169 protein-coding genes, 1 tRNA gene and 3 pseudogenes (1 of these 173 only partly in view) are annotated in these 177,322 nt (G+C 37.4%); 114 read left to right on the forward strand and 59 right to left on the reverse strand.

Features of this window, described 5'->3' with window-relative positions; all coding sequences use genetic code 11:
* Positions 1-608 carry the 3' portion of a hypothetical protein gene (locus tag RT723_RS05335; protein WP_315946162.1) on the forward strand. Its footprint begins 373 nt before the window's first position, so only the last 608 of its 981 coding nucleotides appear in the window; the start codon falls outside the window, past its left edge; it ends in the stop codon at positions 606-608.
* Between the two features lie 151 nt (positions 609-759).
* The gene (locus RT723_RS05340; RefSeq protein WP_216055215.1) at positions 760-1,191 is read left to right on the forward strand and encodes a VF530 family protein; all 432 of its coding nucleotides are present in this window, start codon (positions 760-762) and stop codon (positions 1,189-1,191) included.
* 250 nt (positions 1,192-1,441) lie between these two features.
* Here RT723_RS05340 and RT723_RS05345 read toward each other — a convergent pair whose 3' ends face one another.
* Positions 1,442-1,714, reverse strand: a complete 273-nt coding sequence (locus RT723_RS05345) for an EF-hand domain-containing protein (RefSeq protein ID WP_315946163.1) — start codon at positions 1,712-1,714, stop codon at positions 1,442-1,444.
* Between the two features lie 341 nt (positions 1,715-2,055).
* Between RT723_RS05345 and RT723_RS05350 the strand changes: the two genes are divergently transcribed.
* The 10 genes from RT723_RS05350 (at position 2,056) to RT723_RS05395 (ending at position 13,422) form a co-directional block, all read left to right on the forward strand.
* On the forward strand, positions 2,056-2,616 hold the full coding sequence (locus RT723_RS05350; protein WP_315946164.1) for a hypothetical protein: 561 nt from the start codon (positions 2,056-2,058) through the stop codon (positions 2,614-2,616).
* Positions 2,607-3,551 carry a HAMP domain-containing sensor histidine kinase gene (locus tag RT723_RS05355; protein ID WP_315946165.1) on the forward strand — a complete coding sequence of 315 codons (945 nt, stop codon included), beginning with the start codon at positions 2,607-2,609 and terminating at the stop codon, positions 3,549-3,551. The genes RT723_RS05350 and RT723_RS05355 overlap by 10 nt, the downstream gene beginning before the upstream one ends.
* Positions 3,548-4,126: a hypothetical protein gene (locus RT723_RS05360; RefSeq protein WP_315946166.1), complete on the forward strand. Its 579-nt coding sequence runs from the start codon at positions 3,548-3,550 to the stop codon at positions 4,124-4,126. The genes RT723_RS05355 and RT723_RS05360 overlap by 4 nt, the downstream gene beginning before the upstream one ends.
* On the forward strand, positions 4,123-5,505 hold the full coding sequence (locus tag RT723_RS05365) for a sigma 54-interacting transcriptional regulator (RefSeq protein WP_315946167.1): 1,383 nt from the start codon (positions 4,123-4,125) through the stop codon (positions 5,503-5,505). Before RT723_RS05360 ends, RT723_RS05365 begins: the two co-directional genes overlap by 4 nt.
* An 82-nt stretch (positions 5,506-5,587) precedes the next feature.
* The gene (gene chrA / locus RT723_RS05370) at positions 5,588-6,799 is read left to right on the forward strand and encodes a chromate efflux transporter (protein WP_315946168.1); all 1,212 of its coding nucleotides are present in this window, start codon (positions 5,588-5,590) and stop codon (positions 6,797-6,799) included.
* A gap of 84 nt (positions 6,800-6,883) precedes the next feature.
* Positions 6,884-8,254 (forward strand): oxygen-independent coproporphyrinogen III oxidase, encoded by a 1,371-nt coding sequence (gene hemN / locus RT723_RS05375; protein WP_315946169.1) that lies wholly within the window; start codon positions 6,884-6,886, stop codon positions 8,252-8,254.
* A gap of 65 nt (positions 8,255-8,319) precedes the next feature.
* Positions 8,320-9,906 (forward strand): DNA recombination protein RmuC, encoded by a 1,587-nt coding sequence (locus RT723_RS05380; protein WP_315946170.1) that lies wholly within the window; start codon positions 8,320-8,322, stop codon positions 9,904-9,906.
* 84 nt (positions 9,907-9,990) lie between these two features.
* Positions 9,991-11,265 carry a threonine/serine exporter family protein gene (locus RT723_RS05385; protein ID WP_216055207.1) on the forward strand — a complete coding sequence of 425 codons (1,275 nt, stop codon included), beginning with the start codon at positions 9,991-9,993 and terminating at the stop codon, positions 11,263-11,265.
* Positions 11,266-11,317: 52 nt separating this feature from the next.
* Positions 11,318-11,629: a hypothetical protein gene (locus tag RT723_RS05390; RefSeq protein ID WP_216055206.1), complete on the forward strand. Its 312-nt coding sequence runs from the start codon at positions 11,318-11,320 to the stop codon at positions 11,627-11,629.
* A 197-nt stretch (positions 11,630-11,826) separates the two neighbouring features.
* Positions 11,827-13,422 carry an ABC-F family ATPase gene (locus RT723_RS05395; RefSeq protein WP_315946172.1) on the forward strand — a complete coding sequence of 532 codons (1,596 nt, stop codon included), beginning with the start codon at positions 11,827-11,829 and terminating at the stop codon, positions 13,420-13,422.
* Between the two features lie 93 nt (positions 13,423-13,515).
* Here RT723_RS05395 and RT723_RS05400 read toward each other — a convergent pair whose 3' ends face one another.
* Positions 13,516-13,890 carry a hypothetical protein gene (locus RT723_RS05400; protein ID WP_315946173.1) on the reverse strand — a complete coding sequence of 125 codons (375 nt, stop codon included), beginning with the start codon at positions 13,888-13,890 and terminating at the stop codon, positions 13,516-13,518.
* A gap of 121 nt (positions 13,891-14,011) precedes the next feature.
* On the reverse strand, positions 14,012-15,805 hold the full coding sequence (gene radD / locus RT723_RS05405) for a DNA repair helicase RadD (RefSeq protein WP_315946174.1): 1,794 nt from the start codon (positions 15,803-15,805) through the stop codon (positions 14,012-14,014).
* Between the two features lie 273 nt (positions 15,806-16,078).
* Between radD and RT723_RS05410 the strand changes: the two genes are divergently transcribed.
* The 3 genes from RT723_RS05410 to RT723_RS05420 all read left to right on the forward strand — a co-directional run bounded on the left by RT723_RS05410 (position 16,079) and on the right by RT723_RS05420 (position 21,131).
* The gene (locus tag RT723_RS05410) at positions 16,079-17,272 is read left to right on the forward strand and encodes an efflux RND transporter periplasmic adaptor subunit (RefSeq protein ID WP_216055202.1); all 1,194 of its coding nucleotides are present in this window, start codon (positions 16,079-16,081) and stop codon (positions 17,270-17,272) included.
* An 8-nt stretch (positions 17,273-17,280) separates the two neighbouring features.
* On the forward strand, positions 17,281-20,418 hold the full coding sequence (locus tag RT723_RS05415; RefSeq protein WP_315946175.1) for an efflux RND transporter permease subunit: 3,138 nt from the start codon (positions 17,281-17,283) through the stop codon (positions 20,416-20,418).
* A 344-nt stretch (positions 20,419-20,762) separates the two neighbouring features.
* Complete coding sequence (locus RT723_RS05420; RefSeq protein ID WP_216055200.1) at positions 20,763-21,131, forward strand: DUF3718 domain-containing protein; 369 nt, start codon at positions 20,763-20,765, stop codon at positions 21,129-21,131.
* A 130-nt stretch (positions 21,132-21,261) separates the two neighbouring features.
* On the opposite strand, the gene RT723_RS05425 is transcribed toward RT723_RS05420, so the two are convergent.
* A complete protein-coding gene (locus RT723_RS05425; RefSeq protein ID WP_315946176.1) occupies positions 21,262-22,908 on the reverse strand; it encodes a M28 family metallopeptidase in 1,647 nt (548 codons plus the stop codon).
* A gap of 150 nt (positions 22,909-23,058) precedes the next feature.
* Here RT723_RS05425 and RT723_RS05430 point away from each other — a divergent pair, with 150 nt between their 5' ends.
* Both RT723_RS05430 and RT723_RS05435 read left to right on the forward strand, forming a co-directional pair.
* Positions 23,059-23,337, forward strand: a complete 279-nt coding sequence (locus tag RT723_RS05430; protein ID WP_315946177.1) for a hypothetical protein — start codon at positions 23,059-23,061, stop codon at positions 23,335-23,337.
* Positions 23,283-23,561: pseudogene (locus RT723_RS05435) on the forward strand (TlpA disulfide reductase family protein); the annotation flags it as partial. The gene RT723_RS05430 and the pseudogene RT723_RS05435, both read left to right, overlap by 55 nt.
* Positions 23,562-23,648: 87 nt before the next feature.
* Here the strand turns inward: RT723_RS05435 and hslO are convergent.
* Both hslO and hslR read right to left on the reverse strand, forming a co-directional pair.
* Positions 23,649-24,533, reverse strand: coding sequence for an Hsp33 family molecular chaperone HslO (hslO, locus tag RT723_RS05440; protein WP_315946178.1), 885 nt, complete (start codon positions 24,531-24,533; stop codon positions 23,649-23,651).
* A gap of 9 nt (positions 24,534-24,542) precedes the next feature.
* Positions 24,543-24,938 carry a ribosome-associated heat shock protein Hsp15 gene (gene hslR, locus RT723_RS05445; protein WP_216055196.1) on the reverse strand — a complete coding sequence of 132 codons (396 nt, stop codon included), beginning with the start codon at positions 24,936-24,938 and terminating at the stop codon, positions 24,543-24,545.
* A gap of 190 nt (positions 24,939-25,128) precedes the next feature.
* Between hslR and gspC the strand changes: the two genes are divergently transcribed.
* The 13 genes from gspC (at position 25,129) to RT723_RS05510 (ending at position 37,510) form a co-directional block, all read left to right on the forward strand.
* Positions 25,129-26,121 (forward strand): type II secretion system protein GspC, encoded by a 993-nt coding sequence (gene gspC / locus RT723_RS05450; protein ID WP_216055195.1) that lies wholly within the window; start codon positions 25,129-25,131, stop codon positions 26,119-26,121.
* Positions 26,122-26,139: 18 nt separating this feature from the next.
* Complete coding sequence (gspD, locus tag RT723_RS05455; protein WP_315946179.1) at positions 26,140-28,314, forward strand: type II secretion system secretin GspD; 2,175 nt, start codon at positions 26,140-26,142, stop codon at positions 28,312-28,314.
* Positions 28,314-29,879, forward strand: a complete 1,566-nt coding sequence (gspE, locus tag RT723_RS05460) for a type II secretion system ATPase GspE (RefSeq protein WP_315946180.1) — start codon at positions 28,314-28,316, stop codon at positions 29,877-29,879. The genes gspD and gspE overlap by 1 nt, the downstream gene beginning before the upstream one ends.
* Complete coding sequence (gene gspF, locus RT723_RS05465) at positions 29,879-31,099, forward strand: type II secretion system inner membrane protein GspF (RefSeq protein ID WP_216055193.1); 1,221 nt, start codon at positions 29,879-29,881, stop codon at positions 31,097-31,099. Before gspE ends, gspF begins: the two co-directional genes overlap by 1 nt.
* A gap of 49 nt (positions 31,100-31,148) precedes the next feature.
* Positions 31,149-31,595, forward strand: coding sequence for a type II secretion system major pseudopilin GspG (gspG, locus tag RT723_RS05470; protein WP_315946181.1), 447 nt, complete (start codon positions 31,149-31,151; stop codon positions 31,593-31,595).
* A 78-nt stretch (positions 31,596-31,673) separates the two neighbouring features.
* A complete protein-coding gene (gene gspH / locus RT723_RS05475; protein ID WP_315946182.1) occupies positions 31,674-32,258 on the forward strand; it encodes a type II secretion system minor pseudopilin GspH in 585 nt (194 codons plus the stop codon).
* 1 nt (position 32,259) lies between these two features.
* A complete protein-coding gene (gene gspI / locus RT723_RS05480; RefSeq protein WP_315946183.1) occupies positions 32,260-32,664 on the forward strand; it encodes a type II secretion system minor pseudopilin GspI in 405 nt (134 codons plus the stop codon).
* Positions 32,665-32,666: 2 nt separating this feature from the next.
* Positions 32,667-33,302, forward strand: coding sequence for a type II secretion system minor pseudopilin GspJ (gene gspJ, locus RT723_RS05485; protein ID WP_216055191.1), 636 nt, complete (start codon positions 32,667-32,669; stop codon positions 33,300-33,302).
* A complete protein-coding gene (gene gspK, locus RT723_RS05490; protein WP_315946184.1) occupies positions 33,299-34,333 on the forward strand; it encodes a type II secretion system minor pseudopilin GspK in 1,035 nt (344 codons plus the stop codon). The genes gspJ and gspK overlap by 4 nt, the downstream gene beginning before the upstream one ends.
* Positions 34,302-35,603 (forward strand): type II secretion system protein GspL, encoded by a 1,302-nt coding sequence (gspL, locus tag RT723_RS05495; protein ID WP_315946185.1) that lies wholly within the window; start codon positions 34,302-34,304, stop codon positions 35,601-35,603. The genes gspK and gspL overlap by 32 nt, the downstream gene beginning before the upstream one ends.
* Positions 35,603-36,097, forward strand: a complete 495-nt coding sequence (locus tag RT723_RS05500; RefSeq protein ID WP_216055188.1) for a type II secretion system protein M — start codon at positions 35,603-35,605, stop codon at positions 36,095-36,097. The genes gspL and RT723_RS05500 overlap by 1 nt, the downstream gene beginning before the upstream one ends.
* Positions 36,097-36,834 carry a type II secretion system protein N gene (locus RT723_RS05505; RefSeq protein ID WP_315946186.1) on the forward strand — a complete coding sequence of 246 codons (738 nt, stop codon included), beginning with the start codon at positions 36,097-36,099 and terminating at the stop codon, positions 36,832-36,834. The genes RT723_RS05500 and RT723_RS05505 overlap by 1 nt, the downstream gene beginning before the upstream one ends.
* A gap of 103 nt (positions 36,835-36,937) precedes the next feature.
* Entirely contained in the window at positions 36,938-37,510 is a 573-nt protein-coding gene (locus RT723_RS05510) for a cyclic nucleotide-binding domain-containing protein (protein ID WP_315946187.1), read from the forward strand.
* A gap of 32 nt (positions 37,511-37,542) precedes the next feature.
* On the opposite strand, the gene yrfG is transcribed toward RT723_RS05510, so the two are convergent.
* The gene (yrfG, locus tag RT723_RS05515; RefSeq protein WP_315946188.1) at positions 37,543-38,202 is read right to left on the reverse strand and encodes a GMP/IMP nucleotidase; all 660 of its coding nucleotides are present in this window, start codon (positions 38,200-38,202) and stop codon (positions 37,543-37,545) included.
* A gap of 63 nt (positions 38,203-38,265) precedes the next feature.
* Between yrfG and nudE the strand changes: the two genes are divergently transcribed.
* The 3 genes from nudE to RT723_RS05530 are packed head-to-tail and all read left to right on the forward strand — an operon-like array spanning position 38,266 to position 40,214.
* Positions 38,266-38,838, forward strand: coding sequence for an ADP compounds hydrolase NudE (gene nudE, locus RT723_RS05520; protein ID WP_315946189.1), 573 nt, complete (start codon positions 38,266-38,268; stop codon positions 38,836-38,838).
* 20 nt (positions 38,839-38,858) lie between these two features.
* On the forward strand, positions 38,859-39,689 hold the full coding sequence (gene cysQ, locus RT723_RS05525; protein ID WP_315946190.1) for a 3'(2'),5'-bisphosphate nucleotidase CysQ: 831 nt from the start codon (positions 38,859-38,861) through the stop codon (positions 39,687-39,689).
* A gap of 15 nt (positions 39,690-39,704) precedes the next feature.
* Positions 39,705-40,214 carry a hypothetical protein gene (locus tag RT723_RS05530; protein WP_216055182.1) on the forward strand — a complete coding sequence of 170 codons (510 nt, stop codon included), beginning with the start codon at positions 39,705-39,707 and terminating at the stop codon, positions 40,212-40,214.
* A gap of 31 nt (positions 40,215-40,245) precedes the next feature.
* Here the strand turns inward: RT723_RS05530 and RT723_RS05535 are convergent, their stop codons facing one another.
* The 5 genes from RT723_RS05535 to RT723_RS05555 form a co-directional block, all read right to left on the reverse strand.
* The gene (locus tag RT723_RS05535) at positions 40,246-40,464 is read right to left on the reverse strand and encodes a YheU family protein (protein ID WP_315946191.1); all 219 of its coding nucleotides are present in this window, start codon (positions 40,462-40,464) and stop codon (positions 40,246-40,248) included.
* On the reverse strand, positions 40,461-41,456 hold the full coding sequence (locus tag RT723_RS05540; RefSeq protein ID WP_315946192.1) for a hydrolase: 996 nt from the start codon (positions 41,454-41,456) through the stop codon (positions 40,461-40,463). The genes RT723_RS05535 and RT723_RS05540 overlap by 4 nt, the downstream gene beginning before the upstream one ends.
* A gap of 136 nt (positions 41,457-41,592) precedes the next feature.
* Positions 41,593-41,808, reverse strand: coding sequence for a TIGR02450 family Trp-rich protein (locus tag RT723_RS05545; protein ID WP_315946193.1), 216 nt, complete (start codon positions 41,806-41,808; stop codon positions 41,593-41,595).
* Positions 41,795-42,085: a DUF3081 family protein gene (locus tag RT723_RS05550; RefSeq protein WP_315946194.1), complete on the reverse strand. Its 291-nt coding sequence runs from the start codon at positions 42,083-42,085 to the stop codon at positions 41,795-41,797. Before RT723_RS05550 ends, RT723_RS05545 begins: the two co-directional genes overlap by 14 nt.
* Positions 42,086-42,251: 166 nt before the next feature.
* On the reverse strand, positions 42,252-43,157 hold the full coding sequence (locus tag RT723_RS05555; RefSeq protein ID WP_315946195.1) for a LysR family transcriptional regulator: 906 nt from the start codon (positions 43,155-43,157) through the stop codon (positions 42,252-42,254).
* Positions 43,158-43,301: 144 nt separating this feature from the next.
* Here RT723_RS05555 and nhaA (RT723_RS05560) point away from each other — a divergent pair, with 144 nt between their 5' ends.
* The 5 genes from nhaA (RT723_RS05560) (at position 43,302) to RT723_RS05580 (ending at position 46,932) form a co-directional block, all read left to right on the forward strand.
* Positions 43,302-44,507 carry a Na+/H+ antiporter NhaA gene (gene nhaA / locus RT723_RS05560; RefSeq protein ID WP_315946196.1) on the forward strand — a complete coding sequence of 402 codons (1,206 nt, stop codon included), beginning with the start codon at positions 43,302-43,304 and terminating at the stop codon, positions 44,505-44,507.
* Positions 44,497-44,919, forward strand: coding sequence for a Rap1a family protein (locus tag RT723_RS05565; RefSeq protein WP_315946197.1), 423 nt, complete (start codon positions 44,497-44,499; stop codon positions 44,917-44,919). Before nhaA (RT723_RS05560) ends, RT723_RS05565 begins: the two co-directional genes overlap by 11 nt.
* 163 nt (positions 44,920-45,082) lie before the next feature.
* The gene (locus tag RT723_RS05570) at positions 45,083-45,748 is read left to right on the forward strand and encodes a flavin reductase family protein (RefSeq protein WP_315946311.1); all 666 of its coding nucleotides are present in this window, start codon (positions 45,083-45,085) and stop codon (positions 45,746-45,748) included.
* A gap of 46 nt (positions 45,749-45,794) precedes the next feature.
* Complete coding sequence (locus RT723_RS05575) at positions 45,795-46,220, forward strand: thiol-disulfide oxidoreductase DCC family protein (protein ID WP_315946198.1); 426 nt, start codon at positions 45,795-45,797, stop codon at positions 46,218-46,220.
* Positions 46,183-46,932, forward strand: a complete 750-nt coding sequence (locus RT723_RS05580) for an SDR family NAD(P)-dependent oxidoreductase (protein ID WP_315946199.1) — start codon at positions 46,183-46,185, stop codon at positions 46,930-46,932. Before RT723_RS05575 ends, RT723_RS05580 begins: the two co-directional genes overlap by 38 nt.
* A 7-nt stretch (positions 46,933-46,939) precedes the next feature.
* On the opposite strand, the gene RT723_RS05585 is transcribed toward RT723_RS05580, so the two are convergent.
* From RT723_RS05585 to RT723_RS05595, 3 genes are read right to left on the reverse strand one after another with little or no spacing between them, the layout of a single operon-like run.
* A complete protein-coding gene (locus RT723_RS05585; RefSeq protein WP_315946200.1) occupies positions 46,940-47,521 on the reverse strand; it encodes a CIA30 family protein in 582 nt (193 codons plus the stop codon).
* Positions 47,522-47,547: 26 nt separating this feature from the next.
* Positions 47,548-48,138, reverse strand: coding sequence for an HAD family hydrolase (locus RT723_RS05590; protein WP_315946201.1), 591 nt, complete (start codon positions 48,136-48,138; stop codon positions 47,548-47,550).
* A 30-nt stretch (positions 48,139-48,168) separates the two neighbouring features.
* Positions 48,169-48,444, reverse strand: coding sequence for a DUF6482 family protein (locus RT723_RS05595; RefSeq protein WP_315946202.1), 276 nt, complete (start codon positions 48,442-48,444; stop codon positions 48,169-48,171).
* Positions 48,445-48,638: 194 nt separating this feature from the next.
* Between RT723_RS05595 and RT723_RS05600 the strand changes: the two genes are divergently transcribed.
* The 5 genes from RT723_RS05600 to RT723_RS05620 all read left to right on the forward strand — a co-directional run bounded on the left by RT723_RS05600 (position 48,639) and on the right by RT723_RS05620 (position 52,465).
* A complete protein-coding gene (locus RT723_RS05600) occupies positions 48,639-49,175 on the forward strand; it encodes a hypothetical protein (RefSeq protein WP_315946203.1) in 537 nt (178 codons plus the stop codon).
* Between the two features lie 124 nt (positions 49,176-49,299).
* On the forward strand, positions 49,300-49,506 hold the full coding sequence (locus tag RT723_RS05605; RefSeq protein WP_216055167.1) for a ParD-like family protein: 207 nt from the start codon (positions 49,300-49,302) through the stop codon (positions 49,504-49,506).
* Entirely contained in the window at positions 49,499-50,278 is a 780-nt protein-coding gene (map, locus tag RT723_RS05610) for a type I methionyl aminopeptidase (RefSeq protein ID WP_315946204.1), read from the forward strand. Before RT723_RS05605 ends, map begins: the two co-directional genes overlap by 8 nt.
* A gap of 140 nt (positions 50,279-50,418) precedes the next feature.
* Entirely contained in the window at positions 50,419-51,330 is a 912-nt protein-coding gene (locus RT723_RS05615) for an alpha/beta fold hydrolase (RefSeq protein WP_315946205.1), read from the forward strand.
* A 4-nt stretch (positions 51,331-51,334) separates the two neighbouring features.
* Positions 51,335-52,465 (forward strand): RNA polymerase sigma factor, encoded by a 1,131-nt coding sequence (locus tag RT723_RS05620; RefSeq protein ID WP_315946206.1) that lies wholly within the window; start codon positions 51,335-51,337, stop codon positions 52,463-52,465.
* Positions 52,466-52,805: 340 nt separating this feature from the next.
* Here the strand turns inward: RT723_RS05620 and RT723_RS05625 are convergent, their stop codons facing one another.
* The 5 genes from RT723_RS05625 to nhaA (RT723_RS05645) all read right to left on the reverse strand — a co-directional run bounded on the left by RT723_RS05625 (position 52,806) and on the right by nhaA (RT723_RS05645) (position 56,798).
* Complete coding sequence (locus RT723_RS05625; protein ID WP_315946312.1) at positions 52,806-53,555, reverse strand: type 1 glutamine amidotransferase domain-containing protein; 750 nt, start codon at positions 53,553-53,555, stop codon at positions 52,806-52,808.
* A 79-nt stretch (positions 53,556-53,634) separates the two neighbouring features.
* Positions 53,635-53,910: a nuclear transport factor 2 family protein gene (locus RT723_RS05630; RefSeq protein ID WP_315946207.1), complete on the reverse strand. Its 276-nt coding sequence runs from the start codon at positions 53,908-53,910 to the stop codon at positions 53,635-53,637.
* Positions 53,911-54,001: 91 nt separating this feature from the next.
* Positions 54,002-55,087 carry a helix-turn-helix domain-containing protein gene (locus tag RT723_RS05635; RefSeq protein ID WP_315946208.1) on the reverse strand — a complete coding sequence of 362 codons (1,086 nt, stop codon included), beginning with the start codon at positions 55,085-55,087 and terminating at the stop codon, positions 54,002-54,004.
* 57 nt (positions 55,088-55,144) lie between these two features.
* Entirely contained in the window at positions 55,145-55,534 is a 390-nt protein-coding gene (locus RT723_RS05640) for an MmcQ/YjbR family DNA-binding protein (protein WP_315946209.1), read from the reverse strand.
* A gap of 79 nt (positions 55,535-55,613) precedes the next feature.
* Complete coding sequence (gene nhaA / locus RT723_RS05645; protein WP_315946210.1) at positions 55,614-56,798, reverse strand: Na+/H+ antiporter NhaA; 1,185 nt, start codon at positions 56,796-56,798, stop codon at positions 55,614-55,616.
* Between the two features lie 253 nt (positions 56,799-57,051).
* Between nhaA (RT723_RS05645) and RT723_RS05650 the strand changes: the two genes are divergently transcribed.
* The 10 genes from RT723_RS05650 to RT723_RS05695 all read left to right on the forward strand — a co-directional run bounded on the left by RT723_RS05650 (position 57,052) and on the right by RT723_RS05695 (position 69,432).
* Positions 57,052-58,218, forward strand: coding sequence for a porin (locus RT723_RS05650; protein ID WP_315946211.1), 1,167 nt, complete (start codon positions 57,052-57,054; stop codon positions 58,216-58,218).
* An 11-nt stretch (positions 58,219-58,229) separates the two neighbouring features.
* Positions 58,230-58,649, forward strand: a complete 420-nt coding sequence (locus RT723_RS05655; RefSeq protein WP_216055158.1) for a type 2 periplasmic-binding domain-containing protein — start codon at positions 58,230-58,232, stop codon at positions 58,647-58,649.
* 179 nt (positions 58,650-58,828) lie between these two features.
* Complete coding sequence (ppk1, locus tag RT723_RS05660) at positions 58,829-60,937, forward strand: polyphosphate kinase 1 (protein WP_315946212.1); 2,109 nt, start codon at positions 58,829-58,831, stop codon at positions 60,935-60,937.
* Positions 60,938-61,061: 124 nt separating this feature from the next.
* On the forward strand, positions 61,062-62,774 hold the full coding sequence (olsF, locus tag RT723_RS05665) for a bifunctional ornithine lipid synthase OlsF (protein ID WP_315946213.1): 1,713 nt from the start codon (positions 61,062-61,064) through the stop codon (positions 62,772-62,774).
* Positions 62,775-62,958: 184 nt separating this feature from the next.
* On the forward strand, positions 62,959-64,485 hold the full coding sequence (locus tag RT723_RS05670; protein ID WP_315946214.1) for a Ppx/GppA phosphatase family protein: 1,527 nt from the start codon (positions 62,959-62,961) through the stop codon (positions 64,483-64,485).
* Between the two features lie 339 nt (positions 64,486-64,824).
* Complete coding sequence (trhO, locus tag RT723_RS05675) at positions 64,825-65,811, forward strand: oxygen-dependent tRNA uridine(34) hydroxylase TrhO (RefSeq protein ID WP_315946215.1); 987 nt, start codon at positions 64,825-64,827, stop codon at positions 65,809-65,811.
* A 294-nt stretch (positions 65,812-66,105) separates the two neighbouring features.
* Positions 66,106-66,591 (forward strand): response regulator, encoded by a 486-nt coding sequence (locus RT723_RS05680; RefSeq protein WP_315946216.1) that lies wholly within the window; start codon positions 66,106-66,108, stop codon positions 66,589-66,591.
* Entirely contained in the window at positions 66,588-67,262 is a 675-nt protein-coding gene (locus tag RT723_RS05685; RefSeq protein ID WP_315946217.1) for a hypothetical protein, read from the forward strand. Before RT723_RS05680 ends, RT723_RS05685 begins: the two co-directional genes overlap by 4 nt.
* Positions 67,263-67,280: 18 nt before the next feature.
* On the forward strand, positions 67,281-69,080 hold the full coding sequence (locus RT723_RS05690; RefSeq protein WP_315946218.1) for a PAS domain S-box protein: 1,800 nt from the start codon (positions 67,281-67,283) through the stop codon (positions 69,078-69,080).
* 1 nt (position 69,081) lies between these two features.
* The gene (locus tag RT723_RS05695; protein ID WP_315946219.1) at positions 69,082-69,432 is read left to right on the forward strand and encodes a response regulator; all 351 of its coding nucleotides are present in this window, start codon (positions 69,082-69,084) and stop codon (positions 69,430-69,432) included.
* 53 nt (positions 69,433-69,485) lie between these two features.
* On the opposite strand, the gene RT723_RS05700 is transcribed toward RT723_RS05695, so the two are convergent.
* Positions 69,486-70,229, reverse strand: a complete 744-nt coding sequence (locus RT723_RS05700; protein WP_315946220.1) for an SEL1-like repeat protein — start codon at positions 70,227-70,229, stop codon at positions 69,486-69,488.
* Positions 70,230-70,469: 240 nt separating this feature from the next.
* Between RT723_RS05700 and RT723_RS05705 the strand changes: the two genes are divergently transcribed.
* The 11 genes and pseudogenes from RT723_RS05705 (at position 70,470) to RT723_RS05755 (ending at position 82,790) form a co-directional block, all read left to right on the forward strand.
* Complete coding sequence (locus tag RT723_RS05705) at positions 70,470-70,694, forward strand: STAS domain-containing protein (protein ID WP_315946221.1); 225 nt, start codon at positions 70,470-70,472, stop codon at positions 70,692-70,694.
* An 80-nt stretch (positions 70,695-70,774) separates the two neighbouring features.
* Complete coding sequence (locus tag RT723_RS05710) at positions 70,775-71,134, forward strand: response regulator (protein ID WP_315946222.1); 360 nt, start codon at positions 70,775-70,777, stop codon at positions 71,132-71,134.
* A gap of 10 nt (positions 71,135-71,144) precedes the next feature.
* Complete coding sequence (locus RT723_RS05715; protein ID WP_315946223.1) at positions 71,145-73,274, forward strand: chemotaxis protein CheA; 2,130 nt, start codon at positions 71,145-71,147, stop codon at positions 73,272-73,274.
* The gene (locus RT723_RS05720; protein ID WP_315946224.1) at positions 73,231-73,770 is read left to right on the forward strand and encodes a chemotaxis protein CheW; all 540 of its coding nucleotides are present in this window, start codon (positions 73,231-73,233) and stop codon (positions 73,768-73,770) included. The genes RT723_RS05715 and RT723_RS05720 overlap by 44 nt, the downstream gene beginning before the upstream one ends.
* Positions 73,767-74,276, forward strand: coding sequence for a chemotaxis protein CheW (locus tag RT723_RS05725; RefSeq protein WP_315946225.1), 510 nt, complete (start codon positions 73,767-73,769; stop codon positions 74,274-74,276). The genes RT723_RS05720 and RT723_RS05725 overlap by 4 nt, the downstream gene beginning before the upstream one ends.
* Positions 74,273-77,020, forward strand: a complete 2,748-nt coding sequence (locus tag RT723_RS05730; protein ID WP_315946226.1) for a methyl-accepting chemotaxis protein — start codon at positions 74,273-74,275, stop codon at positions 77,018-77,020. The genes RT723_RS05725 and RT723_RS05730 overlap by 4 nt, the downstream gene beginning before the upstream one ends.
* An 8-nt stretch (positions 77,021-77,028) precedes the next feature.
* On the forward strand, positions 77,029-77,868 hold the full coding sequence (locus tag RT723_RS05735) for a CheR family methyltransferase (protein WP_315946227.1): 840 nt from the start codon (positions 77,029-77,031) through the stop codon (positions 77,866-77,868).
* A gap of 330 nt (positions 77,869-78,198) precedes the next feature.
* Positions 78,199-78,536 (forward strand): annotated as a pseudogene (locus RT723_RS05740) (hypothetical protein).
* A gap of 14 nt (positions 78,537-78,550) precedes the next feature.
* Positions 78,551-79,630: a protein-glutamate methylesterase/protein-glutamine glutaminase gene (locus tag RT723_RS05745; RefSeq protein ID WP_315946228.1), complete on the forward strand. Its 1,080-nt coding sequence runs from the start codon at positions 78,551-78,553 to the stop codon at positions 79,628-79,630.
* On the forward strand, positions 79,620-80,378 hold the full coding sequence (locus RT723_RS05750) for a hypothetical protein (RefSeq protein WP_315946229.1): 759 nt from the start codon (positions 79,620-79,622) through the stop codon (positions 80,376-80,378). Before RT723_RS05745 ends, RT723_RS05750 begins: the two co-directional genes overlap by 11 nt.
* A 141-nt stretch (positions 80,379-80,519) precedes the next feature.
* Positions 80,520-82,790 carry an ABC transporter substrate-binding protein gene (locus RT723_RS05755; RefSeq protein ID WP_315946230.1) on the forward strand — a complete coding sequence of 757 codons (2,271 nt, stop codon included), beginning with the start codon at positions 80,520-80,522 and terminating at the stop codon, positions 82,788-82,790.
* A gap of 8 nt (positions 82,791-82,798) precedes the next feature.
* Here RT723_RS05755 and RT723_RS05760 read toward each other — a convergent pair whose 3' ends face one another.
* A complete protein-coding gene (locus RT723_RS05760) occupies positions 82,799-83,674 on the reverse strand; it encodes an EamA family transporter (protein ID WP_315946231.1) in 876 nt (291 codons plus the stop codon).
* A gap of 259 nt (positions 83,675-83,933) precedes the next feature.
* Here RT723_RS05760 and nrtS point away from each other — a divergent pair, with 259 nt between their 5' ends.
* The 3 genes from nrtS to RT723_RS05775 all read left to right on the forward strand — a co-directional run bounded on the left by nrtS (position 83,934) and on the right by RT723_RS05775 (position 85,856).
* Positions 83,934-84,182: a nitrate/nitrite transporter NrtS gene (gene nrtS / locus RT723_RS05765; protein ID WP_315946232.1), complete on the forward strand. Its 249-nt coding sequence runs from the start codon at positions 83,934-83,936 to the stop codon at positions 84,180-84,182.
* Between the two features lie 440 nt (positions 84,183-84,622).
* Positions 84,623-85,240 (forward strand): RDD family protein, encoded by a 618-nt coding sequence (locus tag RT723_RS05770; protein ID WP_315946233.1) that lies wholly within the window; start codon positions 84,623-84,625, stop codon positions 85,238-85,240.
* Between the two features lie 61 nt (positions 85,241-85,301).
* Entirely contained in the window at positions 85,302-85,856 is a 555-nt protein-coding gene (locus tag RT723_RS05775) for a DUF5655 domain-containing protein (protein WP_315946234.1), read from the forward strand.
* A gap of 55 nt (positions 85,857-85,911) precedes the next feature.
* On the opposite strand, the gene RT723_RS05780 is transcribed toward RT723_RS05775, so the two are convergent.
* The gene (locus tag RT723_RS05780) at positions 85,912-86,814 is read right to left on the reverse strand and encodes a LysR family transcriptional regulator (protein ID WP_216055149.1); all 903 of its coding nucleotides are present in this window, start codon (positions 86,812-86,814) and stop codon (positions 85,912-85,914) included.
* Positions 86,815-86,986: 172 nt separating this feature from the next.
* On the opposite strand from RT723_RS05780, the gene RT723_RS05785 reads away from it, so the two are divergent.
* From RT723_RS05785 to RT723_RS05795, 3 genes are all read left to right on the forward strand, one after another.
* Positions 86,987-87,298, forward strand: a complete 312-nt coding sequence (locus RT723_RS05785) for a cupin domain-containing protein (protein ID WP_315946235.1) — start codon at positions 86,987-86,989, stop codon at positions 87,296-87,298.
* Positions 87,299-87,835, forward strand: coding sequence for a GNAT family N-acetyltransferase (locus RT723_RS05790; RefSeq protein WP_315946236.1), 537 nt, complete (start codon positions 87,299-87,301; stop codon positions 87,833-87,835).
* Between the two features lie 112 nt (positions 87,836-87,947).
* Positions 87,948-88,262, forward strand: coding sequence for a DMT family transporter (locus tag RT723_RS05795; RefSeq protein ID WP_315946237.1), 315 nt, complete (start codon positions 87,948-87,950; stop codon positions 88,260-88,262).
* A 70-nt stretch (positions 88,263-88,332) separates the two neighbouring features.
* Here the strand turns inward: RT723_RS05795 and RT723_RS05800 are convergent, their stop codons facing one another.
* Positions 88,333-88,704, reverse strand: coding sequence for a DUF2956 domain-containing protein (locus RT723_RS05800; protein WP_315946238.1), 372 nt, complete (start codon positions 88,702-88,704; stop codon positions 88,333-88,335).
* A gap of 97 nt (positions 88,705-88,801) precedes the next feature.
* On the opposite strand from RT723_RS05800, the gene RT723_RS05805 reads away from it, so the two are divergent.
* Complete coding sequence (locus RT723_RS05805; RefSeq protein WP_315946239.1) at positions 88,802-89,857, forward strand: mechanosensitive ion channel family protein; 1,056 nt, start codon at positions 88,802-88,804, stop codon at positions 89,855-89,857.
* A 75-nt stretch (positions 89,858-89,932) separates the two neighbouring features.
* Here RT723_RS05805 and RT723_RS05810 read toward each other — a convergent pair whose 3' ends face one another.
* From RT723_RS05810 to cyaY, 8 genes are all read right to left on the reverse strand, one after another.
* Entirely contained in the window at positions 89,933-90,091 is a 159-nt protein-coding gene (locus RT723_RS05810) for a hypothetical protein (protein WP_216055143.1), read from the reverse strand.
* Positions 90,092-90,272: 181 nt separating this feature from the next.
* Positions 90,273-90,794 carry a hypothetical protein gene (locus RT723_RS05815; RefSeq protein ID WP_315946240.1) on the reverse strand — a complete coding sequence of 174 codons (522 nt, stop codon included), beginning with the start codon at positions 90,792-90,794 and terminating at the stop codon, positions 90,273-90,275.
* 225 nt (positions 90,795-91,019) lie between these two features.
* Entirely contained in the window at positions 91,020-92,219 is a 1,200-nt protein-coding gene (locus tag RT723_RS05820; protein WP_315946241.1) for a heme biosynthesis HemY N-terminal domain-containing protein, read from the reverse strand.
* Positions 92,212-93,600: a uroporphyrinogen-III C-methyltransferase gene (locus tag RT723_RS05825; protein ID WP_315946242.1), complete on the reverse strand. Its 1,389-nt coding sequence runs from the start codon at positions 93,598-93,600 to the stop codon at positions 92,212-92,214. The genes RT723_RS05820 and RT723_RS05825 overlap by 8 nt, the downstream gene beginning before the upstream one ends.
* Before the next feature lie 9 nt (positions 93,601-93,609).
* Positions 93,610-94,404 (reverse strand): uroporphyrinogen-III synthase, encoded by a 795-nt coding sequence (locus RT723_RS05830; RefSeq protein WP_315946243.1) that lies wholly within the window; start codon positions 94,402-94,404, stop codon positions 93,610-93,612.
* A gap of 3 nt (positions 94,405-94,407) precedes the next feature.
* Positions 94,408-95,346 carry a hydroxymethylbilane synthase gene (gene hemC / locus RT723_RS05835; RefSeq protein WP_315946244.1) on the reverse strand — a complete coding sequence of 313 codons (939 nt, stop codon included), beginning with the start codon at positions 95,344-95,346 and terminating at the stop codon, positions 94,408-94,410.
* A gap of 169 nt (positions 95,347-95,515) precedes the next feature.
* Positions 95,516-95,938 carry a DUF2914 domain-containing protein gene (locus RT723_RS05840; protein WP_216055137.1) on the reverse strand — a complete coding sequence of 141 codons (423 nt, stop codon included), beginning with the start codon at positions 95,936-95,938 and terminating at the stop codon, positions 95,516-95,518.
* Between the two features lie 73 nt (positions 95,939-96,011).
* The gene (cyaY, locus tag RT723_RS05845) at positions 96,012-96,329 is read right to left on the reverse strand and encodes an iron donor protein CyaY (protein ID WP_315946245.1); all 318 of its coding nucleotides are present in this window, start codon (positions 96,327-96,329) and stop codon (positions 96,012-96,014) included.
* Positions 96,330-96,614: 285 nt separating this feature from the next.
* Between cyaY and lysA the strand changes: the two genes are divergently transcribed.
* From lysA to RT723_RS05870, 5 genes are read left to right on the forward strand one after another with little or no spacing between them, the layout of a single operon-like run.
* Entirely contained in the window at positions 96,615-97,865 is a 1,251-nt protein-coding gene (gene lysA / locus RT723_RS05850) for a diaminopimelate decarboxylase (protein WP_315946246.1), read from the forward strand.
* A 39-nt stretch (positions 97,866-97,904) separates the two neighbouring features.
* On the forward strand, positions 97,905-98,732 hold the full coding sequence (dapF, locus tag RT723_RS05855) for a diaminopimelate epimerase (protein WP_315946313.1): 828 nt from the start codon (positions 97,905-97,907) through the stop codon (positions 98,730-98,732).
* Positions 98,729-99,385, forward strand: coding sequence for a DUF484 family protein (locus tag RT723_RS05860; RefSeq protein ID WP_315946247.1), 657 nt, complete (start codon positions 98,729-98,731; stop codon positions 99,383-99,385). Before dapF ends, RT723_RS05860 begins: the two co-directional genes overlap by 4 nt.
* Positions 99,386-99,396: 11 nt before the next feature.
* The gene (locus RT723_RS05865; RefSeq protein ID WP_315946248.1) at positions 99,397-99,771 is read left to right on the forward strand and encodes a site-specific integrase; all 375 of its coding nucleotides are present in this window, start codon (positions 99,397-99,399) and stop codon (positions 99,769-99,771) included.
* Positions 99,764-100,312, forward strand: coding sequence for a tyrosine-type recombinase/integrase (locus tag RT723_RS05870; RefSeq protein ID WP_315946249.1), 549 nt, complete (start codon positions 99,764-99,766; stop codon positions 100,310-100,312). The genes RT723_RS05865 and RT723_RS05870 overlap by 8 nt, the downstream gene beginning before the upstream one ends.
* Positions 100,313-100,322: 10 nt before the next feature.
* On the opposite strand, the gene RT723_RS05875 is transcribed toward RT723_RS05870, so the two are convergent.
* Positions 100,323-101,246, reverse strand: a complete 924-nt coding sequence (locus RT723_RS05875; protein WP_315946250.1) for a LysR family transcriptional regulator — start codon at positions 101,244-101,246, stop codon at positions 100,323-100,325.
* A 139-nt stretch (positions 101,247-101,385) separates the two neighbouring features.
* On the opposite strand from RT723_RS05875, the gene RT723_RS05880 reads away from it, so the two are divergent.
* The 8 genes from RT723_RS05880 (at position 101,386) to RT723_RS05915 (ending at position 114,467) form a co-directional block, all read left to right on the forward strand.
* On the forward strand, positions 101,386-102,852 hold the full coding sequence (locus RT723_RS05880) for an NAD-dependent succinate-semialdehyde dehydrogenase (RefSeq protein WP_315946251.1): 1,467 nt from the start codon (positions 101,386-101,388) through the stop codon (positions 102,850-102,852).
* Positions 102,853-102,913: 61 nt separating this feature from the next.
* Positions 102,914-104,197 (forward strand): 4-aminobutyrate--2-oxoglutarate transaminase, encoded by a 1,284-nt coding sequence (gene gabT, locus RT723_RS05885; protein WP_315946252.1) that lies wholly within the window; start codon positions 102,914-102,916, stop codon positions 104,195-104,197.
* Between the two features lie 124 nt (positions 104,198-104,321).
* Positions 104,322-106,139, forward strand: coding sequence for a MocR-like pyridoxine biosynthesis transcription factor PdxR (pdxR, locus tag RT723_RS05890; protein ID WP_315946253.1), 1,818 nt, complete (start codon positions 104,322-104,324; stop codon positions 106,137-106,139).
* Positions 106,140-106,316: 177 nt separating this feature from the next.
* A complete protein-coding gene (locus RT723_RS05895; RefSeq protein ID WP_315946254.1) occupies positions 106,317-107,165 on the forward strand; it encodes a carbon-nitrogen hydrolase family protein in 849 nt (282 codons plus the stop codon).
* Positions 107,166-107,298: 133 nt separating this feature from the next.
* The gene (locus RT723_RS05900) at positions 107,299-109,749 is read left to right on the forward strand and encodes a TonB-dependent receptor (RefSeq protein WP_315946255.1); all 2,451 of its coding nucleotides are present in this window, start codon (positions 107,299-107,301) and stop codon (positions 109,747-109,749) included.
* Positions 109,750-109,840: 91 nt separating this feature from the next.
* Positions 109,841-111,460, forward strand: a complete 1,620-nt coding sequence (locus RT723_RS05905) for a tetratricopeptide repeat-containing sulfotransferase family protein (protein ID WP_315946256.1) — start codon at positions 109,841-109,843, stop codon at positions 111,458-111,460.
* Between the two features lie 29 nt (positions 111,461-111,489).
* Entirely contained in the window at positions 111,490-113,262 is a 1,773-nt protein-coding gene (locus tag RT723_RS05910; protein WP_315946257.1) for a serine hydrolase, read from the forward strand.
* Complete coding sequence (locus RT723_RS05915; RefSeq protein WP_315946258.1) at positions 113,259-114,467, forward strand: MFS transporter; 1,209 nt, start codon at positions 113,259-113,261, stop codon at positions 114,465-114,467. The genes RT723_RS05910 and RT723_RS05915 overlap by 4 nt, the downstream gene beginning before the upstream one ends.
* A gap of 29 nt (positions 114,468-114,496) precedes the next feature.
* Here the strand turns inward: RT723_RS05915 and RT723_RS05920 are convergent, their stop codons facing one another.
* From RT723_RS05920 to RT723_RS05935, 4 genes are all read right to left on the reverse strand, one after another.
* Positions 114,497-115,231 (reverse strand): sulfite exporter TauE/SafE family protein, encoded by a 735-nt coding sequence (locus RT723_RS05920; protein ID WP_315946259.1) that lies wholly within the window; start codon positions 115,229-115,231, stop codon positions 114,497-114,499.
* A gap of 60 nt (positions 115,232-115,291) precedes the next feature.
* Positions 115,292-115,993, reverse strand: coding sequence for a pirin family protein (locus tag RT723_RS05925; RefSeq protein WP_315946260.1), 702 nt, complete (start codon positions 115,991-115,993; stop codon positions 115,292-115,294).
* Between the two features lie 101 nt (positions 115,994-116,094).
* The gene (locus RT723_RS05930) at positions 116,095-116,988 is read right to left on the reverse strand and encodes a LysR family transcriptional regulator (protein ID WP_315946261.1); all 894 of its coding nucleotides are present in this window, start codon (positions 116,986-116,988) and stop codon (positions 116,095-116,097) included.
* A 46-nt stretch (positions 116,989-117,034) separates the two neighbouring features.
* The gene (locus RT723_RS05935; protein WP_315946262.1) at positions 117,035-117,886 is read right to left on the reverse strand and encodes a pirin family protein; all 852 of its coding nucleotides are present in this window, start codon (positions 117,884-117,886) and stop codon (positions 117,035-117,037) included.
* 210 nt (positions 117,887-118,096) lie between these two features.
* Between RT723_RS05935 and RT723_RS05940 the strand changes: the two genes are divergently transcribed.
* A complete protein-coding gene (locus tag RT723_RS05940; protein WP_315946263.1) occupies positions 118,097-118,717 on the forward strand; it encodes an FMN-dependent NADH-azoreductase in 621 nt (206 codons plus the stop codon).
* Between the two features lie 32 nt (positions 118,718-118,749).
* Positions 118,750-119,547, forward strand: coding sequence for a DODA-type extradiol aromatic ring-opening family dioxygenase (locus RT723_RS05945; protein WP_315946264.1), 798 nt, complete (start codon positions 118,750-118,752; stop codon positions 119,545-119,547).
* 176 nt (positions 119,548-119,723) lie between these two features.
* On the opposite strand, the gene RT723_RS05950 is transcribed toward RT723_RS05945, so the two are convergent.
* The gene (locus RT723_RS05950; RefSeq protein WP_315946265.1) at positions 119,724-122,078 is read right to left on the reverse strand and encodes a Tex family protein; all 2,355 of its coding nucleotides are present in this window, start codon (positions 122,076-122,078) and stop codon (positions 119,724-119,726) included.
* Between the two features lie 240 nt (positions 122,079-122,318).
* Positions 122,319-123,083, reverse strand: coding sequence for a substrate-binding periplasmic protein (locus RT723_RS05955; RefSeq protein ID WP_315946266.1), 765 nt, complete (start codon positions 123,081-123,083; stop codon positions 122,319-122,321).
* A gap of 198 nt (positions 123,084-123,281) precedes the next feature.
* Here RT723_RS05955 and greB point away from each other — a divergent pair, with 198 nt between their 5' ends.
* The 9 genes from greB to RT723_RS06000 all read left to right on the forward strand — a co-directional run bounded on the left by greB (position 123,282) and on the right by RT723_RS06000 (position 132,262).
* On the forward strand, positions 123,282-123,797 hold the full coding sequence (gene greB, locus RT723_RS05960) for a transcription elongation factor GreB (RefSeq protein WP_315946267.1): 516 nt from the start codon (positions 123,282-123,284) through the stop codon (positions 123,795-123,797).
* A gap of 163 nt (positions 123,798-123,960) precedes the next feature.
* On the forward strand, positions 123,961-124,461 hold the full coding sequence (locus RT723_RS05965) for a YehS family protein (protein WP_315946268.1): 501 nt from the start codon (positions 123,961-123,963) through the stop codon (positions 124,459-124,461).
* Positions 124,462-124,630: 169 nt separating this feature from the next.
* Positions 124,631-125,401, forward strand: a complete 771-nt coding sequence (locus tag RT723_RS05970; protein WP_315946269.1) for an EAL domain-containing protein — start codon at positions 124,631-124,633, stop codon at positions 125,399-125,401.
* 169 nt (positions 125,402-125,570) lie between these two features.
* Positions 125,571-126,296, forward strand: coding sequence for a DeoR/GlpR family DNA-binding transcription regulator (locus RT723_RS05975; protein WP_315946314.1), 726 nt, complete (start codon positions 125,571-125,573; stop codon positions 126,294-126,296).
* Between the two features lie 55 nt (positions 126,297-126,351).
* On the forward strand, positions 126,352-128,184 hold the full coding sequence (gene glmS / locus RT723_RS05980; RefSeq protein WP_216055121.1) for a glutamine--fructose-6-phosphate transaminase (isomerizing): 1,833 nt from the start codon (positions 126,352-126,354) through the stop codon (positions 128,182-128,184).
* Positions 128,185-128,420: 236 nt separating this feature from the next.
* On the forward strand, positions 128,421-128,663 hold the full coding sequence (locus RT723_RS05985; protein WP_216055114.1) for a helix-turn-helix domain-containing protein: 243 nt from the start codon (positions 128,421-128,423) through the stop codon (positions 128,661-128,663).
* A gap of 26 nt (positions 128,664-128,689) precedes the next feature.
* Positions 128,690-129,958, forward strand: coding sequence for a HipA domain-containing protein (locus tag RT723_RS05990; RefSeq protein WP_315946315.1), 1,269 nt, complete (start codon positions 128,690-128,692; stop codon positions 129,956-129,958).
* A 114-nt stretch (positions 129,959-130,072) separates the two neighbouring features.
* On the forward strand, positions 130,073-130,711 hold the full coding sequence (locus RT723_RS05995; protein WP_315946270.1) for an NAD(P)H-dependent oxidoreductase: 639 nt from the start codon (positions 130,073-130,075) through the stop codon (positions 130,709-130,711).
* A 321-nt stretch (positions 130,712-131,032) separates the two neighbouring features.
* Positions 131,033-132,262 carry an EAL and HDOD domain-containing protein gene (locus RT723_RS06000; RefSeq protein ID WP_315946271.1) on the forward strand — a complete coding sequence of 410 codons (1,230 nt, stop codon included), beginning with the start codon at positions 131,033-131,035 and terminating at the stop codon, positions 132,260-132,262.
* A gap of 107 nt (positions 132,263-132,369) precedes the next feature.
* On the opposite strand, the gene RT723_RS18025 is transcribed toward RT723_RS06000, so the two are convergent.
* The 3 genes from RT723_RS18025 to RT723_RS06015 all read right to left on the reverse strand — a co-directional run bounded on the left by RT723_RS18025 (position 132,370) and on the right by RT723_RS06015 (position 135,936).
* A complete protein-coding gene (locus RT723_RS18025) occupies positions 132,370-132,564 on the reverse strand; it encodes a CBS domain-containing protein (RefSeq protein ID WP_346432570.1) in 195 nt (64 codons plus the stop codon).
* 377 nt (positions 132,565-132,941) lie between these two features.
* Entirely contained in the window at positions 132,942-134,543 is a 1,602-nt protein-coding gene (locus RT723_RS06010) for a sulfatase-like hydrolase/transferase (protein ID WP_315946273.1), read from the reverse strand.
* 409 nt (positions 134,544-134,952) lie between these two features.
* Positions 134,953-135,936: a CNNM domain-containing protein gene (locus tag RT723_RS06015; protein ID WP_315946274.1), complete on the reverse strand. Its 984-nt coding sequence runs from the start codon at positions 135,934-135,936 to the stop codon at positions 134,953-134,955.
* Between the two features lie 270 nt (positions 135,937-136,206).
* Between RT723_RS06015 and RT723_RS06020 the strand changes: the two genes are divergently transcribed.
* Complete coding sequence (locus tag RT723_RS06020; RefSeq protein WP_315946275.1) at positions 136,207-136,902, forward strand: 2OG-Fe(II) oxygenase family protein; 696 nt, start codon at positions 136,207-136,209, stop codon at positions 136,900-136,902.
* A gap of 179 nt (positions 136,903-137,081) precedes the next feature.
* Positions 137,082-138,467: a hypothetical protein gene (locus RT723_RS06025; protein WP_315946276.1), complete on the forward strand. Its 1,386-nt coding sequence runs from the start codon at positions 137,082-137,084 to the stop codon at positions 138,465-138,467.
* Between the two features lie 123 nt (positions 138,468-138,590).
* On the opposite strand, the gene RT723_RS06030 is transcribed toward RT723_RS06025, so the two are convergent.
* Positions 138,591-139,475, reverse strand: coding sequence for a TIGR01777 family oxidoreductase (locus tag RT723_RS06030; protein ID WP_315946277.1), 885 nt, complete (start codon positions 139,473-139,475; stop codon positions 138,591-138,593).
* A 347-nt stretch (positions 139,476-139,822) separates the two neighbouring features.
* Between RT723_RS06030 and RT723_RS06035 the strand changes: the two genes are divergently transcribed.
* A complete protein-coding gene (locus tag RT723_RS06035; RefSeq protein WP_315946278.1) occupies positions 139,823-141,997 on the forward strand; it encodes a putative bifunctional diguanylate cyclase/phosphodiesterase in 2,175 nt (724 codons plus the stop codon).
* 298 nt (positions 141,998-142,295) lie between these two features.
* Positions 142,296-144,044: a diguanylate cyclase gene (locus tag RT723_RS06040; RefSeq protein WP_315946279.1), complete on the forward strand. Its 1,749-nt coding sequence runs from the start codon at positions 142,296-142,298 to the stop codon at positions 144,042-144,044.
* A gap of 470 nt (positions 144,045-144,514) precedes the next feature.
* Here the strand turns inward: RT723_RS06040 and RT723_RS06045 are convergent.
* Together RT723_RS06045 and RT723_RS06050 are read right to left on the reverse strand one after the other, a co-directional pair.
* Positions 144,515-144,591 (reverse strand) — tRNA-Ile (locus RT723_RS06045).
* 109 nt (positions 144,592-144,700) lie between these two features.
* Complete coding sequence (locus tag RT723_RS06050) at positions 144,701-147,460, reverse strand: choice-of-anchor B family protein (protein ID WP_315946280.1); 2,760 nt, start codon at positions 147,458-147,460, stop codon at positions 144,701-144,703.
* Between the two features lie 282 nt (positions 147,461-147,742).
* Here RT723_RS06050 and RT723_RS06055 point away from each other — a divergent pair, with 282 nt between their 5' ends.
* The 5 genes from RT723_RS06055 (at position 147,743) to RT723_RS06075 (ending at position 156,009) form a co-directional block, all read left to right on the forward strand.
* Entirely contained in the window at positions 147,743-149,392 is a 1,650-nt protein-coding gene (locus RT723_RS06055) for a flagellar assembly protein A (RefSeq protein ID WP_315946281.1), read from the forward strand.
* A gap of 146 nt (positions 149,393-149,538) precedes the next feature.
* Positions 149,539-150,258 carry an osmolarity response regulator transcription factor OmpR gene (gene ompR, locus RT723_RS06060; protein ID WP_216055088.1) on the forward strand — a complete coding sequence of 240 codons (720 nt, stop codon included), beginning with the start codon at positions 149,539-149,541 and terminating at the stop codon, positions 150,256-150,258.
* A 73-nt stretch (positions 150,259-150,331) separates the two neighbouring features.
* Positions 150,332-151,642 carry a two-component system sensor histidine kinase EnvZ gene (gene envZ, locus RT723_RS06065; RefSeq protein WP_315946282.1) on the forward strand — a complete coding sequence of 437 codons (1,311 nt, stop codon included), beginning with the start codon at positions 150,332-150,334 and terminating at the stop codon, positions 151,640-151,642.
* A 54-nt stretch (positions 151,643-151,696) separates the two neighbouring features.
* Entirely contained in the window at positions 151,697-151,927 is a 231-nt protein-coding gene (locus RT723_RS06070; RefSeq protein WP_315946283.1) for a hypothetical protein, read from the forward strand.
* A 155-nt stretch (positions 151,928-152,082) separates the two neighbouring features.
* Positions 152,083-156,009 (forward strand): S8 family serine peptidase, encoded by a 3,927-nt coding sequence (locus RT723_RS06075; RefSeq protein WP_315946284.1) that lies wholly within the window; start codon positions 152,083-152,085, stop codon positions 156,007-156,009.
* Between the two features lie 76 nt (positions 156,010-156,085).
* Here the strand turns inward: RT723_RS06075 and RT723_RS06080 are convergent, their stop codons facing one another.
* The 4 genes from RT723_RS06080 to RT723_RS06095 all read right to left on the reverse strand — a co-directional run bounded on the left by RT723_RS06080 (position 156,086) and on the right by RT723_RS06095 (position 159,906).
* Positions 156,086-158,593: a TonB-dependent receptor gene (locus RT723_RS06080; protein ID WP_315946285.1), complete on the reverse strand. Its 2,508-nt coding sequence runs from the start codon at positions 158,591-158,593 to the stop codon at positions 156,086-156,088.
* Positions 158,594-158,707: 114 nt separating this feature from the next.
* Complete coding sequence (locus RT723_RS06085; protein WP_216055082.1) at positions 158,708-158,980, reverse strand: hypothetical protein; 273 nt, start codon at positions 158,978-158,980, stop codon at positions 158,708-158,710.
* A gap of 201 nt (positions 158,981-159,181) precedes the next feature.
* Positions 159,182-159,313, reverse strand: a complete 132-nt coding sequence (locus tag RT723_RS06090; protein ID WP_315946286.1) for a hypothetical protein — start codon at positions 159,311-159,313, stop codon at positions 159,182-159,184.
* 110 nt (positions 159,314-159,423) lie between these two features.
* Positions 159,424-159,906: a TIGR02444 family protein gene (locus RT723_RS06095; RefSeq protein WP_216055081.1), complete on the reverse strand. Its 483-nt coding sequence runs from the start codon at positions 159,904-159,906 to the stop codon at positions 159,424-159,426.
* Between the two features lie 35 nt (positions 159,907-159,941).
* Here RT723_RS06095 and RT723_RS06100 point away from each other — a divergent pair, with 35 nt between their 5' ends.
* A complete protein-coding gene (locus tag RT723_RS06100; protein WP_216055080.1) occupies positions 159,942-160,538 on the forward strand; it encodes a glutathione S-transferase family protein in 597 nt (198 codons plus the stop codon).
* 35 nt (positions 160,539-160,573) lie between these two features.
* Here the strand turns inward: RT723_RS06100 and RT723_RS06105 are convergent, their stop codons facing one another.
* Complete coding sequence (locus tag RT723_RS06105; RefSeq protein ID WP_315946287.1) at positions 160,574-162,259, reverse strand: M1 family metallopeptidase; 1,686 nt, start codon at positions 162,257-162,259, stop codon at positions 160,574-160,576.
* Between the two features lie 53 nt (positions 162,260-162,312).
* Positions 162,313-164,225 (reverse strand): annotated as a pseudogene (locus RT723_RS06110) (ABC transporter ATP-binding protein).
* Between the two features lie 159 nt (positions 164,226-164,384).
* On the opposite strand from RT723_RS06110, the gene RT723_RS06115 reads away from it, so the two are divergent.
* On the forward strand, positions 164,385-164,591 hold the full coding sequence (locus RT723_RS06115) for a YheV family putative zinc ribbon protein (RefSeq protein WP_216055077.1): 207 nt from the start codon (positions 164,385-164,387) through the stop codon (positions 164,589-164,591).
* A 45-nt stretch (positions 164,592-164,636) separates the two neighbouring features.
* On the opposite strand, the gene RT723_RS06120 is transcribed toward RT723_RS06115, so the two are convergent.
* Both RT723_RS06120 and RT723_RS06125 read right to left on the reverse strand, forming a co-directional pair.
* The gene (locus tag RT723_RS06120; protein WP_252731722.1) at positions 164,637-164,864 is read right to left on the reverse strand and encodes a SlyX family protein; all 228 of its coding nucleotides are present in this window, start codon (positions 164,862-164,864) and stop codon (positions 164,637-164,639) included.
* On the reverse strand, positions 164,864-166,066 hold the full coding sequence (locus tag RT723_RS06125) for a WD40 repeat domain-containing protein (RefSeq protein WP_315946288.1): 1,203 nt from the start codon (positions 166,064-166,066) through the stop codon (positions 164,864-164,866). The genes RT723_RS06120 and RT723_RS06125 overlap by 1 nt, the downstream gene beginning before the upstream one ends.
* Positions 166,067-166,219: 153 nt before the next feature.
* Between RT723_RS06125 and fkpA the strand changes: the two genes are divergently transcribed.
* The gene (gene fkpA / locus RT723_RS06130; protein ID WP_315946289.1) at positions 166,220-166,945 is read left to right on the forward strand and encodes an FKBP-type peptidyl-prolyl cis-trans isomerase; all 726 of its coding nucleotides are present in this window, start codon (positions 166,220-166,222) and stop codon (positions 166,943-166,945) included.
* A gap of 73 nt (positions 166,946-167,018) precedes the next feature.
* Here the strand turns inward: fkpA and rsd are convergent, their stop codons facing one another.
* Positions 167,019-167,486 (reverse strand): sigma D regulator, encoded by a 468-nt coding sequence (gene rsd / locus RT723_RS06135; protein ID WP_315946290.1) that lies wholly within the window; start codon positions 167,484-167,486, stop codon positions 167,019-167,021.
* 166 nt (positions 167,487-167,652) lie between these two features.
* On the opposite strand from rsd, the gene nudC reads away from it, so the two are divergent.
* Both nudC and hemE read left to right on the forward strand, forming a co-directional pair.
* Positions 167,653-168,465, forward strand: coding sequence for an NAD(+) diphosphatase (gene nudC, locus RT723_RS06140; RefSeq protein ID WP_315946291.1), 813 nt, complete (start codon positions 167,653-167,655; stop codon positions 168,463-168,465).
* Positions 168,466-168,720: 255 nt separating this feature from the next.
* Positions 168,721-169,788: a uroporphyrinogen decarboxylase gene (hemE, locus tag RT723_RS06145; RefSeq protein WP_315946292.1), complete on the forward strand. Its 1,068-nt coding sequence runs from the start codon at positions 168,721-168,723 to the stop codon at positions 169,786-169,788.
* An 18-nt stretch (positions 169,789-169,806) separates the two neighbouring features.
* Here hemE and RT723_RS06150 read toward each other — a convergent pair whose 3' ends face one another.
* From RT723_RS06150 to RT723_RS06160, 3 genes are all read right to left on the reverse strand, one after another.
* The gene (locus tag RT723_RS06150; RefSeq protein WP_315946293.1) at positions 169,807-170,391 is read right to left on the reverse strand and encodes a uracil-DNA glycosylase family protein; all 585 of its coding nucleotides are present in this window, start codon (positions 170,389-170,391) and stop codon (positions 169,807-169,809) included.
* A gap of 48 nt (positions 170,392-170,439) precedes the next feature.
* On the reverse strand, positions 170,440-171,861 hold the full coding sequence (sthA, locus tag RT723_RS06155) for a Si-specific NAD(P)(+) transhydrogenase (protein ID WP_216055436.1): 1,422 nt from the start codon (positions 171,859-171,861) through the stop codon (positions 170,440-170,442).
* 185 nt (positions 171,862-172,046) lie between these two features.
* A complete protein-coding gene (locus RT723_RS06160; protein WP_315946294.1) occupies positions 172,047-173,165 on the reverse strand; it encodes a fatty acid desaturase in 1,119 nt (372 codons plus the stop codon).
* Positions 173,166-173,296: 131 nt separating this feature from the next.
* Here RT723_RS06160 and fabR point away from each other — a divergent pair, with 131 nt between their 5' ends.
* From fabR to RT723_RS06185, 5 genes are all read left to right on the forward strand, one after another.
* Positions 173,297-173,917: an HTH-type transcriptional repressor FabR gene (fabR, locus tag RT723_RS06165; protein ID WP_315946316.1), complete on the forward strand. Its 621-nt coding sequence runs from the start codon at positions 173,297-173,299 to the stop codon at positions 173,915-173,917.
* Between the two features lie 187 nt (positions 173,918-174,104).
* Positions 174,105-174,566, forward strand: coding sequence for a hypothetical protein (locus tag RT723_RS06170; protein ID WP_315946295.1), 462 nt, complete (start codon positions 174,105-174,107; stop codon positions 174,564-174,566).
* 22 nt (positions 174,567-174,588) lie between these two features.
* The gene (locus RT723_RS06175) at positions 174,589-174,909 is read left to right on the forward strand and encodes a helix-turn-helix domain-containing protein (protein ID WP_315946296.1); all 321 of its coding nucleotides are present in this window, start codon (positions 174,589-174,591) and stop codon (positions 174,907-174,909) included.
* A 30-nt stretch (positions 174,910-174,939) separates the two neighbouring features.
* Entirely contained in the window at positions 174,940-175,071 is a 132-nt protein-coding gene (locus tag RT723_RS06180) for a hypothetical protein (protein WP_315946297.1), read from the forward strand.
* Between the two features lie 21 nt (positions 175,072-175,092).
* Complete coding sequence (locus tag RT723_RS06185) at positions 175,093-175,401, forward strand: hypothetical protein (protein ID WP_315946298.1); 309 nt, start codon at positions 175,093-175,095, stop codon at positions 175,399-175,401.
* Positions 175,402-175,482: 81 nt separating this feature from the next.
* On the opposite strand, the gene trmA is transcribed toward RT723_RS06185, so the two are convergent.
* Both trmA and RT723_RS06195 read right to left on the reverse strand, forming a co-directional pair.
* Positions 175,483-176,583: a tRNA (uridine(54)-C5)-methyltransferase TrmA gene (gene trmA, locus RT723_RS06190; protein WP_315946299.1), complete on the reverse strand. Its 1,101-nt coding sequence runs from the start codon at positions 176,581-176,583 to the stop codon at positions 175,483-175,485.
* A gap of 116 nt (positions 176,584-176,699) precedes the next feature.
* Positions 176,700-177,119 (reverse strand): RNA recognition motif domain-containing protein, encoded by a 420-nt coding sequence (locus tag RT723_RS06195; RefSeq protein ID WP_216055065.1) that lies wholly within the window; start codon positions 177,117-177,119, stop codon positions 176,700-176,702.
* Between the last annotated feature and the right edge of the window lie 203 nt (positions 177,120-177,322).

Raw genomic sequence — 177,322 nt, forward strand, 5'->3', positions numbered from 1 at the left:
AGGAAGCGATGGCTGCGGCTGAATCAGCGATGGAAATGGCTGAGATTTCAATCGATTTTATATCCGACTCAGACTGGTCTCAATACACAAATAAAGAACGTACGGAACAACGTGTAATTCAAAAAACCATGCGTGATGAAACAAGAGCATTAGAACGTGAAGCTAGGCAACTAGAGCGTGATGTTAGAGAGATAGAACGCAAACTCCGTGACGCTGAATTTGAAGGTGAATTGCAAGATGCCAAAGAGTCTGAAAAAGTTAAATCATTAAAAAAAGAAATGAGCAAACTTACCGACGCACTGACAAAAGTAGCGGGCAAGATCCAAGAAAAGTCAGATGCGTTAAGAAAAAAAGCAGAAGCCATTCGCAACAAAGAATTAGAGAAACAGAAAAAAGCGTTAGCTGAAACAGAAAAAGTGATCAGTCAGACAGTATGCGATTTTGGTTCAGGGTTACGTTCATTACCAAACGATCAACATATATCGTTTAACATTGAAGGCAAGGTAGACCGTTTATACATATTCACCAAGCAAAACATTATGCAATGTGGAGATGGAAAAATTAACGCTGCCAAGATGTTAGAGAACGCCATTAAGTATTCTTTATAATCACTCAAGTTATTATATAGGTTTATCAAAGAGCAGCGTATTTAGGCTGCTCTTTTGGTTTTTTGCATCAAATATCCGCACTGACTATCTTAACAATGTCATACAAACTATAATGACCTCATATTAAAGTTATACAGTTATTGTTATCCCCATGAGCACAGAAGAAATTTATAAAAACAACCCATTACACGGTAAAAAACTAGAACAAATATTAGAAGAGTTAGTCGACTTTTATGGTTGGAATATCCTGTTTGCGTATTTGAATTTACAATGTTTTAAAACCAACCCAAGTATTGAGTCGAGTTGTAAGTTTCTAAGAAAAACCCAGTGGGCACTTGAAAAAGTGGAAGGGTTTTATATGTATAAATTAAAGAACTTACCAAAGCCAGACGATACGCAATTTGCTTTACCTCCGCGTGATCGTATCGTGCCGTTAAATCAAAAGCCAAGAACACCAAGAGAATTGAGCTTAGCGGATGCTGAACGTGTGAAATACAACAAACAAAAAGCTAATTTAACGCGTTCTATTAGACAAAAAGCGTCTACCGTTGAAGACCCTTGGGGCGCATCAAGAAGAAAATAACGTAACAATATATTGTGCATGCCATTCCGGAAAGAATTTCATCTATTGCGGTGGTGAGTTTTTATACCATTGGTATTACTGCAATGATGGTTAGTTTCGCGTAATTAGCACTAAGTTTTGTGTCGAAATACCAAGAGCCTTTTCTTGTGGTAAAAAAGCCAGTTACATGCTTTCGCATAATAACTGGCAATCGAGGAGAGGTTACATTGTCATTCATACATAGATAAATGATGTTTGTTACCTGAATCTATTAGAAAGATTCAAGTTCTTTTTTGCTTAAGCTGCCATCGTTGTTGGCATCGATTTTAGTAAAGTTACTGATTAAAGTGCTGTTTTTACTCGCCATAACTTCTTCTTTACTTAACTTACCGTCGTTATCCGAATCTAATTGACTTAATAAATGGCTAAGGTCAGTTCTACTTCCCATTCCTGTCTGTATGTTGGTCGCTTGGTTTGCACTAACAAAAAATGTAGCAACTAAAGAACTAATAACAACTAGGGTAATTTTTTTTAAACTTAACATTTTAATTTTCCTTTTTATTTAAGATTAACGTAGTAGTTTCGTACTAACGATAGGTATATTGCAGTCAACGTGCCAAAGTGTAAGCTATTGTTATTTAAGGTTTATTTTAATTTTTTATTGTTGATCTGTCGCTAAATGGAGACAGTGAAATTAATTAAATTTAGTATTTATGCAATAATACGTAATGAATTTTAAAATTTTATATATAAATCAATAATTAATGATTTGTATTGGAGGTGTGTGCGGACTGTCGCTAATACCAGACAATGTTGTTTATCCTTGTTAAACAGGGTTAAATCGAACAGTTGATTATTCGTGTTAAACAAGGACGAGCTGGTTAAATGCAAGATTGGGTTAAAAAATTATCATTGTTTCGTGGTTCAATTAAATCACTGACCTTAATGGGATTTGGTTTAGTGGCTTTGCCTTTGGTATTTGCTTTGCTTTATAGCGCCAATCAAGTGAATAAGTTATCTCAACAGGGAACGTCAGCTATCTTTAATGTTGCTGAGCTGGTTGAAGTTAATCGTCAGATCAGTCAAGCACAGTCTAGGTTGGAGCGATTTTCAGGTCAATATGTTGTGTTAAAAGAGCAAGAGTTGCTTAATCAATATTTAGCGCAAAGAGTGTTACTCGACAGTGTACTTACCCAAGAGTTTAAACAATATCACGATATTCAATTGTCAGAATTGATAGAGACTTATACAAATAAAATCGTAGAAATAGATCAGTTAATACAAAGCACCCCCGCAAATCTAATTAATTTAAATCAAGTGCAAGAGCACTTTAAAGCGTTGTCACAGATCAATCAGAAAATATCACTGCACTCCAATCAAATTATTAATCAACAAGCAAAAGGAATGGAAAGTTCGGCTAACGAAATAAAAAAACCATGTTGCTGAGTTTATTAATTATTCCAATTACGTTATTGATTGCTGGCGTGTTTATCGTGTTGATCACACGTCCGCTTAAAGTATTACTCGGAAAAATAAAACGATTAGAGCAAGGTAGTTTTCAATTGCCTATCACGGTAGATGGCTCTGCAGAGATCAAAGAAATTGCGGATGCTCTAGAGTTGATGCGCAGCCGATTACATATATTAGAGTTACAAAAGTCGAGTTTTATACGTCATATCTCACACGAATTAAAAACACCGTTAGCGGCAATTAGAGAAGGCACTGAATTAATTTACGACAATAGTGTGGGTGAATTAAATAATGACCAGCAAGAGATCACTAACATCATCCGAACGAGTGTGTCTCGTTTGCAGCAATTAATTGAAGACTTACTCGACTTTAATATCGTATTGGACTCAACCAGTTTACAAGACGCTGAAGTAATTAACTTAAACAAAGAGATAGAAGACGCGTTAGCGTTGCGTTTGTTAGATGTGAACCGAAAGCAGCTCAAAGTAAGTAAAGACATCGCTCAATTATCACTACAATGCAATCGCAAACAATTTAGTGTCATCTTGGATAATCTATTATCAAACGCAATTAAGTTTTCACCAGACAAAGGCACGATTACCATTAAGGCTTGGGTTGAATATCAGACGTTACAGCTATCAATAACCGACCAAGGTGTAGGTATCGCTTCTTCATTGTTTGACAAAATATTTGATGCGTTTTATCAGGGGGCAATAGAGCATAACAGTCCGATAAAAAGCAGTGGTTTAGGGTTAACCATAGTGAAAGAGTTACTCATGCGATTAAACGGCAGTATTTCTATTGATAGCGACATGAACTCACCAAGTTTTACCACGTTTACAATTAGTTTGCCTAAAGCAAAATTGTTATCACCTACCACCACTTCTATGTTGGAAAAACCATCATTATGATTATGCGATTTAACACATTTACCTTTTTGAAAACCATTGTCACATTTGTACTATTTATGACCCTGTTTGGTTGTCAGTTAACTAACTTTCAGCGTTCAGAGATTACGAAACCAGCGCCAGTGGTGAATGAAACAACGCCTATGACGAGTTATTACTTATGGGTTATGAAGCTAGACAAACAGGAAGTGCAGGCTGAAATTAATAAACTACAAAGTAAACTTAATGAAGGGAATACCGTCGCTAAATTGCGTTTATTTTTGTTACACAGTTTGCCAAGCTCGCCCCAATACAACCCAACCGAAGCATTATCTCAACTTGAGCAGCAAGCACTTGTTGGTGTACCTGATACAGATTTAGCCTTTATCAGGATGCTAAAAAGTCAATTGCAGCAGCAAGTATCGAACAATAAAAAACTAACCAGCCAGCAGCGGTTATTGAATAAAAAACAAAAACAGCTTAAGGCACAAAGTAACAAGCTCGCAGAGTTAGAGTTACGTTCGCAAAAATTACAGCAACAAATTACTCAGTTAAAAGAAATTGAGCGTTCAATAAATGATAATGGAACCCCGTTATGAATGAGTCAGACAGTTTAAATACTAATCTCAATAAAGAAAAAATTCTTATTGTTGATGATGACCCGAGTTTGCTGCGTTTATTGGCTATACGTCTGAATGCGGTAAATTACCATGTTGAGTCAGCACAAAGTGCGAAACAAGCCTTAGGTATTTTGAAAAGTTTTCAGCCGCAATTGGTGATCAGTGATTTACGTATGGAAGGCATGGATGGCATGGCGCTGTTTGAAAAGATACGTCAGCAATATCCGAGTTTGCCGGTGATCATTATGACTGCTCATGGCACTATTCCAGATGCGATTAACGCTACTAAACAAGGTGTATTTAGCTTTTTAACTAAGCCATTCGAAAGCCAAGAATTACTGGATATTGTAAAACAAGCCATTCGGTTGCAACCTAGATCAAACCAAGATAATCCAGATTCTAATGATGCGTTATGGCGGGAGAAGATCATTTCTCGAAGTGCGGTAATGGAAACCCTGTTACAACAAACGCAACAAGTGGCTAAAAGTGACTTTAGTTTATTAATAAACAGTCAAAGTGGCACAGGTAAAGAATTATTAGCGCAAGCCATACATCAGGCCAGTGAACGCAGAGATAAACCTTTTACTGCAATTAACTGTGCTGCGATCCCAGAACAATTATTAGAGTCTGAATTGTTTGGGCATAAAAAAGGAGCGTTTACAGGTGCAGCTAATCATCACGTTGGTTTATTTGAAGCCAGTGATGGCGGTACATTATTTTTAGATGAAATTGGTGATATGCCAATGAATTTTCAAGTAAAACTGTTACGTGCACTACAAGAAAAAGAAATTCGGCCAGTGGGCAGTACGAGTTCAGTTAAAGTGGATGTTCGTATTATTTCAGCTACACATCAAAATTTACAAAAAGCGATTAAAGAACAACGATTTAGAGAGGATTTGTATTATCGTTTAAATGTTGTGGAACTGATTTTACCGCCACTATCTGAGCGCCGAGAAGATATCCCATTACTTGCTCAACACTTTTTGAGTCTAACGGCAGGCAGAACCAGCATTCAAGTTAATGGTTTTTCACAAGATGCAATGGAGTTATTAATTAGTGCGCCGTGGCCAGGCAACATTCGACAATTACAAAATGTGGTTGAACAAAGTGTGGCGTTATCGACAGAACCGGTGATCAATGAATCTTTAGTGCGCAATGCGTTACGAGATGCCCCAACTCAACATCCGTCGTTTCAAGAGGCCAGAGATCAATTTGAGCGGGATTATTTAGCAAGTATATTAAAAACCACCAGTGGTAACGTTTCTAAAGCGGCAAAAATCGCGCAAAGAAATCGAACCGAATTTTATAAGTTGTTAAATAAACATCATCTCAATGCAGAGTCCTTTCGCGATGGGTAACAATTTTTTCACTTTTATCGCGTTAAACTAAACGTATACTATGACAATAAACATCGACCAACTTTAAGTTAAAGCGCGTTATATGTCAGATAATGATGTGAAAACAGACAGCAAATACAGTGTATTTGCTGTATTTAAAACATTCCTTTTTCTAGGGCTAACGTCCTTTGGTGGGCCAGTTGCTCATTTAGGTTATTTCCGTAAAGAGTTAGTTGAAAAGCAACAGTGGGTTAGCGAAAGCCAATACGCTCAGCTATTGAGCATTTGTCAGTTTATTCCTGGACCTGCAAGTAGCCAACTTGGTTTTGCCCTTGGTTTGATTCGAGCTGGTTGGTCTGGAGCCTTAGCCGCCTTTGTCGCTTTTACTTTCCCTTCAATTATATTATTGATTCTGTTTGCTTGGTTATTACCCCTTCTTTCTGGTGATATTGGGGTTGCGATAATTCACGGCTTAAAATTAGTGGCTGCTGTTGTGGTCGCTGATGCAGTTTGGGGCATGTTTAAAAAACTATGTCCAGATCTGCCCCGGCGCATTATAACTTTGGTGGTTATCATTATCTTGTTATTGCTCGATTCTGTGTGGGCATTGTGGGCAGTTATTATCTTAGGTGGTGTGTTAGGCGGTACCTTCTGTCGTCAATCATCAACTGAGCCGGTAAGTGAAATTAAAGTGACCTATAGCCAACGATTTGGCTTTGTATTACTGACAGTGTTTTTTGTCTTGTTATTAGGCTTAATTGGAATCAGTCACAATGGTGGCATTGTGCAAGTCATGCAGATATTTTATCAAGCCGGTGCATTAGTTTTTGGTGGTGGGCATGTGGTATTGCCACTTTTACAGGAGTCAGTGGTGACAACTGGCTTAGTTTCCAATCAAGACTTCCTTGCTGGGTATGGCGCATCTCAAGCTATTCCCGGTCCTATGTTCGCCTTTTCTGCCTACCTTGGGGTGTTAATGTCAGGTGGGATTGAACAAAATATGATCTTGGTTGCATTTGTCGCCCTAACGTTTATGTTTTTACCCGGATTTTTGTTAGTCGCTGCTGTATTGCCTTTGTGGCAAGGTATTTCCAATAATAAAACGACGCTCAATGTGATAGCTGGGGTGAATGCCGCGGTAGTGGGTTTGTTAATTACGGTGTTATATGACCCGATACTTATTACGGGGCTGACCTCATTATTTGATGTATTAGCGATGGTGGTGGGAATACTGATGCTTAATCGATGGCAGTTATCGCCGTTGTTGGTCATTGTTTGGTGTTTAATAACCAGTGCTATGCATTTGTTAATTTAAGGTTTTTTGTTGCGCTCGATCAATAACTAATACAGGTAGATCTTTATACTTCACATCACTTTCTAATAGCAATGTGATTTTATTATGTCTCAGGTATTTAATTTAACGTCAGACTTATTGAATAAGTACAATATTAACGGGCCGAGGTACACCTCGTATCCAACGGCGTTAGAGTTTTCTGAGCAGTTTAGTAATCAACAATTTGAACTCGCTATTGAGCAGTCAGATTCTAAATTATTGTCTCTGTACATTCACATTCCATTTTGTCATAGCCTTTGTTATTACTGTGGTTGCAATAAAATAGTGACCAGACATAAGCACAAAGCCGATATCTATTTAGATTATTTAATCACTGAAATTACCTCTAGGGCTAAGTTGTTTAAACAACATAAAATTCAGCAGATTCATTTTGGTGGAGGCACCCCTAGCTTTTTATCAGAACAACAATTTTCAAGAGTTATTGATGCGATAGAACAACATTTTGTTCTGAATGAATGTGTGCAAATGAGCATTGAAATTGACCCACGCGAAATTGAACTTAACTTGTTAGATCATTTAAAAGGGTTAGGGTTTAACCGTCTTAGTTTTGGTTTCCAAGATACTAATCTTAAAGTGCAAGAAGCAATTAATCGTGTACAGGATAGTGACTTTGTTGATCAGTTAATTAAACGCGGACGAAGCTTAGGATTTGAATCGATAAATTTAGACGTTATTTATGGTCTCCCCCATCAATCAGCTGAACTGTTTAATAATACGTTAGCTAAAGTTGTTGAATTAAATCCAGATAGAATTTCTTTATTTAGTTATGCTCATATGCCATCTAAATTTGCGGCTCAGCGTAAAATAAAAGACGAATGGTTACCTCAGGTAAACGAAAAATTAAATCTGATGTTGTCAGCCATTGATGCGTTTTCAAAAGCCGGTTATGTGGCAATAGGCATGGACCATTTTGCCAAACCTAATGACGAATTAGCGATTGCCCAACAGCAAGGTCAATTACACCGTAATTTCCAAGGTTATACCACACAAGGTGAATGTGACTTATTGGGGTTAGGCGTATCGTCAATTAGTTCGGTTGGAAAATCTTTTAGTCAAAATTATAAAGATTTAAAGGATTATTATAATGCCCTTGATAACCACGAACATGCGGTAGAAAAAGGGGTGTTATTAACTCAAGATGATGTCATTCGTGGTGACGTTATTAAGCAACTAATGTGTAACTTTAAGCTAAATAAAAACAGTTTTAATACAAGGTTCAATATCGACTTTGACGAATATTTTGCCTATGAAATATGCAAACTTACTCCCTTTGTTAAAGATAGGTTAGTCACAATTGATAATACCGAAATATCCATTCGACCGATAGCTAAATTACTGATCCGTAACATTTGCATGACGTTTGATGTTTATTTACAAAAACAACTAAACAATCAGCGCTTTTCTCGGGTGATTTAATTCCCTTTTGTGACTCTGGTAGGCACAATACTAATTCTAAGTTATTGAATTAAGAGAAGCTTGTTTTGAACCAATTAATTACCTCTCCTGCCGTCTTAGTGATAAGCCTTATTGTCGCCTGTGTGTTTTTGATCTTGTTTGTGTTTTTATTATTTAAAAGCCGTTCTCAATTGAGCCTGCAACAGATTCAAATAAGTCAATTTGAATTGGTTAATAACAATGCTCAACAGCAAATTTCTGACTTACAAAGTGCACTTCATGAAGCCAAAGAAGGGGTATTAAACTTTCAAACCCAAGCGCAGTTAGCGAATCAGCAAGTGGCAAAGTATCAGGCCGATATCCAAGGATTAGAAACTCGACTTGATGAACGTGATAATCAGATCTCTGAATTAAAACAACAGTTGGAAAGTCAAACCTTTAACGTGCAAAGATTGCAATCTGCCCACAGTGAAGTGTCTAACGAATTAACAGAATTAAAAACGTCGTTGTCTGAAAAGCAATTACACTTTGAACAACAAAAGCTCGATGTTGAACAACAGCGTGAACAATTAAAAACTGAATTTTCAAACTTGGCCAATACCATTTTGGAAGAAAAAGGTAAGTCCTTTAGTCAGTCAAACAAAACTGAATTAGACTCAATTTTAAGGCCGTTCAAAGAACAAGTAGAAGGTTTTCAAAAACGGGTGAACGAAGTGCATTCTGAGTCTGTTAAAGGCCAGGCGGGATTAGCGGCAGAGCTCAAAAAAGTGTTAGACGTTGGCGTACAAATGAGTGGCGAAGCGAATAACTTAGCAACCGCACTAAAAGGGGAAAAGAAAACAGCAGGAAATTGGGGCGAAGTACAATTAGAAAGAACGTTGCAACTTGCTGGTTTGGTTAAAGGCGACCACTACGATAGCCAAGAGAAGTTTATGGATAAGGATGGTAATCGCAGATTGCCTGATTTCATCATAAAACTGCCGGATGACAAACACATCATCATTGATAGTAAAGTATCTTTAGTTGCCTATGACAAAGCTATTGGTGCAGAAACTGAAACGGAAGTCGCGTTAGCGCTTGATGAGCATGTTGGTGCGGTTAAAAATCATATTGATGACTTAAGTAAAAAAGATTACAGCAACTTAGTGGGCATGAAGAGCCCAAGTTTTGTATTGATGTTTATGCCAATAGAGCCTGCCTATATTGAAGCGCTCAAACATAAAAAAGATCTGTTTAATTATGGTTATGACCGTAATGTTATTTTAGTTTCGCATACGACATTAATGCCTATATTAAAAACGGTGGCTAACCTATGGCGTATAGAGCAAGGTAATTCAGAAGCGAAAGAAATTAGTGAAAAAGCGGGTGATATTTATAACCAAGTTTGCATTGTGGCTGAACGTTTACAGAAGTTAGGTAAAACGTTGGCAACGGTGAGTAATCAATACAATGACACAGTAAAAGGCTTGGCTGGTAAACAAGGTTTAGCGGGCAAAGTAGAGCGTTTCTCTCACTTGTCGAATAAGGTCACTAAATCTATGCCTCAGTTAGAAGCATCACATGCCGATGTTGAATTCGACAGACTTGAATTAGTAGCTGAGAAAGTAGAAACAACAAAAAGTAGCAAAGCTGATGACAAACAACCTAGTGTTGAAAACTCAGCAGAACAATAGAATACATCCGAGATCTAGTAACCATAGGTTACCAATAGTACTGTAGTCGTTTTTGAGCAGTCGATCATTTTGAACTCAGGTTCGATGAAATATCAAAGTAAGAGTAAACCCGTATTGGATAATATAGTGAATGACCATAACGAAACATTTAAGCAAAAACGAAAGTTCATAGTACGACTGGGTAAGATGTTGCACAAATATGGCATTCCCGCCTATCGATTAGAAAGCCATTTAATGGAATTGGCTGACGCTATCGAGCTGCGTTCGTCTTTTATCATATCGCCAACATCGATGACGTTTGTATTGTGGACGGAAGGTCATGAAGATGAATATACCCATGCTGCGCGTGTGGCTCCGGGTGACCTGGATATGGGCTCATTATCTCGTACTGATGAAGTAGTCAGCGATGTTATTTCAAACACATTAACCATAGATGAAGCCTTAGAGCGGTTAGATGAAATTGAGACTATGCCTAGCCGTAATGGCCGTGCAATTACAGGCCTATCTTATGTATTAGCAAGTGGTGCCTTTGCCATGTTAATGCGCAGTAGTTTAAACGATGTTTTATGGGCTGGATTGTTAGGCGGCATTGTTTATATTTTTGTGCTGTGGAGTGAACGCTCTAAAGGCATTACTAACATGTTAGAACCTTTAGTTGCTATGGTGTCAGCTTTTGCGGCCTGTGGTATAGCGGTCCATTATGACGCGTCCATTAGTATACGGTTAGTGATCCTATCTTCCATCATTGTATTCATACCCGGTTTAGCCTTAACCATTGGTCTAGCAGAACTTTCAGCCCGCCATTTAGTGTCTGGTACGGTTAAGATCATGGACGCCTTTATGATGTTATTTAAACTGTATTTTGGTGCGTTTTTAGGCATGGAATTAGGGTTCGCCGTTTTTGGTCATTCAGAATATGTTGCTTTGCCTCCTCTACCGCAATGGACAGTATGGTTAGCGATTGCAACCTTATGTACCTCGTTGATCATTGCCTTTAGAACCAGAAGAAAACATATGTTTTGGTCTATGGCGGCTGGTTTCATTGCTTATGCTTCAAGCAGTATCGGGGCGAGTTACTTTGATTTTGGTGTTGGTGCTTTTTTTGGTGCTTTTGTTATTGGTGTCTATGGCAATTTGTTTACTCGTTTTGCCAAAGCTCCTGCGGTTATCGTGGTAATGCAAGGGCTTATTGTATTAGTACCAGGTAGTAAAACCTTTATTAGTTTAAATACCTATATTGCCGGTGAAGGCTTTGCATATGCTGAACACGCCGGACAACAAGCGGTGGTGATATTTATGTCTATAGTCGCGGGATTAATTTTTGCAAACTCGGCGTTACCGCCGAAAAAGAGTTTGTAACTGCTGAAGCGTTAATACAGAACAAACGCACAATATTGATATAGGAACAAAAATGAGAATATTGTTATTGTGCGCCTTAGTTTTATCCATGTCTGGATGCGTTTTTTATCCCAAAGAAGCGAATAAACAAGACTTAGCTGCCAAATGCCACAAAAGTATGAAAACCAAAAAGCTAGTATTAGAGCTTTCTGAAAACCAAATGGCCTTAACGTGTGGACACTCACATAATGCGCAAGGTAATGCGGGCTGTGTTGCTTTGTTTGCTGCACTTATACCAGCTACTTCTTTGGTAGTTTCGGGCTCTATTGTATTAGTTGGTAATGCATTACATTGGTTGGAATATGAATCTCAATGCAGGACGTAATTGATTTTATTCATTAAATATATGAGTAACGATGTTAAATAGCGGTCACCACTAATATCTCTCAGTTATTTAATTATCGGTTCCCCCATTATTGGTAGATTTGGCTGGTAAAATCGTGCTTTTTCTGGTTAAATGCCGACCAATTTTTTGACATAAATACTGTCGATATTTGATTAATAAATGGGATACTAACTTTCGTGATCACAACTGCTAATATCACAATGCAATTTGGCGCTAAGCCATTATTTGAAAACATTTCTGTAAAATTTGGTAACGGTAATCGTTATGGACTTATCGGTGCCAATGGTTGCGGTAAGTCAACGTTCATGAAAATTTTAACCGGTGAATTAACGCCTTCCTCGGGTAATGTTAGTTATGGACCAGGTGAGCGTTTAGGTATCCTGAAGCAGGACCAGTTTGCGTTTGAAGAATTTTCGGTTATCGATACAGTGATCATGGGGCATGCTGAACTATGGGCCGTGAAAGAAGAACGTGACCGTATTTACTCTTTAGCTGAAATGTCTGAAGAAGACGGCATGAAAGTAGCGGACTTAGAAACTGAGTTTGCTGAAATGGGCGGTTATGAAGCAGACTCTAGCGCTGGTGAATTGTTATTAGGCCTTGGCATCCCAAGTGATCAACATTATGGCTTGATGAGTGAAGTTGCTCCAGGTTGGAAATTACGTGTGTTATTAGCACAAGCTTTGTTCTCTGACCCGGATTATTTATTACTAGACGAACCTACCAATAACTTGGACATAGACACGATTCGTTGGTTAGAAGAAGTATTAAATCAACGTAATTCAACCATGATCATTATTTCCCATGACCGCCATTTCTTAAACAGTGTTTGTACACATATGGCTGACGTTGATTATGGTGAACTTCGTGTTTATCCAGGCAATTACGACGAATACATGCTGGCGTCAACACAAGCTCGTTCTCGTATGTTAGCGGATAATGCCAAAAAACAAGGTCAAATTGACGAGTTAAAACAATTTGTTGCTCGCTTCTCTGCCAATGCTTCTAAAGCACGCCAAGCAACATCACGTCAAAAACAAATGGAAAAAATTAAACTTGATGATGTAAAAGCATCAAGCCGTGTAAATCCATTTATTCGTTTTGAGCAAGAGAAAAAGCTTTATCGTCAGTCGTTAATTGTTGAAGGTTTATCTAAAGGCTTCGATGAAGGTCCATTGTTTAAAGACTTCGATTTTATGGTGGAAGTCGGTGAACGTGTTGCCATAATTGGTGAGAATGGTGCGGGTAAAACCACCATGATGCGTTGTTTACAAGGTGACTTAGCCGCAGATGCTGGCACCATTCAATGGTCTGAAGGCGCTAAGATAGCGTATTACGCTCAGGATCATGCCGCTGATTTCGAAACCGACATGAACTTATTTGATTGGATGAGTCATTGGCGACGTGAAGGCGACGACGAACAATCCATTCGTGGTTTCTTAGGCCGTATGTTGTTCTCTTCTGACGATATTAAAAAGTCGGTTAAAGTGTTATCTGGTGGTGAGCAAGGTCGTATGTTGTTCGGTAAAATGATGATGGCATTGCCAAACATTTTATTGATGGATGAACCTACAAACCACATGGATATGGAATCGATTGAGTCGTTAAACATGGCGTTGGAACAATATGAAGGTACCTTGATGTTTATCAGTCACGACCGTCAATTTGTATCTTCTTTGGCTACTCGTATTATTGAGATCAAGAAAGATAAAGTCATTGATTTCAAAGGTACTTACGAAGAGTATTTAGCAAGCCAAGGTGTTGAAGCTTAATATTTAGTTAAGTTCATGGCTGCAGTAAAAAATCTCGTTGTTGTTAATAACGAGATTTTTTTGTTTTTAAATAGGGCGAATACATCAAATAACTTAGGGGTATTGTTTCAATAACCAATTTTCAGCATCTGTTTGATTGGTGAAGTTCTTCATATTTACGTTTGAGCTTAAACAGACATTTTGTATTAGGTCTTGTTTGTAGTCGTCGAGACTACATAAACGGGCAATATTGAAACCAGCAAGATGAGGCATAATTCGTTGCATCAATGGTAAAAATTTTTCCATTGTATAATTTAACGTGATTTGATTAACGTTAATAAGAATGTTGTTGTATTGGTTTTGTTGTGCTTGGTTTTTGATATCCAAATACATATTTTCAATTTGTTTGTCATCAGCATCACCTTCAACATTGACATATAAATACTCTGTTTGGTTTGTATGGGTAGAATAACGAAATGGAATGCTCATAAACTCTTTGTGATTAATTAAGACCAAACGACATTAACAACTTGACGTTTAGACCACTATAGGAGATATCCCTATATCTCGGTCATTTATAATTATCGTCAAATCGAGCTGTGGTTAACGCTTAATTGAGCTCGTTTGCTTTGCGGAACTTTCCTTGGTAATCAAATATCTTTTCTTGAATCTTCCAAAAGTGTTTTTGTTTTCTGGCAACGATAAAGTCAGGTGGTATTAATGCTTGTTGCTTATCTATTACCTGTTTGGCATTAATAAACTTAGTTGGCTCTGCACCATTTGCAACTCGTTGACCAAATTGTTTATTAAAATGATAAAGGGCTTTTGTATTATCTAAATCAAACGACTCTTTTAATTCGGTTGCATCTTCATCGTAATAGGTAATGGATAGGATATTATTAGACTCAAACATGGTCATGCCCGCACAACGAATAACCATGGCATTTTTAAGTTTTAACGCCGCTTTGAGCTTATCGTCTGGGTCGATGATGTCTTCATTGCATGAATGGCAAACCCGAGCGGCTATGTCGTTTTGTGCATTACAATGTTCACATTCTTTAAACCTAAAGCGATAATCACAGTCTTCTTGTACTGATTCTGGGTCATCTTCAACAGCTTCAAAGAAACCCTGGCATTTACGACCATAATGTTCGATGACTTTGCCTTCTTGATCTTTAATGCCCCAAAATGAATTAGCAAAACCACAACTTGGGCAAAATACCTGAACAAGCTCACTTTTACTGTTTGGCTTTTTCTCTCCGACTTCTGGATAAAAAATATTAATGCCATTACCGGCATAATCGACGACCAAACAATCGGTTTTATTTTCATTCAGTCTTAACCCTCGTCCAACAATCTGCTGAAACAGACTAACGGATTCAGTTGGCCGTAAGATAGCGATAAAATCCACGTGTGGTGCATCAAAACCAGTGGTTAACACGGAAACATTGACCAAAAACTTCAGTTCTTTGTTTTTAAAAGAATTAATTAATCGCTCACGATCAAGAGATTTAGTTTTGCCAGTGATGAGGGCGGTTTGCTCTTGTGGTAGGTATTGTTGGATCTCTTTTGCATGTTTAATGGTTGCGGCAAAGATCATCACACCTTGACGTGTCTTGGCTAACTCTTCAATTTGTTCGGTAATCGCCTGCGTAACTCTTGGGTATTTAACTAATAATGCATTAACTTCCGACTCGGAATAATCACCATTGTTATTCGAATTTAAAGATGAAAAGTCGTATTGGGCAATTGGAGCGTCGACGATTTTAGGGGGCGTTAAATAACCATGTTTGATCATATAAGCTAATGGTAATTCGTAAATGCACTTTTTAAATGGTTTCGGTGTATCGCTGCGTTTAATACCATGATGGTGGTATTGATATATCCAGCCCATACCCATTCGATAGGGCGTGGCAGTTAACCCTAAGACCTTTAATTTTGGATTTATTTTAGTCAGTTGTTGCACTATTTGACCGTATTGACTGGTGTTATCTTGCCCTTCGTCGGTATTCGACTGCTCTAATTGGCTTACTCTGTGGCATTCATCAATAATAACCAAAGAATACTCTGCAGCGAAAGCATCTAGATTACGCACAACGGATTGTATGCTGGCAAAGGTAACCTGGAATTGGGTTTGTTTAAGTTTTAAACCAGCAGAGTACACCCCAGATTTCACTTTTGAGTAGTCACTGTATTGCACAAATTTTTTATGATTTTGCTCTACCAATTCCTTAACGTGTGTTAGGACCAAAATTTTTCGTTTTGCCAACTTTGCGAGTTCTGCAATTACTAAGCTTTTTCCGGCTCCAGTAGGCAAAACAATAACGGCAGGATCATTGGTTTTTCTAAAGTGTTGCAAGGTTGATGTGACAGCATCGGATTGATACGGGCGAAGTGTAAACATAACTACCAATAAAAGTGCTGTGTAGGAAATTGGCTGTTAGTTTAACAGACTCAATTGTCATTATCATTTACTTGAAATAATGAAAACATCATTAAATAAGTCTTAAATGGCGCTTAATTCGTATATATCGGATTAATATGTTGCTATATATTACCTTATGAACATTAAGTTACATTTCTTTAGCTAAATAAAACAATTATTTACAATTAGATAGGCAAACATTTATCAAAAATTACGTTATTATGATGGTAATTAAATCAAGGTGTTAATGTTATGAATAAAAAATGGATAAAAGCAGGTGCTGCAATATTTACTTTGGTATTGGGCATTGTAGGTATGAATGTCATTGGATCATCAGGTCCAGAAGAAGAAGAAAAAGAAGTAGTCGAAACACGTCCTACCGTTAAAGTGGAATCAATTCATTCTCTTAACCATCAAGTTAAAATTAAAGGTCATGGCGAAGTCATTCCGGTCGAGTCTACTATTTTATCGGCTCAAGTATCCGGTGAAGTCATCAGCTGGCATCCAAATTTTGTCTCTGGTGGACTGGTAAAACGTGGTGATGTTTTATTCAAGGTTGACCCTGCTAATTATGAAGCCGCTGTATTACAAGCTGAAGCCGCGTTATCTAGTGCTCAGGCCACATTAATAGAAGAACGCGGACGAGCTGATGTAGCTAAACGTGAAGCCAAAACCCTACCAAATGCTAAAGTCACTGATTTATATTTAAGAAAACCTCAATTATTAAGCGCAGAAGCTGCAATGAAATCGGCTCAAGCTAGATTAAAGTTAGCGCAAAGAGATTTATCATACTGTGAAGTGAAAGCCCCATACGATGCGCTAGTTGTTGCTAGAGAAATCGGTAAAGGCCAAAACGTAAATCAAGGTGCACGTGTTGGTGAGATTTATAATATTGAAGTTGCCGAAATCATCTTTCCAATCGCTGGTTTTGATAGTGCATTTTTACCAAATCAGTTATTAGGTTTGGCTGCGGATGTCTCAACTGATGGACGTTATTCATTTAACCGTCCGGGCAAAATTGTTCGTGATTTAGGTGTGGTAGACAGCAGTACTCGTATGACTAACATTGTTGTGCAAGTTGAAGACCCATACAGCATTAATTCAAACTTACCTAAAATGCAATTTGGTAACTATGTAACCGTTAGCTTTGACGGACAACGTTTAAATAATGTCTTTAAATTGTCGCAAGATTTAGTCACCAATAATTCAGTATGGATAGTGACAGACGAAAATAAACTAGATATGAGAAACATCGAAGTGATCCGTGAAGAAGCGGATTATTTTATTGTTGGCAACGGTTTAGAAAACGGTAACAACTTAGTATTAACCTTACCTGAATATCCTCAAAAGAATCTTGAAGTGTTAATCGCTGGACAAAAAGATATTAAAACAAAAGATGACTCTGACGCGGTCTCTGTTGAGCCAACTAACGCTGAAAAAGAGTAGGGGCTAACATGTCATCAAATGAACCAAAACAAACCGGGTTAATCGCCTTTTTCGCTAATAATAGCGTCGCGGCTAACTTAATGATGGTATTCATCATTCTAATGGGGTTAGCGAGCTATTTTACAATTCAGCGTCAAATGTTTCCGAATATTGAAATTAACTATATTCAGATAACAGCAAGTTACCCAGGTGCATCGCCACAAGAAATTGAAGAAAGTATATTAATCAAAATTGAAGAATCACTGAAAGGTGTCACTGAAATTGAGAAACAAACGGGGCGAGCTTTTAGAAACTTTGGTCAAATAACACTTGAAATTGACCCAGATAAAAACCTGTCGGAAGTCTTAGATAAAGTGAAATCCAAAACTGACAGTATCGCTACATTCCCTGGTGCGATGGAACCAATAACGGTTTCGCAGATAGAGTTTAATCAAGATGTTGTGGAATTATCTTTAATTGGTGACTTTCCTGTACCTGAGCTTAAACGTGTAGCTAAACAAGTTGAGCAAGAGTTATTAGAGTTAAACAATATTTCCCTCGTTGATGTTTATGCCCCTAGCGAAGAGATAGCAATAGAAATTAAGCCTGAAGCATTACGTAAGTACGACTTAACATTAAGTGATATTTCTCAAGCGATAAGACGTTATTCAGCCAATTATTCAGCCGGACAGTTAAGAACAAGTTCGGGTGTAATTTCTGTACGTATTGAAAATCAATATTACAGCGGTGAAGAGTTCAGAGATATACCCGTTAAAGTTGGTAAAAATGGCTCTCGAGTATTACTCGAAGACATCGCAATTATTAAAGATGGCTTTGTTGAAGGTGAAAACTACGCCAAGATGTCTGGCGTAAATGTTGTGAATATGTCGGTTAAAGCAACCAAAGATCAGAATACGATTCCGGTTGCGAAATCTGTCAAAGATTTTGTTGAATTAAGAAATAAAACATTACCGATAGGCATGGACCTAGAAGTTATTGTGGACATGACGTATTACTTAAATGCACGTCTGGATATGATGCTTAAAAACTTAGTCCAAGGTTCGTTACTCGTAGCCTTGATGTTAACCATATTTTTACGCTTTAGATTAGCATTCTGGGTAATGTTAGGTTTACCGGTTTGTTTCTTAGGTGCGGTAATGATGATGCCGGTTTTGGGCATTAGTATTAATATTCTTTCACTTTTTGCATTCATTATGGTGCTAGGGATTGTGGTGGATGACGCCATTGTCATCGGCGAAAGTGCCTATAGTGAAGTTGAGAAACACGGTGGCGGTGTAGAAAATGTGGTAAGAGGCGCTAAAAAAGTTGCCACACCTGCGACCTTTGGTGTGTTAACAACTATCGCAGTATTTGCTCCATCGTTATTTACGAGTGGCCCACAAGGTGATTTCTTCTTTAACATCGCTGGGGTTGCTATTTTATGTTTGGTATTTAGTTTAATTGAATCAAAACTAATATTGCCTGCCCATTTATCACACATGAAAGTAACACCAATAAAACCGGGGAGTTGGCGTGAAAAGTTTAATGCTAAATTCTTTGGCTTTGTAAACGGTACTTATAAAAACTTTTTGAATAAGTGTGTGGAATGGCGTTGGTTAGTACTTATGGTATTCATTGGTTTGTTACTGTTAAGCGTAGGTCTTCTTCAAGGTAACTATGTACGTATGGTTGCCACACCTAAAGTACCACATGACTTCCCAAGCATTTCGATAGAAATGAATGAAACCGTATCAGATGAAATGACTATCAACGCGATCAAAACCATTGAAGAAGTTATGATCAAAGTTGAAAAAGAAACAGTATCTGAATATGGCACTGGCATGGTTAAAGACATTCTTGCCTACAACCAAGGTCGTACAGAAGGCCGTATTATGGCTCCTTTAGTGGATGAAGAGTTACGTCCATTTGACACATTTGAATTAGCCCGTCGATGGCGTGAAAATATGCCAATTATACCAGGTATGAAGTCATTTACTGTGCAAGATGATGTGAATGGCGGTGGTAATCAAGGCGAGTTTGGTTATTTACTGTTTGGTCCAGATATACCAACACTTAATGCCGCTGGCCGACAATTAATTTCTATGTTGCAGCAAGAAAAAGGTCTGTATGACGTTAGTTCAACCATTGATCCTGCAAGTAAAGAAATTCAATTAGACTTAAAACCCGTTGCTTATGATCTTGGTTTAAATTTACAAACCATAGCCAGTCAAATAGGTGCGAGTTTTTACGGTGGTGAAGCACAACGTGTATTACGTGGTGGGGAAGAGATTAGAGTCATGGTGCGTTACCCGCAGCTTACTCGTGAACGTTTCTCAGAGCTGAAATACGCCATTGTAACAACCCCTTCTGGTCAAGAAGTAATGTTAGGTGATGTTGTTACTTTGACTGAAAAACCAGGTATTAGCTATATTCGCCGCGAAGGTGGGTATCGTAGTGTTTATATCTACGGCTCAATTGATGAAGACGTAATTGAACCAAACGAAGTGGTTAAATCAATACAAGAGAACCTACTGCCAAAACTTAAAGAATTATACCCAAGTGTTAAGTCTGAGTTAGGTGGTCAGATAGAAGAAGATCAGTCGCAACAAAGTGAACAGATCATGTTCTTCATTGCGGGTATGTTGATGATTTACATCTTATTAGCTGTGCCACTTAAGAGTTATTCTCAACCTCTAATTATTATGTCTGTTATTCCGTTTAGTTTAACAGGTGCAATAGCCGGGCATTGGTTCTTAGGCTTAGACATGAGCACCATGTCTATGTTTGGGTTGATTGCGGCTGCCGGGGTTGTAATAAATGACAGTTTGGTCATGACCGATTACGTAAATCAAAAACGTTCAGCCGGTTTCAGCATTAAAGATTCGGTAGTCGAAGCAGGAACCGCACGTTTTAGAGCGATAACGCTTACGTCTATCACAACATTTGTTGGTGTACTACCAATAATGTTTGAAACTAGTTTACAGGCTCGTTTTGTCGTACCAATGGCGGCAGGGCTTGGATTTGCGGTGTTGTATGCCACTGTTATTACTTTAATATTGGTGCCTTGTTTATACTTAATTTTAGAAGACTTCCGCAGACCAAAAGCGTGGTTTAAATCTAAATTTAGAAAAAATAAACCGGCTGCGCCACTAACTGCAAACAGTTAATCCGATAGATTAATAAATAAAATATAAAATCCGATAGTTAATAACTATCGGATTTTTTATGCGTATCAAAAATATTACAACAGGTTTAGTAACGTGAAAATGAATAAACTCTGTGTATGTATCCGCATATTTAATGTCTGAATGTAATAATTCGTTATTCTTTTTTTTGTATGATTATTAAACAAACCTATGAGTTCTAAAGCTTAACAACACTTATTAATTATCATTGATGAAATAACTGGTAACACCTGCAGTTTAAATGGTTACAACCTTTTTATTTCTATCCGCCACTATGTATATGCGACCTGTGATGTACAGGCAATATTAATAGTTAGGAGATTAACATGGGTATTTTAAAAACAAGTTTAACCATTGCTGTTTTAAGTTTAGGTGTTGTTACAAGTGCAAGTGCTGCCACATACGTTTCAGCGGATGATACTAAGGAAAGCCAGTTATGTGTCGCTGCCGCTACAGAGAGTAAAATTGGAATGTATATAGAAGCTCGAGATTACAAACCATCTAACGCAGGAATTAAGAACCTTCGTTTTTTAGCTAATAACTTATATTGTAATGGGGTCAATGTTGCTGACTTTGCCAAAAGCGCAGGAAATGACACAGTATCCGTTCAATTAAATCGATTTAGAAACACCAACGTGCAAATTAGGGATTTAGCAAAAATGAGCCATGGGACGGTTTATCTAGGCAGTAAATAAAATGCAATTATTTGATGCCGTTAAGCATAGGTTTAACGGCACCCTCACTTCTTAATATATTTATCTATCATAGAAAATCAGCAAAAAAAACCGCAACACATGTTACGGTTTTAATCATTAAAATTTGGTTTTATTTAGCGGTTTGGCCAAATGTTTTACCAAAGAAGCTATCTTCTAACCAATATGGACGTTCGTCCTGATTAGCAACAGTTAAACCAATACGGATATTAACATCAGCAAACACTTTAGCTGCGTCATAGTTAATTGGTAAATCTAATGAGTCAGATGGCTTATGATAATGTTTAGCAAAAAACTCACCCCAAACTTTACCGCCGTCTTCGCCTTCCGTTTTAGAAGTGAAACCAGTCATTAAGAATACAGATGGGATCCCTTTCTTAACAAAGTTGTAATGATCTGAACGAGTGAAGATCGCTTGCTCAGGCATAGGGTCAGGACTTAAACCAATACCTAATTGACCAGCTGCTTTTTCAACTACTGCACCCATAGAGCTGTGGTTTGCACCGAATGCAATAACGTCAGCAAAATCATACAATAACACAGGCATATCTAAGTTTACGTTAGCAACCATTGACGTTAAAGGAACCGTTGGGTTGTTAGCAAAATAACTTGCACCTAATAAACCTTTTTCTTCACCAGTTACAACTGTGAATAAGATTGAACGACGAGGACGTTCTGAATTAGCTAATACGCGAGCAGTTTCTAATAACACAGAAACACCAGACGCGTTATCCATAGCACCGTTGTTAATTCGATCTTTAGTTGTAACGTCTTTAGCTAGACCAATGTGATCAAGGTGAGCGGTGAATACAACATACTCATCTTTTAACACAGGATCTGAACCAGGTAAAACAGCAACAATATTTGGCGATGTAATTTTTTCATGACGTGATTTAGAAGCAAGTTCAATACTTGTATTTAAATCAAAACCTTTGATTTCTTTATCTTCAGTATCTAGAGCAAAAATATCTTCAAGGCTAGTTGGGGCATTAGCAAATAACTTTTTGCCCGCTTCCATGTTTAAGTAAGCGCCGCCTTTAAACTGTTTCTGTACACCGTATGGTGCATCATCTTTATCTAACCAACGAAGAGAAGGAGAACCTAAGTAGTTCAAAGATGTAGTATATGAACGTACTTTTTCTCTTTTTGGAGTGTGTAAAGTAACAAAGCCTATTGCGCCATGCTCAGCAGCATGTGCTGACTTAAGTTTACCCGAACCTAAATGTGCACCCTCTTCAGAAGGCCATGCTTTAGGGCGACCTGTTAATGCAACAACGATCTTACCTTTAACATCTAAACCTTCATAGTCGTTATAATCGTAATCTTCAGCGATTAAACCATAACCAACAAAAACAACGTCAGCTTTTACACTTGATTCCGTTGTCGCAGTGCTCGCACCCATCATATAGTCTTGTGGGTATTTAAGTTCAACAGTATCTGAACCAGTACCAATTTTTACAACCGTACTGTTTTGATCTAAATAGGCACGTCTAAATGGAACACGTTGCATATAACCGTCTTCACCAGCAGGCACTAAACCCATTTTTTTAAATTCTGCAGCAACGTAGTTAGCGGCGATTTCATAACCTTGGCTACCAGTATCACGACCTTCTAATTGGTCATCAGCTAAAAACTCTAAGTGAGCTTTAATGCGAGCTTTTTCAACACTAACAGTCGCTACTTCTGAGCTATTCTGTTGTGAACACGCAGCCAGTAAAGCAACAAGTGCTGTCAGGCTAAATTGTTTAATTAGTTTCATATTATTGTTTTAGTAACCTTTTCTATTTGGACGTGCTCTGATTCTACATGAATTGGTTATATAGGTGATAAAAAATTTATATAGAAATACAAATAACAATTTACGTTAATATTAGTTACAGTTGTTGCTCTTAATTTAGAAGGGAAATTTATGAAATCACTTGTCCGTTTCGCTAATATATGTGTATTAAGTTTGTTGGCAATTACTAACACCACGATAGCATCAGAATCAAACGAAAAAGCCAGCGCGTTTGAGTTACCCCATTTAACAAGTGGCATAATGACAAGCCTGAGTGATTATAAAGGCAAAGTCGTTTATGTGGATTTTGGGCAAGCTGGTGTAAGCCATGCAAAAAGTCATTCCCTGTACTCAATGAATTCCACAATAAATATAAACAGCAAGGTTTTGAAGTCATCGCCATTAACTTAGATGAAGATAAGTTAAATGCTTTAGCGTTTTTACAACAGCATAAAGTGGATTATTCAGTGTTATATGATGAAGATGCCAAAGTTGCACAACAATACAAAGTACAAGCAATGCCGTCTGCGTATTTTATAGATAAAAAAGGCACCATTCGTTTGGTTCACAAAGGGTATATGGATTCTGACAAAACAAAGATAAAACAAGTCATTGAGTTATTAATTAACGAATAAGTACTCTGATTTAGCCATCGTTATCCAGATAATAAAAAGGCAACCGAGTAGGTTGCCTTGTTTTTTGTATTAAAATGAATCATCAAATTAATTAATAGAATCGTTATGCTCAGTTGCATCTTTAAATAAAGCTTCAACATCAATGGCATCAAAATGGTAATCGGTTAAACAAAACTGACAGGTTATTTCAATGTCACCACGTTCTTCTATCAATGCCATCGCATCATCCATGCTTAATTTCAAAATAGCATTTGCTGTCTTCTCACGCGAACACCCACATTGATATGTGATTTCTTGAGGTTCAAATAACATAGGGTTATCTTCGTGATAAAGGCGGGTAAGAACTTCCTTTGCTGGCAGGTTAAGTAACTCTTCATCTGAAATAGTGTTGGTTAGGGCTTCTAAGTGAGTAAAGTCATCATCGGCTTTTGCTTCAACAGGCATAACCTGTAATAACATACCGGCTGATTTACCGTTGTGCTTTGAGGTATCTGTTGCCAGCCAAACTCGGGTACGTAATTGTTCCGAATTTTTGAAATAATCTTCAATACATAAACTTAACGAGTCTTTATCTAATGCTGCCACACCTTGATAACGTTCACCCTTATCCGGTGCAATCGTAATAACCATATAACCTGAGCCAATCAATTCAGGAATAGTGCCTGGTTTGATGTCGTCTTTATATTTTGCAGTGGCTCGCATTTGTTGATGGTTGTTGCCATTTACAACAGCGTAACTCAATGGGCCATCACCTTGCAGTTGAACGCTAATATCGCCTTCAAATTTAATCGTTGCAGTTAACAAGCTAGTGATCGCTAACAATTCACCTAATATTTGTTTAACAATATCAGGGTATTGATGATTCTCTAACATAGCGTTGTAGCTGCTGCTCATTTGAACAATTTCACCGCGAACGTGGTGCTGCTCAAAGATATATCGGTGTAATAAATCGGGTGTGTTTAGATCAGTCATAAAATGTTGTTACTCAAAGTTATCGGTATTCTTAAAATTAATAAGGGTTCTACGTTGTTTCTTATCTGGTTTTGTTACAGGTCTAGGGGAGAAAGCAATACTCTGTTCACGGGCGAGTTGATCACTTTGTCTTTGTTCCAAGCTGGACTCTGTTTCTTGGTAAAGTGTTTGAGCTATTTCGAACTTTTGTCTTTTACTTGAAATTGCTTTAATGATCACGATTTTTTCATCATAACCTTGGCGTATTTTTACCGTTGCACCAACATCTACGGCTTTAGATGCTTTGCATCTTTGTCCATTATAATGAACTTTACCACCGTTGATCATGTCAGTAGCAGTGGAACGAGTTTTATAAAATCGTGCGGCCCATAGCCATTTGTCTAAGCGTACTTTGGTTTCTGACATTGTAATTGTAATGTGCCTAAAAAATAAGTCATAAAAAAACGTTGATAATTTAGCATAAGTAGTGATTTTTAGCCACTTGTAGGGTTATACTCAGCAACCATATTTTTTATTCAAATGAATTTAAAATAGTTACCGTCAATACCGAAATAAAACAATAATAATAAACGGATATATTGGAGTACAAAAATTAATGGAGTCGTCTCGCTTGTTTGAGCAACTCAATACCTTCACAGGCAAATTACCGCATCAAAAGTTAAGTAAAATAGTGACCATCACTTTGTTGGTTTATTGTGCTTATTTATTGGCTGACCTTACGTGGAAGTTAGTACCTACATCATCCGACAAGGGTAAAATCACCGTACAATCCTCTCCAAAGACGGGCAATAACTCTGTTTCTGCTAACAATGTAGATTTAAGTGAATTATTAAGCATTAATTTATTTGGTGACTTAAAGAAAACCGCGGTTAATAAACCTAAACCAAAAACCGACCAACCTGCGCCTAAAACCCGTTTAAATGTAACGTTAACAGGCTTAGTGGCAGACAGTGAAAATGCAACGTCTCCAACCAGTGTGGCCATTATTGAAAGTGCCGGTGGACAAAATACTTACGGTATTGATGAAAAAATAGATGGTACATCCGCATCGGTGTATGAAATATTAATCGATCGTGTCATCTTGTTAGTATCAGGTCGATATGAAACGTTAATGTTAGATGGCATTGAATATTCAACCACTATCCCAGGCTCAAATAATAAAGTTAGTCATCAAGAGCCAGAAGAGGATGATATGGAAGCTGTGGATGATGTGGGCCCAACAATTAATAACAAGCCAATCAAAAAAGAACGTGTGGATAAACGAGAAAATGTAGAATTGTCTCAGTCCTTACGTGAGCAAAGAGAAACATTGTTTGACGATCCTAAAAAATTAATGGATGTGATAAGAATTAAACCATTTAGACAAAGTGGTGAATTAAAAGGTTACCGTCTTGCGCCTGGAAAAGATGGAAAATTATTTACCGAAGTTGGCTTAAAACGTAATGATCTAGCCACTAATATAAACGGATATGATTTAACCGATATGCAACAAGCGTTGACTGTAATGAAAGAGTTAAGGTCAATGACAGAAGCAACTATAACGGTCGTTAGAGACGATACCGCAATCGATATTATTTTAGCACTTTAGTCCCTGGAGTTTGTTTTAATGGGTTTGTTTACAACATCAATCAATAACTTAACTACGAAAGTTATTAAATGCATTCGTGTCACCGCACTGTCATCGTCTTTAACGGTTTTGGCGTTATCAACGTTATGGGTTTCTCAACCTGTTTACGCAACGCAATATTCTCCAAACTTTAAAGGCACCGATATTAATGAGTTTATTAATATTGTCGGCAAGATATTAAAGAAAACCATCATTATAGACCCAACGGTTAGAGGCAAAGTGAATGTACGTTCATACGATTTATTAACCGAAAAGCAATACTACCAATTCTTTTTAAATGTATTGGAAGTTTATGGCTATGCCGTGGTCGATATGGGCGACAGCATTCTTAAAGTGGTAAAGGCTAAAGATGCCAAAAATTCTGCTATTCCGGTTGTTGGCAGTGATGCACCAGGCGTGGGTGATGAAATGGTTACCCGTGTTGTTGAAGTAAAAAATGTATCCGTACGAGAATTATCTCCTTTGTTACGTCAATTTAGTAATCAGTCGGGTTCTGGTCATGTTGTACATTACGACCCATCAAATGTGATCATGATGACAGGGTCTGCAGCTACCGTGAATCGTCTTGTAGATATAATTAATCGAGTAGACCGTGCCGGTGATTTAAAAGTTGAAATTATCAAACTAGAGTTTGCCTCGGCCAGTGAAATTGTTCGTATCTTAGAAAGCATTTATAACGCCAAAGGCAACAAAGACCAGCCAGAATTTTTAATCCCTAAAATCGTATCTGATGACAGAACCAACAGCGTTATCGTCAGTGGTGAACCACAAGCTAGAAGCCGAGTGATTAAATTAATCGAACGTTTAGATGCCGAATTAGAAACAACCGGTAATACCCGAGTTCATTATTTGAAATACGCTAAAGCGGAGGAAGTCGTTAAAGTATTAACGGGTGTATCAGATTCATTAGCCGCCGACTCAAAAGGTGGGACAACAAATAAAACATCTCGTAGCCAAAAACGTGATTATTCAATTCAGGCTCATGCTGATTCAAATTCATTAGTGATCAACGCTGAACCAGATATGATGCGTTCGTTAGAACAGATCATTCGACAGCTAGATATCCGCCGCCAACAAGTATTGGTTGAAGCTATCATAGTGGAAGTATTTGAAAGTAACGGCATCAACTTAGGTATTCAATGGGGCAGCGACAAACTTGGTTTTACTCAGTTTACTAACGGTGCAGTAACACCTATGTCTCAAATTGCCGGCGCTGCCTATAGTGCCAGAGATACAACCACTGAAAGCATAGTGAATGGTTATGATGATAACGGTAATACAACACAAAACGTCGTTGCTACGACTCAAGAAGGTGATTACACCGCGTTAGCTACCGTTTTAAGTGGTATGTCTGGTTTTGCCACTGGCATAGTACAAGATGGTTGGGGAGCTGTATTACAAGCGGTTCGTAGTGATACCAATACCAACATATTAGCGACACCTTCAATCACCACATTAGATAACGAAGAAGCCTCCATATTGGTCGGTTCCGAAGTACCAATTATTACAGGTTCGTCAGTGGGGAGCGGTAATGCAAATCCTTTCCAAACGGTTGACCGTAAAGAAGTCGGTATTAAATTAAGTGTAACTCCACAAATCAATGAAGGCACCGCGGTTCAATTATTGATTGACCAAGAAGTTTCAAGTGTTAGTGGTGCAACTGGCGTTGACTTAGGCATTAACAAACGCTCAATTAAAACAACCGTACTAGCTGAAGATGGTGCGACGATTGTTATTGGTGGTTTGATTGATGAAGACGTGCAAGAAAGTGTGTCTAAAGTTCCATTGTTAGGTGACATCCCGTATTTAGGTCATTTGTTTAGATCAACGGGTACCACTAAACGTAAACGTAATTTAATGGTATTTATCCGCGCCGTGATCATCCGTGAGGGCGATACGTTAGTTGGTGAAAGCCGTCGCAAGTATAATCATATACGTGCTGAACAACTAAAAAGTGAAGATGAAGGTATATCGTTAATGCCATTCACTAGCCACCCTGTGTTAAAAGAGTGGGATGATTCCATTACGTTACCGCCGTCTTTTGAAAATTATTTAAATGAAAAACAGCCAGATACGTTAAAACATTTAAATAAAACGACACCAGAGCAAGAGGTGAAAGCACAGCAGGATAATGAGAGCAAGGGCGATAACTAATGTCAGAATTAGAAGCGCAAGAGTCATTGTCTGCAGCGTCATTATCTGAAGACTCTGAGGTATTATTGAATGATCAAGATGAATCAATGGATACGTCGATAAAACGTTTACCCTTTGGTTTTGCACAACGTTTTGGTATTTTAATATCGTATCAGCAAGATACACCTAGACTATTAACGAAAGCATCAACACCCATGCATGCATTTGTTGAAGTTCGTCGTTTTCTCGGTTTTATTTTGCCAACGTCAACGATTGCGGATGATGAATTTGACACCGAACTAGAACAAAGTTACCAACGTAATGCTTCTGAAACACAACAGTTGATGGAAGACATAGGTAACGAAGTTGATTTGTTTTCAATTGCAGAAGAAATGCCTGGTACGGAAGACCTTTTAGAAGGTGAAGATGATGCGCCAATTATTAAACTGATCAATGCGACGTTGTCAGAAGCCATCAAAGAAGGGGCTTCAGATATTCATATTGAGACCTTTGAAAAACAACTGGTGATTCGTTTCCGAGTGGATGGGGTATTACGAGAAGTGTTATCACCTAATCGTAAACTGTCGTCGTTATTAGTCTCACGTATCAAGGTCATGGCTCAATTAGATATTGCGGAAAAACGTGTGCCCCAAGACGGGCGTATTTCGTTGCGTATTGCAGGACGTGCAATTGATGTGCGTGTTTCCACTATGCCATCGTCATACGGCGAACGTGTGGTTATGCGTTTGTTGGATAAAAACAACGCAAGATTAGACTTAGTTGATTTAGGCATGACCCCTACCAATCAACAAACCTTTGCCCAATTATTACGAAAACCTCACGGTATTATATTGGTTACAGGACCAACAGGGTCAGGTAAAAGTACCACCTTGTACGCAGGTTTAACCAATATCAACAGTAAAGATAGAAACATATTAACGGTAGAAGATCCGGTTGAATATGAATTAGCAGGTATTGGTCAAACTCAAGTTAATACCAAAGTGGATATGACTTTTGCTCGCGGTTTACGTGCCATTTTACGTCAAGATCCAGATGTGGTGATGATAGGTGAAATTCGTGATTTAGAAACTGCAGAAATTGCGGTTCAAGCCAGTTTAACTGGTCACTTAGTTATTTCCACATTACATACAAATACCGCATCCGGTGCCATTACTCGTATGGAAGACATGGGTATTGAGCCTTTTTTATTATCCTCTAGCTTGTTAGCCGTTATCTCACAGCGATTAGTAAGAACCTTGTGCGGAACATGTAAAATAGACTACACGCCGGACGATACCGAAAAAGAAATGCTTGGTTTATCCAAAGACGATACTCGTACTATTTATCATCCTAAAGGCTGCGATAAGTGTAACTTCACCGGCTACCGTGGTCGTATTGGTATTCATGAGTTATTAGTTGTGGACGAAGCTGTACGTGAACATATTCACAATGGTCAAGGCGAACAAGCAATCGAAAAATACGTACGTCAGCATGCACCAGGTATTAGAGATGATGGAATTGGTAAAGTGTTAGCCGGGATCACTACATTAGAAGAAGTGTTGCGTGTCACCCGCGAGGATAACTAATGGCTGCTTACGAATACAAAGCATTAGATGGTAAAGGTAAAACCAAAAAAGGCATGTTAGAGGCCGATACGGCCAAACAAGTAAGGCAGCAATTAAGAGAAAAGGGGTTAATCCCAATTGATGTGAGCCAAGCCAGTCAAAATGAAAAACAAACTGAAGCTGGCATTTCGCTTTTTAGAGCTAAAATATCTGCATCAGATTTAGCGCTTATTACCCGTCAATTAGCCACATTAGTTGGTGCGTCATTAACCATAGAGTCTGCTTTATTAGCGGTGGCTGAACAATGTGATAAACCAAGGTTAAAACGTACTGTTATGGCAATACGTTCTAAGGTTGTTGAAGGTTACAGCCTGGCAGAAGGAATGCAGGAATTTCCATATATCTTTGATCACTTATTCCGTTCTATGGTCGCTGCTGGTGAAAAGTCAGGACATTTAGACGAAGTACTTAATAGATTGGCGGATTACACTGAAAAACGTCAAGAAACCAAATCTCAGCTTACTCAAGCCATGGTTTACCCTATTATGTTAACGGTGTTTGCTCTTGGTATTGTTACCTTTTTATTGGCCTCTGTGGTACCAAAAATAGTGGGGCAAGTGACCAAATCGGGTCAGGAACTCCCCGGCTCTACCCAGTTATTGTTAACGTTAAGTGACTTTATTCTTAATTATGGCATGTATTTGGCCATCTTTATTGTCGCCAGCATTGTCGTATTTCAAAGGTTATTAAAACGACCAAACATTCGATTAAAGTTTGATAAGTCGCTGCTGAATCTCCCTTTAGTTGGCAAAGTCATCGTGGGGGTAAATACCGCCCGTTTTGCTCGTACCTTAAGTATATTAACCTCAAGTGCGGTACCAATATTAGAAGGAATGAGAATTTCTGGACAAGTGTTATCCAATGCACATATTAAAAAGGCCGTTTTAGAAGCATCTGATAATGTCAGAGAAGGGGCATCATTAAAGAGTTCGTTGGATCATTCAAAAACCTTTCCACCTATGATGTTACATATGATAGGTAGTGGTGAGAAATCGGGGGAGTTAGAACAAATGTTAAAACGTTCCGCCGACAATCAAGATACGGAATTAGATGCCATTGTTAAAATAAGTTTAAGTTTATTAACACCGTTAATCGTGGCGGTGATGGCGGGAATGGTCATGTTTATTGTTATGGCCATTATGCAACCGATTATGCAAATGAACAGTTTGGCAGGCATTTAAAATCAATTTAGAATTTAGTAAAAATTACGAAGATAAACGGAGTGGAAAAGTGAAAAACAATAAGAAATTCAATACAACTCAAAAAGGTTTCACCATATTAGAGGTGATGATCGTTATTGCTATTTTAGGCATGATGGCGACATTAGTTGTTGGCAATTTAATGGATAGTGCCGATGATGCAAAAGTACAAAGCACTGCGATTGAAATTAAAAATTTAGAATCAATTTTAGATTTGTATAAATTAAAAGCAGGCCAATATCCAACTACGGAACAAGGTTTAGAAGCATTAGTCACTATGCCAGAAATTGAGCCAATCCCACGTAATTATCCACAAAATGGTTTTTTAAGTGAACTGCCTCAAGATAAATGGGGTAACGACTATCAATTAGTTAACCCAGGTGAGATGGGAGTATACGATCTGTTTTCAGTTGGCCCTGATGGCGAAGCAGGAACAGAAGATGATATTGGTAACTGGAACGTTAAAGATTTCTTATAACCAATATTGGTGAATGTAAAAGTATATAAATTTACGTTTTCTCTCGTGAATACAGTGTCATCGGGCAAGGAATAACAAGTGAACAAACATAAAGGTTTTACTCTTTTTGAGTTGATGCTTGTGATCATGCTGATGGCACTCGTTGTGAGTACGGTTAAATTTCCTAACTTAACTCAAGACCCATTTGATCAAGTTGATCAGCAAAGTAAAAAAATAGCGGCGTTAATCAATTTAGCCAGTGAATATGCAGTCCTTAATAACGCCTTATTAGGGTTTTCCGTGACTGAAACCAGTTATGCGTTTTTGCAGTTTGATGGCACAAAATGGCAACAGATCAATGAAATGCCATTTGCACTTACTGAGTTAGAGCCCACCATCAAAATGGATTTAATGTTAGATGGTTTGGAGTGGCAAGAGCAAAATTTGTTAAGTGCCGTTAAATGGATTGATGAAGAAGAATTAGAACAGGCAAGTGAACAAACCGAAGAAGAAAAGAAACTGGCCTTCCCACAGATATTCATTTTATCTTCCGGTGAAATATCCCCTTTCGACCTTGATATTAGTTATGACAATGGCTTTGATGACCCGATTACATTTAAAGTAAGGGGTGAGTTTATTGCACCTGTGTCTGTGTATGATCCGCAACAAATAGAAGAGTTATAACGTGACTATTGTGCGCTCTACTTACCCAGTTAAAGGTTTTACGCTAATAGAGTTGTTATTGGCATTAGCCATATTTGCTTATTCGGCCAGTGCTATTTTAGGTGTGGTCGGCACGGCATCTAACAACTTAGGTCAAATTGAAGAAATGACTTTTGCTTCTTGGGTTGCCAATAATCGACTGGTTGAACTGCAAGTCAGCAAACAATGGCCGCCAAAAGATAAAGAAAAAGGTGAGCAGGAGCTTGCTGGCAGAACCTGGTATTGGCATCAAAAAGTGGTAAAAACCGAAGATGAAGACTTACGAGCAGTTACCGTTACTGTCTCAAGCGATGAAAAAGCCACGTCCTCAATATATTCCTTAACCACCTATGTCAGTGTGAATGCTGATAGCAGTAAGGACTTATAACTATGATGTTTATCAAAAAAACTTCAGCGGTTAATGGGTTTACCTTATTAGAAATGTTGGTGTCGTTAGCCATTTTTGCCATGTTGGGTTTAGCAACTTACACCGTAGTGAATACAACCGTAAATGGTCACGAGGCGGTATTAAATCAGAATACACAGTTAACCAATTTACAGCGTGCTTTTGTCATTATGGAGAATGACTTAACACAATTAACGCAACGTAAAGTGAGGATCAATGGTGAAGAAGCCAATGATTCATTCTTTCATGTTAGCGATTACTTGTTTGAATCAGAAAGTATTGGTTTTGCCTTTGTTAGAGACGGTTGGACCAATCCAGCTATGGTGTTGCCAAGAAGTGAACTACAACTGGTTGCGTATCGCTTAGTCGAACGACGTTTGGAACGTCTGTATTTTAACTTTGTCGATAATGAGATGGGCACTGAGCCTAAAGTACAAGTATTGATAAACGATATTGAATCAATGACTTTATCTTATTTTATAGATCAAGCTTGGACAGAAGAGCTAGCGCAAGGTGAATTACCCTTAGCGATTAAACTGTCATTAGAGACGGATACTTTTGGATTAATAGAACGTAATTTTCTCATCATTAAAAAAACTGAAGTGGTGAAAGCCACATGATGAAATTCACACCTCGTTATCAAAATAGCCAGCACAAACAAAAAGGTGTGGCATTGGTGTCGGTATTATTGGCAATAGCCTTGTGCGTGATTTTAGCGACAGAAATTTTAACTGAGCAAAAATTTCAAGTACAACGTGTGCAAAATATATTAGAGCGACAACAAGCGTACTGGTATGCCATCAGTTCGGAAAATTTTGTAAAAGCCTTATTAAAACGTACAGCAGAAAAAGACAAAGGGGTATTCAATCTTGATCAACCTTGGGCTATCAGTGGTATGAGTTTCCCTGTTGATGATGGTTTAATAGAGGGTGAAATTAAAGACTTATCGTCTTGTTTTAATCTAAACAGTTTATATTACCCAGATATTGCAGATGACGAAAAAAAAGCACGGTTAGAATTATTTGTCCGATTGCTGTCGAACTTAGATATCACGGCAGAAGTTAGTCATGAAGATTTAGCGGTTAATTTATTTGATTGGTTAGATAAAGATGATTACCCCTCTGGTGCGGTAGGTTATGACGGTGATATGTATACTGGGCTGGCTTTTCCGTATTTGAGTGCGAATTCAAATTTAGCCCATGAAAATGAGTTACGTGTTATTTATGGTTTTGATGTCATGGTGATGACGCAACTAAAAGATAAAGTATGCGTGATCCCGAATAACAATCAATTGCAGATTAACGTCAATACCATAGACGCCGATAACCCTGAATATTTGATGGCAATGTTAGATATTGACCGTGCTAAGGTAGATGATATTTTGTCAAATAGACCGGATGACGGGTTTAATGACATCGCTGAATTTTTTGCACTAAAAGAAGTCAGCTCATTAGCAAATATTGCACAACTGGATAAAAGTCAATTTACGGTGAACAGTAACTTCTTTAAACTGATTACCAATGCTTATTTTAATGATATTAAATTCGATTTAACGAGTGTGTTTCAATTAGATAATAACTATAACGTAAACGTCATAACACGCCGTTTTGGAGGAAGAATTGAGCGAAAAGCTAATCCTGAGACTGAGTAGTCAGAGCTCAAGTTGCATCCCTTGGTTGGTTTGGTCACAAACCACAAAAGAAGTCATAGTGTCTGGGCAATTAGACCATCAGGACAATATATCTGTATTGACTGAATATGCAAAAGGGCGTCATGTTACTGTACTCGTGGATAGTGCCGACGTACGATTGCACCGTCATTTCATGCCACGCAAACCAACTCGGCAACTGCTTAAAGCATTACCCTTCATGTTAGAAGATGAATTAGCTGAAGACATAGAACATTTACATTTTGCGATAGAAGAAACCGGTTACGATAAAAAATTAGAACAATATTGGGTTAACATCGCCATCGTTAAACGCAGTTTGTTGCAACGTTGGTTAACCTTGTTAGCGGAAGCAAACATCCAAGTAAAAAGCATGTTGCCGGACGTGTTATGTTTGCCCGATTTATCTCATCAGTTTGGTGAAGAAAGTAAAAGCATTTCTATTTTAGAGTATGCCAATGGTTGGTTGATCAGAGAAAGCAATTGGGGTGGATTGTTTTTAACTGACCCATGGCTACCAATGTATTTTGAAAAGTTAATACCCGCTCTTAAACAAGATGGAGCAGATAGTCAAAATACGGTGTCGGCCATTGAAGTAAACTACTTTTCTCCTTTACCTGCAGATTTAACCGCAAGTTTAATTGAGTCTGAACAAGTGAACTTATCAGCGGCAGATCAAGAATTACCTATGTTGTTATTGGCACAACAAGCTGAATCGCTGAAGTGGAATCTATTACAAGGTGATTTTGCTCAGAAAAAAGCGGTGAGTAAAAATTGGTCTTTATGGCGTCCCGCTGCAATTCTATTATGTATTACCTTAAGCATTCAATTTGTGATGACAATTACCAAGTGGCAATCGGCTGCACACGGCCTTGATGTTGCTAAACAAGAATTAACACAAATGTATCAAAGTGCCTTTCCAAAAGAAAAACTGAGAATAAATATTTTACGTACACAATTAAAACGTAAGGTGGCTGCGGTTGGTGGCGACACTAATTTGGATTCAAGCGGTTTTATTGAGTTAATGACTAAGTTAACGGTTATCTTCAAAAAAAGCCCTAATATCAATCTTGATTCAATACGTTACGACGATAAACGTGGCGAACTTAGATTAAACGCCTCAGCGCCTTCTTTTCAACAATTTGAACAATTTAAAACCGACATTGAAAAGTTAGGATTATCAGTGAAACAAGGTGCCGTGAATAATGAAGGCAATACCGTTTCAGGTTCATTAAGTATTGAGGAGGCCAAGTAATGGATAAGTTAAAACAAATTATTAACACTTGGCTTAACAGTAAAACAGAAAACGAACAGCGCTTAGTTAAAATCGCTGGGATATTTTTTGTGGTGTTTATTGTGATCAGTGTGGTGTCCAGCATTAATAAAAATGTGACAGAGTCAGAAAAGAAACTAACTCAACAATTAGAGCTTAATCGTTGGGCAAAACAACAAATCGATATCATCAAAGCCGCTAATAAAACTTCAGCTACTGGCGTTTCAGGCCAAAGTTCTATCACACAAGTGATCAATGCTACCGCGAAAAAATACGGTGTAGTAATTGAACGAATTCAACCACAAAAAACGGATTTAGTGAAAGTGGGGATTAATGAAATTGGTTTCAATAATTTAATGAGTTGGTTATCGGAGTTGCAAACTAAACATAACATTAACGCTCAAAATATTGATTTTTCAAAAGCCGATACCTTAGGTATGGTTAAAATCAGAAGACTAGATCTAGGGCGAGAATAATGAGTAAAGTAAAAATAGTCGTACTATTTATAGTGAGTTTTGTTTTATTTACGCTGACATTAGTACCTATCAGTCTTGTGGCTAGTAAACTGTCGCTACCAAAAAACATAGCTTATCAAGGTTTAGATGGCACACTTTGGCAAGGTGAAATTGATGCCGTTCAAGTCAACAATATGTTGTTTGAAAATGTGCGTTGGCAATTTGAATTTAGTAGTTTATTACATGGTAACTTAGGGTTTGATATTAAGTTTGGTAATGCACGTAACAGCCAACAACTTAGCGGAAGAGGCACAGTGTCCTCAGGACTAACCGGTCATCAATTACGTGATTTTGTCTTTAGAATGCCGGCGGATGGTGTAAAACCATTTTTACCTTTACCTGTGGGTGTGATAGCAGGAAGATTGATAACAACGATTGAGGTATTTCAAATAGGCGAGCCGGTTTGTGAACAATTGAATGGTGAGTTTGTTTGGGTCAAAGCAGGCACCGATATCAATGGTCCAATTTCATTTGGCACAATAACATCAACCTTGTTATGTGAAGAAAATAAGTTAGTTGCTAAATTTGATGGTAATAACTTATTAGGCATTGAAGGCAGTGCTGTAATTGAATCGGCAAAAAAGTATGGATTTGATGGTTTTGTTAAACCTGACGTGAGTTTACCTGCGGTTGTGCATCAAGGTGTTGGCATGCTGGGTAAAATGGATAACAAAGGTAAGTATAAAATTAAGTTGTAGTGTTACTATCTATAAATTATCGATTATTTAAAATCGAAGACACAGCGAAATGAGCTCGGTAATTTGATAACTTTGATTGGATCTAGGTGAAAAGAAAAGCCCAATGAAAAGAATAAATAATATTTCAAAATTAAAACTAGTGGAGTTTTTAAATCGAATCCCACTATTTAAAAGTTTGGAACCTAAAGACAGAGAAATGCTGGCCAACATACCAAACATAGTGGTGTTGATTGAGCAGGGTAATGTTTTCATAAAACAGAACCAGTTTGATTCTGACTTTTATATTTTATTAAACGGTGAAGCAGAAATTTCGGTGGATAAACAGTTTATAGCGACAACAACCGCTGGGAACTTCATTGGTGAAGTCGGTTTTATTTGTAATGAAGCGAGAAGCGCAACCGTAACAGCAAAAACAGATATCATTGCCCTTAGGGTTACTCGTGACTTATTTGATTTATTACCACTTAGAGTTAAAGACACGGTTAAACAAAAAATAATTAATGGATTAGTTACCCGAGTTTCCTCGCAAAATAGCAAAATATTAGAATTGGAAGTACAAGTTGATACACTTGAGTTACAAATAAACCCGGACCGAGATAAAGTTGACGCACCTTCAGAGTCAGAAACACCAGCTGAATCGGATTCCCAACACGTACTTAATATAAAAAATGTATAAGCTGGGTTGCTTAAACCCGCTTAGATTTCAGCTTATTTAATGTCGTTTATCAATAGTCTAAAGTCTGTTGTATTGACATAACCTTCAATATTTTTTGCAGGCTTTTTACTGTCTGGGTTGGCGACGGCCAGCAAATGTTTAATTCCAAATTGTTGTGCAGACGCTAATACTGGCTTTGAGTCATCGACAAACAAAGTATGTTGATTATTAAATCCTATATCTTGTTGTAATTGCTGCCACAGGCTTTGACTTTCTTTGCTTACCCCATACTGATGGCATGAAATTAATTGGTCGATATGGTTATCTAACTGTGTCATTTCTACTTTTAAACTTAACGAGTCTGGATGTGCATTCGTGACCAGAATGACTTTTTTACCTGCAGCTTTTAACGCATCTAAAAAAGGTATTGTGTCGTCACGTAATTTTATTAAATGTCGGATTTCACGTTTAAGTTCAACAATGGGTAAATCCAGCTCTTTTTGCCAATAATCTAGGCAATACCATTCCAGTTGACCATGCACTGCATCGTTTTGTTGTTTTAGTTCGTCTTTGGCTTGTTGTAGCGGAATGTCACGCTTTTTTGCTAACGCTTTTGGGGTGTGCTCCATCCAAAAATGATTATCAAAATGTAAATCGAGTAAAGTGCCGTCCATATCAAGTAAAACAGTGTGGATATCTGACCAATTAAGCATAGATTTTTAAACTTTGTTCGTTATAGTAGTAGTCTAGTATCCGATCTTAGCAGAAGGCAATCAATGTCGGAGCATACAAACAATAAAAAGCAGCAATTACCTGTCATTCAAAACGCTGAATTAGTAGCCCAAAGCCGTTTATTTAAAATTGAGCAGCTCGAGTTGGAATTTTCAAATGGTGAACAGCGCACATACGAACGAATGAAAAGTTCGGGCCGAGGCGCAGTCATGGTTGTACCGATTGTGAGCCAAGATGAGTTTTTACTGGTCAGTGAATATTGCGCAGGTACACACAGTTATGAATTGGGTTTTCCTAAAGGGTTGATCGACCCAGGTGAATCACCAGAACAAGCCGCTAATCGAGAATTAAAAGAAGAAATTGGTTTTGGCGCAAAACGTTTGGTGAAGTTAAAAACTTTATCCATGGCACCAAGTTATTTTAGTTCAATCATGCATATTTACATTGCCCTTGACCTGTATCCAGAATCCCTCGTAGGAGACGAACCTGAGCCATTAGAGGTAGTGAATTGGCAGTGGAATAACTTAGAGCAGTTGATAGACCGTGAGGACTTTACAGAGGCGAGAAGCGTATCCGCCTTGTATCTGGCGAAAGAAAAACTAACCTTAATAGAATAAATGCAGTTGGGGAGTTAATAGTGACATTATCACTGGAACAATTAGCAATACATGCCGTTGAAATAGCAAATACTGCTGGTTTGGCTATTTTAGAGTTTTTTGAAGATGGTGACTTTGAGCAATTTAATAAATTAGATGAATCGCCTGTTACCAGTGCAGATTACGCGGCAAATGAAATTGTGATGACAGAGTTAAGCAAACTCACTCCAGATATTCCAATTATGTCGGAAGAGATAGAAAATATATCGCTGGCAGAACGTTCACTTTGGACTCGGTATTGGTTAATTGATCCATTAGATGGCACACAAGAGTTTGTCGCAGGTCGTTCAGATTTTGCGGTAAATATTGCGTTAATAGAAAATGGTAAACCTGTATTAGGTGTAATTCATGCCCCAGTTACAAAAACAACATTTTGGGCGGTATCCGGTTTAGGCGCTCATAAAATATTCAATGGTAAAACCAAAAGCGTGTCGGCTACGCCTGTCGACCCTAAAAATGCATATTTACGCGTTGCCATTAGCCGCGTACAAAAATTAGAAACCATCACTAAATTTATTAAGCCAGATATTGCTTTAGAATTTGTTTCTATGGGCAGTGCCGCGTTAAAATCGTGTTTGGTGGCTGAAGGCAAAGCCGATATTTATATTCGTGTTGGACCAACAGGTGAATGGGATACAGGGGCCCCCCAAGTTATTGTTGAAGAAGCTGGTGGATGTATTTTAGATTCAGAATACGCAGCATTAAGTTATAACCAAAGAGAGTCGGTATTAAACCCAGACTTTATGGTGCTCGGCGATAGACTATTGGATTGGTCGACAATCACCATACCTCATACTTCAAGACGAGATTAAGGAAATAGTTTAATTATGATCACGGATATTAATAATTTAATTGGTTGTGCGATGTCGCTTCTCAGTGGCCAAGAAGCGGATTACGTTGATGGTAAAGTATTAAGCCCTCAATCTGCGGATGATATGAAGTGTATCGCTCGTGATATTACCGAATATCTAAAAAACAGCACGATGAAGTCAGAAGTGGAGATGCAGAAGCTAGAGCATTATAAATATACGTTATTGGCTATCGCCCCTTTTGGTAGCCGATATATATCTAATCGCCATGACCATTATTTTATTGTGCAATGTGACTTTGATTTTGATTTGTTAGAAGACGCGATGGAGCATGAAACATTAGATGACATGTATGACTCTATGTCGATTGCCCACGACTTTGATCGTGAAGAGTTTGAATCAACGGCTATTATCGTAAGAGATATAGACAATAATATTTTAGCGTGTGATTTACGTGGGTGTTGGAGTCCATTAGCCGATAAATTTGCTGTTAGAGTAGAAGATTGGGTTGATCACTACGCGATTTAACATAAGATTAAATCGCACTTGATGATAGCCGTTAACCTTTAAAGTCGTTAGCGGCCATTAAATTTACAGTTTCATGTAACTCGGAATAAACTAACACAATTGACCCACTGTTGAGTTGTTGTTTTACCTCTAATTTTTTTTGCTCAAAGGAAATTTCTGATTCACCATAATCCGTCCCCTCTCGCATTACAAACTCTTCAATAATACTGTTTAATGCATCTGGACTTATTTGTTGCCATGGGATTATCATTTTGTCTCAGTTAATAATTGATTGATGAATTTTACGCTGCGTGTTTCCAACCAAAACTCTGGTTTTAATGGGTTGTTACCCGTAAGGAATCCAACGTGGCCGCCTTTTTTACTTAACTCAAATTGCACGCTGGCAGACATTTCATTTTCACTCGGGATCACAGTCTCATTCATGAATGGATCATCTAGGGCATGGATAATTAACGTTGGTACGGTAATGTTAGACAAAAACTGTTTACCACTTGATTGTTCATAATAATCTTCAGCGCTGGCAAAACCATTTAAAGGCGCGGTAACAAGTTGATCAAACTCACCCATGTTAGCTATGTTATCTAGTTGTTCTTTGTCTAGTAATAGTGGATCTGCGCCATTTAACGCATCTATCTTGGCATGTGTACTGCGTTTTAATTTATCCAGCAAGTATTTTTGATAAACCTTGGCAAAACCTTGACCAATAGTTTTAGAACATTCAGATAAATTTAATGGTGCAGAGATGACAATTGCCCCATCGAGTTGCGTGTCTTTTCTTTCACCAAGGTATTTAGCAAGCACATTGCCACCTAATGAAAACCCTATTGAGAACAATGGATTGGTGGGATGCCTTTGTTTTAAATATTTAATAAACTCACTGACATCAGCGGTTTGTCCAGAATGATAAGTTTGAGCCTTGCGGTTGGTTTTGGTTCCACAGCCTCTAAAGTGCATTAATACGGCAACCCAACCTTGTTGGTATAAGGTGTTCATCATTCGTTTGGTATAAAAGCTATCAAACGAACCTTCTAAACCATGAAAAAGTAGAATGATAGGTTGATTAGGTTTTATCTTATTTACTTGATGTGACCAGGTGACTTCGACAAAATCACCATCACTTAGGTCAAACTCTTGAAAAGCGGGTTTGAAGTGAGACGTAATGGGATACGCTCGAGGTAAAATGGTTTGTAAGTGGCGATTAGTCATCCACCAAGCTGGTTTAAATTTTGATTCAATTAACATACTGGCCCCAATGTTGATCACAGTTAAGTGGGGGTAAATTAGGTAAATTCAAATTTTATTTACTATTTTTAATGAATGATAATACTGAATAAAATTAATGATTTATCGAGTTAGAAATTAGCAATACCTGATGCTTTTATTGCCAACCAATTTTCCATAAATTAGGATCTTTTAATGTTTTCCAATCAATCTCATATTGGTTGTTATTAAATACTGCCTCAATGACACACTTTGTTAGTAATTGCTCATCGTTAAACTCTACATCAACGATGATAAAGTGTTTTTCTTTGTTACTAATCTTACACTTGGTCCACTTACTGTTTAACAGCGTTTTGGGACTAACTTTGTTCATCTTTTTCCCTTTTGTTACGCAAACGTTGCTGTTGAATTAATGCAAAAGTCTGTTCAATCTCAGCTTGGAATGTGGATAAGTTGGTTTTGTTTTGATAGTCGAACGTGAATCGACTATGGAATAACAAGGTTAGAGTGACGTCTTCAAAACCAAGGTAACAGGTATACCCATCAATATCGTGCCAAGCGGTTAATTTGTTAAACGTGGTTTTGTCTGCCACTTTATCACCGTGAGTGAGGACATGATTAAATAATTCTAGATAATTTGCGTAAGTCATATGTCACCTTTTTTGTAACCTTGTTATTAAAGTATCACTTTAAACTGACGAGGGTCTGTTTATCTATCATTTTCAATTCAACGCTGCGTAAAATTAAAGATTAACAAATCCTAATACTCTATATACGTGGAAATAAACGCTATGGTTCATATATTTACGTTCGAGCCTAGTTTAGAGGTGTAACAAATAGTTTTTTTGACTCAGACAATAGGTTTTGAACTGCTGGGTGTTTAACTTTTCTTTCTGGAGAAATAAGATAATAATGCTCCATAACCTGATCAGTTCTACCAATTAGTTTTAGGTTAAATTGATTGATTACGTGTTCTTCAATAATAGTTGGTGCACAACATACACCATAGCCTGCTTGAGAAAAATATTTGGTCAGAGCTGAGTCATCAAGTTCACCAACTATTTTAGGTTTTACGCCAATCTGATCAAACCAAGAGAGTACGCTAATCCTTTGATTGCTACCTTCCCCCGCAGTAAAGAAACCTTCTCCATTCAGGGATTGTGGAAAATCCTCGATTAATTCATTGGCTTTCTCTGTAGCAGCAAAAAAACTCATCCCACTTTTACCAACAAAGTGACTAAATGCTTTAAGTGCAGAATGAGGTGGTAGAGAAGTATCGCTTAATATTGCATCTAATTTGTTTATGGCTAAATCACTTAATAAATTATCTAAGCTAGTTTCTTTACAGATCAATTTAATGTTGTCATCCATGGAATATATTTGTTTTAAGAAATTAAATGAAAACACCTTAGCGATGACATCGGTAACTCCAATTGAAAATTTTGATGAGAACTTTTCAGAATGATTTTGTAATGAATTGATTAACTCATCACCAAGATCAAAAATCTCCTTAGCATAATTATAAGTTACGTTACCCATTTGATTGAGTTGTAATTTTTTACCTACTCGGTCAAACAACTTATACCCTAATTGATGCTCTAGCTTTTGGAGCTGTGAGCTTAACGTTTGAGGCGTGATATGCATAGCTGCAGAGGCGTTAGCAATACTACCGTGGCTGGCAATAGCATAAAAATACTTAAGGTGGTGGTAGTTCAAGCGCATAAATTAGCTAGTCTGAATTAATTTAATCTAATGTATCACAACATTATCAACTTTTAGTTGATGACTTTTCAATTAATAACGACTTTTAATTAACATTGGAGTAAGTATAAATAGACAGACTAAGGTTAAGGTTAAGGATTTGTTATGTCAGAGAACGCACTTATCATAAAGTGGAAAAATTTTATACAAACCGATGCCAGCTCAGGCATCATTCTAGTGTTAGCTTCTTTGTTAGCCCTTGTGTTAGCAAACAGCCCTTTTAGTCCCGCTTATAATTCATTCTTAGAGTTTCCAGTTAGCATTGTTTTGGGCTCATTTGAGATCAGTAAACCTTTAGTACTATGGATAAATGATGGGTTGATGGCCATATTCTTTTTTGTTGTCGGATTAGAAATTAAGCGGGAACTATTGTATGGACAACTCGCGTCAAAAGAGCAAGTCATTTTGCCATTTTTGGCTGCCGCAGCAGGCATTATTTTTCCTGCGTTGATTTATGTGGCGTTAAATTATCAAGATGCGATAGCCATGAATGGGTGGGCTATTCCGTCAGCTACCGATATCGCTTTTGCGCTAGGCTTATTCATTATTTTTGGTAAATATTTACCACCTAGTTTGAAAATATTTTTATTGTCAGTGGCCATTATTGATGACATAGGTGCAGTGATCATTATAGCCCTATTTTATTCCTCAGATTTAGCCCCTAACTCTTTGTTGATCGCTAGCGTAGGTTTACTCGCACTGTTGTTATTTAATCGATTAGAGCTAAGCAACAAAACGCCATTTATTTTGGTTTCCATTATTGTCTGGGCTGCAGTTTTAAAGTCTGGTGTTCATGCAACCTTAGCCGGTTTTGCGGTGGCTCTTTTTATACCAATAGCTAAAGACAAATCTGAATCCATGTCTTATCAAATTGAACACAGCCTTCACCCTTGGATAGCTTTTTTTGTATTACCAGTCTTTGCTTTTTCTAATGCAGGAGTGGAGTTAATTGGTACGTCTGTTTCTCAATTATTTACCCCAGTGTCGATGGGCATTATTGGAGGATTGTTCATTGGTAAACAATTAGGGATCTTTGCAGCATGTTATGCAGCCATTAAGTTAAAACTTTGTAAGTTACCTAAAGATGCCACTTGGTCTCAGTTATACGGTGTGTGTTTGCTGTGTGGTGTTGGATTTACCATGAGTTTATTTATTGGTTCATTAGCATTTGAAGAGCAAGGATTAGCGTATCAAACACAAGTTAAAGTGGGCGTGTTAGTCGGCTCAATAATGTCAGGGGTATTGGGTGCTTATCTAATTAAACGTTCGTCAGATAAACTAAAAATAGCAGGTGATAAAAATGAAAATTAAAACCGTTAAACAGTTGTTCGTTGTTGTTGGATTGTCGTTAACATCCTTTGTTGCAACGGCAGATTTTAAATCAGAAATCATTGAGTCTTGTACTGAGTATCAAAAAAATGATGGTGGCAAGTTTGTCAACGCATGCAAGTTGTATATAGACGGCTTTATAGATGCCTCAATGCAATACCATGAAAATACCAATGACGATAAAAGTAGTTTTATTAAACGGGTTTATCGAACACGAACTATGTCCGGGGAAATAGTGAATAGCGATTTTGAGCGCCCTTTTTGTATTCCTAAAAAGCTACAACGACAACAAGTGGCATCAAACGTTGCTAAGTCTATAGAACTTAACAATTTAGATATCATTGATTTTAGACTTGTTGTCCATCAGTCGTTGGTCAATCAGTACCCATGTTGAAGTAAATAACCGAACCCAACCTTTTCAGACAAGGGATTGTCTGATTTTTTAAGGGGCATCACCAGTATATTTTTAGATGAAAAACGAACCGAGTTATCGGTTGTGATCTTTATACAGTGTTTCTGCGTATTAATACTAAGTTAATAGGTAGAAGTGATTTGTGATGCAGCATTACAATAAAGATGATTTAACAAAAATGGATCAGCGTTACCGTGTACAACTAATCAATAGTTTATCCGGGTTTAAAAGCGCAAATCTGATTGGTACATCTAATCTAGCGGGCCTGCATAATCTTGCTATTTTTAGTTCTGTATTTCATTTAGGGGCATCACCTGCATTGGTCGGATTTATTATCAGACCAGACAGTGTAGCTAGACATACTCTTGATAATATTCAACAGACTAAAACCTATACCATCAACCAAATTAGCGGATCGTTTTGGCGTGAGGCGCATCAAACCTCAGCACGTTATTTAGAGCAAGAAAGTGAATTTGAACAGGTCGAGTTAACCCCTGAATTACATCAATGTACCCGCGCGCCGTTTGTAAAGGAAAGTCGCCTTAAATACGCTTTGTTGCTCAAAGATATCATGTCTATTCCGCTTAATGGCACCCAATTAGTTATAGGTGAAATAACCGATGTGATTTGTGAGTTTAGTGCAATCAAACCCGATGGATATATTGATATTGAATCGTTAGATACCATTGCAGTTTCTGGTTTAGACAGCTACCACTCAACTAATAGATTGTCCCGTGTCAGTTATGCTAAAACAGATAGTCATCCAACGGATATTCCATTAGATGGCTTATTAGCTAAACATCAACCTTAGCGACTTCATGCGCTCGAATGTCTCACTTAAAATTAACGGGAATATAATGTTAACAATATTTTATGATGGCCATTGTCCATTATGTGTTGCCGAGATGAATCATTTGGCTCGTGACGATAAAAATAACCTAATAGAATTAGTCGACATACATCAGCCTAATTTTAAACAAAGGTTTCCTGAAATTGATTATGATGCCGCCATGAAAATATTGCATGGTAAGTACCAAGGCAAAATCCTGTTTGGTTTAGAAGTAACACATAGAGCTTGGACATTAGTAGGTAAAGGCTTTTGGGTCGCGCCGTTAAATTGGCCGGTGATAAAAACGCTCAGTCATTATGTGTATTTATTTTTTGCGAAATATCGACAACCTATTTCATCCGTTCTAACTAAGCTTTTTGGTTTAAAGGCCATAAGCTGTCACTCGGGGACTTGTTATGATAACTCAACAAACACTGATCGTAGGCGCAAATAGCGAAATAGCGAAAGCATTGGCTTGTGAAATACTTAAACAACAAAATTGCGGCTTGTTATTACTCAGCCGCCATTTTGACGAGCAGTGGCAGCATGAAAGAACACCTGAGCAACTGCAACGGGTAAAATTAATCAGCGTTGAGGATTACAGCGAATCATCCATTGAGCATTCGATAGATAAAATTAATTCAAACAGTCAACTGCCGATCACCCGAGTTTTTATCTGTAACGGTTTATTGCACAACAAAACGGTTAAACCGGAAAAACGGTTAGAAGATTTTGATGCTGGAGCATTTCATCAAGTGATGTCAGCGAATGTGTTAACACCAATGTTATGGCTGCAAAAATTAACACCTATTTTAACCGGCGAGGTAAAGTGTAAAGTGGTGTTGTTAAGTGCACGGGTCGGAAGCATTAGTGATAACCGTTTAGGTGGTTGGTATAGTTATCGAGCATCAAAAGCAGCACTCAATATGATGGTGAAAACCGCATCAATTGAATTAGCTCGGCGAGCAAAAAACATAAAATTAATACTCTTTCATCCAGGTACGACAGACAGTCCTTTATCCAAACCGTTCCAAGCAAACGTGCCTCAAAATAAGTTATTTAGGCCAGAGTTTGTTGCTACTCAATTATTATCAATTCTAGATAAACAAGAGGTTGATGGAGTCGCTAGTTATTTAGATTGGCAGGGTGATTCTATTAATTGGTGATCAAAGGTTAGTTGAATTGCATATTGAACAGCGATAAAGAAAAGGTTTCAGGTTTTTTATTATTAATTAACAAACCAATTTCAATAATATCTTCAGAAGCTAATAGAGGTGCATTGGCAATCATTCGACCACGAAACGAGGCTTGAAAATCCTTCAATAAAAATCGAATAGTTTGGCGTTGACCATAAGTTGTGGCGAAATTGTGTTTATAGGATAAACGGTATCCATCTAGCATAGTGATCATTCTAAGTTGATAAATCAGTCCATCACCCATGACGTTAATAGAAACCGTTTTGAGGTGACTTGATAACGGATTAATAGGGCGAAATGTTGAACTGAATCCGCCATTATTTTCTAACGAAATGAAACCAGAGAATATGCCATAGCCATTTTCAAAATGTATCTTTCCTAGTGACCGTCCACCCATTACCCCGTCATTCGTTATACGCCAATGTTTGATTTCTTCAGCTTGACTAAAATCAATAGAATGTGAATTGGGGGTGATAGCTGTGTTGGTCATTTTTGGGTTACTCATTGTATAGTTCGCATAGATAACTGCTGCAATTACAATAGCGAATAATAGTTTCATTTTGTCGCCTTAATAACACAGTTAAATCACATTGTATTTTCAATAATTTGGCATAAGTCGGTCAGTTCATTTACGACTAATGTCGCCAAATCAGCATAATCTAGAGATTTTCCATGGGTGACCAAACAAGACATCGTATTGGCATTAATTGCAGCCTGTATGTCATATAAGAAATCACCAACGTATAGGATATTTTCAGGCTTTATTTGCCATTGTTCAGCCAAAAACAATAAGGCGTCAGGTGCAGGTTTTGCTTTGTGTTCTTCGCGTGAAATTACAATAGGAATATTTAAGTTATTGTTTTCCATTTTTATTAAGGCAGCTTCACGGCAATTACGAGTGACAATCGCCATCGGCAGTTTTAACTGATGTAATAATGCTAATAAATCATCAGCACCATCAAGTTTCACTGAGTCCATTGCTTCACTAATTTCATAGCCGATTAGCTGGGGCTCAATGACATCCCTTTGTGCTTTGGGTTTAGCGTTTACAAAATCTAATAAATCGACATCTAGTGGACAACCCAGAGACTTTTTTATTTTTGTAAAGTCTAAGGAAGATGAGACTAAGGTGTCGTCTAAATCAAAAATAACAGCGGATAATTTATTAGTTAACACTATTTTTCCTTATAACTATCAAGTTATGTATTAAAAACTGATCATTTGACGACAAGGAGCTGAAGGACTTAAACCACACATTTCATCGTAGGCCGTTTGGTACTCAAGAGTGGCGTTAAAGATATTATGGTTTCTTAAATAGTTTTTTGCTTCAATTAACGATGACGTAATCGTTATTTTATTTTGCTGGTTTAAGCTAACTAAATTATTTGAATCATCAACAGCCCCCACTAAGTAATGGGTAGATTCTGAGACACAAATAATAGTCGGGGTTAATTTAGTTTGATTGGTTAACGTGTTATTCATGGTCGAACTCCAGTAACAAGGTTGTTGGTGTCTAATCTTATTACGGTATTTTCATGAGTACAGATCACTATGTCCTCAATGATAATAAAAACACGGTGTTCACATTAAACAAAAATAATGTTTTGACCCATAGTGAACTTAATATCTTGATGTAACGTATAACTTAATAATTCATAACCCCAAATGGTATTTATATGCGTATTGTTATTTTATTGATTGTGTCCGCCCTGTTATCTGCATGCAGCACATCATTCCCTAACCAAATGGTTGAAGGTCAAACCTTCCCAGCTATTAGTGGTGAAACCCTAGAGAAAAAAACGTTAAACATTCCACAGGACTTAAATCAAAATCCAGTATTGCTATTAATTGGTTATAAACAAAATTCGCAGTTTGATATTGACCGTTGGTTAATTGGTTTAGACATGACTAATACGCTGGTGGACGTTTACGAATTGCCAACTATTCAAGGCATGTTCCCAAGAATGTTCAGCACCGTTATCGATAACGGGATGCGTAAAGGTATACCTAAAGAATTATGGAAAGGTGTGGCAACTGTTTATGCAGATGGTGAGAAAGTACAAAAATTCACAGGTAATGAAAATGGCAACAACGCCAGAGTCGCCTTGTTAAATAAAGAGGGGATTGTTGTGTATTTTTATGACGAAGGTTTTTCAGTTAGTGCATTAAATAGATTAAGAAAAACCTTATCGGCTCTGAATGATGAAGAATAAGAACATCATTGAGAGTTCAGGGGGGGTAAATTATATACTGCTATTAATAACAAACTGATTGACTCATTCAAGGTTTTGAATATACACTTTGTATATGTTACGTATATAAAGTGTATAAAGCCAAATGGGAATAGTAAAAATATCAGAAACCTTGCATGAAGAAATTAGACGTTCTAGCAATGTCATGTCCAGATCCATTAATTCACAAGCTGAGTTTTGGATAAAAGTAGGCAGGTTGGCAGAGTTAAACCCAACACTGACTTTTACGGAAATAATGAAAGCTGAGTTGTTAAAAGCCGATCAGAGTATTGCCGAGGCGTTTCATGAGTAAAGTCATTTTAAAAAATGAGCAAGAAATTACGTTAATGCGTGAATCTGGTCGACTATTGGCACAAGTATTTAAAATGTTAGATGAATTTATTTGTGAAGGCATGACAACATTGGAAATAGATACCAAAGTTGAAGATTATATTCGTAATGAATTAAATGCCCGCCCTGCCAGCAAAGGTCAATATGATTACAAATTCTCATTAAACTCATCTATTAATGACGTGGTTTGCCACGGTGTTCCTAGTGAGACAGTCAAGATCAATACTAAAGATATTATCAATCTTGATATCACCTTAGAAAAAGACGGATTTATTAGCGACTCCAGCAAAATGTATACCTTTAGCAATACCAGTGTCGACGCTAAACGTTTAGTCAAAACTACTTATGATGCCATGTGGAAAGGCATTAATGTGGTGAAGCCAGGAGCAAGGTTAGGCGATGTTGGTTATGCAATTCAAAAACATGCAGAGCAGGCCGGTTACAGTGTTGTAAGAGAATATTGTGGCCATGGCATCGGCCGTGAAATGCACGAGGCTCCTCAAGTATTGCATTACGGCAGACCAAATACGGGATTAGTTTTAGAAGCCGGTATGACGTTCACCATTGAACCTATGATCAACCAAGGCACTCACAAAATTAAAACCAAGAAAGATGGTTGGACAGTAGTCACAAAAGACAAAAAGCTTTCTGCTCAATGGGAGCATACTATTTTGGTGACCAAAACGGGGTTTGAAGTATTAACACTACGCCATGAAGAAAGCCCAATAAATTAACACGGCTTCTTTGCTAGCCTTGATAAATGTGTTTTTATTAATTTTTTTATAAAAGTTTGTCACACATTTCTTATGACAGGTTACTTAGTAATTGAAAGAACAAATTCTTGAACATTATTACTAAGGTCATAGGGCATTTTATGAGAAATATTCAGTTAACAACAAACAACAAAATGTATCATGTTGGATTATTATTTCTGGCGATAGTATTTGCTAGTTTTAATACGGCTGCAGAGGTCAGCCAATCTAAAAGTAACCTATTTGATGTTACGGTTATAGGGCAAGGCTCCCCAATTATATTGATACCCGGCTTGATGTCGGATGGATCTGTGTGGCAACACATCGCTAAAGAACTTTCAGATAAACACCAAGTTCATAGCATCTCCATTGCTGGCTTTGCAGGCACGCCACCTGTGGACAACTTTTCATTGGAACAAGTTAAAGAACAACTTATTAATTACATAACGATAAATAAGTTAAAAAAACCAAGCGTAATTGGCCATAGTTTAGGTGGGTTTATGGGTTTTTTATTGGCGTCATCAACGCCTGATCTTATTGGAAAATTAATATCAGTTGATGGTTTACCATTTATTGCACCAGTATTTACCAGAACGAATGACAGTACGGTGCAATCTATGGCCTCTCAAGCTCAATATATTCGTAATATGTACCAAAATATGACACCTCAGCAAGTGGCAGCTCAAACCCAACAAGGTATTTTTATACAAGCTAAGTCGCAAGCCGCACAACAAAAAATCGTTCAGATGGCGCTAGCGTCTGATCCTAAAACAGTCGGTGAAAGTATTTATTATTTAATGAGTCACGATTTACGATCACAAGTTGAAAACATTAAAAGCCCAGTACTGTTAATTGGTGCTTCGGGGGCATTTACTCAAACTTCTCAACAGCAACAAGTTGAAGTATTGTATAAACAGCAACTCGACAGCATAACCAAGGCGCAGTTAATCATGACTACTCAAGATAGGCATTTTATTATGTTAGATAATCCGACTTGGCTACTTAAGCAGATCAATGATTTTTTAGAAGGGTAATGACATGGAATTAACTTCTAATTTACAAAATGATGTGGAGTTTTCCAAACAAGGGGATATCGCCGCTTTTGAACGGTTAATAAAAAGTACCCAGAATATGGTTAGCAGTATCGCTTTGGCGATAGTAAAAGACTTCCATCAAAGTGAAGATATAACTCAACAGGTGTTTATTTCAACGTGGAAAAATATTAAATCATTAAAAAATAACAGCAGCTTTTTGCCTTGGATAAGACAAGCAACACGTAATACGGCATTTAATGCACTCAGGGCAAATAAATCAACCACGACCTTATCTGATGCTGAATCTGAGCAGTTGTTGTTGCAACTTTGCAATCATGATTTGACTCATGAAGAACAAGTGTTATTAAAAGAAAAGAACAGTATTCTAAATTCATTTTTAGAAAAATTACCGGATGATAGCCGAGATGTGGTTTTACTTTACTATCGTGAAGAGCAATCGACACAACACGTTGCCACATTGTTAGAGATAAGTCCTGAAAACGTAAGGCAAAAACTAACAAGAGCCCGTCGTTTGTTAAAAGATGAATTGTTGAGCTCCTTTGGTAAAGTGATATTTTCTACTGCGCCAAGTGCGACATTTACCGCTTTAGTAATGGCATCACTTGGTCATTCTGGCAAGGCTGCAGCAGCAACGGCTGCAAGTCATGTAATCGCGACCAAACAGACCAGCTTATTGGGTAAGTTTTCCATGTTGCTAAGTGGCGCTATGTTAGGCGCGACCTTAGGGGCATTAGCCACATATTTGGGCACCAAGCCTGCGTTAAAACGCATGACGGAGGAAAAGGATAAACAAAAGCTGATCAAACACCGAAATCAGACCATTGTGTGGGTAATACTTTCCGGACTGGCACTAGTCGGCGCGTATGAGTTTGGTACAACATACCTAATCATTGGAACCTATATTGTGTTTGCTATCGGACTTTATTATTTTAATAAACGAACTAGCGTTCATATTATCAATAGCCTTTATAATAATCGTCGTTTAAGCGACAAAGAGAGTAGGCGTAAAAAGATTGAACAAGCTTGTGGTCATTGGGGATTAATTATTGGCGTTGGAAGTGGATTTGCTGGATTAATAGTCGGACTAATCAACAGTGGTCAATTAGTATTATAAGTATCAGCTTAGCTTAAGTATTAAACCAAGATTGACTAAAGCAACAATCTTGGTTTAATCAACATCAGTTTAATAGTGGCTTTTTACTCCATAAGTTATTTAGGTTTACTTCTCTAGGTTTGCCGTTTTTTATCTGCCATTGAACATAAACTATGCTTAGAATGATTGCAGAACCTTTGTATAAATTTGAATCCAATTCGCCAATGAACCAACCACAGGACGTAGTTAACGTATTAGTAGCGCTTCGTTTTATTACACGATTTATTTTTAACGTATGTGATTCATGCAACCGTCAATACTTATTAGTAACAACGATTGCATTGTATACTCACTCACGGGGTTAGTTAATTAGTTGTATTATTTTTTTAGCTACAAGTGCTGAAGATAGATAGTTCTGACCAGTGACCACTCGCCCATCAACTTCTATGTATGGTGTGTTTCTTGGGGCGTAGTTAAAGTCACCACCATGCTTTTCTATTGTTTCTGTGATTTTAAATGGAAATTGTTTATAGTATTCTTTTTTAGGGTTTTCATATTCATCAGGGTAACCACTAATGCGTTTACCTGATACAAGGAACTCGCCAGAGCGTAATGTTAAAAAGGCAATCCCAGCTGTACCGTGACATACAGAGGAAATAATACCGTTATGGTTTTCATAGATGTCCATGACCAAATTTTGAATAGGCTGGCTATTTGCAACTCCATACATAGCACTACTTCCTCCAATATAATGGACAGCTTTATAGTTATTAGCTGTGACATCTGAAGGTTTTTTAGTGTTTGCTATCGCATGCATAAAATCAGCGTCATATAGATATTTTTTCTGTAATTCATTCGATGTATTTATATAAGACAATGGAATAGCGCCACCTTCAGGACTAATAAAATCCACTGTAAAACCAGCAATTTTAAACTCATGGTAAGCATTTACTATTTCAGAAAAGCTAGCGCCGACGGGTAGTGATGAGGTGCCATGAAAATGGACATTAGAAACAATAAATAAAATCCGTTTACCATGTTGAATTGAATGCTCATTAGTGGCAGTTTTGCTGATTATTTTCCAGTCGTCTTTGATTTTTTTAGCAAAAATAAATCAATAAAACGTCGTTGTTCAGTCGGTAAGATGATTTCCACTTTTGCAGTGGCAATGAATCCAGATACACCAATATTTAATATCTCTCCAATGCGTCCGGTATATTCACCAATATTATTTTTTTGAACCAATTGACATACTCTTTGGCGGGGACTCGCCAAATTTCCTTTTCTTTATTTTCTAATAATAAATTAGCGTCTGTATAAAAAGCTTCTGTAATTTTATCGGGGTAGCTATAAGACGTACCTTGAATATAGTTATTTAAGGTACGTCTTATGTCTTCATTATCAGAGTTGGCTGACGTCTGGGTGCTAAATAAAGTTAATAGCCAAAGCAGTATTATAAATTTCATTGTTTTTCCAAGTTGATTATTAAAAACAATGATTACATTAATACTGTGACTGTTGACTTACAGTCGCAGGTTATAATTTTACACTACGGATTTATAAATTTAGAGTTTGTTCTTTATATTTTGCAGGGGTCAGTTTGGTTTGCTTTTTGAAAACACTATAAAAAGTAGATTGAGAATTAAAGCCGCATAGTTCAGCGATAGTTTCAATCGTTTGATTACTATTAGAGACAAGTATTGATTTTGCTGCCTCAATACGAAGTTCATTGATGTATAAAGAGAAAGACTTATTCAAGTTATCATTTAACAATTGAGAGAACTTAGGCGTTGAAATTCCTAACCGCTTAGCCACTTGTGGCATGCTAATTAATGAGTTTTTATACAGCTCTTCATTTTTCATTAACAGATGAAGACGGTCTATTAACAAGTCTGCTTCTTCTGTTGTGATTTCTTTATCAGCGTATTTTATTTTTATAACCTTGTCCTTAAATTTAAATAACACTAATAAACAAGCGATGAAAAGAATGAATGAAAAAGACAGTGCACCAGCAATATAAGAAGTATATGAGGAAGTGAAATAGGCTAACCAGATAATGGCATTACCAATAAAAACACTGAGCAACCAAATGTCATCTTGTGTAAGCTTAGCTTGTTTTGTAATACTCTTAATTTTTGGGCTAATGACAATGAATGATAAAACTATATACATCAACCATACATAATTTATCAGCGTATAAAGCAGATTTCTCCATAACTCTAAATGCTGTTGGTACGGAAAAATTATACCTATGATTGTGATAACGCTGACTAATGCGATGAGGTGGTGTGACCACCGAACTTTCTGATGTGTAATCAGTTTGAGGTGACTCAAACAAAAGAAATAAAGCAGAGGGCCAATTAAAAAACAGGCCGATAAACCAATCTGTAAAATAATGATAATAATGTCAGGATTAAAATGATAAAGAACCGATTTTAATGTACGAATACTGATCATTATCAGCATTGCCGCTAAGAAGCGATTGCTCAAGTTTTTAGACGGTTGAACCCATAAATACAAAGCAACGATAAACCCGTTTATAGAGCCTAATGCGCTTAAAATTAAGATAAGTTGAGTACTAATTGGTAGCATATATATTAAATTTATAAACCTGATACCATATTCTGACAGAGCAATGATCAAATATCACTTATTTAATTTTCGCTTCATTTTTAATCTCACGATTAATAGGACATAAAATTATAAATGTAGCAAAATAGAGGCTTGATCTTTCTTGGTCATTTTACTCACTACTAAATCAAACGAATTATCTATCAAACGTTCTATCTCTCCTTGTGGAATAGAACCATCTAAAATTACCGTGTTCCAATGTTTTTTGTTCATATGATAACCCGCAATAATAGCTGGGAATATGTCACGTAACATCAGGGCTTCGTCTGGATCACACTTTAAGTTTAAGTAATATGGCGTTGAATTATCTGGGGCTTTAATATGATCTTTACCAGAACCCAACAAAGCAAACATTTTACCTTTTACTTTGTAAACTTCCGTTACATTGTCAAAAGGAAAATCAACTAATGTAGCGGGTTTAGATTTTAAATATTGCTGAACAGAAGTTTGAATATCCATGAACAGTTCCGGACTAATTATAGTGTTGTTTAATATTGAGTTAAAGTTAAGCGCAGCATGATAACCGCGCTTTATATTGTTATTTGACTGCTGATTCAGCGGCTTTCCGGCTGCGTGATATAAAGAATGCGCCAGCAATAGCCGATAAAATTGAACCGGATAACACCCCTACTTTGACACTATTTAAATGTTCAAACCCTTGATGTTCAAAGGCTAATGAACCAATGAATAAACTCATAGTAAAGCCGATGCCACATAACAAGGTAACCCCGTATAACTGAGTCCAATTGGTCCCTTCTGGCAACTTAGCTACGCCCGCTTTTACTGCTATCCAGCATGCGCCAAATATCCCCACTTGTTTACCAATAAATAAACCAGCCACAATCCCCATCACCACTGGGTTAAAAATGTCGTCGGCCGATGTGCCAATCAATTGAACACCCGCATTGGCAAAAGCAAAGACAGGCAATATAAAAAAGGCGACCCAATTATGGAGGCTGTGTTCCATATGGTGCAACATAGGGTGACCATCTTCATTATTAACATTAATTGGAATAAACATAGCGACCGCGAAGCCGGCTAATGTTGCATGCACACCAGATTTAAGTACGGCAGCCCAAACTATCATGCCAACTAAAACATACGCACCTTGTGCTCTCACTTTGTAACGATTTAAGCCAAATAAAACTAACAAACCAACAGCTGCGACAACGAGTGAAGTAGTGGATAAGTCTGCTGAGTAGAACAAGGCAATAATGACTATGGCGCCAATATCATCAAAAATAGCCACAGACAGTAGAAACAGTTTTAACGTAATTGGTAACGAACGGCCAAATAGGCTGAATACCCCTAGCGCAAAGGCAATATCAGTAGCCGATGGAATTGCCCAACCAGTCACTGCAACTGGATCATCAAAGTTAAACCAGACATAAATCAGTGCAGGGACTGCTATTCCAGCTACAGCGGCAATAGCCGGAAGTGTAATTTGGGCAACTGAATTGAGGTGGCCTTGTAAAATCTCTCGTTTTATTTCCAAACCAACCATAAAAAAGAAAATGGCCATTAAGCCATCATTAATCCATAACAATAGTGGTTTAGCTATTTCGAATGATCCAAATTTAACGGCCACAGGCAGATTTAACATGCCATTATAAAACCCATCCAGTGGCGAGTTAGCAAAGATTAATGCGAGCAACGCAGCGCAGACAAGTATAATGCCGCCCGCGGCATCATGCTGGATCATTTGTTTGAAATTTTTAGACATTGTATGTCCTTCACAGTTAGTAGTGGCAGCAGGATAACAAGGAAACTCTCATTATAGAACTAATGAACGATTATGGGTTAATCCCAAAAGGGCGTTTGCGCTCAAATTGCATCGATTTCCCCCTATAATATTGATATATCTCAACAATAATAGCTATATATTGGCAGAATTTGTACAATTGGTTTACCTTTATTAGGTGACACAACAACTTTCAAATTAAATGTTAATAAAACTAATTAATGGGTAGTAATTAATGAAAAAGACACTCGCAGCAGCAATAATAGTTGCCCTTGGTGCAACTTCTACATCTGCGTTGGCAGAAACAAGAATCAATGGATTTGCTTCAATCGTAGCGGGAGTTATGACTGATAAAGACACTTCTCTTTTTGGTTACTCTGACAACCTTTCCTTTAAACCTGAAAGTCTCTTTGCATTACAAGTATCCTCTGATCTTGGTGAAGGCTTATCTGCAACGGCACAAATCATGTCTCGTGGCGAAAATGATTACTCTACAGAGTTTGAATGGGCATATTTATCTTATGAGATAAGTGATAGCACTCAAGTTAATGCCGGTAAACTTCGTATTCCATTTTACCGCTATTCTGATTTTTTAGATGTGGGTTATGCGTATAATTGGGCTCGCCCACCACAAACGGTATATAACCTAGTATTCTCAACATTTGATGGTGTTAGTATCGTCAACAACCATACTTTAGGTGATTGGGATTCTAGTATTCAAGCAATCTACGGTAGTTACGACGGTAGTGTTAACTTACTTTCAAATGAAGATCCTGCTGAATTAAATAACATGATGGGTGTGAACTGGACAGTAAGTTATGACTGGCTAACTGCTCGTGCTGTTTATATGGTGGCAGAAACCTCTATCAGTTTTGACAACAATCCAGATCCAGATCAAATCCTAAATCAAGGTATTTCACTTGTTGGCGCTGTATTCCCTGAAGCTGCTGATAGTTTAGTGGTTAATGAAGACAACGGATCATTTTTTGGCTTAGGTTTTAGCGTTGATTATAATAACTTCTTGATTGATGCCGAATTTACAACGGTGGAAGTTGAAGACAGTATTGTCGCAACACAAGAACAATATTATGTATCTGTAGGTTATCGTTTTGATACTTATACTGTGTATGCAATTACAGAGCACAGAGAAGATAAAAATGATGATAATTACAGCGGTCAACTTCCAGCTGTATTACCACTTTCAGCTGACTTAACTGTTTATCCTCAAGCTACTTACCAAGCGCTATTAGCGAGTCAAGAAGAAGAGCGTGATGCCTTCACTGTTGGGGTACGATATAACTTCCACCCAGCAGCAGCGCTTAAAGTTGATTATACATCGTACGATGTGAAAGGCGTTGGTGAGAGTAACTTGTTGTCAGTTGGCGTGAATCTAGTATTTTAAGGGGTAAATAAATGAAACTATTAAAAACCAAATTATGCATAGCCATTCTTGGTCTAGCATCTGTTGCAGCACAAGCTGAGATTGCCGTTGTGGTTCACCCTTCTAATGCGTCAGACATCGATAGTTCTGCTTTATCAAGAATTTTCTTAGGAAAATCAAAAAGCTTTAGCTCTGGAGATCAAGCGGTACCAATTAACCAAGAAGAGTCAAATAGTGCAACCGATGAATTTAACAGTAAAGTGTTAAAAAAATCAGGTAGCCAATTAAAAGCATATTGGTCAAAACTGGTATTTACTGGAAAGGGTACGCCGCCAAAAGCCGTATCTAATGATGCAGAAGTTATCAGTTTAGTATCGACAAACCCAAATCTAATCGGTTATGTAGATGCTGCATCTGTAACTGGTGACGTAAAAGTAATCGCTAAGTTTTAAGTGAGTAGGTGAATAACCTTAATTGCTTGCTTTAGTTAAATAGAAATCCGATATCAGTAATGATATCGGATTTTTTTATAGTTGAAATAAGTTAACTCTTTCACTTTTGTCGTTTCACAAAATTGAAATATTAGTTACATATAATCAATGGCAAGTATTTCTAGCGATATTAAAACTTCATGACTGTATCTATCGACGCCTCATCATTAACGCCTCAACCTGAAAGAGAGTTAAGCTATTTTTCCAAAGAACTAAGTTGGTTGTCTTTTAACGAAAGAGTATTGCAAGAAGCTGATGATGCTAAAAACCCGATAATCGAGCGCATACGTTTTTTGGGAATATATTCGAGTAATATGGATGAGTTTTATCGGGTTAGAGTTGCCAGCGTGCGTCGTAAAGTCATTATTTATAAAAATAACGGTCAACTCGATAAAGCAGAACAAGCCTTACAAGTGATGGCGGAAATAAACCAAAAAATCGCGCAAATGGCAGTGAAGTTTGATGCTATTTATAAACGCGCATTTAATGTTTTACGCAAAAATAAAATACATCTAACGGAAAAAGAAGAATTAACCTTAACCCAGATAAACTGGCTCCGAGATTTTTTTGAAAACAAAGTCTTACGTCATATCGCGCCTATTTTAATCGACAAAAAAGTAGACTTGGTTAGCCGTTTGATTGACTCGGCTACTTACTTTTATGTCGGATTATATAGGCAAGATAAACCCACCCAATATGCCACTATTGAATTACCGTCAGATAAAATGCCTCGTTTTATCGTATTACCCTCAGAAACGAAGACCAAACAAATACTGTTATTAGATGATGTATTGCAGTTGTTTTTAGAAAATATCTTCAAAGGGTTTGTTGAATTTGACTCCATTGATTCCTATTCATTTAAAATGACTCGCGACTCCGAATACTCTCTCGATGAAGGCATTGACGACAGTTATCTGGAAAAAATGTCAGACAGTATGAAACAACGATTAATCGCAGAACCTGTCAGAGTTATCTACGATGGCGCTATGCCTGAAGACATGGTTAAAAGTATGAAAAAGCATTTGAAACATGCTTCATATGACAATCTTGTTGCTGGTGGTCATATACGAAACTTTAAAGACTTTATTAACTTTCCAAACATAGGCCGAAAAAGTTTAGAAAATAAACCCATCCCAGCCATCAGCAGTAAACAGTTTACGGCATATAATACCGTCTTTGATGCAATAGCTCAGGAAGATGTATTGTTGCATTATCCTTATCATCGATTTTTACATTTTACCGAGTTTGTTCGCCAAGCAGCCTTTGACCCTCATGTGAAACATATTAGGATCACCATGTATAGAATTGCTAAAAACTCACGCATAGTCAGTTCATTAATTGATGCTGTTGATAATGGTAAAATGGTGACCGTGATCATGGAGTTAAGGGCAAGGTTTGACGAGCAAGCGAATATTGCTTGGGCAAAAACCATGACTAATGCGGGTGTAAAAGTAATTTTTGGTAATTCCTCTTTTAAAATCCACACAAAACTATGTGTGATCAGTCGAGAGGAGCAGTCGAGCCTTACTCATTATGCACATATAGGGACGGGTAATTTTAACGAAAGCACGGCAAAAATTTATACCGACTTAAGTTTATACACAGCCGATCCCATCATCACAAAAGAAGCGATTAAGGTCTTTGAATTAATTCAGCTGCCTTACCGTCAATATGAATTTAAACATTTAATGGTCTCTCCAATCAATTCCAAAGAACGTATTTTAGCGTTAATGGATAATGAAATAGCCATAGCCGCACAAGGCCGTTCTGGAGAGATTACGTTCAAAGTCAATAATTTAATAGACAGCGACATCATAGACAAACTGTATCAAGCTAGCCAAGCCGGAGTAAAAATTAGAGGTATAGTGCGGGGAATGTGTTCGTTAGTACCAAAAATTAAAAACCTGAGTGAAAATATTCACATCATCAGTATTGTTGACCGTTTTTTAGAGCATAGTAGAGTGATGGTTTTCAATAATGATGGACAACCCAAAGTGTATATTTCTTCAGCTGATTGGATGCGTCGTAATATGCAAGACAGAATTGAAATTGGTACGCCAATATTAAACCCAACATTGGCGCAACGGATCATCCACATCTTGGAATTACAATTTAAAGATACGATGAAAGCGCGGGTGATAGATAAACACCAATCTAATGTTTATGTGAAAAGAGGTAATAAGAAAAAACTTCGCTCACAGTTAGAAATTTATCAATACCTTAAAGGTTTAGAAAAACAAGATGGTTAACTAAATGATATCCGTGCAGAGATTAGGGGATAAGGTTGTCATAAATTGAACATGAATTAGTAACATCTTTGTCACCTTAGTCTAATACGCTCACATTACTTTTATAAAACCTCTTTGGTGACGTGTGATTTCAGTTGAAAGCATAGTTGCAGAGCAGCTGCCTAAAATAGATTCAAGTAACCCATTAATAAAGTCGTCTGCATTACGTTTATTAAAATACCTGTTCCATGAGTCAGAAATGACGGAATTTGGTAAAGCTTATCCAAATTTAAATGGCATCGATTTTGTCGAAAAAGTATTAGATTATTTTGAATTTGATTACCTCATTAACGATAGAGAAAAAGCTAACCTGCCATATTCAGGTGCTGTTGTTGCCATAGCCAATCATCCTATTGGTAGTTTAGATGGCCTTGCTTTATTAAAGATGTGTACCGACATCCGCTCCGACGTAAAGATAGTGGCTAATGATCTTTTGTGGTCAATAAAACCATTACGACCTTTGTTATTGCCGGTAAACAATATGGCGGGTAATACGGCGAAATCAAACATGAAAGCCATTGAGCAACACTTAGCCTCAGGTGGCGCTTTACTGATATTCCCAGCAGGAGAAGTCTCACGTTTAGGGGTTAAAGGCGTCAAAGATGGTAAGTGGCGTAATGGTTTTTTAACCTTTGCCAAACAAGCAAAAGCCCCAATCGTTCCTATTCATATCGATGGTAAAAACTCTCTGTTTTTTTATGCGTTATCTTTATTAGCCAAACCTTTGTCTACCTTGTGGTTGATTGACGAAATGTTCAAACAGCGCAATCAAGATATACGGATTCGAATTGGGCAAGCTATTGAGTACAAAACCTATAACGAGTTAAAGATTGATAGGAAAAACTTAAAACAGTTATTTAAAAAGCAAGTCTACTCCCTTGCTAAGAAAAAATATCAAACTGAATTTAAGCCATTAGTTGAGAGTGTGGCACATCCGGAAGACAGAAAAACCTTAACCAAAGAATTGAAAAACTGTGAGCTGTTAGGCCAAACTAATGACGGTAAACGCATCTATTGTTACCAGCATAAAAGTGATTCTGCCATCATGCGTGAAATCGGCCGGTTACGAGAATTTACCTTTAGGAAAGTAGGCGAAGGCAGTGGTCATAAAAGAGATTTAGATAAATTTGATAATTATTATGACCATATCGTTTTGTGGGATAACGAACAGTATGAATTAGTTGGGGCATATCGCTTGGTTCCTATTGCGCAAGCGCGACAAAACAAAGATACAAACAAGCTTTACAGTGAAACCCTTTTTGATTTAACTAACTTAACTACTGACGTTCAACAATATGGCTTAGAGTTAGGCCGTAGCTTTGTGCAACCAGATTATTGGGGCAAACGTGGCCTAGATTATTTGTGGCAAGGTATTGGTGCTTACTTAAGAAAACATCCAGAGATTAAGTACTTAGTAGGTGCAGTCACTATGAGTAACGATTTAAACCAAGATGCCAAGGCCTGTTTAGTTCGTTTTTATCAAACGTATTTTGGCGATAAAAATAATATAGTCACAGCCAATCGCCCTTTTGAAATGACAGAAAATGATGGCATACAATTTACAGGCAATGATTACGAAACTGAGTTTAAACGTTTAAAAGACGAACTTAAAAAACATAACGCAGTGGTCCCAACACTATATAAACAATACTCTGAGTTATGTGAGCCGGGTGGTACCGCGTTTAGTGCATTTAACGTAGATCCGGATTTCTGCGATTGTATCGATGGTTTTGTTGTAACTGAGATAGCAAAATTTAAAGCGAACAAAAGGCAACGCTATTTAGAGGGGAATACTTAATAAAGTTGGTATAACAGGTAAATGCAAAAATACGGTTTAGTAATCTAGAAGTTGCGGCAGACAATCGCATACAATGATAAAGTTATTCAAAGTGGCAAGATCGGCTGGTTTTAACCGTTGATCCAATACAGCCCCGCCAACATCATTGGCAATATGGTTAATATTTTTAGAGGTTCATAGACATTTGCAAGCCAGCTTAATCACCAAAACACTAGACAGCATTGAAGGCACAGATTCTACTAAAATTGCAGTATTAGACATGGGGTCTAATAGTTTTCATTTAGTGGTTGCACGAGTAATTTCTAATTCAGTACAGATCTTACACAAAACTAAAATCAAAGTGCATTTAGCGGATGGCTTATCCAAAGATAACTATTTATCTCAAGATGCGATTCACCGCGGGCTTGAAGCCTTGGAAGTGATCCAACATAGTTTGGCAGGTTTTGAACCTGAAACTGTCAGAATTGTCGCTACTTATACACTTAGAAAAGCCAAAAATGCTTTGGACTTTATTAAAGCCGCTAAAAAAATATTACCCTACCCTATAGAGATAATCGCAGGCAAAGAAGAAGCGCGCCTGATTTACAATGGTGTGGCGCATACTGAGACATTAGTAGGTAAAACGTTAGTCATTGATATTGGGGGAGGTTCTACAGAATTCGCCATTGGTGAGCAGTTTGATCCCCTTTTATTAAGAAGCATTGATGTTGGTTGCGTTAGTTTTAAACAGTTATTTTTTAAAGACGACAAAATCAAACGTAAAATGATGGATAAGGCCATTGCATATGCTCAACAGCAATTGACCTTAATTGAACAAAAGTATCTTAACTTAGGTTGGGATAAGTGCATTGGCACGTCTGGCACCATTGAAAGCATAGTGACCATTTTGAACAAAGGGTCAACTGAGGGGGTAGTCACCTTAGATCAGTTGGAACAATTGATGGAGACCTTGATTGCTGCGACAGATGTAAACACATTAGATTTTGGTGATATAAACGAAGACAGAAAATTATTAGTTCCGGCGGGGTTAGCCATATTAATTGCTATCTTCAAAGAGTTTAATATTGAGCAAATGTCTTTTGCCTCTGCCGCCCTGCGTGAAGGTGTGATCTATGAGATGGAAGACTCATTAACTCATACAAACGTGCAAGAGCGTTCTGTGCAGAGTTTAGCGAGTCGTTATGACATTGATATCAACCAAGCTAACTTAGTGTTAGATACCTGTTTTAGATTATTTAAACAGGTTAAAAAGCCATGGCAAATAAAGAGCACTGGACTGAAACAACTGCTAGGTTGGTCCGCGTTATTACATGAAGTGGGTTTGCATATCAGCTCATCTGGGGTGCAAAAACACTCACATTACATATTAACCCATTCAGACATGCCAGGGTTTAATGCGGAACAACAGCAATTATTAGCCATCATAGCTCGGTTTCATCGAAAACGAATTAGACTGGATGAAATACCTGTTTTTAGCCAATTTAATGCTAAAGAAGTCTTATATCTGATCATCTTATTACGCTTGAGCGTTTTGCTTAATATAAAACGCCAGCAGGGCTTTTTGCCTGATTTTGATGTCACAGTGATAGAAAACCAAATCACACTCAACTTTCCAGAAAACTGGTTAAATCAACGACCAATTATTGATATAAACTTAACTTTAGAAAAAGAGAAACTGGCTAAGGTTGGGATAGAGCTATTGTTTTTATAACCGCGCTTGCTTTATAGTTAGATGATTATCAAATCTAATAAAAATACCCAATAACCTCGCGGTTATTGGGTGTTTTTAATGTTAATTAACAAGCACTTTGCCATTTAATTGGCGATTGGTTATTAATAACTAATCAATCTATCTATAAAAAAATGATTAATTAAAGACTAATAGGATGATTAATAATTAACAGGAGGAAATAATATATTGAGCGAGATCAATCATTTCCTAATCCTTTGTTAGCTTGCAGTTTATTTATCGAACAAAAACCGTATAATGCCGCTCCCAATATCCACAATGCTCTGGGTTTACGACTCAGGGGGCAAAGAGGAAGACAATATGTCATCACAAGTAGTAGTGTGCGCAATGTATAAGTTTGTGCGCTTAGAAAATTATCAAGAATTACGTCAACCATTACAAAAAACAATGGAAGACAATCAAGTTAAAGGTACGCTGTTATTAGCCGAAGAAGGCATTAACGGCACTGTTGCAGGCTCTCGTGAAGGGATTGATGCCGTACTCGCTTGGTTACAACAAGACCCGCGTTTGGCGGGTATTTCCCATAAAGAAAGTTTTGATGACAGCATGCCGTTTTACCGTACTAAAGTGAAACTGAAAAAAGAAATTGTGACTATGGGTGTTGAGGGTATAGATCCTTTGCAGGTAGTTGGTACTTACGTTAAACCAAAAGACTGGAACGAGCTTATCTCAGATCCAGATGTGGTTTTGGTGGATACTCGTAACGATTACGAAATCCAAATAGGTACGTTTAAAGGGGCTGTAAATCCAAAAACAGAAACTTTCAGAGAATTTCCAGAATACGTAGCTAAAAACTTAGATCCGGCAAAAAACAAAAAAGTCGCGATGTTTTGTACTGGCGGGATACGTTGTGAAAAATCCACGGCATACATGAAAGAGCAAGGCTTCGAAGAGGTATATCACCTTGAAGGTGGCATATTAAAATACTTAGAAGAAGTACCACAAGAAGAAACTATGTGGGAAGGAGACTGTTTTGTATTTGATAACCGAGTCGCGGTTGATCATAGCCTAGAAAAAGGTAAGTACGACCAATGTCACGCTTGTCGTATGCCAATTACACAAGAAGAAATGCAATCTGAACATTATGTAATGGGTATCTCTTGTCCACATTGTGTAGACAAAGTCACCGACGAGCAGCGCGCCCGTTTTGCAGAGCGTCAGAAACAAATTGAATTAGCGAAACAACGCGGTGAGGAACATATTGGCTCGGATGCAACAGAGGCATTATTACGTCGTCAACAAGAGAAAAAACAACTTAAAGAGCAGGCTCGAGCAAAACAAAAATAAGTTTGTGAGGCTTCAAAAAACACTTAAGCGGATTTTAATAATCCGCTTTTTTATTCCCCTACTCCATTTTAATCCCTATAGGTTTCTTCACAAATGGGTGGCTAGTTGCACTTCAGAAAGTACATTTATACAAAGTATAAAAGTTAATTTAAGTAGCTAATTTTTTTAATTATTACGTACGCTCACTTGCATATAAAAGTATATATTTCATTATATTTAGAAAAAATTGGCTATTTCTCAAAAATGGTATTGAATTAGTACTTATAACTGACTGTTTTTTATGAGGGAATTTTAGTGAGCAGTAAAGAAGTTGTATTCATAATTGAGGATGATAGAAATTATATTGAAATTTACGAACAAGTTTTATGTTCTGAGTATCAAATTGTCGCGTTTAATAGTGCTTTAGCCGCTCTCGAAAAATTTAAAGAGCTAGATCCTAAAACAATATTATTAGATCTTAACTTACCTGAAATGAACGGAATTGAGTTTTGCCGTAAATTATTTAGTGAATATTGCTCAAATACAGATGTAGATATCATTTTTGTTTCGGGAGAATCTGATCCAAAGATGAAGTTTTCGGCTTTTGAAGAAGGAGCGGTAGATTACTTAACCAAACCCTTTGAAATTAAAGAATTAGTGTACAAGGTAAACGGAAGTATTCAACGGCGTTTAAAAGAAGAGCATTTAGTGTCAGATGCTCTGGAAAATAAGCAATTAATCTATACTACAATGGCTCAAGCATCGCAATACAGCCAAGTGATGAGCTTTTTAAAAACTTGAGTAAATGTAAGGATGTAGATCAAGTTGCAAGTGTATTTTTTGAGAGTATGGAATACTTTGGTTTAAGCAGTTCCATTCACTTTAAGTTACCTACCGATTCGTATTATCGACATGATGGGCTAGCCATCTCACCTATAGAAAAAGAAGTTTATTCCCTTTTAGAACCGAAAGGACGCTTATTTGAATTTTCTAAAAGAATGATTGTTAATGATGAGCATGTATCTTTTATATTAAATAACCCACCACAAGATGACCACAGTTTAGGACAAATACGAGACTATACTGCAGCTATGATTGAAGGATTAGAGGGTAAAGTACTGGAACTTTATTCACAGTCCGGAATGGGGAGTGCTATTTTTGAATTATCGTCCAATATTGAAGAATTGAAGTCAGGTGTCAGTCAACACAATAAGTTAATCAATGCCGTTATGACCAACATGATGTTAGAAATCGCAGCTAGTTTTCACTTATTGGAAATGACCGAACCGCAGGAATTGTTTTTAAATGGATTAGTGGAAAAGGGGTTATTAGAGCTGAGCAATGCTGAGAATATTTTAGTGGAAATAATGTCTCGGTTAGAAAACTTAAAGTTACAAATGGAAAATGTACAACAAGCAGCAAGTCCTAAAGGCCTGGATTTAGATGAATCTAGCGATATTGATCTTTTTTAATAGGTAGTAAGTGCCCAAATGTACGAACGTTTTTTTAATTATTCAAACGAACTTTTCTGTATTGCAGATAAAGATGCCAACTTTATTGATGCAAACGATGCATTTTGTAATCTTTTGGGGGTAACTAAAAACGAATTATTATCAAAAAAATACCTCGAATTTATTCATGAAGATGACATTTTCAAAACTCAAAATGAAATAAAAAAATTGTCAAGTGGGCTATCTGTAATAAGTTTTGAAAATAGATATGTAAGCGCTAATGGTGAAGTTTTTGTTTTAAGCTGGCGTGGATACCCAGATTTAGAAAACGGAGAAGTTTTTGCTATTGCCAGAGATGTTACAGCTGAAAGAGCGAGTATAAGTACGCATAAGCAGCTGTATGACTCAATTACAGATAATGTTATTTTTGCTAAGACTAATAAAAGAGGCATTATTACAGAGGTTAACGATAAGTTTTGCGAAATTAGTGGATATGAACGTTCAGAATTGATTGGTCAAACTCATAAGGTGATTAACTCTGGCGAGCACCCTACTGAGTTTTTCAAAGAAATTTGGCAAGTGATTACCTCTGGTAAAGTTTGGACTGGTGCTATTACGAACCGAAGGAAAAATGGGGAACGTTATATTGTACAAAGTATTATCACCCCATTGTATGACTTATCAGGCCGAATAGAATCATACGTAGCAATTCGATTTGACATAACTGACCGCATTCAATCAGAGATAGAATTAGAAAATATTTTAAAAATCTTAAATGAAACTGGCTCTATGGCGAAAATAGGTGGCTGGGAGTTAGATGTAAATACTGGTGATTTATCATGGACAGATGAAACATTTAAAATATTGGGCGTCAAAAAAGAAGGCAGTAAGACACCTAATTTGCCCCAAGGAATAAATTTGTTTTCAGAGCAACATAAACCAATTATTGACGCTGCCATACAAAGAGGGATCGAGTTTGGTGAGCCCTATAACCTAGAACTTGAGATTGTTAAGCCGGATGGTGGGTTAAAGTGGGTTGTGACAACAGGTAAGCCAATTTATAAAAATGGCAAAATAGTTTCTTTGTCCGGCACAATTCAAGATATTCATGAAAAGAAAATAACAGAGATGATGTATAACCAAGAGCGTCAAAAAAGTATACAAAATGCTAAGTTTGCTGCTCTGGGGGAGTTGTCAGCAAGTATTGCTCATGAAATAAATAATCCATTGGGTATTATTTCGGCTTATACAGAGCTGCTTAAACTGCAAGAAAATATGCTAGATAATGATAAGCTGGACACGATTCTTAAATCTTGTGAAAGAATTTCTTATATCGTTAAAAACTTGAAGCGATTTTCACGTTCAGATGATATTCCGGTAAAAAAAGTCATAGACCTTAAAGTTGTTGCAGAAGAAGCTATATCTTTAACGAAACCTAGAGTGAATAGAGGCTTGATCAAGCTTTCTTCGGAGTTACTTGCCAATTCATTCGTGTTAGGAAATGATATTGAAATTGAACAAGTCATCATAAACTTAGTCAATAATGCAATTGACGCTGTTCAGGATGAAGTAGATAGTTGGATCAAACTTTCATTAATGGATTTTGGAGAGTCTTATAAACTTGAGGTTGAAGACTCCGGTGAAGGGATCCCAGATGAGATTCAAATAAGAATGTTTGAACCTTTTTACACCACTAAAGACATTAATAAAGGAACGGGTTTAGGTTTATCGGTCATAAGAGGCATACTGGATGATCATAAAGCGACTATTGAATTTGATTCGAGCAGGGGGAATAGTTGTTTTAGTATAACCTTCCCTAAATATAGTGAGAGTAATTAATATGTCTTCAATAGTTTACTTAGATGACGAAGTGGCGTTGACTAAAATATTTGAATTATACTTCGAAGATTCTCACCATGAGATCAAAACATTCACCAATGAAGTTGAAGCAATTAATTACTGTAATAAAATGCCACCCGATATTTTATTTATTGATTATCGATTGGAAACAATGAAAGGCGATATAGTAGCAGAGCAGTTACCTGATTCTATTTATAAAGTTTTAGTGACCGGAGACATTAAAGTAGCTACAAACTTTAAATTTGATCTTATCTTGAATAAGCCATTCAAATGGGCCGAAATTGCTAATGCGGTAAAGGGGTTGAGTCAAAAGAATAACTATAGATTTTAAAGCAAACTCATTTTGAATTTATAGTCACAATTCCCTATAAATCAATGAGGTGTCTATAAAGACTGTTGATTTAATTGTTTAGCTAAAATCGAGGCTTCTTCATAAAATTCAGGTTCATTAATTTTAAAATTTTCAGACTTTTTAATCGCGGGTTCATAATTAAGCTCTGCTGCATTTATTAACCAAGCTAACCCTTCCAATTGATCTTCATCCACACCTTCACTTAGGAAATAAGCCCTAGCAACAGCTCCCATAGATTTTGGATCTCCAAGCATTGCAGCTTGCATAAAAAGAGTAAATGCCTGCTCAAAATTACTTTCTCCCCTTAAGACTAAAGCTTGGGAATATATTTTTTCTAGATCAACTTCTATATTCAGGTTTTGTTCATAGGTAGGAAGTAAATCATTGTTTAAATTAGAATCAAAACGGTTGTTTTCAAAAACATCTTTGAGGCGTCCGTCTTTGTTTTTTTCATTAAGTAGGGAATGCATAACCGCATCGTATCGGGTGTTTAATTGCTCTAAATTCTTTTGTTGTTTAACAAATTGCTCTTTATAAAATCCAATCTCATTATGTAACTGATTGATGGTTAAATTTTTATCATTTAATTGTTGGGTATAGTTATTTTGCAAGTTAGCTAAAAGATCTTGGTTCGCTTTATCAATACGATTGTTTTGGATTTCTGAGTTTTTTTCAAACTTTTCTAACACTGAAGTGATATTTTTTTCATAGTTATTTTTCATTTTTTCAAACCACTGAAAAATTTGTTTTGTTACTTTAAAATTATCATCAGTCATGCTCAGAATTCCTCCCATCAAAATTACGATTAATAATAATTACCATACTAAATCGACTATAAATTACCTAATATTTTTTATAAATTTTAATTAAAAGCCTAACCAATACGTTAGTAATTAGCTAACTGTGAAGTCAGTTTTATTTTTTTAAAAAAAGTTGCTCCCTAACTTGCTATAAATTATTTCTATGACTATAAATTCTTATATAGATTAATAAATTAGGGACGAGAATACCTATCTATGAGCAAGCAAAAAATAGAACTGCCAGATGATTTAACCATCTCTTTCCTTGCTACATTTAAGAACGATGTAGTCCCACTAATAGCAAATTCAAATGATATTACAGTTGTTGATAAATCACTTCAAAAGATAGATACAGCAGGTGTTCAGTTACTGCTAGCACTGATTAATGAAATCATTACTCAAAAAAATCACTTTCATGGAAAATGGGCTCGTCAGTTCTGAAGGAAAGTATTAAGCAGTTAGGGTTAGAGAACTCAGATTTTAAAAAATATTTTCAGAATAAATAGTATAAGGAACTAAAAATGACCAAAGTTTTGGTAGTCGACGATTCAAACTCTATTCGTCAAATGGTTAGCTTCACACTTAAAAGTGCAGGATTTACTACGGTAGAGGGGAAGGATGGTCTTGAAGGGCTAAACAAAGCTAAAGCAGAAACATTTGATCTTGTGATCTCCGATGTCAACATGCCAAATATGGATGGAATTGAATTATGTCAAGCTCTTCGAGCTTTGCCTGAATTTAAGTTCACCCCAATTCTAATGTTAACTACTGAAAGTTCAGTGGATATGAAAATGCGTGGGAAAGCAGCAGGCGCCACTGGTTGGTTAGTCAAACCGTTTAACCCAGAAAAATTATTAGCAACGATCAAACGTGTTGTTTAGGTAACCATATATGAGCATTAACCTCTCTCAATTCTTACCAACATTTCTTGAAGAAAGTAATGAAGGTTTAGAAACCATGGAATCTGGTTTATTAAATTTGCAAAATGCAGATGATGAGTCAATTCACTCTATTTTTAGAGCCGCACATTCAATTAAAGGTGGTGCAGGTACATTTGGGTTTAAACAAGTTACCGAATTCACTCATTTAGTAGAAACATTATTAGATGAAATGCGTGATGGAAGAAGAGAAGTATTTAAAAGCGATATTGAAATATTATTAGAGTCCGTTGATTGCATTCGCTTATTGATTGAAGCCGACCGTAGAGAAGTTTCTTGTGAGGATGAAAGCATTGCTAGAGTTTCAAACTTATTAGACCAATCACTTAATTTAGGTGCTGAGTCTGACAATAAATCAGATGAGCAGGAAATATCTTCTACTAGCGAAATAGAGCATTGGGTTATCGATTTTACGCCTGAGCATCATCTTGTACAGACAGGCAATGACCCGATATTTTTGTTCAATGCTTTAAATGATTTAGGGGATGTGAAAGTAACATGTTTTACCGATAACGTACCCGCATTTTCAGACTTTGAACCTGAAGAATTGTATTTACGCTGGCAGATAGAGTTATCTTCGCCGGATACGACAGAGGCTGATATCCGTGAAGTGTTTGAATGGGTCGAAGATGAATGTCAATTAGAGATACATTTATTATCTGTAGGGAGGGGAAGTGAACAAAATGCCAATAGTGACATTGAAGTCAGTTCTGAAGATATTGATTCGGCAAAAGAATCAATCCCAACAGTATCGAAAGATGAAGCCCCAATTGCTTCAGCCGCAATAAATAAGCCTGAACCTACCGCAAAAGCTAAGCAGGAAGTAAGTTCAATTAGAGTTGGCGTTGATAAAGTGGATAGCTTGATTAACTTAGTTGGCGAACTAGTTATCACTCAATCAATGCTTTCAGAACTCGGCAATGATTTTGACTTATCAAAAGTAGAAAAACTAACTTCAGGTTTAGATCAGCTTTTACAAAATACAAAAGAATTACAAGAAAGTGTTATGCGAATCCGCATGCTACCAATTAGTTTTGCGTTTAATCGTTTTCCAAGGTTAATACATGATTTATCGATAAAAACAGGTAAAGAAATTGAGTTAGTAATAAAAGGTGAACAGACTGAGCTAGACAAAACTGTGATGGAGCAAATTGGCGACCCATTAGTTCACTTAGTTAGAAATGCGGTAGACCATGGCATTGAATCAAAAGACGTCAGAATCGCGAATGGCAAAAATGCTAAAGGAAAGATCTCACTTGATGCTTACCATATGGGTGGCTCTATAGTGATTGAAATAAACGATGATGGTGGAGGCATTAATAGACAAGCCGTTCTGAATAAAGCAGTAGAAAAAGGTGTTGTAGAACCCAATGCGACTCTAACAGATGCCCAAGTATTTGATTTGATTTTTGAACCTGGTTTTTCTACTGCTAGTGAAGTCACTGATATTTCTGGCCGTGGTGTGGGCATGGATGTAGTTAAGAAAAACATTCAATCATTAGGTGGAAGGATTCAGGTCGAGTCTGAACCGGGCAAAGGCAGCTGCTTTAAAGTTAATTTACCTCTCACATTAGCAATATTAGATGGGCAGCTTGTAAGAGTTGGGACAGAAGTTTTTATCATCCCATTGATTTCAATAGTCGAGTCACTTCAAGCAAAAACGGATCTTATTAACAGCGTATCTGGAAATATGGTGTTGTACCGTTTACGTGAAGACAATGTCCCTGTTTTGCCTATATATCAATTATTTAATTTGGATGCTGATAACGTTGAGATCGACAACTCTTTATTGGTGGTTGTTGAGTCTGATGGGCAAAAAGTTGGTTTGATGGTTGATGACCTGTTAGCCCAGCAACAAGTAGTAATAAAAAGTTTAAAAGACAATTACCAGCAAGTGGATGGCATATCCGGTGCAACAATCCTAGGTGATGGTTCAGTTGCAATGATTCTAGATATTCCAGGGATGATTTCAATGGCATTAAAGCAGGCTCAAATAGCTCAAAAAAAGCAGCTAGTCCTACAATTGAAGAGGTTGTTTAATGGATATTCAAGCACTTGCGAAAGATATACCAGCTCAAGGTGAACAGTCTCTTGAAGGCATTGATTTCATAACAAATGGAGATCAGTACTTAACATTTATGTTAGGTGATGAGCAATTTGCAATAGATATACTGTGTGTAGAAGAAATTCGAAGTTGGGAGCAACCTACGCGAATCCCCAATGCACCAAATCATGTTAAAGGCGTCATTAATATGCGTGGCGTTATTGTCCCAATAATAGATTTGCGTATTAAGTTTGGCGTTGGTGAAAATAGTTACGCTGTATCAACTGTTGTGATTGTATTAACCATCGAAGTTGAACACGACTCTAAGACTATTGGTTTTGTGGTCGACGCCGTTTCGGATGTTTTAAATGCAGAGGAAGATGAAATTAAAAAATCTCCTGCCTTTGGCGGCTCAATTCCTCCTGAATTTATCATTGGTTTGGTTAACTTAGAAGATGCGGTGGTGACACTATTAAATGCTGAAGCGCTTCATAAAATTGAAAAACATCAACCTAATGAAGGTATTCAATTATGATCGAAGTCGAACAAGAATATTTGACCTTTATTTTGGATGGAGAAGAGTTTGGAGTTGATATTCTGAGGGTCCAAGAAATCAGAGTGTTAACTAAAGTTACAAACCTACCGAATAAGCCAGATTACATTAAAGGCGTTATAAATTTACGCGGGGTTATTATTCCTATTGTTGATTTACGTAAACGCTTTGGTAAAAAATCATTAGCCTATGACGAGCAAACCGTCACGATAATCCTTCGTGGAGAAATTAAAGACAAAGTTGTCGTTGTTGGAGTCATAGTCGATGCGGTGTCCGATGTTTACAAATTTAACCAAAGTCAGATCATTAACCCACCATCTTTTGGAAGTGCAATAGATAGTTGTTTTCTCCAAGGCTTAGCTAATTTCGAAGAAAAGCTAGTGATTTTATTAGATACCAACAGTTTACTAGATCAAGATGAATTGTACTGTCTTGACTCAAAATTGAACATAGCGGAAGAACAACCTTCAAGTGAGAAAATCTTATGACACCTAATCAAATTAGTTTAGTAAAAGACAGTTGGCAAAAAGTGGTACCAATTTCTGAACAAGCCGCCGAAATCTTTTACCGAACACTATTCGAACTTGATCCTTCATTAAAGGCTTTGTTTAGTTCTGATATTACTGAACAAGGTAAAAAGTTAATGGCAATGCTAGACACTGCTGTAAAACTTCTTGAACAGCCAGATAAGTTAATTCCCGCGGTACAGAAGCTAGGTGAAAGGCATGTTGGTTATAAAGTAACGCCCGAGCATTACGTTACGGTCGGACATGCTTTAATTAAAACATTGGAAATAGGCTTAGGGGATAAATTTACTGAAGAAATAAAAACAGCTTGGTTAGCAATTTATACAGCTCTATCTCAAACCATGATAGAGGCTGCAAATGGTAAAGCATTATCGGTCAACAATAATAAAGATATGGAAGACATTATGAGTAATGAGCAAGATTTAGCAGTTAGACTACAAGGTGCCCTAGATCAATCGGCAACCCCAATCATGATGGTTGATAGAGATTTAGTCATTAATTATGTTAATCAGGCCACTTTGAGTTTATTAGAAGAGAATGAAGCCGTTTTTAAATTAAATTGGCCATCATTTAGCGCTAACAAAGATGCAATCATTGGAACTTGTATTGATGTCTTTCATAAAAAAGCCGCACATCAAAGGCAGTTATTAAATGATGTGAATAATCTTCCTTGGAAAACAGATATCAAAATTCAACATCTTACTTTTGAATTAAATGTTTCAGCGATATTAAATGGCAGTGGTGACTACATTGGTAACTCATTAGAATGGCAAAATGTTACTGAAGTGCGTGCCCAAGAAAACAAAGCGATTCAATTACAAGGAGCGATTGACCAATCTAATACGCCTTCAATGATGATAGATCGTGATTTCATCATTACTTATGCCAACACGTCTACATTTAACCTGCTGAAAAAACATGAAGCAAAGTTTGCAGAGGTGTATCCGGGATTTAGTGCATCAGAAGATGCAATTATTGGTGCTTGTATAGATGGTTTCCATAAAAACCCAGCACATCAACGCAAATTACTTGATGATGTAAATAACTTACCTTGGAAAACAGATATAAAAATCAAGGATCTGACATTTGAATTAAATGTAACCGCTATCTTAGACTCGACAGGGAGCTATATTGGTAACTCTCTAGAGTGGCAAGATGTAACAGATGCTCGTAATAAAGCGATCGAAGTTGGGCGCTTGTCGTCGGCGGTTGAGGGGATGACAACTAACTTAATGATGGCTGACCCCAAAGGTAATATAGTTTTTGCTAACCCATCAGTTATTAAAATGTTAAGGCGACGTGAAGGTGCCCTTAAAAGTGTATTGCCAAGCTTCAGTGTAGATAACTTGATTGGTACTAACTTTGATAGCTTCCATCAAAACCCAGCACATCAACAAAACTTATTAGGTAACCCTGATAACTTGCCTTATACAACAGAAATTTCGGTAGCGGGACTAACGTTTGAGTTAATCGCAATAGCTTTAAAAGATGAAAAAAATAATCACGTAGGGACTGCTGTTCAATGGTTAGACTTGACAGAACAAAAAGATGCACAGAAACAGGTTGATGGATTAATCACTGCAGCAATCGGTGGTCGTTTGGACACTCGAATTGATACATCAGATTATGAAGGGTTTATGAAAGGCCTTGGTAACAATATTAATAATTTAATGGACACAATAGTAGCTCCTATAAATGAAGCTATTAATGTAGCTCAAGCTTTAGCTGACGGTAACTTAACTGAATTGATGAATGGTGAATATGAAGGCGCATTTTTAGCGCTATCTCAATCTATGAATGGCTCAATTGAAAACCTAGGTGCAATGGTTGATGAAATACGCAAAGCATCAAATGGTGTTTTTGAAGCCGCAAGAGAAATGGCGGTTGGTAATAATGAACTGAGCCATCGCACCGAATCTCAAGCATCAAGCCTAGAAGAAACAGCCTCTGCAATGGAAGAATTGACTAGTACGGTTCAACAAAATGCTGAAAATGCGACGGAAGCCAGCAAGTTATCACTGGGGGTTATGCAAAAAGCTACAGACGGAGGTGCTGTAGTTAAAAATGCGATTACAGCAATGAGTGATATTAATAAGTCTAGTAAAAAAATCGCAGACATTATTAGTGTCATTGATGAAATTGCATTTCAAACTAATTTATTAGCCCTTAATGCAGCTGTTGAAGCGGCCAGAGCAGGTGAACAAGGTCGAGGTTTTGCTGTGGTTGCAGCGGAAGTTAGAAACTTAGCTCAACGCTCTGCTGGAGCAGCTAAAGAAATTAAAGGGTTAATAAATGATAGCGTTGAAGCAGTAGGACAAGGTACGAAATTAGTGGATGAAACGGGTCAAACATTTACTGAGTTAGTAACGGCAATTGATGAAGTAAGTCGAATGCTTACAGACATTGATAATGCAGGTAAAGAGCAATCTGCGGGAATTGGTGAAGTGAGTGCAGCGGTTAGTCAAATGGATGAAATGACACAGCAAAATGCGGCTTTAGTCGAAGAGGCTAGTGCATCAAGTCAATCTATGGAAGAGCAAGCTCAATCACTGTTAGAGCAAATTTCTTTCTTTAATAACGGTGAAGAAACTGACGAGATTCAATCGCCAGTTAGAAAGAAAACACTGGCTACAAGAAAAGCTCCAAGCCCAACTAAGCGCGCTCGACCTACAACGCCAACAGATCAAGAGTGGGAAGAGTTTTAGGGGAAGATATGAGTCAGGCTCGTGGTGATAATGTTCTATTATCTGAAAAAGATTTTAAGTTTATTTGTGAGTTTGTTTATGAGCATACCGGGATTGTATTAGGGGCTAGTAAAAGGGAGATGGTGTACAGACGCCTCTCTCGAATAATTAGAGAAAGGGACTTTGACTCTTTTACCCAGTACTGCCAATTGTTAAGAACAGACCCAAAGGGTGAAATGGATTACTTCGTGAATTCAATCACAACAAACTTAACTAGCTTTTTTAGAGAGAACCATCATTTTGAGTATTTAACTAACACGGAATTACCCAAGTTATTAAAAAATAAAAAAGACAAAAAAATAAGAATTTGGTGTTCAGCATCATCTACAGGCGAAGAGCCATATTCTATAGCTATGACAGTGGTGGATTCTATGTCAGAAAAGCTGTCTAACTGGGATGTGAAAATTTTAGCCACTGATATAGATAGCAATGTATTAACAAAAGGTAGCGAAGGTATATATCCAGATAAAGATGATTTAATGCCTGCAGAATTTAAAAAGCGCTTTTTTAGCTCAGGTACAGGACAAAATAATAAACTGATAAAAGCTAAATCAAGCATTAGAAATTTAATAACATTTAAACAACTTAATTTACTTCATGAATGGCCAATGAAAGGCCCATTTGATGTGATTTTTTGCCGAAACGTAATTATTTATTTCGATAAGGAAACTCAAAATGACTTATTTATACGATTTTATGAATTACTTACTCCCGGAGGTCTTTTGATTTTGGGGCATAGCGAAAATTTAGGGAAGTGCCAACAACACTTTGAAAATATAGGTCGAACTATTTTTAGAAAGCCGGTTTAAATGGATAATAGCCCTAAAAATTTACAAGATTTGGTTGCGAATTATAAAGATAATTGCTTACCAGAGTTCTCCCATATAAATCATTACTGGGATCGGCAACGCAAATGTATCGTTTCTAAAATTTTGCCCGGTGAGTTTTTTATGTCTAAATCCGCAGGATTGATCGCAACTACCTTAGGTTCTTGTATTTCAGCCTGTCTGTGGGATGAAAAAGCAAAAGTTGGTGGTATGAATCACTTCATGCTCCCAATTACAGATAAAGAAGCACACGAAGTTAACTGGGCTAGTCGCGAAAACGTTTCTGATGCAACCCGATATGGAAATTTTGCTATGGAGCACCTTGTAAATATGATTTTAAAACATGGTGGCAGAAAAGTGAATTTGAAAGCAAAGATCTTTGGAGGGGGAAAAGTACTAAAAAAATGTCGGATGTTGGTGAGCGTAATATTCAATTTGTCCTTGAATATTTAAATAACGAAGGTATCGAAATTATTAAATCCGATATTGGCGATATCTATCCAAGAAAAGTATTATTTGACCCACTCACTGGACAAGCATACGTAAAGCGACTGGATAATCTTCATAATGATACAATTGTCCGAAGAGAAATTGATTATCGTTCAGCAATTGATGATAACGAAGTAGGTGGCGAAGTTGAATTGTTTTAACTACAGAAAGAATCATGAATAAAATTAGAGTTTTAATCATCGATGACTCTGCGGTTATTAGAAAAGTCGTAAGAGAATTGCTAACTTCAGACCCTGAAATTATTGTCGTGGGTGAAGCAGAAAATCCACTGGTTGCAAGAGAGCTAATTAAAACCTTAAGTCCAGATATTCTGACTTTAGATATTGAAATGCCAAAAATGGATGGTATTACTTTTTTAGCGAATTTAATGCGATTAAGGCCAATGCCAGTTGTAATGTTGTCTACGTTAACAACGAAAGGGTCAGACATTACACTGCAAGCGCTTGAATTAGGTGCAATTGACTTTATTACCAAACCAAGTGTGGGCACATTATTAGCCACTAAATCACAATTTAAAGATATTTTGATTGATAAAGTTAAACATGCGGTAAATGTCGATCAAAAACAGCATTTTTTAAATAGCAAGTTAATTGAAAATAGTGATACCAGCATATTGCCTTTTTCTGGTTCTCAAAGACGAAATCATATTATAGCGATTGGTGCTTCTACCGGAGGCACTGAAGCCCTCAAAGTTGTTTTAAGTCGTATGCCAAAGAATTCGCCACCAGTAGTCGTAGCTCAACATATTCCTCCAACATTTAGCGAGCGTTTTGCAAATAGATTGAATGAAATTTGTGAGATGACGGTTCAGGAAGCAAGGCATGGTGCCAAAATCAAAGAAGGCAATGTATACATAGCACAAGGTGCAATTCACTTAAAAATAGAAGAGAAGAATGGTGCTTTATTTTGTGTTTTTGATGATTCAGATAAAGTAAATCGACATAAACCTTCGGTTGATGTGTTGTTTCAATCTTTACTCCCTATGGCTGGTAATGTTCAAGCTGTCTTATTAACAGGGATGGGCAATGATGGAGCACAAGGGATGCTAGAATTGAAGCAACAAGGAGCAAGAACGGTAATCCAAGATGAAAATAGTAGCTTAATTTGGGGAATGCCAGGCAGTGCTTATAAGCTATCAGCCCATCAGGAACAATGTGATTTATTTAAGATAAGTGAAAACTTATTAATATATGCAGCCTTAACTCGTGGTGAGATGAATACTAATGAAATTTAATAAATACCTACTTTTTGAAATATCGTTATTAATTATTATTTTAATTAATGATCTGTTTTTAAAGTTAGAATATTTAACAACCTTTACGATTTTAGTGGTAATTTTTTGTCTTTTATATGCAAGTCGCCAAGCTAGAAAAAAAGATATAGCCATTGCTAATCAACATCTCCAAATGATTGAACTTGATAATGAAATTGCTCAGATGTTGGAGTCAGTTACTTGTGCAATAGAGTTTGAAGTATCTGTGATTAATACTGAAATAAATAGAAATAATGAAATAGTTAAAGATGCCATAGAAGGGATTACCAATAGCTTTAAAAGTTTAGAGAAATTGAGTAATGAGCAACGTCTAATGATGAAAGAATTGAATGAACAATCATTACTCATTGCTAGAACTTCGAACAATGGGGATAACTCAAGTGGAACAATTAGCGAAAACAATTCGTTGAAATTATCTCAAATTTCTAATCAATTGGATGAGGCTGTTTCAACAGGAATTAGGTCATTACAATTTGAAGACTTAACCTCTCAAATACTTAACTCAATTAAAAAGAATACTCAAACCTTAGTCGATATTAGTAACGAAATTGCATTAGTGCACAATGTGAAAGGGCCTATTGATATAAGTTTAATCATTAAATTAAAATCGAAATGCCAAGATATCTATAAACAATCTAATCAAAGGAATGAGGAAGTAAAAAGTGTAAATCAAACATCCATGGATGAAGGGGATATTGAATTGTTTTAATTACTTCTCTAGACCTTCGAGTTGCTCCTGCATATCAATAAATTGTACAAATTGAGATATATAATCCATAATCTTTTATGATTTATTTCAACTATTTAAATCATTAGTCTTCAAATAATCCTTAGGCTTACAAATAAAATCATGCATATAAATATTATATTTTCATTATATTTAGCGAGTTTGCTGGTGGCATTTTCCGCATGCGCTGAAAATGAAAAGTCAGTTGTATTACAGTTAAAGTGGAAACATCAATTTCAGTTTGCTGGATATTATGCAGCCAAGCATAAAGGATTTTATAATGAAGCTGGTTTGAAAGTGGAAATAAGAGAGCGTGATTTAAAAACTTCGCCACTAGATGAAGTGCTAAATGGTCGAGCTACATTTGGTATTGCTGACTCAAGCATAGTACTACAAAGGCTTCATAATAAGCCTTTGGTTATAACATCCACTGTTTTTCAACATAGTCCCTTAGTTTTAATGGCTAGAGCTAGTAGCGGCATTCGGAATATCTCTGATTTAATTGGTAAAAGGATCATGTTTCAAAGAGGAGTAGACGATGCCTCTTTATTAGCAATGCTTTCAATCGTTGGAATTGACTCCGACGATTACCAATTAATAAAACATAATTTTGATAATATGTCGTTAATGAATGGTGATTCAGATGTCATGTCTGCATATCTAACTAATCAACCAAATTTATACAGAAATATGGGGGAGGAAGTTGTTTTATTCGATCCTGTAAATTACGGTATAGACTTTTATGGTGACTTAATTTTTACATCTGAAGATGTGATCGGTGAAGATTTAAATAGTGTAGATGCATTCACACAAGCATCACTTAGAGGCTGGTTATATGCGGTTGAGCACCCTGAAGAAATTGTTGATTTAATCATCAAAGAATACAACCCAACAATTAACCGTGAAATGTTATTGCAAGAAGCTGCCGCAACCAAACGTTTAATTAACTCTCATCTAATCCCAATTGGCTCCATGTATAAAATGCGCTTTGAGCGTATCAGTGAAATATATCAAACATTAAATATGGCTCCAAAGAGTGGCACATTAAGTGGGCTAACACTTGACGAATACCGAGAAGACAATAATGTGTTTTTTAGTAAATGGGGAATTATTATTGGCGGGGTAATAATAGTTCTATCCATACTTTTAATCTTTTTTTATTTTTTAAACAGAAAGTTAAATGAGAGAGTAAAAGAAAGAACATTTGCATTAAAAGACTCAAATGATCTATTAGAGCTGCATGTATCTGACATAAAAGAAAAAAATAAAGCTTTAAAATTAGCAATGTTACAAGTAAATCAAGCAAATCAAGCCAAAAGTACATTTTTGGCAAATATGAGTCATGAGATCAGAACACCAATGAATGGAATCTTTGGTTCATTACAATTATTAGAACAAATGCCGTTAGATAAACTTGCCCATGAACTCATAGAAAGTGCTTCTTTTTCAACCAAGAACTTACTGGTAATTATTAATGATATTTTGGACTTTTCAAAGATAGAGGCGGGCAAGTTAAATGTGTCAGATGTGCCGTTTGATTTATATAAGGTTTTAAGCTCTTTACAACAAGATGTGCAGCCTCTGGTTGAAAATAAAGATGTCACTTTTTTTATTAATGTTATTAGCGGTACACATCAATATTGGAGAGGGGATCCTGTACGCGTAAAACAAATACTAATTAATATGGTATCCAATGCGATTAAATTTACGGAAGAAGGGACCGTTGTTGTAAATATTGAAGATAAACAAGGTTTACATATTGATGTTATCGATTCTGGTATAGGTATGAATGCAGATATGATGTCTAGATTGTTTGGTCGATTTGAACAAGCGGATAGTTCAACAACCAGAAAAAATGGTGGAACCGGACTTGGTTTTTCGATAACACGTTCTTTAGTTGAACTGATGGGTGGAACAATGTCGGTTGTAAGTAAAGTTAAGCAAGGCACGACAATAAACATGTTTCTGCCACTGAAGCAGGCCAAGTTTGAGGACATGATTGAGAAAGATTTACCGAACTTCAAATTGTTAAAAACTAAAAAAGTGTTACTGGCAGAAGATAATAAAATTAATCAAATGGTCGCAGTGAAAATGTTGGAATCAATAGGTGTGCAAGTGACAGTCGTTGATAATGGTCAGCTAGCTTTGGATGCGGTTCAAAAGCAAGATTTTGATTTAGTATTAATGGATATTCAAATGCCGGTTATGGATGGGTTAGCAGCTTGTACTGAGCTTAGAAAAACACATAAAGACTTACCTATCGTTGCATTAACAGCAAATGTTATGTCAGACGATATACTGAAATACAAACAAGAGGGGTTTAACGATCATGTAGGTAAACCTATTGAACAAGCATACTTATTTAAAGTGTTAGCTCAATATTTATCAGATTAATCATTAAACTAACTCCACATCACCATTACAGCAGCCACTGAAATTAATGCTAAACCAATTAATTCGTTTTGTTTAACTGGCTGTTTTAACCAGAAGACAGATAACAGAATAGTAAATAATACTTCTATTTGTCCTACGGTTTTTACATAAGCAACATACTGTAACGCCATCGCACTGAACCAACCTATAGATCCAATGCAACTAGTGAAGCTAATAGCTAAAGTCATTTTTTTGTGTTGTTTAAGCTGAGCTACAGTTTCTGGCTCACGGTAAGCAATATAACTAACTAATAAAATAGTTTGTAAACATAATACCCATAACAACACCCAAGCAGCACTAAATGGAAAAGGCACTTCAAGTTGTAAACTGGCCTCACGTACAAATAATGACGTCAGTGCAAAACAAGTTCCAGAGGCTAAACCAATGAATACAGTTTTAATATTTAACGAGCCTTTATTTGTAAAACCGCTTAAAACAAACACCGCAGATGTTCCAATAACTATTCCCAACCAACCTAACGCTGATAATTGGCTGCCAAAAAATAACATGCCCAATACGCCCGCTACCAAAGCTTCACTTTTAGCTAAACCAGATCCAACTGCAAAGTTTTTTTGTTTAAATAAAATCACCATTAAGGAGGTTGCAAATATCTGCATTATTGAGGCAATAACTATATACAGCACAAAGGGTTGGTTAAAGGTTGGTATAACCTGTGGGTTCACCCAATACAAAACTGCGAGATAAGTTGCAGCTATCGGGGTAGCAAAAATAAAACGGGCTAAGGTCACGCCAGAAGTCGTGACATCCTTACTGAATTTACTTTGTAATGCATTGCGCCATGTTTGCATAAAGGCAGCTAGTACGGTGAAAAATATCCAACTCAAAATATACAGTCTATCTAAGTATTGTCATTGTGGTTACAGGTTATCGGGTTGTGGTTTTAGTGCAAGGTTTTGCTGATAGCATTGGGCTATATGTAATATGTTTATGAACCTAATCAGGCATAGTTTGTTTAAGTTAAAAAATTGTTAATTAATAAAACACCTGATAAGTTATTGCCCACCTGAGACCTCCAATATTTGTTCAATCGATGTGATGGTTCTTTAGTTATTCGCAATATTCAAATAAATAAGAGCAAACAATATGACAGAAATCAGCACCACATTTTTAGATTTAGCGTTATCAAAAAAAGTAGCTAGGTCTGCCCTTAAGGTATCAATTCTAGTCGGTTCGTTACTTGCGTTGATAAATCATGGTGCTGCATTTGTTAATATGGAATTTTCTTCTGATAGAATTGCTCAGGTATTACTGACGTATTTGGTACCTTATTGCGTCTCAACCTATTCGTCCGTTAAAGCAATTCAAGGTCATACAGAAAAAATCCAAGACTAATATGGACAGATATAATGGTATCTATGCTTGACTCGTGTATACGTTGAACGGGAAGTAATGTAGTAAAGCCTTGATTAAATTTTATACTGTGCTTTATTATAAGAGTCCAATTTTATGGATTAATGGTTGGAAACTACAGTGTAAAAGGATCAGGGATTTGAAATTATATTTTTACATATTAATCAGTTTGTTTTTGCTTTATATCCTCGGTTTTCAAGTCAACGCCATTTCTTCATCTGGTCGTATAAATGATGTTTTCACACTTAAGTTTTTCGGCTTAGTCTGTAGCGCTTTATATTTTATTTCAGTCAGTGTTGTGTTGATTAGGGTTTCCTATTTCAAAAAAAATGATTAATTCTACAATGCCATATACAGAGTCATTTGCTCGCCTGTATTTGGTTTTAGTCACATTGGGCATAATCTAAATGGAGTGTTTTACAATGGATTCAAATATCGATTTTTCTAATTATACGTTACATGAGTTACAGTCTTCAGCAAAAGCAATTGATAGGGAACTCTACCCTGAAAGAGCAAAATTAATTGATGAACTCATACAGCAAAAACAACAAGAGCCTGAGTATAAAGAAAGTGAAGTGGTTGCCGGAGAATTGGCATCTAGAGGCCATAGATTCGCCGCGGCTATTGTTGATTTTCTAATTATACTCATAGCGTTTGTGCCATTCATTATTTACTTTGGTTTTGAAAGAATGGAAGAAGAAAGTTTAGAGATAATAGCTTCGTCATTTATATATGGGTTAGTGGTTACGTTAATTTTGAATGGGTATCTTCTTTATACTTATGGTCAAACGATAGGTAAACATTACATGGGCATTCGGATTGAAAACTTAGATGGTACCCAAGCTTCTTTCACCAAGATCTGTTTTAAACGTATGTTACCTATGCAAGTCATCGGTATTATCCCTAGCGCAGGGGAAATTATCTCTGTCATCATAAACCCATTATTTATTTTTGGTAAAGAGCAGCGATGTTTACATGATTATATTGCCAAAACAAAAGTGAGTTACGTAGATATCGATAATCAAACGTCAGCGCCGTAACTCGAATGGACGCGCGTCATGGTGTTGCATTCCTATCCAAATAAGTTAAAAAGGTAGAAATATGGAAAAAGCGTTAGAAACGATGATCAATAACATGCCTGAAAAAACGGGTAAGTCATTAGATCAATGGATGGAAATCTTAGCTTCCAAGCGTTTTGAAAAACATTCACATGCAGTGACGTTTCTTAAAACTGAACATCAAGTAACACATGGTTTTGCTAATACAATAGTCACACTTTTCCAAAATCAATCGAGTGACCAAGAAATAACATCAGAACATCTAATTAGCGATCAATACACAGGTAAAGAGTCACTGTTGCCGTTATATGAAAAGCTGATTGATATCGTTAACCAGTTTGGTAATGACGTTGTGATCACCGCCAAAAAAGCCAGCGTCAGTATTATTAGAAAAAATCAATTTGCCTTAATTAAACCCGCAACAAAAAGCAGGATAGATCTAGGTCTAAAACTCAAAGGGATAGAAGTACAAGGCAAGTTAGAAAACTCAGGGCCATTTGGCACTATGTGTACGCATCGGATCCAATTAAAGAGCTTGACCGATATCGACGAGGAAGTTAAAAAGTGGTTAATATTGGCCTATCAGAAGTCGGTATAACCTTATAAGTTAATTGAACAGAATTAGGTTTAATTTGGCTTAACAGTATTAACGGTTAATCGCCTAATTCTGCTATCACAAAGTCAATAAAGCTACGAACCTTACTCGACATATGTTTACGGCTTGGGTAAACCAAATGAACGTCTATATCAATTTTAGGGTAATCCTCAAATAGCTCGACTAACATGTTTTTCTCAATTTCATCTGTTAGGTGAAATAAAGGGATCCGAGTTATTCCTTTACCTGCAATGCAAAGTGCAAGATTCATCTCTCCGCTGTTAGTGACAACTTGGCTATCAACATTTACTTGGGTAGGTCGCCCGTCTTTGTCTGTGTATGTCCAAAGTTTTGGTTGTTTTATATAAGCATAACTTATGGTTTGATGATGCACTAAATCACTGGGTTTTTTGGGTAATCCATTTTTTCTTAGATAACTTGGAGCCGCTACCGTAATAGCTTGTGAGCTCATAAAACGTCGACTTATTAAGCTAGAATCTTCTAATTGCACAGAGGCTCTGATCACAACATCGTAACCTTCTGCCACCATGTCTACCTTGCGGTCCGTTAGCTCTAACTCCAGTTGAACGCCTTTATATAGACTTGTGAATTTAGCCAACACTGGACGTAACTTAGATAAACCAATGTTTACTGGGCAGCTTACACGTAACAAACCTTTCGGTTTTTGTTGTTGTCCGGTCATAAACTGTTCTGCTTGTTCGGCGTCGTTTACAATTTGTTGGCATTGTTGGTAGTAAACCTCGCCTTCAGGAGTAAGGCTTAACGAGCGAGTGGTTCGATTTAGTAGACGTATGCCCAAACGTTCTTCTAATTTGGATATCTCTTTACTGATATAAGAGGTGGAATGTCCGCTTATTTCAGCGGCTTTGGTAAAACTGCCATTGGAGACAACTTCAACAAAAGCGACAATACCTTCTAATAATTTAAAACTAGCTGACATAGACAATCCAAATAAACCTTAAGGTGCATAAGTGTAAATGTAATTTGATTAACTGTTAAATGGAAATAATAAAACTGTGTAACTTATACAAAGTTAACACTGGAAAATATTTAGTTAACACTTGGTAATCTTCTTGGTAGATTGACACGCTCAATACACACTTGGGGACAAGATGAAAATAATAAGACCAAAACAGTTTACCGGCGATAAAGCTTGGCAGGCATTAGACATTGCCAATATGCAAGGCATTACCACTCGGCTACATTGGACAGACCAACCTTATAAATGGCATGTCAATGATGGTGAAGAAGTGTTTGTCGTATTAGATGGTCAAGTCAAGATGTTGTATAAACAAGCCGGTGTGGAACATGCGGCTTTATTAGAAGTAGGCGATATTTTTTATGCGAGCGTTGGCACTGAGCATGTTGCTCATCCACAGGGTGAAGCTCGAATTTTAGTAATAGAAAAACAAGGAAGTGTGTAAATGGACATTAATCCTTCTGAACGATTAAGTTATAAGTTGATGACGGAACAAGACGCACCGCTTTTATTCGAACTCGATCAGGACGTTAAGGTCATGCGTTATATAAACGGTGGTAAAAAGTCGACAATGGACGACATCAAACACCGTTTTATTCCTCGTTTAAATAGCTTTAGTAACCATCAGCAAGGTTGGGGGTTATGGCAGGTTAACGTAACACAAACCAATCAATTTATTGGCTGGATTTTAGTAAGACCTATGTCATTTTTTAGTGACTCACCGGAGTTGGATAATTTAGAGCTAGGTTGGCGTTTTAAACAAGATAGTTGGAGACAAGGATATGCAACGGAAGCCGCGGTAACGGTTAAACAAGCGTTAATCCAAAGCGGATTTACCGGTAAATTTAGTGCCATCGCCGACCCTGATAATGTTGGTTCTATTAATATCATGAAAAAAATTGGCATGCAGTTTATTGAAAAAACCTTACACAAGGACCCGTTGGGTGACTCGATAGTTGTGTATTACCAATGCGATAGTTAATTTACTTTTATAAAAGTTTTGTTAAAGTAACACCCGAAATCAAACGATGTGGGGACGACCTCACCGCTCTATTTTATCAGGGGACGACCCCTACTTATTATAGAGAGTCTATATGTATTGGTTTATCTTATTTATTGCAGGGGTTTTGGAAGCTGGCTGGTTAGTGAGTATTCAAAAGTCCGAATCTTTTACTAATATCCCCTATGTTATTTGCGGTGTGCTATCCATGACACTGAGCTTAATTTTATTTTCAGTTGCCTTAAAAGAGATCCCGATTAACTTGGCTTATTTAGTATGGTTGGCGGTCGGTGCATCGGCGATATCTATCATTAATCATTACTTTTTTAACCAAGCGTTGTCGGTGCCACAAATTTTAAGTTTGTGTTTGATATTTATTGGCGTAGTGGGCTTAAAGTTATTTAGTTAACGGCCAAACAGATACGTTATCTAGTTACTTTATGCGGTAAGACTAGATAACGTTTTATCAGAAACTTTGTTTAATGTACTGTTATCATATGAAAGATGATCCAAGCTAAGGTTATCATCAACATGATATAAGCGAACGACGTATAATAATGTGGTGAACCGGTGTCAGAAGCTTGCATGGTTCGCTGTTTTTTACTGAGTGCTATGTCATGATGTTCATTTTCGTTGAGGGCTAGTGACTCTTGTTTTGCATCTAGTTTTTTGCGCTTTTTATCTAAATCTCTTGCTTTGGCTTTTTGACGTTTTTTATATTCCGTGATGCCCTTTTCAATACCTTTGGCAATGAGCTTAGTTTGTTCTTTGGTTTGATTTGGCTTTTGCGTCGCCTTGGCAATTTGAAAGGCTTGATTTTCCGTTTGTTCTGATATGGAATTTTTAGTCATGTGTTACTTTTTTAATCCAAAATGTGTGAAGAGGTTTTATGCGTCCTAAGAATACGTTAACTTAACCCTTTTCGCATTATTAATCTTATGGGGCTGTATGTTAGAAGACGCGTTGTATTTGTTTGATCCAAACCAAGATTATTTTAGTCAGCTAGTTGCTGTAATTGCCATATTATCTGGTGTGGTTATTTTACGCTTGTTTAAGACTAAGTTGAACAATCAAACATCTGGATCATTTCTAAGTGTTTGTATAGGCGCTATTTATACCCCCGCAAAGTTTTTGTTGATGACCAGTGCCATCTGGTCATTAATTGAAACCAGTGACGTTATATTCTCATTCAACTTGGGATTAGATGAATATGCGGTTTTACAAATACTAATTGCCCTACATGTGAGTTGGTATGGTTTCAGGATTATTAACAACTACGAAAAACTCAGTTTGTCAGGCGATGGTAGCGGTTCGTTAGATCAAACGGCAGTTATAGGGTTAGCTAAAATAGGCCGATTATTGTTAACCTTAATTTTAGTCATCGTTGCTTTTGACCTATTAGGATTAGATGCAACAGGTCTGATTGCTATGGGGAGTGTGTCAGGTGCGGCATTAGCGTTTGCCTCTAAAGACTTAGTCTCCAACTGGTTTGGTGGCATTATGCTGTATTTAGACAAACCGTTTCAAGTGGGTGATTGGATACGTTCACCAGATAGAGACATTGAGGGCACCGTAGAATACATAGGATGGCGTATCACAAAAATCCGTGCGTTTGATAAACGTCCTTTGTATGTGCCTAACTCCGCATTTAACAATATTACCGTGCAAAACCCATCACGCATGACCCACAGACGTATTCAAGAAACCATAACAATACGATATGACGATATGAATTTAGTGAAAAAAATTGTCGATGACATCACCAAATATTTAACTGAGTCTGAGCTGGTGGCGCAAGACCAAACCATTATTGTAAATTTTAATGGTTATGGTGCATCATCATTAAATATTCTGGTTTATTGTATGACCATCACTACAGATTGGGTGACCTATCATCAACATAAACAAAAGGTATTGTTGGATATTGGTGATTTAATACTTGAACTTGGTGGTGAATTTGCTTATCCAACCCAAAGGTTGCAGTTAGAGCAGGCTGAGTCTTAATTTGGGAGTGAGGATTCAGGTTTTAATGTAAAAAAGAGCGCATATCAATGCGCTCTTTTTTGTTGTTAACCAAACTTATTTTTTGCTTGAGTCGTAATCTTGTTCTATAACGTTTAACTCTTTCAATTTCGTTTCTAGTTTATCAACTTGTGTCTTTGATATAATGCCGAAAATGAACCCCATTACGCCCATCGACATGCCCATAATCCCAAAGATAAATCCTAAATTTTCCATATTTACTCCTTGTTAACTTAACGAACCGGATGATTGTTCATGTTATTTAATCTAAGTTTGTTGAGCGCTTTGTGCCAAAAGCGGAAATCTAAAATACTTAATCAAATTAAACAACTATTGTTGCTGTTATAAATATAGTGAACTCAGTTCAATTTTAAAAGAACAATGATTTAAGTATAGGTTAGATTTTTGTGACCAATTTGCCATTATTTATAGGAGGTTGAAGACGTCTCGATTTTAAAGCATATTGACCGTAACTTGGATCAATTAATTTTAACTTATTAGATTTATCGTTTTTACCTAAACCCAATAAGTTTAAGTTCATTTTACCGACAGGTACCGGTAAGCCAACACTGAGTAAATTATAACTTACATTGGATTTACTATTGCGCCATTCAATGTAACTAATATCACCAACTTTAGCATCAATAACAATGCTTTCTCCATCTATATTGAGATTATGAGTCCCTTCAGCTAATAGCATATATGTGTAACCACCAGGCTGCATATTTGTGTGATACTGGTTGTTTACAGAAATTCCTACTTTTTTATTTAAATTAGATGTTAATCCAGTTTTACCATATACATATACTAGGGCTGCATCTTCTGTGTTGACCACTGGTGGATGATTAGGTCCCTTTGCACACCCTGACATAATCAATACACTAAAAATAATAAAGCTAATCCATTTATTAAAGTTCACTAAACATTCCTTTTTATTTATATCTACTTAATCCAAAGTTTCAATAATCGCTCATTATGGAAATCAATATAATGCTAAAACTACCAAATGGTTAATGTCCCTAGAACAACTGATTTTAAATCTAGGTTTGTGCCATTGGCAGTCTTCTACAGATTTCAAAAATCGTTATCTTTTAGTAATCACCCCAAAGATAAATCCCTTTCTATATATAACTTATTTGCTTTGTTATTTCATAGATTGAAATACTTCTACACTATGGCGCACTTCGCCTAAATCCGCTAATACATTGGCGTATAATCTAGTGTCTAAGTTGTTTTTATTACTGTAAATAACTTGTTCTAGTGCTTGTTTTGCCAATTGAGGATCTTTTTGGCCTGCGGCTAAATAAGCAAATATGGTTAACAGTATCTTATCTTCTTTATGTTTATTAATGTGTTTTTGGACTTGTGAAAATAACGCGTCCATATGGACTTTTTCAGTAACTTGATAACAACGTCTGACGTTATTTAATACCCATTGATAACCATTAAAGTTCATGGAGTCGCATAATATGGTTTCCACCTGCTTTGATACACCTTGCGCTGCAATTGCTGCTATGTAGGCTTCTGATACAGAGTGAATCTGTTGATTGGCTTTTGAAAAATTGTTCCAAACCTGCTGTAGTTGATTATTTGAATACTGTTCTATATAACCAACAAATGCAAAGTTGAATGTATCAAAAAGGTGTTGGTGCCATTCTTCAACCGCCGCTTCCGCTTGTTTTAATGCCAATTTATGGATTTTAGGTAAGTACTTATTAACATCATTCCAAGCATGATTATTAACTTGGATTACCAACCATAATTGTTGAAAAGCGATGGTTTGTTTTAATACAGGTAAATTAAGTTTATTCAGCACTAACAACGCCTCAGAAAACTGTTGCTGTTGCACTAAGATGAATAAACTAGAGAACTGCTGATTAACATCGTTTTGTTCAAAATTAGACTCTAAATTTTTGACAATATTACGGCTTAATTCTGGATCATACGCTCTGGCGGCACAAACTAAAGCAAGTTCCGCTGCAGTTTGTTTTTTAGATATGCGTTTTACTTTTAAAAATTGCTCCGCTGCACTTTTCCATTGACCCAATGCCATATAATCCACACCGGTTTGGAAATAATTTGCATGGGTTTTAGCATAACGATTTTGCCACCACTTGGTTGGCATAATAAAAACTAAAATAAGATATTTTATGGCTAACCAAAGCCCATATAAAACCAGCGAAGATATAATCAATAAAATGGCAAATTGAACAACGGAACCTTCAATTGTCCAGTTACCTAATGAAATTAATAAATAACCTTGTTCACCCATTAATTGTGGCGCAATGAAAACCAAAGCACCAAAAATGGCAAGGAGTAAAAAGCCTTTTACTAGTTTAGTCATTAGCACTTTCCTTCAACATAATCTGTTGTTGAAGATAATTTGAAATCAAAGGTTGAGCTTGTAAGCCCGTAGGTAAGATCAAACCAATGTCTTTTTGTTTTAATGCATTAAGTGTCGTTATGAACGAGATAACCGCAGCATCATCAGTGTCAAAGTATTGCATCACCCAAGTTTCAACTTGTTTTAATGCGTCTTCATATAATGCTTGTTTTTTATCTAAAATGGCATTTTGCGCCATTAACATTTGTGTTGTTAAATTGGCTCTGACAAACCACTTTTGATCCGCCGGTAATTGCGGTTGAACTTCAGCGTCACGTTGGGTGATAGTGATAAAATTACCAAAGAAACGTTTTAAGCTGGTTAATAAATTATTATACCAGTCATCAACTTCTCCACTGACTTCTGGCTGTAGTTCAGTATCGGTATTCGGTTTAGGGATATACACTTGCGCAAATTTAATGTTTTCCGTTTGTTTTATTAAGCCAGAAATCGACAAATAAATGCTGTCACTGTCAGGTTGTTTAACCGTATATAAACTAGCGATATCTTCACTTATGCCCGCCCTTATGTGAAACACACTAGGGTCTTGCATTGCGGTTAATCTTTGATTGGCATCTAATAACAGCTGGATAGCGGTATTGACATCTTGCTCAACCAATAATCGACGTTCTGCTAAGTTAATTAAGTATCCGGCTTCCGCCGCTAACCAATAATTAGGTTGGCTTTGACCTAGCTCTTTAATACGAGAGGCTAAACTATTTAATGAGTCGTTAATTTTGGCTGAATTATTTTGAGTTTGGTTTTGTTTTTGTTCAACCACAAGTTGCAGTTGGTTTAATTTAGCTTGTAATTGATTAAGTGATTGTTGGGTATTGATCACCGCTTGTTGTTTTAGTTGATCAACTTGTTCTTGATTTTTTAACCATAATTGCGATTGCCACCAAAAAAAGCCAACAAAAGCTGAGGCGGCAATACTAAAAATAAAAGCAAAGATGGATAACCAACTGGTTTGTTTTTTAACTTTATCGGTATTAGCTTTTGGCGTAGCTTGTTTTGTGGATGACGTTTTGGCAGACGTTCCTTTAAACGATGATGTGTCAGAAGTTGATTTGCTTTTGCTATTTTCTACTGTGCTGTCAATCACCGGATCTTTAATTGGTGTTTTTGCTGTGTCTTCTTTTTTAACATCAGCAGTTTGATTTGCTTTTTCGGCATCACGAGATTGTTTAATTTCTGATTCCAGTTTGGCAAGAGATTCAAGTGTAGACAAATCATCATCTGTTTTTGTTGCTGCTTTATTAACATCTGCCACTTCTTTTTCGCCAGGAGGCGTTAATTCATTTGAAGCTTTAGATGGGTTGGATTTTTTATCCTGAGCCATGCCGTTATCTCACTTAGAAATTAAATTGATCGTATTGATAATAGAGGAATTATCTGACTGTTCACAGATAAATATGTGTTGTTCTTTTACCATATTGTTCATTAAAAACTGTTTAATCCTTTCGCTCAAGACTACCCAGTTAATTTTATGTAACAAAAACTGAATCTCGTCGTTAGACAGTTGTTCAGATAAGTTGGTTAATATGCCTTTGGCAATATCAATACTGGTCGCCAAAACTAAATCACATTGCTGCCAAGTACATACCTCTGTATGAGAATAGGAGACCAATTGTCTTTGATAAAGTTCCAGTGGGTAATACTGTTTTCCCTGCTGTATTAAGGCATTACCAATGACTTCTCTACCGCCCTTGCCTTTGACTTGTACAAAACTTTGGAAGGCATCTAGTTCTTTTAATGTAAGGAAAGACTCACTATTTGAGTGTTTTGGTGTAATTATTTTAATCTCTGGATTGCACACAAATCGCTGTAGTTCAGCTTTGGTGGACTCGCCAATGGCAAAGATACCACCTGCCGGAGAAAACTCAGTTAAGTCATGTTGTAATAAAAGTTGACGGAAATACACAGCGGTGGGGCGGCTAACAAATATCCAAGCCAGAGACTTGTCCAGTAACCATTGTTTTAACGGTACATCACTAGACAAGGTTATGGGGGCGTTACTAATGGTTGGGAAATGATAGCTAGAGTATTGCGGAATAAGCCGTTGCTGTAGCTCCTCGCCCATTGGCGATGGGCGAGTATTTAAAATGGTTAACTTGGCAGGTGTTGCCATTTGTTCACATTCCATTTATCAGTCTTTATAGACTTCTTTTAAGATTACGTCAGCACCTTGAGCTAATAACTGTTTAGCTAATTGTGTGCCCAATGCTTCACCTTGGTCGGTATGGCCGGTCACTTCATCAGTGATGATTTGTGAACCGTCTAAACTTCCCACTAACCCTTTTAATGTGACTTGGTCGCCATCAACCGAAGCGTATGCACCAATTGGCACCTGACAACCACCTTCTAATGCACGATTCATCGCGCGTTCGGTTAACACTCTAATACGGGTTTCTGTATGCTCTAAAGTAGCTAAATAATTATGAATAACGGGATCGTCCGTTCTACATTCAATACCAACGGCACCTTGTCCATTGGCTGGCAACAGTAAATCGGTGGCTAGATGCTGTTTAATTCGTTCAGGCATTTCTAAACGGATAAGACCCGCAGCGGCTAAAATAATCGCGTCGTATTGGCCCTCATCTAATTTGCGTAATCGGGTATTAACATTACCGCGTAAATCTTTGATCACTAAATCTGGACGTAACGCTTTGATTTGGCATTGACGACGTAAACTAGAAGTTCCTACCACAGCGCCATTTGGTAAGCTGTCAAAGTCAGTATAGTTATTAGAAACAAAGGCATCACGAGGGTCTTCACGTTCACAAATGGTGTGTAACATTAACCCTTCTGGAAATTCAACAGGTACATCTTTCATTGAATGCACAGCGATGTCTGCTTTGTTTTCTAAAATAGCGACTTCTAACTCTTTTACAAATAAGGCTTTCCCACCAATAAGGGCAAGTGGTGTATCTAATATTTGATCACCTTTGGTCGTCATTGGCACTAACTCAACGGTTAATTCTGGGTGAGCAAGTTCCAGTTTATTTTTTACATAATAGGCTTGCCACATAGCTAATGCACTTTCACGAGTAGCGATACGGATCAAAGGTTGAGTTGAGTTGGTCATAAGTGAAAAATGTCTTAATAAATAATTGAATTTAATTGGTATTAGAATACCAGTTATTAAAGTGAGCCTAAAGCGGTAACTCGGCAAAATAACTGAAAATGGTAAGCTAGAAAGGTGCAAATAAAATGGGCTAAAAAGTGAATTAACAAATTAGCCCATCAGATAAAGTTTATTCGCTGTAGTTAAATGAGGCGGATGCGATAGGTTGATTATTTTCGTCAACCACTTCAACTTGCCAATGACCCAAATGGTTTGGAACGGTTAAGTTTTTACTTGAATAAGTGCGCCAACGGTTACTGCCAATTTTAAGAATAACCTCGGCCTCTAACTTACCATCTAAAAACCAACGATGCGTGATCATAGTATCGGCTTTGCCAATCACTTCAGTAAACAAATAAACTTTGTTCACATTTGTCTTTATTTCGGTATTTGTTAAATCAGTAACGGGCTCTCTGTTTTCAATCGAGTCGGTAACGATAGCTCGACGAATATTGTCTGACAGAACCGTTTCACTGGATTCAGCGCTGTAAACAGCGGAACTTACAGTTAAAAGCAATAGAGAAAATAAAGCGTTAATAATGTTTGATTTCATTAAATTTTCCTTAAATTTATCACCTAATTTATTGATCTAACTTAGTATATACCAAGTTTTTATATCAAGTAGCTCACATTGCTAATGTGATAGGCTCGCCCGCTTGTCTGGTTGCAGCTTCGGTTAATAAAGCCCAAAACTCAGAGCCTCCACGGTTATCTATCCATTGACCATCCTTAAATTCAAAGTGGTGGCCATTGGCTTTTGTTGCCACCCAAATTTGATGTAAAGGGGCTTGTTTGTTAACAATAATCTTAGTGCCATTTGGAAAAATAACTTCCACTATGCCACCGGCACTTTCATAATCTAAGTCAAACTCCACTTCATCAATGGCATCTTGTAAGTTATTTAATAATTCGTCGGCTAATTGGTGATATTCACTGTCGTTCATAGTAGATCCTGCTTGCAATTACGTTATTCCATGCGATTATAGGCGGCAAATTTAATAGATTCAGTAAAAACATGCATTATTATTCAACTAAGTTATGTAAAAGGGCAATTGTACTTTTAACTTTAAGCCTAATATCGTTACAACTAATGGGATGTGGCCAACGTGGGGCATTAATATTGCCTGATCAAAAGCCAGCAACAGAATCAACAAAATCTATTAAACACTGATTTACAATTATCAACTTTGATTGACCAATAACAAATCTACAAAAAACAGGACCGAACCTTGGATCATTTTAGTTACCAGAATGGCAGTTTATTTGCTGAGCAAGTGGCATGTAAAGACATCGCTGAATCGTTCAATACACCAACTTATGTTTATTCACGCGCGACAATAGAACGTCATTGGAAAGCATTTGATGATGCTGCAGGTGAGCATCCTCATTTGATCTGTTACGCAGTAAAAGCAAATTCAAATTTAGCTGTATTAAATGTGATGGCTCGTCTTGGTTCAGGTTTTGATATCGTTTCTGGTGGTGAGTTGGCTCGTGTATTAGAAGCCGGTGGTGACCCGACAAAAATCGTATTTTCTGGTGTTGGTAAAACGGAAGCTGAAATTGAGTACGCACTTGAAGTTGGCATTAAATGTTTTAATGCTGAATCAGAAGCTGAATTATACCGTATTAATCAAGTTGCTGAGTCTCTTGGCAAAATAGCGCCAATCTCCTTGCGCGTAAATCCAAATGTTGATGCGGGTACTCACCCATATATTTCGACAGGTTTAAAAGAAAATAAATTTGGCATTAATATCGATGATGCGGTTGAATTATTTAAATGGGCCAACCAACAAAAACATTTAAAAGTACAAGGTGTTGATTGTCATATTGGTTCACAATTAACCGATTTATCGCCATTTTTAGATGCATTGGACAAATTAATTGTATTAATTGACCAGCTGTCAGATAGTGGTGTGACTATAAGTCACTTAGATTTAGGTGGTGGTTTAGGCGTTACCTATAACGATGAAACGCCGCCTCACCCATCTGAATATATGACGGTATTAATGGAAAAATTAAGCCATCGAATAGACTTAACCATCTTATTTGAACCTGGCAGAGCAATCATGGCCAATGCGGGTATTTTGTTAACTAAGGTTGAGTTTTTAAAGAAAAATGAAGACAAGAGTTTCTGTATTGTTGATGCGGCGATGAACGATAACATACGTGCTTCCTTGTATTCGGCATGGCAAAATATTATTCCAGTAGTACCAAGAGATGGCGAAGTCTCCAACTATGATGTTGTTGGCCCTGTGTGTGAAACCGGAGACTTTTTAGGCAAAGACCGTGAGTTATCCGTAGAAGCGGGTGATTATTTAGCGGTTCGTTCAACTGGCGCATATGGTTTTACGATGAGTTCTAATTACAACTCAAGAGTAAGAGCTGCTGAGATCATGGTTGATGGTGATACTATGCATTTGGTTAGACAAAGAGAAACAATTGAATCTCTTTGGGCTGGCGAATCGATTTTAGAAGATTAGTTGTACCTTTAAAGCAATCTAGGAAGATTAACAAAGATGTTGTTACAGTTCACAAAAATGCATGGATTGGGTAACGATTTCATGGTGGTTGATGGAGTCACACAAAATGTGTACTTCTCACCAGAGCAAATTAAACAATTGGCAAACCGAAACTTTGGTATTGGTTTTGACCAGTTGTTGGTTGTTGAACCTCCTTATGATCCAGATTTAGATTTTCATTACCGTATTTTTAATGCGGACGGCAGCGAAGTTTCACAATGTGGAAACGGCGCTCGCTGTTTTGCTCGTTTTGTTCAGTTAAAAGGCTTAACTAATAAATCTGCTATTAAAGTAAGCACTAAATCAGGCAACATGGTTTTGTATCTTGAGAATGAAAACCAAGTTACGGTGAATATGGGGCGTCCTATATTAGAGCCTAAAAAAGTGCCTTTTAATGCTCAACAACAAGAAAAAACTTATATTTTAAAATCTGGAGACGATAACCTCATGTGTGGCGTTGTTTCCATGGGCAATCCACATTGTGTAACCGTTGTTGACGATGTATTAACAGCTCCAGTAGAAGACCTTGGTGCGCGTTTAGAACAGCACGAACGTTTTCCAGAAAAAGCCAATATTGGCTTTATGCAAATTATTAACCGTGAACACATTAAATTACGAGTATTTGAACGTGGTGCCGGCGAAACATTAGCTTGCGGCAGCGGTGCTTGTGCAGCGGTTGTGGTTGGTCGTTTGCAAAATTTATTGGATAGTAAAGTTCAAGTTGACTTACCCGGTGGGACACTTCATATTCGTTGGCATGATGAAAATTCTCCAGTTAAAATGACTGGACCCGCAGAATACGTATTTGATGGACAGATGCATATATGACAAAAGTATTGATACCTAACCCTGAAGACCTTGAGCTAGATGCTGAGTTAGTTAAAGACTACCTAGAGCAAAATCCTAGCTTCTTTGTTGATCATCCAGAGTTAGTGACTCAATTACGTATTCCTCATGTAGCTCATGGCGCGACCTCTTTATTGGAACGTCGCCAAGAGATCCAGCGCGATAAAATTTTACAAATGGAAGAAGAACTTAATGTTTTGATGGTGAATGCCAGACAAAACGAAAATATCTTCCGTGCTATCAGCGAAATGTATATTGGTTTAGTGGGTTGTGTTTCGGTTGCTGAATTAGAGAAAGTGGTTGATAGAGTGTGTAAAGATCAATTGTTTTTAGCGCAATTTAGATTGTTACAACCAGAAGATGAAGCTTACATTCATTTACAAGCCAAGTTAGATGGCAACCCAAGTTATTTAGGACGTTTATACCCAGAGATCATGGAAACGGTATTTGATAACTTTGCTCAATCTGTTGCATTAGTAGAACTGAATTACATGGTGGGTGAAGAAGAAACTATTTTTGGCATTGCCGCATTTGCTTCTGGTTCTATTCATCATTTTCAACCTCATATGGATACTTTATTTATCAATCAATTAGGCCGATTGTTAAGTCGCCACGCCGTTCACCTTACCTGTTAATTGCTTTTAAAATGCTAAACCGTATTGAGCATTTACCCCAATCTATTCAGCCACAAGTGGCACAGTATTTAGATTATCTAAAATACGAACGTGGTTATGCTCAATTAACGTTAAAAACCTACCAAGCTAACATTCTGCATTTATGTACTTTCTGCGTTGAAAATGATGACTTACAGTGGTCAAAAATAGATGGCAACGTATTAAAACAGTGGTTATTAAGTTTACGTAAAGCCAAGTTAAAACCACGTTCAATGCAGTTAAAATTGTCCTCAGTGAAAGGCTTGTTTAAGTACTTATTGCAAAAAAATAATCCAAGTCGACCCAACCGAATTATTAACCACACCAAAAACGGACAAACCATTACCCAAAAACATGGAAGTGGATGAAGTCTCACAATTATTGGATTTTACTCCTGAGCAAACCATAGAGTTTAGGGATAAAGCCATGATGGAATTGTTTTATTCCAGTGGTTTACGTTTATCTGAATTAACCTCAATTAATCGTTTAGATATAGATTTAGACAATGCTGAATTACGAGTAACCGGTAAAGGCAGTAAACAACGGTTAGTGCCCGTTGGCCGTATGGCAATAGAAGCCATTCATCAGTGGTTGGAATGTCGTATTGAGTTTTTGAAAACAGAGTCAGATGCTTTGTTTATCAGTAAATTAGGTAATCGTATTAGCGTAAGACAAGTGCAACAAAGATTAAGCTATTGGGCTAAACGCCAAGGGTTAAATAACACCTTAAACCCACATAAACTGCGTCATTCATTTGCATCTCATTTATTGCAATCCAGTAGTGATTTACGCGCAGTACAAGAACTGTTGGGCCATGCCGATTTATCCACCACCCAAGTGTATACCCATTTAGACTTTCAACACTTAGCTAAGGTGTACGACAGTGCTCATCCTAGGGCTAAGAAGTAACTTGGTAAGTTTACAAGTTAAACACTTGGTTAAAAATATCCGTGATCATTTCTACTTTTCGGCTATCTCTTGCAGTCTTTTTAGTGACCATAGATAAAGTAAAAGGATAAAAACACTCACTGGGTTTTATGATGCGCATTAGACCTAAATTTAGGTCTTGTTGGATACTACTCTGTGGTAAATATCCAATATACCGCCCAGACAATATCATGGCCTTACGGGTATCAAACTGATATGACTTAGCGGACAAATTAAGCTTACTGAGTTGTGATTTACCTTCTAAGTCAATGTCTATACCGGGGTGAACTGCGTTGGCAGTGGCCAAATCATGTTCGGATAACTCATTGTCCGTTTTATTAAAAAAGGGATGTAAGTTACTACAGCATAAATAAATCTTTTCACTAAATACTTCTTTGTATTGTAAACCTTCAATTTGTTGGTAACTTGGAAATAGACCTATATGAGCTTTATCTTTTAACAGCGCACGTTCAATGTCGGATATTGAGTCACCATCTAATACTAAGTTTAAATGTGGTGATAAATCATGAACTTTCTGAATCACCTCAGCTAACTTTTGTTGTTTAGTACCATCGAGCTGATCGGCACATAAGATCACTAACTCGCCACTTAATTCTTGGCCTAATGTATTAACCAATAATGAGAACCCATCAAAAGATTCAAATAACTCCATAACTGCACGGTATACAATCTGCCCGTCTTCCGTTAATGAAAATCCAGCACGACCGCGCAAACAAAGTTTTAATTGCATACGCGTTTCTAAATTAGACATATGCACGCTTATGGTGGAACGAGTAATACCTAATGTGTTAGCGGCGGCAGAAAATCCGTTATGTTCTACCACTGCTACAAATATCCGTAATAGACGCAGGTCATACTCGGATAGTGGTTTTGGAATGATGGATTTTCGTTGCATTAGGTTTACCAATATCAAACTAAAGGTTGAATGTTTTGTATTTAACCTGAGCTGAATTTAATATTCAATAACAAACATAAAAATTCAATAACAAACATAAAATCTGTTCAGTAAATTATTAGGTCTCTGGAGTAATACAATGGATAAGTTAAACGACCCTCAACTGCTTAAACAATATTCGTATATCAATGGCAGCTGGCATAGCAGTGAGTCAGAATTCCCTGTTGTAAATCCTGCAACAGGTGACGTTATTATTAACGTGGCCAACGCTGGAATAGCGGAAACTGAACTAGCGGTTAAATCCGCCAAGGCTGCATTAAAAGCTTGGTCGGGTAAATCAGCCAGTGAAAGAGCTGGATTATTAAGAAACTGGTTTAACTTAATGATGCAACATCAAGATGATTTAGGCCGCATTCTTACCCTAGAACAAGGTAAGCCATTAGCGGAAGCAAAAGGTGAAATTGCTTACGGTGCCTCATTTATTGAATGGTTTGCGGAAGAAGGCAAACGTGTTTATGGCGATACTATCCCTGCGCCATCATCAGATAAACGCATTATCGTGATCAAACAACCTGTTGGGGTTGTTGCATCGGTAACACCTTGGAATTTCCCTAATGCCATGATTGCTCGTAAAGCGGCTGCGGCATTAGCCGCAGGTTGTACATTTGTAGGGCGTCCAGCAACACAAACTCCGCTGTCTGCTTTGGCTATGGCTGAGTTAGCTGAGCGCGCAGGCATTCCTGCAGGCGTATTTAATATTATTATTGGCGAAGATGCCAAAGGCATTGGCCAAGTACTTACACAACATCCAGATATTGCTAAATTTACTTTTACTGGCTCAACTGGGGTAGGCAAACAATTGATTGCGCAATGTGCCACTAGTGTTAAAAAAGTATCGATGGAGCTTGGTGGCAATGCACCGTTTATCGTATTTGATGATGCGGATGTCGATGCTGCGGTACAAGGTGCTTTGGCTTCAAAATATCGTAATGCCGGACAAACCTGTGTATGCACCAATCGTATATTTGTTCAACAAGGTATAGCGCAATCTTTTACCGAAAAATTCACCGCTGCAGTTAAAAACTTAGCTATTGGTAATGGGTTAACTGACGGTGTAGCAATAGGACCAATGATCTCAAAGTCAGCAGTAGATGATGTTGATAAGTTAGTGATGGACTCAGTGCAAGCCGGAGCAAAAGTATTATTAGGTGGTGTACGTGCTGATGTTAATGGTAGCGCCAGCGAAAACTTTTATCAGCCGACTATTTTGAGCCAAGTGACGAATGATATGCCCATTGCTGCTAATGAAATTTTTGGGCCTGTATCGCCAATTATTAGTTTTGATACTGAGCAACAAGTTATCGACATGGCAAACGACACTGAATACGGTTTGGCTGCGTATTTTTATGCCAGAGACATAGGCACTATATGGCGCGTGGCTGAAGGTTTAGAGTACGGCATGGTAGGGATTAATGAAGGCCTTATATCAAATGCCGCCGCCCCATTTGGTGGGGTTAAACAATCCGGTAATGGGCGTGAAGGTTCCAAGTACGGCTTGGATGATTACTTAGAGATTAAGTACTTGTGTATGGGCGGCCTGAATTAAGTTGTTTGCAACTAATAAAGCCAATGAACAAAATTTACAATGCAGAATTAGAGTAAAGAAAATGAATAATCAAGAATTACAAAACAGAAAAAACAAAGTTATCGCCCGTGGTCAAGGTAATGTATATCCAGTGTATGTTGAGCGAGCGCTTAATTCCGAAGTGTGGGATGTTGAGGGTAATCGTTTTATCGACTTTGGTACTGGTATTGCCGTTTGTAATACTGGACATAGTCACCCCAAAATTGTTGCAGCAGTTAAAGCTCAAATAGATAAATTTAGTCATACTTGTGTCATGGTGAACCCTTATGAAGTGGCGGTAGAATTAGCGGAGAAGTTAACGCAATTAGCGCCGGGTACTAGTGATAAAAAAACCATCTTTGTCACTACAGGCGCAGAAGCGGTTGAGAACTGTATCAAGATAGCCAGAGCACAAACTAAACGTCGTGGTGTTATTGCCTTTAATGGTGGTTTTCATGGCCGTACTAATATGACGATGGCATTAACCGGTAAAGTCACGCCGTATAAAAACTTATTTGGCCCTTTCCCTGCGGATATATTCCATGCCCCGTTTCCAATTGAAGCTCACGGAATTACAGTAAAACAATCGTTAAAAGCCATTGAAAATTTATTCAAAGTGGATATAGCACCAACCGATGTTGCCGCCATTATTGTTGAGCCTGTGCAAGGTGAAGGTGGTTTTTATGCTGCTCCTGCAGAGTTTTTACAAGCATTACGTAAGTTGTGTGATGAACATGGCATTATGTTAATTGCCGACGAAATTCAAACGGGATTTGGCCGTACTGGTAAAATGTTTAGTTTTGAACATGCAGGTGTTGAAGCCGACTTAATGACCATGGCAAAAGGCATAGCTGGTGGATTTCCTATTGCAGCTGTTGTTGGTAAAGCTGAGATCATGGATGCACCACTTCCTGGTGGATTGGGTGGAACTTATGGCGGTTCACCAGTTGCGTGTGCAGCGGCATTAGCAGTATTAGATATTATTGAAGTTGAAAATTTAATTGAACGTGCTAATCAAATTGGCCAAGCATTTAATCAGCGATTAACCGCTTTAAAACAAGCACACCCACAATTGATATTAGAAGTGAGAAATCAAGGTGCCATGATTGCGATGGAATTGATTGAACAAGGTGATGCAGAACAACCAAATACCGCACTAACTCAAGCCATCATAGCCAATGCAGCAGAAGCTGGTTTGATTCTGTTAGCTTGTGGTTTTTATGGCAACGTTATTCGTTTTTTACCTGCACTGACGATTGAAGATCAAACATTAAACGAAGGTTTGGATAAATTTGAACAGCTATTTAATAAACTCATGGCTGTTTAAACGGTTGTCTGTGGATATTGAATAAAGTTTGTTATAACTGTCCCCAAGTTATAACAAACTAACTATCGCACACAGAGCTGAACCAAGCATAACTAAAACAGAGCTATTAAAAAGAGCTACCAGAATGACAATGTTAAGCCGATTAATACACATTGAACATGACAGTGACGAGAGCCTGCAAAGTCAAATAAGACGTAAGCTCGTTGAAGGCATCTTAATTGGAGCTTTTGCTGCAGGTAGCAAACTGCCGTCTTCAAGAATATTGGCGAAACAGTTAGAAGTATCCCGTAATACTATCGTCTTGGTTTATCAAACCTTGTTGGATGAAGGTTATATTGTCAGCCGTGAACGCAGCGGTATTTACGTGAGTGAAGACTTACAACAGGGCAGAGTTGGTAAATCATTAACTGCATCTCAAAAAATTCTACCAAGTAATAACAGTCATAAGTTCAAAGGCGCAGTAGCCACCACAAACGCGACTTCTTGTCCTGCCAATTGGCGTAGTTATTTATACCCATTTATGGATGGTAAGTTTGACTCTTCTTTATACCCTGTTAGAGAATGGCGTGAAGCCACTAATAAAGCCAATGCCACCAAAGAAATTTATCAGTGGTCTGAGTTACAAGGGGAAGATGACCCTATGTTACTGGACGAGATCAGAACCAAAATTTTACCGCGCAGAGGCATTCAAGCAAGCCAAGATGAAATTCTGATCACGGTAGGTTCACAACAAGCTTTGTACTTAGTCACAGAATTGTTTATTGATAGGTCGGTTACTGTCGCCGTTGAAGAGCCAGGTTACCCAGAGATGCGTGAGTTGTTATTGCAACATGGTGCGTCGTTAAAGTATCAAGCTGTAGACAATAACGGCATGGTGGTTAACGACCAACTTAATGATTGTGATCTGGCTTATGTCACACCAAGTCATCAAACACCTACTAGTGTCACTATGTCTATGGACAGGCGTGACCAATTACTAAAAAAAGCACAACAACAAGACCTGATGATAATTGAAGATGACTTTGAGTTTGAGAGTAACTTCTTAGGTCAGCCCCATCCTGCGTTACGTAGTTTAGATACGGATAATCGTGTGGTGTATATCTCATGTTTATCTAAGGTATTGGCATCAGGCATCCAAATTGGTTTTGTGGTGGCAGAAGCCTCAGTCATTGCTGAACTTAAAAAGTTACGCAAATTGATGTTACGTAATCCACCTTTAAATAATCAACGTGCGGTGGCTTACTTTTTATCATTAGGTTATTACGACGCTTATATGATGCACTTGCACAAATTATTTTATGAGCGTTGGTTAACACTGCGTGAAGCCTTAAACATCTATTTACCTAACTGTGTTGATACTGGTCCCATACAAGGTGGAACTGCTTATTGGATCACAGGACCAAAAGAACTAGACGGTGAACATTTACGGGAACAAGCGGCAGCAAAGGGCATTTTAATAGAGCCAGTTAAGCGATATTTTGCTAAATCGGACTACCCAGAGAATTGTTTTAGGATGGGCATTACCAGTATCCCAAATGAAAGAATTCAACAAGGGGTAAAAAAATTAGCGGATTTAATTCATCAATTAACAGAAGAGTTTGAAGAAAAACTGACTAACGCTAAGGGCCGTTTATTAACCGGGCAAAAACTGAAACAGGCACTCACCAACGTCAGATTAGAATGCCAAATGGTTTATGGCGTTCCTTGTACTATTGATCTGCTTGCCGACGGTTCTATGCGTGGACATACAGGCGGTAAGGACGATGAATATGATGTTGGAACTTGGTGGGTAGAAGACGGTAAATATTATCGTAAATGGGACTTGTGGGGCTATGGTGAAGAGAAGTGTTTTTATGTAGTACAAGATGGTAATTTGATGAAATGGTTTGATCAAAATTATTGTTTTGTCCGTGAATTAGATATTATCGGGGTGATTGAATAGTATTAATTTCCGCAATTAACTCCCTCCTTACAATTAAGTTTTCAAGCCAGTTAAATCGAGTTGTAAACTGGTACTAAAGTTAATACCAATCTGGTACTAACAGTTCATACATCAACTGCGTACATTAAATACACAAATAAGAACGTCATTACGTCAAAGTTAACCGTGAGTGTATTTATGAGTCATTTTTCAATTGCCGGTTTGCAATTAAAATTAAGCAGTGGCGACAATATCCATGTGATTTCAGAACATATTGTTAAGACCAAAAAAAGATTCCCATGGTTAGACATGATTGTTTTAACTGAACTGTGTTCCTTTGGTCCAGAAAAGAAATACGCCGCGACTTTTCCAAGTAAAGCGGAACAGCATTACAGTAAACTTTGCCAAGACAACGATATATGGTTAATCACAGGCTCCGAGTATGAGCAAGTTGGTGAAAAAATCTTTAATACCTCCTCTGTGTTCAATAACCATGGCGAAGTCGTTACTCGTTACCGCAAAATATTTCCATTTTTACCTTATGAAGCCGGCATTACAGAAGGCTCAGATATAGTCACATTTGATGTGCCAGGAGGCCGTATTGGTGTCGCCATTTGTTATGATTTATGGTTCCCAGAAGTTGCGAGAGCAATGGCTTGTGAAGGCGCAGATGTGCTTATATATCCTACCTTAACGGGCACAATCGACCGATCTCAAGAGCTGATAATAAGCCAAGCGACAGCAATAACTAATCAATGTTATGTATTTGGTATTAACGCATCCGAACCTTTTGGGGTTGGCCAATCTATTGTCGTAGGTCCAGAGGGAAACGTAGTGTATCAAGCTAATGTCGGCGAGGAAGTGATCCCCGTAGAAGTTGATTTTGAATTGGTCAAACGCACTCGTACCAGAGGGGTATTAGGGCTAGGTCAACCCCTTAAAAGCTTTAGAGATAACCGAATTGATTTAAATATGAAAACCAACAAAAACTCAGATTATCTTGCTGGATTAGGCGTGTTAAGCATTCCGCAGCCAGTAAAGAAATAACCATAAGAATAAGATAATACTCGTCGAAATCTGGACTTATAGAATACTGTTATCTGGTACTACCGATAACAAGGCTTGCTAGTCTAATCTCGAACCAAGGTTAAAAAAACAACAATAAAATTGGAACCACATCATGAAAAATGCAACGTTTAAAAAGTCTGTTATCACCAGCGCAGTAAGCACCGCTTTATTAATGTCGTTCTCAACGTTGGCTGCAGAGCAAGCTGAATCAAAAGTTGAAAAAGGCGATATTGAACGCATCAAAGTGACGGCGACTCACCGTAAGGTATCTCAAGAAGAGTTACCTTTTAATATTTCGTCTGTGCTAGGCAGTGATATTGAAGAGCAAAATATCACCGACAGTTCTGAGTTATTAAGAAACGTTGCTGGTATTACTATCGTAGATAAAGGTCACCGAAATGGTGGTACCGCCAACAATATGATTGTACGTGGAATAAACGTTGAAAGTGGTGTGTCAGGTGCCGATGTAGGACAGTCCACTGTCCCAACGGTTTCTACATATGTAGACAGTACGCCGATTTTCGCCAACTTTTTGTTAAAAGATATTGAACGAGTAGAGGTTCTTCGTGGCCCTCAGGGAACCTTATATGGATCAGGTGCATTAGGTGGAACCGTGCGCTACGTAATGAATAAGCCAGATCCATTATTAACTGAGGGCAGCATCAAATTAGACCTGAGCCAAACCGATGGTTCGGATGGTAGTAATATGACGTTTGATGCTATGTACAATATGCCAATTACGGACAAATCAGCGGTTAGGTTTGTTGTTGGCAAAATGGACAATGACGGTATTATCGATATGCCTAATCTTTATCAGTTAGATGATGAAGGTGTGCCTTTAGTGTCAGCGGACGATGGTTCATGTAAATCAGCGAGCAGCAGTGCATTATCTGCCAGTGAATTAGTCAATAACGGCGCGTGTTACCATGCAATGAAAGATGTTGATAGTGTTGATATTACCTATGTAAAAGCCGCATATGGTATTGAGATCAGTGATGGTCTTCAATTGACGTTAACGCATCATTATCAAACGGATGAAGTGGGTGGTCGCCGAGCAGTAACACGTGGGGCTGACTATAATGGCAATGTTTATGGTGATTATGAAAACGGTTCGACCTTACTTGAACCTTCTGAACGTGATGTATCATTAACCAGTTTAGAAGTGGAAGCCGATTTTGGTTTTGCTACGTTAACATCAAATACCTCATCGTATGATCATCAAGGTTCAGGCTGGCGCGACAATACCAGCTTATGGGTTTCAGGTGGTCGAGATTGGTACAACGCCTGGTATACGGGTAATCCAAGACCAGCATCCCATGTTGAAGCTGGTTTTGAAGACAAAGCGTTAGTGCAAGAGTTTCGTTTAATGTCCAATGAAGACAGCAATAGCAAAATTGAGTGGATTGCTGGTGTGTATTATATGGATCAGGAACGTATTACCACTAACTTAAGTCATTTACGTGGACTTGAATATTATGGTGTAGCCGATGGTGGACGCTGGTGGGTAGGAGCTCCAACAGATAAAGATTTAACTTACATTCGCCAAGAAAAGTTCGAAGATATGGCGGTTTACGGCGAGCTAACCTATAAGGTCAGTGACGATTTTAGAGCGACAGTAGGCGCGCGTTGGTTTGACAATACCTTAAAAAATAATACCGCAATTGATGCTTATTATGGGCAGGCACGAGAAATTGAATCCGTACCATTCCCAACTCAAGAAGAAAGCGATGTATTGATGAAATTGAATTTATCGTATGACATCAATGACAATACTATGGTTTATGCCACCTATTCAGAAGGTTTCCGTCGTGGTGGTTCTAATGCTATTCCAACCGATGGCCCTTTTGCAGAATTAAACCCTGAATCAGTGGAAACCTACGGAAAAGATACGGTTAAAAACTACGAGTTAGGGGTCAAAGGTTTTGCTCGCGGACTTACTTATTCAGCCGATGTTTACATGGTTAAATGGGATAACCCTCAATTAAATACAGGTACTGCTTGGTGGGCGTTCTTTATGGCGCAAAATGGTATAGCGGCTGAAACATCAGGACTTGAATTAGAATCAAGTGTGGCACTTACCGACGATGTCACTATGCGTGTAGGTTATGCCTTTACCAAAGCCGAGTTAACGGATGATTTAATTCAACCACAAAGTTTGGCGGTAACGGCTGAAGCTGGACAACAATTACCTGGAGTAGCTGAGCACGTATTTTCACTTAACCTAAGTCATTCAACAGAAATAATGTATGGCATAGACATGACTAGCCGTTTATCTGGTTATTACCAGTCAGAATCAACCAATACCGTAGTACCAACCAGTACTATCTATGATGAGTTTGACGGTTTCTCTATTTGGAATGCGTCAGTTAACTTTATTAAAGGTGATTGGGGTGTATCCATTTACATTAAGAACCTTGGTAATGAAGAAGGGGTAACAGGTAGTTATCCAGATAGTTATTTAAGTACAGATACAGGTGTATTTGAAAACTTTTATGGTAACAACCAAAAAGACTTTATTGCCCGCCCTCAAACAATGGGTGCTTCAGTTTCTTACCTGTTCTAACTTTATAACCAGTTTAAAAGCCATACGAAAGTATGGCTTTTATGATTTAATAAAGTGAGCATAATCCCAACGTTGATGTGAATTGGAGCATATGGCAGTACAAAACGAAATACTCAGTGTTGATAATTTACTTGATTCTGGATGGCAAAACCTGCGATTACAGAAAATGGAATTGGCATTAGACATAGCTCAAACATTATCAAAGCATTACCCAGAGCATGCAGAAGCTTGTTTTTTTAATGGTCAAGTTTCGGCACAATTACAAGAATTAACCTCGGCTAAATTTTATTTTGAAAAAGCATGCCATTTAGCCCCACATATCCATCAATGGCAGTTTGCCCTTTTAAATATCCTGTTAGCTAATTCACAAAAAACGGATGCGCTACGAGTGTTAAATAACCTAGCGGGATTGCAACAGTTAAGTGCCAGAGAATTAAACAAATTAGGGTTATTGTATTCTCAACTAAATAAACCAGAGCTCGCTGTTCAGCAATATAAAAGGGCAATAACCTTAGACCCTAATAACCATGAACATCACTATAGCTTAGCAACCGTATTACGACATTGTGGCGATCTTATTCAAGCTGAGGCAGCATTGCTCAAAGCAACAGAATTAAATCCAAACGATGTAGAGGCAGTATGTTTGTTAGTCGACTTATCTAAACAAACCCTTGAGTTTAATCAAATAGCGCCATTAAATGCTTTATTAGCCAAGCCACTAACACCTAGACAAAGTGTGCAAATTCATTTTGCTTTGGCTAAAACCTACGAAGATTTAGAACAATACCCACAAGCCTTTGCTTTGTTAGAAACTGGAGCCAAAATCAGGCGTCAACATTTGCAGTATGACGTTAAACAAGATGTTGATGTGTTAAGCGCGATCTCTGAAAGCTTTGATGAAAATTGGTGGTTAAAAGGTGTTAAGCAGCAATCAAAAATGGACATAAAACAGGTCACGCCCATATTTATCTTGGGCATGCCTCGAACTGGTTCAACCTTATTGGAACGTGTTTTATCCGCCGAACCAAGTGTCTATTCAGCAGGGGAGTTAAGTGACTTTACTCGCCTATTAACTGAGCAAGTGAACCTGCAATTTGGTGATAAAGTAAGGTCAAAACGACAATTTATAGAATGTTGTAAAGATATAAATTTTCAAACCTTGGGTGATAAATATATACACTCAATCAAACAATATATTCCAGTTGATAGCCAAGGTATTCGGTACGTTATAGATAAATTGCCGTTTAACTATTTGTATATCGGCTTGATAAAAAAAGCATTGCCTAACGCTAAGATTATCCATGTCACTCGTGACCCAATGGATACTTGTTATGCAGTGTATAAAACCTTATTCCAACAAGCTTATCCGTTTTCTTATGACCAAGTAGAGTTAGCTGAATATTATGTGGCGTATCAACGTTTAATGTCACACTGGCAATCACTACCTGACTTATCTATGTTGGATGTTGCCTACGAAGATTTAGTACAAACGCCTCAACAAATAGGTGAGCAAGTTTTTGAATTTTGTCAGTTAACTTGGCAAGACCGATATACCCAAGTACAAGATAATCGTTCAGCGATTAATACCGCCAGTTCTAGCCAAGTAAGGCAAGCTATTCATAAAAACTCAATAGCTAAGTGGCGCAAATATCAAACGCAATTAAGTCCATTGCAAGCAAAGTTGGTATCAGCAGGTTTCACGTGCGATTAATATTGTCCTTACCTGTAGTGGCGCTCTCAATGTTGATGCTAATGATGACATCATGGTTAGTGCATGCTGATGGTGGATCTCAGGATACGGCTGATACGATATTACAATCTTTGCTAGATCAGGTTGTGCCTGTGGGGAACTTAGCACCGATTGATTATGCCTCTTGGCCACAAGCCAAATATAAAAACGCAATAGCAGCAGGGCAAGTTCAAGGTCAAGTCACCATAAAAGCAAATGTCCAACAAAGCTATTTAGAACTTATAGAAACGAGTGACAGTTATAATTTTGAATTAACAACTCGCCCTGCTGATTTTACAGTTAAGCGTCAAGTCTTACCTGACATGCAGTTTGACTTTGTCACTTACAAAAATAAGTTTATCCCAGCAAAGCAGCAATTATCCATAAGTGATCATCCACATTGGGATTATATTTTGGCAGTGGGGGATATTTGGCAAGTTGAACCAAACCAAGCTATTTATCATGTCACTATGCCGTTTAACTTAGTCGAGAAGAATCAAAACTGTGTTCACAATGGCGTATTAACTTTTGTGATTGATAACCGTCAAAATAAGGCAGTGCAGTCACCGTTTTATTATCAAATAAGCAGCGAAACTTGTTTGTATTACAAAGTGGATATGTGGGGAAATGGTCAAGTTTCTATAGCTAAATCGAAAGATACAACAGGCTCATTATCCCAAGGTTTGTTAACACAATACCAACAACAACAGCATGATTTGTTACCAACTAAAACAATGGCTTTTTTAACTGCGCCTAAGCCAGATAAAAAAGGGAGTAAACAACTTGGCTTTAGCCAATTAAGTTTACCTAACTTAATAAAACCAGAGGACATGACGAGTTATGGTTTAACACTGAACGGCCAACATTATGTGTCCCAGTGTCAAACTCGCGCCGGAGTTTATCCCTATTGTGCAGAGCTTGTATTACCGTCGTATTCAACAGCTAAAACCATATTTGCAGGACTTAGTATGGTGTTGTTACAACAAGAATATAACGAACTTTATCAACAGAAAGTGTCCGACTGGGTGCCAGAATGTAACTCAGCCCAATGGCAAGATGTGACCTTTTTACAATTATTAAACATGACAACCGGAAATTATGATTCGTCGTATCAAACCGGTGATGAAGGGGCTGAACATAGCCAAATATTTTTTGCCGCAGGGCAACATAACACTAAAGTTAAATACGCCTGCCAGCAATTTAAGCGTAAAACCACACCGGGTACTAAGTTTGTTTATCACACCTCAGATACTTATTTATTAGGTACGGCGTTAAACCAGTTTATTAAAGCTAAAAAAGGCCAACAAACGGATGTATATGATTATGTTTTTGCCAACAACTTATGGAAAAAACTAAAACTAAATCCGGTGGCATATTCAACGTTAAGAACAAACGATGATATTGGCCAACCTTTTGTTGGTTATGGTTTGTTTTTTACCCGTGATGATGTGTTTAAAGTTAGTCAGTATTTGGCAACCGTTAGCGCTAGGTTGTTTAATTCACAACAAGCAGAACAAGGTGCATTAACTAGTTTTGCCAGTACCCGTTATGACAAAAGTTTTTGGAAACAAAACATAGCGTCACATACAAACTGTAATCAAGATCATTGGTTACCCTATTTATCCGGATACGGCGGTATATCCGTTGTATTGGTACAAGCTAACACTCAATATTTTTATTTTAGTGACAGCGGCATTTACGACTGGAGTCAAGCGATTACAGGACTAGATTCCGAATTCCCCATTTGCTCGCCAACCAATTTGCCATTTAAGGACAAGCAATGACTGAATCCACACAAACATTAGAACCTAACGGCACCACCGTTGGAGAAATGAAGAAAGAGCATAAATACAAAGTAGCGGCCAATGGAATATGGGCACGTGTGTTTTTAGCGTTTTTGACAACCGCAGGGATATTTTATATCAACATAATGCCAGCTGTGGTTACGGGGTTAAAACAAGGGTTAGGCTTTACTACCCAACAAGCCGGCTTTGTTAGCTCGGCGAATTTATACGGTGCTTCTATTGGTGCATTAGTCGCTGTGTTTATTATAAAAAAAATCAATTGGCGTTCATGGTCATATATTTTATTAGGCATGATTTTAGCCATAGATCTCATGAGTGTTTACGTTACCAATCCCAATGTCATGGTTGTTATTAGGGCATTACATGGTTTAACGGGAGGACTATTAGTGGGCATTGGTTTTGCCATCATTTCTCGCACGTCTGAGCCAGATAAAACCTTTGGTTATCTGTTATTTATTCAATGGGGGTTAGGAGGATTAGGCTTGATGTTTATTCCTAATTTGGTTCCGTTATATGGTGTCGGTGCGTTGTTTTATTCGTTAATGGCATTCACGTTAGTATCTCTTTGCATGTTGCCTTTTTTAACTGATTATCCAGTAAATGAAGCCGATAAAAAACGCAATTCAGAACAAGTTATTAAACGCATACCTTTGTTTTTTACTTTGTTCGGTATCTTCCTTTTCCAAGGTGCCAATATGGGCTTGTTTGCTTATATGATCGGCATAGGTAAGGTAGAAGGATTAACGCTAGACTTTATGAGTCCAGCGTTAGGTATGGCTAGTTGGATAGCGCTAGTTGGTGCTTTTGCCGTGATGATCATTGGCACTAAGTTAGGCCGAGCTTATCCTTTGTTATTTGGCATCATAATTACCGCACTGTGCAGTTGGTTATTACACTACAGCGAAGTACCAGAAATGTATTCAGTCATGAATTTCATCATAGGCATCACGTGGGCGTTTGTATTGCCCTATTTATTTGGGATGTGTGCTGAGTTTGATAAGGCTGGTCAGTACGCTGCCATGGGTGGGTTTGCTTCCAAAATGGGGTTAGCCAGTGGCCCTATGGTGGTGGCCTTAGTCATTGCCGATGAAAATTACTCAGGCGTGATAAACCTAGCCGCGGTGGCACTTATTGCTTGTGCAATTGTAGTGTTTAAACCTGCTAGGTTATTAGATAAAGGTTAGCGCTGGGTAAACCAATTAACAAACAGGTCTCAATTGGCGGTGAAAATTAACCAGCCGCCTAATACTAACAACAGGTAATTCATCACTTTTAAAAATAATTGTTTATCGAGTTTGTTGTTTATCTTTATGCCTAACCAGTGACCGACAAAGGCCAATGGAATAAAGGTTAAAGCGGTTAATACCAGATCCGTAGTTAAAAAACCCAGTGAGATAAAGCCGATTAACTTCACAAGGTTCATAATGGCAAAAAATATGGCTGCTGTTGCCACAAACTTAGTCGGCGCTAAGCCTATTGCGCTGAAATAAATGATCAGTGGTGGGCCTCCAGCATGGACAAAAGTACTAGAAATTCCGGACAGAGTTGACATGATATAAGCACCAACTTTGTTATTCAGTATGTGTAACTGTATCTGTTTAAACAGGATGTTTTTAACAGCAAAGACAATACAAATGAGGGCAATAATATAACGTAGATCCTCAGCATTAATAACATCAATTAATAAGTTGGCAATGACAATGCCAATCAAAGCGCCAGGTATTAGTGATTTTAATAAAGCACTATCCCACTGTTTCCAAAAGCCTTTTACTGTCATTATATCGGCAATGATCAACAATGGCAGCATCAGGCCTATAGCTTCAATAGCGCTGAACTTAATCATCAAAAGCGGTACTGCAAATACACCTAGCGCACCGGCAAATGCGGATTTGGAAATACCAATCAGTAATACAACAAAACCTACAATAATGACTGACGATATTTCCATGTTTATCCTTTTTGCTTATGTATGAAACCGATTGAGTTGTTAACTCGGCAAGTTAAACCGCTATTTAGGTAGGTTAAACCAAAGCGCTTCAAGTGCTGATTTGGCAGTGACTTGATGACTTTGTTCAGGATCAAACGCAAAGGCATCTCCCGCCACAAACTCAGGCTCTTCAGTGAGATCATCCACAGCCAAACTTCCTTTAACAATATGTAAGTACCCCACACTTTGTTCTGAATTTAAGGTGAATTGCTCTCCTGTTTTTAATACTAAACGAGACAGTTTTGCGTTTTGATTAATCGCTAATGTGTCTTCTGATCCCGTGGGGGTAATTAACGGCGTTAGTTGTCCTTGCTGTGGAATACTTTTTTGTTCATAACTTGGCGAAATGCCCATTACATTAGGTTGTATCCAAATTTGTAAAAACTTAACTGCATTAGTGCTAGAGGCATTAAATTCGGAGTGCATAACACCTGTACCAGCACTCATACGCTGGATGTCACCGGCAGGGACAATATATTTATTTCCGGTACTGTCTTCGTGTTTTAACGAACCTTCAATAACATAAGAGATAATTTCCATGTCGCGGTGGCCATGAGTACCAAAACCTTGTGCTGGCATTACCATGTCGTCATTGATAACACGTAAAGCTGATACACCCATATGTTTTTCGTCGTGGTAATGACCAAAAGAAAAACTATGTTTGCTCTTCAACCAACCTAAATCTACCTGACCTCTGTCTTGTGAACGTCTAATGTATTTCATAATGAACTCCTTTAATCTAATTATTGATGTCAGTTTAATATTCATTTAAATAGATTAAAATTATCAATTATGGTGTAAATCATTCTGTTAATGAGAATGAACTAGTTATTATATAGGGTTAAACATTGATGACGTAATTCCGTTAAAAAACAATTTGCCGCGGGGCCTAATCTGTCTACGTCTTTAAAAATCAAAAACAATTGAGCTGACCTTTTACTGTTGTGATTTAGCCGCAAAGGTAAAAGTTGACCATTACTAAGTTGCGACTCAATTGAGCTTACGGGCAACCATGCGAAACCTAACCCTTTACAGATCATATCTATAGAGGTTTGAATATGGCTAACGGTCCAGCGCTGATTTGCCCCCAACCAACCTTCATCTTTTTTATGGCCTGATGCCGAGTCGCGCACCACAATTTGGCGATGGCTTTTTAGATCTTCTAACGTGAGTTCAGCATTGAGCTGATGTAACGGATGTTCTGGGCTGGCAACACCTACGAACTCAATGTGACAGAGGCTTTCACTCAGTCCAGTATTTAACGTGGTGGGAGAAATTGCGATATCGACTTTGGTATTTTCAAGTAATTCATTGGAACCATTTAACACAGTTTCAATTAACTCTATTTGTAATAGAGGGTATTGATGAGAAACATTTTCTAATACGCTAAACAATATCGACTGAGGGAAAATTTCATCAATAGCGATACGTAAACGACTTTCAGTGCCTTGTCCTAATGTATGCCCAACGGCTTCTACTTTGGCCGCCTCATCTAGTAAAAAGTTTGCCCGTCTTAACATTAAAGTGCCAGCTTCGGTGAGCACGGTTTTTCTCCCTTCAATAGTGAAGAGTTTAACCCCTAACGATTCTTCAATTTTCCCAACGGCATTATGGATACTTGATTGGCTTTTATATATGCCTTGTGATGCTTGGTTAAATCCACCAAACTCCACAACCGACCGAAACATGCGCCACTGCTCTAATGTGATTCTTAACACTTATATCACTCTACTTATTTAGTTTTTACCAATGTTTGATAACAGATCACAGCGGGATATATTCTTTATTATCATCAGGGATCGTTGGGAAACGTCCGTTATTCCAATCATCTTTGGCTTGTTCGATTCGTTCTTTATTAAACGAAACAAAATTCCAGAATAGAAAAGGGACGTGTTCAAATTTATCACCCCCTAACATAATAAAGCGGGTGTTTTGTGTAACTTCAATTTCATGTTCACCCTGCTCCAGTAAAACAAACTCACTGGCACTGAAGTTGTCTCCATTGATACTCACTTCACCATAAATAGGTAAAATAGCGGTTTCTTGAGCTGGATTTGGAATTTGAATGGTCTCACCTTTTTCTGCAACCACATCAAGGAAAAACATGGGCCAATAGGTTTTTGCGGGCGAGTTCATACCATAAGCGTCACCCACTACTAATCGTTTCATCACGCCTTGATACAAATAGTTTGGCAATTGCTGTTTATTAACATGGATAAATGAGGGATCAAGTTCAGCCTTTTCTTCAGGTAAGGCAATCCAACATTGCAAGCCACTAATAGAGTGATCATTTGCCCTAACTTCAAAACTTTCCCGCTCAGAATGCACAATACCTTTTCCAGATGTCATCCAATTAACATCACCTGGGTGAATTTCTGCAATATTACCTAAAGAATCACGATGCAAAATACTACCTTCAAATAGATAGGTTAAGGTAGAAAGGCCAATGTGTGGATGGGGTCTAACATTAATACCTTGGCCTGCATCGAAGTGACTTGGCCCCATTTGATCAAAAAAGATAAATGGCCCAACCATACGTTTTTGTTGGTGTGGTAATACACGTTTAACGGTCAAGCCCCCTAAATCGTGGTCTTTTGCTTTTAGAAGTATGGCCATAGTATTTCCTTTAAGTATTGATTTTGGTGGTAAATAAATGCTGAGCTGCACTAACAAAATGTTATTCAAGTGTTATCAAACTAACCGAACTCAAGGTTGTAAACCATTCTGTTTAATAGAATGATTTGTGCGTAATTTACCAATTTCATTCATTTCAAAATAACATAATACTGTGCTCAAGATAATTAATATTTAAGTAAGGTATGTAACATGAACACTTCAACTAATGTAAAAAACGTATTATTAATTAATTCATCACTTAATGGTGAACAAGGTAATTCTAATAGGTTGGCTAGTGAATTTGTTGCCAAATTATCAGAAAAATTTGAAGTCAAAGTGACTGAGCGTGATTTAGCCAAAGATCCACTACCTCATTTGAGCCAAGCTGAGATGGGGGCATGGATGACGGCAGCAAACGATCGAACCGAAGAACAAGTTCAATTAGCTGACATCTCTGACTCTCTAATTGAAGAACTGAAAAATAACGATACTTTAGTCATAGGTATGCCTATGTATAACTTTGGCATTCCTTCTACCTTTAAAGTGTGGATTGATAGAATTGCCAGAGCCGGTATTACATTTAGTTATACTGAGAATGGGCCAGTAGGATTGTTGGAAAGTAAAAAGGCGATCATTGTCGCGGCACGTGGTGGCATGTATGCGGGCACACCAAAAGACAGCCAGAGCCAGTATCTTAAAGATGTATTAGCTTTTGTTGGTATTACGGATGTACAGTTTATTTATGCTGAAGCGTTAAATATGCCAGCGAAAGATGAAAATGTTATTTTGGCAAGACAAGCAATGGATGTGACTGCTGAAGCGTTAATCTAAACTCGATAAATAATCGTTCTAGAGTAAAAAGTATGAACAATAATCCCAAAGCATTATTTATCTCCCATGGTGGTGGGCCAATGCCACTTTTGGGAGATGAGGGGCATAATGAGATGATTGATTGTCTGCAGGGCATATCAAATCAAATTAACAAGCCGTCAGGGATTATCGTTATCAGTGCACACTGGGAAGAACAAGCGACTACTATCACGGCTAATGCTTCGCCTTCTTTGATATATGATTACTCTGGTTTTCCAAAAGAAGCTTATGACATTCAGTATGCATGTAAAGGTATGCCTTTATTAGCGGAGCAACTGCATGGGCTGTTTGGCTCAGCAGGGATAAAGTCTAAGTTGGATACGCAGCGTGGATTTGATCATGGAGTATTTGTTCCATTAAAAATCATGTTTCCAGATGCGGACATACCTTGTATTCAAGTGTCTTTAGTTAATTCCCTTGATCCAAAAGAGCACTTAAAGATTGGGCAAGCGATCAAACAGTTAGATGTTGAAAACTTGTTAGTTATTGGTTCCGGATTTACGTTTCATAATATGAAGGCTTTTTTTGCCCCGCATAATAAAGAGGTAGAGTTTATAAATACTTCTTTTGAGCACTGGTTATTAAACACCTGTTCAAATAAAGAGATCAGTGAAAGTGAAAGAGTAGAGCTATTAACCAATTGGGAACAAGCTCCAGGCGCTCGATACTGTCATCCAAGAGAAGAGCATTTATTACCTTTACATGTTTGTTATGGCGTAGCACAAAGCGCATGTTCACAGACTTTTGAAGTGAAGATTCTCAATAAAAAATCAAGCATGTACCTTTGGTAAATTTTGAGTGTAAATACTGAAATAAAAAAGCCGACAGTGTTTATTTATAACACGTCGGCTATTATATTTTTCTCGAAACTCGAAACTCGAAACTCGAAACTCGAAACTCGAAACTCGAAACTCGAAACTCGAAACTCGAAACTCGAAACTCGAAACTCGAAACTCGAAACTCGAAACTACTTCTTAGCTTTCTTAAACGCATCCGCAAAGGCATTGCCCATCGCGCCGCCGCCCAAAGAGTTACCGCCGCCAAACGAACCAGAATTATTAGATGACTTGTTATTAGCGCGTGGTTTTTTCTCACTTCGAGTCGACTGAGATTGACTCGGTTTATTATTCGATTTAACTGAAGCTTGTTCATCCATACGCATGCTTAAACTAATGCGTTTACGAGGAATATCTACTTCCATCACCTTCACTTTCACAATGTCACCGGCTTTTACTATTTCAGACGGGTCGGAAATAAATTTGTCAGTCATTGATGAGATATGAACTAAACCATCCTGATGAACACCTATATCAACAAATGCACCAAAGTTAGTCACGTTAGTGATTACACCTTCTAAGATCATGTTTTCCTTTAAGTCTTTTAAGGTTTCGACACCGTCCTTAAAGGTAGCCGTTTTAAATTCAGGGCGAGGGTCTCTCCCTGGTTTATCTAGCTCTTTAATAATGTCTTCAACGGTTGGTAAACCAAATTTGTCATTGGTGTAATCTTTAGGATTTATCTTAGATAAAAAGTCAGAATTGCTAATAACATCGTTTACCGCAAAGCCACTTTGTTTGATGATTTCAGTTACCACTGGGTACGCTTCTGGGTGAACTGACGATGCATCTAATGGGTTGTCACCGTTAACAATTTTTAAGAAACCAGCACATTGTTCAAATGCTTTTGGTCCCAAACGTTCAACATTTTTTAAATCTTTACGGTTTTTAAAACTACCATTGCCATCGCGGAATTTAACTATGTTGTTAGCTAAGGTTTTATTAAGACCAGATACTCGGCTTAATAACGGAATTGAAGCAGTATTTAAGTCAACGCCAACGGCATTTACACAGTCCTCAACCACAGCGTCTAAGCTTTTTGATAATGAACTTTGGCTCACGTCATGTTGATATTGGCCAACTCCAATGGACTTAGGTTCAATCTTCACTAATTCAGCTAATGGGTCTTGTAAACGACGAGCAATAGATACCGCTCCACGGATAGATACATCTAAATCTGGGAATTCCTTAGATGCAAATTCACTGGCAGAATAGATAGAAGCGCCTGCTTCACTGACCATGATTTTACTTAGTTTTAATTCTGGGCAAGCTTTGATCACTTCAGCGGCTAACTTGTCAGATTCTCTTGACGCTGTACCGTTACCAATCGCGATTAATTCTGCTTTATGCGTGCGGGCTAATAGCTCAATGGTGCGCATTGATTTTGCCCAGTGGTTTTGTGGTTCATGTGGGTAAATAGTGGCCGTATCTAGTAACTTTCCGGTTTGATCCACAACCGCAATTTTACAACCGGTTCTAAAACCAGGGTCAATACCGATTGTGGTTTTTGCACCAGCAGGGGCAGCCATTAACAAGTCATTTAAATTTTTAGCAAATACACGGATGGCTTCTTGTTCGGCATTTTCTCGAATTTCAGATAACAGTTCGTTTTCCATCGACATAGAGATTTTGATCTTCCATGTCCACTGCACAACCGACTTCATCCATTTATCACCAGCTTTTTGATTGAAGTTCAAATCAAAGTGATTGGCAATAATGCTTTCCACTTGAGATTCTCTTACTGGAGTATCTTGACCAGGGTCGGCGTTTAATACCAATTGTAAAACCCCTTCATTTCTTCCGCGTAACATAGCAAGTGCACGATGTGATGGGGTTTTAATAGCTAATTCAGAGTGATCAAAATAATCACGGAATTTAGCGCCTTCGGTTTCTTTACCTGGGATAACTTTAGCTTCAAGGTAAGCATTTTGTTTTAAATAACGACGTACTTTTGTTAACAGTTCAGCATCTTCGGCAAAACGTTCCATTAAAATGTACTTAGCACCGTCTAATGCGGCTTTAGTGTCAACAACATCATCAGAAATATATGCCTCGGCTTGTTGTTCTGGGTCTAAGTTTGCATCTGCATATAGAGCATCCGCTAATGGCTCTAAACCTTGTTCAATAGCGATTTGTCCTTTGGTGCGACGTTTAGGTTTGTAAGGTAAGTATAAGTCTTCTAAACGGGTTTTATTGTCTGCGGTTAAAATTGCCTTCTCTAATTCCGGTGTGAGTTTGTCTTGTTCGGCAATCGATTTTAAGATCACTTGACGGCGCTCTTCTAACTCTCGTAAATAGATAAGACGTGTTTCTAAATTACGCAATTGGGTATCGTCTAAACCACCGGTCACTTCTTTACGATAACGCGCGATAAATGGAACGGTTGAACCTTCATCTAATAAGGTAATAGCTGCAATAACTTGTTCGGTACGGGCTGAGATCTCTTCAGCAATCAATTGAGGAATAGTTTGACTAACAACAGACATAGGTTTGAAGTCCTTGAAAATAGAGACACGTTGCTCTTATAAAAAATAATCTTATAAAAATAAACTGACAAATATAGGCGGTCAGCATAAGTACGAATACAAAAATAATACAGCAATATATTGAGACTAAATTTGGGTTTTAAATAACAATACTAAAATAAATCAGGTTAATTAAAACTAACCAGTAATAATGGGAAGCTATTGGGGAGAATATATAGGCATTAACCTAAAAATTGACCATTAATGATGGATTAGAAATTGCTCATTGTATTGTTCAGGATGTATAATCTTCCACTGTTTTTCTATTTTATTAAACAGACTTTGACTGACTAATTTTTTACTAAATGCAAAGTAAACTAAGTTTTCGTGCAGGGTAAATAGTTTTGTGAAGCTATTTTTAAAGTTATCTAACAGCATTAATTCGTCGACAACTTGTTCATCTTCAAAAGATATAGCCACTCTGTCTAACATTAACAATGATAAGTTATTTTGATTTACTGAAAGCTGAATTAAGCGATTGGATACGTTCGGGTTATTTTGTAATGCGGTTTGCCATTGTGCTCCATAATAGGCTCCTCTTGTAACAGAGATCAGGCCATCATGTTCCAATAATTGAGTTAAGTTTTTGATTTTGTTTTGCAAGTCTGTACGTCCAACTGCAACAATTCGTTCTGTGTGATAAGGGCCTAAAAAGTAGAAGTATTTTTCGCGTTCAATCGTTTTTGACATGCCGATCATGATAGCAAGTTCGCCATCTTTCAACATTTTAAACGCTCGCGCATTTGGTAATGATATTTGTTCCAATGTGCAAGAAGATCTTTTCATTACGTCATCTAACAAAGTATAAGATTGAATCGCTAATTTGTTAATGGAGTAATTCATAGGTAAGAAGTTATCTTGTGAAAATTCGATTCTTACACTTAATTTGCAGTCATTTTGCTTGGCGTACACACAAAATGAGCAAATAAAAAATACAAATAAAGCTTTAGGCAATAAAGAATTCATTCTGGATAACAAGTTTTCAACATTGAAAATAGTATTATATACCAATTTCAAGGATAAATTGGGTTTAAAGCACGTGTATTCAGGGGTAATAATTATTCCGCCACCCCGTTTTTAACTAATATTAGTTAATAGTTTGTACATTCAAATGTATTAGTTTTAAATACGACAATCGATCGCAATAATAAGTAAGACATATCCATGGGGCGTTACAGAAAGCCAGATCCTGAGTTGTTAACCAAAACCAATTACATCACACGTGATGGTTACGACAAGCTTGAAAAAGAGCTGACCTATTTATGGAAAGACGAACGACCTCGAATTACTAAGTCGGTATCAGAAGCCGCTGCTCAAGGTGACCGTAGTGAAAACGCAGAGTATATTTACGGAAAAAAACGCTTACGTGAAATTGACTGGCGTGTGCGTTTTTTAACCAAACGGTTAGAAGCGTTAAAAGTGATATATCCATCGGTTGAGCAAGAAGGCAAAGTGTTCTTTGGTGCCTGGGTTGAAGTGGAAAACGACGACGGCGAACTTACCCAAATTCGAATTGTGGGGCCAGATGAAATAGACGTTTACAAAAAGTGGATTAGTATAGATGCGCCTATGGCCAGAGCATTAATTGGCAAACAAGTGGACGAAGAAGCTTGGGTGCAAACTCCCACAGGAAAAGTATGTTACATAGTAAATACCATCAGCTATGTTGCCCCTAAATAAGCGTTTGAGCAAACACCTGTAGAGTGAACGGAATAAATAAAAGTATTCATGATCTGACTTTATTGTGCACAACAAGTATAATACAACTATTGCACCAATTTAATGGGTAACTGGTTTATTGATCAGCACACCCAATTTCAGTATTTATAATCAGGAAACAACCATGACTAACAATGACATTTTACGTCGCATCCGTTATAGCTTTGACTTTAGTGACTCTGCAATGATGAAAGTATTTGCCGCAGCCGATCAAAAAGTAACGCAAGAACAAGTAACAGCATGGTTGAAAAAAGACGATGATCCACGTTATGTAAGTTTGCCAGATCCTATGATGGCTACGTTTTTAAATGGTTTAATCAACGAAAAACGTGGTAAACGTGATGGCGCACAACCAGCCCCAGAGCAAAAATTAACTAATAACATCATCCTAAATAAATTAAAAATAGCGCTTAATTTAAAAGCGGAAGATTTATTAGAATATTTGGAATTAGCCAACTTTAGCTTAGGTAAACATGAGTTAAGTGCGTTTTTCAGAAAAGTAGGTCATAAACATTACCGCGAATGTAAAGACCAAGTTATGCGTAACTTCTTACAAGGTTTGCAAATCAAATTACGTGGTGAAGTAGACGCGACTGAAAATAATGAAGAGCCAGAAGCGGAATAGAAAAGCCATAAGTTTTAAGCTGTAAGGCTGTAGAGATGTGACCCTGTGAAAGTTGGGCAGGGTTAATTTAACAAGTCTGTATTTCTACAAATATAGGCAGCTAAATTACTGTGAGAGGTTGAAGTTACGTAATTGTTGTTAACTTTAAGCTTTGATTTAAGAGGTTAAAATGGGTCAAACTGAAACCGTTATTTACGATAGATTTTCTTGTAATAAATGTGCCGATAAAGGTCACCTAGACTTTGATTTTACCATGGCGTTTCAACCCATTATTAACTGCAAAAGCCAAACTATATTCGGCTACGAAGCTCTGGTTCGAGGTTTAAATAACGAATCTGCTTATTCCATAATCTCCAAAGTAAATGACGATAACCGCTATTTATTTGACCAACTATGCAGAGTCAAAGCTATTTCATTGGCCGCCGAACTCAATTTAGACTCTATGCTGAGTATCAACTTCCTTCCGAATGCCATATACAAGCCGGAACGTTGTATTCGCACCACATTAGACGCCGCTAAAAAGTATGGTTTTCCTACAAAAAGAATAATGTTTGAGTTTACAGAGTCTGAGAAAATAGATGACAGTCACTTTATTAAAGGCATTGTTGAGTTTTATAAGAATGCAGGCTTTATTACCGCGATTGACGATTTTGGTTCTGGCTATGCGGGACTAGGTTTATTGGCTGACTTTCAGACCAACATTATCAAGTTTGATATGGAATTAATACGTAACATTGACCAAGATGTGACGAGACAGCTTATCATTAAAAATTGTATGAACTTGTTTAAAGAACTGAATATCACACCGTTAGCTGAAGGCATTGAAACAATTGAAGAAATGTTATGGTTAAAAAACTGTGGCATTGAATTAATGCAAGGTTATCTATTTGCTAAGCCGGGGTTTGAAAGTCTGCCAGATGTGGACTTTGACAAACTGTAAAATAGCCAGTTAAAAAGCGCATGTGCGCTTCCTCGGATTTGTTTCATTCCAATGACAAACAATACTAAATTAACCCTTGATTAAATTTCATTCGAAACTATAATCTTCCGAATCGAAAGTTAATGGTTTTTTTTGTGCAAAAAGAAATACTCAATCCCGCCGACGTTCAATCGTTGAATTAGTTAATGATCAACAAGAAGTTACTGTTGATGAATTAACGACTATGTTCAATACCTCTGAAGTTACCATACGTAAAGATCTTACAGCCCTTGAGTCTAATGGCTTATTATTACGTAAATACGGTGGCGCTATTGCTTTACCGACAGGCTCATCAGAATTAGCGGGGCCGGAAGTTTCGAAACGAAAGCAAGCTATCGCCAAGGCAGCCGCTGCATTGATAAAAGATCATAACCGCATTGTTATAGACAGTGGCAGTACAACGTCTGCTGTTTTATCTCATGCTCAACATGTGCGTGGATTGGTGGTGATGAGTAATTCATTAGAAGTTGCCAATCATATTCTTGAGCTAGAAAACGAACCTACCTTGTTAATGACAGGTGGGACTTGGGATGCGCAATCACATTCATTCCAAGGTCAGTTAGCTGAGAGCATGTTAAAAGCTTATAACTTTGATCAAGCATTTTTAGGTGCATCTGGTTTAGATGTTACCCGTGGCTCTACGACGTTTAATGAATTAACCAACTTAAGTCGCGTAATGGCAGAAGTGTCACAACAGGTGATTGTATTGGCTGAGTCAGAAAAGTTAGATAGAAAAATACCGAATTTAGAATTGAGTTGGCAAGACATAGACGTGTTAGTAACAGACACAGATATTGATGCTGAAAGTGAGCGCTTAATTACGGCTCAAAACGTATTAGTTATAAAAACAAATTAAAACAGGGAACGGCCAATAAGATGGGTCGTTAACTAAATAGATATTGGAGAGAATTATGTGTGGGATCGTTGGTGGTGTTGCTGAGCGTCATATTGTTAATATTTTATTAGAAGGCCTAAAGCGCCTTGAATACCGTGGATATGATTCTGCAGGTGTTGCGTTAATGGAAAATGATGGTTCATTACAACGTGCGCGTGAAGTTGGCAAAGTGAAAAACTTAGCCGATGCGGTCGCGTTATCAAAAGTGAATGGCACCACAGGTATTGCGCATACTCGTTGGGCAACCCATGGCGGTGTAACACAAGCGAATGCGCACCCACATATGTCTAACGACGCCATTGCACTAGTACATAACGGTATTATTGAAAACCACGAGTCTTTACGTACAGAATTACAAAACAAAGGTTATGAGTTCACCTCTGCAACCGATACCGAAGTAATCGCACATTTAGTTCACGAAAACCGTAAAGGTACAGATAGCTTATTAGCCGCAGTGCAAATGTCAGTGAAACAGTTAGATGGAGCTTATGGAACCGTAATTATGGAACCTGCTAATCCAGACCGTATTGTGGTTGCGCGTTCAGGAAGTCCGTTAGTTATAGGTGTTGGTATTGGAGAGAACTTTGTTGCTTCTGATCAATTAGCATTATTACCTGTGACACGTCAGTTTATCTTTTTAGAAGAAGGTGATGTTGCCGAGATCACTCGTGATCAAATTAATATTTTTGATGCGGATGGCAACCCTGTTGAGCGTGAAATTAATGAATCTACCGTTACTCATGATGCGGGTGACAAAGGTGAATACCGTCACTACATGATGAAAGAAATTCATGAACAACCTGCAGCTGTTCGTAATACGTTACTTAATCGTATTAATGCAGACACAGTAATAGAAGAATACTTAGGTGAAAACGCCGCAGAAATTTTACAGGGCATTGACCATGTGCAAATCATTGCTTGTGGTACGTCTTATCACTCGGGCATGGTTGCGCGTTACTGGTTAGAGTCACTTGCTAATGTGAGTTGTAACATTGAGATAGCCTCTGAATTTAGATACAGAAAATCGTTTGTACCAGCTAACTCGTTAATTGTGACTATCTCACAGTCAGGTGAAACAGCAGATACATTAGCGGCATTACGTTTAGCAAAAGAGATAGGTTATAAAGCCAGTTTAACTGTATGTAACGTACCTGGTTCATCATTAGTACGTGAATCTGACTTGGCCGTTATGACTAACGCCGGTGCTGAAATTGGTGTGGCGTCAACTAAAGCCTTTACTACGCAGTTAGTGGCATTGTTAATGTTAACGGCTTCATTAGGTAAACAAAAAGGCATGAGTGCTGAGTTACAAAAACAAATCGTAACGGCATTAGCAACTTTACCGAACAAGCTAGAAGAAACACTGACAATGGCACAAGGCATTGAAAAATTAGCAGAAGAGTTTGCTGACAAACATCACAGCCTATTTTTGGGACGTGGCGAGCAATACCCAATTGCAATGGAAGGTGCGTTAAAGCTAAAAGAAATTTCGTACATTCACGCAGAAGCGTATGCTGCGGGTGAATTAAAACATGGCCCATTAGCGTTAATTGATGCAGAAATGCCAATCATTGTTGTTGCACCAAATAACGAATTGTTAGAAAAATTAAAATCTAACGTTGAAGAAGTTCGCGCCCGTGGCGGTATCTTGTATGTCTTCGCAGACAAAGACGCACAGTTCAAAGGCGACGATACAATGCGCGTGATGGAAGTACCACACGTAGATCCGTTAATTGCGCCAATTGTTTATACAATACCGCTGCAATTATTAAGTTACTACGTAGCCATTATCAAAGGCACAGATGTTGACCAACCACGTAACCTTGCTAAGTCAGTTACGGTTGAGTAATTAAGTAAGGAAGGTATTAATCTATAAAAAGCCGACGAAAGTCGGCTTTTTTGTAAAGGTTTGAAACAAAAATGAATATCCCAAAGCCACTTGAAAGTACTTTTTAATCCACAAGACGTTTAAATCAAAATATACTAAAAACGTAATAATTCACAAATATACTAAATAAGTAATATTTGTAAAATATACCAAATGTGTAATAATTAAAAAAATATACTAAATTGGTAATAAATACTATGAAATTTACAACAAACATTCAGCTTGGCGTGTTAATCGCGAACAAGCGTAAAAAGTTGGGATTAACCCAAACCCAACTATCTGAAATGTGTGGCATAAATCAAAAAGACATCTCTCTTATTGAGTCAGGAAAAAGTCGTCCTGACATTGAACGATTGTTACCTATTCTCTCTAAGTTGAAGCTAGAAATGCAGCTTGTGGATAAAGAAACAGATAAACCTACCTACACAACTTCTTGGTAACTATTATGGATACCTTGTATTGCTACATGAATGGAATAAAAGTGGGTGAGCTGACAAGAAATAAACATCATGCTTTGTTTTTTACCTACTCTGCTAGTTGGTTAAATAGTCCTTATGCTCGAGCAATATCTCTGTCTATGCCGTTGACGGCTAAACGTTATTCAGGCGATGTGGTGGTTAATTATTTTGATAATTTATTACCCGATTTACCAGAGATAAGACGAGTAGTACAAACACAAGTTGGGGCTGACTCTATTGAACCATTTGATTTGTTAACCGCTGTTGGTAGCGATTGTGTTGGTGCGTTACAACTGTTAACTCATGATGGTACAAACGGGGTTACCGGACTTGGCGACAAACTGTCAGACGATGAAATTTGCGTTATTTTAAAAGAATTAGAGCATAAGCCGCTTGGAGTTGATAAAGGACAAGAATTTAGGCTGTCTATTGCTGGCGCGCAATCAAAAACCGCATTGTGCTACAAAGGTGGTAACTGGCATAAGCCTATAGGTGAAACACCCACAACCCATATTTTCAAATTGCCAATGGGGAGAGTGACCGACCAACATATAGATTTTAATGACAGCTGCGAAAACGAACACTACTGCATGACGTTAGCTAGAGAGTTTGGATTGGATACGCCAAACTCAATGGTAAAAAAGTTTGGCGATACAAAAGCATTTATCGTTGAGCGATTTGACCGAAAATTCAATTCAGATGAGGGCGTGACATATAGACTACCTCAAGAGGACTTTTGCCAAGTATTTAATGTAAATTCAGGTTTAAAATATCAAAGCCAAGGTGGTATAGGGATAGAGAAAATCTATAAAATGTTATTGGGCTCTGATAACGACAAAGACTTAAAAGACTTCATGAAAGCTCAAATATTTAACTGGCTCATAGCGGGAATTGATGCGCATGCAAAAAACTACAGTGTATTTTTATTACCCGGTGGAGGTTTTAAGCTAACGCCATTTTATGATCTGTTGTCTGCTTATCCATTATTTGATGATGGACTTAATTACCGTGAGGTTAGTTTGGCTATGGGCCTACGAAGTACTCATGGACTTAAGTATAAATGGCGTAAAATTCAAACAAGACATTTCTTTAATACGGCAAAGGAAGTTGGGTATTCCTTATCTGACATGAAACAAAATATTGAAATGTTTTACGACACGGCAACACAAGCGATGGAAAGTGCCACTAACAAGGTTTTAAAAAATAATAAGGACGGTGATTACTCTTGCATTGACTCTGTTAATGCCGGCATAAAAAAATCATTCAAAGCAAAGTGATTATAAATCCATTTGAAAAATAAATACTGAGTCAAACAATAATCATCTAAGGTACTTGTTTTTAAAGGTTTAAGTGCAATATAACGTGAAACTATTACTTTAACTGAGAGATACATGACTGAATTACTAAAAAACTTACAATGGCGTTACGCCGCAAAAAAAATGGACTCAACTAAACCGGTTAGCCAGGAGAAAGTTGACTATATATTAGAGTCTATTCGATTAAGCGCTAGCTCTAGTGGTTTACAGCCATATGAGGTTTTTGTTGTAACCAATCCTGACGTTCGCAAACAAATCTTACCGCATGCTTGGAACCAAGCGCAAATTACTGATGGTTCTCATTTATTAGTTTTTGCTGCGTGGGATAATTACACGGCTGAACGCATTAACACTATGTTCGATTTAGTTAACGAAAAACGTGGTGGTACTAATGAAGGTTGGGAAAACTACCGTCAAATGCTATTAAATACTTACCCACAGCGTGATGCTCAAACCAACTTTGAACATGCTGCTCGCCAAGCTTATATCGGGCTAGGTTCGGCGCTTATCGCGGCCGCTGAACAGAAAGTCGACAGCACGCCAATGGAAGGGTTTGTTCCTGAACAAGTTGATGCAATCTTAGGCCTTAAAGAACGCGGATTAAAGTCGGTTATATTATTGCCTTTGGGTTATCGTGAGGCGGAAGGTGACTGGTTAGTTAATTTAGAGAAAGTTCGTCGTTCAACACAAGATTTTATTACCGAAATTAACTAAATTATAACTTAGAGGTAAGTCCATCCTGAACAAAAATGCTGAGTGAATAGCTCAGCTTTTTTACGAGAATAGGTGGTTGTTCGTATTAACGTAATTAATTCGTCAGCATATTTTCTTACCAGTGAACATTGATCTAATACTAAAAGGTTATAGTGGTTTTGGGCTTTAGGTTATTAAATAACGCTAAACCTTGGTTTACTGTATTGAAAAAATATTTAACTTCGCTTTACGTTCGTTTTGTATGGGTGTGAATTTTTCTAACATTATTAGAAAGTGAACTATACTGATGGACTGAAATACAAATAGGATAGCGTTTTTTTCATGGGTAATAAATTCATAGCAAGGCAAGCCATTTTAGATCGTAGTAAGAATATATTTGCTTATGAGCTTCTATATAGAAATAGTTTCGAAAATTTTTACAGTTGTACAGATGAAGAGCAAGCCACATCTCAAATTATTTTCCAAAATCATATCTTTGGTGATTTAGCGAATATTTGCTCACAAAAAAAAGCATTTTTGAACTTAGACGAGAAGTCTATATTAGCTAAAGTACCACTCCTATTAGATAAAAAAACGGTGGTGGTTGAATTATTAGAAACCATCAATGTTACCCCTGAAGTCATTAAAGCCGTGTCTTTGTTATCCAATAAAGGTTTTATATTGGCTCTGGATGATTATGACCTTTCAGATAAGTGGGACCCTCTATTACCTTTTATTTCAATAATTAAAGTGGATATTGAAGATATATCATTAGATGACATTGCGAATTTAAAAAACAGTCAGTTTGTATTAAATAATGATATAAAAATTGTTGTGGAAAGAGTTGAAACTCACGAGCAATTTGAAGCGCTGTATGAAATTGGAGTCGATTATTTTCAAGGTTATTTTTTTCACAAACCAGAAATTAACTCAGGTTACTTTATTGAACCTATTAAATTAAACTTACTTCTGTTGTTCACCGAAATATGTCAACCGAGCATGGATTTTAATACCATTGCAAAAATCATTTCCCAAGACGTTAGTTTAATAAATGGCACATTACGATTAGTGAATTTAAAAGCGGAGCAAACCCGTGTAGAAATTACGTCAATAAAACAAGCTGTAACCTTTTTAGGTGCGGAAAAGATTAAACAATTTATTGCGATTATTGCGATTATTGCGATGTCAAAGCTGTCCTCTGATAGTACCAATGAGCTGTTAACTGAGTCATTAATGCGCGGTAAAATGATGGAACACATATCGACTTTTCCAGCATTTTCATCAATAAAACCTTTTGCATTTATCACCGGAATAATGAGTCATATCGATGCAATTTTACATTGTCCGTTAGAAGAGTTAATTACCGACTTACCGTTAGCTAAAGAGATTAAAGCCGCTTTAATTAACAAAGAGGGATTGTTGTATGAAGGGTTGGAAATAGCCAAATATTTTGAAAACGTTGAAGTGCAAAAATCAATTACGGTATTAATGGAAAAACATAATATTGCTGAAGATGCATTGTTTGATAATTTTAACAGCGTATTAGCTTGGTGTAAGGAAGTGTGCGGCTAGGTTACGCACACTTTTTCTGTCATGAGGCGATTAATCATATTGAAAACCGTAGCGGTTGAAAATGACTAACGGCTTAATATTTCCAATTTAGCGCATCTTTCTATTAATTAATTGGCATTTGGCTCAGCATCTCGTTCATCTAAAATAGAGACTTGCAGTAAGGCTTCAATAACATCCTCTAGGGTAATTATTCCTTGTATCTCGCCATATTCATCGACCACTAAAGAAATATGTGCTCTTTGTGTAAGCGAAATACTTTTGCCCTTGGGGTCATGATTTCTCGTAAGAAATATCTCTAAAATTTAACAAACTTTGAATTATGTCAGACTCACCTTTATGTAAAGCGCCAGACTACAAACCAAATTTTGTCATTGCTTCAATTTCTGAATGCATATAATGACTCTCATCGTCATTTGTTTAAAATAATTAGTAACAAGTTCAGACATATAAACAAAAGGCTTTAACCACCAGACCAGATAAGCCCAAACAGTAGAGACCGAAGGTGCAAGCTGACGCTAATAATTAGCCCCTAATGTTTAAGGGATTATTTTAGAAAATACAAGGACAAATAAAGTCATTATTGCAGAGGCGATACCTATAGTAGAGTCACACATATATGTGTGAAGCTTGTACAGAAATACCGGCAGCCCCATAAATACAATTTGATCAATATTTAGCTTTATTCACAACTCATTTGCTTTTGTTGCAATAAGTCATATTGTAAATAACCTGCATTACCATACAGATCAGTGCCATTGAGATAGTATTTATGTAACTTCTCATTTGGATTTGTGATGTCATAACCGAGTACTTTTGCTATATATTTTGAAATTAAGTAGTGGTTTGTTAAACACCCTATATTGCTTCTCACATCATCTAATGATTGTTCAGATAAATTAACGCCATAGAAAAAGAATGGTACTTTAGCCGCTTCAATATCCACCACATTATGACCAAACTGACCATTTTGTCCTAATAATTCACCATGGTCTGCGGTAAAGAATATATATGTTGGTTTATTGGTGCTCTTGAAAAAGTTGAACAGCTCAGTAATTATTTTTTGTGTATATAAAACCGAGTTGTCATAACTGTTTCTCATATAACTTTCATAATTATCGTTATTTACTGGGAATTTCTCATCGGAAGCAGGGTAATTATCTACGTATGGAGCATGCGCACTTCTCATATGCAAAGTTAAAAATTGAGGCTGATTGTAATCCAGTTTCAAGTCTTTAAGTTCTAACAGAAGCCTATTGTCGTAGTCGCCATCATATTTATTTAAGTCTTTGTTTTCTTTCCAAGTGTCGATATGGCTAGGTGAAAAAGAAAAACTGAGTGCTCCTGCATTTTTTTGCGTCGTAATGTAATGGGTGTTGTACCCCGCCTCTTTGGCAAGCTTAAATAAACTGGTTGTTGATTTATTAAAGTGTTCCACGTTATTAGGTTCATACACAGTATTAAAAAATAAGGCTAATGAAACCCTAGTAGATACTGCACTAGATATTGATTTTGAAGATATAAAATTACTGTTTTCCAAGAATACTTTTAAATCAGGTGTTGTATCGCGGTTGTATCCAAACATCCCCATATTCAAATAACTTAGGCTTTCACCCATAATGACGACGACATTCGCATCTTTAGGTTCGATAGTTGTTACTTCGTAAGGTAAATACGAAACAATCTTATCTTGTAACCCAAAGCTTATTTTTAATAAACGAGCAAAAAAATAGGAATGGCTATACAAGCCGTTCTTTAAAGAAGAATGAGCTATATTGGGTTGGAATTTTTGTGACGATTCGGATTTTAATGATTGTATAAAAGGCAGTAATACTAAAACCACTAACAAATAACCACCCCACTTTGTGGTTATAATTTGAGTTCTATATTTATTTAATGAATATATGGATGCGACAAATAGCAATGTTGAACATATTGCAGGCAATACCAAGAAGTCTGCTACATCTAAAAAACCTAATACTGCATCGTGATATTCACGAGTCATCAGCTCGATATCGAAAGCACTATAGAACCTGCCAAAATATTCAAAATACATTATTTGAGAACTTTGCCAGAAGAAGAACAAGGTTAAAATTGAAACGTTAAGTTTGTAACTTCTACTCAAGATGATAAAAATCACAAATAATAGAGTGATGATTGAACTTTTTAAATCAAAGCCAGCAATATATTTGTCATTGACTGAACCATAGACAATGTCAGGAAGGATTACAAATAGGGCTAAAACTACAAAAACTAAGAATGATTTATATAGTCTATCAGTCATAATGTTGTTTAATTATCCATCAAATAAGATAATGAATATTATAACTTTTTTGAATCAGCAGTCTAAATATATCTTGTTATAAACGCATTTATTCTCTGTCCCTAGAGTTGAATCCTATAGATACAATGATTAAATTTTATTTAATCGTTTGGGGGGTAATGATGTTCAAGGTGCAAGCTAATCATTATTGTGAATCAAATTTTTTCAAAAAAATTATTCACAGAGGTAAGCCGAGTATTTAGTGTTTCTTTATTAATAAAAAAGAAGATCTTCTATAAATAAATTTAGTTTTTATAACTGGCGTGTGTTGATCTTAATGAACATTGGGCCCTTGGTGACATGAGTCTATAAATGATTATTTAGAGACTCATGTCATTATTTGGCTCTATTTACTCTTGATCTGAGTTTGTTAGGCCTTTTTAGGTTCCACATCTCGTTCATCTAAAATAGAGACTTGCAGTAAAGCTTCAATCACATCTTCTAAGGTAATAATACCTTGCACTTCACCGTATTCATCCACAACTAATGATATATGCGCTCTTTGTGTTAGTAATTTATTAAACAGAAGAGGTAAAGATAAGGTTTGGGATACGGTTAAGATGGAATTAACCAATTTAGAAATACGATAGCCGGGTTTTACCCTACTGTTGGCTAACATAACATCCGTTTTTAATATGTAACCTATGATGTCATCTGGATTTTGATCAAATACTAAAACTCTTGAGTAAGGCACAGAACCATGTTGTTTGCAGTATTCTTCTACCGTAGTGTCTTTGTGTAAACGGAACACTTTTGCTCTTGGTGTCATCACTTCACGTAAAGAAATGTCTCTGAAGTTTAATAGACTTTGAATAATATCAGACTCACCTTTATGCAAAGCGCCTGCTTGTAAACCCAGCTTTGCCATGGCTTCAATTTCAGAGCGCATGTAGTGACTTTCATCGTCCTTTTGTTTAAATATCTTAGTGACCAATTCAGACATCCACACAAATGGTTTTAATATCCAAACTAAATAGGTTAATACCGAGCTTACAAAAGGAGCGAGTTGTCGCCAATAGTTAGCGCCTAATGTTTTAGGAATGATCTCAGAAAAAATAAGCACAAATAACGTCATAATGGCTGAAGCGATCCCAATGGCCGAATCCCCATAGATATGAGATGCTTGTGCGCCAACCCCAGCCGCGCCTGCGGTATGAGCAATCGTATTTAAAGTTAGAATGGCGGAGAGTGGTTTATCAACTTGCTGATTTAATTTACTCATACGTTTGGCCGCTTTCACATTGCTTTGAGTAGCAATATAAGCGGGGGTAAGACTCAATAACACCGCTTCCATTATTGAACATACAAATGAAATTAATATTGCGACAAGCGCAAATACTAATAATAAAAACATAAAAATTCCTTTAACTTGCAATCAACAATTGCGAGTTAGTTACTGAGCTGAATAAACCTAAGTAATGACTATATATTCATTAATAGGCAGCATTTCAACAAAAACAGGTTATTAATATCAATTAACTTAACAATGACTAAAGTTAACTTGCTGTCAGTACCATGAAATAGCTCATAACTAGAAGTGAGTATTTCTAATGGATTCTTTTTTTTGCCCAACCCTGTATTATTCACGGCTAGTCAAAGTAGGTAGTTTTAGTAGGCCGTTTTAATGTGGTTAAATGAAGAAAAAATAAGTGATTTAGCGATAAAACATTACAGAGCTTGTTTGCTTAACACTTGCCCTAAACATGTGGTGATTGATAACTTATTTAATGCCGAAAAACTCGATGCGATCATTCAGTTGCTTTCACAACCTCAGCATTGGCAAACTCAACAACATTCTTATTCCGAATTATACGTTGATCCCCAACACTGGCATGAAGTGACAGAACAAGAGCGTTTTGTGCAAAGAGATTCTTGGCAACCTGATATAGATGACAATACAAAAATTGGTACTGATTTAGCTCAAGAGTTTTTAAGTTTTTTACGAGGACAAGAATTTATGTCCTTGTTATCAAAAATATTTAATGTGCAGACAACGGACATTCATGTTGCTGAACCTAGCATTAATACCAATTACTTTCGCCTAGGGAACCATGATTTTGTATCTCAACATGCTGATGACTCTCCTGGAAGAGAAGTGTGCATGTTGTTGTATTTAAATAAAAACTGGCAAACTAATGCGGGTGGAGAATTGGTGTTTTTGGGTAAGAGTGATAACCCGTTAAGTATTTCGCCTTTGTTTAATCGTTGTGTGTTGTTTGATCCTAGCTCAGAAGGGTCCGAACATTGGGTAGCAAGTTTAAATCCCGAGAATACAGCGCAGTATCGATATAATGTTACGAGTTGGTATTGGTCTGAGTAGCATGATTAACGTTTCCAAAATCCAACTATGGTTCTAATATTTAACAAGAAGGTTGATATTCAGCGATTGGATTATCTGACAATATCAAATATATTAACTCAGTCTATTGGGTCCACTCTGACTGTGAGCCGAACGTATGATGTTGTTCAATCTGTCGGTGTACAAAAAAGGAAGTGGTTTTGAGAGTGTACTATAGCTTTTTGATTGTTATTTTTAGCCTGTTATTAAGCGCTAATGCCATGGCAATGATGGCTAATGAATTAACCGTAGGATTGTTAAAAACTGACAGTACCGCAGAGAAAAAATATTTATCCTTGTTACAACAAGTTTATCCCAACCATAAAATAACAGTTCAACGCAGTGATAATGCCTCTGTGTTACTAGAAAAACTGATAAAATATGACATAGACTTAATCCTTCCTTGGCAGCCATATATTTATAAAAATGTGCTGCAGTCGTTTAACTCTGTTAGTACCACAGAAAAGGTCATCCTCAGTTACTCTCCAAATCTCGAGTTCAACCAAACGACGGAGATGAAACAATTCAAGTTTGGTATGGTCGGAGATGTAGATACGCAAAATATTAAAGGACTTGATGACAATGTCGTTCAAGTACCCAGCTTTCAAGCTGGTTTAAGCTTAGTTAATAAAAAACAGTTAGATGGCATCATACATTATGTTTCTGATGCAAAAACGACTGAAAATAACTTATCTCAACTAGCATTGCTCCCTGCCAAAAATAACGTTGTCGCATTCAGTAAAACCATAATTGGCCGTCAGCTGAAAGATCAATTCGACGCTAGCTTAAACCGCCAAAGCTATCCTGTAATTCAAGACCAACGCCCCCTTTTTACTATCTATTTGTCTGGTAAAACGAGTGACGATAATTATGACTTAACTCACTACACCAGTTTGATTTTATCGAGCATAGGGGGTTATAACATTTCGCTTGAGTGGATGAACAACGCGACTGAATACTTTAACAGTGCCGGGGCAAATAACAGTTGTGTGATGACCATGTTAAAAACACCAGAGCGATTACAAAAGTTTGATTTTAGTGAGTCAATTAATTTAACTTTGGGCCAGCGTTTATATTCATTAACGCCCATTCCTAGCCCTGAACCTATTTCATTAACCACGTTAATAAATCAAAGTGTAGACTTACGATTAGGCTTTGGGGCGACTCGTAGTTATGGTGATAAATTGGATGATGAGATCTCAAACTTATTGTTTAAAAATAAAATGGCATACGACTCATCTCACCAAGTGTTATTAAAACATTTTGCTAATAAAAAGTTTGAGTTATTGATCACATACCCCTATGACTTCATGCATTTTGATGTACAAGAAAAAATGTATAGTTATGAAGTTCAAAACTCGCCTAAATTTATAGAAGGTTACTTAATGTGTGGCCGATCTGATTTGAGTAATCAGTTTTTAAAACAATTTGATCATGCGTTAACGGAACTGACGCAATATAAACAGTTTTTTGATTCACAACTGCAATATTTGCCAAAAAGTGAATACACACTTTTTGCCAAATATTTTAAGCAAATATACAAGTAAGCCTTAGTAAAAAATTAACATTCCGCTTGAGTTTGTTATAAACCTTGACCATAAATAAACCCAAATATGGTTAAATGTTTGCTTTTGTATTAGTCGTTTAAAAGCTCTTAGCTAGGCTTATGTTTATGTATTGATAACATCATTAAGCGCGTCATTTATCTGTTCAAATTTAAATTGATAACCGGAAGCCAATGCCTTAGCTGGCACTACTTTTTTACCACTTAATAATAATTCTTGTCCCATTTGGCCCATTAGTAATTTAATTAACCAAGCTGGTATAGGCAACAAAGTAGGACGATTGACGGCTAAAGATAGTGCTTTAGTAAATGCCGAGTTAGTAACAGGAAATGGCGCGGTACAATTAATAGCTCCATTTATATTCTTGTTATCGATACATAATGTTATTAGTCCCACCATATCGTCTATATGAATCCACGGCATCCATTGCTGGCCAGAACCAATCTTACCGCCAAGTCCTAATTTAAAAGGCGGGAGCATTTTATTTAAGGCTCCACCCTTTTTGCCTAATACAATTCCAGTTCTCAAGAGGCAAGTGCGAATACCTAGTGCTTGTGCTGCCAATGCCGTAGTTTCCCATTCCTTACATAACGTACTGGAAAAGCTGTCATCGCCTTTAGCTGTTTCATTTATATCTTGGTTTGTTGTATTGATACCATAAAAACCAATTGCTGACCCACTAATGAATAATGAAGGTTTTAATCGGGTGTTCTTAAAGTAATCTATAAGGTGAGTTGTTGTGTTAATACGACTATCTTGTATTTTGCTTTTTTGCGAATGTGACCAACATTTGTTGGCGATAGGTTCACCAGCCAAGTTAATGACAACGTCAAACTGCATAGAGTTATCGATTTGCGTTACATAGGTTATGTTAGAATGATTGCGCTTGATTGAACGTGATACCACAACGAGTGTGTGTCCGTCCGCTATTAAAAAAGAACATAACGCACTACCAATAAAGCCAGTCCCCCCTGTTATAAGAATGTTCATGAATTTGACTCCTGTAATGAACGAGCAATAGGTAAATCGTGCTTGTTTTTATTCAATGTCACAACACAACCACTAATTAACATACTCTCTATACCCCTAATTGGATCACAATAGAGTCAATTAGCAAGGATACAATAACCGTAATGGATGGCTTTATGTAAATCCTCTATTTGCTGTGGTAAGTAAAACTAGGTATTTTTAGTAGATTAAATAAATATTAATTTTTATTAATTCAGATCAATTTTATATTACCGATATACCGTTAAGGTTTATTGTTATCTCGGACTATATTAAAAATACATAATAAGTTTAGTATTGGGGGATGTTCGTGAACATTAGGAATGCAATTGATTAAGAAAACGTCTGCTGTTAATACTCATAAAAATGAAGATATGGAACGCCTAGAATTAGTGATTAATTCAACTGGGGTTGCAATTTGGGACTGGCAAGTACAAACCGGTGACGTGACGTTTAATGAGCGCTGGGCAGAAATTATTGGTTATAACATTGATGAATTACAACCCATTAATTTTAACACTTGGTCGCGCAGTATTCATCCTGATGATCTTAAAGGTGCAGAGTCAAAAATTCAGGAACATTTTCGCGGAGAAACTGATTTCTATGAAGTTGAGGCCAGGATGAGGCATAAGTTGGGGCACTATGTTTGGGTCCTTGCTACTGGTAAGTTAATTGAATGGGATGATGCCGGTCAGCCTCAGAGAATGATTGGAACACACTTAGACATCAGTCAGCGGAAGCACAATGAAGAACAACACTTAATTAATAGCCAACTATTAAACGAATCTCAAAAAATAGCAAAAGTTGGAGGATGGAAACTCGACTTAACAACAGGTGATTTATTTTGGACGGATGAAACCTATCGTATTCATGATACGTCACCAGAAGAATTTAACCCCACTGTCGATGCCGGTGTTGGTTACTTCTTGCCTGAGTCTAAAGAAATCATATCCGAGGCTTTGGATAAGGCCATTAATCAAGGTATAGGTTACGATTTAGAATTAGAAACGTACACGACGAAAGGGCGACTAATCGATGTCAGAACAACTTGCTCAGTCACCTTGGAAAATGGCACTCCCGTGCGTCTCACAGGTATTTTTCAAGATATTAGTCTGCATAAATCAGATCAAAGAAAGCTTAAAGAAAATAACATTGCCTTGGAGAAAGCGAATTCAGCGTTAGAGTTGTCTGCTCATTATGATTCACTCACAGGACTTCCCAATAGAAATCTATTATCCGATCGATTGGAGCAAGCTTTAGTTAGAAGTAAACGAAACAAAAAAACAGTTGCCATTGCGTTTATTGATTTAGATGAGTTTAAAGTTATTAATGATACTCATGGTCACAATGTGGGTGATGAGTTATTAAAAAAGGTAACCAACAACTTAATGGGGGCGCTGCGTGCTGGCGATACACTATCCCGTATCGGTGGTGATGAATTTGTTGCTGTGATTGAAGAGCTAACCAATACGTCTGAAAGTGAGCCGATAATTGCCCGTATGCTTGAATCTGTGTCCGGAGTACTTTTGGTTGAAGGCAAGTTAATGAAAATTTCAGCCAGTATCGGAGTGACATTTTATCCTTCGGATAATGCCAGTCCAGATCAGCTGCTCAGGCATGCCGATCAAGCTATGTATATTGCTAAACAGAAGGGAAAAAATTGCAGTCATATATTCGATATTGAAAAAGATGTTGCAGTTAAACACTTAAATGAAGAATTAAGCCGGATTGCCCAAGCGTTAAAAAACAATGAATTTACCTTGTATTACCAACCCAAAGTCGATCTCAGAAATTATGAGATAATTGGGGTTGAAGCATTAATACGTTGGAACCATCCCGACAAAGGTGTGCTTGTTCCAGATTTATTCTTGCCTACTGTAAAACACGATATGTTAGATATTGAAATTGGTAAGTGGGTCATACACACCGCAATGGAGCAATTACAAAGCTGGCAAGCGCTTGGTTATGATATTCCCATCAGTGTGAATATAAGTCCGCTGCATATTGAACATGCCGAATTTGTAAAAGACTTAAAAGACATTCTTGCCCAATACCCTAGTATTAATCCAAAACTGCTTGAGTTTGAAGTCTTAGAAAGCAGCGCGCTTAACGATATAGAGTTGGTATCTAAAGTAATGAAAGACTGCAGTGAATTAGGTGTATGTTTTTCTATTGACGACTTTGGAACGGGTTATTCATCTTTGACCTATTTAAAACGTTTACCCGCTAAGTATTTAAAAATTGATCAGTCATTTGTCAGAGATATGTTAATTGATAAAGACGATAAAGCGATCATCCAAGGTATTATTGAGCTCGCAAAAGTGTTTAATCTAAACATTGTTGCCGAAGGGGTAGAAACGCCTAAACATGGAGAGGCGCTGCTGGCGTTAGGTAGTTATGTTGCACAAGGATTCGGAATTGCAAAACCGATGCCGGCAAAAGAACTATTAAGTTGGGCTGGAAATTGGAAACAACACCCGTGTTTAATCGACGGTCGGGATTAAATAAGAAAACTAGAACGATTAATATTAATAGAGTTACAGTCCCACGTGGGTAAACTTAAAACCTTATCGACTTTCTAGCTCAGAACAACTATTCTTCGTAATATTATACATTTAGTATTAGTGACAGTAGAGGCGGTTGAGCATAAATGACACTTCATTCATTGCATAAAGTTTTCATATTACACTTACTTGTTGCGCTAGGGGGCTTTCTTTATATTCCCCATTATCTCTTGCGGTTAATGACAACGATATTGAACAACGCTTTCGTCAACTCGAGTATTCAGAGCTTATTGGTGGTATGGACAAATATCGTGAAAAGTTATTGGAACTTCACACTAGGTTAGACCCCAAGAATATCAAACATCAAAATCGTTATAACGCCTTAGATTGTTGGATGACAGAAGCTGATACAGCAGAGTTGGTGCAATCTGCTATCAACAAAGCGAATGCATATCTTTTAAAAGCAATCGCAGATGAAGATAAACGAGCTCAGTCAGATTTAACGCTTTGTAGAGGTGTATTTTATCAATCAGCTTCGGATGATGTTTCAGCTGAGCGTGACTACAATAGCGCTTTGAATTTAGCGACTGAAATTAATAACATAAAACTGATTGCTGACTCGTTGTCGACTCGGGCATCGTTAGCCGCTCTTAAAGGTGATTTAGCACAAGCTCTAGAAGATCTCCAAGTTGCACAAAGCTACTATGAATTAGCCAATATTGATTATTGGGCATATTATAATTTAGCTGAAATAGGAAACACTTATCGTCGTATGGGGGATTTCGAACGAGCATTAAGCCTGATGGACGAAGTCGAGCAGTACTATGAAATAAGAGGGGATATACAAGCGGTAAATGACATTCGTTATATTCGTGCGTTAATCATGGATGATCTTGGTAATCATGCTCTAGCGCAAGAACTTTACACTAGTTTGTTAGACGATGCCTATAAGAATGACGATGAAATATTAATCTCGTCAATGCTTGTCACTATGGCTGATTCACTATTGCAAGCAGATAAAACGTCAGAGGCAAGAAGTCGTCTTAATGAGGCTGAGCCAATGTTAGACCCTCAATTCGATCCCAATAATTGGTCGTTGTGGCATTTATTTAGTGCCAAAGCGGACTTTACTGATGGAAACTACGAATCCGCGTTAGCACATATAAAAAGCGCAGAGCCACATGTGAGTAGTCAAGATAATTATCGTTACTTGGCATGGATTCAGAGCATAAAAGCGAAAACATTGGCTGCACTCGGTGATTGGCAACAAGCCTATAAAGCGAATGTCGCCTATAACAATACTCAAGAGTTACTAGCGAATAAACTACGCGAACAAAATACCACGCGTATGCGTATAGAGTTTGATGCTGCAAGAAAAGAAGCTGAAAACAAAACACTAAAAGCTGAACAGTCTGTCCAGAAAGCACAATTACAGTCATTAGAGGAACGTAAGCGCTGGCAAGCCTTGGTAATTGGTTTGTCACTCATTTTATTGACCTTAATATTAATTTGGGCATATCGACAATTTAAGCGTGCTCGTTTAATGCATAAAATGGCCATGACAGATGAATTAACCCGACTTCCTAACAGGCGCAGCATACAGGCTAAAGCATTGCAGGCTATGAATGCAGCTCGTGAAGCCCAAACCCCAATGAGTTTATTAGTATTTGACGTTGATTACTTCAAACGTATTAATGATACTTGGGGGCATGAAGTTGGCGATCGTGTTTTACAAAAAATATCAACGGCAGCACAGCTCGTCATGCGCAAAAATGACAGCGTAGGTCGTACTGGTGGTGAAGAGTTTATGGTGGTGTTACCTGACTCTACATTGGACAGTGCCACAGAGGTGGCACAACGTTTATGTGACTGTGTTGCTGCAATAGATATGCAAGAGATTGATGATAATTTAGTGGTGACCATTAGCTTAGGAGTTGCTCAACTCACGGATGTTGATACAACCGTTTCCATGTTAACCCAAAGAGCAGATAATGCATTGTATCGAGCAAAAGATGCTGGGCGAAACCGAGTTGAGGTTGAGAGGTAATTGTAATTTTATAGTTACCACTAACTAATTTTTTGAACTGAAATTAACTAGTTAAATCAACGCTGGACGTTATACAGATAAAGTAATTGCAACTATATACTTTTAACCTCCCCTTTTACTTCACCTTTCGAATCTCATTGCAGCTCAAAGATATCACCTTGTAAATGCCCAGTTGTATACACAAAAGTCGGATATACAGTACTTCACTTTAATTCCGGTTATATCCATGTTCATATTTGTGAGTTGAACAACTAACTTAATTATAAAAATATATAACGTATGGTGTTAGACAAGGTGTTCTGGAGTGATGTTTATGAGTCTTGTCTGTTGGTACATCTGATGACACATTAAAGTTGGGCTTTAGCAATATCGTATAAAACTAATTGATATGCTCAAGTGTAAGTATTTATAGGTGTATGGGGGATTGCAGGCATAAAAAAAGACGTTAAAAACGTCTTGAGTTGAAGTAATGGTGCCCCCTCCCTGACTCGAACAGGGGACCTGACGATTATGAGTCGTATGCTCTAACCAACTGAGCTAAGGGGGCATTCCATTTGTTTTCTGATGCAAAATTTAATCTTGCTGAAAACGGCAGGGAGTATAAGCAATGTTGATTTGCTTGTCACTCCCTGATTTTGATTTATGCTTTTATTTGCCTAATGTTTGACCAATTGTTTTAATTTTCTTATCAAAACTAAGCCAGATAACATAATTAACAGCAACCATCCGTAACTTGACCCTTTTTTAGAAGGCGTAGGTGTTGGTACGTTAACCTCGTTTATAAGCTTTTCAATGGTAAATGTAACCGTAGCACTTTGATCAAATGGGTCGGTGACGGTTAATGAAAACTCATAACTTCCAGCCTGATTTAACGTGATCATAGCGTCTAACGATGTTGGGTTATCTATGGTTATTGTCTCACCAGACACTTGTTGCCATAAGTATGATAACGGGTCATCGTCATCAGTAATCGCGACAAGGTTTTTTAAGGCATATTGTGTAACAAAGGCCGCACTGTGATCCGTTGCGGTAATGGTTGGAGTTTGGTTACTTTCGTCATCTAATATTAAGTACTCGATGTCAGTCGTCGCGCCTAATCTTGCGTCATTTTGCGCAACCAGTTGCAATAATAACCATTCGTTATTTTCACTAATACTGTCGTTTAATATGGTTAAGGTTACTGTTTTATCTTCGCCGTCATCTACGTCCCAGCTAACAACACTGTTTGATAAAGTAAAGTCGGTATTTACCTCTGCATTATCGCCTTTATCTGAAATAATTTGGGTTAATTCAACCGATGTAGAGCTTGTTAAGGGGGGAAAACGAGTTAACTTGATGTCGAAGGTTTTGTTGTCAGGTGCATTGCTATTCTCTTTAACTGTTTCACCTGATGTTTTTATTTCTACGGCTCCGACTAAATCTTCACCTAAAATGTTTACCCATGCTAACGCTGGTGAATATAAGGTTGCTCCACCAGTAACATTGTACAATTCGATCGCCAAAGACTCTGTGGATTCTGACTCAACTTCATCGTTAATTATTTGAATTGTGAAAGATTTAGCACTTGTATCGCCGTCTTCCCACGTTAATGTACCTTGAGTTGCTATGTAGTCAGATTCTGTGGCCGAACCTTGTAACGTTCTATAGTTTGTACTGATAGCCCCAGTGGAACCATTAACTCGCTTAACCGTTATGGTAACTAAATCGCTTTCTTGTGCATTGATGTTTAACTGTTCAAACTGCAGTGAACCGGCGGCTACGGCTTTCGTATTATCTTTTAATACATATAAACCAGAATTTATATCGCTGACTAAGATTAAGCCACTAGGCAAAAATGGGTATACGCCCCAAGCGCCATTAAATGAGTTACTGTCTGACGTTGGAAAGGTATCAAAAAAGCCGACTTCAACCGGGGCTATTGGATTTGTGATATCAAGTACTGTCATGCCTCGCTCGTAATTAGACATATAATAACGGTTACCTCTCACGAATCCGTTATGATCGATGGATTTGGTATCGCCTTGCCATTTACCTTTGTACTCTGGATTTGTTAAGTCTGAGACATCAAAGATATGTAAACTGGTATTTAACCCTAGGCGCTGTTCGTCTAATTCATCATGGACGTACACGTATTGTTTATCTTCTGTCCACCAACCAGAATGTGTATATTCGGCGTTGGCATACACACCTTGTCCTAGTTCTTTCAGTTTACTGGCATTGGTTTGATCCCATAAGCGCATTTCTTTTTCATTAAAGTCGACAAACACATCACAAGTGTCACCGGTTTGTTGGCATTGGGTTTGTGCTCTGTCATCTTCGACCACAAAGGAAGTACCATCGTGGGTATAATCATTCCGCGTTGCGTTTAATGGAGTATAAAGCGCAGAAGGGGATTCCGGATCAGTTAATGAGTAACTGCGGTGAGCGCCACCATATTTATTTGAACCCATGGCATGCAAACTTGGAGAGCGACCGTTAATGGCCACACCCGTTGTGTAGTTCACATTACTAATATAAATATTATGTAGGCTATTATCTTGATAACTTGTTTTGACTAGTTTTGCTGAATTAGGTAGGTCAGAAAGGTTGATGATGGCGACCCCATTTGTTGCACCGTCTGTTGAAACATAAGCGTATGCTTGCCATTTAACTAAACTGGCATCGTAATATTGATATACCTTTATATCGCGCCATATCGCATTTGAACCTGAGATTATATCTACGACGGTTGGATTAGCCGGGTCTGCTAAGTTAACCACTGCGGTACCATTGTTTAAACCTATAATTGCATATTCAGTCCCTGTATTTAGGTCAACATGCCCCCAAATATCGTTACCTGCACTTGGATTGCTGGCGAATTGATTTAAAGGAACGTGTGCCACCAAATCAATATTGTCACACGGATATTCACCTGCTTTATTGTTGGAGCATGTTAATTCTGATTGCGATTCACTTAGTACTTGGTAGCTCGCGAGTTTCTTTTTTAATGATTTTATTTGGATTTGGTCTAACGCTTTGGCGTCGGTCATTACCACAAAGCCACGTTCACTTAAGGCTTCTTTATATTCTAATGGAATGCCATTTAAGTAGGTGGCGTTGTTATCGATATCGCGTTTTTTGTAGTGATCAACTATAGAATAGCCGCCATAAGCCGGGATAAGTTGACTGGTAAGGTAAAATATTTCATCAACGGAAGTGACATTATACTGTCCTGCCGCAACCAGCACTTTGTCCCCTTTGTTTGCTTGAGATGAAGCGTAACCTATGGTTAAACATGGTTTTTCTACCAACTCACAACGACCGGTATCAATACCATTGGGTGCAACATATCTTGCTTTATCGTGTTCCGCATGAGCGAGTGCAGAGTTGGAAAACACGGATAAAAAAATAACAATAATTACGGCAGTTGATTTCATAATTTTCTCTATTAGTTCAGGGTATTGAGTCAAAAACGTTGGTTTTTTTACATCCTATTTAATTTGATACTAACTGATTTGTTTACAAAACTTTAGTTATAGATAATGATTCTTATTTGGCAAATGGCTAAGACTAGGTTATAAAGCCAATGAAATCATTTGAGACTATAAAATTAGTGCATAAACTGGATTAATAATTATATTTGCCGATATAAAAGATCTTGATCACTAATTTGATTAAACCAATACCAATAATAATTAAAAAAATACAAAAGGTTTACTTTGTCTGACATAAGTTTTAGTCAAGAAGGCAAGACGATTTCTATCGTCGTAAATTGTCATTCTGAGAGTCCCATATATGAAGAATCTGAACTGCTGAAAGCACATGCTGACAGTACGTTTTATAAAACCTATGTAAAAAAAGAATTATTACTTGGTATCTTAGAATCGATCAATGACACCGTTGTAGAGATCAAAAATGGCGAAGCTAACCCTAGCGAGTATCGCCATGAATTTGCTGAAGTAAAAGATGCCGTTGTTTCTATTAAAATAGCGAACGATAAAATGTCCGCTAAAGCCCAAATAGAAATGCCTTGGGGCGGTAAAATTGCTAGTGTCGATACCATCAAAAAAGAATGCAAGTACAAAGGATTAAGCTTTGGTCTCAAGCGTTCTAAAGTAGAAGCTTTATTAGAAAATAGTTTTGATGCTCACCCAGGAGAAATCTTTGAAGCGGTTATTGCTGTGGGTAAAGATCCCAAACATGGCAAAAATGCTTACTTTAAACCTCTGGTTGAGTTGTTCTCAGAAAAGATCCGTAAACCAACCGAAATGGAAGGTGGAAAAGTTGATCTTAAAGACTTAGGTGATATTGAAACCGTTAAACCAGGTGAACGAATCTTTCAAAAAATCTCCCTTACGGTTGGTGTTGATGGTCGTAATGTATTGGGCGAAGTGATTCCTGCAACTCCAGGTAAAGATGCCAAACTTGAAGTCTCTTCAGGTACAACTGTTGATCCAAGCGATCATAATGTACTGCTCGCCAATAAAGAAGGTTTGGCTCGATTAATTGATAATCGTATGGAAGTCGATGATGTTTATACCTTAGTTGAGTTAACGCCTAAACAAGGACACGTTAAATTTAACGGCTCAGTCATCGTATTGGGGGATGTTTCCCCTGAAATGAAAATTATTGCATCTGGTGATGTACTGATTGCTGGATTTGTCGAATCTGCCAGTATTCGATGCCGTGGTGAGTTAACCGTGCTGTCTGGGGTGTCAGGTAAAGCATTAGATGAACCGTTTGACGATAGAAAAAACAATTGCTTATTAGAGTCAGGTAATCGAGTAAATGTTTCTTTTGCGAACCATGTTGATATTGTGACAAAACGAGATGTTTTTGTGCATAAACAAATATCACATTGTAACGTAGTTGCCGCGTCAATTGTGGTGGGCAAAGGGCAGATACCTAGAGGTAAAATTATCGGCGGCCATTATTTTATCAGTAAGTATATTGAAGTCGGTCATTTAGGCGCGCCATCAGATACGGTCACCCATATTTCAATGAACCGAACCTATGATGTGTTCAAACAAAAAGAAAAACATTTTTGGGATCAAGTTGAGCAGTTGCAACTTAAGTTAGAGAAATGGCATGTTAAATTATCGAGCTTAGTGCAGGAAGATCAAAAAGTAGCCGTTAAATTTGAAATCGCTCAATTAGAAAATATCATCACTAAAAACATTAATTACCGAAAAACATTAATACAACGTCGTCGTGAATATATGGAAAATGTGGTGATTAAAGTTAACCACTCCTTATATGGCGGACTTAACTTTAGATTTGGTAGTAAAGTCATAACCAACGAAGCGCGAAAAGGCCCGTCAATCGTTAGGTTAGACGAATATCAATTGGTTATCGAACCCAAAAACTAGCAGTCCCCCTCAGGATTTATCCAATCGTTTTTCACTATTTTTCCCTTCTGTAAAACTTTGTAACAACCTAATTAAAGAGATGTTTTGGCAAACCGCTGGTTTTCTTTTATATTCGTCAGAGTTTAAAAATTTGATTGGATAAAACAATGGAAAGCGAAACCACCAAGATTTTGGTTGTCGATGATGATATGCGTTTACGTAGTTTGTTAGAGCGCTATTTAACCGAGCAATCTTATATTGTAAGAAGTGCCGCAAACGCAGAACAAATGAATCGCTTGTTAGATCGTGAAAATTTCCATTTAATCGTTTTAGACCTTATGTTACCAGGTGAGGATGGCCTATCAATCTGTCGCCGATTACGTCAAAACGAAAATCAAATTCCAATTATTATGTTAACGGCCAAAGGTGATGAAGTTGACCGTATCATTGGATTGGAATTAGGGGCAGATGATTATCTGGCAAAACCGTTTAATCCAAGAGAATTATTGGCAAGAATACGTGCCATCCTTCGAAGAAAGTCAAAAGAAGTTCCAGGTGCACCTACACTAGAGGAAGAAGAAGTTAGCTTTGGTGAATTTACCCTTAATCTGGGTACGCGAGAAATGCACCACGGTGAAAAAATAATGCCGTTAACCAGTGGCGAATTTGCCGTATTAAAAACCTTAATAAATCATGCAAGAGAACCGTTATCTCGAGATAAGTTAATGAATTTAGCTCGTGGTAGAGATTATTCAGCATTGGAAAGAAGCATCGATGTTCAAGTTAGTCGTTTACGTAAAATGATTGAAGAAGATCATACCAAACCTAGGTATATACAAACGGTTTGGGGTGTAGGTTATGTATTTATCCCAGACGGAAAAGGATAGTTGTACCTAGTGCACTTTTTATCTGCACCAACTTATCTGAGTTGGCCATTAAATAAATTCAAATGAAGTAGTTATGAAATTATTACCTAGAAGTTCTTTTGGTCAAACCGTATTTTTAGTTGGTTCGCTGTTATTGATTAATCAAATCGTCTCTTTGGTGAGTGTTTTATTTTATGTTATTGAGCCAAGTTATCAGCAAGTAAATAACTTATTAGCTAAACAGGTTAAGGTTTTATTTATTGCCGATACCCAAGGCATCAAAGTACCTAGAAAGTTATCTGAAGAATTTATTCAAGCAACCGAAATTAAAGTGTTCACTGAACAACAAGCTGAACAGAATGGTTTGTTAGAAGCCGATTTATATCCTTATTTTTCGACTCAAATGTCCAAACAGTTAGGAGGTAAAACGGAAGTTCGTATATCTCAGGGCCATGATTATTTTTTCTGGGTAAAGCCGCCGCAAGCGCCAAATTATTGGGTAAGAATGCCGTTAGATGGTTTTGAAGAACAAAACTTTTCTCCATTCACTATTTATCTAATTGCAATTGGCATTTTAAGTGTGGCTGGAGGCTGGGCATTTGCTCGCCAACTTAATCGCCCACTAAAAGCACTGGAAAGTGCAGCTATAGAAGTTGGTCAAGGCGATTTTCCTGACCAGCTGAAAGAAAGAGGCTCAACGGAAATTGTTGCTGTAACTCGTGCCTTTAACCAAATGTCAGCCGGAATTAAACAGCTTGAGAAGGATAGAAACTTATTAATGGCTGGTGTTTCTCATGATTTACGAACGCCTTTGACTCGAATTCGGTTAGCTACTGAAATGATGGGGCCAAATGAAGACTATTTGAAAGACGGCATTGTTAATGATATTGAAGATATGAATATGATCATAGATCAATTCATTGCCTTTATTCGTCATCATAAAGAAGAAGCATTAGAGCCGATTAACCTAAACTCTTTAGTAAAAGATGTTGTGGACTCAGAGCAACAAAATAAACAAAGACAATTTGAGCTCGTGTTTGATGAAAACATGACGAGTCAAATGATACGTCCTACTGCGATCAAACGAGTGATCACCAACTTAATTGAGAACGCACTTAGGTATTCAGAGTATAAAATAGTGGTTGAGACCGGGATTGATGAAATAAATAACATGATTTATTTTTCAATTTCAGACAGCGGTCCCGGAATAGATGAAGACGACGTGGTCAAATTGTTTGAACCCTTTTACCAAGGCGACTTAGCTAGAGGGGGTGAAGGCAGTGGTTTAGGTTTAGCTATTATTAAAAAGATAGTTGATACTCATCATGGCCTAGTGATTTTAAAAAATCGAGCAGAAGGTGGTTTAACGGCAACCGTTAAATTGCCTATGGTGAAAGTGGTTTAATCACCAGTTAGTCGTTTATCAAAACGATTTTAATATTAAATTTTGGAGGTGTGTATGTCAGGTCAAGGTTCAACAGGCAATGTATTAGCCGCGTTATGTAATGTATTTTTCCCAGGCTTAGGACAGCTAATCCAAGGGAAAATTTTACCGGCAATATTTATTTTTGCATTAGTCACCGTAAGTTATGCATTATGGTTTTTAATTTTCCCAGCTGTATTTGGTGCAATTATCCACTTGTGGGCGATATACGATGCCGCAACATTTAGGCCTTATGAATATTCTTAGCTAATTAAATTTGTAATTTATTTATGCATAAAAGCCAATGATTTCATTGGCTTTTATTGTTTTAGGCAACAAGATTCTTAAGAAAATATGCTTGTTCGCTTTCTATCTGATAATAATTTGATAGAGTTCAATTAACTAAGTTTTTAGAGCCTAAAATGAAATCATTATTAATCCTACTGTTTATCTCAACTTCATTTTTATTTAGTGTATTGAGTTTTGCCACGGACACCGCCAAGTTAATTGCCAAGCCTATAACGGCCAAAGCGGTTAAACATAGCCAAGTTAAACAGCAGTTTAAACAATATATCGTCCAATTTAATGATGACTCCCTTGCGAGAAAATCTCGATTAATAGCGAGTAGCAAAAACCAAAAGCAAGGTTCTGTCTCAGTATTAAGTCAATCGTCGGTCACAAGCTCTTTAAAAGATCACAAACAACTACTCGCAAAAAAACGCAGCGTATTTATGTCAACGCTCAAGGCCAAACACAAAGACGCTAAGGTGTTACGTGAGTATTCATCACTCTTAAACGGCGTAGCCGTTGCAACAGTTCTATCCCTTAAACAAATAAAAAAGATAGAAAATGTCAAAGCGGTTTACCCCGTTAGACGTTATAAAAACAAAATGTCTAACCTATTACCTATCATTCAAGCTGAAGAAACGTGGCAGTTGCTTGGTGGACGAGAAAATGCAGGAAAAGGCATAAAAATAGCCATTATAGATTCTGGAATAGTTGAAACTCACCCTATGTTTTCAGATTCTGGCATGTCAGCGCCAAATACTTCAGAGTTACCTAGTGATGACTATTGTCGCACCAGTGAATCGAGTTTTTGTAATAATAAGTTGATAGTGGCTCGTTATTACGTTCCTGACTTTATTAATATTTCTAATAGTGATGAATATGACTCGCCTAAAGGTTTGTCTGGCCATGGAACACATGTAGCCGGGATAGCAACGGGACGTCAGGTTACGGCACCTAATGGTGATGTTATCTCTGGGGTTGCTCCTGGTGCTTACTTAATGGTGTATAAAGCTCTATGGGGCCAAGATGGTGAAGGCAGCGATGTAGAGCTTCTTTCTGCATTGGAAGATGCTAAAAAAGATGGGGCCAATGTGATCAATAATTCATGGGGTGGCAATAATGGACAACATCCCTCTTCCACTTTATATAAAGAGTTATTTGAAGAGTTAGAGGCCAGTGGGATTATTGTCGTGAATGCGGCGGGTAACGAAGGTGAAGACATTGGTGAAAAATCAATAGCTTGCCCAGGTTGTGTTGAAGCCGGTATAACGGTAGCAGCCACGTCCACAGATCTTTCTACAGGATTACCGGTATCATTTGAAAATCAAACCTTATACGCCACACCCGGTGATAATAGAGCCATTAACAGCGACATCAATGCCAGAGCGCTTTTGGCGCCAAGTGATAATACTTTAGGTTGTGACGATTGGGATTCGAATGTTTTGGACGGTTTAATTGCTATCGTAAACAGAGGTACTTGTCTGTTTGAAGAAAAAGCAGATAAAGCCAAAGCCAGAGGCGCTATCGCACTGATTGTTATAAACAATGAAATCGAAGCGAATATTACCATGTCCATGGGAGATTCAGACTTACCTGCTATCTTAATAAGCCAAGCTGATGGTAACAAATTGACAGAAACACTAACCAGCACGCCAGATATCACATTAAATATAGGTTCTTCTTTTGTTGTTTCTACAGATCCCAACTTGCAAGACTGGGTTGCCGACTTTTCGTCATTAGGTCCCAATGGCGATGATAGTTTTATAAAACCAGATATAGCAGCGCCTGGGGTTGGTATTTTATCCGCAACTTCTTCAGAAGATACCTCTTCACCTAACTTGGAATATGCGAGATTAAATGGCACTAGCATGGCCTCGCCAGCAGTTGCCGGCGCGGCAGCATTACTTAAGCAGCATTCACCAGAATTAAATGCGTTAGAAATTAAAAGCATTCTTATCAATAGTTCTGACGCGGTGGTAAAAAATACGACCGGTGAACAAAACGCAAACGCATTTGAAACGGGTGCTGGGCGATTGAATGTGTTTAATGCATTACAAGCAACCACTTATGCCCAAAAACCCAATATGGCAGCCAAATATTGTGTTCTTAACTGCTCGGTAACTAATCAGTTGATCTCGTTAAGTAATAACACTATTACATGGTCGGCGACGGTTGCATTTGATGATGCCAATATCACAGGTGAAGTGGTACCGAGCACATTGACATTGTCAGAAACCAATAAGGATGCGAGTTATTCTCTTAACGTTAATACCCCATTAGGGTTAGAACAGGATTGGTATTTTGGTCGTATACAATGGCGCGATGGACAGGGAAATGTCATTAACCAAGCGGTAGCGATTAGTAATCAGCAAACCAGTTCTGAATTATTAAAGTTAACTCTGGATAATGTAAGTTCAACCACAAAATCCATTAGTTTACTATCAAACAATATCACCAGTGATGAAATAATAGAGGTAGATCTTACAATTTCAGGCGGTGCCAGTTTTGTTGACAATAGTTTAGTAGTGAGTGGGGATGATAGTCATCAAGTTACTAAGGCCTTGGCAACTCAACTTTCTGTGATAGCAGATGTTGCCGTAGGGATCAGTGAAATTACAGCCGAGCCTGCGCCTATTACTGTTAATTTAGCAAACGATGGCGTTAAACCAATCGCTTGTGAACTTGAAGCGTGTGACGAAGTATTATATGAGATTGAGTTTGATTTTAAACATTTTGGTCAGAGCTATAATACGTTGTTGATGAATGATAATGGGCTTATTGTTGCAGGGGAAGATGTTCCAGATCAGAGCGAGTTATATTTTAATTTGTCATTTCCTGATGAGACAGTTCCCAACAATATAATAGCGCCATTTTGGACTGACTTTAATTTAATAAACCATACAGAGCCAGACGATGAAGGCGGTGGTGAAATGTTTGTGGCTTATTACGAATCATCGGACATTGAATATCTTGTATTACAATGGAACAAAGTACAGCTGTATACGGATGATGAAATTACCCCAGCTGATCTAGGCGTTTCTCGTGCGGATCTTGAGTTTACTTTTCAATTAATTTTACAACAGAATAGCGAAAACAAGTGGTTTAGATACTTAGATATACCTGAACAGCCAAGTTTTTATTCTGTAGGTACTGAGAACAGTGTCGGCTCTCAAGGTGGCACTTATTGGTTTGATGGCAATGGGATCAATCCAGTAACGACTGGTGATGAACTAGGCGTTAAACTTGGTAAGATTGGCACCTTGACGATAGACGTTGATGTAAACCAACAAGCGTCGGATTCCTTTAGCCAAGACGATGATATCGTGGGTTCGAAAGACGACACATTAAATATTAACGTACTTGCTAATGATTTAGCATCGACGGAAGACGCGATCTTAACGACAAGTGTTAATAATATTAAGCAGGTTAATACATTATTCAGCAGCAGTACCGAGCGTACTTTAATTAAAAGCACATTGTCGATAACGACAGAACCTCAACATGGGCAAGCTGTGATTGTGACCGACGGGATGGTGCAATATACCCCTGACGCTAATTATATAGGAACGGATCAATTTAGTTATTCAATTGAGAATGACTTGGGACAAATTTCCAATTCGGATGTCAATATTACAATTTTAGCGGTGAATAACATTCCACAAATTATTAGCAGTCAAATTCCGACAACGATTAATCAAGGTGAATCCGTTACCTTCTCAGTTAATGCCCAAGACAATGACAGTGATTTAACCTATTTATGGACTATTCCATCACCGTTAACGGCAACTAATACCACAAGTTCGGAAATTCAAGTTACTTTAGGTGCGTTAACTGAGCAGCAAGTCGTCTCGGTTTCCGTGGCGGTATCTGACGGTGAAAATACAGTGACTAAAACGGTTGAAGTGAGCTTAATACCAACTGAAATAGACCTTACAAACGACACAGTGGAAGAACAAAGCGATAAAGATAAAGGATTTTTGGGGCTGGCAATTAACCTGTATTTACAGAGCCTGTTAATACTTCTGCTAATGTCACGTCGGTTTGCTCGTAGAAACAAATAACATAGAAATGAATACCGAGGGAAAGTGATAACCAATAGAGTATTGGTTATCACAATTAACGACCCTGTAACTAAATTTAGAACTTACCTCTAATACCTAAATGAAAGGCTCTTGCTGGTAATAAGGTTAAGTCTTTCAAATATGAACTGTGCACTCGTGCTTCCACATCAAATACATTTTTGATATTGGCAAATACCGTCATATCTTGTTGGCCCATTTGGAAATAATAAGCCATGTCGATATCGGTCATATTATATCCATCGGTTTCTGTTTCTAGCGGCGCTAATTTAGTTTGAGAAAAGTAATACATATTGTGCAGTCCTAAATCCCAGCTATCGCCTTGGTAATTAACATTAATGCCAACGCGGTGTGGTGGAATACGTGGTAGGTATTCACCAGATGTTAATTTGCCGACAATTGTATCTGCTTGTAATACTAACTTTAATGCTGAGTTAACCTGCCATTTGAACTGACTTTCGACGCCATAAAATTTAGCGTTATTAGTTTGTGTTATGTAAACCGGTAATTCACTATCATGTTCTTCATGTTCTTCATGTTCTTCATGTTCTTCATGTTCTTCATGTTCTTCATGTTCTTCATGTTCTTCATGTTCGTCGTGTTCAAACAATTCAGTCGATAATAACCCAGTTTCATTCTGGTAATAAAAGTTATCTATGGTGTTGTAAAATACATTCACAATAAAACCAAAGTCACCGTTGAATTTACGTAAGGTCAACTCTGCATTGGTCGCCGTTTCAAGTTCAGGTTTTTGGCTTGATAATGTTAACTCATGATGATCACCGTCATGTTCTATGGTGTATACAGAACCTACTTCAAAGCTGCTTGTGCCAATATGAGGACCAAGAGAAAGTAACTCACTCGCGCTTGGCGCTCGTTCAGAACGTGTTAATGAAACACCTAAGTTATAACCAGGAGTAAAGTCCCATACGATTCCGCTAGATAAGCTGATTGGAGTGAAATCAAAAATATGGTTGTCACTACTTGGTACGCTTTCTAACTGCTCGTCAGTTAATGCACTGTAATTAACATCGATAGGCTCACCGGTTAAGCTAATAGACTCAACACGAGCACCTAATTGCAATAATACTGAGCCAAGATGTCTTTCTTCTAATAAAGCTACTGAGGTATTTTCTACACTGGAAGCTGGTGTAAATGCTTCATCACCTTGAGCGGAAAAATCAGATTTTTTATATTCAAAAGACAGTGCACCATGCCATCCTGCCATTTCAGCAAAAATCAGATCAGACTTTATTTGACTTGTTTTGTTTTTGAATTGAGTACCAATAACACCATTTTCTAGCTCTGCATGTTTATAATCGGTAAAACCTACTTTTGTTTGTAATGCGGTGATAAAAGAATGATCAAATTCAAATTCACTCAAAATCTGTACTCGGTTTTGCTGCATATCACCTTGAACTAACTCTTCTTCATGAGATTCTTCTTCATGTTCATCCTCGTCATGAGCTTCTTCTTCATGTTCTTCATGAGCGTGACCCGGTATTCCGTATAGACGATTTAATTGACCAAATGAAATGCCAATATAACCAGAGTCGAATAAGTAACTAGCGCCTATATTAAAGCCATCGGCATCCGCTGCTGTGTTTGCAAGTACGCCACTGCTTTCTTCTTCATGACCTTCTTCATGCTCTTCATCGTCATGAGCATCTTCTGATTCCGCCTCTCCAGGGATTTTATAATCGTCGCTTGAGCGAGCGAAGGCATCAAAGTGAACGGCAACATTATCAAACCCTTTAGTTAGGTTGACGCTTAATTCGTTTTCATTGGCAACGGTATTATGAGACACCTGGTAGTCGGCTTCAAAATCTGTATTGGTTGGCACTCTATTATCAACCACATTGATCACGCCACCAATTGCACCATTACCAAATAATAAGGTTGCAGGCCCGCGTAAAATTTCAATTTGTTTAACGGTTGACGTTTCAGTAGACACTACGTGATCTGGCCCAACTCGTGACGCGTCTGATACATCTAAACCATTTTGGGTGATCATAACTCTTGGACCATCAAGTCCACGAAGAATAGGGCTTGAGCTAACCGGTCCAAAGTAACTTGAATGGACGCCAAGCTCTGACTTTAACGTATCACCTAAGGTTGACGAATGTTTGTTGCGTAACTCTTCGTCTGAGATCACTGATATGGCGGAAGCAGACTCGATTGTAGAAGAGTGCAAAGGTGATGCATAAACATCAAGTTGCTCAATTACGCTGGTTGCCATAAGGATCTCTAAATCCCCTTCATTAATTTTTTGTTCGTTGAGCAACAGATTTTTATGTTGGAAACCATTAGCGCTTATATGCAGTTCGTAGGTATGTGGAATAATGTCAGCATGAGCAGATTGTTTTGTGTCGAGTTCAATAACAAAACGACCTGCTTCGTCGGTTAATTCTGAATGATTATGGCCATGCAATTGTACTTTTGCATTTGCGATTGGAATTAATTTAGCGTGTTTATTTTTTGAATAAACCACACCGGTTAAACTCTGTGAAGCATAAATTGGTAATACGATAATAAGCGCTAAAAAAGCGCAAACTTGCTTAAACATGATGTTCGCCTAAAACGTGAAAATTAAAATACTGGGCATAAGTTGGGCTTAAAAAATATACGAGCTCAACTCAATCAGATCGAAATCGATCTACTGTTAAAAAAGTAATGGATATTAGGCGGTATAAGGGGGAGCACGCGCGTGCAGAATGGTAACTTGAGTTTGTTTTGCGACTAAAAACTCTGGCTTGATAACTAGGTTGTTATCATTAAATTCTTCAAAGGAATAAGTTGTAGGCAGAATAATGTCGTCAAAAGAACTTGAGTGTGAACAGATATCACATTGCTCAAGTGTATGATTTTGACTGATATGAGTTAATTGATGTTCAGATTGCACAAAAGCAGTGTTTAATAAAACACTGATTAATACGATCTTGAAGATGTTCATCAATTGGCTAGACATATTCTGGTTAAATACAATCATTTAGAAAAAGTAACGTGATGATACATTGTATCTTTTTGGCTGTAAATTTTTAATATGCGATTTAACGGTTTTCTTTTTAATTTAAGATAATTGATGAAACAAAAAAGCACCCTGACATTAGATGTTCTAGGGTGTTTTTAATATTTAGGTAAGTGTTTGTTAGTATTACTCTTCACCTTTAGCATTCACCACGTGAGAGATGAAATACCAAGTATAAAAAATACCTAATAAGATAGTTAAACTTAAAATACCAAAGCTTAAATACAATACTGGATCACTAAAAAAGTCTCTGAACATAATGTTCCCCTTAAAATATAATTGTGTTGTTTATCTGTTAAGGGAAGTGTAATTGGTTAGTAGAGCGTAGATATGATCCAGATCAAGAATTTCAGCGGGGGTTCCTTTAACTAAAGTAAAAATTGATTTAGATCAGATAATTTCATCGCAAGGGAAGGCTTGTTGGGCTGAACAACCAAACTTTGATACAAGGTTAAATTGTCCGATTGTTGTTTTTCAACCACGTTGATTTTGTTCAGTTGTGAAATTAACAGCGCTTGTTCCTGTTGTTCCAATAATAATTCGGCTTCTAATAACTTTGCTCTTAACTGTGCATATTGTTGGATCTCATCTTTATTGTTTTTATAGGTTTGGCGTAATGCTCTAAGTGGCTGAGTATATTGTGCCGAGAAATCTGTAATGCTTTGATGCAAACTGATTAACTGTGATTTGGATAAAGACACCTGATGTTTATTTAACATGGCACATAACAGCGCTAAATTCACATTGGCAGTATATTCATTTTGAAAATGTAATAGTGTCGATTGCACTAAATCGTTTTTATAAAGTGTTAGGCTAAACTGCCAAAACGAAGATAAAGTAATTGTATTCATGTAATGATAATAAAGAATTCAGGGGTAAGGTACTAGTGAAAATATACGGAGATCGTCAATCGGGGAATTGTTATAAAGTACAATTGATGTGTGATCTGTTGGGCTTACAGTATCAGTGGATAGATATAGATATTTTGGCCGGTGATACTAATAATGCAGAGTTTTTGGCAAAAAATCCGTTAGGTAAAATTCCTTTGTTGGAATTGGATGATGGCCGATGTTTGTCTGAGTCTAATGCCATTATTAATTATTTAGCTTTTGGTTCAGAATATTTACCTGATACCCCTTATGAGTTAGCCAAAGTACAGCAGTGGCAATTCTTCGAACAATACAGCCACGAGCCTTTTATTGCAGTGGCTCGGTTTATTAATAAGTATTTAGGTTTGCCAGAAGATAAAAAACAAGAGTATTTAGCGAAACAAGTTGGTGGACATAAAGCATTAAAGACCATGGAAGTGACATTACAACACAATCGCTTTTTAACTGGCGCTCAGGCGACGGCTGCAGATGTATGTTTGTATGCTTATACTCATGTTGCCCATGAAGGTGGGTTTGATTTAACCCAATATCCGGCGATTCAAAATTGGCTTGTTAATGTTTCGGGATTAAAAGGGTTTACCGCTATGGTGTAAACCCTATTGATCATAATTCAGCTGTAGATGAATTGTTACTTCTTAGCTGATTGTTCCTTTCTAAAGTTTTGAAAATCAACAATGTGTTGGTCATATTTCAAAATTTTGCTATTTGGATCCAGAATAACCACATCCATTTTATTGATAGCTAACGTGACCGGTTTAGTCAGGTCTAACGTGGTTATTTTACCGTTAATGGAAAGTTCTACAGGCATATGGAAAGGTTTATTGTTTTCTATTTCCCACTGCACAGTGATTGCGTCGTCTTTTCTATCCACAACTAACTTTGGAAGGTCGGCTTGGTATAGGTAAACATCAAAAAACCAAGACATATCTTTTCCTGTAATAGTGTTCACTATGTTTACAAAGTCGGCACTATTTTTAAATACAGGGGTGAAGTTACCCGGCTGTGGATCAGTCGTTCCGTACACTAACTGTTTAGTTGCTTTGAAAAAGGCATCATCACCAATTAAGTATCTAAGCGTGTGTAATACCCATGACCCTTTAGTATAAATGTCGCCACCTGGGCCAGTATCGTGTTGATAAACTTGTTCGACTTCACGCACTTGATTAGATACCAAAGGACTTTTACTTACGATGCCTGTCCGTTGTTTAGCTAAATTAGCTTTGTAGGCTAAATCACCATGTAAGTATTGAGCAAACAATGGTTGCATATAACTACCAAAGCCTTCGTGTAACCACATGTGGTCCCAATCATCATTAGTTAACTGATTACCAAACCATTCATGGGCAAACTCGTGCTGCATTAACCAGTCGTAACCAAATTGGTCTTTTTTATATTCATTACCATAAGCGTTGATAGTTTGGTGTTCCATACCTAGGTGTGGCGTTTCAGCTATGCCTACTTTTTCTTGGCCAAATGGGTATGGACCTATCATACGTTCAAAAAAGTTGATCATCTCTGGTATTTCAGCAAACAAAATTTTGGCTTTTTCAGTACGTTCAGGTAAATGGAAAAATTGGATATCTAAGGTATTGCCGTACACACTGGTGAATTTAGTTTCTAATAATTCGTAAGGGGCAATATTCAGGGCAATGCCATATGTGTTGTGCAACGATTTTGTTTGCCAATGATAGGTTCTCGTTGCGCCTTCGTCAGTCACGTTAAGCAAAACACCGTTACTTGCTGCAACTAAAGGTTTAGGAACATTTATGTGTAAATCTACTTTAGTTGGTTCACCACTAGGATGATCGATACAAGGCCAAAATAAGTCACAACCTTCACCTTGAACGGCGGTGGCTATCCAGTCTGCACCATTTGGGGTTTTTTCCCACATAAGTCCGCCATCCCAAGGCGCTCTAACTGGCACTCTAGGTTGACCGTTATATTTGATGGTTACTGTAAATTCACCAGATACGGCTTGTTTAACCAGTAACATACCATCTGGGTTTGAATATAACTCAGGGGCAAGAACTTGACCGTTTACTAAGACTTCTGAAATGTGGAAAACACGATCTAAGTCAACAGAAAATGATTTACGAGGAGTCGTGGTCATCAAGGTTAATGTGGTTACGCCATCAATGATTTGTTGATCAGGTTTTATGGTAAAACCTAAATCGGCGTGTTTTACATTTAAACCTTGTTGCGAGCTTGGCATTTCACCGCCACTTTTTAATGAATATGCACTCGTGGTTTCTTGAGTGTGGTTACATGCCGACAATAATGAAGCTATGATCAGTATACCAAATGGAAATTTCATCATGATTCCTTGTTTTTGTTAAGTCGATTTATTATTGTAGCCCTAACCTATTGTTAATTAGTGCTAAATTCACTTCGTATCAATTCAATCTGTTCTTCAAATTCAAACCACTCAAGCTCAATCGTTTCAAGCTCAGATTTGATACTAGCTTGTTCCGTTAATAATTTATTTAACTGTGGTTTATTTTTGTCTGTATATAACTCTGTATCTGCCATTAAGCTTTCAATCTCTTGTAAACGAGTTTCTAGCTTTTCTTGTTGTTTTTCTAATTTATCCGTCTGCTTCTTAAGTGGAGATATTTTTTTCTTAATTCAGCTTCAAGTCGCTTTTGTTCTTTTTTGGCGGTTGCCGAATGTTCTTTTGATTCCGTTGGCTGACTAGCCGCGGCTTCTTTTAACGCCTCGGTGAGTAACCACGCATGGTAATCTTCTAAATCGCCATCAAACGGCTGTACACAACCATTGTCGACTAAGTACAATTCATCACAACTTGACTTTAATAAGTGACGGTCATGAGATATTAATATCATGGCACCTTCAAAGCCTTGTAATGCAAGGGTTAAGGCTTGGCGCATTTCTATGTCTAAGTGATTGGTAGGCTCATCTAGTAATAACAGGTTTGGTTTTTCAAAGATGATTAATGCCAATACTAAACGTGCTTTTTCACCCCCTGAGAATTGGTCAATTTTATCTAACGCTTGATCGCCATTAAAGCCAAAGCCACCTAAGAAATTTCTAGCTTCCTGTTCTGTCATGGCAGGATTTAACATTGTTAAATGTTGCACTGGAGTTTGACCAGGGTGTAATCGGTCTAACTGATGTTGAGAAAAGTAACCAAGTTTAAGGTGTTTGGAATGTTCTAATTCGCCTGAAATAGGTGGTTGCGATAACGCGATAGTTTTAATAAAAGTCGATTTACCCGCGCCATTTCGTCCTAACAACCCAATACGGCTTCCCGGTACTAAATTTAAATGAATATCGCTTAATATGGTGGTATCACCATATCCGGCACTGACCTTCTCCATCTTCATGATTGGATTTGGTAGCTGTTTGGCTGGTGGAAATTCAAAATGAAACTGTGAATCTATATGGGCCGGCGCTATGACTTCCATTCGCTCCAACATTTTCACTCGACTTTGTGCTTGTTTGGCTTTTGTCGCTTGAGCTTTGAAACGGTCGATAAAGGATTGAATATGTTTGATCTCAGCTTGTTGCTTTTCAAAAGTAGCTTGCTGCTGAGATAGTTTTTCAGAACGTTGACGTTCAAAATTGGAATAGTTACCTGTGTAACTGTTTAACGACTGTTGCTCAACATGCAAAATCCCTTGGCAAATATTGTCGATAAAATCTCTATCGTGTGAGATTAATAACATAGTGCCAGAATAACGCTTAAGCCATTTTTCCAACCAGATAACTGCATCTAAATCCAAGTGGTTAGTTGGTTCATCAAGAAGTAAGCAGTCACTGTCTATCATAAGCGCTTGGGCTAAGTTAAGTCGCATACGCCAACCACCAGAAAAACTAGTGACTGGCTTTTGTTGTGCTAGGGCATCAAAACCAAGACCATTTAACAACTCACCTGCACGGGCATGAATGGTATAGGCATTAATGTTTTCTAACTCGTTATGTAAATGACCTATTTGATTACCGTCGTTATTCTCTTCAGCAATTTTTAATTGGGCTTGTAATTGACGGTATTTAACGTCGCCATCAATAACGTATTCAATAGCAGACATATCCACATTTGGTGTTTCTTGTTTTACCCAAGCTAACTGCCAATTTTTTGGATAATTAACATCGCCATTGTCACTGCCTAATTCACCACGGATCACTGAAAATAATGTAGATTTCCCGCAACCATTTGCGCCTATAATCCCTATTTTATGTCCCGGATAAATAGTCGCGTTTGCGTTTGTAAATAAAACCTTGTTACCGAGTTGTAAATTTAACTGGGATATTTGTAACATGAATTAGAAGACTTATAAGTTGAGGGATAATTACTATGCCCAGAATAGTATCGTCACACACAAAAAACACAAGGAATAAGGCGTGTAATCTACCGTAAAAATTGGTTAAATAGCCGCATATAACCATTTCTAACTTAGTTTAATAATTTGTGGGGAAACGTGACTAAAAGCAAACGACGATTTATTTCTGGGGCAACCTGCCCAAAATGCAATGCAATGGATACGATGGTCTTGTTCTTTGAGAATAATGTTGAAAAGGTGGAATGTGTTAAGTGCAAACATCAGATGGTGCAACCAGAAGGTGCAGTACAGGGCGCAACTCGTCAATTTGAACAAGTAATTGGCGTATTTACACCGGACGAATAACTCGGTGTTTACGCCATATTACTTAAGATTAACCGTCGATTAATTTTAGTAATGTGGGGGAGGTGTTTCTTCAGATTCATCCGCTAAGTTAGAGCTTTTATTAGAGCTTACTTTTTCTGCCAATAATTCTATTTGGCGTTTGAACATGGCTTGTTTTAAATTTAATGTCGTGATCTCTTCATTCAGTTGATCAATGGTGTCATCTTGAAATGCCAATTTATTTTCTAACTCTTCTAGTCTTATAACTAGTTTATCTATGGCGTTATCAGTCATTATTTAATATCCCATACTTCGTTTAAACCAGAGGAACTTTCGCTGGTTATTTGGGTGTCGTTATTGATGAACGCGGCACTATACACTACTGCGCTGGCGGGACGACTATTTTTTCTTGGAGAAACCAACCATTCCTTTATTTGTTTGCCGGTTTGTACATCCCACAGCGAGAGTTTTCGTGTTGGTGCACCGGTGACCAACATTTTACCATTGTGACTAAAACGAGCAAAAGAAAATACCTCCTGGCGATTCACATATTGCAACTGAGAGACCAAGTTACCGGTTGTTAAGTCCCAAATGCTTGCTTGGCTGCCTGTATCTGCAGTAAAAGCTAATCTAGCTTGTGCATCAAGCGCCACTTGCACCACTCGATTATGGTGTTGGAACTTGTAAATAACTTGTCCGGTTTTGGTACTCCACAAATAGGCGGATTGATCACTCGAACCTGATAGCGCGTATAAACCATTTGGCGATAAAGCCACACTGTTAATAGCATTATTTATATGGAAAGGTTTTTGTTCATCATCAAATAACACTTGTTGGTGACCCAAAAATTCTAATCGTCGACCAGTCGTTGTATTGATATGGACAACCACACCATTACTTTTACCAATTAATATATGTTTGCCTTCGTTTGACACATCGATGGCTCTGATATTGCCCACTACGACACAGTGTTCATTTTTTTCTGAAGAAGGATTTAGGCATTTATTTTCATCAACAACATCATAAATGCTTAATTGTTTGGTCGCTCCGTTAATCGTTTTGGTACGGTATACGACCTTCGATTGCCTAACTTGCCAATAACCTTGGTTTTGGCCCGTTTTAATATCCCACAGTGAGAAGTTAGTTTTGTCTGCTAATACAGCATGGCTGTCATCATGAGCTATGGCTGTTGCAAAGACAAAGTTGTTGTCTGCTTGCGCATTGGTATCGCCATCATTAAACAAAGAAAACGGCTGGTCTTTTGGCGTTTGATACCAATTGTAGATAGCGCCATTAGAATTCAAATCCCATAATGAAACACCATGATATAAGGATGACACCACTGCGTAATTACCCGAACTTGACACGCTTGCAGCAAAAGACCCATTTTGAGTATGTGGATATTGCGCAGCCCAGTCGGAAGTTTTAGGTTGGCACCCGGTTATTAACCAAGCTAGCAGAATGGATGTGATGCTGATACGGATAAAAATATGCAAACTAATTGCCTTATTCGTGTTTTTTAGGTTTTTCTTTAGGGCGATACTCGCTAGTATAGGCCACTTCGGAACCAAAATTGTAGCATTAGATTTTTATGAAAGAGTATTCTTATTAAATTTGCTGCGAATCTTATATTAACTATGGAGTAAATAATGAGAAAAGCGATTAAGCTTTCGGTTATAGCAGCTGCGATTAGCCTTATCAGTGCGTGCGGAAATGCAGAACAAAAACCTGTTGAACTTAAAACAGATTTAGACAAACAAAGTTATGCGTTAGGTGCGTCTATGGGACGTTACTTAAATGACAACCTAAGTAAGAATGCAGAGATTGGCATTGTTTTAGACCAAGAGAAGTTATTAGGCGGTATTAAAGACGCATTATCTGAAAATATTCAGTTAACTGAAGATGAAATTAAAACCGTGATGATGGCGCTTGAAGCTGATGTTAAGCAACGTCGCATGGATAAACAAAAAGAATTATCTGCTGCTGCACAAGGTGCCGGTGAGAAATTCTTAGTAGAAAATGCTAAACGAGATGGCGTTACTGTTACTGAGTCTGGTTTACAGTTTGAAGTGATTACGGATGCTGAAGGCGAAAAACCTGCGGCTACGGATCAAGTTACTGTGCATTACCATGGAACGTTTATTGACGGCAGTGTATTTGACTCTTCTGTTGAACGTGGCGAACCTGCAACATTTGGTTTAAACCAAGTTATCCCTGGTTGGACTGAAGGTTTACAACATATGCCAGTTGGCTCTAAGTATAAGTTTTATATTCCTTATAACTTAGCTTATGGCGAAAATGGCCGTTCTTCAATTCCGGGTTACTCAACGCTGATTTTTGAAGTTGAGTTGTTGGACATTGTTAAAACTCACTAAACATTTAGTGTGTTATAAAATATAAAAGGCGCTGATAGCGCCTTTTTTGTTGGATTTATTTTAACCTGAAACCTTAGCTGTGTTTCGAATATAACGTATGGATGAGTTGATCTTCTAATTCCAATCTAGCCTCTAAAATTTGACCTATTACCGATAAGTCTGTATCAAAACCATCTAAATTTGAGTTTTCATCTAATGCCGAGTATTTATCATTAAAGCTAACTAAGTCATCGGTTGTCGCCGTAATTTGAGGATAAATTTGATCCGCTAATGCCGCGCTGTCTGGACCATGTTGCTGACATTGTTTTACTATGTCGTTGTAAATTTCAAAATGACCTGCAGATAAATAGTCAATCAAGATCTGGCAAAAGCTATTCACTAACTTGTTTTCTGGGAGAGTTTTTGCTTCTTTTTGAAAAGGAGGAAGACCGGCTAATTTACAATATTTAACTAATAACTCTTGTCGTTCGGCTAACCACGAATCAATTATTTTATTCGAGCCACCATACTTCTGTTGTGTTTGTTCCAAACGGGTTAACATGCAATTACCTTCTAAAATAGTTTACTGCTTTGTTATAACAAATGATCTAGCATAAAAGATCAATATATTTTCAAAATAATGTGTTAAGTATATGTCATGTCAGTGAAATTAACATTTATCAGTTTAATTATTTTATGGGTTTGCATAACAATCTCAGGAACAAACCATGATTCAACATAGTATTAAATTCAATCAAGAGTTAGAAGGCTGGTGGTGTATTATTGCTAACCATAAAGTCTATTTACCAGAGCCTAGTAATAATATTCCTTGTGGCGTTTTTGCCGATTTAGCATTGCCATTTACCCCTCCAGAAAATGTACATGAAATTGGTGTGTTCGAAGGGACGACAGTCTATTTATTACAAATCACAAATGATGAATTTAAACAGCATGAGGCTGAGTTTTTTGGCTTTCGTACGGTATTGTTTGATCAACCAGAGAAGTTTGAGTTTGTCGCAAGAGCATTCCAAGTGGATTTGTTTTTAACAACACATCAATTTTGTGGTCAGTGTGGCAATAAAATGAGTTTGATAGATTGGGAATTGGCGACACTTTGTAAACCTTGTAATCACAGATGTTACCCTAGGATCTCCCCTTGTATTATTGTGGCAATCCGGAATAAAGATAAAATTCTGCTAGCCCAAGGTGTACATCATAAACCAGGACAAATGAGTATTTTGGCAGGATTTGTAGAAAGTGGTGAAACACTTGAACAAGCGGTGCACAGAGAAGTGTTTGAAGAAGTTGGGATTAAAGTTAAAAACTTAAAATACTTTAGTAGCCAACCATGGCCATTTCCACATTCATTAATGGTCGGTTTTACCGCAGAGTATGACTCGGGCGAATTAGTACTGTGCGAAAAAGAAATTTTGTCAGCTGACTGGTTTACCGTGGATTCAATGCCAAATACCGCACCAATTCAATCAATTGCGGGGCAGTTAATCGCGCAAACAAAAAGAATGATGAAGTTAGCGCAATAGGTTATTTACAAGTGGTAAACCCCAGAAAAGAAAAAACCACTCCTAGGAGTGGTCAAATTTTCTAGCGCGTGAGCTTAAAGCTTCTTATCGTTATTCTTGAGCGCGGTACATTTATAACAAAGGCATTTCGGCAGTGCAACAATTAACCTTTGATTGATTTCGAATAAATAAATATCTTTTTAGATCATTTGTTTCTATAGAGACAAAGCCGTTATGGTGATAAAATCTCGCCGTTGAAAATTTAGGGTGGGAACAATGTCAGTATTACAAAACGATCGATATTTAAAAGCATTATTACAACAACCAGTTGACCGTACTCCAGTATGGATGATGAGACAAGCTGGCCGTTATCTTCCAGAGTATCGAGCGACAAGAGCGATTGCTGGTGATTTTGTGTCTTTAATGAAAAACCCAGAATTGGCTTGCGAAGTAACCATGCAACCATTGCGTCGTTATCCAATAGATGCAGCTATCCTATTTTCTGATATTTTAACCATTCCAGATGCTATGGGGTTAGGTTTGTATTTTGAAACGGGCGAAGGTCCACGTTTTAAATCGCCAATACGTAGCGCAGCCGATGTGAATAAAATTGGTATTCCGGATCCAGAACAAGAACTTAGATATGTGATGGACACGGTTCGTACTATTCGTAAAGAGTTAGACGGTAAAGTACCTTTGATTGGTTTTTCTGGCAGTCCTTGGACATTAGCCACTTATATGGTGGAAGGCGGCAGCACAAAAACCTTCTCTAAAATTAAAGGCATGATGTATTCAGATCCAAAACTAATGCACCAACTATTGGATAAAGTAGCTGAATCTGTAACAAGTTACTTAAATGCTCAAATAGCAGCGGGTGCACAATCAGTAATGATCTTTGATACTTGGGGTGGTGTATTAACCCCTCGTGATTACAAAGACTTCTCATTAAACTATATGAGCAAGATCATTGACGGATTAACACGTGAAAATGAAGGCCGTAAAGTACCTGTGACTCTGTTTACAAAAAATGGTGGTCAATGGTTAGAAATGATGGCTGAAACAGGTTGTGATGCATTAGGTCTAGATTGGACTATCAATATCGCTGAAGCTAAACGCAGAGTAGGGGATAAAGTTGCGTTACAAGGCAATATGGACCCTGCCATGTTATACGCGACTCCAGAGCGAATTCGTCAAGAAGTGAAAACAATATTGGCCGATTATGGTGACAGTGGTACAGGTCATGTATTTAACTTAGGTCACGGTATTACCCCAGATGTGACACCAGAAAATGCCGGTGTATTTTTTGAGTCCGTTGTGGAATATAGCCCTGCCTTTCACAAATAAGATATAACTGAGTTAGCGTTAATTACTCAGAATATCTTTAATTCGCTGCCTTATTATTGGCAGCGTTTTTGTTTCAAACCATTTGTTTTTTGCCAACCAAATATTATTGCGTCCAGAAGGGTGAGGCAATAACACCATGTCTTTGTTAGTTTCTGTGTTCTTCTCAATAGCGTTCGTTAAGTTAGTAAACTCATCTACATATTGTTTAGCTGCATACTGTCCAATAACAATGGTTAATCTAACTTGCGTGAGTTGCTTCAGTAATAATTGATGCCAGGTTTGTTGGCAGATTTTTGGCGGAGGGGCATCGCCTGAGTTTTGTTTGTTTTTACCTGGGTAACAAAACGCCATAGGCATAATGGCAAATTGTGTCTCATCGTAAAACTGTTGTTCACTCACTCCTAACCACAACCGCAAACGTTCACCGGATTTATCTTTAAAAGGTGTTGATATTTGATGTGCGAGTAATCCGGGTGCTTGACCAATAATTAAGATTTTAGCGAATGGTGAAATTTGTATAACAGGATTGGGTTTAAAAGGTAAATCCGCGCTGCACAAAGTACATTTTTTGATTTTATTGATGAGTTGGTTGACGTTATCCATAAAAGAAAACCGCAGTTTATGCTGCGGTTTTAGTTTTATTATCAGATCTTAAAATAATCTATTTAAACCATTTAATGCAGCAACGCGATACGCTTCTGCCATGGTTGGATAGTTAAAGGTGGTATGGATGAAATACTCAATAGTATTTGCTTCCCCTTTTTGCTGCATGATGGCTTGACCGATATGGACGATTTCAGCTGAGCGCTCACCAAAACAATGAATACCCAGTATCTCTTTGGTATCGCAATGAAATAGAATTTTTAAACTACCCACTGCACTACTACCAATTTGTGCTCGGGCAAGATGTTTAAACGATGCTCTACCCACTTCATATGGAATTTTAGCCGCGGTAAGTTGTTGTTCAGTTTTGCCCACTGATGACATTTCAGGAATGGTATAAATACCGGTTGGAATATCTTCGATTAGTTTACGTTCAGTAGTTAAACCTAACATATAATCTGCTGCAATTCGGCCTTGGTCATAGGCTGCACTTGCTAAACTTGGGTAACCAATCACGTCACCAACGGCATAAATATTATCAGCAGAAGTTTTATAAGTAGAATCCACCGCTAACGAACCTCTTGAATTGGCTTTGAGGTTGATTGATTCTAAATTTAACGAATCTGTATTACCGGTACGTCCATTAGCAAATAATAAACAATCGGCTTTCATGCGCTTACCAGACTTTAATGTCATGATCACGCCGTCTTCCGTACCTTCAATCTTTTCATATTCTTCATTGTGACGAATAACGATACCGCTATTCCAGAAATGGTAGCTTAACGAGTCGGTCATTTCTGCATCCATGAAAGATAACAGACGATCACGGCCATTGATTAAATCAACTTTACAACCTAGACCTCTAAAGATGGAAGCGTATTCACAACCAATAACACCAGCACCGTAAATGATGACACTTTTAGGTTCATGTTTTAAAGATAAAATCGTATCTGAGTCATAAACACGTGAGTGGGTGAAATCAACATCGGCAGGACGATATGGTCTTGAACCTGAAGCAATAACAAATTTCTCAGCGGTTAAACGCTCAACCGAACCATCTAATAAAGTTACTTCGATAGTATGTGCATCAATGAATGTGGCTGAACCATGATAAATAGCTACGTCATTTCGATTATAAAAACCACCACGTAACTTAACTTGATCGTTAATGACGGTAGTTGTATGTTTTAAAATGCTTTCAAATGTTAACGATTCAGCTTTTTCTGAACGGCTAAATAAAGGGTTTGAATTGTATTCAATCAAACGACTAACAGAATGACGAAGCGCTTTTGAAGGGATAGTTCCCCAATGGGTACAACCACCGCCAACTTCTTTATGCTTTTCAATTACAGCAACTTTTTTACCAGCTTTAGTGAGGTTCATAGAGGCACCTTCACCACCTGGACCTGTGCCAATAACGATAGCGTCATATTGGTACTTTGGTTCTGATTGTACTTTCTGGGATTGCACTTTTTGAGCTGATTTGCTTTTTGCTGTCACGATTAAGCCTTGTCTCTGCTAGTAGATATATGAATCATAAAAACTTTTACTCAATAGTCCAAGCTTTATTAATGATGTAGCCTATTTTAAGTACAAAAAAAGCGACTTAATGTCGCTTTTTTGCTGTATCAGCTGATTTCATCAACATTAATAGTTTACGCTAACTGTAAAAGCGTCTGTTGCCATTGTTTTTGTTGTTCAGTAATTTGCTGTTTTAGTTGTTTATAATTTTGTTTAATTTCGGTAAATGCAGCGTCTGACATTTTCTGTTTTTTAGCCATTAAATATTCTTTTTGAACTTGGCCATACAATTTAATTCGTTCAATTAATTGTTGGTATTCTTCTTCTAATTTAGCAATCAGTTCTTGGTGATTTGGTTTTGCCAATAACTTATTTTCTGTTTTGAATTTTTGCATTTTAAGTTTAGCGGCAACAATTTTAACATCAGGTACTTTGCGCAAGTTTTTGGTTAAACCAAGGTAACTACATCCTTTAATAAACCACTTAGTTGGATCAAACTGCCACCATAAAATTCCGTTACGGTAATCAGTTTCAAAAATATGGTGGTAATTATGATAACCCTCACCATAAGTTAAAAAAGCTAATACGCCATTATCACGGGCGGTATTTTTATCAGTGTAAGGTTGTGATCCCCAAATATGGGCTAAAGAGTTAATAAAGAAAGTGAAGTGATGACTAAGTACTAATCTTAAAACGCCTACGGTTAGTAACATGCCCATAATATCGTTATAGATAAAACCTAATATAAGTGGGATACCAAAATTCATTGCAATCACAAGAGCCAAATAATGTTTGTGTTGCCACATCACTACTTTATTTTTCTGTAAGTCTCTAACATTAGAATAATCTGAGTAACTATCACCTTGATAATCTCTTAACATCCAACCTATATGACTGTACCAAAACCCTTTTTTCGCGGAATATGGGTCTTTGTCGTTTTGATCAACAAATTTGTGGTGTACTCTATGGTCTGAAGACCAATGTAATGCACTGTTTTGTAAGGCAAAAGCACCGCCTAGTGCTAGAATAAACTGTAAAATAGGATGCGCCTCAAAGGTTTTATGTGCCCACAAGCGGTGATAACCTATAGTGATAGACATACCTGCATAACCAAGTGTCAGGATAGTCGCGACCCAATGTACAGTTTCAAATCCATAGAAGTAGGCATAGGCTGGAACACCAATAGCTGCTACCAAAAAGGTGAGCAAGAAAACGAGAACATTGGTCCAGAGAATAGGTGGTTTGTTTTTCATAATATCTTTTTTTAGCTTACATGTGTGCGCTGAATTTTAAAGATGATTAATATAAAAGCAACCTTTAATATTACATTAAGAGTACAAGTGTTAGCTAAATTGTAAAACCAAGTAGAGAATTTATGAGTAAAATCAATAAAACCAGAGCTGAACAAAAAGAACAAACACGCCGAACGATTATTGATGCTGCTTTTCGATTACTTAGTGCTGATCAAAGTTACGCTAATTTAAGTTTACGTGAAGTCACCAGAGAAGCGGGTATTGCACCAACGTCCTTTTATCGACATTTCAAAGATATGGATGAGCTTGGTTTAACTTTAGTAGATGAAGCAGGATTAACTTTAAGACAATTAATGCGACAAGCGCGTGCCAGAATAGAAGCCGGTGGCGGCAGTATTGTTCGAACATCCGTAACGACCTTTATGGAATTTATGGAAACTAACGGTAACGAATTTAGACTTTTGCTACGTGAACGTTCGGGCACATCTAAAGCGTTTCGTTTAGCGGTACAACGAGAGTTGCAACATTTTGTGGAAGAATTGTCTGACTATATTGAAGCAAAAACCAGTGCGAATCATCTAGCGGCATATTATGAAGCCGATGCATTAGTGACATTAGTATTTAATGCGGGTGCTGAAGCATTAGATTTAGGCAAAAGTAAACGCCTGCAATTAGCCGAAAAGGTTGTACAGCAGTTAAGATATGTTGCAAAAGGATCAGAGGCGTTACGTCATTCAAAATTGATACTTTAATGTAATCCCCCACTTTTAAAGGCTTTGATACTATGTGACATCATGCTGTCATAAGTGACACTCGTTCTATGTCGTATGACAAACGGTATGACTGTCGTTGTATTGTCATCACCCATATTCAAAATTTCTGTTGTACTTGGTCTCGAAATTTACAAACACATATTGACCAAGAAAAAGGATACGAAAAATGAGTAACCATAACGATATTAATCAAAACGTGAATGAAACCGACAATCAAGACGTCGAAAAAATTGGCGGACTTTCGATATTCAGTAAAGGCTTTAACTATAAGTTTAATGTTGAAGGGCATGAAATACACGCATGGGGTTCGGCTAAATCGGGAAAAGAAAAAGTATTTGTAGATGGCAAATTGGTTAGCAGTAAATGGAGTGTAACCAAGAAATCAATCCATACTTTTAAATTGAATAATGATAGTTATGAGTTGGAATTTAATATGGTGAGCCTTCTAACCAGTGAATTGCACTGTATTTTAATAAAAAATGGGGTTCACCTCGAAACACAAAAACAAGTACCTAAGTACACAGAGAACAAGAAAAAAGCAAAGTGGTTTATTGGTTTACACACAATAGCCGGTGCAATTTGTGGATATTGGTTGATGACACTAATTTTAGATTACTTCTCTAACTAACTCTGTAAAGGAACTTAAAAAAATGGAAATAAATGCAGAGTTAATAAAAAACCAAAGAACCGAACGAAATTGGACGCAACAACATTTAGCCGATGCTTGTGGAGTGAGTTTACGCACTATTCAACGTGTGGAGCGTTATGGTAATGCAGCAAATGAAACTGTAATGGCATTGGCTTCTGTTTTTCAAATAGAACAATCTGAAATCATTATACCTGAAACGCCAGTTGTTGAAATTACGGCTGAGAGTGAGGAAGGAGTTTCTAAAGTAGTGAATTTTATAGTGACACTATTAAGTGGAATTGTAATTGGTGCTGCATTAGTGATGTTTATTAATAATCTTTAAAAAGTAAAATGGATTGGTAAAGGTGACTTGATGAAAAATTTAGATACCGAGAATAACGACGTTTCAATATTAAAAGAGCCTGGTGTAATCGTATTAGCTATTATTACATTAGCTATATATGTATTTGCGTTAGGTATATCAGTCGGACGTTTTTTATTTTAAATACGTATAAGGAATTGTGTAATGTTAAAAGAGTTTAGATTTGTGATACAAAATCATAAAATTAAGATAGTGAATCGTTGGTTAGATGGCATGAAGCTTTATATCGATGGTGAGTGTAGAGATCAAAGCAAGAAGCTGTTAGCCCTAAGTAACCAAACATTACTAAGTGCAAACTTAGGTGAATTAGGGATTTTAGAGATAGTACCAAGTTCGAGTTTGTTCTCAGTGGAGCTAGACGCGTATTTATTAGATTCAAAAGAACAAAAATTGCACGTTTATAGCTCACATGATCGGATCCCATTAAAATCAAAAAGACTAATCAATAACTAGTTAGCGGTTATTTGCAATAAATATAAATAGCCCACTATTTTGTGGGCTTGTTGTTTTCAATTGTGCAGGTATTGGTTTGTACTATAACGCTTTTTGCGTAAGTACCACACCACATTCTAAATGGTCGGTATATGGGAATTGATCAAACACAGCAAACTTTTCAATGTTATGCGTTTTAGTTAATACCGTTAAATTGTCATGTAATGTGTTTGGATTACATGAAATGTAAATAATGTGTTTGTATTTAGCCACCATGTTTACCGTATCGTCATCAAGCCCAGCTCTTGGCGGATCAACAAAAATGGTTTCGCAGTTATAACTAGTCAAATCGATATCTTTTAGTCGCGTGAATTTACGTTTACCCTCCATAGCTTCGGTAAACTCTTCCGCAGACATGCGAATAATCTTTACGTTATCAATATTATTAACTTCGATATTGTATTGAGCTGATGCAACGGAAGGTTTAGAGATCTCGGTGGCTAGCACTTTATCGAATTTATCAGCCAGTGCTAAAGAGAAGTTACCATTACCACAGTACAGTTCTAATAAATCTCCTTTATAAGGAATGGCATTTTTAGCCCAACTTAACATTTGTTCACATACTTTGGCGTTAGGTTGAGTAAAACTGTTTTCTACTTGCTTATATATGTACTGTTTTCCATCTACATTTAAGTGCTCTATGACAAAGTCGTTATCCAAAACTACTTTTAACTTACGTGCTCTTCCAACAATATTGATTTTATATTTAGTTTCTAATCTCGCTTTTAAGGCCTTACATTCAGCAATCCATTCGTCATCCAGTTGTTTGTGATAAAGCAAACTAACCAATACCTCACCAGATAATGTAGATAAGTAATCAATTTGAAATAACTTTCTACGTAATATCTCATTGGGTCTTAGTTCAGCTAAAAGATCATCCATTAACTCAGTGATTAATAAACTCGCTGGTGGAAAATGATCGATACGCACCTTTTCTTTAGTTTGTTGATCAAACATTATATGAAACAGATCATCACCATCGTGCCAAACTCTAAATTCACAACGCATACGATAGTTAAGTTTTGGAGATTCGAATGTATCGATAGTAGTCAGATCAAATTGTTTAAATTGATCTTTAATCAGATCGATCTTATCGCTTAATAAAGAATGGTAGTTATCTGGATCAATAGAGCGGATTGGCATAGTTAAAGAAACCTAAAAGACGAATTAATCACTATTTTACGTGAAATATCGTCATAAGGGGATAAGCAGACAAAAAAAGGCTGCAATCAGCAGCCTTTTATTGAATTTAACGCTGTTTATTTATCATTTGCCAAACGTACTTTTAAAACACGTTCTTGAAATTCAAAATCATTCAGTTCAGCAATAACTGACTTACTATCGCTCGTTGCAATTTCAACAAAGCCGAAACCACGACGTTTACCAGTTTGTTTATCACGTAATAAGCGAACAGAGAATACTTTACCGTATTCGCTAAACAACTCTCTTACACTACCTTCATTAGCACGGTAAGGTAAGTTACCTACATATAATGTAGTTGTGTCTGCTTTTCCTTCACTAGATTTACCAGTTAAAGAAGAAACTACACCAGCTAAAACTGCACCCACTGCAAATACTATAGCGCTTGAACCAGCGTCTATATTAAAAACAGAAATAAGAATAGCACCCACAACAGCAACAATCGCTGAAGTTATTAATACAGAAGAATTAAAAGACATAGATCGAACTCTCAAAAATAAAATTAAAATATAAATTCACGCTCGGAAGTAAGCGTGTGGCTATATTAGTACGTCTACTATTGATTACAAGTACTTTATATTGCCGAATTAATAACTTATTTAATCGTTTTTTAAACAAGGTGAGGATCATTTGACCAAACAAACAAAAAAGTTAAAAAAGATCTTGCGCGTTAAATAAAGAT

It is taken from the genome of Psychrosphaera aquimarina (assembly GCF_032461525.1).
Lineage (GTDB): Bacteria > Pseudomonadota > Gammaproteobacteria > Enterobacterales > Alteromonadaceae > Psychrosphaera > Psychrosphaera aquimarina.

Excerpts from the sequence above, each read along its gene's own strand:
- RT723_RS05565 (WP_315946197.1), top strand. The coding sequence starts at position 44,497 with ATGAAAATTAAAACCGTTAAACAGTTGTTCGTTGTTGTTGGATTGTCG.
- RT723_RS05910 (WP_315946257.1), top strand. The coding sequence starts at position 111,490 with ATGTTGATGCTAATGATGACATCATGGTTAGTGCATGCTGATGGTGGA.
- RT723_RS06085 (WP_216055082.1), bottom strand. The coding sequence starts at position 158,980 with ATGAACATCTTCAAGATCGTATTAATCAGTGTTTTATTAAACACTGCT.
- nudE (WP_315946189.1), top strand. The coding sequence starts at position 38,266 with ATGTCGGAGCATACAAACAATAAAAAGCAGCAATTACCTGTCATTCAA.
- hemE (WP_315946292.1), top strand. The coding sequence starts at position 168,721 with ATGTCAGTATTACAAAACGATCGATATTTAAAAGCATTATTACAACAA.
- RT723_RS05545 (WP_315946193.1), bottom strand. The coding sequence starts at position 41,808 with ATGAACAAAGTTAGTCCCAAAACGCTGTTAAACAGTAAGTGGACCAAG.
- trhO (WP_315946215.1), top strand. The coding sequence starts at position 64,825 with ATGTCATCACAAGTAGTAGTGTGCGCAATGTATAAGTTTGTGCGCTTA.
- nhaA (WP_315946196.1), top strand. The coding sequence starts at position 43,302 with ATGTCAGAGAACGCACTTATCATAAAGTGGAAAAATTTTATACAAACC.
- RT723_RS05940 (WP_315946263.1), top strand. The coding sequence starts at position 118,097 with ATGAACACTTCAACTAATGTAAAAAACGTATTATTAATTAATTCATCA.
- RT723_RS05715 (WP_315946223.1), top strand. The coding sequence starts at position 71,145 with ATGAGCATTAACCTCTCTCAATTCTTACCAACATTTCTTGAAGAAAGT.
- rsd (WP_315946290.1), bottom strand. The coding sequence starts at position 167,486 with ATGTTAACCCGTTTGGAACAAACACAACAGAAGTATGGTGGCTCGAAT.
- RT723_RS05825 (WP_315946242.1), bottom strand. The coding sequence starts at position 93,600 with ATGGCTCAGGATAAAAAATCCAACCCATCTAAAGCTTCAAATGAATTA.
- RT723_RS06075 (WP_315946284.1), top strand. The coding sequence starts at position 152,083 with ATGAAATCATTATTAATCCTACTGTTTATCTCAACTTCATTTTTATTT.
- RT723_RS05735 (WP_315946227.1), top strand. The coding sequence starts at position 77,029 with ATGAGTCAGGCTCGTGGTGATAATGTTCTATTATCTGAAAAAGATTTT.
- RT723_RS05535 (WP_315946191.1), bottom strand. The coding sequence starts at position 40,464 with ATGATAATCCCATGGCAACAAATAAGTCCAGATGCATTAAACAGTATT.
- RT723_RS05880 (WP_315946251.1), top strand. The coding sequence starts at position 101,386 with ATGGATAAGTTAAACGACCCTCAACTGCTTAAACAATATTCGTATATC.
- greB (WP_315946267.1), top strand. The coding sequence starts at position 123,282 with ATGGGGCGTTACAGAAAGCCAGATCCTGAGTTGTTAACCAAAACCAAT.
- RT723_RS05965 (WP_315946268.1), top strand. The coding sequence starts at position 123,961 with ATGACTAACAATGACATTTTACGTCGCATCCGTTATAGCTTTGACTTT.
- RT723_RS05745 (WP_315946228.1), top strand. The coding sequence starts at position 78,551 with ATGAATAAAATTAGAGTTTTAATCATCGATGACTCTGCGGTTATTAGA.
- hslO (WP_315946178.1), bottom strand. The coding sequence starts at position 24,533 with ATGACTGATCTAAACACACCCGATTTATTACACCGATATATCTTTGAG.
- RT723_RS06105 (WP_315946287.1), bottom strand. The coding sequence starts at position 162,259 with ATGAAATTTCCATTTGGTATACTGATCATAGCTTCATTATTGTCGGCA.
- nudC (WP_315946291.1), top strand. The coding sequence starts at position 167,653 with ATGATTCAACATAGTATTAAATTCAATCAAGAGTTAGAAGGCTGGTGG.
- gspE (WP_315946180.1), top strand. The coding sequence starts at position 28,314 with ATGTCAGAATTAGAAGCGCAAGAGTCATTGTCTGCAGCGTCATTATCT.
- RT723_RS05605 (WP_216055167.1), top strand. The coding sequence starts at position 49,300 with ATGGGAATAGTAAAAATATCAGAAACCTTGCATGAAGAAATTAGACGT.
- RT723_RS05530 (WP_216055182.1), top strand. The coding sequence starts at position 39,705 with ATGATCACGGATATTAATAATTTAATTGGTTGTGCGATGTCGCTTCTC.
- gabT (WP_315946252.1), top strand. The coding sequence starts at position 102,914 with ATGAATAATCAAGAATTACAAAACAGAAAAAACAAAGTTATCGCCCGT.
- RT723_RS05410 (WP_216055202.1), top strand. The coding sequence starts at position 16,079 with ATGAATAAAAAATGGATAAAAGCAGGTGCTGCAATATTTACTTTGGTA.
- nrtS (WP_315946232.1), top strand. The coding sequence starts at position 83,934 with ATGACAGAAATCAGCACCACATTTTTAGATTTAGCGTTATCAAAAAAA.
- RT723_RS06195 (WP_216055065.1), bottom strand. The coding sequence starts at position 177,119 with ATGTCTTTTAATTCTTCTGTATTAATAACTTCAGCGATTGTTGCTGTT.
- RT723_RS06050 (WP_315946280.1), bottom strand. The coding sequence starts at position 147,460 with ATGAAATCAACTGCCGTAATTATTGTTATTTTTTTATCCGTGTTTTCC.
- RT723_RS05655 (WP_216055158.1), top strand. The coding sequence starts at position 58,230 with ATGAAACTATTAAAAACCAAATTATGCATAGCCATTCTTGGTCTAGCA.
- RT723_RS05350 (WP_315946164.1), top strand. The coding sequence starts at position 2,056 with ATGCAAGATTGGGTTAAAAAATTATCATTGTTTCGTGGTTCAATTAAA.
- nhaA (WP_315946210.1), bottom strand. The coding sequence starts at position 56,798 with ATGTCTAAAAATTTCAAACAAATGATCCAGCATGATGCCGCGGGCGGC.
- fkpA (WP_315946289.1), top strand. The coding sequence starts at position 166,220 with ATGAGAAAAGCGATTAAGCTTTCGGTTATAGCAGCTGCGATTAGCCTT.
- RT723_RS05415 (WP_315946175.1), top strand. The coding sequence starts at position 17,281 with ATGTCATCAAATGAACCAAAACAAACCGGGTTAATCGCCTTTTTCGCT.
- RT723_RS06150 (WP_315946293.1), bottom strand. The coding sequence starts at position 170,391 with ATGGATAACGTCAACCAACTCATCAATAAAATCAAAAAATGTACTTTG.
- RT723_RS05990 (WP_315946315.1), top strand. The coding sequence starts at position 128,690 with ATGAATGGAATAAAAGTGGGTGAGCTGACAAGAAATAAACATCATGCT.
- RT723_RS05570 (WP_315946311.1), top strand. The coding sequence starts at position 45,083 with ATGCAGCATTACAATAAAGATGATTTAACAAAAATGGATCAGCGTTAC.
- RT723_RS05355 (WP_315946165.1), top strand. The coding sequence starts at position 2,607 with ATGTTGCTGAGTTTATTAATTATTCCAATTACGTTATTGATTGCTGGC.
- RT723_RS05955 (WP_315946266.1), bottom strand. The coding sequence starts at position 123,083 with ATGAATTCTTTATTGCCTAAAGCTTTATTTGTATTTTTTATTTGCTCA.
- RT723_RS05925 (WP_315946260.1), bottom strand. The coding sequence starts at position 115,993 with ATGAAATACATTAGACGTTCACAAGACAGAGGTCAGGTAGATTTAGGT.
- RT723_RS06180 (WP_315946297.1), top strand. The coding sequence starts at position 174,940 with ATGAAAAATTTAGATACCGAGAATAACGACGTTTCAATATTAAAAGAG.
- RT723_RS05550 (WP_315946194.1), bottom strand. The coding sequence starts at position 42,085 with ATGACTTACGCAAATTATCTAGAATTATTTAATCATGTCCTCACTCAC.
- RT723_RS05630 (WP_315946207.1), bottom strand. The coding sequence starts at position 53,910 with ATGAAATTTATAATACTGCTTTGGCTATTAACTTTATTTAGCACCCAG.
- RT723_RS05785 (WP_315946235.1), top strand. The coding sequence starts at position 86,987 with ATGAAAATAATAAGACCAAAACAGTTTACCGGCGATAAAGCTTGGCAG.
- RT723_RS05915 (WP_315946258.1), top strand. The coding sequence starts at position 113,259 with ATGACTGAATCCACACAAACATTAGAACCTAACGGCACCACCGTTGGA.
- RT723_RS05860 (WP_315946247.1), top strand. The coding sequence starts at position 98,729 with ATGACAAAAGTATTGATACCTAACCCTGAAGACCTTGAGCTAGATGCT.
- RT723_RS05950 (WP_315946265.1), bottom strand. The coding sequence starts at position 122,078 with ATGTCTGTTGTTAGTCAAACTATTCCTCAATTGATTGCTGAAGAGATC.
- RT723_RS05575 (WP_315946198.1), top strand. The coding sequence starts at position 45,795 with ATGTTAACAATATTTTATGATGGCCATTGTCCATTATGTGTTGCCGAG.
- map (WP_315946204.1), top strand. The coding sequence starts at position 49,499 with ATGAGTAAAGTCATTTTAAAAAATGAGCAAGAAATTACGTTAATGCGT.
- RT723_RS05540 (WP_315946192.1), bottom strand. The coding sequence starts at position 41,456 with ATGTTAATTGAATCAAAATTTAAACCAGCTTGGTGGATGACTAATCGC.
- RT723_RS05945 (WP_315946264.1), top strand. The coding sequence starts at position 118,750 with ATGAACAATAATCCCAAAGCATTATTTATCTCCCATGGTGGTGGGCCA.
- RT723_RS05970 (WP_315946269.1), top strand. The coding sequence starts at position 124,631 with ATGGGTCAAACTGAAACCGTTATTTACGATAGATTTTCTTGTAATAAA.
- RT723_RS05705 (WP_315946221.1), top strand. The coding sequence starts at position 70,470 with ATGAGCAAGCAAAAAATAGAACTGCCAGATGATTTAACCATCTCTTTC.
- hemN (WP_315946169.1), top strand. The coding sequence starts at position 6,884 with ATGTCTCAGGTATTTAATTTAACGTCAGACTTATTGAATAAGTACAAT.
- RT723_RS05600 (WP_315946203.1), top strand. The coding sequence starts at position 48,639 with ATGCGTATTGTTATTTTATTGATTGTGTCCGCCCTGTTATCTGCATGC.
- hslR (WP_216055196.1), bottom strand. The coding sequence starts at position 24,938 with ATGTCAGAAACCAAAGTACGCTTAGACAAATGGCTATGGGCCGCACGA.
- trmA (WP_315946299.1), bottom strand. The coding sequence starts at position 176,583 with ATGCCAATCCGCTCTATTGATCCAGATAACTACCATTCTTTATTAAGC.
- RT723_RS05710 (WP_315946222.1), top strand. The coding sequence starts at position 70,775 with ATGACCAAAGTTTTGGTAGTCGACGATTCAAACTCTATTCGTCAAATG.
- RT723_RS06090 (WP_315946286.1), bottom strand. The coding sequence starts at position 159,313 with ATGTTCAGAGACTTTTTTAGTGATCCAGTATTGTATTTAAGCTTTGGT.
- RT723_RS05730 (WP_315946226.1), top strand. The coding sequence starts at position 74,273 with ATGACACCTAATCAAATTAGTTTAGTAAAAGACAGTTGGCAAAAAGTG.
- RT723_RS05615 (WP_315946205.1), top strand. The coding sequence starts at position 50,419 with ATGAGAAATATTCAGTTAACAACAAACAACAAAATGTATCATGTTGGA.
- RT723_RS05755 (WP_315946230.1), top strand. The coding sequence starts at position 80,520 with ATGCATATAAATATTATATTTTCATTATATTTAGCGAGTTTGCTGGTG.
- ppk1 (WP_315946212.1), top strand. The coding sequence starts at position 58,829 with ATGACTGTATCTATCGACGCCTCATCATTAACGCCTCAACCTGAAAGA.
- pdxR (WP_315946253.1), top strand. The coding sequence starts at position 104,322 with ATGACAATGTTAAGCCGATTAATACACATTGAACATGACAGTGACGAG.
- RT723_RS05585 (WP_315946200.1), bottom strand. The coding sequence starts at position 47,521 with ATGAAACTATTATTCGCTATTGTAATTGCAGCAGTTATCTATGCGAAC.
- RT723_RS05430 (WP_315946177.1), top strand. The coding sequence starts at position 23,059 with ATGAAATCACTTGTCCGTTTCGCTAATATATGTGTATTAAGTTTGTTG.
- RT723_RS05800 (WP_315946238.1), bottom strand. The coding sequence starts at position 88,704 with ATGACTAAAAATTCCATATCAGAACAAACGGAAAATCAAGCCTTTCAA.
- RT723_RS05365 (WP_315946167.1), top strand. The coding sequence starts at position 4,123 with ATGAATGAGTCAGACAGTTTAAATACTAATCTCAATAAAGAAAAAATT.
- RT723_RS06020 (WP_315946275.1), top strand. The coding sequence starts at position 136,207 with ATGTGGTTAAATGAAGAAAAAATAAGTGATTTAGCGATAAAACATTAC.
- RT723_RS06070 (WP_315946283.1), top strand. The coding sequence starts at position 151,697 with ATGTCAGGTCAAGGTTCAACAGGCAATGTATTAGCCGCGTTATGTAAT.
- RT723_RS05790 (WP_315946236.1), top strand. The coding sequence starts at position 87,299 with ATGGACATTAATCCTTCTGAACGATTAAGTTATAAGTTGATGACGGAA.
- RT723_RS05900 (WP_315946255.1), top strand. The coding sequence starts at position 107,299 with ATGAAAAATGCAACGTTTAAAAAGTCTGTTATCACCAGCGCAGTAAGC.
- RT723_RS05840 (WP_216055137.1), bottom strand. The coding sequence starts at position 95,938 with ATGAAATCAAACATTATTAACGCTTTATTTTCTCTATTGCTTTTAACT.
- RT723_RS05500 (WP_216055188.1), top strand. The coding sequence starts at position 35,603 with ATGGATAAGTTAAAACAAATTATTAACACTTGGCTTAACAGTAAAACA.
- RT723_RS05985 (WP_216055114.1), top strand. The coding sequence starts at position 128,421 with ATGAAATTTACAACAAACATTCAGCTTGGCGTGTTAATCGCGAACAAG.
- gspD (WP_315946179.1), top strand. The coding sequence starts at position 26,140 with ATGGGTTTGTTTACAACATCAATCAATAACTTAACTACGAAAGTTATT.
- RT723_RS05580 (WP_315946199.1), top strand. The coding sequence starts at position 46,183 with ATGATAACTCAACAAACACTGATCGTAGGCGCAAATAGCGAAATAGCG.
- gspK (WP_315946184.1), top strand. The coding sequence starts at position 33,299 with ATGATGAAATTCACACCTCGTTATCAAAATAGCCAGCACAAACAAAAA.
- RT723_RS05750 (WP_315946229.1), top strand. The coding sequence starts at position 79,620 with ATGAAATTTAATAAATACCTACTTTTTGAAATATCGTTATTAATTATT.
- RT723_RS05935 (WP_315946262.1), bottom strand. The coding sequence starts at position 117,886 with ATGGCCATACTTCTAAAAGCAAAAGACCACGATTTAGGGGGCTTGACC.
- RT723_RS05920 (WP_315946259.1), bottom strand. The coding sequence starts at position 115,231 with ATGGAAATATCGTCAGTCATTATTGTAGGTTTTGTTGTATTACTGATT.
- RT723_RS05650 (WP_315946211.1), top strand. The coding sequence starts at position 57,052 with ATGAAAAAGACACTCGCAGCAGCAATAATAGTTGCCCTTGGTGCAACT.
- RT723_RS05420 (WP_216055200.1), top strand. The coding sequence starts at position 20,763 with ATGGGTATTTTAAAAACAAGTTTAACCATTGCTGTTTTAAGTTTAGGT.
- envZ (WP_315946282.1), top strand. The coding sequence starts at position 150,332 with ATGAAATTATTACCTAGAAGTTCTTTTGGTCAAACCGTATTTTTAGTT.
- RT723_RS06080 (WP_315946285.1), bottom strand. The coding sequence starts at position 158,593 with ATGTTTAAGCAAGTTTGCGCTTTTTTAGCGCTTATTATCGTATTACCA.
- RT723_RS05720 (WP_315946224.1), top strand. The coding sequence starts at position 73,231 with ATGGATATTCAAGCACTTGCGAAAGATATACCAGCTCAAGGTGAACAG.
- RT723_RS05390 (WP_216055206.1), top strand. The coding sequence starts at position 11,318 with ATGAGAATATTGTTATTGTGCGCCTTAGTTTTATCCATGTCTGGATGC.
- RT723_RS05690 (WP_315946218.1), top strand. The coding sequence starts at position 67,281 with ATGTACGAACGTTTTTTTAATTATTCAAACGAACTTTTCTGTATTGCA.
- RT723_RS05905 (WP_315946256.1), top strand. The coding sequence starts at position 109,841 with ATGGCAGTACAAAACGAAATACTCAGTGTTGATAATTTACTTGATTCT.
- RT723_RS05340 (WP_216055215.1), top strand. The coding sequence starts at position 760 with ATGAGCACAGAAGAAATTTATAAAAACAACCCATTACACGGTAAAAAA.
- RT723_RS06030 (WP_315946277.1), bottom strand. The coding sequence starts at position 139,475 with ATGAACATTCTTATAACAGGGGGGACTGGCTTTATTGGTAGTGCGTTA.
- RT723_RS05770 (WP_315946233.1), top strand. The coding sequence starts at position 84,623 with ATGGATTCAAATATCGATTTTTCTAATTATACGTTACATGAGTTACAG.
- yrfG (WP_315946188.1), bottom strand. The coding sequence starts at position 38,202 with ATGCTTAATTGGTCAGATATCCACACTGTTTTACTTGATATGGACGGC.
- RT723_RS05505 (WP_315946186.1), top strand. The coding sequence starts at position 36,097 with ATGAGTAAAGTAAAAATAGTCGTACTATTTATAGTGAGTTTTGTTTTA.
- RT723_RS05895 (WP_315946254.1), top strand. The coding sequence starts at position 106,317 with ATGAGTCATTTTTCAATTGCCGGTTTGCAATTAAAATTAAGCAGTGGC.
- RT723_RS05555 (WP_315946195.1), bottom strand. The coding sequence starts at position 43,157 with ATGCGCTTGAACTACCACCACCTTAAGTATTTTTATGCTATTGCCAGC.
- RT723_RS06095 (WP_216055081.1), bottom strand. The coding sequence starts at position 159,906 with ATGAATACAATTACTTTATCTTCGTTTTGGCAGTTTAGCCTAACACTT.
- RT723_RS05725 (WP_315946225.1), top strand. The coding sequence starts at position 73,767 with ATGATCGAAGTCGAACAAGAATATTTGACCTTTATTTTGGATGGAGAA.
- RT723_RS06185 (WP_315946298.1), top strand. The coding sequence starts at position 175,093 with ATGTTAAAAGAGTTTAGATTTGTGATACAAAATCATAAAATTAAGATA.
- RT723_RS05510 (WP_315946187.1), top strand. The coding sequence starts at position 36,938 with ATGAAAAGAATAAATAATATTTCAAAATTAAAACTAGTGGAGTTTTTA.
- RT723_RS05875 (WP_315946250.1), bottom strand. The coding sequence starts at position 101,246 with ATGCAACGAAAATCCATCATTCCAAAACCACTATCCGAGTATGACCTG.
- chrA (WP_315946168.1), top strand. The coding sequence starts at position 5,588 with ATGTCAGATAATGATGTGAAAACAGACAGCAAATACAGTGTATTTGCT.
- RT723_RS05810 (WP_216055143.1), bottom strand. The coding sequence starts at position 90,091 with ATGGAAAATTTAGGATTTATCTTTGGGATTATGGGCATGTCGATGGGC.
- ompR (WP_216055088.1), top strand. The coding sequence starts at position 149,539 with ATGGAAAGCGAAACCACCAAGATTTTGGTTGTCGATGATGATATGCGT.
- RT723_RS05780 (WP_216055149.1), bottom strand. The coding sequence starts at position 86,814 with ATGTCAGCTAGTTTTAAATTATTAGAAGGTATTGTCGCTTTTGTTGAA.
- RT723_RS05830 (WP_315946243.1), bottom strand. The coding sequence starts at position 94,404 with ATGGAATGTGAACAAATGGCAACACCTGCCAAGTTAACCATTTTAAAT.
- RT723_RS06040 (WP_315946279.1), top strand. The coding sequence starts at position 142,296 with ATGGACAAATATCGTGAAAAGTTATTGGAACTTCACACTAGGTTAGAC.
- RT723_RS05820 (WP_315946241.1), bottom strand. The coding sequence starts at position 92,219 with ATGACTAAACTAGTAAAAGGCTTTTTACTCCTTGCCATTTTTGGTGCT.
- gspC (WP_216055195.1), top strand. The coding sequence starts at position 25,129 with ATGGAGTCGTCTCGCTTGTTTGAGCAACTCAATACCTTCACAGGCAAA.
- RT723_RS06010 (WP_315946273.1), bottom strand. The coding sequence starts at position 134,543 with ATGACTGATAGACTATATAAATCATTCTTAGTTTTTGTAGTTTTAGCC.
- RT723_RS06175 (WP_315946296.1), top strand. The coding sequence starts at position 174,589 with ATGGAAATAAATGCAGAGTTAATAAAAAACCAAAGAACCGAACGAAAT.
- RT723_RS05620 (WP_315946206.1), top strand. The coding sequence starts at position 51,335 with ATGGAATTAACTTCTAATTTACAAAATGATGTGGAGTTTTCCAAACAA.
- radD (WP_315946174.1), bottom strand. The coding sequence starts at position 15,805 with ATGTTTACACTTCGCCCGTATCAATCCGATGCTGTCACATCAACCTTG.
- RT723_RS05360 (WP_315946166.1), top strand. The coding sequence starts at position 3,548 with ATGATTATGCGATTTAACACATTTACCTTTTTGAAAACCATTGTCACA.
- RT723_RS06000 (WP_315946271.1), top strand. The coding sequence starts at position 131,033 with ATGGGTAATAAATTCATAGCAAGGCAAGCCATTTTAGATCGTAGTAAG.
- RT723_RS05865 (WP_315946248.1), top strand. The coding sequence starts at position 99,397 with ATGCTAAACCGTATTGAGCATTTACCCCAATCTATTCAGCCACAAGTG.
- RT723_RS05640 (WP_315946209.1), bottom strand. The coding sequence starts at position 55,534 with ATGGATATTCAAACTTCTGTTCAGCAATATTTAAAATCTAAACCCGCT.
- gspJ (WP_216055191.1), top strand. The coding sequence starts at position 32,667 with ATGATGTTTATCAAAAAAACTTCAGCGGTTAATGGGTTTACCTTATTA.
- hemC (WP_315946244.1), bottom strand. The coding sequence starts at position 95,346 with ATGACCAACTCAACTCAACCTTTGATCCGTATCGCTACTCGTGAAAGT.
- RT723_RS05805 (WP_315946239.1), top strand. The coding sequence starts at position 88,802 with ATGTTAGAAGACGCGTTGTATTTGTTTGATCCAAACCAAGATTATTTT.
- RT723_RS05775 (WP_315946234.1), top strand. The coding sequence starts at position 85,302 with ATGGAAAAAGCGTTAGAAACGATGATCAATAACATGCCTGAAAAAACG.
- RT723_RS05345 (WP_315946163.1), bottom strand. The coding sequence starts at position 1,714 with ATGTTAAGTTTAAAAAAAATTACCCTAGTTGTTATTAGTTCTTTAGTT.
- RT723_RS05595 (WP_315946202.1), bottom strand. The coding sequence starts at position 48,444 with ATGAATAACACGTTAACCAATCAAACTAAATTAACCCCGACTATTATT.
- RT723_RS05995 (WP_315946270.1), top strand. The coding sequence starts at position 130,073 with ATGACTGAATTACTAAAAAACTTACAATGGCGTTACGCCGCAAAAAAA.
- glmS (WP_216055121.1), top strand. The coding sequence starts at position 126,352 with ATGTGTGGGATCGTTGGTGGTGTTGCTGAGCGTCATATTGTTAATATT.
- RT723_RS06120 (WP_252731722.1), bottom strand. The coding sequence starts at position 164,864 with ATGACTGATAACGCCATAGATAAACTAGTTATAAGACTAGAAGAGTTA.
- RT723_RS05695 (WP_315946219.1), top strand. The coding sequence starts at position 69,082 with ATGTCTTCAATAGTTTACTTAGATGACGAAGTGGCGTTGACTAAAATA.
- RT723_RS05795 (WP_315946237.1), top strand. The coding sequence starts at position 87,948 with ATGTATTGGTTTATCTTATTTATTGCAGGGGTTTTGGAAGCTGGCTGG.
- cyaY (WP_315946245.1), bottom strand. The coding sequence starts at position 96,329 with ATGAACGACAGTGAATATCACCAATTAGCCGACGAATTATTAAATAAC.
- RT723_RS06015 (WP_315946274.1), bottom strand. The coding sequence starts at position 135,936 with ATGTTTTTATTATTAGTATTTGCGCTTGTCGCAATATTAATTTCATTT.
- RT723_RS05700 (WP_315946220.1), bottom strand. The coding sequence starts at position 70,229 with ATGACTGATGATAATTTTAAAGTAACAAAACAAATTTTTCAGTGGTTT.
- RT723_RS05385 (WP_216055207.1), top strand. The coding sequence starts at position 9,991 with ATGAAATATCAAAGTAAGAGTAAACCCGTATTGGATAATATAGTGAAT.
- RT723_RS05425 (WP_315946176.1), bottom strand. The coding sequence starts at position 22,908 with ATGAAACTAATTAAACAATTTAGCCTGACAGCACTTGTTGCTTTACTG.
- RT723_RS05400 (WP_315946173.1), bottom strand. The coding sequence starts at position 13,890 with ATGAGCATTCCATTTCGTTATTCTACCCATACAAACCAAACAGAGTAT.
- RT723_RS06160 (WP_315946294.1), bottom strand. The coding sequence starts at position 173,165 with ATGAAAAACAAACCACCTATTCTCTGGACCAATGTTCTCGTTTTCTTG.
- gspF (WP_216055193.1), top strand. The coding sequence starts at position 29,879 with ATGGCTGCTTACGAATACAAAGCATTAGATGGTAAAGGTAAAACCAAA.
- RT723_RS06170 (WP_315946295.1), top strand. The coding sequence starts at position 174,105 with ATGAGTAACCATAACGATATTAATCAAAACGTGAATGAAACCGACAAT.